Source organism: Paraburkholderia edwinii, from assembly GCF_019428685.1.
Classification (GTDB): Bacteria; Pseudomonadota; Gammaproteobacteria; order Burkholderiales; family Burkholderiaceae; genus Paraburkholderia; species Paraburkholderia edwinii.
Window position 1 is genome coordinate 1,149,123 of record NZ_CP080096.1, and the last position, 230,686, is coordinate 1,379,808.

Annotated in this window: 192 protein-coding genes and 3 pseudogenes (1 of these 195 running past the window's edge); 111 read left to right on the top strand and 84 right to left on the bottom strand. The window is 62.3% G+C overall.

What is annotated here, in order from left to right; translation table 11 throughout:
* Window positions 1-119: 119 nt before the first annotated feature.
* From KZJ38_RS26910 to KZJ38_RS26930, 5 genes are all read right to left on the bottom strand, one after another.
* On the bottom strand, window positions 120-1,523 hold the full coding sequence (locus KZJ38_RS26910; RefSeq protein ID WP_219802981.1) for a glycerophosphodiester phosphodiesterase family protein: 1,404 nt from the start codon (window positions 1,521-1,523) through the stop codon (window positions 120-122).
* A 407-nt stretch (window positions 1,524-1,930) separates the two neighbouring features.
* Window positions 1,931-2,350 carry an RDD family protein gene (locus tag KZJ38_RS26915; RefSeq protein ID WP_219802983.1) on the bottom strand — a complete coding sequence of 140 codons (420 nt, stop codon included), beginning with the start codon at window positions 2,348-2,350 and terminating at the stop codon, window positions 1,931-1,933.
* Between the two features lie 176 nt (window positions 2,351-2,526).
* Window positions 2,527-3,270, bottom strand: coding sequence for a hypothetical protein (locus KZJ38_RS26920; protein ID WP_219802984.1), 744 nt, complete (start codon window positions 3,268-3,270; stop codon window positions 2,527-2,529).
* Window positions 3,271-3,414: 144 nt separating this feature from the next.
* Window positions 3,415-3,888 (bottom strand): GDP-mannose mannosyl hydrolase, encoded by a 474-nt coding sequence (locus tag KZJ38_RS26925; RefSeq protein ID WP_219802986.1) that lies wholly within the window; start codon window positions 3,886-3,888, stop codon window positions 3,415-3,417.
* A 21-nt stretch (window positions 3,889-3,909) separates the two neighbouring features.
* Window positions 3,910-5,190 (bottom strand): glycosyltransferase WbuB, encoded by a 1,281-nt coding sequence (locus tag KZJ38_RS26930; protein ID WP_219802988.1) that lies wholly within the window; start codon window positions 5,188-5,190, stop codon window positions 3,910-3,912.
* A 247-nt stretch (window positions 5,191-5,437) separates the two neighbouring features.
* Between KZJ38_RS26930 and gmd the strand changes: the two genes are divergently transcribed.
* The 3 genes from gmd to KZJ38_RS26945 are packed head-to-tail and all read left to right on the top strand — an operon-like array spanning window position 5,438 to window position 8,236.
* Window positions 5,438-6,550, top strand: coding sequence for a GDP-mannose 4,6-dehydratase (gmd, locus tag KZJ38_RS26935; protein ID WP_219802990.1), 1,113 nt, complete (start codon window positions 5,438-5,440; stop codon window positions 6,548-6,550).
* 10 nt (window positions 6,551-6,560) lie between these two features.
* Window positions 6,561-7,532 carry a GDP-L-fucose synthase family protein gene (locus tag KZJ38_RS26940; RefSeq protein WP_219803653.1) on the top strand — a complete coding sequence of 324 codons (972 nt, stop codon included), beginning with the start codon at window positions 6,561-6,563 and terminating at the stop codon, window positions 7,530-7,532.
* On the top strand, window positions 7,529-8,236 hold the full coding sequence (locus KZJ38_RS26945) for a putative colanic acid biosynthesis acetyltransferase (RefSeq protein ID WP_281425868.1): 708 nt from the start codon (window positions 7,529-7,531) through the stop codon (window positions 8,234-8,236). Before KZJ38_RS26940 ends, KZJ38_RS26945 begins: the two co-directional genes overlap by 4 nt.
* A gap of 331 nt (window positions 8,237-8,567) precedes the next feature.
* Here KZJ38_RS26945 and KZJ38_RS26950 read toward each other — a convergent pair whose 3' ends face one another.
* The 14 genes from KZJ38_RS26950 to KZJ38_RS27015 form a co-directional block, all read right to left on the bottom strand.
* On the bottom strand, window positions 8,568-9,707 hold the full coding sequence (locus KZJ38_RS26950) for an acyltransferase family protein (RefSeq protein WP_219802991.1): 1,140 nt from the start codon (window positions 9,705-9,707) through the stop codon (window positions 8,568-8,570).
* 200 nt (window positions 9,708-9,907) lie between these two features.
* Window positions 9,908-10,453 (bottom strand): hypothetical protein, encoded by a 546-nt coding sequence (locus KZJ38_RS26955; protein WP_219802993.1) that lies wholly within the window; start codon window positions 10,451-10,453, stop codon window positions 9,908-9,910.
* Between the two features lie 4 nt (window positions 10,454-10,457).
* Window positions 10,458-11,714 (bottom strand): glycosyltransferase, encoded by a 1,257-nt coding sequence (locus tag KZJ38_RS26960; RefSeq protein ID WP_219802995.1) that lies wholly within the window; start codon window positions 11,712-11,714, stop codon window positions 10,458-10,460.
* A complete protein-coding gene (locus KZJ38_RS26965; RefSeq protein WP_219802997.1) occupies window positions 11,711-12,844 on the bottom strand; it encodes a glycosyltransferase in 1,134 nt (377 codons plus the stop codon). Before KZJ38_RS26965 ends, KZJ38_RS26960 begins: the two co-directional genes overlap by 4 nt.
* Window positions 12,841-13,356, bottom strand: coding sequence for an acyltransferase (locus tag KZJ38_RS26970; RefSeq protein WP_219802999.1), 516 nt, complete (start codon window positions 13,354-13,356; stop codon window positions 12,841-12,843). Before KZJ38_RS26970 ends, KZJ38_RS26965 begins: the two co-directional genes overlap by 4 nt.
* Window positions 13,353-14,549 (bottom strand): glycosyltransferase family protein, encoded by a 1,197-nt coding sequence (locus KZJ38_RS26975; protein ID WP_219803001.1) that lies wholly within the window; start codon window positions 14,547-14,549, stop codon window positions 13,353-13,355. The genes KZJ38_RS26970 and KZJ38_RS26975 overlap by 4 nt, the downstream gene beginning before the upstream one ends.
* A complete protein-coding gene (locus tag KZJ38_RS26980; RefSeq protein ID WP_219803003.1) occupies window positions 14,546-15,811 on the bottom strand; it encodes a hypothetical protein in 1,266 nt (421 codons plus the stop codon). Before KZJ38_RS26980 ends, KZJ38_RS26975 begins: the two co-directional genes overlap by 4 nt.
* Window positions 15,812-15,845: 34 nt before the next feature.
* Window positions 15,846-16,802 (bottom strand): glycosyltransferase family 2 protein, encoded by a 957-nt coding sequence (locus KZJ38_RS26985; RefSeq protein WP_219803005.1) that lies wholly within the window; start codon window positions 16,800-16,802, stop codon window positions 15,846-15,848.
* A 17-nt stretch (window positions 16,803-16,819) separates the two neighbouring features.
* The gene (locus KZJ38_RS26990; protein ID WP_219803007.1) at window positions 16,820-18,268 is read right to left on the bottom strand and encodes a lipopolysaccharide biosynthesis protein; all 1,449 of its coding nucleotides are present in this window, start codon (window positions 18,266-18,268) and stop codon (window positions 16,820-16,822) included.
* Between the two features lie 7 nt (window positions 18,269-18,275).
* Window positions 18,276-20,246, bottom strand: coding sequence for an acyltransferase family protein (locus KZJ38_RS26995; protein ID WP_219803008.1), 1,971 nt, complete (start codon window positions 20,244-20,246; stop codon window positions 18,276-18,278).
* A gap of 156 nt (window positions 20,247-20,402) precedes the next feature.
* The gene (locus tag KZJ38_RS27000; protein ID WP_219803010.1) at window positions 20,403-22,586 is read right to left on the bottom strand and encodes a right-handed parallel beta-helix repeat-containing protein; all 2,184 of its coding nucleotides are present in this window, start codon (window positions 22,584-22,586) and stop codon (window positions 20,403-20,405) included.
* A 2-nt stretch (window positions 22,587-22,588) separates the two neighbouring features.
* The gene (locus tag KZJ38_RS27005) at window positions 22,589-24,892 is read right to left on the bottom strand and encodes a polysaccharide biosynthesis tyrosine autokinase (RefSeq protein ID WP_219803012.1); all 2,304 of its coding nucleotides are present in this window, start codon (window positions 24,890-24,892) and stop codon (window positions 22,589-22,591) included.
* Window positions 24,893-25,014: 122 nt separating this feature from the next.
* Complete coding sequence (locus tag KZJ38_RS27010; protein ID WP_246642028.1) at window positions 25,015-26,190, bottom strand: polysaccharide biosynthesis/export family protein; 1,176 nt, start codon at window positions 26,188-26,190, stop codon at window positions 25,015-25,017.
* A gap of 162 nt (window positions 26,191-26,352) precedes the next feature.
* Window positions 26,353-27,321, bottom strand: a complete 969-nt coding sequence (locus KZJ38_RS27015; RefSeq protein WP_246642029.1) for a helix-turn-helix domain-containing protein — start codon at window positions 27,319-27,321, stop codon at window positions 26,353-26,355.
* A gap of 768 nt (window positions 27,322-28,089) precedes the next feature.
* Here KZJ38_RS27015 and KZJ38_RS27020 point away from each other — a divergent pair.
* The 6 genes and pseudogenes from KZJ38_RS27020 to KZJ38_RS27045 form a co-directional block, all read left to right on the top strand.
* Window positions 28,090-29,304, top strand: a pseudogene (locus KZJ38_RS27020) (glycosyltransferase family 4 protein); the annotation flags it as partial.
* A 550-nt stretch (window positions 29,305-29,854) separates the two neighbouring features.
* Entirely contained in the window at window positions 29,855-30,313 is a 459-nt protein-coding gene (locus tag KZJ38_RS27025; RefSeq protein ID WP_246642030.1) for a (2Fe-2S)-binding protein, read from the top strand.
* Between the two features lie 10 nt (window positions 30,314-30,323).
* Window positions 30,324-31,316, top strand: a complete 993-nt coding sequence (locus KZJ38_RS27030; RefSeq protein ID WP_219803022.1) for an FAD binding domain-containing protein — start codon at window positions 30,324-30,326, stop codon at window positions 31,314-31,316.
* 19 nt (window positions 31,317-31,335) lie between these two features.
* Window positions 31,336-33,564, top strand: a complete 2,229-nt coding sequence (locus KZJ38_RS27035) for a xanthine dehydrogenase family protein molybdopterin-binding subunit (RefSeq protein ID WP_219803024.1) — start codon at window positions 31,336-31,338, stop codon at window positions 33,562-33,564.
* Window positions 33,565-33,708: 144 nt separating this feature from the next.
* Window positions 33,709-34,506, top strand: a complete 798-nt coding sequence (locus KZJ38_RS27040) for an alpha/beta hydrolase (protein ID WP_219803026.1) — start codon at window positions 33,709-33,711, stop codon at window positions 34,504-34,506.
* Window positions 34,507-34,713: 207 nt separating this feature from the next.
* Window positions 34,714-35,037, top strand: a complete 324-nt coding sequence (locus KZJ38_RS27045) for a hypothetical protein (RefSeq protein ID WP_219803027.1) — start codon at window positions 34,714-34,716, stop codon at window positions 35,035-35,037.
* A 41-nt stretch (window positions 35,038-35,078) separates the two neighbouring features.
* Here KZJ38_RS27045 and KZJ38_RS27050 read toward each other — a convergent pair whose 3' ends face one another.
* Window positions 35,079-35,459, bottom strand: coding sequence for a BON domain-containing protein (locus tag KZJ38_RS27050; RefSeq protein WP_219803029.1), 381 nt, complete (start codon window positions 35,457-35,459; stop codon window positions 35,079-35,081).
* A 236-nt stretch (window positions 35,460-35,695) separates the two neighbouring features.
* On the opposite strand from KZJ38_RS27050, the gene KZJ38_RS27055 reads away from it, so the two are divergent.
* Together KZJ38_RS27055 and KZJ38_RS27060 are read left to right on the top strand one after the other, a co-directional pair.
* Entirely contained in the window at window positions 35,696-36,520 is an 825-nt protein-coding gene (locus KZJ38_RS27055; RefSeq protein WP_219803031.1) for an alpha/beta fold hydrolase, read from the top strand.
* 3 nt (window positions 36,521-36,523) lie between these two features.
* Window positions 36,524-37,411 (top strand): SMP-30/gluconolactonase/LRE family protein, encoded by an 888-nt coding sequence (locus KZJ38_RS27060; protein WP_219803033.1) that lies wholly within the window; start codon window positions 36,524-36,526, stop codon window positions 37,409-37,411.
* Window positions 37,412-37,461: 50 nt separating this feature from the next.
* Here KZJ38_RS27060 and KZJ38_RS27065 read toward each other — a convergent pair whose 3' ends face one another.
* The 5 genes from KZJ38_RS27065 to KZJ38_RS27085 all read right to left on the bottom strand — a co-directional run bounded on the left by KZJ38_RS27065 (window position 37,462) and on the right by KZJ38_RS27085 (window position 42,499).
* On the bottom strand, window positions 37,462-38,484 hold the full coding sequence (locus tag KZJ38_RS27065) for an alpha/beta fold hydrolase (RefSeq protein ID WP_219803034.1): 1,023 nt from the start codon (window positions 38,482-38,484) through the stop codon (window positions 37,462-37,464).
* Window positions 38,485-38,618: 134 nt separating this feature from the next.
* Window positions 38,619-39,389: a molybdopterin-dependent oxidoreductase gene (locus KZJ38_RS27070; RefSeq protein WP_219803036.1), complete on the bottom strand. Its 771-nt coding sequence runs from the start codon at window positions 39,387-39,389 to the stop codon at window positions 38,619-38,621.
* On the bottom strand, window positions 39,386-40,012 hold the full coding sequence (locus KZJ38_RS27075; RefSeq protein WP_219803038.1) for a cytochrome b/b6 domain-containing protein: 627 nt from the start codon (window positions 40,010-40,012) through the stop codon (window positions 39,386-39,388). Before KZJ38_RS27075 ends, KZJ38_RS27070 begins: the two co-directional genes overlap by 4 nt.
* Window positions 40,013-40,074: 62 nt before the next feature.
* Window positions 40,075-40,767 carry a hypothetical protein gene (locus KZJ38_RS27080; RefSeq protein ID WP_219803040.1) on the bottom strand — a complete coding sequence of 231 codons (693 nt, stop codon included), beginning with the start codon at window positions 40,765-40,767 and terminating at the stop codon, window positions 40,075-40,077.
* 286 nt (window positions 40,768-41,053) lie between these two features.
* Window positions 41,054-42,499 carry an NAD-dependent succinate-semialdehyde dehydrogenase gene (locus KZJ38_RS27085; RefSeq protein WP_219803041.1) on the bottom strand — a complete coding sequence of 482 codons (1,446 nt, stop codon included), beginning with the start codon at window positions 42,497-42,499 and terminating at the stop codon, window positions 41,054-41,056.
* A 269-nt stretch (window positions 42,500-42,768) separates the two neighbouring features.
* Here KZJ38_RS27085 and KZJ38_RS27090 point away from each other — a divergent pair, with 269 nt between their 5' ends.
* Window positions 42,769-43,398, top strand: a complete 630-nt coding sequence (locus KZJ38_RS27090) for a nucleoside/nucleotide kinase family protein (RefSeq protein WP_219803043.1) — start codon at window positions 42,769-42,771, stop codon at window positions 43,396-43,398.
* 94 nt (window positions 43,399-43,492) lie between these two features.
* Here KZJ38_RS27090 and KZJ38_RS27095 read toward each other — a convergent pair whose 3' ends face one another.
* On the bottom strand, window positions 43,493-44,266 hold the full coding sequence (locus KZJ38_RS27095; RefSeq protein ID WP_219803045.1) for an SDR family NAD(P)-dependent oxidoreductase: 774 nt from the start codon (window positions 44,264-44,266) through the stop codon (window positions 43,493-43,495).
* Window positions 44,267-44,554: 288 nt separating this feature from the next.
* On the opposite strand from KZJ38_RS27095, the gene gcvA reads away from it, so the two are divergent.
* The 10 genes from gcvA to KZJ38_RS27145 all read left to right on the top strand — a co-directional run bounded on the left by gcvA (window position 44,555) and on the right by KZJ38_RS27145 (window position 55,617).
* Entirely contained in the window at window positions 44,555-45,469 is a 915-nt protein-coding gene (gene gcvA / locus KZJ38_RS27100; protein ID WP_219803046.1) for a transcriptional regulator GcvA, read from the top strand.
* 198 nt (window positions 45,470-45,667) lie between these two features.
* Entirely contained in the window at window positions 45,668-46,447 is a 780-nt protein-coding gene (locus KZJ38_RS27105; protein WP_219803047.1) for a bestrophin-like domain, read from the top strand.
* 309 nt (window positions 46,448-46,756) lie between these two features.
* On the top strand, window positions 46,757-47,698 hold the full coding sequence (locus KZJ38_RS27110; protein WP_219803049.1) for an ABC transporter substrate-binding protein: 942 nt from the start codon (window positions 46,757-46,759) through the stop codon (window positions 47,696-47,698).
* 111 nt (window positions 47,699-47,809) lie between these two features.
* Window positions 47,810-49,372, top strand: coding sequence for a sugar ABC transporter ATP-binding protein (locus KZJ38_RS27115; protein WP_219803050.1), 1,563 nt, complete (start codon window positions 47,810-47,812; stop codon window positions 49,370-49,372).
* The gene (locus KZJ38_RS27120; protein WP_246642031.1) at window positions 49,365-50,405 is read left to right on the top strand and encodes an ABC transporter permease subunit; all 1,041 of its coding nucleotides are present in this window, start codon (window positions 49,365-49,367) and stop codon (window positions 50,403-50,405) included. The genes KZJ38_RS27115 and KZJ38_RS27120 overlap by 8 nt, the downstream gene beginning before the upstream one ends.
* Before the next feature lies 1 nt (window position 50,406).
* Window positions 50,407-52,125, top strand: a complete 1,719-nt coding sequence (locus tag KZJ38_RS27125; protein ID WP_219803051.1) for a ribulokinase — start codon at window positions 50,407-50,409, stop codon at window positions 52,123-52,125.
* Window positions 52,110-52,865, top strand: coding sequence for an L-ribulose-5-phosphate 4-epimerase AraD (gene araD / locus KZJ38_RS27130; protein ID WP_219803052.1), 756 nt, complete (start codon window positions 52,110-52,112; stop codon window positions 52,863-52,865). The genes KZJ38_RS27125 and araD overlap by 16 nt, the downstream gene beginning before the upstream one ends.
* A 57-nt stretch (window positions 52,866-52,922) precedes the next feature.
* Window positions 52,923-53,723, top strand: a complete 801-nt coding sequence (locus tag KZJ38_RS27135) for a DeoR/GlpR family DNA-binding transcription regulator (protein WP_219803053.1) — start codon at window positions 52,923-52,925, stop codon at window positions 53,721-53,723.
* Window positions 53,724-53,814: 91 nt separating this feature from the next.
* Window positions 53,815-54,477 carry an HAD-IA family hydrolase gene (locus tag KZJ38_RS27140; protein WP_219803054.1) on the top strand — a complete coding sequence of 221 codons (663 nt, stop codon included), beginning with the start codon at window positions 53,815-53,817 and terminating at the stop codon, window positions 54,475-54,477.
* A gap of 249 nt (window positions 54,478-54,726) precedes the next feature.
* Window positions 54,727-55,617: a ribokinase gene (locus KZJ38_RS27145; protein WP_246642032.1), complete on the top strand. Its 891-nt coding sequence runs from the start codon at window positions 54,727-54,729 to the stop codon at window positions 55,615-55,617.
* A 155-nt stretch (window positions 55,618-55,772) separates the two neighbouring features.
* Here KZJ38_RS27145 and KZJ38_RS27150 read toward each other — a convergent pair whose 3' ends face one another.
* Window positions 55,773-57,788 carry an alkaline phosphatase D family protein gene (locus tag KZJ38_RS27150; RefSeq protein ID WP_343223885.1) on the bottom strand — a complete coding sequence of 672 codons (2,016 nt, stop codon included), beginning with the start codon at window positions 57,786-57,788 and terminating at the stop codon, window positions 55,773-55,775.
* A gap of 370 nt (window positions 57,789-58,158) precedes the next feature.
* On the opposite strand from KZJ38_RS27150, the gene KZJ38_RS27155 reads away from it, so the two are divergent.
* A complete protein-coding gene (locus tag KZJ38_RS27155) occupies window positions 58,159-60,363 on the top strand; it encodes a glycoside hydrolase family 31 protein (protein WP_219803056.1) in 2,205 nt (734 codons plus the stop codon).
* 75 nt (window positions 60,364-60,438) lie between these two features.
* Here KZJ38_RS27155 and KZJ38_RS27160 read toward each other — a convergent pair whose 3' ends face one another.
* The 3 genes from KZJ38_RS27160 to KZJ38_RS27170 all read right to left on the bottom strand — a co-directional run bounded on the left by KZJ38_RS27160 (window position 60,439) and on the right by KZJ38_RS27170 (window position 62,900).
* Complete coding sequence (locus KZJ38_RS27160) at window positions 60,439-61,275, bottom strand: class I SAM-dependent methyltransferase (RefSeq protein ID WP_219803057.1); 837 nt, start codon at window positions 61,273-61,275, stop codon at window positions 60,439-60,441.
* Between the two features lie 37 nt (window positions 61,276-61,312).
* Window positions 61,313-62,527 (bottom strand): MFS transporter, encoded by a 1,215-nt coding sequence (locus tag KZJ38_RS27165; protein ID WP_219803058.1) that lies wholly within the window; start codon window positions 62,525-62,527, stop codon window positions 61,313-61,315.
* Window positions 62,528-62,606: 79 nt separating this feature from the next.
* The gene (locus tag KZJ38_RS27170) at window positions 62,607-62,900 is read right to left on the bottom strand and encodes a hypothetical protein (RefSeq protein ID WP_219803059.1); all 294 of its coding nucleotides are present in this window, start codon (window positions 62,898-62,900) and stop codon (window positions 62,607-62,609) included.
* A 132-nt stretch (window positions 62,901-63,032) separates the two neighbouring features.
* Between KZJ38_RS27170 and KZJ38_RS27175 the strand changes: the two genes are divergently transcribed.
* The gene (locus KZJ38_RS27175) at window positions 63,033-64,001 is read left to right on the top strand and encodes a GlxA family transcriptional regulator (protein ID WP_219803060.1); all 969 of its coding nucleotides are present in this window, start codon (window positions 63,033-63,035) and stop codon (window positions 63,999-64,001) included.
* Window positions 64,002-64,276: 275 nt separating this feature from the next.
* Window positions 64,277-67,135 carry an autotransporter family protein gene (locus KZJ38_RS27180; protein WP_219803061.1) on the top strand — a complete coding sequence of 953 codons (2,859 nt, stop codon included), beginning with the start codon at window positions 64,277-64,279 and terminating at the stop codon, window positions 67,133-67,135.
* A gap of 52 nt (window positions 67,136-67,187) precedes the next feature.
* Here the strand turns inward: KZJ38_RS27180 and KZJ38_RS36950 are convergent, their stop codons facing one another.
* The 4 genes from KZJ38_RS36950 to KZJ38_RS27200 form a co-directional block, all read right to left on the bottom strand.
* The gene (locus tag KZJ38_RS36950) at window positions 67,188-68,327 is read right to left on the bottom strand and encodes a diguanylate cyclase domain-containing protein (protein WP_425518417.1); all 1,140 of its coding nucleotides are present in this window, start codon (window positions 68,325-68,327) and stop codon (window positions 67,188-67,190) included.
* Window positions 68,328-68,528: 201 nt separating this feature from the next.
* Window positions 68,529-69,461 (bottom strand): hypothetical protein, encoded by a 933-nt coding sequence (locus tag KZJ38_RS27190; protein WP_219803062.1) that lies wholly within the window; start codon window positions 69,459-69,461, stop codon window positions 68,529-68,531.
* A gap of 449 nt (window positions 69,462-69,910) precedes the next feature.
* Entirely contained in the window at window positions 69,911-70,882 is a 972-nt protein-coding gene (locus KZJ38_RS27195; protein WP_219803063.1) for a response regulator, read from the bottom strand.
* Window positions 70,875-74,312, bottom strand: a complete 3,438-nt coding sequence (locus KZJ38_RS27200; protein ID WP_219803064.1) for a hybrid sensor histidine kinase/response regulator — start codon at window positions 74,310-74,312, stop codon at window positions 70,875-70,877. The genes KZJ38_RS27195 and KZJ38_RS27200 overlap by 8 nt, the downstream gene beginning before the upstream one ends.
* Before the next feature lie 193 nt (window positions 74,313-74,505).
* On the opposite strand from KZJ38_RS27200, the gene urtA reads away from it, so the two are divergent.
* From urtA to KZJ38_RS27270, 14 genes are all read left to right on the top strand, one after another.
* Entirely contained in the window at window positions 74,506-75,819 is a 1,314-nt protein-coding gene (urtA, locus tag KZJ38_RS27205) for an urea ABC transporter substrate-binding protein (RefSeq protein WP_425518418.1), read from the top strand.
* Between the two features lie 59 nt (window positions 75,820-75,878).
* Window positions 75,879-76,796, top strand: a complete 918-nt coding sequence (urtB, locus tag KZJ38_RS27210) for an urea ABC transporter permease subunit UrtB (protein ID WP_219803065.1) — start codon at window positions 75,879-75,881, stop codon at window positions 76,794-76,796.
* Window positions 76,797-76,869: 73 nt separating this feature from the next.
* Complete coding sequence (gene urtC / locus KZJ38_RS27215) at window positions 76,870-78,057, top strand: urea ABC transporter permease subunit UrtC (protein WP_219803066.1); 1,188 nt, start codon at window positions 76,870-76,872, stop codon at window positions 78,055-78,057.
* Window positions 78,047-78,790, top strand: coding sequence for an urea ABC transporter ATP-binding protein UrtD (gene urtD / locus KZJ38_RS27220; RefSeq protein ID WP_219803067.1), 744 nt, complete (start codon window positions 78,047-78,049; stop codon window positions 78,788-78,790). Before urtC ends, urtD begins: the two co-directional genes overlap by 11 nt.
* A 10-nt stretch (window positions 78,791-78,800) precedes the next feature.
* Window positions 78,801-79,490: an urea ABC transporter ATP-binding subunit UrtE gene (gene urtE / locus KZJ38_RS27225; RefSeq protein ID WP_219803068.1), complete on the top strand. Its 690-nt coding sequence runs from the start codon at window positions 78,801-78,803 to the stop codon at window positions 79,488-79,490.
* 81 nt (window positions 79,491-79,571) lie between these two features.
* A complete protein-coding gene (gene fmdA, locus KZJ38_RS27230; protein WP_219803069.1) occupies window positions 79,572-80,810 on the top strand; it encodes a formamidase in 1,239 nt (412 codons plus the stop codon).
* Window positions 80,811-80,839: 29 nt separating this feature from the next.
* Complete coding sequence (locus KZJ38_RS27235) at window positions 80,840-81,193, top strand: FmdB family zinc ribbon protein (protein WP_219803070.1); 354 nt, start codon at window positions 80,840-80,842, stop codon at window positions 81,191-81,193.
* A gap of 93 nt (window positions 81,194-81,286) precedes the next feature.
* The gene (locus KZJ38_RS27240) at window positions 81,287-82,327 is read left to right on the top strand and encodes an aliphatic amidase (protein WP_219803071.1); all 1,041 of its coding nucleotides are present in this window, start codon (window positions 81,287-81,289) and stop codon (window positions 82,325-82,327) included.
* Between the two features lie 436 nt (window positions 82,328-82,763).
* Window positions 82,764-83,879, top strand: coding sequence for a SpoIIE family protein phosphatase (locus tag KZJ38_RS27245; protein WP_246642164.1), 1,116 nt, complete (start codon window positions 82,764-82,766; stop codon window positions 83,877-83,879).
* Window positions 83,880-83,895: 16 nt separating this feature from the next.
* A complete protein-coding gene (locus KZJ38_RS27250; RefSeq protein WP_219803073.1) occupies window positions 83,896-84,459 on the top strand; it encodes a SiaB family protein kinase in 564 nt (187 codons plus the stop codon).
* 18 nt (window positions 84,460-84,477) lie between these two features.
* Complete coding sequence (locus KZJ38_RS27255) at window positions 84,478-84,876, top strand: DUF1987 domain-containing protein (protein WP_219803074.1); 399 nt, start codon at window positions 84,478-84,480, stop codon at window positions 84,874-84,876.
* Between the two features lies 1 nt (window position 84,877).
* Entirely contained in the window at window positions 84,878-85,603 is a 726-nt protein-coding gene (locus tag KZJ38_RS27260; protein WP_425518419.1) for a GGDEF domain-containing protein, read from the top strand.
* Between the two features lie 99 nt (window positions 85,604-85,702).
* On the top strand, window positions 85,703-87,253 hold the full coding sequence (locus KZJ38_RS27265) for a class I adenylate-forming enzyme family protein (RefSeq protein WP_219803075.1): 1,551 nt from the start codon (window positions 85,703-85,705) through the stop codon (window positions 87,251-87,253).
* Window positions 87,254-87,339: 86 nt separating this feature from the next.
* Complete coding sequence (locus tag KZJ38_RS27270; protein ID WP_219803077.1) at window positions 87,340-88,320, top strand: helix-turn-helix domain-containing protein; 981 nt, start codon at window positions 87,340-87,342, stop codon at window positions 88,318-88,320.
* Window positions 88,321-88,347: 27 nt separating this feature from the next.
* Here the strand turns inward: KZJ38_RS27270 and KZJ38_RS27275 are convergent, their stop codons facing one another.
* Window positions 88,348-88,683, bottom strand: coding sequence for a DUF4148 domain-containing protein (locus tag KZJ38_RS27275; RefSeq protein WP_246642033.1), 336 nt, complete (start codon window positions 88,681-88,683; stop codon window positions 88,348-88,350).
* A gap of 241 nt (window positions 88,684-88,924) precedes the next feature.
* On the opposite strand from KZJ38_RS27275, the gene KZJ38_RS27280 reads away from it, so the two are divergent.
* Window positions 88,925-89,323, top strand: coding sequence for an MAPEG family protein (locus KZJ38_RS27280; RefSeq protein WP_219803078.1), 399 nt, complete (start codon window positions 88,925-88,927; stop codon window positions 89,321-89,323).
* Window positions 89,324-89,375: 52 nt separating this feature from the next.
* On the opposite strand, the gene KZJ38_RS27285 is transcribed toward KZJ38_RS27280, so the two are convergent.
* Entirely contained in the window at window positions 89,376-89,999 is a 624-nt protein-coding gene (locus KZJ38_RS27285) for a TetR/AcrR family transcriptional regulator (RefSeq protein ID WP_219803079.1), read from the bottom strand.
* A gap of 133 nt (window positions 90,000-90,132) precedes the next feature.
* On the opposite strand from KZJ38_RS27285, the gene KZJ38_RS27290 reads away from it, so the two are divergent.
* Window positions 90,133-90,618, top strand: coding sequence for a DinB family protein (locus KZJ38_RS27290; protein ID WP_219803080.1), 486 nt, complete (start codon window positions 90,133-90,135; stop codon window positions 90,616-90,618).
* A gap of 2 nt (window positions 90,619-90,620) precedes the next feature.
* On the opposite strand, the gene KZJ38_RS27295 is transcribed toward KZJ38_RS27290, so the two are convergent.
* A complete protein-coding gene (locus tag KZJ38_RS27295) occupies window positions 90,621-91,379 on the bottom strand; it encodes a CerR family C-terminal domain-containing protein (RefSeq protein WP_219803081.1) in 759 nt (252 codons plus the stop codon).
* Between the two features lie 187 nt (window positions 91,380-91,566).
* Here KZJ38_RS27295 and KZJ38_RS27300 point away from each other — a divergent pair, with 187 nt between their 5' ends.
* Genes KZJ38_RS27300 through KZJ38_RS27310 form a run of 3 tightly spaced genes read left to right on the top strand, consistent with a single transcriptional unit; the run spans window position 91,567 to window position 95,736 of the window.
* Entirely contained in the window at window positions 91,567-92,625 is a 1,059-nt protein-coding gene (locus KZJ38_RS27300) for an HlyD family secretion protein (protein ID WP_246642034.1), read from the top strand.
* Window positions 92,603-94,234 (top strand): MDR family MFS transporter, encoded by a 1,632-nt coding sequence (locus KZJ38_RS27305; RefSeq protein WP_425518420.1) that lies wholly within the window; start codon window positions 92,603-92,605, stop codon window positions 94,232-94,234. The genes KZJ38_RS27300 and KZJ38_RS27305 overlap by 23 nt, the downstream gene beginning before the upstream one ends.
* 8 nt (window positions 94,235-94,242) lie before the next feature.
* A complete protein-coding gene (locus KZJ38_RS27310; protein ID WP_425518421.1) occupies window positions 94,243-95,736 on the top strand; it encodes an efflux transporter outer membrane subunit in 1,494 nt (497 codons plus the stop codon).
* 27 nt (window positions 95,737-95,763) lie between these two features.
* On the opposite strand, the gene KZJ38_RS27315 is transcribed toward KZJ38_RS27310, so the two are convergent.
* Window positions 95,764-96,642: a LysR family transcriptional regulator gene (locus KZJ38_RS27315; RefSeq protein ID WP_219803087.1), complete on the bottom strand. Its 879-nt coding sequence runs from the start codon at window positions 96,640-96,642 to the stop codon at window positions 95,764-95,766.
* A 71-nt stretch (window positions 96,643-96,713) separates the two neighbouring features.
* Here KZJ38_RS27315 and KZJ38_RS27320 point away from each other — a divergent pair, with 71 nt between their 5' ends.
* Both KZJ38_RS27320 and KZJ38_RS27325 read left to right on the top strand, forming a co-directional pair.
* Entirely contained in the window at window positions 96,714-97,661 is a 948-nt protein-coding gene (locus KZJ38_RS27320) for a DMT family transporter (RefSeq protein ID WP_425518422.1), read from the top strand.
* 168 nt (window positions 97,662-97,829) lie between these two features.
* Entirely contained in the window at window positions 97,830-99,023 is a 1,194-nt protein-coding gene (locus tag KZJ38_RS27325) for a sensor histidine kinase (RefSeq protein ID WP_246642035.1), read from the top strand.
* Here KZJ38_RS27325 and KZJ38_RS27330 read toward each other — a convergent pair.
* Window positions 99,015-100,463, bottom strand: a complete 1,449-nt coding sequence (locus tag KZJ38_RS27330) for an aldehyde dehydrogenase family protein (RefSeq protein ID WP_219803091.1) — start codon at window positions 100,461-100,463, stop codon at window positions 99,015-99,017. The two genes, KZJ38_RS27325 and KZJ38_RS27330, sit on opposite strands and share 9 nt — an antisense overlap.
* 311 nt (window positions 100,464-100,774) lie before the next feature.
* Here KZJ38_RS27330 and KZJ38_RS27335 point away from each other — a divergent pair, with 311 nt between their 5' ends.
* A complete protein-coding gene (locus KZJ38_RS27335) occupies window positions 100,775-101,434 on the top strand; it encodes a M24 family metallopeptidase (protein WP_219803093.1) in 660 nt (219 codons plus the stop codon).
* A gap of 146 nt (window positions 101,435-101,580) precedes the next feature.
* On the opposite strand, the gene KZJ38_RS27340 is transcribed toward KZJ38_RS27335, so the two are convergent.
* Window positions 101,581-101,769: a hypothetical protein gene (locus KZJ38_RS27340; RefSeq protein ID WP_219803094.1), complete on the bottom strand. Its 189-nt coding sequence runs from the start codon at window positions 101,767-101,769 to the stop codon at window positions 101,581-101,583.
* Between the two features lie 525 nt (window positions 101,770-102,294).
* Between KZJ38_RS27340 and KZJ38_RS27345 the strand changes: the two genes are divergently transcribed.
* The 9 genes from KZJ38_RS27345 (at window position 102,295) to KZJ38_RS27385 (ending at window position 110,707) form a co-directional block, all read left to right on the top strand.
* Window positions 102,295-103,458 (top strand): porin, encoded by a 1,164-nt coding sequence (locus tag KZJ38_RS27345; protein ID WP_219803095.1) that lies wholly within the window; start codon window positions 102,295-102,297, stop codon window positions 103,456-103,458.
* Window positions 103,459-103,600: 142 nt separating this feature from the next.
* On the top strand, window positions 103,601-104,317 hold the full coding sequence (locus KZJ38_RS27350; protein WP_246642165.1) for an FCD domain-containing protein: 717 nt from the start codon (window positions 103,601-103,603) through the stop codon (window positions 104,315-104,317).
* Window positions 104,318-104,547: 230 nt separating this feature from the next.
* Window positions 104,548-105,531, top strand: coding sequence for a substrate-binding domain-containing protein (locus tag KZJ38_RS27355; RefSeq protein WP_219803097.1), 984 nt, complete (start codon window positions 104,548-104,550; stop codon window positions 105,529-105,531).
* 119 nt (window positions 105,532-105,650) lie between these two features.
* Entirely contained in the window at window positions 105,651-106,628 is a 978-nt protein-coding gene (locus KZJ38_RS27360) for a tripartite tricarboxylate transporter substrate binding protein (protein WP_246642036.1), read from the top strand.
* Window positions 106,629-106,731: 103 nt separating this feature from the next.
* Entirely contained in the window at window positions 106,732-107,112 is a 381-nt protein-coding gene (locus tag KZJ38_RS27365; protein WP_219803099.1) for a VOC family protein, read from the top strand.
* A 213-nt stretch (window positions 107,113-107,325) separates the two neighbouring features.
* Window positions 107,326-108,003, top strand: coding sequence for a tripartite tricarboxylate transporter TctB family protein (locus tag KZJ38_RS27370; RefSeq protein WP_246642037.1), 678 nt, complete (start codon window positions 107,326-107,328; stop codon window positions 108,001-108,003).
* 10 nt (window positions 108,004-108,013) lie between these two features.
* Entirely contained in the window at window positions 108,014-109,567 is a 1,554-nt protein-coding gene (locus tag KZJ38_RS27375; protein ID WP_219803100.1) for a tripartite tricarboxylate transporter permease, read from the top strand.
* Between the two features lie 35 nt (window positions 109,568-109,602).
* Entirely contained in the window at window positions 109,603-110,178 is a 576-nt protein-coding gene (locus tag KZJ38_RS27380; RefSeq protein ID WP_246642038.1) for a chromate transporter, read from the top strand.
* On the top strand, window positions 110,171-110,707 hold the full coding sequence (locus KZJ38_RS27385) for a chromate transporter (RefSeq protein ID WP_219803101.1): 537 nt from the start codon (window positions 110,171-110,173) through the stop codon (window positions 110,705-110,707). The genes KZJ38_RS27380 and KZJ38_RS27385 overlap by 8 nt, the downstream gene beginning before the upstream one ends.
* A 21-nt stretch (window positions 110,708-110,728) precedes the next feature.
* Here KZJ38_RS27385 and KZJ38_RS27390 read toward each other — a convergent pair whose 3' ends face one another.
* A complete protein-coding gene (locus KZJ38_RS27390; protein ID WP_219803102.1) occupies window positions 110,729-112,117 on the bottom strand; it encodes an MmgE/PrpD family protein in 1,389 nt (462 codons plus the stop codon).
* Window positions 112,118-112,323: 206 nt separating this feature from the next.
* Here KZJ38_RS27390 and KZJ38_RS27395 point away from each other — a divergent pair, with 206 nt between their 5' ends.
* From KZJ38_RS27395 to KZJ38_RS27405, 3 genes are all read left to right on the top strand, one after another.
* Window positions 112,324-113,622 carry an MFS transporter gene (locus KZJ38_RS27395; protein ID WP_219803103.1) on the top strand — a complete coding sequence of 433 codons (1,299 nt, stop codon included), beginning with the start codon at window positions 112,324-112,326 and terminating at the stop codon, window positions 113,620-113,622.
* Window positions 113,619-114,374 carry an SDR family NAD(P)-dependent oxidoreductase gene (locus KZJ38_RS27400; protein WP_219803104.1) on the top strand — a complete coding sequence of 252 codons (756 nt, stop codon included), beginning with the start codon at window positions 113,619-113,621 and terminating at the stop codon, window positions 114,372-114,374. Before KZJ38_RS27395 ends, KZJ38_RS27400 begins: the two co-directional genes overlap by 4 nt.
* Before the next feature lie 119 nt (window positions 114,375-114,493).
* Complete coding sequence (locus KZJ38_RS27405; protein WP_219803105.1) at window positions 114,494-115,093, top strand: LysE family translocator; 600 nt, start codon at window positions 114,494-114,496, stop codon at window positions 115,091-115,093.
* Window positions 115,094-115,280: 187 nt separating this feature from the next.
* On the opposite strand, the gene KZJ38_RS27410 is transcribed toward KZJ38_RS27405, so the two are convergent.
* The 7 genes from KZJ38_RS27410 to KZJ38_RS27440 form a co-directional block, all read right to left on the bottom strand.
* Complete coding sequence (locus KZJ38_RS27410; RefSeq protein WP_219803106.1) at window positions 115,281-116,411, bottom strand: phosphatidylinositol-specific phospholipase C1-like protein; 1,131 nt, start codon at window positions 116,409-116,411, stop codon at window positions 115,281-115,283.
* 86 nt (window positions 116,412-116,497) lie between these two features.
* The gene (locus KZJ38_RS27415) at window positions 116,498-118,879 is read right to left on the bottom strand and encodes a GH92 family glycosyl hydrolase (protein ID WP_219803107.1); all 2,382 of its coding nucleotides are present in this window, start codon (window positions 118,877-118,879) and stop codon (window positions 116,498-116,500) included.
* A 15-nt stretch (window positions 118,880-118,894) separates the two neighbouring features.
* Window positions 118,895-121,150 (bottom strand): TonB-dependent receptor, encoded by a 2,256-nt coding sequence (locus tag KZJ38_RS27420; protein ID WP_219803108.1) that lies wholly within the window; start codon window positions 121,148-121,150, stop codon window positions 118,895-118,897.
* 95 nt (window positions 121,151-121,245) lie between these two features.
* Window positions 121,246-122,010: an energy transducer TonB gene (locus tag KZJ38_RS27425; protein WP_219803109.1), complete on the bottom strand. Its 765-nt coding sequence runs from the start codon at window positions 122,008-122,010 to the stop codon at window positions 121,246-121,248.
* 33 nt (window positions 122,011-122,043) lie between these two features.
* Complete coding sequence (locus KZJ38_RS27430; RefSeq protein WP_219803665.1) at window positions 122,044-122,436, bottom strand: ExbD/TolR family protein; 393 nt, start codon at window positions 122,434-122,436, stop codon at window positions 122,044-122,046.
* Window positions 122,436-122,996: a MotA/TolQ/ExbB proton channel family protein gene (locus KZJ38_RS27435; protein ID WP_219803110.1), complete on the bottom strand. Its 561-nt coding sequence runs from the start codon at window positions 122,994-122,996 to the stop codon at window positions 122,436-122,438. The genes KZJ38_RS27430 and KZJ38_RS27435 overlap by 1 nt, the downstream gene beginning before the upstream one ends.
* 428 nt (window positions 122,997-123,424) lie before the next feature.
* A complete protein-coding gene (locus tag KZJ38_RS27440) occupies window positions 123,425-125,071 on the bottom strand; it encodes an MFS transporter (RefSeq protein ID WP_219803111.1) in 1,647 nt (548 codons plus the stop codon).
* A 151-nt stretch (window positions 125,072-125,222) separates the two neighbouring features.
* On the opposite strand from KZJ38_RS27440, the gene KZJ38_RS27445 reads away from it, so the two are divergent.
* Complete coding sequence (locus tag KZJ38_RS27445) at window positions 125,223-126,128, top strand: LysR family transcriptional regulator (RefSeq protein WP_219803112.1); 906 nt, start codon at window positions 125,223-125,225, stop codon at window positions 126,126-126,128.
* 81 nt (window positions 126,129-126,209) lie between these two features.
* Here KZJ38_RS27445 and bla read toward each other — a convergent pair whose 3' ends face one another.
* The gene (gene bla / locus KZJ38_RS27450; RefSeq protein ID WP_425518423.1) at window positions 126,210-127,121 is read right to left on the bottom strand and encodes a class A beta-lactamase; all 912 of its coding nucleotides are present in this window, start codon (window positions 127,119-127,121) and stop codon (window positions 126,210-126,212) included.
* A gap of 242 nt (window positions 127,122-127,363) precedes the next feature.
* Here bla and KZJ38_RS27455 point away from each other — a divergent pair, with 242 nt between their 5' ends.
* Both KZJ38_RS27455 and KZJ38_RS27460 read left to right on the top strand, forming a co-directional pair.
* Window positions 127,364-128,791, top strand: a complete 1,428-nt coding sequence (locus KZJ38_RS27455) for a cytochrome P450 (protein ID WP_246642041.1) — start codon at window positions 127,364-127,366, stop codon at window positions 128,789-128,791.
* Window positions 128,792-128,837: 46 nt separating this feature from the next.
* On the top strand, window positions 128,838-132,185 hold the full coding sequence (locus KZJ38_RS27460) for an adenylate/guanylate cyclase domain-containing protein (RefSeq protein WP_219803114.1): 3,348 nt from the start codon (window positions 128,838-128,840) through the stop codon (window positions 132,183-132,185).
* A gap of 27 nt (window positions 132,186-132,212) precedes the next feature.
* Here the strand turns inward: KZJ38_RS27460 and KZJ38_RS27465 are convergent, their stop codons facing one another.
* A complete protein-coding gene (locus tag KZJ38_RS27465; RefSeq protein WP_219803115.1) occupies window positions 132,213-134,450 on the bottom strand; it encodes a SulP family inorganic anion transporter in 2,238 nt (745 codons plus the stop codon).
* A gap of 440 nt (window positions 134,451-134,890) precedes the next feature.
* Between KZJ38_RS27465 and KZJ38_RS27470 the strand changes: the two genes are divergently transcribed.
* Window positions 134,891-136,033 (top strand): porin, encoded by a 1,143-nt coding sequence (locus tag KZJ38_RS27470; RefSeq protein ID WP_219803116.1) that lies wholly within the window; start codon window positions 134,891-134,893, stop codon window positions 136,031-136,033.
* Between the two features lie 71 nt (window positions 136,034-136,104).
* Here the strand turns inward: KZJ38_RS27470 and KZJ38_RS27475 are convergent, their stop codons facing one another.
* Complete coding sequence (locus KZJ38_RS27475; protein WP_219803117.1) at window positions 136,105-136,941, bottom strand: AraC family transcriptional regulator; 837 nt, start codon at window positions 136,939-136,941, stop codon at window positions 136,105-136,107.
* A 382-nt stretch (window positions 136,942-137,323) separates the two neighbouring features.
* On the opposite strand from KZJ38_RS27475, the gene KZJ38_RS27480 reads away from it, so the two are divergent.
* The 4 genes from KZJ38_RS27480 (at window position 137,324) to KZJ38_RS27495 (ending at window position 141,440) form a co-directional block, all read left to right on the top strand.
* Complete coding sequence (locus KZJ38_RS27480; protein WP_219803118.1) at window positions 137,324-138,868, top strand: FAD/NAD(P)-binding protein; 1,545 nt, start codon at window positions 137,324-137,326, stop codon at window positions 138,866-138,868.
* Window positions 138,869-139,014: 146 nt separating this feature from the next.
* Complete coding sequence (locus KZJ38_RS27485; RefSeq protein ID WP_219803119.1) at window positions 139,015-139,746, top strand: PIG-L deacetylase family protein; 732 nt, start codon at window positions 139,015-139,017, stop codon at window positions 139,744-139,746.
* Window positions 139,743-140,438 (top strand): 4-carboxy-4-hydroxy-2-oxoadipate aldolase/oxaloacetate decarboxylase, encoded by a 696-nt coding sequence (locus KZJ38_RS27490; RefSeq protein ID WP_219803120.1) that lies wholly within the window; start codon window positions 139,743-139,745, stop codon window positions 140,436-140,438. Before KZJ38_RS27485 ends, KZJ38_RS27490 begins: the two co-directional genes overlap by 4 nt.
* 90 nt (window positions 140,439-140,528) lie before the next feature.
* Entirely contained in the window at window positions 140,529-141,440 is a 912-nt protein-coding gene (locus KZJ38_RS27495; RefSeq protein ID WP_246642042.1) for an NAD(P)-dependent oxidoreductase, read from the top strand.
* A 42-nt stretch (window positions 141,441-141,482) separates the two neighbouring features.
* On the opposite strand, the gene KZJ38_RS27500 is transcribed toward KZJ38_RS27495, so the two are convergent.
* Both KZJ38_RS27500 and KZJ38_RS27505 read right to left on the bottom strand, forming a co-directional pair.
* Window positions 141,483-142,775 (bottom strand): LysR family transcriptional regulator, encoded by a 1,293-nt coding sequence (locus tag KZJ38_RS27500; RefSeq protein WP_219803121.1) that lies wholly within the window; start codon window positions 142,773-142,775, stop codon window positions 141,483-141,485.
* A gap of 94 nt (window positions 142,776-142,869) precedes the next feature.
* The gene (locus KZJ38_RS27505; protein WP_219803122.1) at window positions 142,870-144,624 is read right to left on the bottom strand and encodes a SulP family inorganic anion transporter; all 1,755 of its coding nucleotides are present in this window, start codon (window positions 144,622-144,624) and stop codon (window positions 142,870-142,872) included.
* A gap of 177 nt (window positions 144,625-144,801) precedes the next feature.
* Here KZJ38_RS27505 and KZJ38_RS27510 point away from each other — a divergent pair, with 177 nt between their 5' ends.
* From KZJ38_RS27510 to KZJ38_RS27530, 5 genes are all read left to right on the top strand, one after another.
* Complete coding sequence (locus KZJ38_RS27510) at window positions 144,802-145,818, top strand: hypothetical protein (RefSeq protein ID WP_219803123.1); 1,017 nt, start codon at window positions 144,802-144,804, stop codon at window positions 145,816-145,818.
* Between the two features lie 149 nt (window positions 145,819-145,967).
* A complete protein-coding gene (locus KZJ38_RS27515; RefSeq protein WP_219803124.1) occupies window positions 145,968-147,077 on the top strand; it encodes an AI-2E family transporter in 1,110 nt (369 codons plus the stop codon).
* A 48-nt stretch (window positions 147,078-147,125) separates the two neighbouring features.
* Window positions 147,126-148,643, top strand: coding sequence for an efflux transporter outer membrane subunit (locus KZJ38_RS27520; protein ID WP_219803668.1), 1,518 nt, complete (start codon window positions 147,126-147,128; stop codon window positions 148,641-148,643).
* Window positions 148,640-149,767: an HlyD family secretion protein gene (locus KZJ38_RS27525; RefSeq protein ID WP_219803125.1), complete on the top strand. Its 1,128-nt coding sequence runs from the start codon at window positions 148,640-148,642 to the stop codon at window positions 149,765-149,767. The genes KZJ38_RS27520 and KZJ38_RS27525 overlap by 4 nt, the downstream gene beginning before the upstream one ends.
* 14 nt (window positions 149,768-149,781) lie before the next feature.
* Window positions 149,782-150,798: a DUF2955 domain-containing protein gene (locus KZJ38_RS27530; RefSeq protein ID WP_219803126.1), complete on the top strand. Its 1,017-nt coding sequence runs from the start codon at window positions 149,782-149,784 to the stop codon at window positions 150,796-150,798.
* A gap of 68 nt (window positions 150,799-150,866) precedes the next feature.
* Here KZJ38_RS27530 and KZJ38_RS27535 read toward each other — a convergent pair whose 3' ends face one another.
* On the bottom strand, window positions 150,867-151,448 hold the full coding sequence (locus KZJ38_RS27535) for a BPSL1445 family SYLF domain-containing lipoprotein (protein WP_219803127.1): 582 nt from the start codon (window positions 151,446-151,448) through the stop codon (window positions 150,867-150,869).
* Window positions 151,449-151,801: 353 nt separating this feature from the next.
* Here KZJ38_RS27535 and KZJ38_RS27540 point away from each other — a divergent pair, with 353 nt between their 5' ends.
* A complete protein-coding gene (locus KZJ38_RS27540) occupies window positions 151,802-152,389 on the top strand; it encodes a hypothetical protein (protein WP_219803128.1) in 588 nt (195 codons plus the stop codon).
* A 15-nt stretch (window positions 152,390-152,404) separates the two neighbouring features.
* Here KZJ38_RS27540 and KZJ38_RS27545 read toward each other — a convergent pair whose 3' ends face one another.
* Window positions 152,405-152,983, bottom strand: coding sequence for a hypothetical protein (locus KZJ38_RS27545; protein ID WP_219803129.1), 579 nt, complete (start codon window positions 152,981-152,983; stop codon window positions 152,405-152,407).
* A 333-nt stretch (window positions 152,984-153,316) separates the two neighbouring features.
* Entirely contained in the window at window positions 153,317-153,985 is a 669-nt protein-coding gene (locus KZJ38_RS27550; protein ID WP_219803130.1) for a peroxiredoxin-like family protein, read from the bottom strand.
* 106 nt (window positions 153,986-154,091) lie between these two features.
* Between KZJ38_RS27550 and KZJ38_RS27555 the strand changes: the two genes are divergently transcribed.
* Complete coding sequence (locus KZJ38_RS27555) at window positions 154,092-154,994, top strand: LysR family transcriptional regulator (RefSeq protein WP_219803131.1); 903 nt, start codon at window positions 154,092-154,094, stop codon at window positions 154,992-154,994.
* On the opposite strand, the gene KZJ38_RS27560 is transcribed toward KZJ38_RS27555, so the two are convergent.
* The 3 genes from KZJ38_RS27560 to KZJ38_RS27570 form a co-directional block, all read right to left on the bottom strand.
* The gene (locus KZJ38_RS27560; protein ID WP_219803132.1) at window positions 154,973-155,377 is read right to left on the bottom strand and encodes a GFA family protein; all 405 of its coding nucleotides are present in this window, start codon (window positions 155,375-155,377) and stop codon (window positions 154,973-154,975) included. The genes KZJ38_RS27555 and KZJ38_RS27560 overlap by 22 nt on opposite strands.
* Before the next feature lie 155 nt (window positions 155,378-155,532).
* On the bottom strand, window positions 155,533-156,429 hold the full coding sequence (locus KZJ38_RS27565) for a LysR family transcriptional regulator (RefSeq protein ID WP_219803133.1): 897 nt from the start codon (window positions 156,427-156,429) through the stop codon (window positions 155,533-155,535).
* Between the two features lie 31 nt (window positions 156,430-156,460).
* On the bottom strand, window positions 156,461-157,402 hold the full coding sequence (locus KZJ38_RS27570) for a LysR family transcriptional regulator (protein WP_219803134.1): 942 nt from the start codon (window positions 157,400-157,402) through the stop codon (window positions 156,461-156,463).
* A 145-nt stretch (window positions 157,403-157,547) separates the two neighbouring features.
* Here KZJ38_RS27570 and KZJ38_RS27575 point away from each other — a divergent pair, with 145 nt between their 5' ends.
* The 7 genes from KZJ38_RS27575 (at window position 157,548) to KZJ38_RS27605 (ending at window position 163,403) form a co-directional block, all read left to right on the top strand.
* Entirely contained in the window at window positions 157,548-158,282 is a 735-nt protein-coding gene (locus KZJ38_RS27575) for a type 1 glutamine amidotransferase domain-containing protein (protein WP_219803135.1), read from the top strand.
* Window positions 158,283-158,406: 124 nt separating this feature from the next.
* A complete protein-coding gene (locus tag KZJ38_RS27580; protein WP_219803136.1) occupies window positions 158,407-159,126 on the top strand; it encodes a Rieske (2Fe-2S) protein in 720 nt (239 codons plus the stop codon).
* On the top strand, window positions 159,123-160,010 hold the full coding sequence (locus KZJ38_RS27585; RefSeq protein WP_219803137.1) for an aromatic ring-hydroxylating oxygenase subunit alpha: 888 nt from the start codon (window positions 159,123-159,125) through the stop codon (window positions 160,008-160,010). Before KZJ38_RS27580 ends, KZJ38_RS27585 begins: the two co-directional genes overlap by 4 nt.
* A gap of 14 nt (window positions 160,011-160,024) precedes the next feature.
* Window positions 160,025-160,627, top strand: a complete 603-nt coding sequence (locus KZJ38_RS27590) for a glutathione binding-like protein (protein ID WP_219803138.1) — start codon at window positions 160,025-160,027, stop codon at window positions 160,625-160,627.
* A gap of 59 nt (window positions 160,628-160,686) precedes the next feature.
* Window positions 160,687-161,277, top strand: a complete 591-nt coding sequence (locus KZJ38_RS27595; protein ID WP_219803139.1) for a TetR/AcrR family transcriptional regulator — start codon at window positions 160,687-160,689, stop codon at window positions 161,275-161,277.
* A gap of 111 nt (window positions 161,278-161,388) precedes the next feature.
* Entirely contained in the window at window positions 161,389-162,117 is a 729-nt protein-coding gene (locus tag KZJ38_RS27600; RefSeq protein ID WP_219803140.1) for a cysteine hydrolase family protein, read from the top strand.
* 101 nt (window positions 162,118-162,218) lie between these two features.
* Window positions 162,219-163,403, top strand: a complete 1,185-nt coding sequence (locus tag KZJ38_RS27605) for an aminotransferase-like domain-containing protein (protein WP_219803141.1) — start codon at window positions 162,219-162,221, stop codon at window positions 163,401-163,403.
* A gap of 38 nt (window positions 163,404-163,441) precedes the next feature.
* Here KZJ38_RS27605 and KZJ38_RS27610 read toward each other — a convergent pair whose 3' ends face one another.
* The 3 genes from KZJ38_RS27610 to KZJ38_RS27620 form a co-directional block, all read right to left on the bottom strand.
* Window positions 163,442-164,332 carry a carotenoid biosynthesis protein gene (locus KZJ38_RS27610; protein ID WP_219803142.1) on the bottom strand — a complete coding sequence of 297 codons (891 nt, stop codon included), beginning with the start codon at window positions 164,330-164,332 and terminating at the stop codon, window positions 163,442-163,444.
* Between the two features lies 1 nt (window position 164,333).
* Complete coding sequence (locus tag KZJ38_RS27615) at window positions 164,334-165,746, bottom strand: PhoPQ-activated pathogenicity-related family protein (protein ID WP_219803143.1); 1,413 nt, start codon at window positions 165,744-165,746, stop codon at window positions 164,334-164,336.
* 254 nt (window positions 165,747-166,000) lie between these two features.
* Window positions 166,001-167,005 (bottom strand): isoaspartyl peptidase/L-asparaginase family protein, encoded by a 1,005-nt coding sequence (locus KZJ38_RS27620; RefSeq protein ID WP_219803144.1) that lies wholly within the window; start codon window positions 167,003-167,005, stop codon window positions 166,001-166,003.
* A 280-nt stretch (window positions 167,006-167,285) separates the two neighbouring features.
* On the opposite strand from KZJ38_RS27620, the gene KZJ38_RS27625 reads away from it, so the two are divergent.
* The 9 genes from KZJ38_RS27625 (at window position 167,286) to KZJ38_RS27665 (ending at window position 175,544) form a co-directional block, all read left to right on the top strand.
* Complete coding sequence (locus KZJ38_RS27625; RefSeq protein WP_219803145.1) at window positions 167,286-168,380, top strand: SDR family oxidoreductase; 1,095 nt, start codon at window positions 167,286-167,288, stop codon at window positions 168,378-168,380.
* Window positions 168,381-168,588: 208 nt separating this feature from the next.
* Window positions 168,589-169,368, top strand: a complete 780-nt coding sequence (locus KZJ38_RS27630) for a sulfite exporter TauE/SafE family protein (protein ID WP_219803146.1) — start codon at window positions 168,589-168,591, stop codon at window positions 169,366-169,368.
* A 32-nt stretch (window positions 169,369-169,400) separates the two neighbouring features.
* Window positions 169,401-169,787: a VOC family protein gene (locus KZJ38_RS27635; protein ID WP_219803147.1), complete on the top strand. Its 387-nt coding sequence runs from the start codon at window positions 169,401-169,403 to the stop codon at window positions 169,785-169,787.
* Between the two features lie 260 nt (window positions 169,788-170,047).
* Window positions 170,048-171,067, top strand: coding sequence for an AAA family ATPase (locus KZJ38_RS27640; RefSeq protein WP_219803148.1), 1,020 nt, complete (start codon window positions 170,048-170,050; stop codon window positions 171,065-171,067).
* A 4-nt stretch (window positions 171,068-171,071) separates the two neighbouring features.
* The gene (locus KZJ38_RS27645; RefSeq protein WP_219803150.1) at window positions 171,072-171,956 is read left to right on the top strand and encodes a DUF58 domain-containing protein; all 885 of its coding nucleotides are present in this window, start codon (window positions 171,072-171,074) and stop codon (window positions 171,954-171,956) included.
* Window positions 171,953-172,921: a hypothetical protein gene (locus KZJ38_RS27650; RefSeq protein WP_219803151.1), complete on the top strand. Its 969-nt coding sequence runs from the start codon at window positions 171,953-171,955 to the stop codon at window positions 172,919-172,921. The genes KZJ38_RS27645 and KZJ38_RS27650 overlap by 4 nt, the downstream gene beginning before the upstream one ends.
* Window positions 172,922-172,930: 9 nt before the next feature.
* Window positions 172,931-173,920: a vWA domain-containing protein gene (locus KZJ38_RS27655; protein WP_219803153.1), complete on the top strand. Its 990-nt coding sequence runs from the start codon at window positions 172,931-172,933 to the stop codon at window positions 173,918-173,920.
* On the top strand, window positions 173,917-174,570 hold the full coding sequence (locus tag KZJ38_RS27660) for an MxaK protein (protein ID WP_219803154.1): 654 nt from the start codon (window positions 173,917-173,919) through the stop codon (window positions 174,568-174,570). The genes KZJ38_RS27655 and KZJ38_RS27660 overlap by 4 nt, the downstream gene beginning before the upstream one ends.
* Window positions 174,567-175,544: a vWA domain-containing protein gene (locus KZJ38_RS27665; RefSeq protein ID WP_219803156.1), complete on the top strand. Its 978-nt coding sequence runs from the start codon at window positions 174,567-174,569 to the stop codon at window positions 175,542-175,544. The genes KZJ38_RS27660 and KZJ38_RS27665 overlap by 4 nt, the downstream gene beginning before the upstream one ends.
* Here KZJ38_RS27665 and KZJ38_RS27670 read toward each other — a convergent pair.
* A complete protein-coding gene (locus KZJ38_RS27670; RefSeq protein WP_219803158.1) occupies window positions 175,529-176,485 on the bottom strand; it encodes a helix-turn-helix domain-containing protein in 957 nt (318 codons plus the stop codon). The two genes, KZJ38_RS27665 and KZJ38_RS27670, sit on opposite strands and share 16 nt — an antisense overlap.
* Before the next feature lie 17 nt (window positions 176,486-176,502).
* Window positions 176,503-177,888, bottom strand: a complete 1,386-nt coding sequence (locus KZJ38_RS27675; RefSeq protein ID WP_219803160.1) for a hypothetical protein — start codon at window positions 177,886-177,888, stop codon at window positions 176,503-176,505.
* Window positions 177,889-178,118: 230 nt separating this feature from the next.
* Between KZJ38_RS27675 and KZJ38_RS27680 the strand changes: the two genes are divergently transcribed.
* Window positions 178,119-179,582: a flagellin N-terminal helical domain-containing protein gene (locus KZJ38_RS27680; RefSeq protein ID WP_219803161.1), complete on the top strand. Its 1,464-nt coding sequence runs from the start codon at window positions 178,119-178,121 to the stop codon at window positions 179,580-179,582.
* Between the two features lie 193 nt (window positions 179,583-179,775).
* A complete protein-coding gene (fliD, locus tag KZJ38_RS27685; RefSeq protein ID WP_219803163.1) occupies window positions 179,776-181,347 on the top strand; it encodes a flagellar filament capping protein FliD in 1,572 nt (523 codons plus the stop codon).
* An 83-nt stretch (window positions 181,348-181,430) separates the two neighbouring features.
* On the opposite strand, the gene KZJ38_RS27690 is transcribed toward fliD, so the two are convergent.
* From KZJ38_RS27690 to KZJ38_RS27700, 3 genes are all read right to left on the bottom strand, one after another.
* Window positions 181,431-181,916 (bottom strand): DUF4440 domain-containing protein, encoded by a 486-nt coding sequence (locus tag KZJ38_RS27690; protein ID WP_219803165.1) that lies wholly within the window; start codon window positions 181,914-181,916, stop codon window positions 181,431-181,433.
* 157 nt (window positions 181,917-182,073) lie between these two features.
* The gene (locus tag KZJ38_RS27695; RefSeq protein WP_219803166.1) at window positions 182,074-183,129 is read right to left on the bottom strand and encodes a nucleoside hydrolase; all 1,056 of its coding nucleotides are present in this window, start codon (window positions 183,127-183,129) and stop codon (window positions 182,074-182,076) included.
* Between the two features lie 60 nt (window positions 183,130-183,189).
* Window positions 183,190-184,185, bottom strand: a complete 996-nt coding sequence (locus KZJ38_RS27700) for a CobW family GTP-binding protein (RefSeq protein ID WP_219803168.1) — start codon at window positions 184,183-184,185, stop codon at window positions 183,190-183,192.
* A gap of 686 nt (window positions 184,186-184,871) precedes the next feature.
* On the opposite strand from KZJ38_RS27700, the gene KZJ38_RS27705 reads away from it, so the two are divergent.
* From KZJ38_RS27705 to KZJ38_RS27720, 4 genes and pseudogenes are all read left to right on the top strand, one after another.
* Window positions 184,872-187,124 (top strand): TonB-dependent receptor, encoded by a 2,253-nt coding sequence (locus tag KZJ38_RS27705; protein ID WP_219803170.1) that lies wholly within the window; start codon window positions 184,872-184,874, stop codon window positions 187,122-187,124.
* A gap of 25 nt (window positions 187,125-187,149) precedes the next feature.
* Window positions 187,150-187,776 (top strand): annotated as a pseudogene (locus tag KZJ38_RS27710) (ABC transporter ATP-binding protein); the annotation flags it as partial.
* Between the two features lie 2 nt (window positions 187,777-187,778).
* Window positions 187,779-188,276 (top strand): annotated as a pseudogene (locus KZJ38_RS27715) (ABC transporter substrate-binding protein); the annotation flags it as partial.
* 32 nt (window positions 188,277-188,308) lie between these two features.
* Window positions 188,309-189,340 carry a FecCD family ABC transporter permease gene (locus KZJ38_RS27720; protein WP_425518440.1) on the top strand — a complete coding sequence of 344 codons (1,032 nt, stop codon included), beginning with the start codon at window positions 188,309-188,311 and terminating at the stop codon, window positions 189,338-189,340.
* Between the two features lie 27 nt (window positions 189,341-189,367).
* Here KZJ38_RS27720 and KZJ38_RS27725 read toward each other — a convergent pair whose 3' ends face one another.
* The 6 genes from KZJ38_RS27725 to KZJ38_RS27750 form a co-directional block, all read right to left on the bottom strand.
* A complete protein-coding gene (locus KZJ38_RS27725; protein WP_219803176.1) occupies window positions 189,368-190,384 on the bottom strand; it encodes a ligand-gated ion channel in 1,017 nt (338 codons plus the stop codon).
* 165 nt (window positions 190,385-190,549) lie between these two features.
* On the bottom strand, window positions 190,550-191,575 hold the full coding sequence (locus tag KZJ38_RS27730; protein ID WP_219803178.1) for a beta-ketoacyl-ACP synthase III: 1,026 nt from the start codon (window positions 191,573-191,575) through the stop codon (window positions 190,550-190,552).
* 39 nt (window positions 191,576-191,614) lie between these two features.
* Entirely contained in the window at window positions 191,615-191,956 is a 342-nt protein-coding gene (locus KZJ38_RS27735) for an acyl carrier protein (RefSeq protein ID WP_219803179.1), read from the bottom strand.
* Window positions 191,957-191,997: 41 nt separating this feature from the next.
* On the bottom strand, window positions 191,998-195,888 hold the full coding sequence (locus KZJ38_RS27740) for a type I polyketide synthase (protein ID WP_219803181.1): 3,891 nt from the start codon (window positions 195,886-195,888) through the stop codon (window positions 191,998-192,000).
* Window positions 195,889-195,936: 48 nt separating this feature from the next.
* Window positions 195,937-197,214: a crotonyl-CoA carboxylase/reductase gene (gene ccrA / locus KZJ38_RS27745; protein WP_219803183.1), complete on the bottom strand. Its 1,278-nt coding sequence runs from the start codon at window positions 197,212-197,214 to the stop codon at window positions 195,937-195,939.
* A gap of 35 nt (window positions 197,215-197,249) precedes the next feature.
* Window positions 197,250-198,008: an SDR family NAD(P)-dependent oxidoreductase gene (locus KZJ38_RS27750; protein WP_219803184.1), complete on the bottom strand. Its 759-nt coding sequence runs from the start codon at window positions 198,006-198,008 to the stop codon at window positions 197,250-197,252.
* 374 nt (window positions 198,009-198,382) lie between these two features.
* Between KZJ38_RS27750 and KZJ38_RS27755 the strand changes: the two genes are divergently transcribed.
* Both KZJ38_RS27755 and KZJ38_RS27760 read left to right on the top strand, forming a co-directional pair.
* Entirely contained in the window at window positions 198,383-199,552 is a 1,170-nt protein-coding gene (locus KZJ38_RS27755; RefSeq protein WP_219803186.1) for a carboxymuconolactone decarboxylase family protein, read from the top strand.
* A gap of 48 nt (window positions 199,553-199,600) precedes the next feature.
* Window positions 199,601-200,125 carry a MaoC family dehydratase gene (locus tag KZJ38_RS27760; protein ID WP_219803188.1) on the top strand — a complete coding sequence of 175 codons (525 nt, stop codon included), beginning with the start codon at window positions 199,601-199,603 and terminating at the stop codon, window positions 200,123-200,125.
* On the opposite strand, the gene KZJ38_RS27765 is transcribed toward KZJ38_RS27760, so the two are convergent.
* The gene (locus KZJ38_RS27765; protein WP_219803190.1) at window positions 200,092-201,033 is read right to left on the bottom strand and encodes an AEC family transporter; all 942 of its coding nucleotides are present in this window, start codon (window positions 201,031-201,033) and stop codon (window positions 200,092-200,094) included. The genes KZJ38_RS27760 and KZJ38_RS27765 overlap by 34 nt on opposite strands.
* 56 nt (window positions 201,034-201,089) lie before the next feature.
* The gene (locus tag KZJ38_RS27770; protein WP_219803191.1) at window positions 201,090-202,196 is read right to left on the bottom strand and encodes a mandelate racemase/muconate lactonizing enzyme family protein; all 1,107 of its coding nucleotides are present in this window, start codon (window positions 202,194-202,196) and stop codon (window positions 201,090-201,092) included.
* Window positions 202,197-202,493: 297 nt separating this feature from the next.
* Here KZJ38_RS27770 and KZJ38_RS27775 point away from each other — a divergent pair, with 297 nt between their 5' ends.
* On the top strand, window positions 202,494-203,228 hold the full coding sequence (locus tag KZJ38_RS27775) for a FadR/GntR family transcriptional regulator (RefSeq protein WP_219803193.1): 735 nt from the start codon (window positions 202,494-202,496) through the stop codon (window positions 203,226-203,228).
* Window positions 203,229-203,246: 18 nt separating this feature from the next.
* On the opposite strand, the gene KZJ38_RS27780 is transcribed toward KZJ38_RS27775, so the two are convergent.
* From KZJ38_RS27780 to KZJ38_RS27790, 3 genes are all read right to left on the bottom strand, one after another.
* Window positions 203,247-203,456 (bottom strand): hypervirulence associated TUDOR domain-containing protein, encoded by a 210-nt coding sequence (locus KZJ38_RS27780; RefSeq protein WP_219803194.1) that lies wholly within the window; start codon window positions 203,454-203,456, stop codon window positions 203,247-203,249.
* 44 nt (window positions 203,457-203,500) lie between these two features.
* Complete coding sequence (locus KZJ38_RS27785) at window positions 203,501-204,208, bottom strand: MgtC/SapB family protein (RefSeq protein WP_219803196.1); 708 nt, start codon at window positions 204,206-204,208, stop codon at window positions 203,501-203,503.
* 235 nt (window positions 204,209-204,443) lie between these two features.
* Entirely contained in the window at window positions 204,444-204,911 is a 468-nt protein-coding gene (locus tag KZJ38_RS27790; protein WP_219803197.1) for a PRC-barrel domain-containing protein, read from the bottom strand.
* 334 nt (window positions 204,912-205,245) lie between these two features.
* On the opposite strand from KZJ38_RS27790, the gene KZJ38_RS27795 reads away from it, so the two are divergent.
* Entirely contained in the window at window positions 205,246-209,409 is a 4,164-nt protein-coding gene (locus tag KZJ38_RS27795) for a CheR family methyltransferase (protein ID WP_219803199.1), read from the top strand.
* 75 nt (window positions 209,410-209,484) lie between these two features.
* On the opposite strand, the gene KZJ38_RS27800 is transcribed toward KZJ38_RS27795, so the two are convergent.
* Window positions 209,485-213,597 carry a CheR family methyltransferase gene (locus tag KZJ38_RS27800; protein ID WP_219803201.1) on the bottom strand — a complete coding sequence of 1,371 codons (4,113 nt, stop codon included), beginning with the start codon at window positions 213,595-213,597 and terminating at the stop codon, window positions 209,485-209,487.
* 219 nt (window positions 213,598-213,816) lie between these two features.
* Between KZJ38_RS27800 and KZJ38_RS27805 the strand changes: the two genes are divergently transcribed.
* From KZJ38_RS27805 to KZJ38_RS27820, 4 genes are all read left to right on the top strand, one after another.
* Window positions 213,817-214,845 carry a chemotaxis protein CheB gene (locus KZJ38_RS27805; protein ID WP_219803202.1) on the top strand — a complete coding sequence of 343 codons (1,029 nt, stop codon included), beginning with the start codon at window positions 213,817-213,819 and terminating at the stop codon, window positions 214,843-214,845.
* Window positions 214,846-214,895: 50 nt separating this feature from the next.
* Window positions 214,896-215,522 carry a helix-turn-helix domain-containing protein gene (locus tag KZJ38_RS27810; RefSeq protein WP_219803204.1) on the top strand — a complete coding sequence of 209 codons (627 nt, stop codon included), beginning with the start codon at window positions 214,896-214,898 and terminating at the stop codon, window positions 215,520-215,522.
* A 151-nt stretch (window positions 215,523-215,673) separates the two neighbouring features.
* On the top strand, window positions 215,674-216,375 hold the full coding sequence (locus KZJ38_RS27815) for a hypothetical protein (RefSeq protein WP_219803205.1): 702 nt from the start codon (window positions 215,674-215,676) through the stop codon (window positions 216,373-216,375).
* A gap of 260 nt (window positions 216,376-216,635) precedes the next feature.
* Window positions 216,636-217,025: a response regulator gene (locus KZJ38_RS27820; RefSeq protein ID WP_219803207.1), complete on the top strand. Its 390-nt coding sequence runs from the start codon at window positions 216,636-216,638 to the stop codon at window positions 217,023-217,025.
* 33 nt (window positions 217,026-217,058) lie between these two features.
* Here KZJ38_RS27820 and KZJ38_RS27825 read toward each other — a convergent pair whose 3' ends face one another.
* Entirely contained in the window at window positions 217,059-217,571 is a 513-nt protein-coding gene (locus tag KZJ38_RS27825) for an Ohr family peroxiredoxin (RefSeq protein WP_219803209.1), read from the bottom strand.
* Between the two features lie 353 nt (window positions 217,572-217,924).
* Window positions 217,925-218,656 carry an EAL domain-containing protein gene (locus tag KZJ38_RS27830; RefSeq protein ID WP_246642044.1) on the bottom strand — a complete coding sequence of 244 codons (732 nt, stop codon included), beginning with the start codon at window positions 218,654-218,656 and terminating at the stop codon, window positions 217,925-217,927.
* Between the two features lie 15 nt (window positions 218,657-218,671).
* Here KZJ38_RS27830 and KZJ38_RS27835 point away from each other — a divergent pair, with 15 nt between their 5' ends.
* From KZJ38_RS27835 to tcuC, 4 genes are all read left to right on the top strand, one after another.
* Window positions 218,672-218,968 carry a hypothetical protein gene (locus KZJ38_RS27835; protein WP_219803828.1) on the top strand — a complete coding sequence of 99 codons (297 nt, stop codon included), beginning with the start codon at window positions 218,672-218,674 and terminating at the stop codon, window positions 218,966-218,968.
* A gap of 670 nt (window positions 218,969-219,638) precedes the next feature.
* Window positions 219,639-221,261: a sensor histidine kinase gene (locus KZJ38_RS27840; RefSeq protein WP_219803213.1), complete on the top strand. Its 1,623-nt coding sequence runs from the start codon at window positions 219,639-219,641 to the stop codon at window positions 221,259-221,261.
* A 226-nt stretch (window positions 221,262-221,487) separates the two neighbouring features.
* Window positions 221,488-222,201: a response regulator transcription factor gene (locus KZJ38_RS27845; protein ID WP_219803215.1), complete on the top strand. Its 714-nt coding sequence runs from the start codon at window positions 221,488-221,490 to the stop codon at window positions 222,199-222,201.
* Window positions 222,202-222,542: 341 nt separating this feature from the next.
* Window positions 222,543-223,865, top strand: coding sequence for an MFS transporter (gene tcuC, locus KZJ38_RS27850; protein WP_219803216.1), 1,323 nt, complete (start codon window positions 222,543-222,545; stop codon window positions 223,863-223,865).
* Between the two features lie 43 nt (window positions 223,866-223,908).
* Here tcuC and KZJ38_RS27855 read toward each other — a convergent pair whose 3' ends face one another.
* Window positions 223,909-224,802, bottom strand: coding sequence for a LysR family transcriptional regulator (locus tag KZJ38_RS27855; protein ID WP_219803218.1), 894 nt, complete (start codon window positions 224,800-224,802; stop codon window positions 223,909-223,911).
* A 135-nt stretch (window positions 224,803-224,937) separates the two neighbouring features.
* Between KZJ38_RS27855 and KZJ38_RS27860 the strand changes: the two genes are divergently transcribed.
* Window positions 224,938-225,975 (top strand): TauD/TfdA family dioxygenase, encoded by a 1,038-nt coding sequence (locus KZJ38_RS27860; RefSeq protein ID WP_219803220.1) that lies wholly within the window; start codon window positions 224,938-224,940, stop codon window positions 225,973-225,975.
* Window positions 225,976-226,089: 114 nt separating this feature from the next.
* Here KZJ38_RS27860 and KZJ38_RS27865 read toward each other — a convergent pair whose 3' ends face one another.
* Window positions 226,090-227,523: a methyl-accepting chemotaxis protein gene (locus KZJ38_RS27865; RefSeq protein ID WP_343223886.1), complete on the bottom strand. Its 1,434-nt coding sequence runs from the start codon at window positions 227,521-227,523 to the stop codon at window positions 226,090-226,092.
* 806 nt (window positions 227,524-228,329) lie between these two features.
* On the opposite strand from KZJ38_RS27865, the gene KZJ38_RS27870 reads away from it, so the two are divergent.
* Window positions 228,330-229,307, top strand: coding sequence for a zinc-binding dehydrogenase (locus tag KZJ38_RS27870; RefSeq protein ID WP_219803222.1), 978 nt, complete (start codon window positions 228,330-228,332; stop codon window positions 229,305-229,307).
* 15 nt (window positions 229,308-229,322) lie between these two features.
* On the opposite strand, the gene KZJ38_RS27875 is transcribed toward KZJ38_RS27870, so the two are convergent.
* Complete coding sequence (locus KZJ38_RS27875; RefSeq protein WP_219803223.1) at window positions 229,323-230,213, bottom strand: LysR family transcriptional regulator; 891 nt, start codon at window positions 230,211-230,213, stop codon at window positions 229,323-229,325.
* 122 nt (window positions 230,214-230,335) lie between these two features.
* Between KZJ38_RS27875 and KZJ38_RS27880 the strand changes: the two genes are divergently transcribed.
* Window positions 230,336-230,686 carry the start of a transporter substrate-binding domain-containing protein gene (locus KZJ38_RS27880; RefSeq protein ID WP_219803225.1) on the top strand. It continues 498 nt past the right edge of the window, so the window shows 351 of its 849 coding nt (coding positions 1-351); the start codon lies at window positions 230,336-230,338; its stop codon lies off the right edge, out of view.

Genomic DNA, 230,686 nt, shown 5'->3' on the forward strand with positions numbered 1-230,686 from the left:
CGTGTCGCGCTTGACGGCCTGATGGGCCTGGCGGCCTGATGGGCCTGGCGGCCTGATGGCTAAACCGGCCGGCATGCCCAGGCAGACATGCCGGCCGTCAGGCAGATCGAACCCGCGGTTTAGCGGCCCGTTTCCTTCAGGTACTGCGTGCGCGCGGCGACAGCCGTGTTCGAGAAGTCGGAGAACACGCCGTCGATGCCGGCACGGAAGGCGTCGAGATATTCGCCGACCGGGTCACCCTTGTACTTGCCGGGCAGGTAGCGCGCTTCGTTGCGGAACGTGTATGCGTGAACGAACAGGCCGGCCTTGTGCGCGTTGGCGATCAGGCTGGTCGGCTCGACCGAGTTCACGTCGCCAAGCGCCGGCGCGAACGGCGTGCCGTCAGCGTTCTTGTCCTTCCACGGCGTGACCTTCCACGCGAACACTTGCGGCTTCCACGGACCGATGCCGTCCGCATAGGTCTTGATTTCGGCGAGGCCAGCCGGTGTGAGCAGGTCGCCGAACCAGCGCGGGTCGCCGTTGATGGTCCAGCTATACGGCCGGCCGTCGACGAACGCGTAGTCGTCGCTGGTCTGGTAGATCATCTCGCCCGTCTGGTAGTTGACGGCGTTGCCGTCGATCAACTGCACCATGCGCGCCTGCACGCCTTGCGCGCGCATGTATTTCAGGCTCTCCGGATCGAAACTCTGCACGAAGATCGGCGCAGTGCGGGAGTTGAGGTTGTTGTCGTTGAGGAACTTGACGATCGCGTCTTCGAACGGACGCGTGCCGGCCGCGCCGCAGCCGTTGGCAATTGCCTGCTGGTTGTTCCAGTACGGGTTCTTCGCTTCCGGATAGATCGTGAAGGTCTTGCCTGTGGCGATCGACTTCGCGCGCGCGAGGTCGTAGACCTCCTGCATCGTCAGGACCGGGAACTGGCCGTTCAGCGCGGTCGGGCGCACGTCCTTCGCGTCGAACGTGGTGCCGCGAATCCACTGCTTGAGCTCGGCCACCGTGAAGTCGGTGATCGACCAGTCGTTGGTATGGTCCTCGCCGTCCACGATCAGCGATTTCAACACCGATTTCGGATCGGCCGGGTCGGTCAGATCGCTCAGGTATGTCGAAGGGCCGGTGGTCGACGTGGTGGTCCACTTGACCGCCACGCGCACGCCCGGCACCGTCCGCTTGCGCGAAGCGACGTCGGTGTTGGTCTTCGCGACGTCGGCGACGTTCGTGTTATCGCTGAGCCACGGGTTGTGACGCACGACGAGCACGCAATCCTTGCTCAGGTGCAGGTCTTCCTCGAGCGAGTCGGCGCCGGCGTCGGCCGCGCCTTCGTACGAGACCTGCGTTTCCTCCGGATAGAGGCCGGGCAAGCCGCGATGGCCGATCACGAGCGGCGGGTTGCCGTCGAGCGTGCTCAGCGCGCTGGGTGTCGAGGTGGTGGGCGCGGAGGAGTTGTCATCGCCTCCGCATGCGCTCAGGGCCACGCTGCCTAACAGCGCGACCAGCAGGCACGAGATGCCGGTTCGGGAAAGTCTCATGGAGTGGTTTTTCTTCATTGGATGAGGCGGTTATTGAGCCGGCAACGCGCGAACAGGTACGCGCCGCCGATCGCCGGGGGAACGACGGGTGGGCTGCGGTAAAGATTGAAAGGCAGGCGTGTCGGGCGGCACGCTTTGCTGACATTTCATGTTTTACAGTTTTAAAAATGTAAAACACGCAGTTTGCATTTGTAATGTGACAGCTATTTGCTGGCTGGAGGCGGGCGTGCCCAGATGAAGAAAAACGGACGCTGCCGGGAAGGAAGGCCGGCTGGGGATATGTTTCGACTTACTTTCAGGATCACCGCCGGCAGGCTGCCGGGCGGCTTTTCGAGCGGCGCCGATGCTTTCGTTTTTATTTTTCTGTTGTCGGGCAAGGCGCCGCCTGCCGGCCTTGACGGCCCGCTTCAGGCCAGGCCGTCGATCACCACGGTATTGGCCAGCCGGTCATGCAAGGCCTGCTTCCTCGAATTGAACAGCACCCAGAGGAAGCCTGCCCCACAGATTGCGAAAGTCAGCAGATAGCCGAGCGTGCGTAGCATGGCCTGCTTCACGGTCATGGGCCGCCCCGTGTCCGCGTCCACAATGCGTATCCGCGTCGCGCGCTTTCCCGGCGACGTGCCCCAGACAGCCCACATGACGCCGGTCACGACGATCGGAATGCATTGAGCCAATCCGGCCCAGACGAGCAGGGACGTGCCAGGATCGCTCGCGGTCAGCAGGTCGTCGAGCGAAGGTCCGAGCGGGACGAACAGAACGATGACCGTCCACCATATCGAATCGATGAAAAGCGCGCGAGCGCGCTTTGTCCAGGTAGCGTAATGCATCAGCGGGTGGCCATAAGCAAATTTCGGTAGTTACAGACGAATCGCTGACGATTGTGCCAACTATTTGCTTCGGATGTGTGGCGATGAAGACTTCCTCGAAGGACCGGATCGCGATGGTGCTTTTGTGGATCCCTAATCGATTTACAAAAAGACGGGATGTTCGTACCGTGCGGCCGCTACGTCTGTTTCGAACGCCCATCGACCAGACGGTCGCGCATCGCGCGCCAGATACGCGGCACGACTCTAAGCCCCGCGGTCATGCCGGGATCGTGGTAATGCACGATCAGGGTGCGGCGTTCGCCGCGCTCCACATGCAGGTTCGCATGCCGCGTGACGAAGCCGTTGAACGCATAGACGTTGCCCGGCACGCACACGATCCGGTCGCAGCGCTGGTGCGAGAGATCGCGCTGCGTCTGGGCGCGACGCATGGCGAGCGGCAGACGGCGCAGCGCGATCATCCAGGCCTTGGCCATCACATTGGTCGCGGCCGACAGCATGTGGCGCGGCTGCCGATACACGATCAGATCGCCGTTTTCCCCGCTGCCGTGTGCGGACCGTAGCGGAACTAGCAGCGTCAGGATATGCGAGTCGTAGTGCCGCAAATGGCTCTGCGCGGGCAGCGTGCAGTTGATGCAACGCAGTACGCAAAGCGGTTCGCCATCCACCTTGAGTCCTTTCTGTACGGCCCAACGTTGCGAGGTGGCGCGCGCCTGCTGTTCGACGCGCAGGAACTCGCCGCGCTGCCGAAGCAGCTCGACGACGCGCGCGGTGGTCTGCGTCGCGCGCCGGCCGTCGGCCGGTTGCCAGCTGTCGCGCGTTTCGTCGATGGTCGCATTGATCTCGTCGAGCAGGGCGCGCGGCACGACGTTCTCATACTGGCGTACGCCAGGTGGCACGATATGGGTGTCGTCCTCAAGCATCTCTGGAGACTCCACGAAGGCCGCTTGCCACGTGCGGCTGATCGGGATGAAGGCCGTCGCGCGGCCGGGGCGCGTTGCGAACGGCTTACGGCATATACACAGTTCGCCGCGTGCGGCGAGTGGTCCGGCTTGCGGATCGCGAGGTTACGCGATGACCTTCGTCAGGAAGTAGGCCCGGCTATTCTCGTGGACGGATTCATCGAGCGCGATATCGTCGGCGTTCGCCCAGCGGTAATCCGAGTGCTGATCGAGCGGCAGATGGGACAGGCGCTGCGGCACGCGGTAGCGATAGCCGAGCACGACGTAGTGGGTCGAAATGCCGTCCTTGCCGCTGAAGTTATCGTCGTAGAAGTGTTCGTAGACGCCGATCAGTTCGGCGTCGGCGCGATCCGCGCGATGCAGGCCCAGCTCTTCGAGCATGAGGCGCGTGAACGCCTCGTCGAGACGTTCGTTCTTGCGCACGCGGCCGCCGGGAACGAACCACACGCCTTGCGCGGGCCGGTTGACGCGGCGTCCGAGCAGATAGCGGTCCTGGTCGTCATGAAGGATCAGGTCGAGCGCAATCAGCGGCGTGTGTGCGACGACATTCAGAAATTCGGTATTGCCAAGCTTTGCCATGGGACATCCTCAAGCAGTCGATCAGAGGTCTCGCTCGCGCAGCCCGAGTGCACTGTCCGCTGCTTCGACATCGGTGCAGCGCGCGCGCAGCGTCGACTCGAACTCGCCGAGCACGCTGTCGCGCGAGAGCGCGGCGAGCGCATAGTCGCGGCCCGCGCGGCCGAGCCGCTCGCGCCGCGCCGGATCGGCCGAGAGGGCCACGATCGCCGCCACCAGTGGCTCGAGTGCTTCGGGCGGCACAACGACACCGCGCGGCGCAACCGTACCGAACAGCTCAGTGCCTTCGTGCGCCATCGCGATCACGGGGCGGCCGCTCGCGAGCATGCCGGTCAGCTTGGACGGCATCACGAGGTCGGCCGCGTCGGCGCGCTGCGGCAGCAGGTGAATGTCGGCGAAGTTGAGCAGTTCGTTGAGCTTGTCCATCGGCTGCAACGGGATAAAGCGTGTGTTCGGCAGATCGCCGCAGACGGCGTTCAGGTTGTCTCGTGCCGGTCCCTGGCCGCAAAACACAAACACGATATCGCTGCGCCCCGCGAGCGCGACCGCGGCGGACCCGAGCACCTCGAGTCCCTGCTTGGCGCCCATGTTGCCCGAGTACAGCACGACGGTCGCATCGGCGGGGATGTTGAGTTCCACCCGCAGAGGGATCTTTGCACCGGCCTGCGCGTCGAGCGGATGAATGGCCGACGTATCGACCCAGTTCGCGAAGTGAACGACCTTGCTGCGCGGCACGCCTTTATGCAACGCATGCTCGATCATCTTGGCCGAGATGGTCGAGACGGTATCGAAACGGCGCAGCAGATTGCGTTCGATGGCGAGCGCCATGCGCTTGCGCCAATCGCCCTTGAGCACGCCGAGCTTGAACGCCGCATCGACCTCGTAGTCCTGCACATGAAGCCATGCATGCGCACCGCTCAAGCGCGCGACGAGCCAGCCGGCCGGCGCGTTAAGCAGGCTCGGCGCAATACTGAGCACGGCATTGGGCCGCCAGAAGACATGGCGTAGCAGAACGGGGAAGCTCGACAGCGCGAAGCTCGCGAGATGCACGATGCGGCGCGCGCCCTTGGGCTTGGCCGGCACCCAGAGCGGGGCGCGCCAGATCTGCACGCCGTCACTTCGCTCTTTGGCATAGCGAACCGATGAGAATCCGGGCGAGACCCGCCAGGCGGGATAGTAGGGCGGTGCGCAGACCACGCGCACATCATGGCCGGCAGCGACGAGCGACGCGGCCATGTCGGCGGTATAGCGGCCGATGCCTGTGAGCTCCGGTGCGTAGTTGATGCCGTAGACAAGAATCTTCATCGGGCCTCACGATGTGTCGACGCAAGACGCATTGCGTGTGGAGCGCATCTTGCCCGCGCTGCAACATCGAGACCCGCCAGGATATCGCCGTGCGCCGCCAATTGCGGCGCTCATTTTTATAGGCAGTTTTACGACGCCAAACTACCGTTTCTATCCGCCAAGAAATTAAAGTCGCTTGCGTTGTGTTTCGTCGAGGCGCTTTACTCCTGCTACGCATCCCCCTTTTTTCATTAGCGAGATTTCCTCCATGTCGAAGACCGCGTTGATCACGGGTATCACGGGCCAGGATGGTTCGTACCTGGCAGAGTTCCTCCTTGCAAAGGGTTATACCGTTCACGGCATCAAGCGGCGTACTTCGCTGTTCAATACGGAGCGTATCGATCACCTCTACCATGCGCCGCAGGAGAAGGATCGCCGTTTTATCCTGCATCATGGCGACATGACGGATTCGTCGAACCTGATCCGCATCGTGCGGGACGTGCAGCCGGACGAGATCTATAACCTCGCGGCGCAGAGCCACGTGGCCGTGTCGTTCGAGGAGCCCGAGTACACGGGGAATGCCGACGGCCTCGGCACGCTGCGTATTCTGGAAGCGATCCGTCTGCACGGACTCGCCAGAAAGACGCGTTTCTACCAGGCGTCGACCTCCGAGCTGTACGGCAAGGTCCAGGAAATTCCGCAAAAGGAAACCACGCCGTTCTATCCGCGCAGCCCTTATGCGGTCGCGAAGATGTACGCGTACTGGATGACGGTCAACTACCGCGAAGCCTATGGCATGTACGCATGCAACGGCATCCTGTTCAACCACGAATCGCCGCTGCGCGGCGAGACCTTCGTGACGCGCAAGATCACGCGCGCGCTGGCCCGCATCTCGCTTGGCCTGCAGGACAAGCTCTATCTCGGCAATCTCGATTCGCTGCGCGACTGGGGCCATGCGCGCGACTACGTCGAGATGCAATGGATGATGCTGCAGCAGGACCACGCTGAAGACTTCGTGATCGCGACCGGCAAGCAGCACAGCGTGCGCGAGTTCGTCGATCTCGCGGCGCGCCACGTCGGCATCGAAATCCGCTGGGAAGGCAAGGGCGACGACGAACGCGGCATCGTGGCGGACGTCACGCTCGATCCGCGCGTGAAGGTCGGCGATGTGATCGTCGAAGTCGATCCGCGCTACTACCGCCCGACCGAAGTCGAGACGCTGCTCGGCGATCCGACCAAGGCAAAGGAAAAGCTCGGCTGGGAGCCGCGTACGACCTTCGAACAACTCGTGCGCGAAATGATGGTCAGCGACCTGACCGAAGCCCGCAAGGACTCGCTCGTGCATCAGCACGGCTTCCCGGTCTACGAACGCCAGGAGTAAGGACGTGATCATTTCCAAACGCAAGCGCGTCTTCGTCGCGGGACACCGCGGCATGGTCGGCTCGGCGATCGTGCGGCGGCTCGAGGCCGACGGCAACGTCGACGTGGTCAAGCGCAGCTCGAAGGAGCTCGATCTGACGAACCAGTCGGCGGTGCGCGACTTCTTCAGCTCGCAGCGCATCGACGTCGTGTATCTGGCCGCGGCGCGTGTCGGCGGCATTCACGCGAACGATACCTATCCGGGTCAGTTCATCTACCGCAACCTGATGATCGAATCGAACGTGATTCACCAGGCCGCGCAGACCGGTATCGAGCACCTGTTGTTTCTCGGTTCCTCGTGCATCTATCCGAAGCACGCGCCGCAGCCGATCGTCGAAGAGGCGCTGCTGACCGGCCCGCTCGAGGAAACCAACGAGCCGTACGCGCTCGCGAAGATCGCGGGCATCAAGCTGTGCGAGTCGTATAACCGTCAGTACAAGGTCGACTACCGCAGCCTGATGCCGACCAATCTGTACGGGCCCGGCGACAACTACCATCCGGTCAACAGCCACGTGATTCCCGCGCTGATCCGCCGCTTCCATGAGGCGAAGGAAAGCGGTGCGCCGAGCACGGTGCTGTGGGGCACGGGGCAGGTACGCCGCGAGTTCCTGCATGTCGACGATCTCGCATCGGCCTGCGTGCTGACGATGAACGTGCCGAAGAGCGTCTACTACTCGGTCGCTGCGCCGCGCTGTTCACATCTGAACGTCGGCTCGTCGACCGACGTGACCGTGCTCGAGATCGCGCAGATGGTTGCGCGCGTGGTCGGCTACACGGGCCGCATCGAGCACGATCTGACCAAGCCGGACGGTACGCCGCGCAAGCTCATGAGCAGCGAGAAGCTGGCCTCGCTGGGCTGGGAGCCGCGCATCGGTCTCGAAGAGGGACTGCGTGGCGCGTACGAGGACTTTCTCGAGTCCGAGGCACTGGCCGTCGCGCAATGAGCAGCCGGCAGGGACAGGCGATGGAAAGCGGCGGCGAGGTGTCTCATGGGCACGCGTTTCGCGGCGCGCCGACCACGGGCCCTAGGCAGCCCACGCCGCCCATGCCGCATCCGCCCGCGGGCCCCGAGGCCGAGTCGGCCACGGAGCCCGGCCGCTATCTGAACCTTGCCCTGTTCAAGGTGCCGGCCGGCTTTCGCGGCCGGCCGGGCTGGTATGTACAGCTCTGGTGGGTCGTGCAGGCATTGCTGTTCCGGACCTCGCCGCAAATCGCTTACGGCTGGCGGCGCATGCTGCTGCGTTGCTTCGGCGCGCAGGTCGGCGTCGGTGCCATCATCCGGCCGACGGTGCAAGTTACCTATCCGTGGAAAGTCACGATCGGCGATCACGCGTGGATCGGTGACGACGTCACGCTCTATTCGCTCGGGCCGATCGATATCGGCGCCCATTCGGTCGTTTCGCAGAAGTCGTATATCTGCGCGGGCGACCACGACTACGAAACCGTCGATTTCGCGATTCGCGGACGGCCCGTGCGGATTGGCACGCAGGTCTGGATCGCGTCGGACGTGTTTGTCGCGCCGGGCGTGACGATCGAAGACGGCGTCGTCGTCGGCGCGCGCAGCACCGTGGTGCGTTCGCTGGAAAAAGGCTTTGTCTACGTGGGCAACCCCGCGCGAGCGGTGAAGCCGCGCAACGCGAGCGTGTGAAGCGTGTGAAATACGACGCGCGGCGGTGCGGCTGCAACGGCGACCGCAACCGCCGCGCGCTCACACTCACACTGTCGTTTCTGCATGACGTTCAGGTGGCGCAAGTTGCACAAGTGGCGCAACTGGCACTGCACCGACGAACCCGATAACTCCCCGCTGCCCCCGCTAATGCCGGTCACCGACCAGGACGACCGGCATCCCACCCACGTCACGCGATTCATCCCTTATCCGCCGCTTCCGCTTTGCAAGGCCTCAAAAGCCGAAGGCCCTTTGCGCTCGCAAGCGCAAAGGGCCTTCTCTGTTCTGTTCCAGCGAAGAAAGCGCCGCGCGTCTACGACGCCACTCTTGTCGCATCCTCGATCGAAGACGCTTTGCGTTTATCCGGGAACAGCGCATTGCGAATCTTGAGAAACGGAAACTCGACGGCGCGCGTCATCACGTAGCCGAGGACGATGGCGATGACGAACTGCGCCACCATGATTGCTGCCCAGGCCGGAATCGCCGGCACATGCAGCGCGGTCGCCTTGCGAATCAGCATATCGGCCGGCGCGAGCGCCAACGAATGCCACAGGTAGATGCCGTAGGAATACACGCCGATCCACCCGACCAGCCGATAAAGCTTCGTGTCGCGAATCGACTTTGAATACTCCACCGTCAACACGATAAATGCGCAAAATCCGATCGCCTGAATCGTGTAGCCGATGCTCCGGTCAAGCGGCACGTTGCGCGTGCCGAATACGAGCCACAGCACGAGCCCGGCCACGATCGTAAGCAGAAGACCCTTGCGCCCGGCGATCGCGCGATACGCGGCCGGTTTCATCCAGTACAGCGCCGCGAGCATCACGCCGAACAGCAGGCTGTCGATGCGATATTGCGTATAGAAGGCCGTCTCGTCGAGCAGACCGTGATGGACCGCGATGCATCGCGCGATCAGCACCGCGACGCAGACCGATCCGAGCACCATCAGCAGGGTGTCGACGCGCGTCCGGAAACGTGCCAGCACGATCAGCAGCAGCGGCAGAAACAGATAGAAGTGCTCCTCGACCGCGAGACTCCACGTCTGAGCGATCGACGAGCCGAAGTAGTTCTGCGTGTGCGTCAGGTTTTGCACGAGGAACGAGTCGAGCGGATGCCGCCCCGCGAGCACATGAAACAGAATCAGCACGTAATACGCGGGCCAGATCTTGAAGATACGCCGCACGATAAAGCGTGTCGCATCGATGCGCCCTTCCTGGGCGTACTGCTTCAGCAGCAGGCCGCCGACGAGAAAGCCCGACAGCGTGAAGAACAGATTCACGCCTTCGAGTCCGAAACTCTTCAACGGATACTCGATCGCGGCAATCACGGCACTGCCGGTCGGAAAAGAGTGAAAGTGAGTCCCCATCACCGCGATGATCGCGATTCCCCGAATGAAGTCGAGTTCGATCGATCGATTGGCTCCGGGAATGCGTGTCGCGCCAAGCAGGCTCATAGTCTCTCCTCAAGATCTCCTTGAGTATGAACGGCATCTATCCCGCGCACATCGTCAGGACCCGCCAGGATATCGCCGTGTGTCGCCAATTGCGAAGCGGAAGTTTGCAGGCCGCCGCACGAGCGCGGGCAACGCCGCGTTCGGTGAGGCCGTCTTGCATGAACGGATAAAAACCGCGGATAAAACCGCGCAAACCCGGTTCACTGCGTGTCGGTTGCGCCGAACCTGTAATTAGCGGTCGGTGGGACGTCGGTGGGCGACTTGTAAAGCGAATCCGAATTGCGTCCTATCTGATCGGAGCCGTAGGCATAGTCGTAAAAGCTGTGTGGCGCCGAGCCTGCACTGGCTTCGCTTGCGGGCTTCAGCTTCAACTTCGGCGATTTGCCGCCGGACGCCCCCAGACCCGAACTCGACGATCCGGCGTGGCTGCCCGTCATGCCGCCCAGGCTTTGCGAGCCTGCGCCACCGGATCCCGGCGCCGATCCGGCGTGCCCGCCGAAGCCACTCGATGAGCCGCCGGCCGACAAGCCGGATGAGCGGCCGATGCCGCCTCCCGACGACAGGCCCATGCCGCCCGGCGAGCTGAGGCGCAGCGACGACGCGCCGCCCCTGCGGTTCTGGTTGCCGTTCGCGGCTTGCGCAAGCGCGCTTGCGGGGACGAGCGGCAGCATCGTGGCGATCAACGCGCAGGCGCAACAGACGCGCGATAGCGCGGCCAGCCGGGTTTCGCGGGTCGTCTTTTCCATCGTGCTAGCGCTTCCTTGCAGAGGAGGCGAGATTCACGCTGCCCACCAATTGACGCGCGGCGGTCTCGATCCGGAAATGACGCTGGTAGCAGGCCAGCGCAGTGTCGCGCATGGCCTCGCGGGCGCCCGGCGTCGTGTCGAGCGCCCAGCGCCGCAGCGCGTCGGCTACGCTTTCGCGCGTATCGTCGCAGACCCAGCCGCCGCCGGAGGCTTCGATCTCGCGCCAGATATTGACCTTGTTCGTGATGATCACCGGCGTGCGCGAGGCCAGTGCCTCGACGACCGCAATGCCGAAGTTTTCCTGGTGCGACGGCAACACGAACACTTCGGCGGTGCGCAGCGCGCTCCACTTGATCTCGCCGGCGAGCATGCCGGTCCAGACAATGCGGTCGGCGATGCCGCGCGCGGCGGCCACGCTTTTGAGCTGGTCGAGCAAAGCGGGTTCGCCGGGGCCCGCGATCACGAGGCACAGGTCGCGATCGTGCGCGGCGATATCCGCGAAGGCATCGATCAGCAGGTCGCAGCCTTTCTTCTCGTGAATGCGCGAGAGGAATAGCAATACGCGCTTGTTTCGCACCTCGGGAAACGCGTTACGGAACGTATCCGCGGCAACCTCGCCATCGTCGGGCACCGAGTCGATCCCAAAGCCGTTGACCGCGAGCCGGTGCCGGTCATTGAGAAATGGGCGACGCGCGAGTTCGAGCTCGGTTTCGCACGTGAACAGCACGCGTTCGGCGCGATTGAATACCCACCGTTCGAGCAAGGCCCAATAGATACGCTTCTTCAGATGCTTTTTCGGGTAGGTGCGCTGGAACCACGGGTCGAGCATGCCGTGCGGGAACACAAAGAGCGGCGTGCGCGAGCCGATCACGCCGGACCACGCGGCCACACTGTGAAATTGCCAGATGCCGTGCACCACGAACGCATCGAAGCGCGCGCGGTTCGCGCGCAGCCAGCGCACCAGCGGCAGACTCAAACCATAGAAGCCGCGGCCCGGCCCGACACGATGCACCGGTGCATCGACGCGCTCGAATGCGGGACCGTCGGGCGCATCGAGCGTCACGACTTCGCTTGTGCAACCGAACGGCGTCATATGCCGCACGAGCTGCACGACCGCTTCGGCGACGCCGCCCATGCGCGGATCGAGCGACGGCAGAATATGCAGCACGCGCAGCGGGCCGCGCTTCACTGCGGACGAAGGCGCAATCGAGTGTGCAGAAGGCAGCCGGTCATGCGCCGCTGGAGAATCGACTGGATTCACAGATAGAACTCCTTGGGCCGCGGCGCATGGCCGATCCGATGCCGCACGATCTGTTCGAAATACGAAGCGCCGGCGCGCGCGGTCAGTCGTTCGCGCGCCCACTTCACGCGCATGCGACGCGCGCCCGCCGATAGCCCGCCGCTGCGTTCGAGGTCGGCAATCGCGGCAGCGATCGCGTGGCTGTCGCCGGGCCGCACGACGCGGCCGTTGCGCGGACTGTCGAGCAGGATCGACGCGCCCGCGCAACTCGAGCCGACCACCGCCGCGCCCGCCATCAGCGCTTCGCTGACGACCGCGCCCCAGCCGTCGTCCTTGCTGATCGACGGCAGCACGAGCACATCGAAATCGCGCATGCGCCGTTGCACCTCTTCGATCGGCAGCACGCCGCAGAACTCGGTGTCGACGCCGGACTCGCGCGCTTGCGCGACGAGGCGCTCGCGCAACTCGCCGTCGCCGATCAGCGTGAGCCGCGCGCGAGGCCCGAGTTCGCGCATCGCCGGCAGCAGAAACTGCACGCCCTTCTTATCGATCAGCCGGCCGACGTAGGCGATGCGCAATTGCGCGGCGCTCGTGCGCGTCCCGTCGATCTCGGCCGGCGGCGGCAGAAAGTACGCGAACGGAAACACGCGCTCGCGCCGGTAGCCGACTGAACGGAACCACGGCGGACCATGCCGTCCGATCGCGAGCACGAACTGCACATGGCGGCGCAGCGCGGCTTCGGTCATCCACGACTGAACGAAGCGGACCGCGCCGGCGACGCCCGCGTTGTCGCGCGGCTCCGACATGATCGCGAATGGGCGACGCTCGCGCTGCACGATCTCGAGTGCGGTTGTCAGCGTGCGAAACCAGCGGATTCCCGAGAACACGTGCAAGCAGCGATCGCCGCCGCTTTGCACGAGCGCGGCGATCTGTTCGTCGGACGGCGCGACCACGGTCGGCGGCAACGCCACCGAACCGTCGCCCCAGCCCAGTGCCTGACGCGACTCGGGCACGCCTTCGTGCGCGACGCAACTGACTTCCACGCCGGGCCCGAAGCGCTCGGCGACCGCATTGATAAACGCCGACTTATGCGGCGACACGCACGGTTCCCAGAACACGATGCGCGAATAGAGGGGCGTTGGCGTGTTCAAGTGAGCACCCGTTTGGCGATGGCCGGGCAGCCGGCGAGCAGCGTGTCGGCCGGATAGTCGCCGGCCCGCAGCAGCGCACCGGCCGCAAGGATCGACGCGCTGCCGACCGACGAGCCGCCGAGCAGCACCGAGCCGGTGCCGACCCAGCTGCCGTCGGCAACCGTGATCGGCAGCGAATAGCCGACGCCCGCGCGCCGGCGCTGGTCGCCGATCCGATGCGAGCCGGTGTGAAAGATCACGCGCGGCGCGATATCGCAACGCGCGCCGATCACGATGGCCGCATCGGGGGCAACGATAAACAGCGTGCCCAGTCCGATCCACGTGTCCTCGCCGATGGCGATCCGGCCGTGCCCATAGAACTTGACGCCGCCGGTCAGTTTGCAGCCGGCCGCGATCTCGAAGCCGAGCGCGTTGAGTAGCGCACGTTTGAGCGCGAAGCAGCGCGTCGCCGGCAGGATCGCGAGCGCGAGATTGGCCACGGGGTTGCGCAGGGCGCCGAGGATGCGTTTCATCGTGTGCTGAACTCCGGAGTGACGCCGAGAAATTCGACGAGACGCCGTCCGACCGACCGGCGGCTGCAGCGCTCGACAATCCTGCGCTGCCCGGCGGCGGCGATCGCGGCATAGCGCTCGGGATCGGCGGCGATCGCGGCGAGCAGATTCGCGAGCGTGGCCGCATCGGCGTTCGGCAGAATCGCCGCGGTGTCGCGGTCGAACAGCAGCGGGATATCGCTGATGTCGGTGGTCAGCACGAGCAGGCCGTGGCTCGCGAGCTCGATAACCTTCGACGGGAACGTCGTCGCATTGAACGCGCTTTCCGGCAGCTTCAGCGACAGGCCGACATCGGCGCGCGCGAGGATCTGCTTGTACTCGTCGGGGCCGGTGTCCTGCCGCACGTCGAGCGTGAAGCCCGACGGCGCGAGTTCGCGCGCGAGCGCCGCGAGCTGATCGCCGCCGCCGAAACCGGTCACGACGAAATGCGTGCGCGCCGCAAGTTCGGGCCGCTCGCGCGCGAGCGTGCGCAGGGCCGCGGCGAACAGATCGAGGCCGGTGCCGGGGCTGATCGAGCCGCCATAGAGGAAGGTGACGCGCGAGCCGAATGCGCTACGCTGCGGCCCGACGTCGGGCGATACGCCGTTCACCACGCACGCATCGTCGATCTTCATCACGTCGGCGAGCTGGCGCGAGACGACAATCGCGCGCGGGCTGCAGACGCGCGACAACAAGCGCAGGCTGAAGCGGTTCATATAGCCGCGCAGGTTCTTTTCGTCGGCGCGCGGACCGTCCTCGAGATCCATCACGACCTTGTCGCGGCCGAGCCGCCAGCGCAGCAGGATCGCGACCGGCACGTATTCGGGGAAATAGTTGTAGAACACCACGCCGTCGCCGCGCCGCATATGGCGCAGCGCAAACCAGAGATAGACGAGCGCGGCGAACACGCGGTTCAGTCCGCGCAGGCTGATTGCCGGCAGATACGCGCAGGCGAGCTGCTGGTCGCGGCAGACGAAGCTGTCGAAGTAACGCCGGCCCGGACTCGCGGTGACGATCGGAGAACTCACGATCAGCGACGCGCGGGCCTGGCTGCGCACGCCGGCCGCCATGCCCATCACCTTGTTGGACGCCGCATTGACGGGGAACGTCGTGCCGTTGTGACGGTTATAGCGAGGCAGGACGATCGGCGCGAAGAAGAATTGGCGTGGCTTCATGAGTTCTGAGCGGAAGGGGTGGGCACGGCAAGCCGGTCGCTGGCGCCATACCGGCGCGGCTCCGTCAGACGGGTCAGCGTATAGGGGTCCGTCGTCGCGCGAACGTGGCGCGCGACGTGTATCGCGAAGATCACCATGACGAGCTTGTCAAAGTCGGCCGTGACGCCGCTCTGGCAAAACAGCAGCAGCACGAACAGCGCGCAGAGGCCGCCGCCCGCCGCGCGCAGCAACATCCCGACCACCGCGAAGCCGAGCCAGCCATAGTTGAACAGCATGTTGAACACGCCGTTCTGGAACGGTGCGTCCTCGAAGCGCTGGGCCATGCCGTGGCGGATGAAGTATTCGAGCGCCGCTGTTTCGGGCAGGCCGAACGGCGCCTCGAACAGGATGTGGCCCAGTATTTCGAACGGCTGGAAGATGCGCAGGCCTGTCGATACGTCGTTGCCCGACAGGATCCGTTCGATCCGGCTCGGCTCGGCCGCGAAGACCGGCAGCGCGAGGGCGGCAAGCCCGAGCGCCGCGAGGCAGACCATCGCGCTCTTGTTGATGTGGCGATGGTAGAACGCACCCATGACCGCGAGGTTCGCGACGAGCCCGAACATCGTCTGCGAGATCAGGCAGGCGAGCAGCGCGAGCACGTTGGCGGCCAGCCGCGGGCGGCCGCGCAGCAGATGCAGGCAGATGAAGTTCAGGAACAGGCTCACGCCGCCGAGATATGACGGCTCCGAGAAACTCGCGGTCGAGCGGATCTTCACGTCGAGGCCGTGTTCGGCCGCATGCTGGGCCCAGGCGGACGCGAGCGCGGCGTCATTGCTGTTGACGAAGAACCGCGTCGGCACGAAGAGCGCAATGCCCTTGCGGCTCGCGACGGACTGCAGCAGCGCGAGGCCCGTCAGCGCGGCCAGCATCAGCAGCGGCCACCAGCCGTTGAACTTTGAAATGTCGTGGCGCGGCTGGCCGCTGAGCCCCCATGCGAGCAGCAGCATGCCGACGGCAAGGCGCGCTTCGCGCGGCATATTCGGCATCTCGGGCAGGTACATCGTGTTCCACAGCAGACTCAGCGACGTCGCGATCACGATGAGGCCGGTGTTCAGCGGCGTGATGCGCATGCGCGTGTGCACCGCGAGCGCGACGAACAGGACCGCCGAGACCGACACGAAATAGTTGAGCCCGAACTGGATCGCGGGCACGAGCAGAATCAGCCCGTGCACAAACGGGTTCGCGCGCAAGTCCGCGCGCATGTGCGCGACAAGGCGTTTCATGAGGCGCCTCCCGCCGGGCGATGCATGGCGCCGTTCACGCGGCGACCTCGACAGTCTCGACGTGCCGCATGCCGAGCAGCTTGCTATACAGCGCCTTGCCGCCGCGCGCGCCGAGCAGGCCGATCGCGAGCCAGAACGCAGTGCGCTTCGAACCGCGATCGGCGATCAGCGCGCGCGCGAAATACTCGACCGAGGCGAAATAGCTCGAACTGAGCCGCGCCTTGCCGTTGGCGATCAGCGCGTCGACGCGGATGCGCCGCCGGAACGCCGCGAAATCGGTGTGAGCGTTCATTTCGGCGCCCCATTTCTTTTCGATCGCCGCAAGGCCGGCCATGCGCCGCTGCAGATTCACGCTCGTGCGGTCGCCGCCGTGCTGGATAAACGTCACGAGCGCGTCGTCGACGTAGCCGAAATTGCCGAACGACAGGCAGCGCAGCCACATGTCGAAATCCTGGAAGCTCGGCAGCGTTTCATCGAACAGGCCCGCTTCGACGAGCACGGCTTTCCTGACCAGCACGAGGCTCGTCGAGGTCGGGCACTCGCCGCCGAGCGCCTGCGTGCGCGTGAGCACCGGCGCGCTCGGGCGGCAGCGCCGCGCGTGATTGAACTCAACGTCGACGTCGATGTAGTGGCACAGCGCGGCGACGTACGGCGTGCGTTCGAGCAGCGCGACCTGCTCGCGGATCTTGCCGGGCATCCAGAGATCGTCGTCGTCGAGAAAGGCGATGCACTCGCCGCGCGCGCGCAGGATGCCGGTATTGCGCGCGCCGCATGCGCCCTTACTGCGCGCATTGGGGATCACGATCACGTTCTCGCCGAGGCCGGCGAGCGCGTCGCGGACTGCCTGCTGTTCGGCGGGCTCGGTGTTGTCGTCGACCACGATGACCTCGAGCGCCGGATAGTCCTGTGCGAGCACGGTTTCGACGGCGCGACGGACCATCTTCGCACGGCGATAGGTCGGGATGACCGCGGTTACGAGGGGCGAGTTCATCAGTAAGTCCTCACGGTTCAGGCGAAACGCAGCACGCGGCGCAGCGCGAACATGTGTTCAGGGTTGAAACGGCTGACGTGCCAGAGGCCGTAGGCGGCGCCGACAAGGCCCGGCACGATCAGGCGCGCGAGCGCCGGCCAGTCGAACGAGCCGATCGCGCGGCTCGCGAGCATCGCGAACAGGCACACGCCGACGCCGAGCACGACTTGCCAGCGCAATGCGCGAAAGAGCGCGCTGAACGGCATTTCGAGCAGCCGGGCGGTCACGCCGAGATGGATCGGCGCGCTCGTGAGCGTGGCGACGAGATAACCGGCGGCGATGCCCTGCACGCCCCAGTGCGCGCCGACCAGCCAGCAGGCGATATGCAGCACCGCGACGCAGAAGTTGAGGATCAGCAGCCAGTCGGTGCGGCCTTTGACCATGAACACCGCGGGCGCCGTGCTCAATACGGACTGCACGAAGCCGACCGGCGCGAGCCAGACCAGCAGCGTCGCGACGCTCGCCCATTTGGGGCCGAGCGCGACCGCGATAAACGGCTCGCGCAGCGCGACGAGGCCGCCCATCAGCGGCGCGGTGATCAATGCGACGAACGACACGCTCTGCAGATAGCTCTCGCGTTGCTTGTCGGGGTCGGTCTGATGCGCGCTCAACACCGGATAGAGCGCTTTGGACGCGACGAAGGCGATGCTCTGCAGCGGGTAGAGCATGATCTTGAACGCGAGCGAGTAGGGGCCCAGCGCGATCGCCCCGAGCACCTTGCCGACGATCATCGAGTCCGCATTGCGGTTCAGGTAGATCACGAGATTCGACAGCGTGAGATTCGACGAGAAGCCGAAGATGTTGCGCACTTCCTTGCCGTCCCAGCGCAGCGTGGGGCGCCACGAGGACGCGAGATACATCTGCGCCGACGACATGGTGGAAGTGACGAGCGCCTGCACGACGAGACTCGTGAGCCCGAGACCGAAACGCGCCGCGACGATGGCGGCGCACATGCCGCTCGTGTACGACACCACGTCCGAGCGCGCCACCGTGCGGAACTGCGACGCGCGCTCGAGCAGCGCCTGATGCGCGGCGCCGAAGGCCATGATCGGGAAGGTCAGCGCGAGCCAGTACAGCACGTGGCTCAGCGATTCCGAGTGGAACAGCCGTGCGATCGGCACCGAGAACGCGACGATCACGATTGCGATCGCCGAGCCCGCACTGATGTTGACCCAGAACACCGAGTTCGCGAGTGTCGGCGACATGTCGCGGCTGCGGATCAGCGCGGGGCCCGTGCCCATATCGCGCAGCAGGCCCGCGAAGTTGGTCACGACCGTGGCGAGCGCCATCACGCCGAAGTCGGTCGGGCTCAGCAGGTGCGAGAGAACCGACAGGCCGACGAGCTGGACCACGCTCTTGGCGATCTGCGCGCTCGCGAGCCAGCGCGCGTTGCGTCCTACCGACGGTGCAGGTTGGGGAGTGGACATGATCGGATCAGCTCGCGTCGAAGAGTGGGCGGAACAGCGGGGTCAGCCGACGGCTGCCGCGCGCACTGAGGTGGTCGCTATCGATATAAAGCGGGATCAGCGCCTGCGAGCCGTAGCAGCGGCCGTCGCGGCACAGCAAGGGCAGCGGATCGAGCGCCTTGACGCCGCAGTTCGCCGCCGCGTCCTCGATCGCCGCGCGCGCGACCGCATTGCGCTTGTAGTAAGCCGTCTCGGTGACCGACACGTCGACCGGGTGCCTGCCGAGGATCAGCGACTTCGCGAGCATGTTCGGCACGTCCTCGTTCATCTCGGGAATCGGCATCAGCGCATACACAGGCCGGCTTTGCGCGAGCGTGCAGAGGTCGCGGGTCAGGAAGCTCGCAAAGCGCGCGCGGCGTTCGACGGGATCGGCGATCGGCCGTTCGCCGTTGAAGCCGATCAGCATGGTCGGGTCGTCGATGGTGTTCTTGCCGTCGACATACATCGAGAAACGCGCGACGACGATGACCGGCACGCTCGGCGGATACTGCTTGAGATCTTCGGAGACCTGCTTCGCGAATTTGCGGCACGGCTCCTCGGTGTATTTGCCGAAGCGGCTCGCGCCGACGAACGGCGGACAGCCGGACGTGCCGTAGAACATCACGCTGTCGTTGGCGAGCGCTGCCGCGTCGACGATGCCTGGAATGACCGCGTTGCCATGACTGTCGCCCCAGACGATCGCGCCGATCTTCGGCGAGTCGCCGTATTTGCAGCCGATCTGCGCCGAGCCGTCGAGCATGCGCTGCACGCTTTTATTCAGGCATTCGACGCGGCGCGGGTCGAAATCGCTGCTCTCGGCGGACGCGAGCCTGACCTGGTTCGGCAGCCGCGCAGCCGCGCCGTTCGAGAACGTGACGCCCGTGCAGGCGAGCACCACCGCGATCGGTGCGCTAGCGAGCGTGGCGAGCCCGCGCAGGCCGAAGCGTTCGCGCAGGCCGGCGGCGCGGCGCTCGGCGAGTTCGTACGAGAGGAAACCGAGCAGTACCGACAGCGCGAGTCCGCCCGCGATCACCGCCGGGTCGTGGGGCGGCAAGTCCAGATAGCGGATCAGTACGGTCAGTGGCCAGTGCCACAGGTAGATCGAGTACGACCAGCGGCCGAGCAGTTGCAGCGGCACGAAGGTCGAGAACGCGCTGTCGTTGGCGGCCGCGAGGATCACGAGCGCCGCGCCGAGGGCAGGCACGAGCGTCATGACGCCGGGCCAGTCGTACGCTTCTGTGAAGAACAGACCCGCGCACAGAATCGCCGCGAGACCGATGGCCTGGAGGATCGCGGCTGTGCGTGCGTCGAACTTGAAGCGCCCGGCGTTGAGCATCACGAAACCGCCCATCACCATCTCCCAGGCGCGCGTCGGCAGCAGGAAGAAGTTGGCCTCGGGCGCGTTGCGCGCGATCACCGGATCGAGCGCGAACGAAACGAGTCCGATCAGCACCAGCAGCACCTGGAAGACGCCGCGCTTATTGCCGAACACGCGCGCACCGAGCATCAGGATGATCGGGTACACCATGTAGAACTGCCACTCCACCCCGAGCGACCACGTATGCAGCATCCACTTGGTCTGCGAGGAGGCGTCGAAATAGCCGGCTTCGCGCCAGAACACGAAGTTCGAGATAAAGAGGAGCGACGCGCCCGCGTGTTCGGCGAGCAGCTTGTACGCGCGCTGGTCGAGATAGAACCAGCCGAACAGCATTAGCACGGCGGCGAGCGCCGCGAGCGCGGGCACGATCCGCGTGAAGCGCGCGACGTAGAAGTCCCACAGGCTGAATCGCCCCTGCTCGAGCCGGCCGACGACGATCGACGTCATCAGATAGCCCGAAATCACAAAGAACACGTCGACGCCGATAAAGCCGCCGTTAAAGCCCGGTGTCTGGAAGTGGAACAGCGCGACGAGCGCGACCGCCACTCCTCTCAGGGCATTGATGTCTTGTCTGAAGCGCATGATGCTGCGTGTCCCGTGTGGAAAACCCCGTTGGGGGTTCATTGCCGGCAATGGGTGCTGCCACCGCGTGCGACGACCGTGCTGCGTTCTTTCTGCTGCCTGCTGCCTTTTACCTGTTACCTGCCAGAACTTGCCGCTACCTGTTCTTATTTGCCACTACCTGCTGCTGCCCGTTGTTGTGGGCTCCTTACCCGCGCCCACCGTATCGAGCGGGCGGAACGGCGACACCTGGAATCCCTCATGCAGCGCGGGCGAAGACGGTGCGAGCTGCAGATCGGCAAACGTGCTGCGCGCGGCATCGGGCATCGCCTTGACGAATTTCACGTCGCTCTCGCCGAACACCGGTCCGGTCTCGATATAGGGCGTCGCGCGAAAATCGATCGCGGCTGTCTTGCCGCCGATCACCGCATTGCGGCGCAGGACATTGCCCTTCGGCGCGCCGGGTTCGTCCGCGAGCATTTTCGCGAGGCCCGGGTAGCGCGTGGAGTAGGGCGGCTGGTTGTAGCGCACCTGGGCGAGCTGCTGCTGCAGCTGCCCGCGCGGATCGTTGGCGAGACCCTTCTGCCACGAGAGTCCGCGCGAATCGATATGGATCGCGGGCGAGCAGTTCACGAAGAGGTTGTCTTCGACGAGGTTGTCGCGCCCGCCGCCGATAAAGATCGCCTGATTGACCTTCGAGAACACATTGCGCCGGATCGTCGTGCCGCCGCCCTGGTCGTCGAGATAAATACCCATCGTCGCCTGCGGCTGCGCGGCACTGCCGATGTCGTGCAGGAAGTTGCCTTCGAGCAGCGTGCCGCGCGCGGACCAGTCGCGGCCCGTGTAGATCGCGCCCGTGTCGTCGGATTCCCGCGCGACGTGGTCGATCTCGTTGCCGGTAATCACGTGGTCGTTGCCGCCGAAAATAATCGCCGCGTGCGGACCGTTGTAGATATGGTTGCGCTCGATCCGGTCGCCGACGCCCGTCATGCTGATCGCGGGCCGGTACGCGCGCGAACGCAGCGCGTAGTCGTGGATCACGCTGTCTTCGATCGTGACGTTGCCGGCCGCGAGGGTCTGGCGGTTGCCCGCGAACACCACGAAGCCGCCTTCGCCCGTGTTCGACACGTCCATGAAGCGGTAGTGGCTGTTGCTCGCGGTCGACCAGACCGCGACGCTGCCTGCGTTGCGCACCTTCGCGTGATCGATCCCGATGTTCTGGCCGCCGCTGATCTCGATCGCGTTGCCGCGTGTGTCCTCGAAGCCGAGGTCGTGGATCGTCAGATTCCCCACGGCCTTCGCGACGAGCAGCTGGTCGCTGACCGATGCTTCGACGTCGCCGTCGGAGAGCGGCGCGGGCGGCCAGAAGTAGAGCGTCATCGATGCGCGGTCGAGATACCACTCGCCGGGCCGGTCGAGTTGCGACAACGCGTTTTCGAACACCATGCGCTGGCCGGTCTTCATGCCGAGCATCGGCGCCGGCGCGGCAAGCGTGACCGTGCCCGAGGACGGATCGACCGATTCGACGGGCAGCGTCGTATCGGCCCAGTTGCGCGCCCAGTAACCCATCGCGCGCAACTCGGGTTCGTTCTTCAGCGCCTCGAGCGGCGCGCCCGCGACCGTGAAGCTCGTGCCCTTCTCGCCGCCGGGCAGCGACGCGATCGTCGCGAAGCCCTGGCTTGGCCAGCGCGCGAGCGTCTGCGGCTCGCCGCGATAGAACAGTTCGAGCGGCGCGGGCGACACGCGGATGCCGAAGCCCTGGCGCTCGAAGGTGCCCGCATCGTCGATGCCGCTGTCCGCGAGTTTTGCAACGAGCACGTGAGCGCGCGCGGCGGCCGGCAAACGCGTGGCCGCGAGGTCGTTCGCGTCCGGCGCACGAAAGCCGTGGACGATCTTCGCGCCCGACAGAATGGTGCGGCTCGCGCCCGCGCCCGACAGGCTGATCGGCGTGCCGCGCCAGCTCGCGTCGAGCTGCATCTGCAGCGGCTCCGCGAGCCGGTAGGTGCCCGGGCCAAGCACGATGTCGAGACGATCGGCCTTGCCGCCCGCGAAACGCGATTTGCTTGCGGCGAGCACGGCAACCGCCGCGCGCAGCCCGACGTCGCGGCTCGCGCCGGTGGGCGCGGTGGCGGCGCTCGCTTGCGCATCGACATCCGTATTGGTGGCGGCGGCGCTCACGTGAAGCGTCAGCGCGGTCGCGACGGCCGGCAGCAGACCCGCGCCGAGCCCGAACCAGCAGGCCGCGCGGCGTGCCCGGTGCGAGGTGCGCCGCGAAATATGCTGTGAAGCGGGCTGTGAAGCGGGCTCTGAAGCGTGCTGTGACCCGCGCTCAGAAGCGCGCCGTGAGAAGTAAAGCGCCATGGTCAGGCCTTCGACGCGTGAGCGCGCGGCGCGCCCGGATAGGCATACGTGCCGTAGCCGTAGGTCTTGTCGCCGGGCCGCGGCTTCACGTCGTTGAGCACGAGCCCGTCGAGCATCACGCCGACGTGCGCAAGACGCTTGGCCGATTCCTTGATCTGCGCGATGGTCGTGGAACCCTGGCGCACCACGAGGAACGCGGAGCCCGCGAGCTGGCCGAGCGACCCGACGTCGGCGACCGCGAGCACCGGCGGCGTGTCGATCAGCACCACGTCGTACTGCTTCGCGATTTCGCCAACGAAGTGCGTGAAGCGCCTGCTCATCAGCAGTTCCGACGGATTGCTCGGCGCGACGCCGCGCGTGAGCACATCGAGGCGCGGCACCACGGCGCGATGGACGAGCTCCTCGAACGATTTCTCGAGCGCGATCAGCTCCGCGAGACCCGGGCCTTCGCGCTGGCCGAAATGACGGTGCAGGTCGCCGTCGCGCATATCGGCGTCGATCAGCAGCACGCGCTGCTGCGAGTTGGCGAGCACCGCCGCGAGATTGGCCGAGGTGAACGACTTGCCTACGCCAGGCGTCGGCCCGGACATCAGCACGATATTGTTGCTCGCTTCGAGCAGCAGAAATTGCAGCGCGGTGCGGAAGCTGCGCAGCGCCTCGATCGGCAGGCTGTCGCTGTCGGTATGCGCGAGCAGCGAAACCCTGCCGGCTTGAGCCGGCGACCAGATGCGCGTGTACATGCGCGCGTCGCGCGACTCCTGCAGCTTGCTGTGCGGGATGCTTGCGTAGACCGGCAGGCCGGTATCGCGTTCGATATCGCGCGCATGCATGATGGCCTGCGACAGTTGCCGGCGGAACCATGCGATCAGGCAGCCGCCGAACAGGCCGATCGCCGCCCCGAGCACGACCACGAGCTTGCGGTTCGGCTTGACGGGAATCTCCCCAACGACCGCGGTATCGACGAGCCGCGCGTTGCCGGTCTTGCCCGCGCGCGCGATGCGCAACTGCTCGGCGCTGGTGAGCAGACCCGTATAGAGATCGGTGTTGACCTGCACGTCGCGCTGCAGCCGCAGTTCGTTCTGTTCGAGCTGGGGCAGCTGGCGCGTTTTCGAGTCGATCTGGGCGAGCCGCTGCCTGAGCACGGCCTCCTGATTGACGATCGCGATCACGGCGGGGTGGTTGTCGGTGAAGCGCGCGACCAGTTCGTTGCGCTTCTGTTCGAGATCGGCGAGCTTGTTCTGCGCGTCGACAGTCTGCTGCAGCACCGCCGCGCCTTCCGCCGTGAGGTCGATGGTCTGGTTCTGCGCGCGGAAGCGGTTATATGCGCTCTCCGATTCCTCGAGTTGATGCTTGAGTTGCGGCAACTGCTGGTTGAGGAACGCCAGCGACTTCTCAGCCTCGGCGGACTTGCGCTCGATGTTCTGCGCGATGTACTGCTGGCCGATCTCGGTGAGTACCGCGCTTGTCTGAGCCGCGTCGCGTCCCTGCAGGCTCGCCTGGATCACATCCGAATCCTTGGAAGTCTGCGCGATGCGCATCGCCCTTTGCAGCGACTCGACCGCCGTGACCTCGGAGACGCGCGTGAGCCGGAAGGTGCCGCCGGGCTCCGCGGAAAGACTCGTGATGTCGGCCGTCAGCGGACCGTCCACGGTCTGCGCCGTGAGCGGCTCGCCGACATGCCCGCTGACGCGGATGCCCGCCTTGTCGTTGACGATCGTGTACTGGCCGTTCGCACCCGCGATCAGCTTGAACGGTTTGCCGTACAGCACGGGCGGCGGATCGAAGCTCGCGACCCTGGCCTGCTCCTGCGCCCAGACGTAACCGCCATAGCCGAAGAAACCCGGTTTCGACAGGCCTTTCTGCATGGTCGACCACCAGCGGCCGAATACCGGAAAGCGCTGCGGCTCGACGTCGATCGTGAGTCCCTGGCTGCGCACCGCGGGCGTGAGCACGAGCCGCGACTGCAGGATCTCCATCTCGTCGGAAGCTTCGGACTTGATGTCGAACATCTGCGACACGCTCGACAGCGTATCGGTCGGCGAATTCGGATTGTCCTCGACCTGGATCAGGATGTCCGACTGGTAGATCGGCGCGGCCAGCACGGCATAGCCGATCGCGATCGCGGTCGTGACGGCCGTGATTCCCGTGATCATCCAGCGGTTGTCGTAGAGCGTGTCGATAAACGCGCTCGCATCGACCACGCTGCCCACCGGCTCGACGGTAGGCGCCGGATTGATGCTGGCGACCTTCAGGCCGCGCCGGTCGTTACCGGGCTGCTTGTAAGACGGGTTAGTCGGTCGGTCCACGGTACGGCTCCCTGCTTCAATGAGTTGCAACGTCTGGCGCAGCGCGGACTTGCCGCTGGCCGGTTTTCGTCACGAGGAGAACGGGGATCGTGTTGCGCGCCCCGCTCATCCCGCGCGGACGGTCAATTGCCGTACGCGGTCTTGCTGAAGTACGCGGCCTCCGCGCTCGGCACGATGTTGTTGATGACCCGCGCCCAGCGGACGACCGCGGCCGTATCGACGAATACGACGTCCTTCGCCTTCAGCTCGAAGTTCTCGGCGAGCGCGAGCGCGCTCGGGTTCGACGCGTCGAGGTGGTAGATCACGTGCTTGTCGGCCGTGATATTGCGCACCACGTAGACCTGCTTCGCGTCGGCCGTGTTCTGGCTCACGCCGCCTGCGTCGCCGAGCGCCTCGTTGAGCGAAAGCTCGCCGTTGCGCAGGAACAGCGTGGTCGGACGCGTGACTTCGCCCATCAGGAACACCTTGCTGTCCTCGCGCGCGAACACGCGGACCATGTCGCCGTTGCGCAGCAACACGTCCGACGGATTGATGCCCTTGGCGACCAGCGCGGGGATGTCGACGATCGTCGATTTGCCGTTGCGGATCACGGCGATGTTCGCGCGGTCGCCGACCGCGGTGAAGCCGCCCGCGCGATTGATCGCCTCGGTCAGCGTCATCGGCACGTCGTTGAAGATCTGCAGTCCTGGCGAGTGGACTTCGCCATCCATATAGACGCGCTTGCTGCGGTACGACTGCACGCGCAGCGTGACCTGCGGGTCGCGCACGTATTTGCCGAGCTGCGCGGCGAGCACGTTGCGCGCCTGCATCTCGGTCAGTCCGCCGACGTGTACCGCGCCCGCGTAGGCAAACTGGATCATGCCGTTGGTGTCGACGGTATAGCCCGTCGATACCGACGCCGAACCGGTGAAGTCGATGCCGACGGTCTGCACGTTGGTGGTCGGCAGGTTCAGTTCGGGGTGATCCCAGATCTCGATGGCGAGCACGTCGCCGGGGCCGATCGCATACGGCGCCGGCGCGGCGAACAGGGCCTGCACGTCCGCCGGCACGGTGGTCGGCGCGGCGAGCCGCTCGGCCTTGATCAGCGCGGGCGTGATCTCGGTCAGCGCGCCGGGAGGCGGCTGGTCGCTGCCGGCCGCGGCCGCGTCCGTGGTGTGCGCGGCGCCGGGCATACCCGACACGGTCTTGCCGTAGGTATCCTGGTTCATGCTGCTGAAATGCTGGCCCGGGTCGACGCCGCAGGCGCCGAGTGCGAGCAGCAGCGACAGCGCGCCGCCGAGTCCAAGCACGCGGCGCACGCACGAGGCGCGCCGCGGCCGACGGAGAGACGCGTGAACCGGCGAGGATGCCGGCAGGGAAGCGGTATGTCCGATCTGATTCATCTAGTACGCAGCTGAACGACTGAAGGCCGGCAGACGTGATCCGCCGGATGAGCTACCTGTAGAGGAGTCAACGACCGCTCAGGACGCGGCTTGGGCTTGGGCCTGGCGATTCTGCAAGCGATATTCGGTTGGCGAGACGGAGAGCCGCTTGCGGAAAATCTTGGCAAGCCGGTCGCCGTTGGCCATGCCGATCCGGCGTGCGATCTTGTCGACCGGGAGGTCGGTTTCGATCAGCAGGCGGCACACCATGTCGAGGCGTGCCCGCAGCAGATACTCGGACGGCGTGATGCCGATTTCATCCTTGAATCGGCGCAGATAGTTGCGCTCGCTCATCGCCGCGACCTGCGCGGCGTCGGCGACCGAGATCGAGCGCTCGCAGTTGTCCTTGAGCCAGCGCGCGGAAGCGCGGACCTTGTCGGCCACGCTGGTGACGCCTGCCTCAGCGAGCAGCATGGCGAGCTTGGCGCCGGCGCCCGGCAGGACCTGTTCGCCGACTTCGCGCGCGATGTCATGACCGAGGTCGTACTTGACGAGCATCAGCGCGTTTGCCATGGCCGAAAAGCAATCCTCGTCGCTGTCGGCTTCACTCTGGCCGGCGAAGCCGGGCCGGTCGGCCATACCCATCAGGCTTGACGAAGCGAAGCTCGAGCGCGCGCCGGGCGCGCTGCGCAGCGGTGCGCTGCTGGCATAGCCGAAGCGCATCCGGCCCAGCAACGCCTCTTCGAGCGACGCATCCTGCGCGCCCTTGCCGCCGCCGATAAACAGCGCGTCGAAGTTCTGGTACTGGCGTACGTCGAAGCGCTCGGTCCACAGATGCACCGACGACGAGCACGACACGTTGCCGCCGGCGAGCGACAGCATCTTGACTGTGTAGATCCAGTTCACTGCGCTTCCCGCGACGGCCAACTGGTTCGCCTTGTTGAATACCTCGGCGACGATGCCGGCGCGCAGCAGCGAAAAGCCCTCGAATAGGACGATACCGATCTGGCGAGCGGGAGCCCGCGCCGCCGTCCACGGCTCGTGGCTATTGCCAGAGATCGTTGCCACGTCTTTTACGAGGCGGGGAACGATACGGTCTGACTCTTCAAGGTGTGCAACATACGGCATGTCGTTTCCTCAGAAACGTTTCCCCGGGATGTCGTCATTTTTTTGTAGGTCGTGCTGCTTGTGCTGCTGTTCAGTGCTTATAGATGGCTCGGCTGCTCCTGTGCACTGTTTGAGGGATGACGCTCCGCGACTTCGCGCTACTTGGGTTCACCCCAGGTGGGTACATCCCAGGTTGCAAAGCACGTGCAGTATATCGATAACAAATGATTGCGCACGCAACGACGCCGCGAAATTATCAATTTAATTCCGAACAAATGCTTGACACGGCGCAGTTCACATTCAGTTCACATTTCAAAAAAATGACCGATTTTTTGTATGCGCGATGCGTTCGTAAACGGAATAATTTTTGGGATTTTTTTGTTATAAAAATGTCGTAAAGGTCTGCTACGCCAGGCTCTCAGCCGATTGTCCAAACTGTGAAATGCTGCTCACTGGTTGAGCACGCAACCACATCGTCAATTTGGAAAAATCCTGATAAATTTGCTTTTATGGTGCATGACGGCATGACATACAATTTGCGCCGAAAAGAGACTTGACGGCTAATTTATGCCCGCAAAGGTTGCAAATTTAACTTTCCCAAAGTATTGCCGTGCTCTAGATTGAGCGACGCCGCGTCGAGCTGCCGGGCGGCCAGGCCGGCGGCGGCATGTCGAGCCGGCTTTCTGCCAACTGGAAGTCGCGACGCGAAACCCATCCGGAGAAGATCGCATGAGCAACGGGGACATCGAGACGCCTGACGGGCGCGTGTCGCCGGGGCGCAGTCCGGGCACAGCCATGCGCGCATCGAGTACGGTGCGCATCGCGATCGTTCACGACTGGCTGGTTGCCTATACGGGCGCCGAACGTGTTCTCGAGCAGATCATCGCGTGCTTTCCGGACGCCGACCTGTTCGCGCTGGTCGACTTTCTGGAAGACCGATCATTTCTGCGCGGCAAGCCGGTCAAGACGACCTTCATCCAGAAGCTGCCGCGTGCGCGTGCAAAATATCGCGCGTATCTGCCGCTGATGCCGTTTGCCGTCGAGCAGTTCGATCTGTCCGCTTACGACGTCGTGATCTCGAACAGCATCGCCGTCGCGAAGGGCGTGCTGACCGGCCCCGACCAGGTGCATATCAGCTACGTGCATTCGCCGATCCGCTACGCGTGGGATCTGCAACATCAGTATCTGAACCAGTCGAAGCCGCGCACCGGGCTCAAGTCCATCTTCACGCGGCTGCTGCTGCACTATCTGCGTACCTGGGATGTCCCGCCCGTCAACACAGTCGACTCGTTCGTCGCCAACTCGACATCGAGCGCACGGCGGATCTGGAAGGTCTATCAGCGCGACGCGGCCGTGATCTTTCCGCCGGTCGACGTCGAAGGCTTCCCGCTGCATGTGCAGAAAGAAGATTTTTATCTGACCGCGGCGCGGCTTCTGCCGGACCGGAAAATCGACCTGATTGTCGAAGCGTTCGCGAAGATGCCCGAGCGGCGCCTCGTCGTGATCGGCGATGGGCCGGAAATGCACCGGGTGCGCGCGCTGGCGACGCCGAACGTCGAGGTGACCGGATACCAGCCGTTCGCGGTGCTGCGCGACCGGATGCGGCGCGCCAAGGCGTTCGTGTTTGCCGCCCAGGAGGATTTCGGCACCGCGGTGGTCGAGGCGCAGGCGTGCGGCACGCCGGTCATCGCGTTCGGCAAGGGCGGGGTGCTCGAAACGGTGCGCGGCCTGTCCGACGCGCGCCCGACCGGCGTGGTGTTCGCCGAGCAGACGGCGCAAGCGCTCGTCGCCGCGGTCGACGATTTCGCGTCGAACCCCGGGCGCTTTTCGCCGATCGATTGCCGCGCAAACGCCGAACGTTTTTCGGCAGCGCTGTTTCGCACGCGTTTCTTCGGTCACGTGCGCGCGCGGGTTCCGGCGTTGCGGGACTCGACCCTGCCGCCGGCCGACGTGCCGGCTCAAGGGCGCGCGCGCTGAGGCGGCGAATCATCAAGGCATCCTGAGTGGGCGTCCTGAGTGGGCATCCTGAGTGGGCATCCTGAGTGGGCATCCTGAGTGGGCATCCTGAGTGGCGCCACGGAAAAATCAGATTAGTGGTGAGCGTCGGTCGGGCATCCCGCTTGCACAGCTTCGACGGCAGTACGACGTGCCGGCTGTTGCCGATCATTCGGCCTGAAAACGATCAGCACGACTGCGAAGCGCGACCTATACTTTTCGCTTGCCCCCACTCGCGTCATTTGCAGTCAGCCTGCCCGCAGCCTGGCGTTTCCAGACCGCCATGACCTGATCCGCAAGGTCGGGTCGTGCGCGCTGCCGCTGCCCGCGCGGCGCCATTCAGCGCTACCCAGCGCCCGGTCGTTCTTGCGTCTTCCCGCTCAAAGGAGTCCGCTCGATGCCCCATACCGCCACCCGTCCCAACGTCCCGGCACATTCCACCGTAGACGATCGCCGCGACAGCAAATCCGCCGGCACAACGTCCACGCCACCGCCAACCATGTCTGTTGCATTGACGGTGAACGGCAAAATCTACCAGCTCGCGCTCGACCCGCGGACCACGTTGCTCGACGCGTTGCGCGAGCACCTGCATCTGACCGGCACGAAGAAAGGCTGCGATCACGGCCAGTGCGGGGCATGCACCGTGCACGTAAACGGGCGGCGCGTGAACGCGTGTCTGTCGCTGGCGGGCACGCACGAAGGCGACGACATCACGACGATCGAAGGGATCGGCAGTCTCGATGAGCTGCATCCGATGCAGCAGGCCTTCGTCGAATGCGACGGCTACCAGTGCGGCTACTGCACATCGGGGCAAATCATGTCGGCCGTGGCGCTGCTCGGCGAAGCGGTCGGCCCCGCCGACGCCGACGTGCGCGAGGCAATGAGCGGCAACCTGTGCCGTTGCGGCGCCTATCAGAACATCGTCACCGCGATCCAGCGCGTGCGCGAGAAAACCTGAGGACGCCGCCATGGAACTGTTCCAGCTCTCACGTGCGAGCGATCTGAGCGAGGCGATCGCGGCGGGCGCGGCCTCGTCGGGTGCGCAGGTGCGCTTTCTGGCCGGCGGCACGACGCTGCTCGATCTGATGAAACTGAATGTGGAGCGCCCGGGCCGCGTGATCGACATCAGCCGCCTGCCGCTCGATCAGATCGAAGCCACGCCGGACGGCGGCATCAAGATCGGCGCCACGGTGCGCAACTCGGACCTTGCGATGCATCCGCTCGTCAGCGAGCGTTATGCGGTGCTGTCGCAGGCCGTGCTCGCGGGCGCCTCCGTGCAACTGCGCAACATGGCGACGACCGGCGGCAACCTGCTGCAGCGCACGCGTTGCGTGTACTTCCGCGATACCGCGATGCCGTGCAATAAGCGCGCGCCCGGTACGGGCTGCCCGGCGATCGGCGGCTCCAACCGGATGATGGCGATACTCGGTGTCAGCGACGCCTGCATTGCCAGCAATCCTTCAGACATGAACGTAGCGCTGACGGCACTCGATGCGACGATCCACATCGAAGGCGCGAAAGGCCCACGCAGCGTCGCGATCGACGCGTTCTTCCTGCTGCCCGGCACCACGCCGCAACGCGAAACCGTGATCGAAGCCGGCGATCTGATCACGCACGTCACCTTGCCGCCACCGCCGGAGGGAAGCCGTTCGTTCTATCTGAAGCTGCGCGATCGCGCGTCGTACGAATTCGCGCTGGCATCGGCGGCGGTCGTGGTGAAGGTGCGCGATGGGCGCATCGAACATGCTCGCGTCGCGCTGGGCGGGGTCGGCACGAAGCCGTGGCATTCGACTGAAGCGGAGGCTGTGCTCGGCGGTGCGGTTCCCGATGCCGCGACGTTTACACGGGCCGCGGATGCGGCGCTCGCCGATGCGCGGCCGCAGAGCCAGAACGGCTTCAAGGTCGAGCTCGCGCGCAGGTGCATCGTGCATGCGTTGACGCAGGCTACTCGCAACGACTGAACTTCGATAGGACTTCACCATGTCCACCGTGAGTGACACCATGCTGTCCGTGATCGGACAGCCGCACGTGCGTATCGACGGACCGTTGAAAGTCAGCGGCGCGGCGACGTACACGTCGGATATCGATCTGCCGGGACTGCTGTATGCCGTGCCCGTATGCAGCACGATCGCAAGCGGACGCATCACGTCGCTTGAGTTCGCCGGCGCGCAGAGCATGCCCGGCGTGCATGCCGTGCTTCATCGCGGCAATGTCGGCCGCTTCTACCGGATCTCGGGCAATTCGATCGATACGGGCTTCGTCGATGAGCAGCGCCCGCCTTTCGAAGACGATGTGATCCGCTATTACGGCCAGTATGTCGCGGTGGTGATCGCCGATACGTTCGAAGCCGCGAGCGCGGCCGCCGTCGCGGTCAAGGTCGGCTACGAGGTCGCGGCGCATGACGTGAGCGATGAGCTTGACAGCCGCGACGAGCTGCATGTCGAGAGCGAACGCGGCGATGCTGCGCGCGCTTACGACAGCGCGTCCGTCAAACTCGACGCGACCTATGTGACGCCCGTCGAAACGCACAACCCGATCGAACTGCACGCGACGGTCGCGGTTTGGGACGGCGAGGGCTACACGTTCTATGAAACGAGCCAGGCCGTTGCGAACCATCAGGGCTCGCTGATGCAGATGCTTGGCTTGCCCAAAGAGAAAGTGCGCGTGATCTCGCGCTTTCTCGGCTCGGGCTTCGGCAGCAAGCTATGGATGTGGCCGCACTCGCTGCTCGCCGCCGCGGCGACGCGGCATACGGGGCGGCCGGTCAAGCTGGTCGTGAGCCGCAAGATGATGTTCCAGAATGTCGGCCATCGTCCGGTGACGCAGCAGCGCATGCGCTTGTCGGCGGACCGCGACGGCAAGCTGACTTCGATCCGTCACGAGTACATGAACCACACGTCGATCGACGATGACTATCAGGAAGCCTGCGGCGAAATCACGCCGTTTCTGTATAGCGTGCCGAATCTGCGCGTGAGTTCGGGGCTCGTGAAACGCCATGTCGGCTCGCCGACCTCGATGCGCGGGCCGGGCGCGGTGCCGGGGCTCTACGCGCTCGAATCGGCGATGAACGAACTTGCGCGTGAACTCAATATCGATCCGGTCGAGCTGCGCTTGAGGAACGAACCGAAGGTCGACGAAAGCACGGGCTTGCCGTTTTCGTCGCGCCATCTCACCGAGTGCCTGCGAACCGGCGCGGAGAAATTCGGCTGGGCGCAACGCACGCCTCAAGTCGGGTCGATGCAACGCGATGGGCTGACGCTCGGGTGGGGCATCGGCGCGTGCGGGTGGCCGGGTTTGCGCTTCTCGGCGCAGGCGTCGGTGGATCTGCGCGCGGACGGCTCGGCGCGCGTGGTGTGCGGCACGCAGGATATCGGTACCGGTACCTACACGATCCTCGCGCAACTGGTTGCGTCGCAGACGGGTTTGCCCATCGAGCGCATCGACGTCGAACTCGGCGATACGATGCTGCCGCTCGGACCGGTCTCGGGCGGCTCGGCGGCGACGGCATCGGTGATTCCCCCGGTGCTGCAAGCGGTACGCGCGGCCATCGATATCGTGCTCGCGCGTGCGGGTGCGCTTGCCGAGTCGCCGTTCAAGGGCGCGAAACGCGAGGAGCTTGCGTTCACCGCGGGCCGCGTGCATCGCAAGGACGCGGCGCCCGACACGGGCGTGCCGTATGGCGCGATCCTGCAGGCGGCGAAGATGTATTCGGCGTCCGGCACCGGCAGCGCGCAGGGCGGCTTCGACGATCCGCTGAAGAAAAAATATTCGATCTACTCATACGGCGCGCACTTCGCGGAGGTGACCTGGCAGCCGGAGACCGCGCGGCTGCGCGTGAGCCGGGTGGTGAGCGTGATCGACGCGGGGCGTATTCTGAATCCGCATGCGGGGCGCAGCCAGATTGAAGGGGCGGTGGTGATGGGCGTCGGCATGGCGTTGTTCGAGCACACGACGTACGACCCGAAAAGCGGGGCGCCGATCAACAGCAGTCTCGCCGACTACATCATCCCGTCGCATGCGGATAGTCCGAAGCTCGATGTGACCTTTCTCGATTACCCGGACACGGTGTTCAATGAGCTTGGTGCGCGAGGAATTGCGGAGATTGGTCTGGCGGGCATTGCCGCGGCGATCACCGACGCGGTTCATCATGCGACCGGTGTGCGTGTGCGCAAGCTGCCGGTGATGATTGAAGATCTGCTAGGCGCGTAGTGAGCGGAACACATTCTTTTCGCGCTCGTATGGCTGGATTGTGACCGGGGCAATCGAAAAAAATTAAACATCATCGTCGAGGTGAAGCCCCGTGAACCAGAAGGATCGCGAATCAATATTCGAAGCCGGGAGCCATACGAAACGATGAAACTTGCCGGGCCGATCCTGCTCGTCGGCGTCGCATGTCTCGCCTTATTGATAGGGGTGTACTTGCTGCAGGATCGGCTGCTGTACTTTCCCGAGAAAAGCACGATTCGACAAGTTGTTTCCGCGGGACTTCGGGCGTGGCCGACCGCTGAGGCGTTCCGGGGGCTTGTGGCTGAGCCACCCGGAGCGGCGCGCGGCACGGCCATCGTTTTTCACGGCAACGCGGGACATGCCGGCGACCGTTCACATTACGCCACGGCGCTCAACCGGCTCGGGATGCGTGTGATTCTCGCCGAGTACCCTGGCTACAGACCACGCGACGGCGAGCTCGGCGAACAACATCTGAGCGCCGATGCCGGACAGACCATCGCGCTGGCTCACCGCCAATATGGCGCGCCGTTGCTGATTATCGGCGAGTCGCTTGGCGCGGCCGTCGCGGCTTCTGTCGCCGTTCGCGAACGGGACAGGATTGCGGGCCTGCTGCTTATTACGCCGTGGGATCGCCTCGAGCACGTCGCTGCGTATCACTATCGGTGGCTGCCGGTGAAGTGGCTGCTGCGCGACCGGTACGACAGCGCCGGCAATCTGGGTTCGTTCGACCGTCCTGTTCTGGTCGTTACCGCGCAGCACGACCGTATCGTCCCCGTGCGCTTTGGCGAAGCGCTCTATAGCGCGCTGTCCGAGCCAAAGCGCCTCGTTGTCGTCAAAGACGCTGGGCACAACGACTGGATCGGCTACGTCGACGATCGCTGGTGGAACGACGCGATCGGTTTCCTGCTGAAGCCTTCTGCGTGAGCCTGGCGATTAAACATACTTAAGCACGTGAGCAGGGCAGAAGTCGCTCAGCCCGTCTGCCGGTGCATTGGGGGCGGCATTCGGCGCGCGTCCGTGCTGCCGTTACGCGCCGTTACACATGATCGATCGTTGTAATAGCGGTCCGCCATTCCTGACACTATCCTTTCGATTACGTGGTCGAGCGTATCGCCACGGGAAGGACTGATCATGAAGCGCGCACTATTGTGGCTTGCCGCGGGAGTCGCGGTGGCAAGCCTGGACGATGTCGCGTGGGCGCACGCAAGCGTAGGCGTTTATGTAGGCGGTCCGGTGTATGCGGTTCCGCCGCCCGTGATTTACCGTCCGTATCCGCCTCCTGTGATTTACAGGGGGCCGCCAGTCTACGCGCCACCTCCCGTCGTTTTCGGGCCGCCTCCCGGCTACTACTACTATCGGTACCCGTACGGCTATCGCGGCTGGTGGGGGCGCCCGTACTGGCGAGGTTATGGATACGGCTACGGCGGATATCGGGGTTATTATCGTCACCGCTGAGTCATCGCTGAGTCATCGCTTAGCCACCGTTCAATCCGCCCTCAATATCCTTCCGGACGCCGTATCAATTCGTTGTCCACCGAAACAACACCTGTTACGTGCATGGTCGCAGCCCCTGCGGCCTGAACCATGTTTTGATCGGGCACACCGCCAATCAAAGTCACGTTGCCGTTCTTCGCCAGAATCGAGATATCCGACGTGTCCACCTTTGCGCGAAAAATCGCACGTCGGACATCTTTCTCGATCTGATGACTAGCGTGACGACTGCTCGCACCGGATGCCGCGTTACGGGCCGAGGCGATCGTCACGGGGGTGCAAACGAGCGCGATGCTCGCCATGATCGGTCTGAACAGCAGCGTCTTCAACATTGAGCTTTCCATCGCAAAACGGGTGTTGAATCGATCGCCGGAATCGATCGTCACTACGCGCGCCGACATCGACAACGACCCTTTGCACAAATTCGCTTCCGCTTTGCCGGACGCAGCGTCCAGCGAAGCCGCAATTATCTGGTGCGCAATCTATAGCGTGCCGGAAGCGAAGTTAAGTAGAGTTGCGTTAGTCGATGCGACAGAACGATGTTGACTTTGTTGCTCGCGAGATTCTCAACACGTGTTCAGAGTCTCGCGACCCTCGAATCCTGAAAAAGGCGCGGATGGAAATGGACGAAACACGACAATCTTTTCTTGAGACTTCACATGGTTCGATCGCGGTGGAAGAGCGGGGGCAGAGCGGTATTACCGTTCTGATGTTGCATGGCAATTCCTTCTGCCGGGGCGTATTCCGTCACCAGTTCGAGGGGCGGCTCGCGGCCCACGGCCGCCGGCTGATCGCGATGGATTTTCCGGGGCACGGACAGTCGGGCGATGCGCTCGATCCGATGCGCACCTATACGCGTCCCGGTCTTGCGGATGCAGCAGTCGAAGTGCTGCAGAAGCTCCAGATCGACGAGGCGGTCGTGGTCGGCTGGTCGCTTGGCGGTCACGTTGCAATCGATATGATTGCGCGCTTTGCGGGTTTGCGCGGCCTGATGATCGTCGGCGCGCCGCCGGTATCGCGCGACAACATGGCCGAGGGCTTCACCGGTCATCCGCACGCGCGGGCAGCAGGCCGCGAACAGTTATCCGCTACGGAGATCGACGATTTCGTGGCGACGATCATGGGGGAATGGGCGGAGCCTTTTATTCGCGACGCGGTCGCGCGTGCCGATGGACGTTTTCGCAAGCGGCTTTTCGAAGCGCTTCGCACTGAAACAGATTATGTGGATCAGCGTGTCACGGTAAAGAACAGCGCGGTGCCGCTTGCGGTGGTAAACGGTGTGGACGATCCGGTCGTCAACCTCGATTACTTCGACAAGCTAAGCTACGGCAACTTGTGGGAAGGACGCTGCCATCGCTTGCCGGGACTGGGCCATGCGCCGTTCTGGCAAGGTCCGGATCAGTTCGATGCGTTGCTCGAGCGCTTCCTCGAAGACCTGGCGGAGTGAAGCATGCAGTCCTCGCGCTTTAACGCGTTACGGCTGCCGTCGGCGTCGGTTGAGTGCCTCTATCGCGGCACGCAATGGTCCGAGGGTCCCGTCTGGTTCGACGACGGAAACTGCCTGCTGTGGAGCGACATTCCGAACAACCGCATCCTGCGCTGGGATGGCGCTACCGGTGCGGTCACGACATTTCGTCAACCGTCGAACCACGCGAACGGCAACACGCGCGACCACGAAGGCCGGCTCGTCACGTGTGAGCACCAGGCATGCAGAGTCACGCGCACCGGGCACAACGGCACGATTACGGTACTCGCAGACAGCTATCAAGGCAGACGTCTCAATTCGCCGAACGATGTCGTCGTCAAAGCGGATGGCTCGATCTGGTTCACCGACCCGAGCTTCGCGATCAACAGCTTTAATCAAGGTGCGCCAAGAGACCCGGAACTGCGTCCAGGCGTATATCGCATTGATGGACAGTCGGGCGAGGTGTCGCTTGTGAGCGATGAGATCCATGGGCCGAACGGACTCGCCTTTTCTCCGGACGAAGCGCGGCTATACGTCGTCGATTCGCGCGACGAACCGCGCAAGATTCGCGTATTCGATGTCGTGCGCAATGGTCGCGCGCTCGCGGGAAACCGTGTGTTGATCGACGCGGGCGAAGGCAGGCCCGATGGCTTGCGTGTCGATATTCACGGGAACCTGTGGTGCGCGTGGGGAATGGGCGCGGGACTCGATGGCGTGCGGGTATTTTCACCGGATGGCGAGCTGCTCGGGCACATTGAATTGCCCGAGCGCTGCATGAATGTGTGCTTCGGCGGCGAGCATCGCAACCGGCTATTTATGGCGACGGTCAACGGCCTGTATGCGCTGTATGCGAATACGCGGGGTGTGATCTGAAGAGCCGAAGGGAAGAGCCGAAGGGAAGAGCCGAAGGGAAGAGCCGAAGGTCACGCGCCTAGCCATTCCGCCCTCATCCATTCATCGATCGCGCGGCATACATCGAGCGGCTGTTCCAGCATGATGTTGTGTCCGCCGTCGATCGTCACTTCAGTCAATCGCTCGCAATCCTCGCGCATCGGCTCGGCGAGGCGGCTTGTCGTCGTGTCGCAAACGGCGTCGTTGCTCGCGTGAATGAACATCGACGGTAGCGCGATGCGTCCGAAGTTTGGCGCTCGAGCCGCATAGGCAAGATTGGCCACGTCGTTCATATACCATGCGTTAGCGCCGGCGAAGCCGGTCTCGGTGAATGCCGCCACCAGCGTGTCGAAGTCGTCCTGACCGAGTAGCACGTTCTCGCGCGGCGTCGCTGGCGCACGACGCGCCGCGCCGAACCAGCCGTTTTGCGCGCGAATGCCTGCTGTAAAGGCCGGCACATCGGGCGCGCGCTTAGGCCGCCTTTGGTAAAGCAGCGCAAGCGTTGCCGCTGTATCGGCTTCGAAGTCCTTTGCGGCCCGTGTGAAATGTTCGCGGTAGAACAGCCAGTAATCCCATTGACCCACCGGATAACGCTCTTCCGCATAGAGGTCGCGATCGATCAGAGGCAGCATCGTAGGCAACGCAAAGCCGCGCGCGACATAGGGAACACAAAGGTTGATCACGCCCGCGCATCGGTCCGCGTGATGCGAGGCCATCGACCATGCAACCGGGCTGCCCCAGTCGTGTCCGACCCAGAGAGCCGGCGTGCCGCCCAGCGCGTCGTGCAGCTCGACCATGTCGGCGACGAATTCGGGTATCGCATAGGCAGCCGTGAAATCGGGCCGCGACGATCCGCCGTAGCCACGCATGTCGGGCGCCACGCAACGCCAGCCGCGCGCCGCGAAATGCTCGATCTGCTGCCGCCATACGAGCCCGATTGCGGGCCAGCCGTGCAGAAAGATCATGAGCGGTCCTTGCTGCGGGCCGGCCTCGATCCATGCCGTCCGATGACGGGCGGTCTCGATGCTATGTCCCGTTGAGATCACTTCATTCACGATTCGACTCCTCGCACATTCCGTTTATCGGGTAGATGAACCTTGCAGGGTGGTTCATCCGGCGCGGCGTGGACAGGCCATTCGCGAAGGCAGTATATGAGTTACGAAGGCTCGGCCATCAGGCAACCGGCAAATCAGACTCCGGCGAACCAGTCGTATCCCTGCTGCTCCCAATACCCGCCGGGGAACGTATTGGTTACCTCGATGGCTTCAATATTTTTCGCACTCTTGAATCCGAGCTTAGTCGGAATCCGTAACCGCACCGGTGCGCCCCACTGCGGCTCGAGCGGTTTCGAGTCGAAATCGAGCGCGAGCAGGGTTTGCGGATGCAGCGCGCTCGCCATGTCGATACTGGTCGAGTAACCGTCGAAGCAGGTGAACGCGACATAGCGCGCGCTCAGATCCGCGCCGATATGACGAAGAAACACATGCAGCGGTACGCCGCGCCACTGGCCGATCTGGCTCCAGCCTTCGATGCAGATATGCCGCGTAATCTGGCTCTCCTGCGGCAGCGCCATCAGCGCCTCAAGCGTCCAGGGCCGTTTCTCGGCAACCTGTCCTGCCACATTGAGCACCCAGCCATCGGGCACGTCGCGCACCTGCCACTCCGGATAATAGGCATTGAAGCGAAAAGGCCGTGTGATCGCGCTTGCCGGATACGTCTGCACGAGCCGATCGCGGCTGAATAGCGCGGCTTGCACCCGGTCGTCGAAGCGAAGGATCGATTCGAGCGCGGCGTCGACGCCCGAATGGGTCGAGAGGTCGCAGCCGCTCAGCAACGCGAGGCCGCCGAGCGAAAGGGTGCGCTTCAGGAAGCCTCGCCGGCTGACGCGGGCCAGCTGCGCCTTGATGTCGTCGGCGCTGACGGCGACGAGTTTGCGTTCGGGTTTGAGCTGGTCGGTCACCGCTGTTCCTCCGTTTCGCGGGGCGCGGCAACGATCATCGATTTCAACGTGCGAGGATGGATCGCGACGAGCGTCACATGAATGACGGCAAACGCGACAATCCCGAACATGATCGCGAGATGGATATGGCGCGCGAGCGGATAGCCGCCGAACACCGACGCGAGCCAGCCGAACTGCACCGGCTTCCAGATCGCGAGCCCAGTCGCCACCTGCACGACGATGGCGACGATCACGCCGACATAGAGCCCGCGTTGCACCGCGTTGTAGTGCCCGAGCCGATGTCCGAGCCTGAAACGCAGCGCGGCAACCATATCGCGCGCGAATGCGCCGGGCGACGGCGGCCGCAGATCGTCGCGGAAGTGTCCCGATGCAAAGCCGTAAATCAGATAGGCGAGCCCGTCCGCGCACAGCAGCCACATCGCGCTGAGATGCCACGCGAGGGCGCCGCCGAGCCAGCCGCCGAGGCCCGTCCACGCTGGAAAAACGAACGGCAGGTCGGGCGACGCATTGTAGATTTCCCAGCCGCTGAAAATCATGCATCCCATCGCGTAGACGCCGATCCAGTGCATCACGCGGATCGGAACCGGATGAGCGGGCCGCGATGACCCAGGAGCATTGCGCATCGGCGTCTCCTCAAAATGACGTTGGCATGACAAAACAGCCCGGTGCAAAACCGGGCTGCGGCTTACATCGGGGGCTTCACGCCGTCGATACCGACCGCGACGAGGCCTGCCTTCGCCTGACCGTTATCCGTGACCGCCTGCACGAAGACTGACGCGCCTTTCATCAGGTCCGCCGTCGAACCGGGACGGAACGTGACGATCGGTGCGGTCGGCGGCACGAGGATGCTTTGTTCGCCGCCTTTATAGGAAACCGTCAGCTTCTTGACGCCGTTCTGCGCGGACGACGCGCTTACGCTGCCGTTCGTCATTGCACTGTTGACCGATGCGCCGGACGGCGCCGAAACGGCTGCGACGTTGCCGTTCGTCATCGCGCTCGCCGTGGTCGAGTGACCGCCGGCCAGCGTCGTATCGGGCAGCTTGTCCCACGCATAGTGGCCTTCGCCGACGCCTTTCATCGCGGCCGGAAAGACCACCACTTCGAGCGCGACCTGCGTCGGGCCGACGCTTTTGGTCGCCGTGCCGATGTAGCTGCCTTGCTCGATCTTGTCGAGACTCGAATTGATCACGCCAAGGTACTTCGTGTCGCCGGTAAGGGCGATCGGCAGATCCTCTCCCGCCGTGGTGTGCACGACGATCTTGCTGGCATCGACCGACGCAATGGTGCCGCGAATCCGCGCAGGCGCGGTGGGCGGGGCGGCAATGGCCGTTACGCTGGAGAACAGGAGGGCCGCAAGCGCGATACTGATTCGTTTCATCGTCGTTCCTTTTTGGGCTAAGTGGAGAGTGGACCGGCCGGCATCGGGATGCATCGATATGCATCGAGCGCGTAAGTCACAGCATGATGCTGCACGGGCGTTGCCGGTATCGGTCAAATGTCCGATGCGGGCGATCACTGACCAGAACGGCCAGTGCCATCGGGAATTCCGCGCACAAAAAAAGACCGGGGCGCGAGGCCCCGGTCCAGTGTGCTGCATCGAGCGCAAATAAGTGCAAATACGGAAATACAGTAAAGGCGCATTTGCGCGTGCGGATTGCCTTGCCTTACACCGACATGACCGTCACTGACTTCGTCACGAGGTACGGCTCGAGCGCTTCCGGTCCGCCTTCCGAGCCATAGCCCGAATCCTTGACGCCGCCGAACGGCATTTCCGGCCACGGCGTGGCCGGCTGGTTGATCCACAGCATGCCGACTTCGAGCGAATTCGACAGCAGATGCACATTGCGGAACGAGCGCGTGAAGGCATAACTCGCGAGACCGTACGGCAGGCGGTTGGCTTCCGCAATCGCATCCTCGAGCTTATCGAAGCCGCGAATCGCCGCGATCGGGCCGAACGGCTCTTCGTTGAACACGTCGGCGTCGAGCGGCACTTCGGTCAGCACGGTCGGCCGGAAGAAGTTGCCCGCGTCGGAGAAGCGCTCGCCGCCGGTGGCCACCGTCGCGCCTTTCTCGCGTGCATTGGCGACGATGTTTGTCATCGCGGTCAAACGGCGCGGATTCGCGAGCGGCCCGAGCGTCGTGCCTTCGGCGAGGCCGTCGCCGAGCTTCAGGCTTTCCGCGTGCTTGACCAGCGCGCGCGCGAAATCTTCGCGCACGCTGTTGTGCACGAGGAAGCGTGTCGGCGAAATGCAAACCTGGCCTGCGTTACGGAATTTGGCGCCGCCCGAGGCGCGCACGGCGAGTTCGAGATCGGCGTCTTCAGCGACGATCACCGGTGCATGGCCACCGAGTTCCATCGTCGCGCGCTTCATATGCTGGCCGGCCAGCGCCGCCAGTTGCTTGCCGACGGCCGTCGAACCCGTGAACGTCACCTTACGGATCGCCGGATGCGAAATCAGGAAGCGCGAGATTTCGGCGGGGTCGCCGTACACCAGGCCGACCACACCGGCCGGCACGCCCGCGTCGACAAACGCGCGCAGCAGCTGGGCAGGCGACGCCGGCGTTTCTTCCGGGGCTTTCACGATAAACGAGCAGCCGGTGGTGAGCGCCGCGGACAGTTTCCGCACGACCTGGTTGACCGGGAAGTTCCACGGCGTAAACGCCGCGACCGGCCCGACCGGTTCCTTGATGACCGTCTGCTGCGCGGCCGGATTACGCGGCGGCACGATGCGGCCATACACGCGGCGGCCTTCGTCGGCGAACCAGTCGATGATATCGGCGCCCGACATGACTTCGATGCGCGCTTCGGCGAACGGCTTGCCCTGTTCCTGCGTCATCAGCCGCGCGATCGAATCGGCACGCTCGCGCAGCAGTGCGGCGGCCTTGCGCATCATTGCCGCGCGGTCGAATGCCGGAACCTTGCGCCAGGCTTCGAAACCACGTTGCGCGGCGGCGACCGCGCGCTCCAGATCGGCGACGCCGGCATGCGCGACCTTGCCGATCACGTTGCCGGTTGCGGGGTTGACGACGTCGATGGTTTTGCCGCTTGCGCTAGCGCACCATTCGCCGTCGATAAGCAAAAGGGTATCGGTGTAGGTTGCGGTGTCCATGGTTCTCCGGATTGTGTTGGAGTAAAGGTCGACGCGACCGCGATACAAGCGGCCGGGCGTGGCGAGGGATGCTAAATGTGTATGTGAACAGGAAGTGAAACGGACGTCTCCATCCCTTAATGTTACAGAGAGTTCGCGGCGCCTGCTTGAGGTGTGCTGGTGGTGCGCTGGTCATCTGCAAAAGTTCTGAATGCGAACGACCGGGAAATAGGCGTCGCGGCGCCGGCGTGATACAAAGTAGGCCGGATGCATATCACAAGGCAACGGAGATGACGATCGAATCCCATCTGGCGAGAATCCGCGCAAAAACGGCTAACGGCGAGCGCCTGATTATCGGACTCACGGGCGCGCCCGGCGCGGGCAAGTCGACGCTTGCGCAGATGCTGGTCGAACATCTGGGCAGCGAGGCCGTGGTCGTGCCGATGGACGGCTATCACCTTGCGAACACGGTGCTTGCGCAGCTCGGCCGCGCGGACCGCAAGGGCGCGGAAGATACCTTCGACAGCGCGGGGTATGTGGCGCTGCTGCGCCGTCTGCGCGCGCAGGGCAACGATGAAATCGTCTATGCGCCGGTGTTCCGGCGCGAGATCGAGGAACCGATTGCCAATGCGATTCCGGTTTTGCCGGAAACGCCCGTCGTCATTACCGAGGGCAATTATCTGTTGCTCGAGCGCGGCCATTGGCGGCATGTGCGCGAGCTTATCGACGAAATCTGGTTCGTCGATATCGACGGCGATCTGCGTCGCGAGCGGCTGATCGCACGTCACATGCATTTTGGGCGGTCTGCCGCGGCCGCGAAGGAATGGGTCGAACGCAGCGATGAAGCCAATGCGCGTCTGATCGATGCCACGCGAGATCGAGCCGACTACGTGATCGATCTCGCGCCCGGCAAGCAATGAGAAAAGATTTTCGGTTGACCGCCGACTAGCGTATCGAGAGAAAGGTACCGAAAGAAAGGTATCGAAAGAAAGCGAAGCGTTCGCCCTGCGCCTGTCAGTTGCGGCCGGACATCACGCCGCCGTCGACGTCCCATATCGCGCCCGTGACCCAACCGGCCTTGTCCGACAGCAGGAACGTCACGACTTCGGCGACATCCTGCGGCGTGCCGATGCGGCCGAGCGGATGGAAGCTGTTGAAGCCTTGCAGCGCGCTATGCACCTCGGCCTTCGGAATAAAGCCTTCGTAGATCGGCGTTTGCACGACCGCCGGCGACACCGCGTTGACGCGGATCCGCTTTGACGCCAGTTCCATCGCGAGGTGCTGCGTCAGCGAATGCAGGCCCGCCTTGGCCATCGAGTATGCCGACGACGGCGTGGCCGCAATGGCTTGCCGCGCCCACATCGAACCGATATTGACGATCGCGCCGGGGCGATCGCGCGCAACGAGATTGGCCACGACCGTCTGCGTGATAAAGAACGTCGCCCTGTTGAGCTTCATGTACTGGTCGTAGTCGGCTTCCTGATGCTCGAGAAAGGGCTTCGGAAAGAACACGCCGGCCGCATTGACCAGCAGGTCGATGTCGGGATGCTGTTCGCCGATGGTCTTGAGCAGCGCGGCGACGTCTTCGTTGTTGCCGAGGTTCACCGTCAGCGAGGCAACCGTGCCTGACGCAGCCAGTTCCTTGCGCGCCTCTTCAGTCTTCTCAGGACGGTGGCCCACGATTACCGCGCTGCCGCCTCCCGCGAGCACCGTTCGCGCCGTCGCGAGACCGATGCCGCTCGTGCCGCCGATCACCAGCAGCTTCTTACCCTTGAATTGATCGCTCACTTGCCATTCCTTTTCCGGTCGATCGACAGGAGTCAATTGAAAGAAAGTCCGGCATCATGCTGAAAGAAAAACTTAATATTTCGGCTGACACCGGATGGCCCGCTGCCGGTTTCGAACATGGGGCAACCGGATGCAACGAGGCCTATATTTATCAGAGATTCTTCGCCGCTTCACTGTGGGCGGCAAATGAGATAAAGTTTGAGGGATTGAAAGAAAAACTTTACCGTCACTCACGATCCCGGCGTTGGCCTAGCATCCATCCTGGCATCGACATCGACCCCGCGCCGCATGAAATCGCCTGTCCATCTGAACGCGTTGCGCGCCTTCGAAGCGAGCGCGCGCCATCAAAGTTTTTCCGCGGCGGCGGCCGAACTGAACGTCACGCCCGCGGCGGTCGGCCAGCTTGTGCGCAACCTCGAGGAGTGGCTCGGCGCGCCGCTGTTCCATCGCGGCGCCAGTGGGCGAACGCGCCTGGTTCTCACCGAAGCCGCTGAGCATGCACTGCCCGATATCCGTGCGGGCTTCGACCGGCTCGCGCTCGGGCTCGAGCGGCTCAAGGAGGGCGTCGCCGACAGCAGCGTGCTGACCGTGACCGTCAGCCCGGCGTTTGCCGCCAAGTGGTTGCTGCCGCGCATCGACCGGTTCCAGGCCGCCTGGCCCGACATGGACGTGCGCCTCGAAACGAGTCTGAAGCCCGTCGATTTCATTGCGCGGCGCATCGATATCGGCGTGCGCTACGGCATGGGAAGCTGGCCCGGCCTCGTGGCCGACAAGCTCATGGACGAAGAGGTCTATCCGGTCGCTTCGCCCGAACGGCTACGCGGGCCGCAGCGCCTGCGCAAGCCAAACGACCTCGCACGCGAAACCCTGATCCACGATCTGTCGATGGAAGGCCACGCGGGTTTTCCGTCGTGGAACGCGTGGTTGAAAAAAGCAGACGCGACGGGCGTCGCAACCAGCCGCGGCATGAAGATCAACAATTCCGCGGCGGTGTTGCAAGCGGCTATCGAAGGTCACGGCGTCGCGCTTGCGCGCAGCGTGATGGCGCGCGACGACCTGGCGGCCGGGCGGCTCATACGGCTGTTCCCCGATATCGCCTTCACGTCGCCGCTCGCATACTTCGTGGTTTATCGGCCCGAACGCGCGAACCTGCCAGGACTCGTGGCATTTCGGGAATGGTTGTTCAAAGAGGCCATCGCTTAGCCTCTTTTCGCGCTCACGTTCGTGTTCGCGCTCACGTTTGCGTCGTGGTGCCGCGACCGCCCGATAAAAGGCGTTTTATGCCGCGCGAATTTCGTATTTCGCGCGGACAACGCTTATGCTTCGTGTGCACTTGCCGTCCCGTTGATCCGCAGCAGTCCCGTTCTTAGCCTCGCACGGATAAGCATGGAGGATGCGCCAATGATCGATTCGTGGTTACACAATCTTCCAATATGGGAAATGGCAATCGTCTGTTTCGCCGCGAGCTTTCTCGTGGGATGGGCGATTCACGTCGTAACAGGCCGGCTTGCCGCGGGCCCGCATGGGCGATCGTGGATGACGGTTTCGCCGGGTCTGCTGTCGCCGATCGGCGTGATCTTCGGTCTGCTTGTCGCATTCACCGCGGCGCAGGTCTGGACCGATACCGAGCGAGCCAGTGCCGCGGTCGCCGCGGAAGCGAGTGCGCTCAGATCGGTGGTGATCGTGTCCGCCGTCTTGCCGGAGGGCCCGCGCGGCCAGATTCGGGAGCTCGTCAAGGAGCACATCGAGCACGTCGTCGATGAAGAATGGCCGATGATGGCGCGCGGTGACGTGACGCTCAAAATCAGTCCGCCCGAGTTGAACAAGGCGCTTCAGCTCACGCTGTCGTTGACGCTTGAAACGCCCGGGCAGCAAACCGCGCAGCGCGAGGTGGCCACGTATCTGGAACAGGCGCTCGAGGCGCGACGCCAGCGCATTCTCGTGAGCCGCTCGGAAGTGAATCCGGTCAAGTGGCTATCGCTGATCTTTCTCGGCGGCTGCCTGCAGGTGACGGTCGCACTCGTTCATTGTCACAACCGGCTCGGCTCCGCGGTATCGATCGGACTTTTTTCCGCGGGCTTCGCGGCGGCCATGCTGTTGATCCTCGCGCACGACCGGCCGTTTACGGGGCAAGTCGCCGTGCGGCCCGCGTCGCTATTGCAGGTGATGCCCGATTCGTGATCGCGATTCGAAACGCGGTCGATCGCCAAGGCACTTAAGCGTCGCGAGCCGACGCGCCAAGGCGGTGCAAACAGAAGTACTGCGAGCTTCACTTCCCCCGCTCCCGTTGAAAAGCCTCGCCCTGAGGCGCCAGCCCACAGGCATGCTGCGGCGCGCCATGAAAACCGATTTTCATGTTCGACTTTGGTTGATATAGTTCTGTTATGTTTGATATTGTTCGTTTCGCGATGCGATTCGAACACAAACATCGCTTCAAACATGGCCAGCATCGTTTGAGCACACCAACTACACAATCAAAGGAGACGTCCGATGAAGAAGAGTCTTGCCTGTCTGCTCGCCACTTCCCTGTTTGCCTTCGCGGCGGGCGCGCACGCCGCCGACAAACCGCTGCGCTCGGTCGGCGTGACGGTCGGCGATCTGGCCAACCCGTACTTCGTCGCGGTCGGGCAAAGCGTGACGCGCCAGGCGCACAAGATCAACCCGAATGCGCAGGTGACGGTCGTGTCGGCCAAGTACGACCTCAATACGCAAGTCGGACAGATCGACAATTTCATCGCGAACAAGGTCGACCTGATCATTCTCGGCGCGGCCGATTCGAAGGGCATCGGCCCCGAAGTGAAGAAGGCCGAGAAGGCGGGCATCATCGTCGTCGCAGTGGATGTGGGCGCCGAGGGCGCCGATGCGACCGTCATGTCCGATAACACGATGGCCGGCCAGGAGTCGTGCAAATACATCGCGCAGCAGATGAACGGCAAAGGCAATCTCGTGATCGTCAACGGCCCGCCGGTCTCGTCGATCATCGATCGCGTGACGGGCTGCAAGGCCGCGCTGGCCAAGTATCCGTCCATCAAGATTCTTTCCGATAACCAGGACGCGGGCGGCAGCCGCGACGGCGGTCTGACGTCGATGTCGAACCTGCTCGCCGCTTATCCGAAGATCGACGCGGTGTTCGGCGTCAACGACCCGACCGCGATCGGCGCCGAACTCGCGGTCAAGCAAGCCAAGCGCGCCGACATCAAGCTGATCGGCGGTGTCGACGGCGGTCCCGACGGTGTGCAGGCGCTCAAGACGCCGCAGTCGCTGTTCGTCGTGTCGCCCGCGCAGGATCCGAACGGCATGGCGGCGCAAGCGGTCGACGTCGGCTATGCGTTGATGAACGGCAAGGCGCCGAAGGACAAGGTCAAGCTGCTGCCCACGCCGCCGATCACGCGCGCGAACGTCGCCACGTACCAGGGCTGGATTCGCGACTGAGCGGCTGAGTCTGTGGTTGCGGCTGCGGCCACGGCCGCGGCTGTGATCCGGTGACGGCGAGCCGCGCGGCAACGATGCGAAAAGCTCGCGCTCGCCGTCCGCGTTTCGAGGATGACGATGACCAATCCTGTTTTGCAAATGACCGGCGTCGACAAGTCGTTCGGCGCCACGCGCGCGTTATCGGGCGTCAAGCTGACCGTCCATCCGGGCGAGATTCACGCGCTGATGGGCGAGAACGGCGCCGGCAAAAGCACGCTGATGAAGATTCTCTCCGGCGTCTACCAGCCCGATGCGGGCGAGATCCGGATCGACGGCGAGCCCGTGCGGCTCGCCAACCCGGCCGCGAGCCGCGCGCTGGGCGTGAGCCTGATCTATCAGGAGCTCGCAGTTGCGCCGCATATGTCGGTGGCGGAGAACGTTTTTATGGGCAGCGAGCCGCGCTCGCCGTTCGGCTTCACCGACCGCGCGACGATGTTGCGCCGCACGGGCGAAGTGCTGCACCAGCTCGGCGCGAAGTTTCATGCGGCGGATCGCGCGGGCTCGCTGTCGATCGCCGAACAGCAGCAGGTTGAAATTGCGCGCGCGCTGATTCATCACGGCCGCGTGCTGATCATGGACGAACCGACGGCCGCATTGTCGGACCGCGAGGCCGAGCATCTGTTTTCGGTGGTGCGCCGGCTGCGCGACGAAGGCATGGCGGTGATCTACATCAGCCATCGCATGGCCGAAGTTTATGCGCTCGCGGATCGCGTGACGGTGTTGCGCGACGGCAAGTATGTCGGCGAACTCGCGCGCGACGCGCTCGATTCGGGCAAGCTCGTGCAGATGATGGTGGGCCGGCCGCTCGACGACTTCTATCGGCACGAGCGGCACGCGGATCCGGAGCGCGATGCCGCTAAAGAACCTGTGCTGCAAGTCGAAGGCGTCGGCGGCGGCGAGATCCAGCCGGCCACGTTCACGGTCAATCGCGGCGAAGTGCTGGGTTTGGCCGGCCTCGTCGGCGCCGGCCGCACCGAACTGGCCCGTCTGATTTTCGGCGCGGACGCGAAGACGTCCGGATCGATCCAGCTGAACGGCAAACCGGTCGAGATATCGGACCCGCGCGCCGCGATGAACGCCGGTATTGCCTACGTGCCGGAAGACCGCAAGTCGCTTGGGCTGTTTTTGCAGCTCGGCGTGCGCGAAAACGCGATTCTCAATGTCGCGAGCCGCCACACACGCTTCGGCATCGTCGATCACAAGACCTTGAAGAAGCGCGCGAAAGGCGCGGTCGCGCGCCTCAATGTCAAAACCTCGCATCTCGAACTGCCGGTCGGCCGTCTGTCGGGCGGCAATCAGCAGAAGGTGCTGCTCGCGCGCTGGCTCGAAATCGGCCCGAAGGTGCTGATCCTCGACGAACCGACACGCGGCGTCGATATCGGCGCGAAGAGCGAGATCTATCAAATCATTCATGCGCTCGCCGAATCGGGCGTCGGCGTGATCGTCATTTCGAGCGAGTTGCCCGAAGTGGTCGGTATCTGCGACCGCGTGCTCGTGATGCGCGAAGGGGCGATCACCGGCGAACTCGCAGGCGCGGCGATCACGCAGGAAAACATTATGCGTCTGGCGACCGATACCGATTCCGTCGCGGCGTCACATCATGCAAGTGTGGGAGACGACATTCACCATGGCTGAGACAACTGAAACGCGGGCCAGCCCTCATCTGGGCGGCGACACGAACCTCGCGGGCAAGCGCAACGCCTTCTCGGCGCGTGCGCTGCTGCATCGCCTCGGCATGTTGCCGGTGCTGGTCGTGCTGTATGTCGTGTTCTATTTCCTCACCGTGCATTTCAGCGTCGACGGCACGTCGAATTTCGCGACCGCCGACAACACGATGAACGTGCTGCGGCAGGTCGCGATCAATCTCGTGCTGGCGGCCGGCATGACCTTCGTCGTGCTGACGGCGGGCATCGACCTGTCGGTGGGTTCGATTCTGGCGGTGTCGGCCGTGCTCGGCATGCAGTTGTCGCTGATGGGCGGTCTCGCCGCATGGTCGATTCCGGTGTTTATCTTTTCCGGGCTCGTGATGGGCGCGATGAACGGCGTGATGGTCGCGTTTCTCGACATCAATCCGTTTGTCGTCACGCTCGGCACGATGACGGCGTTTCGCGGCGCCGCGTATCTGCTGTCGAACGGCACGACGGTGCTCAACAACACGATTCCGAGCTTCGAGTGGATCGGCAACGACGATTTCCTTCACGTGCCCTGGCTGATCTGGATCGCGGTGCTGGTGGTGCTGGTCTCGTGGGTGATCCTCAGAAAGACCGTGCTCGGCATTCACATCTATTCGGTCGGCGGCAGTCCGCAAGCCGCGCGGCTTACTGGTATTCGCGTGCGCGGCGTGCTGCTGTTCGTCTATTCGATCAGCGGGCTTTTTTCAGGGCTGGCGGGCGCGATGTCGGCGAGCAAGCTCTATGCGGCAAGCGGCAACTGGGGCAGCGGCTACGAGCTCGATGCGATTGCGGCCGTCGTGCTCGGCGGCACGAGTCTGATGGGCGGCGTGGGGACGATCTGGGGAACCGTCGTCGGCGCGCTGATTATCGGCGTGATGAACAACGGACTCACTATCCTCGGCTTGTCTTCGTTCTGGCAATACGTCGCCAAAGGCGTCGTGATCGTCCTTGCCGTGATTCTCGATAAATGGCGGCAAAAGGGAGCGGCAAACTGATATGGCGAATCGGGACGAATCCACCTTTGTGATCGGCATCGACTTCGGCACCGATTCATGCCGGAGCCTCGTGGTCGACGCAAGCAGCGGGGAACAGAAGGGCAGCGCCGTCGCGTTTTATCCGCGATGGAAGGAGGGGCGTTATTGCGACCCTGATCGCGGTCTCTACCGGCAGCATCCGCTCGACTATATCGAGGCGCTCACGCAAGCCATCCGCGAGTCGCTCGACGCCGCAGGCGATGCGGTGCGCCGGCGCGTAAAAGGACTGTCGATCGCGACGACGGGCTCGACTTCCGTGGCGGTCGATCGCGACGGCACGCCGCTGTCCTTGACCGAGCGCTTTCGCGACAATCCGAACGCGATGTTCGTGCTGTGGAAGGATCATTCGGCCGTCCGCGAGGCCGACGAAATCAACGCACTGGCGCACGGCTGGGGCGGCGAGGATTTCACGCGCTACGTGGGCGGCGTGTATTCGGCCGAATGGTTCTGGGCCAATATGCTGCACGTGTTTCGCGTCGACGCGGACGTGCGCGCGCATACGCATAGCTGGGTCGAGCATTGCGACTGGATGCCGGCGCTGCTCACCGGCACGACGGCTCCCGCGCAACTGCGGCGCAGCCGCTGCGCGGCGGGGCATAAGGCGATGTGGCACGAGGCCTTCGATGGTTTGCCTAGCGAAGCATTTCTGTCGCGGCTCGATCCGCTGCTGTCGGGCATGCGCGAGCGGCTGTATCGCGATACGTATACGGCGGACATCGCCGCAGGCCCGCTGACGCGCGAATGGGCGCACACGCTCGGCCTTCCAGCCGATGTGATGGTCGGTGTCGGCGCGTTCGATGCGCATATGGGCGCGGTCGGCGCCGGCGCGCAGGCGCATACGCTCGTCAAGGTGATGGGCACGTCGACATGCGACGTCGTTGTCGTGCCGAGCGACGAGATCGGCGAGCGCGTCGTGAGCGGCATTTGCGGCCAGGTCGACGGTTCGGTGATCCGCGGCATGACCGGGCTCGAAGCGGGGCAATCGGCGTTCGGCGACGTCTATGCATGGTTTCGCCGGCTGCTTTCATGGCCGCTCGGCTTGCTCGCGGAAGCCGATATGACGCAGCAGCAGCGCGACGAACTCGCGTCGCGCATTCTGCCCGCGCTCGAACGCGCGGCCGCGAACGAAGATCCGCTGCTGACGGGCATCGTTGCGGTGGACTGGCTCAACGGCCGCCGCACGCCCTATGCCGATCAAAGCTTGCGTGGCGCGCTGTTCGGCCTGTCGCTCGGCAGCGACGCGCCTAAGGTTTATCGCGCGCTGATCGAGGCCACGGCATTCGGCGCGCGCGCCATTATCGAGCGCTTCCAGGAAGAAGGCGTGCGCATCGACGACGTGATCGCGGTGGGCGGCGTCGCCCGCAAATCGCCGCTCAATATGCAGATCGCCGCCGATGTGTTCGGTAAGGAAATTCGCGTGACGGCGGCCGACCAGGCCGTGGCGCTCGGCGCGGCGATGTTCGCGGCCGTCGCAGCCGGCATTCACGACAGCGCGGAAGTCGCGCAAGGCGCGATGGGCGCGGGCTTCGAGCACGTCTACCGGCCCAATGCGAAGTCGAGCCTCGTCTATGAACAGCTGTATCGCCGGTACCGCTCTTACGGCGCGCTCGTCGAGCATGCCGGGCGCGAGATGCGGCATCACGTAGCGGAAACAGAAGACACATCATGTTCACTGAACTGAAACGCGAGGCCTACGAGGCGAACCTCGAGATCCCGAAGCAGGGGCTCGCCATCTACACGTTCGGCAATGTGAGCGCGTTCGATGCAGCGCGTGGCGTGTTCGCGATCAAGCCGAGCGGCGTGCCTTATGAGCAGCTGACGCCCGACTCGATGGTGATCGTCGATCTCGATGGAGAGATCGTTGAAGGGAACGGGCGCCCGTCGTCGGATACGAAAACGCATGCGGTGCTGTATCGCGCGTTCGCCGGCATCGGCGGCATCTGTCATTCGCATTCGATGTATGCGGTGGCGTGGGCGCAGGCGTGCCGCGAAATTCCCGTGTTCGGCACGACGCACGCCGATCACCTGACCGAACCGATTCCTGTGACGCAACCGATGGACGACGCGGCCATCGAGCGCGACTACGAAGTCGAAACCGGGCATCAGATTGTCGAGCGGCTGCGCGGGCTCGATCCGCATGAAGTGGAGATGATCATCGTCGCGTGCCACGGGCCGTTCACGTGGGGCAAGACGGCGCAGCAAGCCGTGTATAACAGCCGCGTGCTCGAAGAGATCGCGCAGATGGCTTACCTGACGCGCACGATCAACCCGGTCGCGCCGCCGATCAAGGAAACGCTGATCCGCAAACACTATCTGCGCAAGCACGGCGCCGGCGCCTACTACGGCCAGGCGAGCGAGGCGGCCCGGGAGGGCGAACCCGGGCAGGTGGAAACGCCCGATACGGTCGACGGATTAAAATAGCTCGTAGATAACCTGCGCGGCATGCGTTTTCGTGGCCGCATTTCGGACCCGGATTCGATGCCCACGCCTGAGAAAATCACCACGGATAGCGTACTGGCCGACCACCGTCGGGAGCTGATTCTCGACGCGCTTGCCAAAGGCGGTCAGTGCCGGGTCACCGATCTCGCCCAGCAATTCTCGTTGTCGCCCATGACGGTGCGCCGCGATCTGCAGGTGCTCGAAGAGCAGGGCCGGCTGCGGCGCGTGCACGGCGGCGCCGTGCTCGTCGATTCCGAAATCGACTACCCGTTGCGCGCCCGCGAGGGGCAAACGCAGAAGCAGCGCATCGGGCAACAGGCCGCGGCGCTGATCCGTAACGGCATGGTGGTCTACCTCGACTCCGGCACGACGGCCATGGAACTCGCGCGCCGCATTCGCGAAGGACTGCCCGATGTGAACCAGCTGTCGATCGTCACGCACGGCGTCAATCTGGCGATGGAACTGGCCGGGCATCCCGCGTACGATGTGCATCTGATCGGCGGCGAGCTGTATCGCAACGGTCTGGCAACGGTCGGGCCGGTGGCTCTGGCGCAAGTCGGACAACTGCATTTCGACCTGTTTTTCATGGGTGCGCGCGGCATCGACCTCGAAGCCGGCTGGACCAATGCGAACCAGCTCGAAACGCAGCTCAAGCACGCGGCCATCGAGCGCAGCCGCGACGTATGCGCGATTGCGGACAGCACGAAGTGGGGGCAACGCGGTTTCGTCTCGATCGTGCCGTTCGAGCGCGTATCGATCTGGGTCTGCGATAACGAGTTGCCGCAGGCTGCGCGCCAGGCTGCCGACAAGGCCGGCATTGAATTACTGATCGCCGGCTGATGTTGCGCACTCCGCATGGCACACTGAGGGCCTACCGAGGGTCCACCGAAGCCCCACCGAAGCCCCCTGATATTTTCGAAGACACGACTCAATGCATCGACAATTGGACTTTCTGCGCTGTAAATGTGTGCTGTTCGATATGGACGGCACCTTGCTCGATTCCCGTGCGCCGATGCACCGCGCGTACACGGAGTGGGCGAACCGCTATGGGCTCGACCCGTCGCTTGTGATTCGCGAAGCGCAAGGGCGGCGCACCATCGACACGCTGTGGGCACTCGCGCCTGCCGGCACCGACGTCGAAGCGGACACGGTCGCGCTGATGCAGCGCGAATACGAAGACACCGAAGGCATCGTCGAGATTCCGGGCGCGGGCGACCTGCTGCGCGCGTTGCAGCCCAATCGCTGGGCCGTCGTGACCTCGGCGGACCGGGCGCTTGCGCAAAGACGCCTCGCGGCCGCCGGTTTGCCGGCGCCGCAGCTGCTGATCAGCGCCGAAGACGTCGCGCGCGGCAAGCCGGCGCCGGACGGGTTCGAACTCGCGGCGCGGCGCATGGAATTCGACGCGCGCTTTAGCGTGGTGTTCGAAGACGCGCCGGCCGGCATCGAGGCCGGCATCGCGGCGGGCGCAAAAGTGGTGGCCGTCGGCTATGCATCGACGGCGGCGGGGCTCGGCGAGACCGTTCGCGTGCATGACCTGCGCGGCATTCGCGCGTCGCGGGACGGCGACGACATCCTGCTTCAGGTGATTGCCTGAATATCGCCTGAAATATCGCCTGAATGGCGTCTGAAACTGCCGGCGGGTAAGCCCTGGCTGCCTGCCGGGCGTCCCGCAGGATCATTTCGTTCAGGAAAGCGTTATCCTTCGCATCAGTGCGATGGGGCCCGCGGCTGTGAACCGGCGGTGGGCGTGCCGGCTTGACCGCGAAGCCGATCAGCGATCTTTTGAACGAACCAGATGAGAGACGATCCGTTGCCGCGCATTGTTGTCGTCGGGAGCGTGAACATGGATCTCGCGACGTACGTGCCGCGCTTCCCGCAACCGGGCGAAACCCTGCAAGGGAGCCGCTTCCTCGTGGCGCCCGGCGGCAAGGGCGGCAATCAGGCGATTGCGGCGGCGCGGCTTGGCGCGCACGTCGCGCTGATTGCCTGCGTCGGCAACGATGAATTTGGCGCGCGGCTCATGGCGAGTCTCGAGGCCGAGGGAATCGATTGCTCGGGCGTCGCCGTCAGCGAACACGCCGCTAGCGGCATCGCGATGGTCGTGGTCGACGAGGCCGGCAACAATTCGATCGTCACGGTGCAGGGCAGCAACGGCGATCTGACGCCGGAGCTCGTGGCCCGGAATCTTCAGATGCTCACGGTCGCGCGGATGATCGTGTGCGACCTGACCGTTCCGCTCGAGACGGTCGAAAGCGTACTGTCGATCGCCGAGCGCTTCGATATTCCCGTTCTCTTCAATGCTTCTCCTGTGCAAAGTCCGCTGCCTGCGCGACTGCTTCGGCAGGTCGACTACCTCGTTGTAAACGAAGTGGAAGCGGCGACGCTCGCTGGGCGTCCGCTCGATTCGATCAACGACGCAATCAAAATCGCACGGTCGCTGCACGACGCCGGCGCCCCTCATGTGCTTGTCACGCTCGGCGCGCGCGGTGTGGTCGCGTATTTCGCCGACGAAGGCGGCGCGCAGGTCGAATTCTTTCCGGCTGCCGCCGTGACTGCGCTCGACACGACCGGTGCCGGCGATACGTTTGCCGGCGCGTTTGCGACGGCTATCGTCGCGGGCGCGTCGGGGCCGCGCGCCGTTGCATTCGCTCAGGCGGCCGCGGCTACGTGTGTGACACGTGCCGGCGCGGCGCCGTCGATACCCTATCTGCACGAGATCGGCGTCGAATTCTAAGGCGGGCGGCGCTGCCCGTTTTATTCGATGCCGGCTAATTCCAGGCATTGCAAACTGACCGCGCTCGCGGCCCAATCATTCAAATTTATTGTGCTTTATTTTCTTGTGCTTTAGTGCTTGGCAGCGCTTGGCGGCACTTGGCGCGCCGCCTATGCCTATGCGGTCGCAACAGTCACCGCAGGCGTATTCGCATTGACCACCACCACCTGCGTGCCGGCAATTGCATTGTTCACCGCCGGCACTTGCCCGCCGGTAATCGGGTTCATCTTCGTGAATGTGCAGCTTAGCGTCGCCGGCGTTAGCGTGACGACGGCATAGCCTTGCGCATCGGGGTCGACATAACTGAGCCACGAGTTGTTCGTCTTTAGCGAATCGCTGAACGGCGCGAGGCCGCTGCCCGATAGCAGCGCATCGACCCACGCCTGCGTTTGCGCCGTGCCGTTCAGAAACTCCTCGTATTGCGTGGTCAGCGACGTGCCCGAAATGCCCGCAGTCACGAGATCGACCATAACGGGTTGCGGTGTCGTAGCGTCGAAGTCGTCCATCACGGGGCCGGCCATAAACGCGCCGATATTGCCGCTTAACGAGACCACGTTGCGAATCCCGCCGTTCGCGAGAAACTGCATCAGGCTCTTGCGTTCCGCGTTATAGCCATCCCACATGTCGGCGTTGAGCAGCAGCAGGGTCATGAGCGAGTAGGGCGGCAGCATCTGGTTCAGCGCCGCGATCGTCGCCTGAATATCGGCCTCGTCGAAGCCGCCTTGCTGACCGAGCTGATGTACGCGCGAAAATGGCGCGGGGCGCAGATTCTGCGTGACCGCATCGGTCAGATCACCCTGAATGGCCGCATGGAAAATCGATTCGAGCGGCGGCAAACTCGAGTCCGTGCTGATCACGGCCTGCGTCACCGCATCGACCACGGTATTGAAGCCGTTCGTCTGCATGCGCAGCAACGGCACTTCGTTGCCCCATAGTTTCCACGCAGTGGTCGCGCTGCTCATCTGGTTTTGCCACCACTGGCGCTGCGTGTCGCCGAGCATCGACACGGGTGTCAGCGCGTTGGCCGCCGACGCGAGACGCGCGGCTTCGGCGCTGTCCACCAAACTCTTGCCGACCACATAGCGGCTGCCGATCGCGCCTCCCGCGCTTTGCTCGGTGATTTCGTGGTCCGCGCGATAGAGCCGCTCGTCGGTCATCACGAAGGTCGCCAGGTCGCCGAACGAAAACGCGCGATAGACCTGGATGTTCTGGAACGACGGGTTGCCCTGATCGAAGGGCACGTCCGCGGGCATAAATTCGAACCATGCCTGATTCGCGTTGCGTCGCCGCGCGGTTTGCGGTGTCGAGTCGTCGGTGGTGTAGGTCTGGTGATCCTGCCACGCGTCGTTCGAGAATTCGTGGTCGCCCCATGTCGCGATCACGGGCCAGCGCGCATGCACGCGCTGCAGACGCGCATCGGAACGATACGTCTTGTAGAGCATCCGGTAGTCGGCCAGCGACGTCGCGTAAATCGAGCCATCCGCGAGTTTCGTGCCGTCGGGCAAGACGAAATCGCCATGCTGCGGGTCGCGTGGCGGCGTGATGACGTTAGGGCGATTCAGCTGCTCGTACACATAGTTGCCGACGTGCACGACAAAATCGAGGTCTTCGTTTTGCAGCGTATCGAATGCAGCCCAGTGGTTGGCGCTCCAGTCCTGGCTGCACAGATACGCGAAGCGCAATTGCGCAAGCGATTGTCCGGCGGCCGGCGCGGTCCATGTGCGGCCGGCCGTGCTCATGGCGGTGCCGGCGGCGAAGCGATAGTAGTAGATGGTGTTCGCCGCAAGGCCCGTTACCTTATGGCGCAACGTGTAGTCCCATTGCGCCTCGGCGCTCACGGTCGTGTCGAGTACCAGCGATTTGAAGTCCGGATCGAGTGCGACCTGCAACGACACGTTGATCGGTGCAACGCCGTCGCCGCCATCCACGCGCGTCCATAGCACAACGCTGTCCGGTTTCGGATCGCCCGATGCGACGCCAAGCGAGAACGAGCGCGGGACGCTGCCGGCATTCGACGCATCGCCGCTGCTGCTCGTGCTATCGCCTCCACCGCATGCGGTCAGCACGGTTGCGCTCGCAACCGACACGGTCATGAAGCTGCTCCATTTGAGGAATTCGCGGCGATTCATCATGGCGGACGAGTCCAGAACAAAAAAGGTAAAAGACAAAGCGAGCGCAAACGCAATGCGCTAAAGCGCCAGGCGATTGCCTTGGGCTTAGTGCTTGGTGTGAATGCCGTTGCATCATGCAAACGTACTGGTCCGGCATTAGCGCCTGGCGAAATGTCATGTGCATGACAGCATCGTCAAAGAAAAAAATCGCAAAGAATTGCTTGTCGTGCTTAAGAAAAATGGCGCCTTGAATCAGGCCGTGTCTTTTCTTATTGGCGAATGCTCTGCATTGCGAACGCATCTTGATAAGCACCGTCATGTAGCTGAAATTTAGGCCCACTAGCATGAGCCGCCTGATCGCCAAGGCACGGTGGATGAACGGAGCGTTGCTATGAACAAGATAAAGATATATACGTTGGTATTAGGCGCGCTGTGCGCATTGAGCGCTTGCGGCAATTCCGATGACTCAAGTGATGCGTCAGGGAATGGCAATGCGGGCAATGCAACGGGTTCGCCCAACGCTTTAGCGGTCACGCAAAGCGACAGCCAGATTTCGGTGAGCGACGGCGCCACGCTTTTCACCTTTGACCGTGCGGACTGGCACACGCGCTGGGCCGATACGAGCGGCAATGTGCTGTTCGAAGACGCGACGCCGGGCGCGCAGACACAACAGGTCAATCCGGACTTCGCGATATTCAACGATCGTCAGAACGGCATCGATGAAGCGTACCCGGGCTTGCCGCAAGTCACCTATCGGCCGTTCGCCTATCTGACCGGCACGCAATGGCATTTCGCGACCGGCGTGAGCGCGGTGCAGGCAATCGGCAATACGGCGACCGTGAGCATGACGACCGACGACGGTCTTGGGGCAACGCTCACGCTGACGTATCCCGGCGACGGCACCGTTAAGCTGCACTATGCGCCGGCCGCGACCGGCGTCGCCGCGGTGTCGACTGCATGGCAAAGCCCGAGCACGCAAACGTATTTCGGCGGCGGCCAGCGTTTCTCGTCGGTGAACATGCGCGGCACCGCGCTGCCGCTCTGGATCAGCCACGGCCCGGGTTCGAACCGGCAGACATCGACCAATGAAATCGCAGCATCGTTCTTCTGGTCGCCGTCGGGTTCGGGGGCGGCGATCGATTCCGATGCGCGCGGTGAAATTGTCTTTGCGAAGAGCGACGAGCGTCCGGACGCGGTGCGCGCCACCATCGAGAATAGCGCGCTTGATCTTGTCTATTACCGTGGCACGCCGAAACAGATGTTATCGGCCTACACGGCGCGCGTTGGCCGGCCGCAATGGACGCCGCCCGACTGGATGTGGCGGCCGATGGTCTGGCAGGACGGCGACACGAGCACGGCTTCGGTGAACGCGCTCGTCGACGGCATGAGTAGCCGCAATATTCCGCTCGGCGCGGTGTGGCTCGATAATCCGTGGGACGCGGGCAAGGGCAGCTTCAATTTCGATCCCACGCGTTTCGCGGACCCTGATGGGTTGATCGCACAACTGCATGCGCAAAATGTGCGGTTGATGGTGTGGCTTTCGCCCTACTACGACGGCACGTTTCTAACCACTGCCGCGGCGCAGGGCTTCACGATTACCGGCACGCGGCCCGATAACAACGAAGCGACGTACTTTCCGCCGCGCGGCCTCAACGTGCACGCTGACTTCACGAACCCTGACGCCTATGCGTCGTGGCGCGATAGCTTGCGTGCGCTCGTGCGGCGAGGTGTGGATGGCGTGAAGGTCGATCGCGGCGAAGAGGATCTGTCCGATACCTCGGTGTGGCACAACGGCTTGCCGAACTCGCTCAATCACAATGCGTATATCGACGCTTATCACAAGGCGATTTTCGATGCGTTCAAGGCCGAGCGCCCGAACGGCGACTTCACGATTCTCGCGCGTGGCGGCTGGAACGGTTCGATGCGCTGGGCCGGGCATTGGGAAGCCGACAATCAGAGCGCGCCGGGCGAGGGCGGACTTACGCAGGCGCTGCGCGGTCTTGAATCGCAGGCGATGAGCGGGTTTTCGTTTACGGGCGGCGATATCGGCGGCTACGCGGGCGGCCGCCAGAACGCCGGCGAGGCCGGCGCGAGCAATCCGCTGCTGACGCCGACTGAAGGCACCTATATGCTGTGGACCGAACTCGGCGCGCTATCGCCGGTGATGCAGACGCCGGTTGCGCCATGGTGGGTCAGCGACAATGCGGTCACCGTCTATCGCCGCTATGCGACGCTGCACGACCGGCTCGTGCCTTATATCGCCGCGGCGGCGCGCCAGAATATTGCCGACGGCACGCCGATCGTGCAGCCGCTGCCGTTCGCATTCCCGAACGACGCATCGGCGGTGGCCGCGGACGACGAGTATCTGTTCGGTCCCGATCTGCTCGTCGCGCCGGCAACCTCAGCGCTCGCGAGTCAGGGGATCGGCGTGCGCAAGGTCTATTTCCCGGCCGGCACGTGGCACGACTTCTGGACCGGCGAAACGATCGTCGGTCCGCAAACGCGCAGCTTTGTGCCGGCGATCGACAAGCTGCCGCTGTATGTGCGCGATGGGGCGGTGCTGCCGGCAGGTGTGTCGGCTGCGCAGTTGCCCTAACAGGTGAGTGCGCGGGTGAGCGTGCGCGCGGCATAGTTTGACGGCCGCGCGCCTGAGCCAGACGCTAAAGCCGCTTCAAGGCTTAGCAACAATCGCCTGTATTAACGCCGCTCGTCCCTCGCGCAGATTGCGGGCGAGGTTCTTCGTCATCTCAGGGAATCCCGGCCCCATCACGAGATGAAGACCCAGCGTGAGCGCGGGCATACCTGACATCGAGGCACGCGCTTTCTGTACTTCGGCAAACCATTGGATGGCCGCCTCGGTGCAGTCGGTCCATGAGACGACATTGAAGGTCTGTTCGAGCAGAAGGCTTTGCATGCGGTCTGCCGTGACGAGAAAACTCGTCTCCGGTGTGGCCGCCCACGGAAGCGGATAGTGCAAAGGCTCGCCCGATGCGGCGACCACATCGAAGATCGCGAAGCGGCCGCCCGGCCGCAAGACGCGAAAGGCTTCGCGATATAGCGTCGCGCGGTCTGCGATGTTCATGGCGACATGCTGCGTCCACGCTACGTCGAATGCTTCGGATTCGAAAGGAAGCGATAGCGCATTCGCACACGTGTAATTGACGCGATCGGCCAATCCGGTTCGCTCGGCGAGGAATCGTGCGGCGTCGACATAGGCCTGGCTAAGGTCGATTCCGGAGACGCGGCAACCGTACTTCGTGGCCAGGTATCGGGATGGTCCGCCCAATCCCGAACCGATATCGATCACATGGGTCGCCTCGCCGAGGTTCAGGGCTTGCGCGAGTTCTACCGTCGCCTGCAGTCCGCGCGAGTGAAACTGGTCCAGCGGCGCAAGGTCTTCGGGTCGGAGCGCTTTCTCGTCGAGCCCGTCCGCTTTGAGCGCGTTGCGCAGGCGGTCGATCAGGCTTGCCTGCCCATAGTGCTGTTCAACTTTTACTGAATCGATCATGTCTTGCTCCTGCTGTTAGGTGTACGCCAGGCCTCGGTTAAACCTTCACCTGTTTGGGCGAATCGGTATGGAGGGTTGCCGGGCTTTCGCCCGAAGCGCTTTGCCGGTTCGCGGCGAGAATCTTGCGTGCCGCGAATTCGGAACCGATCAGTGAAGCGGCGACGAGTACCGCGCCAGCGTACCCCAATGCGTGGCCGCCAAACATCGGGATTCGCGCGGCGCCGAGAAGGCTGCCCGCCGTCGCGCCGAAGAACGTCGCGGAGTTATTCAGACCCAGCAGAATGGGCGCAGCCGCCGGAGCGATCGTCACGAGCCGGTGCTGCTGAGGCACGAGCACGCCCCATCCGAAGGTTCCCCACACGACGACGGCCGGGATCGCAGTCCAGAGGCTCGCGCTCGTCCACTTCAGAAAAATGAAGTTCGCGGTGACGACTGCCAGCATCGTCACGAGCACGGCGCGCGAGCCGATGCGGTCGCTCAGCCGGCCGGCGAGCAGGTTCGATACCACGCCGGCAAGGCCCCACATCACGAGCATGGCACCGAGGAGCATCGAATTTCCATCGATGGCGCGATCGAAAACCACGGCGAAATACGTGTAGACGATGAATACGCCGCTAAAGAACAACAGCGAGCTTAGAAGCGTTAGGCTCACGCGTGCGTCGGTGAGCGGCTTGAGCCGTTTGGCGAACGACACGGGGGGCAGCATCGGAATATGCGACAGGAACGCCATGACGCCGAGGCCTGCCAGCGCGGCGAGCGCCGCGACGAACATCATGGTCCAGTGCCAGTTGCCGAGGCCCGCGATGATCGTGCCGGCAGGCGAGCCGAGCGCGGTCGAAATGGTCAAGCCGGTCAGTACGACAGCAATGGCGAAACCTCTGCGGTCGGGGGCAACGATCATCGGTGCGGAGCCCGTTGCGGTCGGCGAATAGACGGCCGCGCCGAAACCGGCCAGGGCGCGTGTGGCAAGCGCAAAGCCGAAGCTCGGCGCGAACGCCGTACCGAGGTTGGCAACGACAAATACGGCAAGGCCGACGAGCAGCAGACGCTTGCGCGGAATATGCGCGGCAAACGTCGCGATCACCGGTGCGAGCACCGCATACGTGATGGAATAGAGCGTCGTCATCTGTCCCGCAGCCCCGATGCTGACGTCGAAGCTGCGCGCGATCTCGGGTAGCACGCCGGCCACGACGAAGCTGTCGGTGCCGAGTGCGAACATGCCGAGTGCTAAAACTAAAAGTCGCCGATCCACTTTCCACTCCTTTCTGCGTGCCCGATTTCGATGAGCGTGCAACAGATGACGCGTCTAATCTATAGCCGGATCGTGCTAATTACTTGCCCTGGATCAGCATGCCCAGCGGGGCGAGCGGGCCGATCGGCATCAGCTGGTATTGCGCGAAGCCGTCGGCCACGAGCGGCAGTGCATTCACGGTGGCCTTCGCGTCGTCGACCGAGTCGACGTCCATCAGGAAGACCACGCCGGGCGCATCCTGGCGATACCAGTACTGCTCGATCTTGCCGTCGAGATAAAGCTGAAGCGTGGCGGGCACTTCGCGCGGCATGATCTGTTGACGTTGTTCGGGCGTGACGGGTTTGACGATCGATCCGATGGCGAGAACTTTCACAGGAATCTCCTTGGTTACGTATCGACGGAGTGTCGAAGGTGTGTTGATTGCGATGGACAACGAGGACGAGTGTAGTCATCGCACCGATCGGCTGGTACAGTCATAAACGACAACTTTGGAGGCATTTACGCCATGCGTATTTCCGTGCTCGCACTCGATGGATTATTCGATACAGGCCTTTCGTGCACGCTCGACGCGTTCGGGGTGGCGAACAAGATCTCCGCGCGCGCGATGGGGGGCACACCGCGCTTCGAGGTATCGGTGGTGGGTGTGCGCAGGAGAGTGCGTTCGAATCACGGTTTCCCGATCCCGGTCAAAGCGGTGACGGAGTCGAAGCGAAAGCCCGATTGGGTGATCGTTCCGGCGCTCGTCACACCGTCGCCGGATGAGGTGCTGGCTTCGCTCGAACGGCCCGATGTGACCGACGCCAAAGCGCAGCTGGTCGAATGGCGTGCGAAAGGCGTTCGCGTGGCCGCTTCATGTATTGCCACCTTTCTGGTTGCGGATGCGGGGCTCCTCGATGGCCGCGAAGCGACGACCAACTGGTCGCTTGCGCCATTCTTCAGGCAACGCTATCCGGCCGTGAGCCTCGATGAATCCCGCATGCTTGTGCCGACCGATATCGGTGTGACGGCGGGCGCGGCGATGGGGCATCTCGATCTCGCACTGTGGCTGATACGCACCGTGAGCCCCGAGCTTGCAACACTGGTTTCGCGTTATCTGCTTGCGGATATCCGTTCGTCGCAGGCCGCGTACATCATCCCCAATCATCTCGCGCAGGCCGATCCGCTGATCAAGCGATTCGAGCAGTGGTCACGCGAAAATCTGAAGACGGGGTTTTCGTTGCAGGCAGCCGCGAGTGCGCTTGCGACGAGTTCGCGCTCGTTGCAGCGGCGTTGCCAGGAAGTGTTGGGCAAGTCGCCGCTTGCGTATTTCCAGGATCTGCGCGTGGAGCACGCGCAATCGTTGATTCGCAGTAGCGGACTCGATGTTGAAACGATCGCGGCTGAAGTGGGGTACGGCGATGGGGCGACGTTGCGTGCGTTGTTGCGTCAACGGCTGGGGAGGGGCGTGAGGGAGTTGCGGTCGGATCTGCTTTGAAGGTGCTTTAAGGTTGCTTTGAAGGGGCAATACTTTAGTCTTGCGCCAAGTCCCCTGCCTGCTTCTTGCCGCAACCGTTGTTGCGTCGCCTCAGTTCACAATTGTTCAGAATCCTGGCGTGAACCTTTCTGCTACCGTGCGCGCGGTACCGATTACGTCAGAGAATGAAAATGAAAAAATGCGCGCGTCGGCTTCAACTCTCGCAACGTCGTCAAGCTCAGTTCGCACTTTCTGCTCTAACGCTGGCTATCGCCGGAACGTTACCGCTTCCGGCGATGGCGCTGGATATCACGGTGAATAGTCAGCAGGAGCTGATCGACGCGATTAACACGATCAACGGGCCGACCGGTTCCGATGGCTCGACCATCCGGATGGGCAGCAGTTTCACTGTTACCGCTACGCTGCCGCCGGCTACGCGGGCCATGACGCTCGATACGCAGAATTTCATGCTAACGGGAGGAACCGTATGGTCAGGTCCGGTCACCATCGAAGGGACGCTAGTCGCCGACAATGGGATTACAAGCGGAGCAATTCAGTTCAACGGGATTTCCGCCAGCACTTCAGCGACCAATAACGGGTCGATTACCGGCGGTGCCTCAGTCGCTGGGGGCGGAAGTGGGGGAGTAGCCGTTGTCGTGACATCCGCAAACGTGGTGAACAACGGAACGATGACCGGTGGAAGTGCTACGGTTTCCGGGGTCGCGGGTAGTGGTGCCCAGATCAGACTCGGCGGCACGTTAACCAATAATGGCCTGATTCAGGGAGGGAATTCCAACGGCACGAGCGCATTAGACGTGGGTGGCAGCGGCGTTACTTACGCACCGGGAGCTGGAACGCTGATCAACCATGGCACGATTCGCGGCGGAACGGGCGGCGTGGGCGGCAATGCAGTCTTCGCCCGGGCGGGCGCTTTGCCTATTGTGAACACGGGCACGCTCGTAGGCGGAAACGGTGTTGCGGCTGTCTCCGGGAATGCATCTTTTACGCTCATCAACAGCGGCACTGTACAAGCTGGCAGCGGCAGTGCCAGCGCGATTCAGCTGACCGGTGGTGCGACCGTTGCGCTCACGCTCGAAGTGCAAGCCGGGTCGACGATCTCGGGCAACGTTGTTGCAAACGCAGCGTCAACCTCGAACACGTTCATTCTGGGCGGCGACGCAAACGATGTCTTCGACGTTTCGTCGATCGGCTCGGCCGCGCAGTACCAGAACTTCAACGCTTTCCAGAAGACCGGCGCGAGTACGTGGGCATTGACGGGTACCGGCACGACCGCTACGCCGTGGTCGATCCAGCAAGGCACGCTGCAGATCGGCAATGGTGGGACTAGCGGCAGTATCGTCGGCGGCGTGACCGATAACGGCACGCTCGCGTTCGATCGCCGCGATGCGTTCAGCTTCGACAATCTCGTTACCGGAACAGGTTCGGTGAATCAGGTTGGCACGGGCACGACGATTATCACCGCTGCAAACACGTACTCGGGCGGCACGAACGTGCTGGCGGGCACGCTCGCCGTCGGCGATGCGGCTCACGCCAACGCCAGCATCGGCTCAGGCCTTACGACGATCACCGCGGGTGCAACGCTTGGCGGCTACGGCACCGTGTCGGGATCGGTGAACAACAGTGGAACGATCGCAGCGGGCAATGCGCTGGCTGCGTTCGCCGCGAGCAACGCGGGCACGTTCAGCATCGGCGGCGATCTGAGTAATGCGGGCATCGTTAATCTTGCGTCGTCGACGGGCAAGGCCGGCAACGTGCTGAACGTGGCCGGCAATTACACGGGTACGAACGGCCAGGTTGTGTTGAACACGGTGCTGAACGAAGGCGGCGCCGCGTCGCAGAGCGACAGGCTCGTTGTGGGCGGTAACGCTAGCGGCGCGACGGCGATCAAGGTCAATCAGTCGGGTTCAGGTGCAGCGACGGTCGGTGATGGCATTCAGCTTGTGCAGGTCAACGGCACATCGGCTGCCAACAGCTTCCATCTGGCCGGACCCATTCAGGCTGGCGCGTTCCAATACATGCTGTTCCAGGGTGGTGCGACGGACGCGAACGACTGGTACCTGCGCTCGCAACTCGCACAGCAGACCACGCCCGATACCGGCGATACCGGCGGCTCCACGGGCTCGACAGCGCCGCCGGCTACTTCCGCTGCCGGCAGCGGCCCGGTTGCCTATCGCCCGGCCGTGGTCGGCTATACGGTCACGCCGCTGCTCAACGCCGACTATGGCTATGCGATGCTCGGCCGCCTGCATGAGCGCGTCGGCGATATCGCGAGTCTCGAGGCGGCGCAGCCCGCGCACAGCAACGGCGTGTGGGGGCGTATCGGCGGACAGAACGTCGATGCCGATACCGGCGACCGCTTCTCGGCCGACGAGCGCACGTTCTTCGCGGAGTTCGGCAAGGACTGGACGCTATCGCGCAACGCCAACGGCGGCAGCACGCATGCGGGCGCAACCGTGAGCTTCGGGTCGACGTCCGCGACGTTCGCCGACAGCGTGCGAAGTTTTGCGGGATTACCCGATGGCACAGGCAGCGTCGAAACGCAGGCGCAATCGATTGGCGGCTACTGGACGAAGTACCTGCCCGACGGTAGTTATTTCGATGGCGTCGGGCAACTGACGCATTACCAGAACCGCTACGGCGACATCTTCGGCGACAGCGGCAGCCAGAACGGTTTCGGCGCAGGTGTTTCTGGGGAAGTGGGCAAGCCGTTCGCGCTTGGCTCGACCGGCGTGGCGATCGAGCCGCAAGCGCAACTGCTCTATCAATACCTGCACCTGAACCACTTCGACGACGGCATCTCGGACATCAGCTCGAACACGACGAACGGGCTACGCGGCCGCATCGGTTTCAGGATCTTTAGGGCAAACCTGAGCAACGATTCGAAGACCTCCACTCTCACGCCTTATTTCACCGCGGACGTATTGCACGACTTTTTCTCGCCAGGACAAACAACGGTGGGAGGCACGTCGTTCGACAACGAACTCGGCAAGACCTGGTACGACCTCGGCGTCGGCATGACGGGCAGCTTCGGCAAGAGTTCGGAAGGCTATGCGAACGTGAAATACGCGCACAACTTCAGCGGCGAGTATCGGCGCACCGTGTTTGCGCAGGTTGGATATCGGTATAGCTGGTAGAGCTTGTCGCCTGTGTCGAGGCTAACTAAAGCCGACCGGCGGACGAACCCGCCTAAGTGGCCAGCTCTCGCTTCTTCTTGTTGCGCTTGGCCTCATACATCGCGACGTCTGCCGATTCCAGCACCGTGTCTATCGCGCTGCCGTCGCCTGTCACCGTCGCGATACCGATGCTCGCGCCAATTCGGACCGTGACGTCGTCGGTCAGATGGAAGGGCTTCTCGATCTCGGCGATCACGCTATTCGCAAACGCGCGCGGCTCAGCTGCATAGGGCGGTTGATCGACAATCACGAACTCGTCGCCTCCCATGCGGGCAACGAGCGCATTGGGCCCAGCCAGGTGACGAAGTCTTGCCGCGACCTGGATGAGCAGCTTGTCGCCGCACTCGTGTCCATAAGCGTCGTTGACCGCTTTAAAGCCATCGAGGTCGAGGTAGAAAACCGGTGCGCCGGCCCCTTTATGCGTCGCCTCGGAGAGCTCATAAGTTACCGCGTGGAAAAGTCCCGCGCGGTTAAGCAATCCCGTCAGCCCATCGTGGCGTGCGCGGCGGTCGTTTTCGCGCTCGGCCTCCATCGTCGATATCAGCATCACGTTGAGCTTTTTCGCGGCGACGCTCATTGCGAACAGATAAAACGGGATCTGAACGAGTGTGAGCAGCAGCACCGGTTCGCCCGATAGCACAGCGCCAATGCAGCATGGGCCGAGCGACAGGAAGATCATGATGGCGACGAGGCGCGGCGCGGCGAAGTTTCTAAAACAGATGCCGCCTACCATGGCGGCAGCGGAAAGAAAGGACAGCGTGGCGGCTACCCAGTCGCCGCTGGTCGCACTGATCAGCGCGCCGTAGCCGACGGTCGCGCCCCATAGCGGCGCCAGAAGAATATATAGATCGGTCGGCGTGGGCTTGCCCTGTTCTGCGCGCCGATGCGAAAGTACTAGCAGGACCAGACGCGCCAGACAAACCGCGATTTCCGAGAATAACCAGAACAGGAATAGCGGACTCGGATGACGATACGCGAGCGCCGCGGCAACGGCGATGGTGTTGAACACGCCGCCGAGGAAAATCGGCAAGGTGCCGAATAGCGTCGAAACGAGCGCCGCACGAATGGCGAGCGGCGTGTCCCTTCCGGGGTAGACCAGCCAACTGGCCAGCTTTCCCTGCGGCATGCTAAACGATTCAAAGGACTTCGTCACCTGAGCACCTGCGAATTGTCGCGCGACAATTATTTGTCTCCTGTTTGAGGCTCGATGAAGAAACCTGGCTGAACGATGGATAACGCGTGATTGGTTAACGGCATCGTTCTGGAAAAATTAAGCGAAGCCCGCAGATTCCCGACCGCACCGCACCATCCGCTTGGCGATGGCAAACGCGTCTATCGCAAGACGCGCGAGATTTTATTTGGAATCGAACTTTGAAGCACTTGCGCCTTGCTTAGCAATCCAGCGTTGACAGTTTACACATGGGGGAATAACCATGCTGCCCCCCGGCATCATGGATATAAAGAAAACGTCGGCCATTTTAACAGCTGGTTTCTTCGCTTTAAGTTTATACAATGCATCAAGCTCCGCGCAGTTGTACGGGTTTTCAGTTGCGTTGGCATTCGCTGCGACGGGCGGGAGGCTGAAACCGAAAGCGGCCTCCAGATCGCTTCCTTTCCTCTTATGTCCCGCGCGTCCCGATTCCAGTGTGCCATCAGTTAGATCGATTGCGACAGAGAGCATGTGACAGATCGGCTTGCCAGAAGCGTCATTAATCGGCGCGGTCTTTAGCGCCAGGGTCCGCAATTCTGCGTTCGCCCGGGACTTGTAGGTATGAATCTTCATTTCACTCAACTCTGAAGCTTCCTTCTCCTTGATTGCCCCATCCCACTTGAGGTAGGCATCTAAGGCCGATTGATATATATACGCAGAGTTGTACGCATTCGATGCCCCGTATTGCTCCCTGGCCGCCAGCAGTTCAGCTACGTTCGTGGCAGATCTGATCCTTGTTAGAAGGTAGTTTCGTGCACTGAGCATGAGTTCGACACAGTGTTGCTGATTGCTATCTGTTTTGAACTGGTTCCTGCTGACCGCGTTGCTGAGCAGGCGTGTCTCCTCGCAATACGCCTTCACTAGTTCTATTGCCTGCTTATGAATTACAGGCCATCTGGTTGCAGGGTCGTTAATAGTCCGGATGTTTGCCTTCCACGCGGCATTCATTTCAGCGTAACTCTTGTACCCGTGGACGCGCCACCAGCCTCCTTCCCCTTTCGGATATATGTTCTCCACCGGCACATTCTTCGGTTCCTCGAGAATCGGGCCCCAGCGTACGTCGTCGTAGAGTTCCATGTTCCTCCCGAAATGCATTGAGCATTGATTGATGGGTTTAGGGCAGTGCAACAACGTATTCAAATAGATTGACGTAACTTACGTTAGGCAAACTGACCAGAACAATAGGTCCGCGATGCATCACCGTGCCCACGCGACACGTCGGACGAGGCAGAGCACAAGACGAACCTGTATCCGGCCCGTCCAATCATGCCGCTGCTTGCTCGCCTCGCGCGAGTGGCATAGAGGAGTGACGTACGCCAATGACAATGGTCAAGACGATTTCGCAAGCGCGGGTAGGTTCAATGAGTCGCTACAACAGCCTCGCGTAGTTTATCGGTCGGAGACATGAAGCCCAATGTTTTTCTGGGCCTTTCATTAACGAATGGATAGGGCTTTGCGATGCCGTTCAATGCGCCGGGCAGCGAATCGCAAACAGGTGCGAATAACGACGGGTCATCTTTCACTACTCAAGCACGATTCGCGGCCTTCACCGCCAACGCGGCCGCAGCCGAGCGCGTCTCCACATGCAGCTTGTGGAACAGATGCTCAAGGTGCTTGTTCACGGTACGCGACGCCATGCTGAGAATCTCGCCGATGTCGCGATTGGTCTTGCCGCGCGATAGCCACAGCAGCACTTCCGCTTCGCGCGTGGTCAGCCCGAATTGTGCGCCGAGCGTGGCGGCGTGCGCGGCGTCGTCGAATTCCTCGAGGATCAGCATCCATTCGCCGCGCGCCGGGTTGCCGGACACGCGGGCGGTTCGGCGCACGCCGTGCGTTGTACATTCGAACATCGCCTGCGCGTCGCAGCCGCGCGCAACCCAACTGGTGAACCACTGCAGCAGCGGCGGCGGCAGGCTCGCCGGCGCCGCCGATATGTCATCTTGCGCCGCTGCGTCGTAGCGCCTCAACCGCAGCGACGCCTGCGGGTTCTGCCAGCGGATCGCGCCGTCCGTAGCCGCGATCAGCGCGGCACGCGCCTCGAGACCCAGCACCGCATCGGCGTAGCGCTGCGCTCTCGAGCGCTGCACATGGGCGGCAATGCGCGCGCAGACCTCGTTCGGCTTGACGGGCTTCGTCACATAGTCGATTCCGCCGACGCGAAATCCTTGCACCACGTGTTCGGTCTGCGTCAGTGCGGTCATGAAGATAACCGGCAAATGCGCGTGACGGCTATCGAGCTTCAGACGGCGGCAGGTTTCGAAGCCGTCCATGACGGGCATCACCGCGTCCATCAACACGACGTCCGGCGTCACGCGCGCGAGGCACTTCAGCGCCGCTTCGCCGTTCAGCGCGACGAGCACCGCATAGTCGGCCGACTGCAGCGTGGTGGAGAGCAGCGCGAGATTGTCGGGCTTGTCGTCGACGATCAGTACGACGCTGCGGTTGCCGGCGAAGTCGAGCGTGGCCGCTTCGGCGAGGTCAACGTAGTCTTCAGCCATCGGAGTCGTCAGAGAGTAGGGCGAGCCGGCGTGCGAATTCAGCCAGTTCGAAACGCTGCGCAAGGGCGCGCAGCGATGCAAATTCGTCGGTCAACTGCGGCCACTGCAGCGTAGCCTTGTCGAGCTGTTCGACGATCCCTTGCACGTAGCCCATTTCGAGCAGCGCGTCGAGCGCATCGCGCAAGGCGCGCGGTAACGCGGTCCGTACCTGTGTCACCGCAGGCGGCTCCGGCGCACCCGCGGGCGCGGCGGTGTTTTCGTGCGTGACGATCCATTCGATTTGCAGCAGCCGGGCGAGCTTTTCGAGCAGCAACGCGACCTGCAGCGGCTTCACCAGATAGTCGTCGCAGCCGATCGCGGTGGCGCGTTCGCGATCGTCGGCGAAAGCGTTGGCCGACAGCAGCATGATCGGCGCGCGGCTTAGCTGACTATCGCGAATCAGTCGGCTGGTTTCGTAGCCATCCATGTCGGGCATCGAGATGTCCATGATGATCGCATCCGCTGCATGAATGCCGAGCCAGCGCAACGCATCGGGGCCGCTGCCGGCCTCTGCGACCGAAAAGCCGAGCGGCGCCAGCACCTGGGCGACGACTGCGCGCTGTTCGGGCAGGTCGTCGACAACCAGCACCGTGCGGCGTGCGCCGCGATAGCCGCCGATGCCATCGGTGACGGCGGGCGCATCTTGCACCACATGCACTTCCGGCGCGAACAGCTTGACGACGAAACGCGTGCCGCGGCCGGGCGCGCTGTCCACTTCGAGGCTGCCGCCGAGCGCCTGCGTCAGCAACTGGCAGATCGTGAGCCCGAGCCCGGCGCCATGGTCGTGGTCGCGCGCGGCATGGCCGCGTTCGAACGGCATGAAAAGCCGTTCGATATCGGCAGGCGCGATGCCGGGCCCGGTGTCGCTCACTTCAAAGGTAACGGTGTCCCACGCATGGCTTACACGCAGCGTCACGGAACCTGTCGACGTGAAGCGTATCGCGTTGCCGATCAGGTTGATCAGGATCTGCCGCATGCATTTCTCGTCGGAGCGGACGATGCCCGGGAGGCGGCCTACGGTCTGGACATCGAAGATCAGCATCTTCTCAGCGGCCTGCGGGCGCAGCATCGCGGCAAGATGTTCGATGAAATCCGGCAACGGCACTCTGGTCACGTTCAGCTGCAGTTTGCCGGCTTCGATGCGCGCCACGTCCAATAGGCCGTCCACCAGGGCGAGCAGATGTTCGCCGCTGCGCTGGATGGTCTGGATCGCATGATGGCGCGCGGCCGGAATTTCGTCGCGCGCCTGCAGCAGCAAATGCGCATAGCCGAGGATGCTATTGAGCGGCGTGCGCAGCTCGTGGCTCAAGCCCGTCACGTAGCGGCTTTTCGCCTGGTTGGCCGACTTTGCCGCCTCGGTGGCGCGTTTGAGTGCCGCATCGGTTTTCTGGTGTGCATCGATCTCGAACATCAGCAATTCGGTCTGGCGCTGCGATTCCTCCTGCGTGACGCGCCGGTTTTCGCGTTCGAGCACCAGCCACCAGGCGCCGATGCAGCCGATCAGCGACAGCGCGAAAAAGATCGTCACATAACTGTGCGCGAGTTCCTTCCACGCGGGCGTGTCGAATGGCGCGAGAGAACGGGTGCTTTGCGACCACACCAGATAAAGCACCACGCCGAGCAGCGCGAGCATGACCGCGACCAGGCTCAGGTAGCGCGCAAGCCGCAAGGTGGTCGGCCCGAGCGCCGCGCCCGGAAAAACACGGTGCATCGCGTCGTTCAACTGCGCGCCGAAGCGCGCGTGCGGTTTGCAGCGGTCGTTGCAGCGCGAGTCGAGCGAGCAGCACAGCGAGCAGATCGTGCCGCCGTAGGCGGGGCAATGCGCGGTGTCGTCGGGTTCGAAGTCGTTCTCGCAAATCACGCAGCGCCGTGTCTCGTGACCATCGGGCGCTTGCGCTTCGCGTGCCAGGTAAAAGCGGCCGCGAGTCGCGATCGCGATCGCCGGTGCGCATACGAACGCCACGCCGAATGCGATATACGAAGACATTGCCTGCGCCAGCACGCCGAGCATGCCGACGTGCGCAAACGCGGCCACCACTGCGGCGATCAGCATCGCGCCGACCCCGACCGGATTCACGTCGTACAGGTGCGCGCGTTTGAACTCGATATGCCGCGGGCTATAGCCGAGCGGCTTGTTGACGACCAGATCCGCGAATACCGCGCCGATCCATGCAATCGCGATGTTCGCGTAGAGCGACAGCACTTTGCCGATCGCTTCGAACACGCCCATTTCGACCAGCAGCAGTGCGATCAGCACGTTGAATACGAGCCAGACGACGCGGCCCGGGTGGCTGTGGGTGAGGCGTGCGAAAAAATTCGACCATGCGAGCGAACCCGCATAGGCGTTGGTCACGTTGATTTTCAGCTGGGACACGATCACGAACAGCGTCATCGCCGGCAGTGCCCACGCTGCGAGTCCGAGTGGATCGAGCAGATGGTGATACGCGATCAGATACATCTGCGTGGGCTGCGCCGCATGCCCGACGTCGATTTCGTGCTGGATCGCGACGAAGGCGAGAAATGCGCCGCCGAGCATTTTCAGCGCGCCGGGCACGATCCAGCCGGGGCCCGCCGTCAACAACGCGATCCACCAGCGCCGCCTGTTGTGTGCATCGAGCGGCGGCAGAAAGCGCAGATAGTCGACCTGCTCGCCAACCTGCACGATCAAGGCGAACACAACGGTGCACGCCTGCCCGAAGGCGATCACGCTGAATTCGTGACCGCCCGGCGCGAGACCGGCGAAAGTGGTCCAGTCGATGAGCAGGCCGGGGCTATGCCATAACACCGCCGCATACGGCAGCACGAACAGCACCAGCCACAGCGGCTGGGTCCAGCTCTGCAAACGGTTGATCAGCGTGATGCCGAACATCACGACTGGAATCACCGCCAGCGAGCTGATCACATACGCGATGTCGATCGAGATGTGAAAGTACAGCTGCAGCGCGAGCGACATGATCGCCGCCTCGAGCGCGAAAAAGATAAACGTGAAGCTCGCATACAGCAGCGACGTTAGCGTCGAGCCGATATAGCCGAAGCCCGCGCCGCGAGTCAGCAGGTCCATATCGACGCCATAGCGCGCTGCATAGTAGCTGATCGGCAGGCTCGTCAAAAAGATCAGCACCGACACTGCCGCAATCGCACAGATCGCGTTGGCGAAACCGTAATTGACCACGAGTGCGCCGCCGATCGCCTCCAGCGCGAGAAACGACACGGCGCCGATCGCGGTGTTGGCCACGCGGAATTCGGACCAGCGCCTGAACGAGCGGGGCGTGAAACGTAACGCGTAGTCCTCGAGTGTTTCGTCGCCGACCCATGCGTTGTAATCGCGCCGGATCTTGACGATGCGCTGTGTCGTGGCGGGCAGCGCTGCGGTCTGGTGCGTCTGGCCCATATTCGATGATCCAGTTTAGTGCGCGGACTACACGGGTCGATGCATTGAGCAAGTTACGTTCCATTTTTTTCGGCGGATATACGTCAATCGACGTATATCGAAGCGGAATTTGTCCTCCTACATTGCGGCCACGCAGCGCCGGAAGCTTGCCGGCGCTTTATCCCGCGACGCGGATCAGACAAGGAGAACAACGATGGCCGTAGACGATCGATTCGAAGACCCCGCAGCCGGATTCGAGGCAGCAGATGCAGCTGCCGCTGCGGCGCAAGCGCCTTCGCCGCTGCGCCGGCGCCTGCTGGGCGGCCTCGCCGCGGCGCCGCTGGCCGCGCTCGGTTTGCCGGGCATGTCGTTCGCGCAAGGGGCGCCGACCGCGAAGGTCAACACGACGGGTCTCGCGGTGACCGATACCACCGTGACGGTCGGGCAGCTGCACTCGGCTACCGGCACGATGGCGATTTCCGAGACCGGTTCGCTGCAGGCCGAACGCCTTGCCATCGAGCAGATCAACGCAATGGGCGGGGTGCTCGGCCGCAAGATCCAGATCATTCAGGAAGACGGCGCATCTGACTGGCCGACCTTCGCCGAGAAGTCGAAGAAGCTGCTCGAAAACGATCACGTCGCGGCGGTGTTCGGCTGCTGGACCTCCGCTTCACGCAAGGCCGTGCTGCCGGTATTTGAGAAGGATAACGGCCTGTTGTACTACCCGACCTTCTACGAAGGGCTCGAGCAGTCGAAGAACGTGTTCTATACCGGCCAGGAAGCCACCCAGCAGATTCTGTGGGCACTCGACTGGGCATCGAACACGAAGAAGGCGAAGACGTTCTTCCTCGTCGGTTCCGACTACATCTGGCCGCGTACGTCGAACAAGATCGCGCGCCGCCATATCGAGCAGCATCTGCATGCGAAGGTGGTCGGCGAAGAGTACTACCCGCTCGGCACCACCGAGTTCAACTCGCTGATGAACAAGATCAAGCTGGCGCGCCCGGACTGTATTTTCGCGACCGTGGTGGGCGGCTCGAACGTGGCGTTTTACAAACAGCTGAAGGCCGCGGGTATCACGCCGCAGAAGCAGTTCCTGCTGACGTTGTCGGTTACCGAAGACGAAGTGCTCGGCATCGGCGGCGAAAACTTCGCGGGCTTCTTCTCGTCGATGAAGTATTTCGAATCGCTGACCAACGACAACAACAAGAAATTCGTGGCCGCCTTCAAGGCCAGGTATGGCCAGCACGCGGTGATCGGCGACGTCACGCAGGCGGCCTATCTCGGCCCATGGATCTGGAAGGCCGCTTGCGAGCGCGCCGGCAGCTTCGACGTCGACAAGGTCGTGGCCGCGTCGCCCAACATCGAACTGAACAACGCGCCGCAAGGCTACGCGAAGGTCGATGCGAACCACCACCTGTGGAGCCGCTCGCTGATCGGCGAGGGCCAGGCCGACGGCCAGTTCAAGGTGGTCGCGCAATCGGATGCGCCGATCAAGCCGGATCCGTTCCCGAAAGGCTACATGTAAGCCGCCTGAATGTGCCGTGCAACGGCGGGCACGCGCCCGCCGAATCTGGGAGAACTTCGATGTCAGCAACCGACATTTTCAACATCACGTTGATGCAGGGTTTCGCCGGCTTGAGCCTGTTCAGCGTGCTGCTGCTGATGGGGCTCGGGCTCGCCGTGATTTTCGGCCAGATGGGCGTGATCAATATGGCGCACGGCGAGTTCATGACGATCGGCGCGTACACCGTGTATCTGTTTTCGCTGTTCGCGCAGAACGTGTGGCACGCGTTCGCGCCGATGTACTTCTTCTTCGCGATCGTGGCTGCGTTCTTTATTGCGTTCGCGGCGGGCTGGCTTGCGGAGTGGGCGCTGATCCGGCATCTGTACCGGCGTCCGCTCGATACGCTGCTGGCTACATGGGGTTTGAGCCTCGGCATGCAGCAGGTGTTCCGCTCGACCTTCGGCCCGAAGGAAGTCAGTCCCGCGCTGCCCGACTGGCTGATGGGCTCGTGGGAGCCGGCGCCGGGCCTCGATATCCCGGTGAGCGGCATGTTCGTGATGGGCCTCGCGCTGCTGATGACCGGCGGCCTGCTGCTTGCGCTGTACCGCTCGCGCTGGGGGCTGCGGGTGCGGGCCACGGTCGTGAACCGGCCGATGGCCAACGCCGCCGGCATCAATACGAAGCTGACCGACCGCGTGACCTTTGCCATCGGTTGCGGCGTGGCCGGTGTGGCAGGCGCTGCCTTCACGGCAATCGGCTCGACGGGGCCGACCAGCGGCTCGCTGTACATCGTCGATTCATTTCTGGTGGTGACCTTCGGCGGTGCCGCGAGTCTGCTCGGCACGGTTGCATCGGCTTTCGGCATTGCGCAGACCCAGTCGATCAGCGAGTTCTTTCTGTCGGGCTCGACTGCGCGCGTGCTGACATTGTTGACGGTCGTGATCATTTTGATGTTGCGTCCGCAAGGGCTTTTCGCTTCGAAGGTGCGGCGCGCATGAAACTGAAGCACGCGCTGCACCAGCTTGACGCCCCCTTTGAGTTTGTTCGATCAACCTGTTCGGAGAGACGGACATGGAACCTCTGAATCCCTCTGCCGGGCCGGTCGCGGCCCGCGGCAAATCACCCGCCGCGCCGGTCGGCTGGCGCGCGCTTGCCGCGCGCATCGAGGCATCCGGATACGGCGGCATCGTGCTGCTCGCACTGCTGATCCTGATCGTCTTCCCGCTCGCACTCGACGCGTTCCGTTTGAACCTGATGGGTAAGTACCTGACGTACGCGTTCGTTGCGATCGGTCTCGTGATCGCATGGGGCTACGGCGGCGTGCTGAGTCTCGGCCAGGGGGTGTTTTTCGGGCTTGGCGGCTATGCGATGGCCATGTTTCTGAAGCTCGAGGCATCCAATCCGATTGCCACGAAAACGCAGACCACGCCGGGCATTCCCGACTTCATGGACTGGAACCAGGTCACCGCGCTGCCGTTCTGGTGGAAGCCGTTTCATTCGTTGCCGTTCGCGATACTCGCTGCGCTGGTCGTGCCGGCTGCGGTTGCGCTGATCGTCAGTTATCCGATGTTCAGGCGGCGCGTCGGCGGCGTGTACTTCGCGATTATCACGCAGGCCATTGCGTTGATCCTGTCAGTGCTGATCATCGGCCAGCAGGGTTTCACCGGAGGTGTAAACGGCATTACCGATCTGCGCACGCTGCTCGGCTGGGACATCCGTACCGACCAGGCAAAACTGATTCTGTATTTCGTCAACGCGGTGCTGCTGCTGGCGGCGCTGATCGGCTGCCGCTGGATTCAGCGCAGCAAGCTCGGCACGCTGCTGCTCGCCATGCGCGACAAGGAAGACCGGGTGCGCTTTTCCGGTTACGACGTGTCGATGTTCAAGGTCTTCGCGTTCTGCGTGGCGGCGCTGCTCGCGGCGATCGGCGGCGCGATGTTCACGCTGCAGGTCGGCTTTATGTCGCCTTCGTTTGTCGGCATCGTGCCGTCGATCGAGATGGTGATCTATGCGGCGGTCGGCGGGCGCATGTCGCTGGTGGGCGCTGTGTATGGGGCGATTCTGGTCAACCTCGGCAAGACGTGGTTTTCCGAAAGTTTTCCGAACCTGTGGCTGTATCTGATGGCCGCGATGTTTATCGGCGTCGTGATGGCGTTCCCGAACGGACTGGCCGGACTGTATGAGCAGCATGTGCGCACGCGCGTGCAAAGGGCGCTGCGTGGCGCTGCCTACAAGAGGGGGGCGGGCGATGAGCAATAGCGATTTCCTGCTGGCGATCGAAGACCTGAGCGTGTCGTTCGACGGCTTCAAGGCGATCGATTCGCTGAACCTGTACCTGGAGCGCGGTGAACTGCGCGTGGTGATCGGACCGAACGGTGCGGGCAAGACCACGCTGCTGGACCTGATCTGCGGCAAGACGCGCGAAACCGCGGGCAGCATCAAGTTTCGCAACGAAGAGATCACGAGCCTCGCGGAATTTCGCCGCGTGCGCAAAGGCATCGGCCGCAAATTCCAGACGCCGTCGATTTACGAAAACCTCAGTGTCGCGCAGAACCTCGAGGTGTCGTTTCCGCGCGGGCGCAGCGTGTTCGGCGCGCTGGCGTACCGGCAGGACACCGAGGTGGCCAATCGCGTGCAGTCGGTGGCCGACGAGATTGGCCTTGCCGCATCGCTCGATCTGGAAGCAGGTTTGCTGTCGCACGGGCAAAAGCAATGGCTCGAGATTGGCATGCTGCTCATGCAGGAACCGGAACTGCTGATGCTCGACGAACCGATCGCCGGCATGAGCGTGCGCGAGCGCGAGGTGACAGCCGAACTGCTCGATCGCATTTGCGAGAACCGCTCGATGATCGTGATCGAGCATGACATGGCCTTCGTCGAACGCATTGCGCACAAGGTGACCGTGATGCATCAGGGCAAGATTCTCGCGGAAGGGCCGATGGCACAGGTGCAGGCCGACCCGCGCGTGATCGACGTTTATCTCGGGCATTGAGGGGGCGCACATGCTGCAAGTCGACGATCTGGTGGTGAGCTACGGGCAAAGCGAGGTGCTGCATGGCATCGGCTTTAACGTGGCGAGCAAGGAAACCGTGGCGGTGATGGGCCGCAACGGCATGGGCAAGACCACGCTGTTCAAGACGCTGATCGGCATCCTGCCGTCGCGGCGCGGCTCGGTGCGGGTCGGCGGTGTGGATGTGACCGGCGAGGAAAGCTACCGCCGCGTGGCGAAGGGCATTGGCTATGTGCCGCAAGGACGGCAGATTTTTTCGACGCTGACCGTCGAGGAGAACATTCGGACGGGTCTGGAGAATGCCGGCAGCAAGCAGGTGCCCGACGAAATCTACGCGCTGTTCCCAGTGCTGTTCGATATGCGCAAGCGCAAGGGCGGCAACCTGTCCGGCGGGCAGCAGCAACAGTTGGCGATCGCGCGGGCACTGGTGACCGATCCGAAAGTGCTGCTGCTCGACGAGCCGACCGAAGGCATCCAGCCCTCGGTAATCAAGGACATCGCCAAAGCACTGAACGAAATCCGCAAGACGCGCGACATCGCGATTCTGGTATCCGAACAGGTGCTGAGTTTCGCGCTCGACGTAGCCGACCGGCTGTTCGTCATCGAAGGCGGGCGCTTCGTGCATCAGAGCACGCGCGATGCCGGCGACAGCGAACGGATTCGCGAATACCTGTCTGTCTGAACGGCCCGCCCGCGAGGCCGTGGCGTGCGGCGGCACAGGCCGTCGCACATGTTCGAGTAATTGAAACGAGGAGCGAGTGAGATGCCCGATACCCTGATCAAGGTCGACCTGAAGCAGTCTGCTTACGAAAACGAAAACGTCCACAACCGCTGGCACCCGGACATTCCGATGGCCTGCTGGGTCAATCCGGGCGACGATTTCATTCTGGAAACCTATGACTGGACCGGCGGCTTTATCAAGAACGACGACTGCGCCGACGACGTGCGCGATATCGATCTGTCGATCGTGCACTTCCTGTCCGGCCCGGTGGGCGTGAAAGGCGCGGAGCCGGGCGACCTGCTGGTGGTGGACCTGCTTGACGTGGGCGCGCGCCCGGATTCGCAGTGGGGTTTCAATGGCTTCTTTGCGAAGTCGAATGGCGGCGGCTTCCTGACCGATCATTTTCCGCATGCGCAGAAGTCGATCTGGGATTTTCACGGCCTTTATACAAGTTCGCGGCACGTGCCGGGCGTGAACTTCGCCGGGCTGATTCATCCCGGGCTGATCGGCTGCCTGCCCGATCCCAAGATGCTCGAAACATGGAATGCGCGCGAAGCGGCGTTGATCGCCACCGAGCCCACGCGCGTGCCGCCGCTGGCGAACCCGCCGTTCGCCGCTACCGCGCACATGGGCAAGCTGGCCGGCGACGCGAAGGCACAAGCGGCCGCGCACGGCGCACGCACGGTGCCGCCGCGCGAGCATGGCGGCAATTGCGACATCAAGGATCTGTCGCGCGGCTCGAAGGTGTATTTCCCCGTCTACGTGGATGGCGCGGGTCTTTCGGTGGGCGATCTGCACTTTAGCCAGGGTGACGGCGAAATCACGTTCTGCGGCGCGATTGAAATGGCCGGCTGGGTGCATATGCGGGTCAATCTGATCAAGGGTGGCGTCGAGAAATACGGCATCCGCAATCCGGTCTTCAAGCCGAGCCCGATTACGCCGAACTACAACGACTACCTGATCTTCGAAGGTATCTCGGTCGACGAGAGCGGCAAGCAGCATTACCTCGACGTACACATCGCTTACCGGCAGGCTTGCCTCAATGCGATCGAGTATCTGAAGAAATTCGGCTATTCAGGCGCACAAGCTTATGCGTTGCTGGGCACAGCGCCGGTGCAGGGGCATATCAGCGGCGTCGTCGATATTCCAAACGCGTGTGCGACGTTGTGGCTGCCGACGCAGATCTTCGATTTCGATATTCGTCCGAATGCGCAGGGTCCGATAAAGCATGTACCGGGCGGAGTGGATGTGCCGCTTTCGTACGACCTCGCGCGGTCCTGATCGTCAGTTGCTAACGTGAGGAGCCAGTCATGCCGGTTTACGACTTTCAATGCGCGAGCTGCGGCCCGTTCGCCGTGATGCGTAGCGTCGCCGCGCGCGATCTGCCGTTGCATTGCCCCGATTGCGGTGCCAGTGCGTCGCGCCTGATCAGCGCGCCGGCGCTCGCGCTGATGGCGGGCGCACAGCGCAATGCTCACGCGACCAACGAACGGGCCGCGCATGAGCCGCGCCAGACGAGCGGCGGTGCGGCGCGCCATCCATCGGGTTGCGGCTGCTGCAGCGGTTCGCGCATCTCGTTGGCGGGTGCGAGCGGCGGCGGCACGCAGCGAGATGGGCTCAAGCGCCCAGCGGGTAGCAGCCGCCCATGGATGATCAGCCATTGAGCGGCGAGCAGGGCGCAGCAACGTTGCATGTACAACGTCCGCCGTGCGGTGAGCGGCGATCGATCAGCATGAATTGAAACTGGAGGAGCAGCCATGCGACATGGTGACATTTCGAGCAGCAAGGACAGCGTGGGCGTAGCCGTAGTCAACTACAAGATGCCGCGTCTGCATACGAAAGCCGAAGTGCTCGAGAACGCCCGCAAGATTGCGGACATGGTAACGGGCATGAAGCAGGGCCTGCCGGGCCTCGATCTGGTAATTTTCCCCGAGTATTCGACGCACGGCATCATGTACGATCGCGACGAAATGTTCGAGACCGCAGCGGTGATTCCGGGTGCGGAAACCGAGGTGTTCAGCGCGGCGTGCCGCAAGGCCAACGTATGGGGCGTCTTCTCGCTCACCGGCGAACGTCATGAAGAGCATCCGAAGAAGGTGCCGTACAACACGCTGGTGCTAATCGACAATCACGGCGAGATCGTGCAGAAGTATCGCAAGATCATGCCATGGACGCCGATCGAAGGCTGGTATCCCGGTGATCGCACGTATGTGTCGGATGGGCCGAAGGGGTTGAAGATCAGCCTGATCATTTGCGACGACGGCAACTACCCCGAAATCTGGCGCGACTGCGCGATGCAGGGCGCCGAGCTGATCGTACGCTGCCAGGGCTACATGTATCCTGCGAAGGAGCAGCAGGTGATGGTCTCGAAGACGATGGCGTGGATGAACAACACCTACGTCGCCGTCGCCAATGCGACGGGCTGGGACGGTGTGTATTCGTATTTCGGTCATTCGGCAATCGTCGGTTTCGACGGGCGCACGCTCGGCGAATGCGGTGAAGAGGAAATGGGCGTGCAATACGCGGAACTGTCGTTGAGCCTGATTCGCGACGCGCGGCGCAATATGCAGTCGCAGAACCATTTGTACAAGCTGCTGCATCGCGGCTACACCGGCCTGATCAATTCAGGCGAGAGCATGCATGGCGTGGTAGCGTGTCCGTTTGGGTTCTATCGCGACTGGATCAACGATCCCGACGCGGCGCGCAAGAAGGTCGAAGCGCTGACGCGTACCGCACCGGGTACGCCCGAATGTCCGATCGAAGGCATTCCGGCGGGGCCGGTGACAGGGGAAGCTTGAGTAAGCGGTCAGTTTTTCTTTGGGCTTTGTCGAGTAAGCCCGTATTCAGTGCCGGCGCAAGCCGGCATTTTCTTAGGCTTTAGCCAGGCCTGAATTGCTTGCCGGCGATTAATCGGCATGTCAAACGTTTGCGTATTACTACATTACAAAATAGCGCCGTGCGCGCTGCGCATTTTAAGCAATTTCTGGATGTATGGCTTGGATGTGGTGATAAAACGGCGTTACCATGCGAGGCTATGCCAGACGTAATTTCTGTCACGCACAGTACACGTTGAACTATTAGCGTGCTGGCTTCCATTCACGATTGGCTAGCCTCATCATGCATCCAGCGTTTTCGCGGTTTCGCCGTTCCGGCGCGCAACGGGATCCACGGTCTGCCGGGGAACTGTGTCAGGATGTGCCCGCAGTCCGTTCGGACGATCCTAATTCGCTGGTGATGCAGATTTTCTCTTCGCGTCGCGATATGGCCAGTCTCGCGGTTACCGAAGACGACCGGCCAATCGGGCTTATCAATCGCGATATTTTCCTGTCGCAGATGAGCAAGCCGTTTCACCGCGAGCTTTACGATAAGAAAAGCTGCGTTGCGTTTATGGACAAAGAGCCGCTCGTTGTCGACGCGGACATGAGCATCGAAGCGCTGACATTCAAAACGGTCGAAGTGGGCGAGAAAGCGCTAATCGATGGTTTCATCGTGACGCGCGACGGAAACTTCGCCGGCCTCGGCAGCGGCTTGCAGCTGCTTGGCGCGGTCGCGGAAATGCAGGCGGAGAAAAACCGCCAGATCATGCAGAGCATCGAATATGCGAGCGTGATTCAGCGCGCCATGTTGCGCGAGTCGCGCGATACGCTCTCGGCGATGCTGCCCGATGCTTCGCTCGTGTGGGAGCCGCGCGATGTGGTCGGCGGCGATTTCTACCATTTCGCCTCGTTCTCCGACGGCTGGTTCGGTGCCGTGGCCGATTGCACGGGGCATGGCGTGCCCGGCGCGTTCATGACGCTGCTGGCTTCCGCGTCGCTGTCGCAGGCGCTCGAACAGATCGGGCCGCGCGACCCGGCCGCGCTGCTGGCGGCGGTGAATCGCAACGTCAAGGCGTTGATGGGGCAGGCGAACAGCACGGCCGAAGCGTCTCAATCGAACGACGGGCTCGATGCCGCGTTCTTCTGGTTCGACGCGTCGCAACGTCAATTGCATTTTGCCGGCGCGAGGATCGCGCTCAACGTGCTGTTGCCTGATGTTGCCCAATTCGAAACGATTGCCGGCGATCGCATGGGCGTGGGCTATGTCGACAGCCTCGTCGACTACGAATGGAATTTGAGGACCGTCTCGCTGCCACCCGGCAGTCTGCTGTTTGTTTGCACCGATGGTCTTATCGATCAGATCGGCGGATCGAAAAACATTTCGTTTGGGCGACGCCGCGCCTTGAGTCTGATCGCGCAGCATCGAGCGGAACCGGCGCCGGCAATTGGGGAGAGCCTGCGGCACTCGCTTGGTGAATGGCAAGCCACGCAAGCCCGCCGCGATGACGTCACTTTATTTTGTGCCCGTGTATAGCCATTAAATAACAAGAATGTCTTCAATACTCGAACAGGACAGCGCCTTCTACGACCTTGCGCAGAGGCGCAACGTGCTCTTTTATCATAAGGGCTACTTTTCCCATAACATCGTCGCCTCGATGGGCGAGGTAGTGAGGCTGCAACTGGAAGTCGCGGGCGTAGACGGCCCGACGCGCCGCAAGCTTTTTTCGGCGTTTGTCGAGCTGTCGCAGAACATCGTGCACTATTCGGCCGATGCGCTGCAGCCGGACAGTCAGAGCGGCGGCGCCATTCGCGAAGGCGCGGTATGCATCAGAAAAGATGGCGAGCGGCATCTGATGCTTTGCGTCAATCCGATTTCGACTGCCGACGTCGAACATCTGCGCACCAAGCTTGAACCGCTGCGCAATATGTCTTTGGAAGAAATCAAGCAGGCATACAAGGTCTCGTTGCGAGCCGAGACTCCCGAGGAGAGCAAAGGAGCAGGGTTGGGTTTTCTGACGATGGCGCGCGATGCCTGCGCGCCGCTCGAGTTCGCGTTTCACCCGCGCGCCGACGACCCTGAAACCACGCTGTTTTGCCTCAAGGCCATCATCTAAAGGAGGCGTACGAGCGCCATGGATAACCTGTACATTGCCGCAACGTCGACTTCTCCGGAAGTCGACTTCCGGTTCGATCAACACTCGCTGCTATTGAGGGGCGAGTCGTATCCCGAGAACGCGGCGGCGTTTTACGCGCCGATCATCGAGCAATTGCGGGCGTATCTCTCCGGGTGCGCCGAAGACGCGATGATCACCATCGATGTCGTCCTGACGTACTTCAACAGCTCGAGCACCAAGATGCTGTTCAGCATGTTCGATGCGCTCGACGGCGCGGCGCAGGCGGGTAGCCGCGTATTGATGAACTGGTATCGCGACGAAGAAGACGAAACCATTGCCGAGTTTGGCGAGGAACTGAAGTCCGATTTTCACGCCATCGAATTCACCGATCGCCCGGTCTCTCACCAAGGACAATAAAGTGTCCAGGATCTCCTCTGCGGATGCCTCTCTGAGCGACGTGCCGGATCTCTTCCAGACCGAGAATTACGCGCTGGAAAAGGCGCGCATGATCCATGCGAATGCCGACGTGGGCGAGCTCGGTTACCGGCAGTCGCTAGGAGAGCTGATTGCGCACTTCGAGCGCCTGATGCGCGAGACGCGGCGCCTGATCGGCCGCAGCGATCGCGCCGAACGCGAAATGCAGGCGCTTGCGCAGCAGCTCGCGTATCGCGCGACTCGCGATCCGTTGACGGGCGTGTTCAACCGCAGCGCGGTGATCGAGCGGACCACGAAGGTCCTGCAGACCAACAGTGCGGTGATGGTCGTGCTCGATATCGACGAGTTCAAGCGCGTCAACGACGATTTCGGCCATCCCACCGGGGACCGGGTCATCATGGGCGTGGTGGAGTGCCTGCGCCGGATAGTCGGTGACAAGGGCCTCGTCGGCCGCGTCGGCGGTGAGGAATTCACGGTGCTGCTGCCCAGATGCGATCCGGCCGATGCGCGCGTGCTGACCGAAAGCATGCGGCAAGCAATCGGCAGCTACGCGTTTGCGCCGCCGGTGAATCGCCGCGTGACGGCAAGCTTCGGCGTCAGTGCGAATCTGAAAGGAACCGACTTCGATACGGCGTATAGCCTTGCCGACGCCGCTTTGTATCGAGCCAAACGAAACGGGCGCGACCGCGTGGAACTGGCCGATCAATAAGCTCGCAATCCCTCGCCATCCGAACCGGATCGAGCGGCTCATTTTTTCCTCATTTTGCACGGGCACACTGCATCCATCGCTTAAAACGAGGGGGCGGCCATGGAAACGAGGGAAAAAACGGCGTTCCGGCCCTATGTCGACGTTCTGCTCGACCAGCTGGAAAAGCGTGCCGATGGCACGGTGCTGCGCTATCTCGACGAAGACGTAACCGGTAGCGCGTTTCGCGCTTCGATCTATCGTCATGCACGCGCGCTTGCGACGCTCGGCGTCGCGCGCGGTTCGTTTGTCGCGCTGTTCGCACCCAATTGCCCCGATGCACTCGCCATTCGCTATGCGGCGAACCTGCTCGGCGCGGCATCGATGTTCCTGCCCGCCATCGCATCGGCAGAGCATCGCGCGGCCTATATCGCGCGTCTTCAACCTACGATACTCGTTGCCTTCGCGCAGACGGCGCATCTCGTGCCCGCGGATGTCAACGCGCGCGTCGTCCTTGTCGATGCAAGCGGCGCTGCCGGTTCGCGCTTCGCCCGGCTGGTGCGCGTGCAATCCGCACTGCCGATGCGCTGCTGCGCGCTGCCCGACGATCTCGCGGTCATTGTTTCGTCGGGCGGCTCGACGGGCGTGCCGAAAGCGAGCCGGCGCAGCTTCGCTGCGTATTCGGCGATGGTCAGCGCGCCGAGCCGCGAGGACCGCCGTCAGCTGGTTAACGGCGCGCTGGCGTATCTGTCGCAAGTGCTTGTCGACAACACGCTGATAGGCGGCGGTACGGTTGTGTTGAAGCCTTGCCATCATGCTGCGCAAACGCTCGAGACGATCGAAGCCGAACGCATTACCGATGTGCTGCTCGTCGAGCCGCAACTGTTCGACACGATGGATCACCCGGACGTGCGTAAGCGCGATCTTTCTTCGCTGCGCTCGATCGCGCATATCGGCGGATCGGCGCCGGCGATTCTGCGGCGCCGCGCGATCGCGCGGTTCGGCCCGGTGCTTACACATCTGTATGGTGCGAGCGAAGCGGGACTGGTGAGCGTGTTGTCGCCAGCGGACTATCTGGCAGATCCGGGCATGCTGCATAGTGCGGGACGCATCCGGCCCGATGTCGCCGTGCGTATTCGCCGCGCGGACGGCACGCTCGCGCACGATGGACAGACCGGCGCCATCGAAGTGAAGTCCGCGGCTGTGGCGCAAGGCTATTACCATCAGCCGGCCGAGGAAGCGCGCAAGTTCAACGATGGATGGTGCGCGACGGGCGACGTGGGCTTCGTCGACGAACGGGGCTGTTTGCATGTGCTCGGCCGCGCCGCCGATGTCGCGACGATCGACGGCGTCGATATCGGTCCGGCGCAGATCGAGTCGCAGTTGTGTGCGTTGCCCGAAGTGCGCTATGCGGTCGCGGTCGCTGTGGCAACGGAAGATAACACTCGCGGATATCGGTGGAATGCCGTTGCCGTGCCGTGGCCGGGCAAGCGGATCGATGCGGAGCGCTGTTCACGCAAGCTTGAATCGACGTGCGGTATCAACGTCGCGCGTGCGGTGCGCGTGGTGGCGGCGCAGTATGTGCCGCTCACCGAACAGGGGAAGGTGGATCGTGCCGCGATCGCGCAGATGGCCTGGCTTGCGGGCGCCCTGCCTGGGGCGATGTGTGCCTGAACGGCTTCAACCCGGAACTTTCCTTTTTTGATAGTTGTCCATCCTTATAAATGGACAGGGAGTGGCGTTCATCTGTTAAAAGCAATATGAAAGCGAATACCACGTCTTATGCATGGAATGGAAAGCCGATAGATCGTCAGGCATGGATCGGCGCACTATCGAAGCGAGGCTGGCTCTGCAGCCTCGATGTCTCGCAGCTCGGCCGGTCGGCCATGGATATCGGGCACGCCGGTCAAGCCGATATCATCAATATCGATGCGGCGTGGCAGAGGCTTACGCCGGGCACACAGCGATCCATCGACCCTTGGGAGACGGAGTATCTGATCGTCAAGGCGGTGAAAAGCGGCGTCGTGTCGATCGAGCAGCGTGGCCGAACCATGACGTTCGGGCCGGGTGACATCGCTGTGCTCGATCCGCAACATGTATTCACCGTATCGTTGCGCGACCCCGCGCGCTTCTCGGCGCTACGCGTACCGAAGCCGGTCTTTCGCGAGCGCGGACTGCGTTCCAGCTTTCCTGCGATTCTTCATCCGGACCCTGCTTCAGCCGATGTTTGCGCGGTACGCGATGTACTGCTCAATTTGACGGCGCAAGGGGGCAAGGCTAGCGAAGCGCTACTCGCGCGTCTCGGCGGTCAGTGCATCGATCTGTTCGACGTGCTGATCGACAGCGGTGACGAGCCAGGCTCGCACCGGGCGGACGCGATCACGGTGCGGCGCGCGAAGCAGCTGATCGCACGTGATCTCGGCGACCTCGAACTCAATGTCGAGCGGATCGCCGATGGGCTGCATATGTCGGTTAGCAGCCTTACGCGTGCATTTCAGGCCACCGGCCTGTCGACCATGCGTTACGTGTGGTCGATGCGCCTCGAGCAGGCGGCGCGGCGCTTACTCGCCGACGCGTCGCATGGGACGATCAAGAGAATTGCCTACGAGTGCGGCTTCGCGAGCCATGCGCACTTCAGCCGCATGTTCAAGGCTCGCTACCAGATGACGCCGCGTGAATACGCGATCAATCGTGGGCGAGCGCGCGCCGCGGAAACAGCGAACCAACCTGAAGCCGATTGAATGGGCTGTGCGGCTCTGCTGTGCGGCTCAATTGGGCTGTTGTACCTGCTGGCAATCGGTCGCATACCACTGATCGACCTTTTTCTGGGCTGCCTGCAGATCGGCCGGATAGTACGGATCGAAGCCCCATGACGGGTTGTAGCCCGCTGCTTCGAGGGCGGCCAGCTGGCTCAGGTTGCGCTCGCGTGTGAGCGGCTCCTTGTTTCTGAGCGCGGTCAGGTCGCTACATTGCGTGGGAGTCAGATGCGTGCGCGCGCTTTGTTGCGCGCCGCTGCCGGCAGCGCAGCCCGCGAGCGCGGATACCAACACCGATGCCAACACAGACACATTCAGCATCGGCCGGAATTTCAGCGAGTGGTTCATGTCACGTCTCCCTTCAATGAGATAACGCTCATCACGCATGGTTTGTTCCCAACATTCCAGCGCGAACCTCCCTGACTGTTCGCATACAGCTATTGCCGCAAGCGCGAATCGAAGACACTGCCGACGAAAATCCCGTGCGCGCGCTTGACGTGTATTTAGATGGCATATATCTTCTAAAACCGCTTGCAAGGGCGTGCATTGCCGGTATGCTTGCGCCGCGATTACTTTCCGAACTCTCGCCATGCCGCTGCCCACTTCACTCGGCTTCGCCGGTGCCCTTTCACTGGTTAATCTCTGGCTCGCCTATCGTTGTGTGCGCATTCGTCTGAACGGTCCGGGGGGAGTGGGGGACCTCGGTATTCCGTCGTTGCTGGCTCGCATGCGCGCCCATGCCAACTTCGTTGAATATACGCCGTTTGTGCTGATTCTGATGGCGCTGCTTGAATATGCAGGCGGGTCGCGCGCATGGCTTCAAGGACTCGGCGCGGTCTATCTCGTGGGGCGTATCGTGCACGCGTTCGGCATCGAGCGGCCGAAGTTCACGATGCAGCTTATCGGCGCCCTGGTCACGTGGGCGGTGCTGCTTGCGCTGGCTGTCTGGGCGCTCTGGCTCGCTGTTCATTTTTCGACGGCTGCCTAGTTGTTGCGCGACGCATGTTGCGCGATGCACTCACGTACTCACCACTCACGCACTACTGCAGATATCGGACGATCAGCCTGGTCGCCTCGTCGACGAGCACTTCGAATGCTTCATCGGTAAGCTGTTCGGAATGGTGCAGGACGGCACTATGTGTGAGCGCTTCGATCGACGTGACGCAAACGAACGCGGCGAGTTCAAGGTCGACCTGACGAAACTCGTCGCGATGCGCGTCGAGATAAGCCCTGAACAGCGCATACGTCTCGCTGCTTAGCATTTCCATGCTCTCGGATTTACCGGTGCGCGGCATCTGCTCGGAGAGCACGCGATGTAAGGTCGGATCGATTCGATGGGCCTCGATGGCGGCGGCGATCAGCTTGCGCACCGCCTGCTCCATCGGCAGCGCCGCGACGTCGGTCAACGCACGGCGAACGACTTGCGTCAGTTCATTGCCATGACGTTCCACCACCGCCGCGACGAGTGCTTCCTTGCCCGGAAAATATTGGTAGAGCGAACCAACACTGACGCCCGCCTTTCCGGCAATCCGGTTAGTACTCGCTTTATCGAAGCCGTCCGTGACCAGAATGCGAGCAGTCGCTTCGATCAGCGCGTCGACGGTTGCGCGCGACCGCTGCTGAGTGGCGTGTTTCCTTGGTTTGGTGGGCGGTTTCCGCGCCATTTTTCGCGCTCCAAATGCGAGTAGGCAAATACGAGCTAGTACTCGTATTATGCATCTGGCCAATCGCCTGGCAACCCGAAAATCCGATTCCAGTCGAACCGTTCGTTGTGAGCGGTATAACAGGAGTGGCGTCATGACATGTCAGCCTTACTCGCAGCTGATTGCGATCAAATGCTGGGCCGACCGCGGCCTTTGCGATGTGCTAAGCGAGCAATTCGACCGGCTAGGCAAAGACGACGCTATCCTGATGCTTCGCATACTCGACCACATTCATGTGGTCGATCGGATTTTTCAGCACCATCTGCAGGGGCTGCCGCACGGCTTTCAGGCGCCGCGCTCGGACACGCTGCCGGAACTCGAGCCGCTTGCAAGAAGTATGAAAGAGGTCGACGAGTGGTACGCGTCTTATGTCGATAGTCTCGCGCGCGAAGACTTCGAGCAGCCTGTCGATTTCCTGTTTACGAGCGGAAAGCCGGCGCACATGCGGCGCGGCGAAATCGTTCTGCATGTGTGCCTGCATGGAGCCTATCACCGCGGCAATGCGGGCGCGGTGCTCCAATTGAAAGGCATTACGCCGAGCCGGGATGCGATTACGGACTTTCTTGAAGAAGCGGCGTGATGCTATTTGCGCGGCCTTGCTTTAGCGGCGCTTGGGCTGACGGTGGCTTTACGCGCTTTGTCCCGCTCGATGCTCCATTGCTCGAGCAGCGTGCGCGTCTGATCGCGTATCGTCGCCTTCAGCAGTTGAGCCTTTTCGGCGTCGATGCTTTTCCAGCGCAACGACGCAAGCGTCGAGCGATGCGCAACGTGGAAAATCACCATTTGCCCATTCAGGCTGAAGCTGCGGATCGCGGTGACCGGATCGTCGGCGGCGAGCCCGGAAATTCGCGCGATCAGTGCCGCGCACGCCTGGTTTAGCGGGTCGCGGATTTTACAAACGAGGATTTCCGACGCGCTTTCAGGTTCGTATCCGGCCTGCTCGCGCGCGAAGAACATGCGCCGGCCGGGCTTGCTGGTTTTGGCAAAGGCGGCGTCGGCGATCGCTTCCTGAATGCGCAGGAACGCATCGATCAAGGTAGCCGTGTCGGCGTTCTCGCGCAGCACGTTCTGCGCATGTTCGACGGCCGGTCCAAATGTTTTCCACGCTTCGTCGGCCAGCGCTTCGACGCATGCGCGATAGACGCCTTCCTTGTTCTCGAAGTAGTACTGCAGCGCCGGTGCGTTGACGCCGGCGCGTGCCGCGATATCGCGTGTCGAGGCGCCGTCGAAGCCGTATTCGCCAAACAGTTCGACCGCTGCATCGATGATCCGGTGGCGCGTTTCATCGCCGCGCGCATAGCCGCCATCGGGCGACCGGCGCAGCTTCTTTGCGGGGTTCATGCATTTTTCTCCGTTGCTCCCGAGAAATATAACACTTGACACAATTTTATCGGCTGGAATAATTATGCCAGTTGGAAAAAATTGGACCAAAATAATGTCAACAACCGCAGGCTCTCCTAACCGCCCTGTTCCGGCTGAACCCGCTAAAGGCTCTTCTGCCGCAGGCGCAAGGCGTCCCAGCCGGCGCATGGTGCTGATCGTGCTGGGTGCCGCCGCGCTGATCGTCGGCGCGCTCTGGCTCGTGCGCTGGTGGACCGTGGGCCGCTTCATCGAAAGCACCGACGACGCGTATTTGCAGGCCGACAGTGTGACGGTCGCGCCGAAAGTGGCGGGTTATGTCACGAAGGTATTCGTCGGCGATAACCAGGTCGTCAAGCCCGGCGATCCGCTGGTGCAGCTCGACGCGCGCCAGTATCAGGTCGCGCTGGACCAGGCGCTCGCCACGATCGATGCACGCAAGGCCGACATCGCACGCGCGCAGGCCGACATCAAGCAGCAGCAAGCCAACATCGCGCAGGCGCTCGCGCAGCAGCAGGTCTCGCGCGTGAGCGCGCGGCATGCGAGCGATGAGGTGCGTCGTTACGCGCCGCTTATCGCCACGGGCGCCGAAACCAGCGAACGGCTGTCGGAGCTGACGAGCAGCCGCGATCAGGCCAACGCCACGCTCGCCGCGAATGCGGCGGCCGTCGATGCGGCGCGCTCGCAGGTCGCATCGCTCACCGCGCAGCTTGCGCAGGCCAAGGCGCAACTCGAAGCGGCGCAAGCCAGCGCGGCGCAATCGCAGCTCGACCTCGACAACACGACGGTGCGCAGCGCGCTAGGCGGCAAGATCGGAGATCGCACCGTGCGCGTGGGCCAATACATGCAGCCGGGCACGCGGATGCTGACAGTCGTGCCCGTGCAGAACACCTATCTCGTGGCCAATTTCAAGGAAACGCAGGTGGGCCGCATGCGTATCGGCCAGCCGGTGGACATGCATGTCGATGCCTTGCCTGGCCACGATCTGCATGGTGTGGTCGACAGCTTTTCTCCGGGCACGGGCTCGCAATTCGCCTTGCTGCCGCCCGAGAACGCGACCGGCAACTTCACGAAGATCGTGCAACGCGTGCCGGTGCGGATTCGTATCGAGACGGGCCCGGAAACGCGTAGCGTGCTGTTGCCGGGGCTCTCGGTGACGGTCGACGTCGACACGCGTTCCGCGCGCGATCGCGATGCGCGCATCGATGCAGAGAACCAACGTGGCTAATTCATCCGCGCCGGCGCCCGGCGCCGCTTCTCATGCATCGCATGCTCCGCACTCCGAACCGCGTGCCAGCGCGAGCGACTGGATCGCCGTCGCCGCAGGCGCACTCGGCGCGTTGATGGCGACGCTCGATATTTCCATCACGAACTCCGCGCTGCCGCAAATTCAAGGCGAAATCGGCGCGACTGGAACTGAGGGCACGTGGATCTCGACCGGCTACCTGATGTCGGAAATCGTGATGATTCCGCTCGCCGCGTGGCTGACGCGCGTATTCGGCTTGCGCAATTTCCTGTTCACGAATTCGGCGCTATTCATTGCGTTTTCGATGATGTGCGGCTGGTCGCACACGCTGCCGATGATGATTGCCGGCCGCATCGGGCAGGGCTTCACCGGCGGCGCGCTGATTCCGACCGCGCAGACCATCATCCGCACGCGCCTGCCGCTGTCGCAGATGCCGGTCGGCATGACCATGTTCGGCTTGATCGTGCTGCTCGGGCCGTTGTTAGGGCCCGTCGTTGGCGGATGGCTCGCGGAAAACATCAGCTGGAGCTGGTGTTTCTTTATGAATCTGCCGATCTGTCTTGCGCTGATGACGCTGCTCGTGGTCGGCTTACCGTCGGATAAGCCGCACTGGGAGGCGTTTTTGAAGGCGGACTGGCTCGGCATCGTCGGCCTTGCGATCGGGCTCAGTTCGCTGACGGTGGTGCTCGAGGAAGGTCAGCGCGAGCGCTGGTTCGAGTCGTCGCTGATCATCTCGCTTACGTGCGTATCGGTGTTCGGCATGGTCCTGATCGGCGCTTCGCAATTGACGGCGAAGAAACCAATCCTGCGCTTGAGCCTGATGCGCAATCCGAACTATGCAAGCGTGATTATCATCGTGTCGGCAGTGGGCGCGGCGCTGTATGGCGTGTCGTATCTGCTGCCGCAGTTTCTCGGCATCGTGGCGGGCTATAACGCGGAACAGTCGGGCGCGATCATGCTGTTGTCCGGATTGCCCGCGTTCATGATCATGCCGGTCTTGCCGCGGATGCTGGCGAAGTTCGACTTCCGCCTGCTCGTGATCACCGGGCTGCTGATGTACGCGGCCAGTTGCATGCTCGATATCGATTTGACCGCGCAAAGCGTCGGGCACGACTTCGTCTGGTCGCAACTGATACGCGGCACCGCGCAGATGCTCGCGATGATGCCGCTCAATCAGGCGTCGATGGCGGCTGTGTCGCGCGAAGATTCGGGCGATGCAGCGGGTTTGTACAACATGGCGCGTAACCTGGGCGGGTCGATCGGCCTTGCGATTATCGGCACGGTGATCGATCGGCGCACGACGTTCCATACCGCGATGATTCGCGAATCGGTCAGCGCGAATTCGCTGATTGGTCAGGAAAACCTCGCAACCAACGCGGCTAACTGGTTCACGCATACGGGCGACATGGCGTACTCGCATATGCGCGCGCTTGGGCAACTCGCCACGCAGATCCAGCAGCAGGCCACTGTCATGACGTATTCGGAAACCTTCTATCTGCTCGGCATCGCGCTGCTTGCGTGCATTCCGCTTGCGCTGCTGCTGAAAACGCCGCGCCGGAATGCACCGGCGCCTCCGTCGGCTGGACACTAATGGCGCTTATGTCGCTTTTTCACATCAATATGACGTTCAACCGTCCTTCGTGTTCTGCAGTCGCGGCTGCTGCGTTGCTGTCCGCGCTTGTGCTTCCGGGCTGCACGGTCGGCCCTGACTATCGCGGCGCGCCCGCTGTCGCGCAGGATTCGACCGGCAGCAAGACCTTCGTGCGCGCGGCGAATTCCGGCACGACGATGACGCCGGCGCCGCCGAACCAGTGGTGGCTCGCATTCAACGACCCGCAGTTAAGCGAACTCATCGCGGCCGCGTTTGCGCATAGTCCCGATGTGCGTATCGCACAGGCGCGTTTGCGCGAATCGCGCGCGCAGCTCGATCAGCAGAATGCCAACGAGTTGCCGAAGCTGTCGGCGAATGCGGCCGCGTTGCGCGCGCGCGAGCCGGACCTGAGTGCGTTTAATAGCGGCAATAACGGCGGCAACGGAAGCACGTCGTCTTCGGGGCGCGGCCCGCTGCAACTCTATACGGCCGGCTTCGACGCGTCGTGGGAAATCGATCTGTTCGGCGGCACGCGGCGCGCGATCGAAGCAGCATCGACGAACGCGCAGGCCGTCGACGCCGATCTTGCGGATACCCAGGTATCGCTTGCGGCCGAGGTCGCTCGCACCTATATCGAACTGCGCGACGAGCAGACACGTCTTGAGATCGCGCAGCGTCAGGCGCAGACCGAGCAGAACATACTGACGCTCACGCAGCAGCGCCGCGCACGCGGCACGGCGGCGGACGTCGATGTCGAGCGCCTGACCACGCAGGTCGAGAACACGCGTGCGACGATCAGTCCGCTCGACGCGCAAGTGACCGATTCGCTCGACCGTCTCGCGGTGTTGACCGGCCGCGCACCCGGCGCGCTCGACGAACAGCTTGCCGCCACACGCCCGCTGCCGGCGTTGCCTCAGACCGTTTCAATCGGCGACCCATCGGCGATGTTGCAGCAGCGGCCCGACATTCGCGCAGCGGAACGGCGGCTTGCGTCGAGCAATGCGGAAATCGGCGAGCATGTTGCGGATTTTTTTCCAAAGGTGACTTTGCTTGGCGATATCGGCTTTAGCGCAAGCGATCCGGGTCATCTGATACGCAAGAGCAATTTTAGCTGGGTGACGGTGCCGTATCTGCAATGGAACGTGTTCGATTTCGGTCGCACGCTAGGCAGCGTGCATGCGGCCGAGGCGTCGCGCGACGAGGCAGAGGCTCAATACACGAAGACCGTGCTCGAGGCGCTGCAGGATGCGAATTCGTCGCTTTCACGCTATGGGCACCAACGCGAGCATCTCGTCACGTTGCAGAAGGTCGAAGCGTCGGCCACTCATTCGGCTGTGCTGATGCGGCAGCGCTATACCGCGGGCGTATCGACCTTGATCGATTTGCTCGATACGCAGCGCCAGGAGTTTACGGCGCAGCAGAATGTCGTTGCGGGGCAAGCCGAGTTGCTGAAAGACTTCGTATCGCTGCAGAAGAGCCTCGGTCTTGGCTGGCAGATTTGATCTCTCGACTAACTTGTTTGTTCGCGTTTATACGCTGCCTTGATCCGTGCCCTTGCCGAGCGCAAGCACGATCTGTTCATGCATCGCATCGACCGCCTGCGAGCGCACGGACTTCTTGCCTCGAACAAGCGCAACGTCGAGCTCCGGCAGATCGGGCAAGCCGTGCCGCGCATCGAGAATTTTCAGCGCGGGCGGCACGCTGCAGCGCGTCAGCACGGCGATCGCCATTCCGCTTGCGGCCGCGGCATGCTGGCCCGCGACGTTCGGGCTGTGATACACGATGCGATAGTCGCGCTTCTGGGCCGCCAACGCTGAAAGCGCGATGGCGCGCGGCAGACTGCCGGCCTCGTGCACCGCAATCGGCAGCGGGTCGCGGCGCCACGCTTCATGTTGTTCATCGCCGACCCACACCAGACCTTCGCGGAACAGCAGTGTGCCGCGCTCAGGATGATCGCGCGTGACGACCGCCAGTTCGAGCTCGCTGCGCTCGACTTTCGGTATCAGCACGGTGGACTGCTCGCAGACGAGCGTGACTTCGATGTTCGGATAGCGCGTCGAAAACTGGCGCAGAACGGAGGTGAGATAGGCCATCGCGTAGTCGTCGGGGACGCCGAGGCGAATGCGGCCGGTGATGTGCGCGCCATGAATGGCGGCCAATGCTTCCGCTTGCAATTCGAGCATGCGACGTGCGTAAACGAGCAAGTCCGCGCCGACCGGGGTGAGCGACACGTGCTTCGAATCGCGCGAAAGCAGCGGTTTGCCTACCGCTTCCTCGAGCTTCTTGATCTGCATGCTCACGGCGGATTGAGAACGGTAGACGAGCCTCGCCGCGGCGGTGAGGGAGCCGGTATCGACGACCGCCACAAATGCGCGCAGCCAGTCCGTTTGCAAGTCTTTGGGTTGCATGTCTTCTATTCGATTTTCGAAAGATTAAATCAATATAAATTCGCTTTTGCGATGCCGTCAATGCGCACAGAATGCGCTGCATGAAATCTTCGACATCGACTTCCAGTGTGATAAGCGACGCGCAATGCGCTGATGTGCAAAGCGCGGCCCGGCACGAGCAGGGCGGCGCCACGTTGATGGTGCTCGGCGGCGTCATGCTCGGCACCATTGGCATCTTTATCGAAGAGGCGGGGCAGGATCCCATCACGACCGTCCTGTTCCGATGCTTCTTCGGCGGCGTTGCGCTGTCGCTCTGGGGCCTTGCGCAAGGGCGCATCGCGGAACTGCGCCTGACGGGGCGCGCATTGCGCTATGCGGTCGCGGCGGGGTTGCTGATGGTCGTGAACTGGGGGCTTTTTTTCGCTGCCATTCCACGAACGTCGATTGCCGTATCGACCGTGATTTTTCATGTGCAACCGTTCTGGGTCATCGCGATGGGCGCATGGTTGCTGCGGGAGAAGATTTCGGCGCAACGCGCGGTAGCGACGGTCATCGCGCTCGTCGGTCTCGTGCTGGCAACAGGTGTGCTGAATGGCCACGGCCAACCAGGTAGCCGAGTATCGGCCGACTACTGGAGCGGCGTGGCGATGTGCCTCGTCGGCTCCTTCGCCTATGCGGGCGTCACGATGATCGCGAGAATGGCGACGCAAGTCAGTTCCTTTGCGCTTGCATGGTGGCAATGCCTGATCGGCCTGTTAGCGACGTGCTGGTGGCCCTTGCTGCATGGTCTGCCGGGTTGGGGCGTGGCGTGGGGATGGCTCGCGGGCATCGGGGTTATCCATACGGGCCTTGCGTATGTTGTGCTCTACGCGGGCATGAGCCGGTTGAAGACAGGCAATATTGCGCTGCTGCAATTTGTTTATCCGTTGACCGCGATTCTCGTCGACAGAGTCGTGTATGGACACGCGCTTGGATCAACGCAGATCGTCGGCGTATGCGTGATGGCGGTGACGTTGTGGTGTGTCAGGCGGATGCGTTGATGGGTTGTGCGTGCAAGCCGTGAGCGTGCGTATGAAATAAGGCCTGCGGGCAGAGGCGCGACGCATCGGGTGGAGGGAGGTATCCTGCGATTTGGAGATGCGATCAAGGTAAGATGAAGCGGTCGAGGTGCGACGCGCGCGCCCCTCTAATCCGAAGGAGCGACAACCGTGCTGAACGAGACGACGGGACCTCGCATTCATCAGATTAAGCAAGGCGTCAGGCTCGCGTCCGGCTTCGGGGACGGACTCAGAAAGAAGTGGAGTGTTTTGCGGGTCTCACCCGCACAGGCAAAGGTGCTCGCCGGCGCGCTCACGCTACTGATCTTTGCGTTGGACTGCTACTTACCGGTTCCGCTCAACGTTGCGAAGCTGTACCTGTTCGTCGTGATCGTGCTCGCCTGGACGCGATCCGTTCGATGGTTATGGGGCGGCGCTGCAATCGTAGCGGTACTGGCTGTCATTATTCTGATCTTTAGACACGGGGTCGCGGGTCCGCAAGATATCGCTGCGATCGATTGGGCGAACCGCTATTTTACGGCTGGCATGCTGCTGGTCATTGCGGGTCTTGTTCATAGCGGAATGGCGATACTGGTCGCGCGCCGGCATGCAGAGGAAGCGCTTCGGCGCGCCGAGGCGGACTTCGCGCACGCCGCGCGCATCTCGATGCTCGGCGAACTCACTGCATCGATTGCCCATGAACTGAAGCAACCGCTAGCGGCCATTAGTATCAATGGCCAGGCTGGGCTGCGCTGGCTCGACAGGCCGGAACCCAATATTGCGGAGGTGCGGGAGACGACTGCGCACGTTCTCGCTGAAGCGCGCCGGGCCGCCGATATCATCGATCATATTCGCGCGATGGCCATCCGGCGCGCGCCCGAGCAGTTGCCCGTATCGCTCGATGAACTTATCGAGGAGTCGCTAACGTTTCTGCGTCCTGAACTTGAGGCGCGCGGCGTGATCGTGTTTCACGAGTTCACTCCCGAAGCGCCGAACGTGCTCGCTGATCGCGTGCAGTTGCAACAGGTGATCGTCAATCTCGCCGTCAACGCGATGCAGGCGATGGAACAGGCGGACAGCCCACAGCGCCGAATGACTATCTCGACCTCCATGCCGAATGCCGCCACCGTGCGCTGCGCGATTGAGGATAGCGGCCCGGGCTTGATGTCCGATCATATGGGGCATCTTTTCGAGCGCTTCTTCACGACCAGGGAAAACGGTATGGGTATGGGTCTCGCGATCTGCCGCTCGATCATCGAGGCGCATGACGGGTGGATCGCGGCAGACACCGGTTCTGCCCACGGCGGTGCGCGCTTCTATTTCACGCTTCCTGCCGTCGATACGTGCGCATCGCTTTCACGTTAGCGCGAGCCAGACCGTCTTGGGTTCCGTGAAGTTTTCGATCGCTACATCGCCATGCTCGCGGCCGAAGCCGGAATCGCCCGAACCGCCCCACGGCAGACGCACATCCGTATAGCCGTAGGTATTGATCCACACGGTGCCGGCCTTCAGACCTGCGGCGACGCGATGCACGCGCCCGATATCGGCGCTCCATACGCCTGCGGCGAGACTATATAGCGTGCCGTTGGCGATTCGCACCGCGTCCTCTTCGTCATCGAACGGAATCACGCTCGCGACGGGCCCGAAAATCTCTTCCTGGGAGATGCGCATTTCATGCGCGACATTGGCGAACACAGTCGGTTCGATGAAATAGCCGCGCGCACCCGTTCGTTTGCCACCGGTGACAAGCGACGCGCCTTCCTGTTTGCCGATGTCGACGTAGTCGAGAACGCTCTGCATCTGCTTTTCGGAAATAACCGGCCCCATATGCGTGTCGCGCTGCGCCGGGTCGCCGAGGCGGATCGATTTCGCGCGCGTGGCAAGCCGTTCAACCACTTCGTCGTACACCGCGCGCTGCACGAGAATGCGCGAACCCGCCGAACACACTTGCCCCGCGTTGAAGAACACGCCCGATGCCGCAGCGCGCACGGCGTTGTCGAGATTCGCGTCGGCGAAGATCACGTTCGCGGATTTGCCGCCCAGTTCTAGCGTCACGCGCTTGAAATTGCTCACCGCGCCTTGCAGAATGCCGCGCCCCACAGACGGCGAGCCGGTGAACGTGACTTTGTCGATACCCGGATGTTTGACAAGCGCGTCGCCGATCACGGACCCTTTGCCGGTGACGATGTTAAGCACGCCCGGCGGCACGCCTGCTTCGAGCGCGAGTCTGCCGATACGCAGCGCGGACAGCGGCGTGATTTCCGCGGGCTTCACAATCAATGTGCAACCGCAGGCGAGCGCGGGCGCGATTTTCCACATGCCGATCATCAGCGGGAAATTCCACGGCACGATCGCAGCGACCACGCCGACCGGTTCGCGCAGCGTGTAGGTCAGCGCATCGGGCCGTGCGGGCACCACCTGGCCGTTGATCTTGTCGCACCAGCCTGCGTAGTACGCGAGCGTATCGATCGCGGAGGGCACGTCCTGGCGCAACACGCCCCCGATCGGTTTGCCGGCGTCGCGGCATTCGAGCTCGGCGATTTCATCCTGATGCTCACGCAGCAAGTCGGAAAAGCGCATCAGAATGCGGCCGCGTTCCGCCGCGCGCATCGCGTTCCACGGTTTCAATGCGGCACGCGCTGCTTGCACCGCGCGTTCGACATCCTCGACCGTGCCCTCGGCGACGAGCGCGATCGGCTCTTCGGTTGCAGGGTCGAGATTGGTGGAGTACTTGCCGCCGCCGGGCGGCACGGCTTCGCCGCCGATCAGCAGATCGTGGCGCATCAGTTCGCGGGGGTTGTTCATCGCGGCCTCTCATTCGGTGACGCGGATGGTTCATCGTCGCCGCGAGCGCCGGGCGGCGGACATTCATTATTTTTTATCATTATTATTGACGAACGTTTATGCGTTGGATTCATGCGAAAATTGCTCGATATATTCGTGTATATACGTCGAATATGCGGCGAAAGCCGCCGATCCGGCGACGCATACAATGTGGGACGGATCGCGGTGCACCAACTGTACTGAAGGGCATCCGCTGTAACTGTGCTCCTCTGCTGGACCTCGGCGGAGGCAGGTTGCGGAGTAATGCGTGAAGCAATAGATCGGAGTGACACATGAACATCGAAGCGAAACAGCAGGTGGGTCAGAGCTTTTCCATAGCGGCGATGCGGCACGCGCGTGACATGACCTGGGTGGCGGTTGAAAAGATCGCGGCGGCGATCCGACCAGGCATGCACGAATCCGAAGCGAACGCGCTGGGCAAGAAGCTGTTGCAGGAAATGGGCATGGACCGCATCTGGCACCCGGTGCTGATCCGCTTCGGCGAAGACACGCTACGGACCTTCAAGGAGCGCTCCGCGGGCGACCCCACGCTCGGTTCGGACGATATCTTCTTTATCGATCTGGGCGTGGTGTGGGATGGCCACGAAGGCGACGCCGGCGCGACGTTCGCTGTCGGCGACGACAACGATATGCAGCGCTGTGCCGAAGCGGCAAAGACGGTGTTTGACGAGGTTGCCAGGCATTGGCGCGACACCGGCTGCAGTGGTATCGCGTTGTACGAATATGCGGCCGCGCGTGCCGAGGCACACGGCTGGCGGCTTAATGTGGACATCAAAGGCCATCGCGTGAGCGACTTCCCGCATGCCATCTACAAAGCCGGCAATCTTGGCGATTTCGACAAGCAGCCGGCCGCGGGCTTGTGGATCCTCGAGATTCAGATTGCGCATCCCACGCGTGCGTTTGGCGCGTTTTACGAAGATCTGCTTGTGTAAAGCGTAGCGTTTTGATGCACCCAACTTGAGCTACCTTGAGCTGCGGCGCATCGACGTCATTGTCGAAGACAGCATCAATCCCGCCGTCTCGCTTGCAAACGAAAAGCCGGGCATGACGATTTCGCGGAAGTACGCCTTAAGCGCGGTCAAGGCGATCCGCCGTCGACAAAAAAAGTGGGGCGCGCCAGCACGACGCGCTCGATGGTTGCGCCCGCATCGAATTGCGCGCATTGCCTGAGATGGCGCAGAAACAGCGCGACAACGTCCGTATTGCGAATCGCGATCGACGCCCATGTCGGTCGTGTCGGTCGTGTCGTCGGCGAGTGCAGCGCCAAGGATGCTCTTGATCAAGCGCATCAACCTTCCGTTGAATCCAGCGAGGTACGCGGCGAGCGTCGCGCGGCCGAATACACGGACTCTGTTCGTCAGCGTTGAAAAAGGATCCGCGGTCCACGGTGTCCGATGCTCGTCTTCAATCTATGCGAAATGCATCATTCCGTCGCGAGGAATGGCGGCGGCGGAGTTCGACGCACCGAAATTGATAGCGCAGTAAGTCATTTCGATTCGAATTGTCAGTGAAAACCCTGGAACTGAAAAAGTGTTGACAGTTTGCATAAGACGATAGACACTTCGCATCAAGCTGATTCGTCGCAGTAAGGCAATCGGCGAAGCGCCGGTGTCGAGTGATCTCTCGCCTCTCGGGCCGGCGTTGGAGGAGACGGATGCGAGCACGTGCAGCGGGCCATTCACGGCCTTGCGCTTCGCGGCTCGATATCGACGAAGAGTCCGCAGCCTGTTCACGCACACGAACCGGCGGCGGGGTGTCCTTGCAATCTCAACTAGAAACTAAGGATCCCGAAATGACAGTCAGGAGGGTGCAGCAGGTGTTATCTGTTATCGCGCTGGGCGGAATGGCCGGCGCGGTGCATGCACAAGGCAGCGTGACGCTTTATGGTTTGACGGATGCCGGCATTAGCTACGTGAACAACGCGGCCGGCGCCGATGGTAAAAGCCATAGCCTTGTGAAATTCGACGACGGGATCGATGGCGGCAACCGCATCGGTTTCAAAGGCACCGAAGATCTCGGCGGCGGATACAAGGCGATCTTCACGTTGGAGAACGGTTTCGGCCTCGCGGACGGCTCGATCAGCCAGGGCGGCGCGCTGTTCGGTCGTCAGGCGTTTGTCGGTGTGACCAAAAAAGATATCGGCACGTTTACGCTGGGCCGCCAGTACCCGTTTTCGCACGACTATCTGAACCGGTTCGCGACAGGTGGCCTCACGGTCGGCGATGCGTACATGTATCACATCGATACGCTCGATCTGCTGACGTCGGTGCGGATCAATAATTCCGTGAAGTTCAACAGCGCGCAGTTCTACGGCTTCCGCGTTGGCGCGATGTACGGCTTTTCGAATCAGGCCGGCGAATTCGACGGCTCGAACGGAAATAATGGCAGCGGCGGATCGTCGAGAACGTACAGCTTCGGTGTCAATTACAACAACGGCCCGTTCAGCATGGCGTTCGCGTACACCGATATCACCTATCCGCTGCAAACTGCGCCGCCGCTCAAACTCACGCTTGCGAATCTCGCGCCGCTCGGCGAACGCGATCTGCGTACGTATGGTGTCGGCGCGAAGTACCGGTATGGGCCCGCGCTCGGCTATGCGTTGTGGACTAACACGCGTCTCGAGAATCTCGATCACAGCGCTGCGACGCTGAACATTTATGAAGGCGGTGTCGTGTACAACATCACGCCGGTCTGGATCGGGGCGCTCGGCTACACGCGCACGCAGGTGACGGGATCGGCGAACGGCACGTGGAACCAGTTCAATAGCAGCATCGAATATCTGCTGAGTAAGCGCACGAGCGTGTATGCGCTCGCGATCTATCAGAAGGCGTCCGGTTCGAACAATGGTGTACCGGTACAGGCGATGATCGGCAAGTCGACGAGCTACTTCGGTAATTCAGGCAGCGATGCGCTGAATCAGCTCGCATTCCGGATCGGGATACAGCACAAATTCTGATCGAAGTCCCGGTTGAAATGGACCGGAGTGGGTAGCGCAAGTGGGGACGATACGTGTTATGCAATCGTCAAAAAGTAAAGTGTTGACAGTTTTCACATGGCAACCTAGACTTCTTTGTATGGAAATCGATCAAAAACCGACTATGGTCTCCCTTGCCGAATTTCGTGCTCACACGCTAACCGGCATGGTCCAGCATGAAATCGAGCGAATGATATTGAGCGGCGAGCTCGCTCCCGGCAAACGGCTGAATGAAAAGGCCGTGGCAGACAAACTGTCTGTCAGCCGCGGCCCGGTACGCGAAGCGTGTCGGGCTCTCGCCGAACTGGGCCTCGTGTATCTCGTGCCGAATCGCGGCGTATTCATCAAGAAGGTCACGCGTGACGATGCGATCGAGGTCTACGAGCTGCGCGCAGGCTTCACGGCGCTATCGGCGTCGCTGCTCGCACCAGTTCTCACGCCGGCGATGGCCGAAAAGCTCGACGCTTACGTGGACGAAATGCAGGAGGCCGCCGAGCAGGGCGACTTTTCGCGCTTTGATCCGCTCAATCTCGAGTTTCACGACTACATCGTCGAATCGACCGGCAATTCGCGGTTGATCAAGGTGTATCGCGGCTGCGTGAAGGAGTTTCATCTGTTCCGCGTGCACGGCATGGTTCAGCGCGGCGCGCTGCTCGCGTCGAATGAAGAGCATCGCGAGATTGTCGATGCGCTAAAGGCGCACAACGCAGTGCTCAGTTACGACAAGAGTTTCAGCCACGTCTCGAAGGGTAAGGAGCGCATGCTCCAGGCACTCGACGATCTGGCGAAGAACGCCGCTGACGATCAGAGCGACGAAGAAATCGACGACTCGATCGCCTGAATAAGCGGCGACTCCGTCTCATACGCGGCAGCGGTCGTCGCGTGACAAGCCTGATGAGGCGGGGTCGCATCTAATGTCGAAATAACTGCCAAAAAAGTCGCCGCGGCAAAGCGACATTTCATTATTTCGTACACCGAAATGGTGGCGCGTTTTTGTGGTGGAAGTTAACCGGTGAATTCGCACGCGTTCGCGCGGTGAATTCGATTATCAGCAACCAGCAGCCCATCCGTATGCTCGAACTATCGCTTGCATGCCAACTGACGGACCGCACACGAGCACTCATCGACGGCAAAGCAGCCATCGACGGTTGCAACATCAACTTTATCAATGGCCCTGCGGAGGAACTGTTTCAGCGCGCTTTCCGGCACGGCGAGTTCGACATCGCTGAACTGTCGCTCGGCACGCATCTGATGACGACCGCGCACGGGCAAAGCCGTTATGTCGCGATTCCAGTGTTTCTGTCGCGCTCGTTCAGGCATTCCGCGATTTACGTACGGGGTGACTGCGGCATCGAGCGCCCTGAGATGCTCAAAGGCCGCAGGATTGGCGTGCCGGATTTTCAGCAGACGGCCGGCATCTGGGTGCGCGGCATGTTGAACGATGAATACGGCGTGCGCAGCAGCGACGTTCGCTGGGTAACCGGCGGGCTTGAGCAGACGGGCCGCCAGGCTCGCGTGCCGTACAGCCTGCCCGAGGAGATCCACGTCGAACCGATTGCGGCCAGCGACACGCTGGCCATGCTGCTCGATCGCGGCGAGATCGACGCGGTGATCGCGCCGAAGCCGCCGTCATGTTTCGGTCGCAATCCGGACGTTCGGCGTCTCTTCCCCAAGTATCGTGAGGCGGAAGAGGCATGGTTCGCGAAAACGGGACTTTTCCCGCTGATGCATGTGGTCGGCATTCGCCGCACGCTGGTCGAAGCGCATCCGTGGTTGCCGGTCAACGTCTACGCGGCGTTCTGCAAATCGCGCGACATTGCGCTGGGCGAGCTGTCGATCATGGACACGCTGCGCGTCATGCATCCATGGCTCGTGTCGGAAGTCGAGCGCGTACGGGCGCTAATGGGTCAGGACTTCTGGCGCTACGGGGTCGCAGAGAACCGCGCGGACCTCGACACCTTGCAGCGTTATGCGAAAAACGACGGATTGATCGAGCACGAAGTACCAATCGAACAGCTATTCTCAGGCAGCACGTTCGACAGTTTCCGCTTCTAGTCCCGCTTCAGGTCGCGACGCGCAACACGCGAATGACGCGCGAAACGTACGCGACACCTTGTACAGAAACACGAATAACCCTGCATACAGGAGACGAAGTAATGAGAAGGAGGCAAGCTTTGACGGCGATCGCAAGTGCGGGTGCTGCGCTTCTGGTTGCAAATCCCGTAATGAGCTTCGCGGCCGAAACATGGCAACCGCATCGGCCCGTCGAAATCGTCGTGCCGAGCGCGCCCGGCGGTGGGCTCGATCTCGTCGCGCGCACCTTGCAAAGCGTGATCCAGCAGGAAAAGCTGTCGAGCCGGCCGGTCACTGTGCTCAATCGTCCCGGCGGCGGCGGTACGGTCAGCATCGCATATATCAACTCGCACGAGGGCGACGGGCATTACGTGACGGTCCAGGCGTTGCCGCTGATCACAAACCATATCACCGGCCTCAGCACCATCGGGCTCAACGACGTGACGCCGCTCGCGGTGTTCGTGACGGAACAGGTGGTGTTTTCGGTGCCGGGCAACTCGCCGATCAAATCAGGCAAAGACCTCGTCGACATGCTGAAGAAAGATCCGCAGAGCGTCGCGATGGGCGTATCGAGTTCGCCCGGCGGTCAAAGCCACGATGCCGCAGCGCTCGTGATCAAGGCTGCGGGCCAGGACCCGAAAAAGCTCAAGGTCGTGTTCTTCGATTCCGGCGGCGAAGCGATGACCGCGCTGATGGGCGGACACGTCACGGTTGCTGCCACGCCGGCCGGCGTCGTGCTTGGGCCGAGTGAGGCAGGGCGCGTGCGCATGATCGCGATTCCGGGCCCGCATCGCGAGCAGGGTGCGCTTGCGAACGTGCCGACCTGGAAAGAGCAGGGCCTCGATATCGACTTCACGACATGGCGCGTGCTGGTCGGGCCGAAAAACATGACGCCTGCCGAGATCGCCTGGTGGGACAACGTGCTGAAGAAGGCAACCGCGTCGCCGGAATGGGCGACCGCGGTCAAACGCAATCTTTGGACTGCGGATTACAAGGACAGCGCGCAGACCCGCGCCTTCCTGCAAAGCGAACAGGCGCGGCTCACGCCGCTGCTCGGCGATCTCGGTCTCGCCAGATGAGCGTCCGCTCCTCCTTTTAACCTGCTTTAACCCGCTTTAGTCCCTTCGACCTCTTAAGCTCTTTAACCTTTAACCCGCAGTACCCAACGCACTGGAGAAGCTTATGTCCCGCATCGTTCACCTCGCAGTCAAAGTCGACGACCTCGAGGCGGCAACCCGTTTCTATACCGAAGTGTTCGGCTTCCAGGAAGTGAAAACGGGCCGCAACCGTCAGCATATTTCGCGTCATATGACCGATGGCCACATCGATTTCACGCTGATGAAGTACGACAGCGAAGACTCGCACGAAGCGCAGATCGCAGGGCCGGGTCCGCGTCTGCATCACTGGGGCGTGACGGTTGACGACCAGGAAGCGGCGGCGGAAAAGATCCGGCAATACGGCGGCGAGATTCTGTCGGCGAAGGGCGAAGGCGCGCTGAAATTCCGCGCGCCGGACGGCACCATCGCCGAGGTCGTGAAGCCGGGCCGCTATAACGAAAAATAAACTGGCACGTCACGCATAACGGGGAGGCGGCGTCGCGCCGCACTCCGTTCGAGCGTCCTCTCGCGGCCGCCGCGCACAAACCGCACTGTCATGCCGCAATCGTGGCGGACAGGCGGCAGCGCGACCGGCGTACCTCACAGATTCACAACTGACCGTTGCCGCGGGTTGCGCCATCGTATGCACCCGCTCCGGCCGGTCAGTGCTGGAGGAGACATGAAGAGCGTGAAAGGCGATGTCTGGCTGGCGATCGTCGTGATTGTCGGCGCAGCCATTTACCTGTACCTGGACCTGCAGTTGCCGGAGGTCAGACTCAGCGACCCGCTTGGGCCCAAGGCATTTCCCGCGCTGGTCGGCGTCGGGTTGATTTCATCTGCACTGCTGCTCCTGTTCGAAGGTCATAGCAAGGCGCGTCATGCGGCGCATCCGGAGCGGATAGAAAGCGGAAAGGATACCGAAGCGAACGCACAGAAGCAGCCCGACACCGTCACGCCGCGATTTGCACTCGAGGCACGTACCGATACGTCTACCGCGCGTTACGGCCAGGAATCCGGGACGGCAGCAGCGACTGCAACTGCAACAGCTACAGCGAGCGGTAACGAGCACGCCGATTCGCATGCAGACGCCGCCGACTCCAGCGACGCGAATCCAAAAAAGCTCCCGCGCTACGTGCTGGTCGGCATGCTGCTATGGACCGTTGCCTATTACTTCTGCTTCGACCGCGCAGGCTATCTGCTATCGACCACGGTATTTCTTCTAGGTCTGCTCAGCTACTTCAACCGCAAGCGGCACAAGACCAATTTCGCGGTCGCAATCGGCGTTGCGGTCGTGCTCGATCTGCTTTTTTCGCAGTTGCTTAGCGTTCCGATGCCGCAAGGCATCCTCCCATTCTGAGGCGGTCGCAATGGATAGTCTGCAAGGCATTTTGCACGGGCTCGCAATCGCCGCGACGCCGACGCATGTTCTGTACACGCTGGCCGGCGTGTTTATCGGCACGATGATCAGCCATCTTCCGGGTATCGGACCGTCGGCAGGCATCGCGTTGCTGATTCCAGTGACCTTCGGTATGGACCCGATGTCCGCGCTGATGATGCTGACCGGCATCTACTACGGTTGCATGTACGGCGGCGCGGTCACGGCGATTCTGCTCAATACACCAGGTGACGCGGCGGCCGTGATGACGGTGCTCGACGGCTATCCGCTTGCGCGCAAAGGCCGCGCGGCGGCCACGCTTGCGATCGCGGCAGTGAGCTCGTTTATTGCCGGCATGATCGGCGTGACCGCGCTGTCGTTCGTGGCCGCGCCGCTTGCGGCCGTCGCGCTTCACTTCGGGCCGACGGAATATTTCGCGCTGATCTGCTTTGCGTTGTCCACGGTGAGCGCGCTCCACGGCAAGTCGCTAGCGAAAGGGATGATCGCGGTATTTATGGGCTTGGGGCTCGCCACCGTCGGCATCGATCTGCAAAGCGGTGTGCCGCGCTTTACGCTCGGCTTTACCGAATTGCTCGATCGCGTAAATTTTCTGGTCGTCGTGGTGGGACTCTTTGCGATTGCCGAAGTGAGCCGCATGGTCGAAGGCACCTTGGGCGGCACACTGCATACGGTGCGCGTCGAAGGAAAGCTCTGGTTTACGCGCGCCGAGTGGCGACGCGCAAGGCCGGCGATTCTGCGCGGCTCGTCGGTCGGCTTTCTGTGCGGCGCGGCGCCGGGTCTTGGCGGCACGCTGGCCGCCATGCTGTCGTATGTGCTCGAGAAGAAGCTTTCGAAGCACCCCGAAGAGTTCGGCCACGGCGCGATCGAAGGCGTCGCGGCGCCGGAAGCGGCGACCAACGCGGATACCTGCGGCGCCTTTGTGCATCTGCTTGCGCTCGGTGTGCCGGGCTCGGGCGCGACCGCGGTGATCATGGGCGCTTTCATCATGTATGGCCTGCAGCCAGGTCCAATGCTGTTCCATACGAATCCCGACATCGTGTGGGGGCTTATTGCGAGCATGTACGTGGGCAATATCATGCTGCTCGTGCTGAATTTACCGCTGGTCGGCATTCTGTCGCGCATTCTTTATGTGCCGCCCGGCATTCTGCTTTGCGTGATTCTCGCGATCGCATCGATCGGCGTGTTTTCGTTCAATAGCGACACCTTCGATCTTTATCTCGCGCTCGTGTTCGGCATGCTTGGCTACGCGTTCCGGCGTTTCGACATTCCCAAGGCGCCGCTGCTGTTTGGCCTGATTCTGGGCCATACGCTCGAGCAGTCGTTCCGTCAGGCACTGACGATCTCCAATGGCGACCCGACCGTCTTCGTGCGCAGCCCGATTGCAGCCGGCTTGCTTGTGTGCGCAACGATCAGCGTGAGCGCGTCGGTATGGAGCCGCCGCAAGCCGCGCAACGTCATACAGCAGGCGAAGGAAGAAGCCGACGAACAGATTGCCGAGCACCACCTCGTGAACGGCCGCCACTGAACGAAGCCCGACCTAACGGTCGACGAGGCATAACCATGGGAATGGAGACTGCAACGAATCCCGATGCGCGCCAGGTGTCGCTGCTGCAGATCATTGCGCTCTTTGCGCGTGTCGGGTTGACGAGTTTCGGTGGAGGCCTCTCGGCGTGGATTTATCGGGAAGTCGTGACGCAGCGCGGCTGGCTCAAAGACGAGGAGTTTCTCGGCGCATTGACGCTGGGCCAGATTCTGCCGGGCTCGAACGTGGTGAACCTGTCCATCTATGTCGGTCATCGATTGCGAGGCCCGCTCGGAAGCGTGGTGGCCGTCAGCGCATTGCTCGTTCCGCCGATGGTGGTCGTCGTGCTGTTCGCGAGCGTATTTCACGCATTCACGCAGCTTGCCGCGGTCCATCGCTTTCTCGAAGGCGTCGCGGCGGCCGCGATCGGCATGACGGCGTCGGTCGGCCTTCGCACGGCTCGTGCGGCAATCGCGGTGCAACGTTGGCCAGTGCTGCTGATCGTCGCGGTGTTTGTTGCGGTTGGCGTGCTGCGTTGGCCGTTGGTGCCAGTCGCGATCGTTGCGGGCGCAACCGGTTTGCTGATTTCCGCGAGGATCCGGGCCCGTGCGTGAAAACCTTTATTTGCAGCTGATCGCGGTATTCGCTCCCCTGTCGTTACTGTCGATCGGCGGTGGGCAGAGCATTGTTGCGGACATCGATCAGCAGGCTGTGGTCATTCACCACTGGGTGACGCAGCAGCAATTCGTGGATCTGTTCGCGATTTCGCGCGCCGCGCCGGGACCGGGCGCGCTGCTGACAACATTGATCGGCTGGAAAGCGGCCGGCTGGACCGGTGCGCTGATCGCGTCGCTGGCGCTTTTCGTGCCATCGTCGCTGCTCGCGTATGCGGCCGTGCTTGCGTGGAGCCGGCACAAGCGGCACCCGTGGCACGCGATTGCCGAACGCGGCCTCGCACCGGTTGCGACCGGGCTCATCCTGTCCAGTTCGTTGACTGTGCTGCGCGCCGCATCGGCGACGTGGGTGATCTGGGGCCTCGCGCTGATCGCGCTAGGCGTATTTCTGGCGAGGCCAAAAATGAATCCGTTGATTGTTCTTTTCTGCGCCGGGCTCGCGAATGCCCTGGCCGGCAGGATTCTATAGATGACCTCGCAAACGCGCGTGCTATTGCCGGAACTGTGCCGCATCCTCGAGCGTTGCAGCATCGAACGCCTGAGAGAACCAGCGCTGCGCCGCATGCGCAAGCGGGTCGTTCCATCCGCCGTATTTGGCATTATCGGCAAACTTCGCGTTCAGGGCCTCAGGCGAAAGCGGTTCACGCGCGCCGCCGCGCATATGCGGCTGGCGCAATTCCAGCACGCTGCCATCCGCTAGCGTCGCCCGCAAATGGCCCGTGAAATTCTTCGGATATTCGTTATCCGGATCGATCCGGTAGCGAATCTTCGCGGCGAGTTCGAGTACCGCCGGGTCATGAATGCGCGCATCGGTGAACTGCTCGAAGCCAGCCTTACGATCGAAGAAGCCGACGGCCATGCAATACGGCGTGCTGAACTTCGCAGCGTAGGCGGTGGGCGGACGGTGCTTGACCGCGAGGTCTTCCCACAGTCGATGCACGGTTCCTTCGCCGACGTCGCACACGATTTCGCGGATCTGTGCGGCCTTCACGCCGCGCTCCGCGAGCGCGATCGCGCAGTCGATAAACGGCTGGGTCATGGTTCCGCATGCATACGGTTTGAATGCGATCGTGTCCATGATCCAGCTCTGCCCGAGCCCGTCGAGCACCGGCTCGAAATTGGGCGGGCGCGATGGCGCGAATGCCTTGAAGAAACCGTGACGCCCTTCGAGCACCGTGCGCGGACCATCGAAGCCGCCACGCGCCAGCAACGCAGCGCGAATACCGGCCTGCGCCGCCCAGCCCGCGTGCATGCGCTTGGTCGACGTGCCTTCGGCGAGGTACTCGATGATGCCCGAGGCCATGCTGCCCGCGATGCCGAGTGCCGACGTCGCCGTGCGTGCATCGAGCCGCAGCGCAGCCGATACGCCGGCCGCCGCGGCCAGCGCGCCGATCACCGCGGTCGGATGAAAACCGGCCGAGTGGATCGCGCGCGGTGCGACGAGACTCAGACGGCACATCAATTCCGCGCCCGCGGCAATGCCGCGCAGCAATGCATCGCCGCCGAGCTGCTCGCGCTCGCACACCGCCAGCACCGCGGGCACGACGACCGCGCCGGAATGCACGGGGCCGCCTTCGAACGTGTCGTCGTAATCCTCGCCGTGTGCCGCGGTGCCGTTGATCAGCGCCGCGTCGTATGCGTTGAAGCCGCCCGTGTGACCGAATGCGGTGCAGCGTCCGCCGGGCTCGGTCGAAGCGAGGATCGCGCGAATGTAGCTTTCCTCGCGACCGGCCACGCACAGGCCCGTGACGTCGAGCAGCAGCATGCGAGCAGCCTTGACCGTCGAAGTCGGAAGGCGCGCCGCGTCCATTCCCGCGATCCAATTTCCAATCTGATCAGCGATGCTTACTGATTTGTCAGCAACGGTATCGGTATTCATGCTTGGTCACACTCCGGCCTGGATGGCTTTGAAGGGTTCGTGCTTTACGTGAGCGAAAGGTCATCGTGACGCTTGCAAACTGCAGAATGTCGACAATATACTTAAAACACGTTTGACGTACAAGCCGAAGTGAACGCCGAAAGTCGAAGTCGAACCGAAGTCGGAGACAAGCCCATGCGCTCGAGCAACCGTCGGGGTGACGTGTGATGCAGAAGACGAATATGTTCAAAGGCGCGACAGGCCGCGTGTTCATGCTGATCTGCGCGATGTATTTCATCGAGTACGTCGATCGCGTGAATCTGTCGGTTGCTGCGCCGCTGCTGAAGTCCGAATTGCATCTGAGCAACACGCAGCTCGGTGTCGCGCTTTCGGCATTCGGGTATTGCTATGCGACGTTCCAGATCATCAACGGCTACCTCGGCGACCGCATCGGGCCGCGCCTCATGCTGGCAATTTCCGGGCTGCTGTGGGCGATTGGCACGCTGACGACCGGCGTAGTCGGCGGGCTTAGCACGCTCGTGTTCGCGCGCATGTGCGTCGGTCTCGGCGAAGCCGGCACGATTCCGAATGCGACGCGCGCCATGACTAACTGGGTGCCGGCGCCGAAGCGCGGCTTTGCGCAAGGTTTCACGCATGCGGCTGCGCGCTGTGCGGCAACCGTCACACCTCCGCTGTTAGTGGTGATGTTTCCGGTGCTCGGCTGGCGCGGCTCGTTTATGGCGCTCGGTTGCGTGAGCCTCGTCTGGGTGACGGTGTGGCTGTTCTACTTTCGCGACGATCCGCGCACGCATCGCGGCGTGACACGAGCGGAAATCGACTTTCTGCCTGCATATGTGGGCCCGCGTCATCGCACGGCTGTGCCCTGGTGGCCCTTGATCAGGCGCATCATGCCCGTCACGCTCGTGTTCTTCTGTCATGCGTGGACGCTTTGGCTTTATCTGAGCTGGTTGCCGAGTTTCTTTGTCGGCGAATATGGCATCGAGCTCAAGCATTCGGCGCTGTTCACGTCCGGCGTATTTCTCGCTGGTGTAGTCGGCGACACGGCAGGCGGCATGTTGACCGATGCGATCTATAAACGCACTGGCAACCTGAACCGCGCGCGCCGCGATGTGATCGTCTGCGGCTTTCTCGGTTCGCTTGTGCTGTTGTCGTGTGTGCTGTTCGTGCGGAATACGGCCGTGATTACGCTCTGTCTTGCCGGCGCGCTGTTCTGTCTCGAAGCCACGGAAGGGCCGATCTGGGCCGTGCCGATGGATGTGGCGCCGGCCTTCGCAGGCGTCGCAAGCGGATTTGTAAGCACGGCGGCGGGCTTAGCCGCGATCGTTTCGCCGCTCGCGTTCGGCATCGTCACGGATATGACGGGCAGCTATCGCGTGCCCTTTGTGATGTCGATCGTGCTGTTGCTGATCGGCGTGGGTCTGGCATTCTGGATTCGTGCCGACCGGCGCGTGCAGTCTTCAAGCGAATCCATTACTTCAACGCAGTCACTGGAGGCTCAACCATGAGTGCAGCACCGCGCGAACGCGTTGCCGTTGTTACCGGCGCCGCTCGCAACATCGGACGGGCGATTGCGCTCGAACTTGCCGCGGCAGGGGCGACGGTGGTCGTCAACGCGCGTAGCTCCGCCGCTGAAGCGGCCGAAACGGTCCGCGCGATCGAGGCGGCCGGCGGACGTGCGGTCGTGGAGCTTGCCGATGTGAGCGCGCCCGACGGCGCGCAGGCGCTGATGAAGGCCGCCGTGGAGCGCTTCGGCCATATCGACGTCCTCGTGAATAACGCCGCGCTGCGGCGTGAAGTGCCGTTCGAGCAGCTCGACTGGACCCAGTGGCGCGAAGTAATGTCGGTGATTCTCGACGGCGCATATCTGTGTGCGCGGGCCGCGTTGCCGCATATGATCGGATCGGAAGCGGGCGCGATCGTGAACATCGGCGGGATGTCGGCGCATGCCGGGTCGGCGGGGCGCGCGCATGTGATTGCGGCCAAAGCAGGGCTTGTCGGCCTCACGCGCGCGCTTGCCCATGACCTGGCGCCCGACGGTATTACGGTGAACTGCGTAGTGCCGGGTTTGATCGCCACGCAGCGTGGTGGAGCGGCGGGCAACACGGAACCTGCGCATCACGCCGAACGCAAGACTTTGCTAGGACGTCGAGGCACGCCCGAAGAAGTGGCCGATGTGGTTGCGTTTCTTTGCAGCGACAAGGCTCGATACCTGACCGGTCAGGTGATTCACGCGAACGGCGGCGCGTTTCTTGGTTGAATTGGTTTCACGCTAAGGAGATATACTTCGCGGCGGCATGGGATTGCTAAACGATTGCTAAAGCACTCGGCGCCCCTGGAAATGCATCTGGACCCACGCGAACTATAAATTCAAAAAGCATGATTCCCTTATCTAGCCTTTACGCCTGCCTGTTTGCAGTATTCCTCGTTCTTGTGATGCCAGGCCCGACTAACACGCTACTCGCGGCGGCGGGCCTCGAACATGGCTTTCGCCGTGCGGTCCGGCTGACCGTCGCCGAATGTTGTGGATATCTGATCGCGATCTCATTCTGGGGCATGTTTCTGCTCGAACTCGCACGTGCAGTGTCCTGGCTGCCATGGGCAGTGCGTCTTGTGAGCGCGTTTTACATTGCCTGGCTTGCGATTCGCATGTGGGGCGCCACGCTCGATCTCGCGGGCGGGCAGCGCCGAACCGTCAACATGCGAACGCTTTTTGTCGCTACGTTGCTCAATCCCAAAGCGATCCTGTTTGGTGGAACGATTTTTCCTGCTGCTGCGTTTGCCAGTTTGACGGGCTACCTCGAAGTGATGGGGGCCTTCGTTGGCTTGCTGTTTCCGATTGGCTCGCTATGGGTAGCAGTGGGCGCGCAATTGGGGAAGGGACGGCTTGCATGGCTTAAGCCGGCGTACGTGTTGCGCGGAGCGGCGATTGTGCTGGGGGCGTTTTCGGTGACGGTGGCGTGGTCGGCAGTGCACTAAGAAACAATTCAAACAGAACTCGGCATGTCCAATTTTTTGCTCAGCCGTGCAGCGTATTTCCTGATGAAGAAGAAAGAGGCGACGCAATAGGTCGAGCTGATTTTTCAGCCCGGCCTATCGACAGCCGTGTAGCGCCGGATCACGCCGGCCCCGGTTGAACCGTTACGGTAAGGGTCACGTATTCAACTCAATGCGCCCCGATCTCCGAATCCTTGCAATCAGCCGCCGCATTCACCGGATCGCACCGCGCCACCGACTCGCCAGGTAACGCAACCTTAAACCCCGTCGACGCAGGCTCCGCAGCCGGATAGTCCGTGCTGATAATCTGCGCGCCGCTATCAAGAGCTTCATCCCGCCGCGTCGTATCGTTGCGCATCGCTTCAATCGTGCCGTCGTCGGTTCTGGTTCGGATCAGATAGCCGTCGCGCACGAGTTGCTGGATTTGCGCGACGTCAGGCGTATTAACCTCGATAAACGCGCCGTCTGCCGCCCCCGGCGTCGAATTCGTAAACAGCACGCGTCCCTCAAGCGACGGATGACCGTCGCGATAAATCGCGGCCAGCTTCGGCGGATCAAGCAGGAACACAACCTTACCGCGCGCCTTTTCAAGCGTCGGCCAGCCGTTGTGCGTCACCGCATCGTTAAGCGTGGCATGCGTGCCGCGAACATCATCGGGCATGACGATTTGCGAACGCTTGAATACCGACAGAATCGCATGGTCGAGCGCATCGAAGGTCGCGCGATCGAATGGCTCCGGCGACACGGTAGGCAGCGGCCATTTTTTGGTTAGCGGCTTTTGCTTGGGCTCGATCAGAATAAACAGCGGTACATGCCCCGGGTTCGCAGCAGACCATGCGCGAATCTCCCGCAAACAGGCGCTAAACGGCTGGCACGTGCTGCGATAGTCGACATCCTGGATATGCATCACCTTGAAGCCGGGCTTTCGCATCAAATGCTGCGGATCGAACGGCGGATCGGCCGGTAGTCCGGCAGCCTTCACCATTCTCGGGCCGGCAGGGTTGGCATATAGGCCGCCGTTCTGATCGCTGAAAACGTCGAGTTCGAGTTGTCTGACGCCGCCCGTCAGCTGCGTGGTCAGCGAAGGGTGCTTGTATCCGAGCTTCTTCAGGTCATCGGGATGATGCATTTCCCAAATCTTCGTGTCGCTTGGTGCGATGCCGACGTGGTAACTGTTGTGCGTGCCGATCACCTGAATCTGGTTCATGCGCACGGCGTTGTCGCCGGTTTGCGCGAGACAGAGCATCGGCGCGAGCGCGAACGCGCCGGGCATCAGGCATTTGAAAAAAAGCGATTTCATCGAAGCTTCCTGTGGTTGAGCGATTACCGCTCAGTGATCGAGTGAGTGATCGAGCGAGTGATCGAGCGAGTGCTCGAGTTAGCGCTTTAGCGCGCGGCGGATGAAGTCGAGCTCGCGCTTGTACCCTGTGTCGCCGCAGCCGCACAAAGCGGCGACTGTGGATCGGACATCGACGGCGGCGGCACACGCGTGCCCCAGTCCGTCGGTACCGGTCCCATCGTCAATTCCAGCGTCCCGCCGTCGGCGATCTGCGCATGGCGGAACCACGCGTTATCGAGCGGCTTGCCATTGAGCGTCGCCGACTGCACATAGCGGTTCAAACGCTCGCGATCGAAATTTTTTGTGACGATCCGGAACACCTTGCCCGACGGCATGTCGATTTCCGCTTCGGGAAAACTCGGCGTGCCGATCAGATAGACATCCTGACCCGCATTCGGATAAAACCCGAGCATCTGGAACACGAGCCACGATGACATCGCGCCGGAGTCGTCGTTGCCCGGCAATCCGGCGCGCGAAGCGCTGAACTGTTTTTCGAGCTGATCGACGATGCGATCGACGGACTTGTCGGGTCGGCCGGCCCATAAATAAAGCATCGGCAGCAAAAAGCCGGGCTCATTCGACATGTCGAAATGCTTGCGGTTGAAAAGCGTATCGAGACGATGAACAAAAGCCTCCTTGCCACCCGATATCCGTATCAAGCCGCGCACGTCTTGCGGCGCGTACAGCGAGTACGTCCAGATATCGCCTTCATATTCGAAGTTGGGCCAGGTGCCGCGTATCGTCAGATCGGGCGGCGCCCAGCTGCCGTCCGGATTACGCGGGCGTATGAAGCCGGTCACGCCGCCGGTCGAAAGGCTCGTGTCCCACAGGTTGGCCCAGTTGCCCGCGCGTGCCGCATAGCGCCTCGCCGCCGCGGTGTCGCCGAGTCCGCACGCGAGTTCGGCGATCGCGAAATCGTCATAGGCGTACTCGACTGTGCGCGATCCCGACCGTTCGTCGGCGTCGGTCACATAGCCTTTGCTGTTGTAATCGATGAGGCCGCCACGGCCTTCCATGCGCGCGTCGGCGGGCGGCACTTCGGCGTCCTTTTTCATGGCCGCGAATGCGGCGCGGTAATCGATACCCGTCATGCCCTTCACGTATGCGTCGGCCACCACCACGTCCGCGTTGCTGCCGCCCTGCGTGCGACCGCTCGTATTGCCGCTGCGCGCGTCGGGCATATAGCCTTCATGCCGGTAAATGTCGATCAGCGAGCGGATCGCGTCACGCTGACGATCGGGCGCGATCAGCGTGAGCAGCGGCCCCTGCGAGCGGAACGTGTCCCAGATCGCGTAGTAGTCGTCGTAGTACGGTTCTTTCGACTTCCACAGCGGATTCTCGCCGGTACGATCCGACGGCAGCAGTAACGCGTGATAAAGGGCGGTGTAGAACTGGCGGCGCTGCGAAACGGTGGCGCCGTCAATGCGAATCGGCGATAACGCCTTGTCCCATGTAGCGGTTGCGGCGTCGCGCACGGTGTCGAACTGCCATCCCGGCGCTTCAGCGGTTACGTTGCGGCGTGCCTGCTCTTCGCTGACAAATGAAATGCCCACCTTGAGCTGGATCACTTGTCCCGCGCCGGTGGTGTAGTCAAGCGACGCGCCGAGCTGCGAGTCGCCTTCAATCGATGCGTGCCTCGCTGAAGTGATCGATGCGCCGGACCATGTGTGCGCATCTTTGGCAGGTGTGTCAGAGACGAGGTAGAAGTACACGCGGTATTCGCCGCCTTCGTTCCATCCACCCCGATAGCGGCCCACACCCGCCACTTCGTGGTCGGACAGCACATCGACCTTGCCGCCGACGAACTGCTGCGATTCGGCGCCGTTGCCGTGATCGAGCAGATGAGCGACGTCGACGGTGATATGCGCGTCGTCGCTTTGCGGGAATGTGTAGCGATGCAAGCCGACACGGCGTGTCGCGGTCAACTCGGCAAGCGTGTCGTAGCGCGTCAGCCGCACACGGTAGTAGCCGGCACTTGCCTCTTCATCGGCCCGCGCGGACTTGATGTCGCCGGGATTCAATGGCCCGGTCACGGGCGCGACGAGTATATTGCCGTACTTGCCGGAGCCGCCGCTCAGATGCAGATGGCTGAAGCCTTTCACGAGGCCGCTGCTTGCATAGCCGCCGCTAGCGGGTTCGCCGTCGAAATTTTCGACGTCGGGGCCGAGCCTGACCATGCCGAAAGGCAAGGTTGCGCCGAGAAAGACCTTACCGCCGGTATCGACGCCAAGGTAGGGATAGACCGCGCTGGCGGGTCCCGACGTTGCCGTTTCGTGCGACGTGGTTGGAACGCCGTAGGCGTCGCCGGTCGCGGTCTGCGCGAGCGTCGCCGCGCTTACGCTGCCTGAATACGCAAAATACAGCGCCGCCGCCGCGAGGCAAGCCTTCGCCCGAACGCATCTGAGTGACGCTAAAAGTGAGCAGTTCATATCAAAGCGACCCAATCAGAAATACACCGTTGCCTGCAGCGTGAAGTTGCGCCGCGGCAGGAAATAGAAGGTCGGATCGACCGCCGCGCCATTGCCTTCGGTCGCGGTGCGCCGATTGAACAGGTTATCGACGAGCAATTGCAGCTTCAGCCGCTTCTGATACCGGAAGCCGAGCACCAGATCCGAGTAGTAGTACGCGGGAAGATTCACGTTCGGGTTCTTCGGGTCTTCGCCGGAACCCGTGAAGCGCGTGCCGACGTACTTGGTCAGAAACGAACCGAAGAACGGCCCGCGGTCGTAAAGCACGCCGAACAATGCGGTCGAGCTAGGCGCATTGGCGATCGTCAGACCCGTCGTCTTCGACTTCGCGCTGTTCAAACTGCCGTTGACCGTTACCGCGAAACCGTGGCCGATCTGATACGTGGCCTCGGCCTCCAGACCCTTGTAGATCACGCCGCCCTGGTTGAAGAACACCGGCTGGTTCGTCACGCCGTCGACGGTTTCGAGCCGGCTGTTGATCTCATTGGCGAAGTCGATGTAGTAGCCGTCGAAGTCCGCTGCCAGCCGGTCGCTCTTGTAGACCACACCAGCCTGGTAGTTCAGCGTTTTTTGCGGATCGAGCGGCGCCTGTTGCGGCGCGAGGCTTTGCAACACGCTAACGGGCGGCGCCTGAAAACCCATCGCCCACGATGCGTACACCGACACCGGCGGTGCGATGCGATAGTTCGCGGTCACCGAGCCGAGGTCTGCGCTATACGATGCGCTGTTATTCAAGGCGATAAAGTTTTGCAGGCCATCGAAGCTGCGATTGAAATTGATGTGCTTGTAGCCCGGCGTGATGGTGAGCCCGGGCAGCGGCTTCCACTCGAATTCGAGGAAGGTCTGCGCGGTGTTGGTCACTGCGAGGTTGTTGTTGACGAGCGAGCCCTTGCCCGGGTTCGTCAGAAATTGCACCGGTGTGTTGGTTCTCAGGTCGACGTCCTGCTCGAACTGGTTGATCCGCGCGTGTTCGAGCCATGTGCCCGCGCGAATCGTCGTCGAGAGCCAGCCGCGGCCGACGTCGCCTTCGATCTTGAAGATATCGCCCCAAGAACGGTACTGGCTCAACGATTGCGTGCCGGGCACGCCGCTCGCGAGATTCACCGAATTGGGCGTGCGCAGCGTCGGGTCCAGACCGCCGAGGCCTTCGTCGGACAGCGCGTACGTGTACACCTTGTTGTCGATCCGCACGACGCCGAGGTCGCTTTGCACGCCGATATATTCAAAATCAGCGCGGCGGTGATCGGTGTTGTAGCCCGCGAACGCCTGCGAGTTCGGATCGGCATTCAGGTTACCGAAGTCTTTGCTGAAGCGGTTCGCCGTTTCGGTCGTGATCTGCGAAAACGTGTTCCAGATCACGTCGCTGACGCTCGAGAAGAGCGTCACCACCGTGTTGTCGCCGATCGGCTGTTCGACCTTGAACGACCAGTTATTACGGCGGAAATTCGCGTTTTCGATCAGGCCGTTGGTGCGCGTATGGTCGAAGTTGAGCTGCGCGGTCGTGCCGCCTGTCTGCGAAATCACGCCGGTGTCGAGCACGCCGCCTTCCTCCCACGACGCGCCGGTGCCGATTGCGCTAAAGAGCCGGCCGCCAGGTGTCTGCGAAGGCGTTTCCGAAAACAGCGAGATGGTGCCGCCGAAGGTCGCGTTGCCCACCGTGCTTGCCGTGCCCGGCCCGCGATCGATCACGACATGATCGAGCACGGCGGCCGGAAAGAACGACACCGTCGCGTGCCCGAACGCGCTCGGGTCACCGAATGGAATGCCATCCCACGTCACGTTGTACTGGCCGTCCTGGAAGCCGCGGATCGTGCCGCTCTTGCTCGAATAGCCGGCACCGTTCGGCGTGGCATTGACGACCGAAGGCGCATATTGCGCGATCGCCAGATAGTCGGAGTTCGGTTGCGCGATGTTCCGGATCAGATTCTTGTTTAGCACCGTTTGCGGCTGAATTTCGGTCAGCGATGCCTGCGTCGGCGCGATCAAGGGAGCGGTGTTTGCATGCGCGTTGGGCGCATTCGGGTCGTTGCTCTGCGTATCAGCTGCGCCGGTGGCGCCGACCGTCCCGAGATCGAGGGGTTGGCCCGAGGATTGTCCCGCGGTTTGAGCGGGGGGCTGACCGGCGGGTTGACCCGGCGAGTTTGCAGGAACAGTCGACGACGAAGCGGGTTTGTCCTGCGCATTCGCGTTGAGCGCGAATGCCATGAGCGCGAGCGAGGCTGTGAGGCGCATGACGACTCCTTGCCGGACGGCAATAGGGAAGTGGGTGCCGCTGTGACGCGGCGATAGGAACTGGCGTGAACCGCCGGGCGACTTGCGTCGTGCGGTCAGGAAGACGGTGCGAAGGTCACGACAATCTCGAGGTTCAGCAGATGACCCTTGAGTTCGGGCGGAGGGTCCGGAAACGCGGCGCTATTGAGTGCCGTCAATGCGGCGTCGTCGAGCATGCGCTGCCCGGACGATTGCACGACATGCGGGTTCGAAATCGTGCCGTCCTGATACGCGAAACCGAGCCGGACATGCCCGGTAAGCCGCATGATTCGCGCGGCATTCGGATAGCGGACGGCGGCCTGCACGGCATCGCGCAAGCGTGCCTGGAACAGTGCGGATGGTTTGGCATCCGAATGGCTTGCCTGCGCTTGAGGCTGCGGTTGAGGCTGTTGCGGCGACGCATCGACGGGAGGCGCGGGCGTTTCCGGTGCCTGGTCATGCGCCTGCTCGGGCTGCGCTGGGGTATCAGCAGGCGCGGGCGCCTTCGGCAACTCCGGCTTTGGCGCAATGGGATTCGCGTTCCGCTTAGGCGCCACGGGTTGCTTCACCGCGCGCGGCGGCGGCTTCACCGGCACCGGCGGCGTGGGCGGCGCTGTCTTCGCGGCAGCCGGCGGCGGCGCGGGAGGCGTTGGCGCGGGTGCCGCTGGCGCCAGCATGACCTTGATCGGCTCGGGCGGCTTCGCTTTTGGCCTGATCTCCTCGCGCTTGAAGAGCCCAGTGAGCGCTGCGAGAATCAGCGCCTCAATGACGAGCGAAACGACGAAAGCTTCGCCGAGTACCGTGCGAGCTCTCGCCGGCTCCGGCTGTTGCAACGTGCTCATTTCACGATTCCAGTATTGCGGTCGGCCGCATGTTTATTGCTGCACTTTGGCGGCCAGAGAAATCTGCGTGACGCCTGCAGTGCGGCATGCGTCCATGACAGCCATCAGGCTTTGCACCGACGTGCCCTGATCGCTTGCAATCGTCACGGCCGTTTTGGCGGGGTCGTTGGCGGCGAGTTGATGGGAAAGTTCAGGCAACGCAACCGGCTTGCCGTCGACCAGCACGCTGCCGTTCTTCAGCAGAGCCACGAGCACCTTCGGGTGCGGCACTTCCGTGGCGGTCGAGCTATGCGGCAATTGCGAAGCGATGCCGCTGCTCGGAATCATCTTCAGCATTGCGATCACGAAGAAGACGAGCAGGAAGAACATGATGTCGATCATCGGCACGATCTCGATGCGTGCCTTGCGTGGCTCGAGGTAGCGCATCACGCATGACTCCTTGCGCTCGATCCGTCGAGACGGTTGATCAGCATCGTCTTTAGCGTTTCCATGTCGTGCACGAGCATGCGAACGCGCGTCTGCAACGCATTGAGGAAGATCAGACCGACAATCGCGACCAGCAGTCCGGATGCGGTCGCGACCAGCGCTTCCGCGATACCGCCGGTGATCTGGGTGGGTGCCGTGCCGGGCTGGCCTAACACCTGAAACGAGTTGAACATGCCGATGATCGTGCCCAACAGGCCGAGCAGCGGCGCCAGCGTGACAGCGGTGTCGAGCAGCCACAGCGAACGGTCCATTCTTGGAACTTCGAGAAGAATCGCTTCTTCGAGCCTGTCGCCAAGCCGCACGTGATCGCGCAGATCCGGAAAGTTGAGTGGCACGCGTAGCACGCTCGCAAGCGGCTGGCGCTGCACGCTGCGCAGCAGGTTACCTAGCTCATTCAGGTCGAGATGATTGAGCGATTCGACTCGCTTGATGACGAGATGACCTTTTTCTCTAAGCCGCGCAAGAAACCACGTGCGTTCGAGACTAATTGTGAGGGTCATCAGAAACAATAGCGGCATAACGAACAATATGCCGCCGGAAGACATGGCGATATTAATCAGATTGCTGAAAGACAATTGACTGCTCCGGCTAAAGAAGTAACTTGCAAAAGGCTTGGTGAATCGAAACCCAGATATTGGACATGTGCCGAACAATTCGAGGGAAGTTAGAGGGGGTGTGTTTCAGGTTTGTGTCGGTGGCCTACCGGCCATTTCGATGTCGCACCATTTTTTTATTTTTTTGAGTCGGATAACTGATTGATTGGAACTTTAAGGGGCGCTTTGCTTTATTAGCTCATTGCTTTGTGTGCTGGCGTGTTTAGTTCGTGCGCAATCTTATTTTAGTTAATGACTGAATGCGCAGAATGGCAATAGATCGACGCGGCGCATAAAGGGACTTATGGCCGCAAATCGATCGGAGAAGGAAGCGTTTAGTCGGATTTGCACACTTTGCTTCGTGAGGTTGAACGGACCTTGGCGAGCATGTTAGTTGCCACCCTGGTCAGGAATCTATCCTTCCTGGCAACAACCGGATGACGTACACTCGCATTCGCTTCGCGCGCCGAGCGACCGTCAAACGCGACAACGCTAAAAAACGTCAAGACCCAGGCACCGGTCATGCCGTACAACATCACGAGACGGAAGCCATGCACGAGCGCCGCATGAACGATCACGCCGTGCGGATCGGCGGCCATCAGTTCGACGCTGCTTTGCGAGAGCTCCGCGATCGCGCCGGCAGCAACTTTTTCCGCAAGCAAGCGCAGCGAAGCGACATCGGAAATATCGGGCAGTGCGCGCGAGAGCGAGGAAAGCACGCCTTCGAGCAAGACAAAACCCATGAGTGCGATATTGATGGCGAGGCTGATCAATCTCGCGCTCATATCGATGCCCGAAGCCATACCCGCGCGGTTTGAAGACACGGAGCCCGTAGCGGTATTCGTGACGGGCGTATTGGTCAGGCCGAGCCCGATCCCGCACGCCAGGCAGCCCGGCAACATCGTGATCCAGCTGGCGTGGTCGGCGCCGGTTCCGAGCCTCATCAGCAGGAAGCCGAGGCCGATGGTGAACATGCCGAGCGGAATGACGCGGCGCGCTTCGAACCGGAGCGCGAGACGCTCAGCAAACGGCGGCACCACCAGTGTCGGCAACGTATAGGCAAGTAGCGACAGTCCCGCCTTTACGCTCGTATAGCCGAGCGCGCCTTGAAAATAGATCGGCAGGTAGATCATGAACGGCCAATAGCTGAAGTTCATGCCCATCGACCCAAACATCGCACCCGAAAACGGACGAATCCGGAACACCGAAAAATCGAACATCGGCCGAGGGCTGCGCTTCTCGACATAGAGGAATGCCATGAAACTCGTGGCCGTGCCCGCGATGATGCTCCACGCGACGACGCTGTCGAATCCGAGGGCGGGCCCTTGCGTAATCAGATAAACAAGGCCGAAAGTCGATGCCGATAGCGTGACGACACCGGGCACATCGAGGTGCTGCGCATGCGGGTCGCACGATTCCTGCACACCGGCGAAGGCGAGACCGAACGCGACGACCGAGACCAGCGTGTGGACGAGAAACACCCACTGCCAGTTGGCGATCGCGACGATCATGCCGCCGATAATCGGCCCGAAACCCAGCCCGATGCCAAAGATAATTCCCCATGCGCTAAACGCCTTACTGCGTTCGCGTCCTTCCTGAAACTGATGCGACAGCACAGCGACCTGGCAGATAAGCATCGCGCCGCCGCCCATGCCTTGAAGAAACCGGCTGACGATCAGCACGGGCGCGTTCCACGCAAGCCCGCAAACCAGCGACGTGACCGCGAACATCACGATGCTGGCCATATAAACGCGTTTGCGCCCGAAACGGTCGGCGAGCGCCCCGGTAGCCATCAGCACGGTGGTGCACGCGAGCGTGTACGCATTCATGATCCATTGAATTTCCTTGAAGTCGGCATGGAGCACATGCTCGAGCGTGGAGAGTATGGTCGGCACACTCGATATTTCGAGCCCGAACATCAGCGAAGTCAGGCAAACCGTGGCGAGTGCAACGGCATTTTGAGGATGGCGAAGTAGTGTCATGGGTATCGAAGGGAAAGGGATTCTTGTGAACCGCATGCACCGAACACAACAGCAACGGTTCAATCAGGAATACGTCGGATGTACTATATCGGGAATGCAGTTCCCGATTGACGCTGGTTTTTCCCTTCAATTGTTCCTGTTGGGACCCAATATGACGGACAAGCTCGATGGCGTGGCAGTCTTCGTGCAAGTGGTCGAAGCGGGCAGCTTCACGCTTGCGGCCGAGCGCATGCATCTCACGCGCTCGGCAATCGGCAAGGTGATCGCGCGGCTCGAAGGCCGTCTCGACGCGCGGCTACTCCATCGCACGACGCGCACTCAGACACTCACGGAAGCGGGGCAGGCCTATTACGACCGATGCGTACGGGCGCTTGCCGAACTCGACGCCGCCGAAGCCGAACTCGATAGCGGACATAGCGAGCCGCGCGGCCGTTTGCGCGTCAGCGCGCCGCTCGCGTTCGGCCACCATTGCGTCGCGCCTGTGTTGTTCGGTCTCGCGCGCAAGCACCCCGCGCTCCAGATCGACATTTCGTTCACCGACCGTGTGGTGGACCTCGTCGAAGAAAACATCGATCTGGCGATACGGATCGGCGAACTGCGCGACAGCACGAGCCTCGCGGCACGCGGCCTCGGCGTTCAGGATCTCAGTATCGGGGCCGCGCCGTCGTATCTGGCGCGGCATGGCATGCCCGTCGATATCGACGATTTCGCGGGGCATGTGGGCATTGCTTACTCGCGCGCGGGTGTCGTATCGCCATGGCGCATGCGCGACACGGATGGCGTCGAGTGGGAGCTACCGATCGAGTCGAAACTGAGCATGGACGATATCCAGGCGATTGCGGGAGCCGGCGTCGCCGGGCTGGGGCTCGTGCAGGTGCCGTGCTGGCTGCTGACGCGATATATGGCGACCGGCGAACTCGTGGCAGTAAGAGAGCGTTGCGGCGTGCGACCGATGGATATTCATGCGGTGTGGCCGAAAACGCCGTACTTGCCGTTGAAAACGCGTTATGCAATTGATGCGCTCGTGGCGGAAATCCCGGCGATGAATCTGGGTTGAGAGGATGCTAGCGAGCTCAGCAATGCACGCGACACCCAACCCAACGCCATGACAGCACGCAAACCTGGCATGCGTTGCTTCTCATCCGTGAAGCCATTGGGCAATTGCCGCACCGACAGAAGCGATCGTCGCATTCTGGTGCTTTCCATCGGACGGATCGCCGGTCAGATAGATCGAGATAAACAGCGGGCGGCTTTCTTCCGACGGCCAGACGACGGCCACGTCGTTTGTGGTTCCGTGTTCGCCTGCGCCGGTCTTGTCTCCGATTCGCCACTGCTGCGGCAGCCCCGCGCGCAGCCGCGTCCCGCCGGTTTTATTGCCGGCCAGCCAGCCGATCAGGCGGTCTCGCGACGCGGGCTGTAGCGGGTCGCCTGTCACTAGTGCGCGCATATTCGACAGCATGGCGGCCGGCGATGTCGTATCGCGCGGATCGCCGGGGCGTGCTTCGTTAAGCTCAGGTTCGACCCGATCGAGGCGCGTGACGTGATCGCCGAGCAGGCGCGCATAGGCGGTGAGGGCCTCAGGCCCGCCGATGCTTGCCAGCATGAGATTGCCGGCGGTGTTGTCGCTAAAGGTGATGGCCGCTTCGCAGATTTCCGCGAGTGTCATGCCTTGCGCACCGGACCTGTTTTGGGTAACCGGAGAATTCACCACGACATCGTTCGGCTCGAAACGGATGCGGCGTTCCAGTCGATCGGTGCCGCTATCGACTCGTGAAAGCACCGCAGCGACCGCCAATAGCTTGAACGTGCTGCACATTGGAAAACGCTCGTGTGACCGGTAACCGGCGCGCTTGCCGGTCTGCGTGTCGATCACTGCAACGCCCAGCCGGCCCCCGCGGTCGGTCTCGATGTGACGCAGCGCGACCGATAGTGCATCGGGTGCGTCGTTATCGCTTTGAGCGAACGCCCTCGACATCGGGAAAAGCGTCGGAAATAAACACGCCCCCGAAACAGCAAGAATTGCTTTTGCAACGCCGCGACGATCAGTCATTCCATGTTCTCCTTATGTTTTCCTCATGTTCTTCTCAGGCAGGAGCGCTACTGTCGCTGTGGCTCGCCTGATCGACAAGCGATGAAAAATCGGGAGAGCCGATAGATAAACTTGGGCATCGATGCGCGCTGGGAAAAGTAAGCACTTCGCTCAAGCCCGGGTTTGGAAAACCCTAAGGCGATTGACTAAAGTTATCTTCATGCCCATTACCTCGCATGACGGCGTGCAAAGCGGAGGAGAGCATGGCCGACCTTCAACTCGACGTGAACCCGACCTTGCGCACCGTTGCGGATCTGCCGTGCCCGCGCGGTATGCCGATTCTGGGGAATCTCTTCCAGATGGCGCCGGCAAAATTGCATCTGACCTTGGAGCAATGGGCGAAGCAATTCGGTTCGCCATACAGGGTCCAACTCGGCACGATCCCGGTGACGGTATGGACGCAGGCCGATCTGTTCCAGACCGTCATGCGCGAGCGGCCGCATCTGTATCGCCGGTTTGCGCCCATGGAATCCGTGATGGCCGAACTGGGCGGAAACGGCTTGTTTTCGGCGGAAGGCGCGGCCTGGGAACCGCAGCGCCGGCTCGTCATGCGAGCGCTTTCCTTTTCGAACATCAAGGGCTTCTTTCCGGCGCTGGAAGCGATTACCGGGCGTTTTCTCGTTCGACTGCAACAGGCCGAGAAGGAGCAACGAACGCTCGAGATGACGAAGGAACTCAAGCGCTATACGGTCGATGTGACAAGCACGCTCGCCTTCGGCGAGGACCCGCATACGCTCGAACGGGAACAAGGCATCATCCAGGAACAGCTTGCTCTCGTCACGCCCGCGCTGATGCGGCGCATCACCGCGATTTTTCCTTACTGGCACTACGTCACGCTTGCCGAGGACCGGCGGCTCGCGCGGGCCATGGTGGAAGTGCACAGTTATATCCGCAAGATGATCGAGCGGGCGCGCGAGCGCATGCGTGAGGCTCCCGATGCGCCGCCGCGCAACCTGCTTGAAGCCATGCTTGCCGCGCGCAACGAGCCCGATTCGAAAGTGACCGATGAACAGATTTCGGCGAACGTGCTGACGCTGCTCGTCGCGGGCGAGGACACGACGGCGAATGCGATTGCCTGGGCGCTGATGTACGTTGCCGCGGATACCCGGCTGCAGAATCGCCTGTTCGAACAGGCGCGTATGGCGTTCGGCGAATCCGCAATCTGTCCGGACTACGACGCATTGAAGCATCTCGATCTGTGCGAGGCCGTATGCAACGAGGCGCTGCGCTTGCGGCCCGTTGCCGCGATCCAGACATTCGAGCCGCTGACCGATGTGTATATCGGCGGCGTCGCGATACCGGCGCGAACACGCATGCTGTTTCTGACGCGTCCGGCCACGCGCGACCCGCTGAACTTCGCGCACCCGGAAACGTTCGATCCCGACCGCTGGAAGCACCCGCGAGATCCATCGGAAGGCGCGCACGAACTGAAGGCGTACCTGACATTCGGAGCGGGTCCGCGCGTGTGCCCGGGCCGTTATCTCGCAGCGGTCGAGATGAGGCTCGTCATATCGATGCTGACGCGCCACTTCGAGATCGAACTCGCGATCGACCCCGCGAAGATTGAAGAAGTCTCGGCATTCACGATGGTGCCGAACACCATGCCGGTGCGGCTCAGGCCACGCGGCTGAATCGCGGCTGAATAACAGTTCGGAGACTTTCCCCGCAGGAGAGAACGTGGACGTCGCCGCCTGGCTGCATAGCCTCGGAATGGAACAATATGAGCGGGCGTTTCGCGAGAACGCGATCGACGAGCACGTGCTGCACAGCCTGACGGCCGACGATCTGAAAGAACTCGGTATCGCCTCGATCGGTCATCGCCGCAAGCTACTCGATGCGCTGAGCGAATTGCGAACGCGGACGCAGGCATCGCGGCAGGCTACCACCCCGATACGATCCGCGCACGCCACAGCGACCCTCAGCGACACGAAGGCCGAACGACGGCAGGTCGCCGTGCTGTTTGCCGATCTGTGCGGCTTTACGGAGATGAGCCGCGAAGTCGACGCGGAGGACGTGCTCGCGATGCTCGATCGATACTTCGAGCAGACGGATCGCATTGTCGAGCAACATGGCGGCCATATCGACAAGCATGTTGGCGATTGCGTGATGGCTGTTTTCGGGGCGCCGCTTTCGCACGGGAACGATGTCGAACGCGCGTTGCGTGCGGCGCTTGCCATCCGCGACGCGATGCCGCGTTTATCGCGCACGCTGTCGCGTCCGCTCTCGGTGCATGTCGGTATTGCAGGCGGACAGGTCGTCGCGAGCGGCGCCGGCAGCGACGCGCATCGCGAGTACACCGTGACCGGCGAGACCGTGAACCTCGCCTCGCGCCTCACCGACGCGGCCGGGCAAGGCGAGATCCTGATTTCGGAAGCCGTGTGGCGCGCGGTGGCCGATCGCGTCGACTGCGCGGAGCGTGGCGCGATTGTCGTCAAGGGTTTTGCGCAGGCGCTGCCGGCCTGGTGTCTTGCCGGGTTTCGGCACACTGGCCTGGGGCGGCCGTTTATCGGCCGTCGCGATGAACTGCTCCAGTTCAGGGCCGTGCTCGAATCGTGTCGCGAGACCGGGCGCGGGCAGGTTGTGCAGGTGCGCGGCGAAGCCGGCATCGGTAAGACCCGTATTGTCGAGGAATTCCAGCGTGAGGCGAGCGAGCTGGGCTTCGCTTGCCATGGCGCCGTCGTGCTCGACTTCGGTGCAAGTACGGGACGGAATACGATTCGGTCGCTTGTGCGAAGTGTCCTTGCGCTCGACGATGCAAGCGATGCCGGCACGAGCGATGCCGCTGAAGATGCCGGCGCGGCCGCAATCGCGCATGCCACTGCGCACGGCTTGATCGATGCCGGCGAGGCGCTCTTTCTAAGCGACCTGGCCGGTGTGCCGCAGACGGCCAGCGAACGGGCGGTCTATGAGGCGATGGACAATGCAATGCGTGTCTCGGGCCGCGCGAACGTTTTGACGGGGCTCGTGCAACGAGCGAGCCGTATGCAGGCCCTTGTGCTGACCGTCGAGGACATTCACTGGTCAGACGGATCGACACTCAGTGACCTTGCCCAAGTCGCCGCGACGGCGGCTCAGTGTCCGGCTGTTCTGCTGTTGACGACACGTGTCCAGGGCGACCCGCTCGATGAGATATGGCGCGCGGCGGCCGCTGCGCCGTATGCGCGTTTCGATGTCGGTCCGTTGAACGTCGGCGACGCGCGTCTGATGGCCGAATCGTTTCCTGGTGCGACGGCGGACCTTGCCGAACGCTGCATCGAACGCGCGTCGGGCAACCCGCTTTTCCTCGAACAGTTGCTCAGAAATGCGGAGGAGACGGCAGGAACGGGCGTGCCCGGATCGGTGCAAAGTCTCGTACAGGCGCGGCTGGACCGGCTCGATCCGGCAGACAAAACGGTGTTGCAGGCGGCCTCGGTACTGGGGCAGCGTTTTGAAAAAGACGCGGTCGTTCACCTGCTCGATGGCGCCGACGCGAAGTTGGAGAGCCTCGTAGAAAGCCTTTTGCTGCGGCATCAAGGCAGTGGATTTCTGTTTCACCACGCGCTGATTCGCGATGCGATCTATGACGGACTGCTCAACAGCCGGCGCCGCGAGTTGCATCGCCGCGCGGCACACTGGTATAGCGAGCGCGACCTCGTGCTGCGCGCCGAACATCTGGATCGCGCGGCGGACGCCGATGCGGTCCGCGCCTATTGCGACGCGGCACGTTCGCTGGCGGCCGGATACCGCTATGAATTCGCGCTTCGTCTCGTCGATCGAGGGCTGCAACTCGCGGCGCCCGCCGACGCCGAGCGCGTCGCGCTCGAGTGCCTGCGTGGCAACATCCTGTATGACATGGGCGACATGACACAGGCGCTCGGCGCTTTCGAAACGGCGCTCGACTCCGCGACCACGGACACCGAGCGATGCCACGCATGGATCGGGTGCGCCACGGTGAAGCGCGTGATCGACCATCTCGATAGCGCATGGACCGATCTGGACCATGCGCAGGCCGCAGCCACCGCTGCAGGCCTGCTGCGCGAAGAGGCCCGCATCCATTTCCTGCGCGGCAATCTGTGTTTCCCGCGCGCCGATAGCGACGGATGCCTGCGCGAACACCAGCGCGCCCTTGCACTCGCGCGCGAGACGCACGACCACGAACAGGAGGCGGCCGCGCTGGGCGGCGTCGGCGATGCCGAGTACATGCGCGGCCACATGATGAGCGCCTACGATGCTTTCTGCCGCTGCATCCGGTTGTGTCAGCGGCATGGCTTCGGACGCATCGAGGTCGCCAATCGGCCGATGCGCGCGATCACTGCATGGCTGGTCGGCAAGGTCAGAGCGGGACTCGACGACGCGCTCGCGAGCGTTGCCGCCGCGGAAAAGGTCGGCCATCGCCGCGCGCTTGCCATCGCGCATCACTCCGCCTACAACTGCCTGCACGATCTTGCCGAATGGGATCGCGCTATGGAGCATGTCGGCCCGGCGTTGCAGTGTGCACTCGAGCTTGGAGCAAGGCGCTTCGAAGGCGAAGCGCTGCTGTTTCGCGCGGAGTTGCACCGCGCGGCGGGGCGCCGCCGCGAGGCGCTCGACGACATTGAAAAAGCGCTGGCGATCAGCCGGGAGACCGGTATGGCTTATCTTGGCGCGTCATGCCTCGGCATCCTGGCGAACACCACAGACAACGTCGCCGTCTTCGAAGCAGCGCTCGCCGAAGGGGAAGCGGTGCTTGCCGCCGGAGCGGTGAGCCATAACTACTATCTGTTTCGACGCGATGCGATCGACGCATGCATCGATCGGGGGTTGTGGGATGCGGCCGAGGCCCATGCCGTGGCGCTCGACGAATACGCTTGCCGCGAGCTTTCGCCCTTCGCGGTCTTTGTGGCGGCGCGGGCACGCGCGCTTATCGCATATGGAAAGGGTGTCCGGGATGCGGCACTGCTGGCCGAACTGGAAAAGCTCAGGGAAGAGGGCAATAACCTCGGGTTCGTCTACGCGCTTCCGACCATCGATGCGGCAATTGCAGGCGAGACCATCAAAACCGGATGAAATCGGCGCCGCTGGAAATCGCACCGATCAGTACGCGGCCCGCAACGCCTCATTCGCAACGGCCAGCCGCGCAGCAATCGACTTGATCAAAAAACGGTGAAATTGCTGGGCAGCGACGGGGTCTTCGCGCTCGAGCGCAAGCAATGTCGGCAGTGCAAGCCGTCGAACGCGCGTCGGCGCCTCGGCGATGACATCGGCACTGCGGGGCGTCTGCATGTAGACGGCCATTTCGCCGACTACGGTTCCGGGGCCGAATGAACGCAAGCGCACAAGCCGGCCGTCCGGCAATGGCAACGAAACCGCCACGCGCCCGCGTTCGACGATATAGAGCGCGTCTCCCGGTTCGCCACGCAGAAACAACGGTTGGCCTGCATCGAGATCGCGCACTTCGAGACAGGCCGACAGCTTTTCCAGTGCAGGCGCCGTGAAATGCGCCTTGAGCGTCACGTAGAAATCCTGATCGTCTGCATCGTGCGTACTCGCACCCGATTCGAGCAATTGGTCTTCGATCCATTCGAGCCCCGCATCGAGCGTCGCGAATTCGTGAATTCGCAGATTGAGCGTGCCTGACCGTGTGAGCAGGCTGCGCGAGCGCGCCGGTAGTGAAGTCAGCACGAGGTCCGCACCCGACGACGCGCATAGCTGCCTCAACTTCACGAATGCAATCGATACCGACGCATCCATGCCATTGGTCGCCGCGAAATCGAGCACGACATAGCGAACCGGGAGCGCGCCGTGCGTATCGAGCCGCTCGCGCACGCGCTGCAGAAGCGAATTCGCGGTGCCGAAGAACAGAAAGCCTTGCAGACACATACCGCACAGCTGTGCGCCGCGTTCGCGCAGCCGTGTCGTGGCCTCGATGCTGCGTTCGACGGTCGAGGTCCGCGTGGCCGCATCGAACTCCGAGCGCACGCAACTGACGCGTCCGTACAGCAGCGCGAACATCACGCATGCCGCGACGATGCCGGCTACCACGCCGGCAATCACGCCATAAAAGGCGATAACGGCGAGGATGCCGGGCACGAGCGCGTACTCGTACCAGTTAAGCCGTGCGTACGCGCCCACGAGCCAGTGCAGCAGCAGACGCAAGCCCATGAAAAGTTGCAACCCGACCAGCACGGGCACAGGAAAAAGCGCCACGAGATCGGGCAAAGCAGCCAGCGCCACCAGACACGCGACGGCGGCGAACACGGCCGCCAAACGGCTCGTCGCGCCGGCGCGCGAGTTGAGCATCGAGCGGTTGTACGACTGGTAGCCGACCATGCCGCCCAACAGGCCACTCGCAATATTGGCCAGCCCCGCGGCCCGCATTTCGCGATTGAGGTCGACGTTTTCGCCGGTCGCCGCGCCGATCGCTGTCGAGTTCATCAGGATCGTGATCGCCGATGCGGACGTGACGACCAGTGTTTCGGGGAGATGCGCGGTGATCGCGGGCCAGTCGATTGCACCGCGCGCAAATGATGAGGGCAGTTCGAAGTGAGGAATCAGATGCAGCCTGACACGCGGCATCAGCAGGCCCATGTTGCGCGCATCGTCGATCGACAGGCCGGCGAGCGCGAGCAACACGTAAAACAGCGCGATGCCGCACACGAGCACCAGCGGCAGCGCGGCGATGTGCTGGCGGCCTGGTGTTGGGACTGTCATCAGAACGGTCGTCAGCGCGCCGACGAAAAGCGCGGGCACCCACGCGAGCCAGGACAGATGCGTAAGCAATGCGAGATTCTGCCAGTGCGGCGTTTCGCCGGTCAGCACACGAAAAGCGCCCGCCAGCAGCAGAAAGCCCGTGCCCGCCAGAAATCCTCCGACGACGGGATAGGGCAGGAACTGCAGCGAGCGGCTTCGTTTTGACGAGCCGATCGCGTACAGCACGATGCCCGTCAACACGGAGCACAACGCAATCGCGATCAGTACGGTGAGCAGGGCGGTTTGCGGCGATCCGCCGTCGGCGCGCACGCTGCTCGCCACGCCCGCGGCGACACCCGCGAGAAACGCGGTGGCGTTGCTGTCCGGTCCGGCGATGTTCAGGCGCATCGAACTGGTCAGTGCAATGACCAGCGCGGTGACGATGCAGCTGACGAGTGCGGTGGGAACGCCGAGTTGGGCATAGTGCGCCAGGTCGGCGCTGAAGATCAGCGTGCCGAGACTCATCGCGTAGCACAGCATGACGAGCGCGGACACGCCGCCCGCGGTCAGGTCGCCGAGCAAGCCTGCGACCCGCAGGCTTTTGACCCATTCGGAGCGAGAACCTGTGGCACCGGGCTTCACTGCGTTCTCCCATCATGCGCGGAACCTGACGCATATCGACGGTTTCTACCGTGTCCAGTATTTACCGTGTCTCGCGCGCCTGTCAAACGGCGTACGCCGGTTACTGCTGTAAGCGCACGGCGAGGTACGCGCGCAATTGAACTCAGTCTCTTTTCGCCTGCCGTATCAACCTGAATGCCGGCACGGCCTGACGATAATCCATACGCAGGTCAATTCTGTTATTCCTTGCAATCAATGCATCGGAAAATAATGAAGAAAATTCACGATAAACATAATTCGGGAGCCTAAGTACATTCAGTTTTGGGGCATGCTTTTTTGACAAAAAAGGGCGTCCGCATAGCGCCGATATAAACCCGAAAGTTAAATTACACGCCTCTGTCGTACAGCTGGCCGATTCACTCGAGTTGGCTTTCGACTGTCAATCAAATGAGAGGAGAGAAATGAAACGGGGTTTGTATTTTATTGCCTGTTCAGGCGTGTTCGCCGCGCAGCTCGCGCATGCACAAAGCTCAGTGACGCTGTATGGCCTGCTCGATGCAGGGCTTCAATACACGAATAACGCCAATGGCGGATCGCTCTTCAGACAGAGCACCGGCAATATCAACGGCGACCGCTTCGGCATGCGCGGCAACGAAGATCTCGGCGGCGGCCTCGGTGCGATTTTCGTACTTGAAGGCGGATTCAACATCAACAACGGAAAATCGGCGCAGGACGGGCGATTGTTCGGCCGCCAGGCGTACGTCGGTCTGCACAGCGAGGCATACGGTCTGGTTTCGCTTGGCCGTCAGTACGACGCGCTGACCGACACGCTGATTCCACTTTCGGCCACGTCGATCAACTTCGGCGATACCGCGTTTGCTCACCCGTTCGACAACGACGACATGATTCACTCATATCGTTTAAGCAACACAGTGAAGTACACGAGTCCGGTTTACGGCGGGTTGAAGTTCGAGGCCCAGTACGCGTTCTCCAATAGCGTGGACTTTGCGGTGAACCGCGCATACAGTGCGGGCCTCGCGTATAGCAAGGGGCCATTGAATGCCGGTATCGCGTACTTTCAACTGAACGGCACGAAAAACACCACGATCAGCAGCCCCGGCGCGCTCGACGCCAACGAAACGCAGGCGAACAATACGGCTGGCTTCGTGCTGGGCGCCGATGTGCAGCGGATCGCCGGCGCGGGCGTGAACTACGAAATCGGCAAGGCGAAGGTTGGCTTCGTCTATACGCACACGCAGTTCCAGGGCTCGACGTCGTTCGGTTCACAGAACGGAACGGTGCGCTTCGATAACTACGAACTCAACGGCAAATACTTCGTGCTGCCGCAGCTCACGGTCGGCGCCGAATACGTCTTTACGAATGGCCATGTGACGAACACTTCGACATTCGGGTCGTCGCCGAAGTGGAATCAGGTCGGCTTGCAAACCGTGTACAGCTTTTCGAAGCGTACCGATGTATATCTCGAGGGCGTCTATCAGCACGTGAGCGGCCGTAATTTCAGCGCTTTCGTCTATAACTCGGGCGGGGCCTCGTCGACCAACAATCAGATCGTCGGCATGATGGGGATGCGCACGCGCTTTTAATGATGCGCCGGGCGGCGAAGCATGAGCGGCATGAGTCCGGCTCGAGCGGACTCATGCAGGCTCAAGCAGGATCAATCGAATGCGCGAAACGCGTCGCGATACTGCCCGGGTGTCATGCCCATAATCGCCTTGAACGTGCGGGTTAGATGTGCCTGATCCGCAAACCCCGTCGAGACGGCGATGTCGACGAGCGGTTGCTGCGACCGCAACAGTCGGCACGCCGCACGGATGCGCGTCTGCGTTTGATACGCATGCGGCGTGAGCCCCACCGATTGCTGAAACGCGCGTAAAAGCCGGAACGGCGGCAAGCCCGACGTAGCCGCCAGTTCGTCCAGCGTCACCTTGTCGCCGAGGTTTTCGACCAGATAGTCGCGCGCGAGCCCAACCGCGCGCGGCTCGCGTTCGCGCGCGGGAAGCGTGACCGCGGCTTCCGAATGCCGCAACAGCAGTCGTGCGATCAGCGTGACGAGCCACGATTGGCGTTCCAGTGAAGATGCGTCGGCTTCGGAGCGTCGGTGCAATTCGAGCAGTTCGTTGGCCGCATCGGGGTCGTCGAACGTCGGACCGAGAAACGCGATGCTGGACGCGGGAGAGTATCTGCGCAAATCCGCCGCGGTGATCTGCACCATTTGCGGATTGAGGTGGATGGTTCTGCACCGCCATCCTTCGGCGTTCACCGGCGTGCCGTAGTGCGCTTCCTCCGCGTTGATGAGCGTGAAAGAGCCGGCCTTGGCAATACCCTGACGCGAGCGGGTGCGCAGATTGATCGCGCCTTCCAGCACGAGACCCAGGCTTATTTCCTCATGAGCGTGCCACGGATACATGTGCTGAACATAAGTACCCTTGAGCATCTCCGCGTCATGCAGGTCCATCATCCGCCAGACCTTGACGCTGCTGTCATGCGACATCTTTACCTCGAAATCAGATTCGCGATGTGTTCCCCGAAGCGAGCCGGGAAAACGCGAACCAAAACCATACCGGATATCGGCCATCTTTGCCGGGTGTGCCGGCGCAGCCCTGTTTTTCGCGGCGAACCGCGCCCGCCATTCACGAACACGGACCGCGCCGGACCGGAACACGGTGCAAATTTCCCTGCATCGCGTGCCGACACCACACCTCTCTTCCAGCTTACCAGGCCGCGCCGCCGCTGGTCTTGAAGAATCTTGCAAGCAGGCGAGCGGCGCCTGGCGGCGTTCCGTGGACGCAAGATTCTTCAAGACCCGGCTCAGGAGCGCCGGATATCGTGCGTCACGCGTGAACGTGGTCAACGGTAAGAAGGACATGGGTACGATGAAGCAGGACGAAAATAGTGTGGCTCTGGTCGGCGGAGGCGCCGCTTGCGTGGCGACGTTTATCGCGCTCGTCAAACAACGCGCGGTGCGAACTATCTATATAGTCTCTCCGGGTGATATCGGTCCCGGCATGGTCTTCGGAAATCACGACGAAGACCTGTTATGCAATACCTCGGCGGAAATCATGTCGGCGATCGCGGATGTCCCACAAGATTTTCTGCTTTATTTGCGGCAAAACGGACGACCGGTGGATCCGGAAGCGTTCGTGCCCCGCGCGTGGGTCGGCGCCTATCTCGCGGATCGCTTCCGCCACTTTTCGGATATCGCTCACCGGCACGGCATCAAGGTGATTCACCTGCCGTATCGCTTTCGCTCCGTGCGTGTGATCGATGGCGGCGGTCACGAGTTGAAGCTCGAGCGCGGCGAGACGCCGTATTCGCTGTTTGCAACGGACGTCGTTTTCTGCACGGGCCTTGGTGTGCCCCGCATTCCCGATCTGCTGAAGACGTATCTCGGCCATCCGCGTCTGATCGAAAGTCCTTATCCGGAAGCCGACATGCTGCGTCGCATTCCCAGGCATGCGCGCGTGCTCGTGGTGGGCAGCAAGCTGTCGGCGGTCGACGCGGCGATTCTGCTGTGCCGGCAACACTGCAAGGTGTCGATGGTCTCGCCGTCCGGCGCGCTTCCTGCCGTGCGCAGCCGGTCCATCCGGAATGCGCGATTTCGCCTCGACCGCTCGTGGCTCGAGTCGCTTTTCAGGGGATGGACACCGGGCGGCGATGTGTCGTATCCGAAGGGCTTGAGGCACGGTTATCTGAAGTACCTCGCGTACCACATGTCGACTCTGACCGGCCCTTCGTGGCGCGAGCAGTTCAGTGCGGCACGCGGCTACCGCGAGCGGCTGCGCGATCAGATCCGTCTCGCCGAACTCGGCCAATGCGAATGGCAGGACCTGCTGGTGGACCTCGTGGAAGCGATCAACGCGATCTACGCCAAAACCCGGTGTCCATTTCCCGGCGCCATGCACCCCGCAGTCGGCGAGCGGGTCGAACCATACCTGACGTCGCTCGCGCTGCCGAATGCGAAGAAGCTGCTAGACGTGATCGACGATGGCTTGCTGACCGTCAGCAAGGGCCGATTGCTCGATGTCGTCGCGCCGCCCGATAAAACGGCGCCGTGGAGCGTGAATTGGGGCGAGGGCTTTCAGAATTTCGATGCGATCGTCACGACCGCGGGATTTCATGCGCCACGCCTCGTCAGGAACGAGTCGGGCGAGATGGAACTCGAAGTGCACGGCGCGCGCGACAGGGAGACGGTGGCGGTATCGCAGCGATTGAACGCCGAGCCGACGCGGCCAGCCGGACAGGGCAACCTCTGGTTTGTCGGGCCGCCCACGCATTCCCGCGTGCCGATTTCGAGCGCGCTATTCGTCAATGCATCGGTCGCTGCGCGCGTGGCAGAAAATCTCGCAATGGGCCGTTGCGCGACGATTGCGCGGCGAATTCCGCCCTCAGGACGCCGCCGCGCAACGATGGCCGGTTGACGCGGTTTGCCTTCAAAACAGTTTCAATAAACAGAATAGATAACCACCGAGGGTTCTTCGCGTACCCTATGCCGGCGCGCGGCTCCTAGAATCATCAGCGTTGTATTTCATTTTTTTTCCGAAAAAATCAACGTATAGGGCAGCAGATGGCGGAGAACAACTCGATGCTGGTCGTCAGCGCGCATAGCGCTGATTTTGTGTGGCGGGCAGGTGGCGCAATCGCGCTGCATAAGAAAAACGGGTACCGCGTCAAGGTGGTGTGTCTTTCGTTCGGCGAGCGCGGCGAGTCCGCCAAGCTGTGGCGAAAAGAAGGCATGACGCTCGACAAGGTCAAGACTTCGCGCCGCGAGGAAGCGCTGCGTGCAGCCGACGTGCTCGGCGCGGAAGTCGAATTCTTCGACCTCGGCGATTACCCGTTGCGCGTGTCGGACGAAGCGCTGCTGCGCCTCGTCGACGTTTATCGCGACGTTCAGCCCGCTTTCGTGCTGAGCCATTCGCTCAAAGATCCGTATAACTTCGACCATCCGCTGGCGATGCATGTGGCGCAGGAAGCGCGCATCATCGCTCAGGCCGAAGGTCACAACCCGGGCCAGAAAATTGTCGGTGCGCCGCCCGTCTACGCATTCGAGCCGCACCAGACCGAGCAGTGCGAATGGTCGCCGAATACGTTCCTCGACATCACGGAAGTGTGGGACGTAAAGCGCAAGGCAATCGAATGCATGGCAGGTCAGGAGCATCTGTGGGAGTACTACACTCGCGTCGCCCTGCAGCGCGGCGTGCAGGCCAAGCGCAATATCGGCATTACCGCCAAGCGCAACATCGAATACGCAGAAGCGTATCAGCGTGTCACGCCGAGCGTGGTGGGAGATCTGTCATGAAGCGCGGCGTTGTCGTTACCCGTATCTCGCGGGCCGATCCGGCCGCCGTCGAAGTGCTGAAGAACGCCGGCAGCGCGACCGTGCATGAGGCGCAGAACCGTCTCGGGCTGCTCGCCACGTATATGCGGCCGATCTATGCGGGTGCATCGATTGCCGGCTCCGCGGTGACGGTGCTGATTCCGCCGTCCGACAACTGGATGATCCACGTAGCCGTCGAGCAATGCCAGCAAGGCGACGTGCTCGTCGTTGCGCCGACTTCGCCCTGCGAAGACGGCTATTTCGGCGAACTGCTCGCGACCTCGCTGGCCGCGCGCGGCGTGCGCGGCCTTATCATCGACGCTGGCTGCCGCGATTTGCGTGCGCTGAAGGAGATGGACTTCCCGGTCTGGTCGAAGGCGATTTCATCGCAAGGCACGGTGAAGGAAACGCTGGGCTCGGTGAACATTCCCGTGGTGTGCGCGCAGCAACTCGTGCGTCCCGGCGATGTGATCGTAGCGGACGACGACGGTATCGTCGTGGTGCCGCTCGAAACGGTCGCGGCGGTCGTCGAAGCGACGCAGGCCCGTCTCGCGAAGGAAGAAAAGACGCGCAGCGTGCTGGCATCGGGCCAGCTCGGCCTCGACTACTACGGCATGCGCGACAAGCTCGCGGCCAAGGGTTTGCGCTACGTCGAATCGGCCGACGATCTGTAACTTGGCCACGTTGCCCAGCCTGGTTGTTTGAGAGAAGACGGGCGAGCGCTCATCAAGCGCTCGCCCGATACTAAAGAAGGAGACACCTCGATGCGCGATGCAGCGAGTATGGCGGCAATCGAACGCGTAGCGTTTATCGGTTTCGGCGAAGCGGGCGGCATGCTCGGTTCGGCGCTCGCGAGCAAGGGCGTGCAGGTGTCGATGTACGACCGCCTGCTCGACGGCGGCGAGCACCACGCGGAGGCGATGCGCGACAAGGCGAAGCAAGCAGGCGTGCGCGCGGCGCCGGATCTTGCGCAGGCGTTAGCGGACGCGCAACTCGTGATCTCGGCAGTGACGGCGGCTTCCGATGTCGAAGTCGCCGAAGCGGTGAGCCGCTGCATCACGCCGGATCAGACCTATCTCGACATCAATTCGGTATCGCCGCATACGAAGCAGCATGGGCAGCATTGCATCGAAGCGGCTGGTGCGCACTACGTCGAAGCGGCGGTGATGGCGCCGGTGCCGCCATACGGTCTGAAAGTGCCGATGCTGCTCGGCGGTACGACTGCCGAGGCGCTTGCGCCGCGGTTGCAGGCACTCGGCTTCAATGCGCGCGCGGTATCGGGTAAGGTCGGCGTTGCGTCGGCCGCGAAGATGTGCCGCAGCGTGATGATCAAGGGCATCGAGGCGCTGTCGGTGGAATGCCTCGCGGCGGCGCGGCACTACGGCGCCGAAGAAATCGTGCTGGCCTCGCTGAAGGAAACCTTCGGCAAGATGCAGCACGATACAGACGTACCCGGCTATCTGATCAGCCGCGTCGCCGAACACGGGCGCCGGCGCGCGGAGGAAATGCGCGAAGTCGCGCAGACCCTGCGCGATGCGAAACTCGATCCGCTGATGAGCGAAGCGTGCGCGAAACTACAGGACGGCGTGGTGGATGCGATGCAAACGCGCGACATCCGTTACGAGGATGTCGTGCCGTTCGTCTGGCGGGACTTTCTGGATCTGCTCGCGCGTTGATATTACGTTGATGCCGCAATAGCGTCGCGTTGATTCCGATGATCACGCAACCGCACGCCCGGCATACCCGAGTGGATTGAACTGCGCGACGACCTCGCGAATCGCGTCGATCAGTTTGCGCGCGGCCGGCGACGGTTCGGCGAATGCGCGCATCGTGAAGCCGATGTCGCGCACCGTATCCGGCATCGGCACGTCGAGCACCGCGAGCTGGCCCATTTCGCACTCATACTGCATCTGATGCGCGGAAAGCGCGGCCACCATATCCGATTGCAGCAGCAGACCGCGAATCATCGCAAGGTCGGCCGTTTCCACCGCGGGCACGGGCGGCGCGAGCCGGCTGCGCTCGAATAGCGCGTCGAGAATCTCGCGGCTCGGAGAATGGCTGCGCGGCAGCACCCATTGCATATCGGACAGCTGTTTGAGCTTCAGATTGCGCACGCCCGCAAGCGGATGGCCGGGCCGCGCGAGCACCGCCATCGGTTCGGACATCAGCGGTTCGGTGACGAGGCCGCTTGCCGGATCGGGCTCGCGCACCGCGCCGAGAATAAAGTCTATATCGCCTGCACGCAGCCCCACGGCCAGCGTTTCGTAGGCGCTTTCATCGGTAATGACGCGCACGCCCGGATAGGCCTTGCTCAGATGCGCGACCGCGGCGGGCAGGATCAGCGTGCGTCCGAGCGGCAGCGCGCCGACCAGGACATGGCCGCGAATCGTGCCCTGCAATGCGGCGACGTCGTCGGGTACATGGCGCAATTCGTTTAACGCGCGGCGGACGTGAAGCACGAAGATCTCGCCGTCGGGCGTCGGCTGCAGGCCGCGCGCGCTGCGATGAAACAGTTCGAAGCCCGCGCCCGTTTCGAGCACGCGGATCGCGCTGCTGACCGCGGGCTGGCTGATGCCGAGCGCGCGTGCGGCGCTCGGCATGTGCCGGTGGCGTGCGAGTTCGACGAGCAATTGCAGGCGTCGCGTATTGAGCAGCGACGACGGCACGCCGCGCGGCGCGTTCACCCGCCGCTCCTGCTGACGCGTCGCGCACCACGTGGCCAGCGTTTCGAGCTCGCCGAACACGCGCTGCGCGCGCTCGAGCACCGTGCGGCCGGTCGGCGTGGGCAGCATGCCCGACGGATGCCGCTCGAACAGCGGCACGCCGAGCGCGCCCTCGAGTTCGTGGATCGAGCGCGTGACCGCGGACTGCGCGCGATACAGCGTCTCGGCCGCACGCATCGCGCTGCCGTGCTGCGCGACCCGCACGAACACGAGCAGATGCGCGAGATTGAGCAGCTCGCGCGGTGCGTGCGGATCGGTAGCGGGCGGGCGAGGGCGTTTGGCGGTCATGGCGCGCGGTGGACGGATGGCGGTCAATGATACGCGACGTGATTTGCGCCTTGCAGCGAAATGAGCCGTCGGGCAGGCTGCGATCCGGCTCCTTCTAGCCGCCGTGGCCGCCGGTCGAGCCTTCCGCTTTGCCTAGATGGTAGTCGACAGCACTGTCTATAGTCGGATGAAACCGTTCGGCGCCGACGAGCTCCATCAATTCGAAGCGCTTGAGCTTGTCGCGAACCGGGTCCTTCATCTCGGCGAAATGCAAGGTGATGCCGCGCTCGTTCAGTACGCGAATCAGTTCGAGCAACATGTCGGCCGATGTTACGTCCACGCTCGTCACGGGTTCCGCTGCCACAACGACCCTACGCACGGGCGTCGGCGATTCTTCCACCGCCTGTAGCAGCCGCTCCTGAAACAGCTCGGAATTGGCGAAAAACAGCGGGGCGTCCCAGCGAAACAGCAGCAGCCCAGGAATGCGCGCGGCATTCGGGTAGCGCTTGATGTCGTGGAAACCGCGCACGTCGTCGACATGGCCTAGCACGGCAAAATGAGGCCGCCAGCCGTCCCACAGAAATTCGATGACGGCGATGACGACCGCGATGCAGATGCCGGTAATCGCGCCGAAAACCGCGACGCCGACGAAGCACACCATGGCAAGCCAGAACTCCCACTGCTGAATGCGATAGATCCGTTTGAGATCCGTTATTTCGAACAGGCCGATGGCGGCTGCGATAACGACGGCCGCCAGTGCGCTGTTAGGCACGTAACGCATGAGGTTCGGCGCCGCGATCAGCAGCAGGGCGACGGCCAATGCGCCGACCACGCCCGACAGCTGCGTTTTAGCACCCGCCGCCTCGGCCACCGGTGTGCGCGATGAACTGCTGCTGATCGGGAACCCTTGAAAGAGCCCTGCCGCCAGGTTCGCGGCGCCGAGGCCCACCATTTCCTGGTTGGGATCGACGCGGCTACGCGATCGTGCCGCAAAGGTTCGCGACAGCACGCTGGTATCGGCAAACGATATCAGCGCGACAGCGCAGCCGCCGACGATGATTCTGGTCAAATCGGCACCGTTTGCCCAAGGCAGGACAAACGACGGCAGGCCTTGCGGAATCTTGCCGAGCACCTTGACGCCGAGACTATCGAGGCCGAACACGCTCACGCATAGTGTGGCGAGCACGACCGCGATCAGAATGCCCGGCACCTTTTCAAAGCGCTTGAGAAACAGGATCAATGCGAGGCTGGCCGCGCCGACCGCGAAGCTATACCAGTTCGTTTTGCCGTTAGCGATGCCCATGCCCAGGCTTAGCAGATCTCTTAGCGGACCGGCCTCATCGATTTTGATGGCAAAGAGCTTCGGCAACTGACTGATCAGAACGGCGATCGCGATGCCGTTCATATAGCCATATCGGATCGGCTTCGACAGCAATTCCGTGATAAAGCCAAGGCGCAATACGCCCATTGCGATGCAAAACACCCCGGAGACGATGGCCATCATGCTTGCGACGGCGATGGCACGCGACGGATCGCCAGCGGCCGCCGTCACGACGACAGCGAGAATCGGCGCGGCCAGGGCGGAATCCGGCCCGAGCACGAGTATCCGGCTGGGCCCGAATACGGCATACGCAAGCAATGGCACGATGGTGGCGTAGAGCCCGTAGACACCGGGCACACCCGACGCTTCCGCGTAGGCAATGCCGACCGGCACCAGCATCGTGGTCAGGACGAGCCCGGCGGCGATGTCTTTCGGTAGCCAGCTCGTCTGGTATTCCCTGAGCATCGTGACGCCGGGCAGCCACCGCAACCATCGGTGATTGGGTTTGGCAGATGGTTTGCCTGGGGAGATTGACGTGTCGGGTTGCATGAGTCGATCGCGTGAGATCGAAACCGGCCTCACGTTTTGATAGTTGGAGGGGATGCCGTGCGGGTAACGTCCAAGCCCGGATAACGCCTAGAATAGTTCAGGGATGCAAAAGAGACCAGCGCGCCAAGGCTCGTTCGTATGGCTTTAGCGGCGCCACTCGCAGCGAGGGATAGACAGATGGGAATGCTCAACTGGCTCCTCAACCGGAATCACGCGCAGACCGGCTCGCAAAATTCGGCACAGATCGACGCAGGCATCAAACGCATTCTGGCCATGCATCCGCGCCTGCAAATGGCATCGCGCTACGAACAGCGTTTGAAGCCCGCGGTACTGACCGCGCTTCAGTACATCGACGGCTTGCTGGCTTCGTTGCCGTCGGCGCATCAAGCCAATGCGCAGGCCTGGTCAGCCGATTTTCATCTGCGTGCTTTTTTTGCCACGCCCGAGACGCTGCTGGAGGCGTTCGGCCGCGCCGAAGAACTGCGATCGTTTTTCGACGGCAATGCCGAATCGACAGAAGCCTATGCGGCGCTCGGCATGACGATGAACGAGCGGCATTTCCTCGGGGTTGCGCTCGAGGGCAATGAAGTGCGTCACGATGTTCCTCAGACTTCACTGTTGTTCGGCGATCATCGGGTGCGTATGTGCAGTCGCACTGAGCTTGAGCTACGCGACGAAATCGGGCATCGGCTGCTGGATCAACTGGTGCTCGAGGGCATGGCGAAGCTGTCGAACGATCACCATAAGCTGCTCGATGAAGCGCGCTCCATGCTGCAAGCGCGTAAGACGCTGCTTGAGCGGCAGGGCGCCGGCATGCGCTCGGTGGTAGGCGACGAATCGGCTGACGAAGCCGGACAGCTCGAACACGTGCAGAAACAGCTGGAAGAAAATGCGCGCCAGCTTGGTGAGATCAGAATGCCGGGCAAGACGTACGACCTTCAGTTAAAGGGAATCTGCGACGTTCTGGCTCATCCCGCGGCCCATCTGTACGTCAATACGAAACGCGTTCGCATCGACCTGATGAACGTGATTCGCGACAAGGATGGTCCGGGCTGCCACGAAATCGAGTTTCATTTCGCGCGTATTCCGGGCGACCCGCCTCGCATGCGCGCATTCGCGCTCGTGTGTTTTCCTCGTGCGGAACTGGCGCCCGGCGGAATGCGAATCGATGCCGTGATGCGTGGCCTCGGTTAGCGGCATCAGCTAGATGCTCAGTTAGATGAGTAGGACCTTGGTCCAATTGTCTCCGCGGTGCGATGGGGCCTACCATCCCCGATAGCGGCCCAGGTATTTGCCGGATACTCGTATCGGAGTATTGGAGGCAACCCGCGAGGAGACATGCGATGCTGCCCACGCCGACTACCCGAAGGGTGTTGTCCAGAGAGCTGCTCGACGTCCTGATCCGGGCCGGGCTGGTTGCCGTACTGGCGATATTCTGCGTTCGGATCTTCCTTCCATTTCTTAATCTGATGGTCTGGGCGGTGATTCTCGCGATCACGCTTTATCCGCTTCAAGTCAGACTTCGCCGCGCGCTCGGAAGGGATGGTCTCGTTGCGACGCTGATTGTGATCGTCGCATTTGCCGTCATTCTCCTGCCGACTTATCTGCTCGGCGTGGCGGTGGCCGAATCCATCGAGCGCGCAATGGATATCGTCAGGAACGGCGAATTCCGCATTCCGCCGCCCGCCGAATCGGTGGCGCGCTGGCCGCTGATCGGTCAACGCGTGTACGACTTCTGGCAACAGGCCTCGACCGATCTCACCGGTCTCGTGCACAAGTTCGCGCCGCAACTGAAGGAAATGAGTCTCGCCTTGCTCGGTATGGTGACCGGGCTCGGTGCCGGGCTGCTGATATTTTTCGTCGCGCTGATCGTGGCCGGCATATTCATGGCTTACGGAGAAAAAGGCCACCACAGTGCGGTGCAGATCGCATCGCGCATCTCCGGCCCCGAGAATGGCCCGCAAATCACGGATCTTTGCACGGCGACGATTCGCGCGGTCGCTCAAGGCGTGGTCGGCATCGCGTTTATCCAGATGCTGCTGATCGGCGTCGCATTCGTCGTGATGGGGATTCCCGGCGCGGGGCTGCTCGCCCTTGCCGTGCTGCTGATCGGCATCATGCAGTTGCCCGCGACGCTGATCACCATCCCTGTCATCGCTTTCGTCATCGTGACCGAGGGCGTCAGTGTCGCGACGATCGTTTTCTCCGTCTATGTTTTCGTCGCGGGACTGGCCGACAACGTGCTCAAGCCGCTGATGCTCGGGCGCGGCGTGGCCGTGCCGATGCCGGTCGTGCTGATCGGCGCGCTCGGCGGGATGGTGTCGGGCGGCGTCATCGGTCTGTTCATCGGTCCTGTCATGCTGGCGGTCGGCTACCAGCTGTTCTGGCGATGGGTGAGGGATCAGCCGCAGCCGCAGCCGGAGAGGGCGAAGGAAGAACAGCACACTACGTAGAACCGACGGGGCCGCGCCGTGTCGACGAACCTGCGTCAATCGTGGCTCATGCTTATCGGCGCGGGTTGCCTCTGCGGATGTACCAGCGTGGGGCCCGATTTTCATCCGCAGCACGAAAACTGGAGCGAACACTGGAGCAGCGCTTCGATTGCGCAGGTCACCGAGCAGCGTACCGAGCCCGATGTCCGGCAATGGTGGCGAATTTTCGCGGATGAGAATCTCGAGTATCTAGTTGCGCAAGCCGATGCGCAAAACGGTGACCTGAAGATTGCGGGCCTGCGCGTGATCGAGGCCCGCGCGCAACTAGGCATTGCGACCGCGGGGCGGTATCCGCAACTGCAGCAGGTCAATGCCGATGTGCTGTATTCGGCACGCAAGCGCTCCGACGGTTTCAACCCGCGCTCAGGCGCCTACTGGCAATACGGCGTGGGCTTCAGCATCGGCTGGGAGCTGGATTTCTGGGGGCGCTTCAGCCGCGCGATCGAGTCGGCCGACGCGTCGTTCTTCGCGGCGCAGGCCAATCGCGACGACGTGCTGGTGCTGCTGCACGCGCAGGTGGCCGATACGTATTTCGCGCTGCGTACCGCGCAGGCCCGTCTGCATATCGCGCGCGAAAACGCCCGCTTGCAAAAGCGCAGCTTTGAGATCACGCAACGCCTTTTCAAAAGCGGAGAAAGCGATGAACTCGATCTCCAGCAGGCGAAGACGCAATACCTCGGCACGCTGAGCAGTGTTCCCGTGTTCGAAAGCCAGATCGTGCTCGCGCGCCACGCGTTGTCGGTGCTGATCGGCCGGCCGCCCGACCCGTTGCCGGAACTCGACATGCAGCCCGGCAAGGAGGGGGTGCTTCCGCTCGTCAGCCGGGCTGTATTGCAGGATGTGCCCGCCGATCTCCTGCTGCGTCGTCCCGATGTGCGCGCGGCCGAGTGGCAGATGGCCGCGCAATCCGCGCTGATCGGCGTTGCGGAGGCGGACTTGTACCCGTCCGTGTCGCTGCTCGGCTCGCTTGTCTGGAGCGCCAGTTCGCTGACCGGTTCGCCGAATACGCTTGCCGTGGTCGGCGGGCCGAGCGTCACGTGGAACGTATTCGATCACGGCAGGATCACGAACAACGTGCGCGTGCAGGATGCGCGTTTGCAGCAACTGATCGTCGCTTATCAGAACACCGTGCGCGAAGCAGCGCGCGAGGCCGACGACGCGGCGACGGCGTTGATCGCGGCGTTGCAGCGCGACAGTATTCTTTACGATGCCGAGCGCGCGGCGCGGCGTTCGCTCACGCTAGCCAACACGATCTATCGCGAAGGATATTCGGACTTTCAGCGGGTACTCGATGCGCAACGCGCGCTGTTCTCGCAGCAGGACGCGTATGTCGTCAACCGCGGCAATGCGGTGAGCAGCGTGATCGCGCTTTACAAGGCGCTCGGCGGCGGCTGGTACACGGCACAGCCGCTCGTCGATCCGGCGACGCGCATGCAGATGCAGCAGCGCACCGACTGGGGCGATCTGCTCGACGAGCCGGCCGCATCATCCGTTACCGGCGGCAAGCCGGAAGGGCCGGTGCAATGAGCGGCACGCCCGAACCCTCCGCGGACCCGCCGCGACAGCCGCCGGCGCCGGCCGCCGACCCTTCGTCGAGGGCGGTCAAATGGGTGCTCGGTGCGATTGCCGTCAGCCTTGTCTGGTATCTGCTGGCGGATCGTTTTACGCCCTATACGCAACAGGCTCGCATCGAGGCCTACGTCGTGCCCGTGGCCGCGGAAGTGTCGGGCCGGGTGACACGCGTACTCGTGCACAACAACGAGGAAGTCAACGCAGGGGATGTGCTGTTCGAAGTTGATGGCGAGCAGTACCGGATTGCCGCGGATCGGGCGCGCGCGGAACTCGAATCGACGCGCCGGCAGATCGGCGCCAGCACGGCCGGCATCGATTCGGCGCGCGCATCGTTACGCGCGGCGCTCGCGAACGAGGTCAAGGCGCGCCAGGACAGCGACCGGCTCGAACGACTCTACCGGGAAGACGAAGGCACCGTCTCGCTGCGTCGCCTTGAAGTCGCGCGTGCCACTTACGAACAGGCGCAAAGCCAGGTGGCGGCGGCACGCGCGGAAGTGGAACGCGCGCGCGAACAGCAAGGCGGCCGTGACGCGGAAAATGCGCAGCTGCGCAGCGCCGCCGCTTCACTCGAAAAGGCGGAACTCGATTTTGCCAATACGCGGATACGCGCGCGCTCGGCGGGCGTGATCACCGACCTGCGCACGGAAGTGGGCCAGTTTGCTGCGGCGGGCAATCCGCTCATGACGCTGATCGCGATTCGTGATGTGTGGATTAGCGCGGACATGACCGAGAACAACCTCGGACGCCTCGAGCCAGGCACGCCGGTCGCCATCGCTCTGGACGCATTGCCCGGGCAAATTTTCGAAGGACATGTGCGCAGCATCGGCTACGGGGTGAACGTCGGGCCGAGCACGCCGCCGGGCACGCTGCCGACGGTTCAGAACAGCCGCGACTGGCTGCGTCCGGCCCAGCGCTTTCCGGTGATCGTCGAGTTCGCAAAGGACGAACGCGCAAAACTGCACAACATTCGTGTCGGCGGTCAGGCCGAGGTGATGGCGTTCCCCAGTCCGGGCAACCCGCTCAATCTGCCCGGCAGAGTGTTTTTGCGCGCGATGAGCTGGCTCTCGTACGTTTACTGATGGTATGGATGCCTATGCAAAGCGACGTTCAGCGGTCTGGCCGGCGCGTGCTTCGATTGGCGACTGGGACAGCGCTCAGCCTCGCGATCAGTTTCGCGCTGGACTTGCCGATTCCGGTGATAGCGCCGGTATTTGCCCTTTTTTTGCTCGCCACGCGGACTGGGCCGTTGACATTCAAGGCGGCGCTTGCACTCGCTATGATCGTCGCGGCGACGACAGGCAGCGGCTTACTGGTCGTTCCGCTGCTTCGCTATTACTCCGCCGCCGGCGTGCTGACGGTCGGCCTCGGGCTCTTTCTGGCGTTTCGCTACGGTCTTCGCGGCGGGAACAATCTCGTCGCCACTTTCCTCGCGGCCGGTTTGACCATGATCTCCGCGGCCGGCGTTGCCGATATGCAACTGGCCGCGACCGTCGTGGGCGCGCTCGTGAAAGGGCTGCTCGTGGCGCTGTTCGTGTCGGCATTGAGTCATGCGATCTTTCCGGAGCCCGCGAGCGAAAGGCCGCAACTGCCGCAAGCACGCACGGCTCGGGATGGTGAGGCCGTGCGAATCGCACTGCGAGCCGCACTGGTGGTCATGCCCGCGTGGCTGCTCGCAATGAGCGATCCGGCCGCTTACATGCCGATCATCATGAAATCGGTCAGCCTCGGCCGCCAAAGCTGCACGACGTCCGCTCGCGATGCCGCACGCGAACTGCTCGGGTCCACGTTGCTCGGTGGACTGCTCGCAATCGTGTTCTGGTTTGCACTCAGGCTCTTCGTCAACCTCTGGATGTTTTATCTGTGGATGCTGCTGTTCGGCTTGCTGGCAGGGCGCAAACTCTATCGCCTGAGCCCGACACGGCAATCGCCGGGGTTCTGGCTGAACAGCCTCGTTACGCTGATTATTTTGCTGGGTCAGTCCGTGCAGGACAGTGCGGCCGGCAAGGACGTTTATGCCGCGTTCGCGGTGCGCATGGGGTTGTTCCTCGGCGTGACAATCTACGCGTGTTTCGTGCTTCAGCTTTTCGAACGATATGGCAGATCCCGCTGAAGACTGCCAGCCGATATCGACGACATCGGCGATGGCCGCGGGATTCGCAGACCTCGCCGGCACGGGGCTTAAATCTTCAGCGGCGTCACCTTGGTGCCGGCAAGCGAGACATCCGCCATCAGGCCGGCATTGGTCATGACGATGACCTCGACAGGCGCCGTCGCGGATGTCGTGTCGATCATGCCATTGGCGCCGACCTTCACGAGCGCCACGGAGGCGTCGCCGGCAACCGTCCACCCTTTCGAGTTCCGGAACTGAGCGAGCGCATCGGACGTCATGAAAAGAAAGAAAATCGCCTTCGATTGCGCACCCGCGGTTAGTCCGACCGATCCCGATGTCGTGCTGTAGTACCCGACGGTGCCGCCGCCCACGCGCAGCGCGCCGTCGCCATGCTGGGCACCGATGATGAATCCGGCCTGAAGCACGTTCGGGAAGACCAGAACACCTTGTGCCTTCGATATGAGTTCCCGCGACCCTTTGACCGAGGTATAGAGGCGCGACAGTGCGCCATCGACGCTCGCGTCGAGTGACTGACGCTGCGCCATATCCGTTGCTGCGCTCTCGCCGCTGCCGGAAGTCGTCGTGCATCCGGCGAATACGGCCGGCACAGCCGCCGCAATCGCGGTGATCAGGAAATCTCGCCTCTGCATTGTCATCCTCCATGTGCGTCATTGATGGGCTCGAAGACGCATAGTTCATTTAATGCCTTTATCTGAATTTTCAAAAATATTTTTTATTAAATAAGGGTTCCGAATTATGACTTCCGTTTTTAATGAAAATGAATTGAGAACGGGAAGTGATTTGTTAGCGGGAAATTTTCCTGAAGGGATAGCGATTCGCGAAGCGGCTACATGCAAACGCTTTGAATGACCAATTGGACTAAGGTCCAATATCGTTCGTGCAACGCTGTGAGTAGGCTGAAGCAGGATCCGCCGGCGCCGAAGTTCGGCACGAAGCAAGGCTCGCAGGTGGACTGCGCACGAACTCTCCGAGGAGCACAACGATGAAGGTCGGACACTTTCTGCTGGCAGCCACCCTCGCGCTGGTGGCGCATTTCGCACTCGCTCAACCGCAAACGTCGGTCGACGTATCAAAAGGAACGGGCAATGTGTCGGCGGCGGCAACCTCCACAGTCACGGCCACGGTCGTGGCTATTGCGCCGGCAACGCGGACCGTGACACTGAAGGAGGCGAGCGGCCGGGTGTTCGAGGTTCAGGTAGGCGAGGAAGCGCGCAATTTCGATCAGCTTAAGGTTGGCGATATCGTCACAATGGAATACAGGAAAGCGATTTCGCTAAGCCTTGAGAAAACGAGCGGCCCACGCTCCGCCACGCAGCAGATTATAGAAAAGCGCGCGGCTCCGGGTGAGAAGCCAGGCGGCACGATTGGCAGGGAAGTGACCGTGATGGCGGACGTGATTTCCGTTAATGCCAAATCAAAAACGGTCTCATTGAAGGGGCCGCAAGGCAATATCGTGGATGTGATCGTGGAGGACCCGGAGCAGATGAAACATGTCCGGAAGGGCGATCAGGTGAAGGTGGTGTACACCGAGGCCATTGCGATATCGGTCACCCCTGGTGCCAGCCAGTAGGGCGATAGCGTTTGCCTAGAAATCGTGCCGGACAGAAACGGCTGCGCCGACTTCGTGAATATGAGTGGCGTTGATGAGCGGGTTGGCCATAAAGCGCCAGTTGTCGTCCGATGCGGTTGAGCTGACTGACGAAGCCGGCGCTGCAGGCGCGCCATATGGCGTCGAATTTCGCTTCAGAATCTGACTCTCGACTGTCGTGCCCGCATAGCGCGATTCGCCGTTTTCCGGCTGGGGCGAGAACGGGACATTGGCGTTCCCGTACGCGAACTGGTATTGGCTCAGTGCTGCACTGTAGCTATGCTCGGGTTGCTTCGTGGTGGCGTTCGCTATGGGCGTGGTTGCTGGCTTCGCGGAAACCGCATGCTCCGTTCGAGCGGTGTGCGTATGCGGTTGCGTCCGTTCAGTCGGCCGAACCGTAGAGCGATGCGCCGAAGGTGCGGAAGAAGTGTGGCCCGCGGGTTTTGCGGGCGCTGTTGCAGCGACCTCCGCAAATGCGGCACTGGTGAGGCCCCATAAGCATGCCCCGGCGATCCAATAGCCCCGGTTGCGGCCCTTCATGAAAACGCCCCATTTGGCGGCTGCGAAAATCGACATTCGAAGACCTTCTGTTTCGACCGCGCGCCTCGATCGCCGAATGCGGTATGACTGCATTGCGCGGTAAGTCATGCTTGCCTGCCCATTAAACAGGCAGCGTAATCATAAGGCACGTTCAACCCGCCAACCGTTCGAGATTTCCCTTGTAACCGGCATTTCGCGGCTTGAATACAACAGGGGTTTTCACGGAGTCGTCGCGCGCATGGCTGCATTCGAACGCTGAATTCGCAGGGAATCGCGGCAGGCAAGTTTGTGCGCGAGACATTCGAGAACCGACCCCGCAAATGGGCCACTGTTCTCGCTCAACCTCGCGCTACCGATAAGGGCAATCGCTCAGGCGATGTTTTCCAGCTGCCGCAATTTCCGCAAGACCGTCACCAGTTCGCTCGGGTCGGGCCGCTTCGTGTAGTCGGGACTTACCTCGGCATAGGCCACCGTGCCGTCCTGCGCGATCACATATCGAGCCGGCATCGGCAGTGTCCAGCTCGCCTCGCCATTGATAACCGGCAAGTCGACATCGAACCCCTTGTACGCTTCGATCAGTTCATCCTGCAGGCGGAAGCGGATTCCAAACGCGTCAGCGGTCTGGCCGCCTGCGTCGACGAGAATCGGATAACTGAGCTTGTTCTGCCGTTGCGACTTCAGGCTGTGTGTCGCGGTCTGCATCGAGATCGAAACGAGATGTGCGCCGAGCGAGCGGATCTCCTCTGCGACTTCCTCGATAGCCTGCAAATCGATATTGCAATATGGGCACCAGACGCCGCGATAAAACGTGACAACGAGCGGCCCGCGTTCGAGCATGTCCGTCGACGAGACAAGCTCGCCCTCGGCTGTCTTGAGCGTGAACGTAGGGGCGACATCGCCCACTTTGAGCGAACGCCCGGCCTGACCCGTTGCGATCAGTTCATCTGTTGTCCTGTGAAAGAGTTCGACCACGTGGGGCGGCGCGACCTTGCTCTCGAAGTGCGTTCTGAAGGCATCCAGTTTGTCTTGCAGGTTCATTTCCCGACTCCTTGTTTGCTCGCCGGTGTTGGCGTGAAGTCATGGTGATTTATTTGTCCGTTGACGGGTAGAATGGCTGAACGACTTTCAGTTATTCGCCAGCCAAATGAATGACAAACTATCCGTGCTGCGGCTTTTCACGCGGGTCGCCCGTACGTCGAGCTTTACGAAAGCGGGGCGCGAACTGGGAATCAGCCAGCCATCGGTGTCGAGGCAGATTTCGGAACTCGAAGTGGACGTGGGAACCGCGCTCTTCGTCAGAAGCACACGCGCGGTGAAACTGACCGAGGCGGGCGTCGACTATCTGATGCGTGTCGAGGCGATTCTCGAAGCGCTCGAAGAGGCCGATCTTGTGGCTCGCGGTACCTCGGAACTGCGCGGTCGCCTGCGCGTCGCGCTATCGACGAGCTTCGGCATCCGCGAGGTGATTCCGCGCATCGGGCGTTTCATGGCGCGGCATCCCGCGTTGCACATCGACTTGCTGATGTCGGACGATCGGCAGGATCTGATTGCGGAAGGCGTCGATGTGGCGATCCGGTTCGGTGCGCTACCGGATTCGACTGCGAGATCGAGGCTTATCGGACGTTCACCGCGAATGCTTGTGGCTTCGCCTGAGTATCTGGCGCGCGCGGGGCGGCCTGTCGAGCCATCCGATCTGAGCGAGCATGCATTCGTGCTGGGGCCATCGAGCGCGGCTTCATTGGGATGGACGCTCCGCAAAGGCGGACGCGAGTTTGTTTTGCGCGGACAGGGGCCCGTGCAGGCGCAAGGACAAGGACGCCTGACGACTACCGTCAACGAGGGCGCGACGGCCGCGGCGATCGCCGGGCTGGGTATTTTGACCGTCGGTTTGTGGGGGTGCCGAAGCGAGCTTGCGGATGGGCGCCTCGTGCAGGTACTCGAAGACTGGCAGCTCGATCCGGTTGAGATCCACGCCGTGTTTCCGCCAGGCCGAGCGTCGCGCCCCGCGGCCCGCGCGCTGATCGACTATCTCGTGGGTGACATATAGCTTCCGGCATGTTTGGGTAACGCGTCCGACACGCGAATCCACGGTACCCGCTGCGAAGTCCATGTGTGGTGCAGTGGAGGCACCTGCTCCGGCGTATCGAGGCTGCATGTCGAAATATCGATCTCACCGGGAAAGTCTTCGTGTTGATAAGTCAGGTGCGTGCCGCAGTCCGCACAAAATGCGCGCACGACCGACTTGCTGCTGGCCAGCGCTGCGGGTGCGCCAAGCACAAAGCGAAACTCTGATTGCCTGACGCTAAACCAGGCGACGAACGGGGCACCCGATATGCGGCGACAGTCCACGCAGTGGCAGATCGTCGAATAGAAAGGCATACCGACGATCTCGTAACGAACCTTCCCGCAGAAGCAGCCGCCTTTGAGCATGATGTCCTCCTTGGCGAGGGCGGTCGCAGACACGCGCGCATATGCGTGCAGGCGCGACGAAAAGCGTTGTGCCGGTCTGGTGATCTTGACGGCGTGGGCTATGTCGACGCGGCGCCGCGTCGATTAGTGTAGTGCGCGGGTGAGGCGGCTTGCGATTAATCCGTCTTGATGAAGTCGATAAACGCGCGCAGCGGCGCGGGGACGAGGCGCCGGCCCGGATAGTAAAGGAAGGGCCCGGAGAACGGCCGCCACCACGGTTCGAGAATCGGTTCGAGCGCGCCGCGTTCCAGATGCGGGCGCAACCATTCTTCATACAGGTGGATTACGCCGGTTCCCGCAATGGCCGCGTCGACGACGAGATCGACGGCGCCGCCGAGTTGCACCAGCAGCGGACCGGAAGGCTCGATCCGCAGCACTTCTCCCGCGTGCTCGAATTCCCACGGCGGCATCGAGCCGCTCGGGAAACGGCCGAGCAGGCATGCATGATCGAGCAGTTCGCGCGGATGCGTGGGCCGGCCGCGCCTTGCAAGATAAGCAGGAGAAGCCGCAGTGGCGAAGCGCTGCACGCGCGGACCGATCGGCACCGCGATCATATCCTGTTCGAGCCGCTCGTCGTAGCGAATGCCGGCATCGCATCCCGCTGCGAGCACATCGACGAAGTTCTCGTCCGCGACGATTTCGAGCCGTATATCGGGGTAGGCGTCGAGAAATCGCGGCACGATGGACGGCAGGATCAAGCGCGCCGCGCTGAGCGGCACATTGAGCCGCAGCGTGCCTGCGGGCCTGTCGCGAAAGCCGTTGACGATATCGAGCGCCGCTTCGACTTCGGTAAGCGCAGGACCTAGCCGCGCCAGCAGGCGCTCACCCACTTCGGTGGGCACGACGCTGCGCGTGGTCCGATGCAGCAGCCGCACACCGAGCCGCGCTTCGAGCCGGCGCACCGCTTCGCTGAGCCCCGAGGCGCTGACGCCGGCGAGGCGGGCGCCATCGCGAAAGCCTTTGGCACGCGCCACGGCCACAAACGCGGTCAAATCCGAAAGATCGATTTCCATCGTGTGCTCGCTTGTACAGCGTGTGTGATGACTACGGATGTTTTGCGCGCCGCTTTGCAGGCGGTGCGATTTCGGGCGCTTCCTCGCAGTCTGCAAGAATTTTGCAGAGCTCGTCAAAGACCCGTTGCACGCGACGCGGCACCGGCGTTCGATGAGGCCGATACACGTACATCGTGGAAGCTTGCGGACGCAACCGATCGAGCAGAGGCGTCAACACGCCTTCGCGCAGCAAAGGCAAGGCAAGATGCCCGGGCAATTGCCCGATGCCGATTCCCGCGGCGACTGCTTCGCACTCTGTTGCGGGATCGTCGGTGACAAAGGCCGGGTTCGCGGGAACGATCGGATTGCCGTCGCTGAACATCCATGGCCACGGCCTTCCGGTGTTGCGATCGATCAGCGCCGTGATGGGCCGCGTGAACAGATCGCGCTTGCTCGCCGGGTGCCCGACACGCTCGAGCAATGCGGGCGCGGCGACGAAATACAGCAGCGCCTTCGATACGGCTCGCGCGACAAAGCGGTTGTCGCGCATCGGGCCGATCCGCACGCCGATATCGATCTGCTCGTCGACCACGTCGGCCAGCACTTCCGATAAGCGCAGATCGAGCGTGAGCCCAGGGTTCGCGGCGAGCACCGGCGCGAGTCCGCGCGCGATAAAGCGGTGCCCGAGCGCGCTCGGCGCGGCGATGCGGACCACACCGGAAAGCTCGTCGCTCGTGCCCGATGCCTCGGCCGGGAAGATGTTTTCGACACCGGCGATCGCTGCCGCACTTTTCAGCGCGAGCTGTTCTCCGAAATGCGTCATCCGGACTCCGCGCGTGCTGCGATGAAAGAGCGGCTCGCCAAGTTCCTCTTCGAGCTGCTTGATGACGCGCGTGATGACCTGCGGCGAGACGCCAAGCCGTATCGCCGCGTCGCGAAAATTAGGGCTTTCGGCCGCCACGCAGAACACCCGCAACGCTTCGAACCGATTCATGCGTCGCCGCTCCGCGCGCGCCATTCCATTCGCGGGAATTTCAAATTCGCCTCCAGTTCATTTACTCGCTCGGGGTCGATCTCCATACTGCGCTTCGTCAATTCGACAACCGCTCGCCTATGCCGAGCTTTTTATGGTGCCCGACATGTATTCGATTTTGATGATTCTAACAAGCGCCACTTCGTGGACGCAGAAGGATGGCGCGCAACGCCCGAGCGGTTTCTGGGCCGAAGAATTCGTGGTGCCGCACGACATGCTGTCGTCGGCGGGCGTCAAGGTGACGATCGCGACGCCGGGCGGTAAGCCGTCCGTCGTCGACGAAATCAGTCTTACGCCGGAGACCAACGAGGGCGACGTCGCGAAAGTCGACAGGCTTTTCGCTTATCTGGAACAACACGCTGAAGCGTTACGCACGCCGCGCCGCATCGAAGAGATCAACGCAGCCGACTTCGATGCCGTGTTCGTGCCCGGCGGACACGGTCCGATGCAGGATCTGGCCGTCGATGCGAACGTAGGCCGGATATTGAGCGCGGCACTGGCGAATCCGGAGCAGGTCGTGGTTGCGCTGTGCCACGGGTCGGCGAGCTTTCTCGCGGCCGGCGACGAGACGAACTGGGCATTCAAGGGATATCGGATGACGGCGTTCACGAACGCCGAAGAAACGCAGACGGGTCTTGCCGCCAACGCACCCTGGTTGCTCGAAGACCGGCTTCGCGCAGCCGGCGCGTTATTCGACGGCGGCGCACCATGGAGTTCTCACGTCGTGGTGGACGGCAATCTCGTGACGGGACAGAACCCGATGTCCGCAGAGGCTGCAACGACGGCGATGCTCAATCTGCTTGCGGCGCGCGGTAGCCAGAACGGATCGACGAAGCACTGATGTAACCGCTCGGCGCCGCTCCACGCATTGGAAGTGGAATAATCTGCGCAGACGCGCGTTCAATGGATGCGTGGGGCGACCCGTTTCATTCGGCAACAGCGTTCGGCACCGGCGGGAGCATGAGTTGACTGATATCGAGCCTGACTGTATCGATGCGCAGATCCATTGGTATCCCGTCGCCGCTTCACGTGAAGTGGGCGAAGGGCGCATCATGCAGTCGTTTCTCGATGGCCAGGAACTCGCGCTGTGGCGCTCCGCGGACGGCGAGGCGCATGCATGGGAAAACCGCTGTCCGCACCGCGGAACGCGTTTTTCTCTAGGATGGGTCGCCGCCGACACGCTCAGTTGTGCCTACCACGGCTGGCGCTTCGGAAAAGACGGCGCTTGCACTTATATTCCTGCGAAACCGAACCTCTCGCCGCCGCGAAGCGCATGCGCTAAAACCTATGCCGTGCGCGAAGCAGGCGGGTTGATCTGGGCGACGCTGGGCGATGCATCGTGGCGTGGTATCGGCGATGTCCAGATGCCGAATGCGTTTTGTCGCGGCTTTGTCGTCTATCGATCGCCGCATGCCACGCGCTCGTTTCTGCTGGACCACTTCGCGGCGGCGCGTGCGGGTGGCGCCGTGATGGAGCAGCGCGATGAGTCCGGCACGCGCCGCGTGCTTTTCCTGCAGCCGATGAGCGGCGAGCGAACCGTCATCTATCTGTGGATCGACACCGAAGACGAAGCCGATAGCGGCGCGCGCGTCGAGGCGATGTTGCGCGCGGCGCGTGCATTCAGGGAGCTTCGCACGCAACTCGAGGCCAGCGCGCACGACGCGCCGGCAGGGAGCAGACGATGAGCGAAGCGCAGCGCGATGCGGCATTGAAGGCATTGAACGGAGCACCTGTCGACGAATGGTTCGCCGTATCGGCCGCGTCGCGCATCGGCGAGATGCCGCTGCGCACCCGTCTGCTTGGGCGGCCGCTCGCTGTTTGGCGCGACACGCTAACAGGCGAGCCCGTTGCCGCGCCCGAGATCGGCGCGCGACAGCGCTATCACGCAATCGATCGTTACGGCTGCACGTGGGTCGCGCTTGCCGCGCCGCGACGTGCGCTCTTCACGTTGCCGCAATATGAGCAGCCGGGCCGTCGCGTTATCGATTGCGGCGCCTTCGGTGTGCATACGTCGGCGCCGCGCGTGATCGAAAACTTTCTCGATATGGGGCATTTCCCCTATGTGCACACAGGCATTCTCGGCGAGGAACCGCACACGGAAGTAAAAGACTACAAGGTGCACGAGGACGAACACGGCGAACTTTGGGCCACCGATTGCGCATTCTGGCAGCCGCGCGCCGCGGCCGCCGCAAACGCGGGCATGGACGTCGACTATACGTATCGCGTGCCGCAGCCGTTCTGCGCGCTGCTCTACAAAACAAGTCCGCGCATGCCCGCGGAGCGTGATGTGATCGCGCTGTTCGTGCAACCGCTTGGCGAAGTGGAAAGCCGCGCTCATCTGCTGATGCTGCTGTTCGACGACGAACACGACAACACTGCGCTCGTGAGTTTCCAGCAGACCATCTTCGGGCAAGACAAGCCGATTCTCGAAAGCCAGTTGCCGAAGCGCTTGCCGCTCGACGCGCGCGCGGAAGTATCGACACGCGCGGATGCGATGTCGATGGCCTACCGCCGATGGCTAAAGGCCAGGGGCCTTCGCTATGGCGTGGAAGTCAAACCCTCTCGTTGAAGGAGACGGCCTCCATGATCAGACTTCTCAACTACGAACTCTCGGGAGACTGCTACAAGCTGCGGCTCTTCATGCATTTTCTGCGCGTGGAGTATGAAACCGTTGCCGTCGATTTCTATCCTGGGCGAGAACACGAATCGGCGCAGTTGCCGGTTCTCGATGATGGTGGCTCGCGGTTGCGCGATAGCGAGGCGATTCTGGTCCATCTTGCGAGCCGCTACGACTCGAAAGGGATGTGGTTTCCGATCGAACCTGTGGCGCGTGCGCAAGTCGCCCGCTGGTTTGCGATCGCGCGCGACCTCACTCGCACGGCATCGGCCGCCCGGCTGCACGACGTGTTCGGCTATGAGCTCGACGTTCGATCCGCACGCCGCGCTGCGCGTACAATTTTCAGGCTTGTCGACGACCATCTTGCCGAAAGCGAGATCGAAGGCCGGCACTGGCTGGTCGGCGAAACACCGACGCTTGCCGATATCGCCTGCTTTCCCGACATCGCGCTTTCGCATGAAGGCGGCATTGCCCACGATGATTTCCCGGCAATCCGCCGCTGGCTGGACGCTATGCGATACCTCGATGGCTTTGTCGCGATGCCAGGTATTCTGGCTCCGCCGCGTTGACAATAAATAGATGACCGGTTATCTTGTTATCCATCGACGCTAACCGGAGATCCACGAAGATGCCGCGTCCCGCTAATCCTGAGGTGCGCTCGCGACTGCTGTCGGTCGGGCGCGACGTCGTTCACGACCGCGGTTTCAACGGCTGCGGCGTGCAGGACATCACGGCGGCAGCCGGTGTGCCGAAGGGCTCGTTCTACAACTACTTCGACAGCAAAGAGGCGTTTGCGGCCGAAATTCTCGAAGACTACTGGCAGTCCATCGAAGACCGTCATGGTCCGATTCTGTACGACGCGCGTATCAAGCCGCTCGCGCGCATCCGGAAGTTCTTTCGCGCTCTCACCGATGATCACGGCAGGAACGACTTTGCATTGGGTTGCCTGATCGGCAATCTGTCGCTGGAACTGTCGAATGGCAGCGAAGAGGCTCGCGCGAAGCTTCTGGCGTTACTCGCGCGCTGGCAGGGGGCTATCGCCGCGTGCCTGCGCGAGGCTCAGGAACGGAATGAACTCGACCGCAAGGAAAACACGCAAGAACTCGCGGCGATCGTGATCGAGGCTTACGAAGGCGCGGTCATGCGTGGCAAGATCGAACAAAGCGGTGAGGCCTATGAGCGTTTCGAGAAGGTCGTGTTGCCGCGCTTGATTCGCTGATTTTTTTTGGCGTTTTTATAAGACGACCGGTCATCTATATTTGTGTGGGGGCAGCCGTTGTGACCCGGTGGTCCCTGCTTTCCCGATGTACTTTCAGATGGTGGAGGAATCATGAGTCAGGCAAACGAGGCAGGGCAACAGAACGTCAACCGCTACGCGGACCCGGCCGATCCGGCCTTGCCGCAAACGGGCTTCAAGCTGGACCGTGCGAAATCGGCGCTCGTCGTGATCGATCCGCAGAATGACTTTCTGAGTCCCACAGGTGTGACCTGGTCGGTGTTTGGGCAGAGCATCACGGAAAACAATACGGTTGAGAATCTGGGACGTCTCTTCAAGACTGCAAAAGACGTGGGTATTGCCGTGGCTATCTCGCCGCACTACTACTATCCGCACGACCATGAATGGCATTTCGGCGGCCCCTTGGAAAAGGTCATGCACAGCCTGGGCATGTTCGATCGCAAAGGACCGACCACGCTCGAAGGTTTCGACGGGTCCGGCGCGGACTTTCTTGAGGCGTACAAACCGTACATTCTTGACGGCAAAACCATCATCGCATCACCGCACAAGGTGTATGGCCCGGAGACGAACGATCTGGCATTGCAGCTTCGAAAGAAGGGCGTGTCGCAAATCATCCTTGCGGGCATGGCGGCAAACCTGTGTATCGAATCGCACTTGCGCGAACTGATCGAACAGGGGTTCGAAGTCGTCGTGGTGCGCGACGCGACCGCGGGTCCGCGGCTGCCGGACGGTGACGGCTATCTCGCGGCGTTGATCAACTACCGCTATCTCGCTCACGCCTTATGGACCACCGAGCAGACCGTTCAGGAGCTCTCGCGCTGACGCACCGCATCCGTACCTGCCGTTGTACCTGATATACGCGGGTACAGTACTTCGGGATTGCAGGGAACTGTCGCTGGTTGTACTCGTTAGCCATCCGGAACATGGAGGGCGAGATAGCGGCGCGCGTGCGGCCGCTACGGCTGGTGAAGCCTGAAGTGCAGTACGATCGCGCGATCGATCCGCTATGGATCATGCGCCACTCGTTAGTGGTAGGCGATCCGTCGCTAAGACCCGGTTGCGGGTGGCTGCCCGACGACTGGCTGCCGGGCGACGTGATGCGACGCATTCTGCGCACCATCGCGCGCGGAGAAAACGCGAATTTCACGGCCTATGGCACGCCGCAAGGGTTTTACCCATTGCGCGACCAGCTCGCGCGACGTTTAGGCGAACGCGATATCACGGCCGGCCCCGACTCGATCCTGCTGACCGAATCGGCGACGCGCGCGATCGACCTGATTGGACGCTTCTTCCTCGAGCCCGGCGACACGGTTCTCGTGGATGACCCGTGCTACTTCAACTTCCCTTCGATGATGCAAGCGCAACGCGTCGAAGTGGTGGGCGTTCCGCACACCTTGCACGGCCCCGATCTCGAGGCATTCGCCGCGGCCTGCGTCAAGCATCGTCCCAAGCTCTATGTGACGACGGCAGTGCTGCACAATCCGACCGGCGTGAACATCAGCGCCTCCACGTCGCACCGGCTGCTCCGGCTCGCGGAAGCGCACGACCTGATCCTCGTCGAAGATACCGTATACGCGGACCTCGACGGCAGCGCGCCGCCAGGGCTCGCGGTGCTCGATGGCCTCGACCGGGTCGTGCTTCTGGGGAGTTTTTCAAAGACGCTGTCAGGCGCGCTAAGAAGCGGCTTTATCGCCGCACGCAGCGATCTGATCGAAGGCTTGACGGATCTCGCGCTGGCCACGAGCTTCGGCGTGAGCGATCTGTCTGCGCAGATTACGCATCGTCTGCTCGTGGACGGCAGTTACCGCCACCATCTGGAAGGGCTGCGGCCACGGCTTGGGCGAAACATGAGCCTGACGATCGATCACCTGCAGCGACTCGGCTGTACGCCCTGGGTGCGTCCCGATGCGGGCATGTTCGTCTGGGTTCAATTGCCGGCAGGGTTCGACTCATCTGAAGTCGCGAGGCGGGCACTCGAGCACGATCTGGTGCTTGCGCCGGGCAATGTCTTTAGCGTGTCGCAGAGTGCGAGCCGTTATATGCGCTTCAATGTGTCCCAATGCAGCGACAAGCGCGTTTTCGACGTCCTTGCGAATCTGCTGAGTTGATGTTCCAACTCATGCCAACGTGCTGCTCACTTGTTGCGTTACTTACCTCGTTGCTCATCTCGTTGCGCGACTGCCGCAGGCGACCATATGCGCATAATCGCAACCAGCGCGGCGAATACCATTGTCAGCAAAGCCGCAATGACGCTGGATTCGTACACGTCCGCAATAACGAACACGCGCGCACCGACACTGACTGTGCCTTGGGGCGACGTCGCATATTTGATTGGAAATTGCACGGCCATTCCTGCCCAGACCAGACATGGCAAAAGCCAGTATCCCGAACTATGCACGGTAGAAGCGCGTTCGGACCCAAAGCGCCGCTCCAGTAGCGCGAACAGCTGGAAAAACAGCCAGCCGGTTAGCAGCCAGCCGAGAAAGTTCGTCAGGGGGACACCGAAATAGCCGCCGGGATGGCGGAACGTCCACAACCCTTGAACGGTCGCTCCCGTCGGATCAAGCGGAAAGTCAAAGAACGTAAGGACGAAGGCCGCGATCAGCGGCGTCGTGAACCGCGCAGCGCCACTCGCTTCAGACGGCTGATCTCGCGTGATCAGTTGTGACAGAACCCAGGCCATCCAACCCGCGGTCATATAGACGAGCGGCACGTATAGCGGCACGCCCAACGGCTTGAGGCCGGCGACATTGTGCGTATAGAAACCGAAAGGGAAACCGGATTGGATGCTGGTCGCCTCCATGACAAACGAAACGACGCATGCGATTCCCGCATAGGTCGCAAAGCCTTTATATCCATACGAGAGCGATGCGTGCAGCACTACGAACAGCAGCAACAACAGCGCTTGCAGGCTTTGTGATACTGCCGTATTCGAACCCGGCAGCGTGCCTGACAGAAAGACGATAAACCAGCAAAAGGCCAATACCCAGCACAGTCGCAATCGCAGGGCACCAGAGGAATTGTGGGTGCGTGTCATCTCAAGACCCAAAGCCGCGGCCAGGGATAGTTTGGCACCCCGCATCTCCCGCGGCAGGAAACGACGCTGGGTACTTCTCCTTGCCAAGAATGACGGTTTGGCTCGTTGCGATAAACCCGTCGGCATAGGTTGCCTCGATAAAGAACGCACTCCAGCCGGTTTCAGGTTCGCGAATCGACACGTCGATCGTGCTGGAACCCGCTGGCGCCGTCGGAATCGCAATCCCGGTAGCGGTGTAACGAACACCGCATGCCAGCCGGAAATCGCGTGCGTGCGGATTCGTCGCGCTCCACAGGGCGAGTGTTTGCGGCGGCTCCGACGAACTGAAGCGGATCAGCGCATCGCGGCCTTCACGGCGCAAGGTCGTGTTGATCGACGGTAAGGGCACTGCGTTCTGCAGCCGGTTGACGAACGGCGTCATCGAACGATGCGTCGCATGCTTGATGTCGTGATGCGATGCATTGGGCACCATGCGCAACGTTTTGCTTCCGCTTAGCTTGTCGTAGTAAAACCCCGCGTTATCGGGCGCAAACAGATCGTCGCCGCTCGCGTTGACGATGTATTTCGGTATATCGAGTCTGTGCGCATGGCGCGTGCCGAGATACCTGAGCGGATCGACGATTCGCATCAACGCGTCGAACTGCGCGCTGTCGATTTTCTCGTCGATATGTTCCGCAAAGTACGGGAAAAACGCGATCGGCCATGCGCCGCCGTACGAGCGGTACATATGCTTGAGTACCTCGCGCGTGTCGAGAATATCGACGGCGAATGCCACGATCGCGTCGATTCTTGTATCGGCAATCACGGCAAGCCAACTCGCCCACGCGCGTTTCGATACCGCGGAGATCACAAACTTGCGTATGCCGAGCGCGCTCAGTTCGCGCTCGGCCAGCGACATCGCGCGAGAAATGGCCGCGACCATCGGTACGTTCAGCGGCAGTGTCGCGCGCCTGGCAGGGCTGTCAAGAAAAAGCGCCCAGCTGTGCGCGACGCTGTCGTCTTCGGTGCGTGCGCGGCCATCGTCGGTATAGACGAGGGTCTGGTTCGGCACGTCGTGGACCACCACCACGGCCGTGCGCGTTTCGCAGGCGATGGTAGCGAGTACGTCGTGCGCATAGTCATGCGGACGGGCCGCGTCTTCTTCGCTTTGATCGTGCCGCGTCCCGCCGTTGATCACGAGTAGCGCGCGTTCGCGCATTGCGTCGGGCGGTACGTAAAGGGTGACGTCGTGCTGCCACTGAGCGGGCTGAACCAGGCCTTCAGGCGACCAGTTCTGCGAAGTCAGCAGATAGGTGTGTTGCTCGACACCGGGCAAAAGGTTCTGCGCGGTTTTCACATACTGCAGCGGCTGGCGCTCGATCGCGTCCCGGTAAGCCGCGATGGCGTCTTCGAAGGCAATGGACTCGTTAGGCATAAGCGAAGTGGGCGCGCGTCGCGCGCGTGAACGAATGTTTAAGCGCTTATCTTCTTCGCTGCGATGACCGTCAGTACGCTTTGCGTTGCGCGCACAGCGGTCGACATCGCAGTCCCGTCTACTTCAGGAAAACACCTTCGTCAGGCGGCAAATTCCCGCTTGAAAACGATCGCGAGGACGCGTGGCGGTCTTATTGCCGAAGCCCGCGGCGGCGGCTGCCGGCAGCAGCTAGCCGCAATGATTCGCCTGCAACTCTAGCGGCCGATCATCGTAACCGGCGTTTCGCCCACGCGCGCGAAACCGCGATACATCCCTTCGGTATTGAACGGCAGCGCGACGTTGCCCTTTGCGTCGACGGCAATCAGGCCGCCGCGTCCATCGATGCGCGGCAAGCGATTCATCACGACATCGTGCGCCGCTTCGTCGAGCGATACGCCACGGTAGGCGATCTGCGCGGCCACGTCGTAGGCGGCGACCATGCGGATAAACATCTCGCCGGTGCCTGTGGAGGACACGGCGCAGGTCGCATCGTCGGCATAGCAGCCCGCGCCAATCAGCGGTGAATCGCCGACGCGGCCCGGCTGCTTGTTCGTGATGCCGCCCGTCGACGTTGCGGCCGCGACGTGCCCGTGCAGATCGACGGCAACGGCGCCTACGGTGCCGAACTTGTTATCGGGATCGATCGGTTCGCGCGGCGGCGCGTCGCCCGTGATTTGCGCGTCCGGTGTGTGCGCAGCCGCGGCAAGCGTGGCGCCGTCGTGGTCGAGCATCGCGCGTTGCTGGCCGCGCGCGAGCTGCCATTGCCGGTGACGATCGTCGGTGTGGTAGTACGACGGGTCGACCAGTTCGAGGCCTTGCGCCTGCGCGAACGCTTCGGCGCCGTCGGCCGTGAACATCACGTGCTCGCTGCATTCGAGTACGCGGCGTGCCGCAAGCACCGGATTGCGCACACGCGTCACGCACGACACGGCGCCGGCTTTCAGCGTGCGCCCGTCCATGATCGACGCATCGAGTTCGTGCTTGCCCGCAGACGTGAAAACCGCGCCGCGCCCCGCGTTGAAGAGCGGGCAGTCTTCAAGCAGCCGCACCGCTTCGGTCACGGCATCGAGTGCGCTACCGCCCTCGACGAGCACGCGCTGCGCGGCGTCAAGCACCGCGCGCAGCTCGGCGTGATAGCGCGCTTCTACATCTGGGGTCATCGACGCGAGCGAGATCGTGCCTGCGCCGCCGTGAATCGCGATGACTGCGTTCGAGGTCATGGGTTTGTTCTTCGACGGGTTAGACAAGTGGGAATGGGGGGAAACGGGTGAGCCAGGTTAGCACGAATTGCCAGGCTCGTCGAAAATCAAAAAAATAGCCCTATTCGTTACGTTTGATAGATTTGATACTTCGTTTGCTCATACTTCCGTCGAAGATGGGGATTGGCGGCGACGAGGTTATCGCTGTGTGGAATAACCGTTATTCCATGACCGCTGCTACCGCGCCATGACCGCGGCCAATACATTTCCCGTCACCGACACATGACGACGGAGAAATGAAATGAGCACGAAAAACAGGGTTCTGGTAGCGGGAGCGAGCGGATTGATCGGCGTGGCCGCGATCGAATCGTTCCTCTCCGATGGATGGGACGTGGTCGGCATTTCGCGGCGCAAGCCGCAACTGCCGAGCGGCCGGGACTTCGAATTCGTCGCGGTCGATCTGCGCGATGAAAAGTCCGCGCACAAGACGCTTTCCGCACTCGACGGCGTGACGCATGTCGCGTATGCAGCCATCCACGAGAATGCCGACGATCTGGTGGGCGGCTGGTCCAACGCGGCGCAGATCGAAGTCAACAATGCGATGCTGCGCAATGTGATCGAGCCGCTCGTTTCCGGGAAGTCGCCGCTCAGGCATGTGTCGATTCTGCAAGGCACGAAGGCGTATGGCGTGCATCTTCATCCGATTGCGATTCCGGCGCGCGAGAGCGATCCGCGCGACGATCACGCGAACTTCTTCTTCGATCAGCAGGACTACGTTCGCGATGCCGGCAAGAAGCACGGCTTTACCTATACGGTATTGCGCCCGCAACTCGTGACCGGCAAAACGCCGGGCGCGCTCAATGTTTTGCCGGCGATCGGCGTCTATGCGGCTATCCGCCGCGAAAAGGGCGAGCCGTTCAGCTTTCCCGGCGGCCCTTCGTTCGTCTGGGAAATGGCCGATGCCGATCTCGTCGGCGACGTGATCGTGTGGGCCGCGCAGTCGCCGCAAGCGGCCAATGAAATCTTCAACATCACCAACGGAGATGTTTTCGAATGGCGCAGCGTGTGGCCGGCGATGGCGACGACCCTCGGCGTAAGCGCCGCAGGCGACGAGCCGATGCGTGTCGCGCAATACATTCGCGATAACGCCGATGTCTGGGCGAAGATCGTCGACCGATACGGGCTGGCGAGCGGCGATCTTCGTGCGTTTGTCGGGCAGGGCGATCAGCATGCGGACTTTGCATTTGCCTATGGCGCGCCCGCGGGTCCGGTGGCATTTGTCAGCACTGTCAAGCTTCGCAAGGCCGGGTTTAACGCGGCAGTCGATACGCGCGACGCGTTTTGCGATGCACTTCAGTCGTTTATCGACCGCAAGCTGTTGCCGCCGGCGCTTTGATTTGCAAAGCGAACGAAGAGGGATTGTCATGCATATGAAAGCGTTGGCTCAAATGGCCCGAAAGCTTATGCATCAACGTGCACGTCGAGCGGTGACGCGCCGTAACAGGCAGGTAACACGCGGCGATAAGAACCATTCGCATTCAAGCATGAACTGACGTAGCATGGCGGCTCGCGTTCCCACGCGGAACTGAATGCGGCTTGATGCGATGTTGAATACTCTGCTGATTAGCAATGTCTGGTTTTATGTTTTAGGGGTGCCGGCGCTTCTGCTGACAAGTCTTTCAAAGGGCGGGTTCGGGCTGGGCCTCGGCGTCGTGACGGTACCGCTTATGGCGCTGTATCTACCGGTGCCGGAAGTGGTCGCGATTCTTCTGCCCGTGCTTTGCCTGACCGACCTGATCGCGCTGTGGCAATACCGCGGTCAATGGAACTGGCCGCTGCTGCGGCTCGCGATACCGGCTTCGTTTATCGGCATTGGCGCCGGCACGCTGGCCATTCATCACCTTGGCGAAGTGTGGCTGCGGCTCGCGGTCGGACTGATCTCCGTCGACTTCGCGCGGCGCCGCATTTTCCGGACGCGCCGCGTCGCGACCACTGAAGCCGTGCCGCGCTTGCGGCCGGCTTCGTGCATGTTCTGGGGCGCGACATCGGGCTTCACGAGCTTTATGGCCAACGCGGGCGAACCGGCATTGACGATGTATCTATTGCCGTTCAGATTGAGCAATCGCAGTTTTGCCGGCACCACGGCGGCGTTCTTCGCCGTCGTCAATCTCACGAAGCTGATGAGCTTTTCGATGCTCGGCCTGTTCACGCGAACCACGTTGCTCACAAGCCTTCTGCTGACGCCCGTCGCGGTGCTCGGCACCTACGCGGGCATTCGCCTGAACCGCAGGCTCAATGCGACGCTGTTTCATCAGCTTTCGTGCGCGATTCTGCTTGTGATCGGTGTAAGGCTCATTTATACGAGCCTTAAGGTGATCGTGTAATCTCGCGGCGTTGTTCCTCAAAGGAGCGTGATATGGCTTTGATCGACCATCTCGATCACCTGGTGCTGACGTGTGTGGACGCCGAAGCGACGAAGCACTTCTACACCGAGGTGCTGCAGATGGAACTCGAAACGTTCGGCGCCGGCCGCATGGCATTCCGCTTCGGCAATCAGAAGATCAACCTGCACGTGCGAGGCTCGGAGTTCGAGCCCAAGGCGCATTTGCCGGTGCCCGGCGCGCTGGATCTCTGCTTTATCGCCACGGTTCCGCTAAACGACGTGATTGCGCATCTCAAGAAGGTCGGCTGGCCGATCATCGAAGGTCCGGTCGAGCGAACCGGAGCCACGCAGAAGATTCGTTCGGTCTACTTGCGAGACCCCGACCTCAATCTGATCGAGATTTCCGAGCCGATGAAATAGCGATTGCGTCGGCCGCGTGCGCCGGCCGCGTGCGCCGGCGCGCGGGGAAAAGGCACAAAGTGTCCTCCCGCGTGGAACAGATTGGCCCAAACCCTGACGCCCTACGCAGCGCATTTCCCATGCGCTCGCCTTGATGGTCTGCACGCCGTGCCACGGGCATGGGAAATGCAGACTGCAGTCGAATCCTTACCCACACGCCAAAGCGGCCACGAAATCAAACAGCATCGCGTGCCGCGGGGCGGATTGCGAGGACGCAGACGATGGGCGCGCACGAGCAACTGCAGGACTGGCGCAGCTATGCGCTTAGCCTCGAACAGGAAGCGACTAAAGCCGTAATCGGACACCACGACACCGTGCGCCTGATCAATATCGCGCTGTTCGCGCGGGGCCACGTGCTGCTCGAGGGCGGCGTCGGCGTAGGCAAGACGACGCTGTTGCGGGCCATTGCACGAGCGATCGGCGGCGAATTCGAGCGCGTCGAAGGCACGATCGATCTGATGCCGGGCGACCTCGTTTATCACACATACGTCGACTCGGACGGCAAGCCGCGCATCGAGCCGGGGCCGCTGCTCAAGCACGGCGAATCGCTATCGACGTTCTTTTTCAACGAGATCAACCGCGCCCGCCCGCAGGTCCAGTCGCTATTGCTGCGCGCGATGGCCGAGCGCTCGGTATTCGCGTTCGACCGCGAATACAACTTTCCGCATATGACGCTGTTCGCCGATCGCAACAAGGTCGAGAAGGAGGAAACCTTCGAACTCGCCTCGGCCGCGCGCGACCGCTTCATGTTCGAACTCAATATGGCGACGCCCGATGATGATGACGTGCGCCGCGCGCTCGTATTCGATCCGTCGTTTCACGATATCGACGCGCTGCTCGAGCGCGTGACGCCCGAAGTGCTGCCGTGGCGCGAATTGAACACGATGGCCGCGATCATTCAGGCCAGCGTGCATACATCCGAGGCGATCGAGCGCTATGCACTCGATATCTGGCGCGCCACCGAGTCGCCGCGACGCTATGGCATCGAACTCGACGACGTCGACATCGACAATCTGATTCTGGCCGGTGCGAGTCCGCGTGGCATGAGCATGCTGCTGCGCGCCGCGCGCGTCGTGGCCTGGCTTGCGGAACGCACCTATGTCGAGCCCGAAGACTTGCATGTCGTGCTGACGCCGGCACTCGGACATCGCGTGTTTTTCACACCGATCTATGAACTGCGGCGCACCGAGCTCGCGCAGGCGCTGACGCAGCAGATCGTCGAGCGCATCGCGGCGCCGTAACGCCATGCTGCCGCAACTGAAGGAATTCCACTACAGGCTGCCGGTGCGCGTGGCCGGCGCGCGGCCCGGCTCGCATCGCGGCACGAGCGTCGGGGCGGGGCAGGAATTCGTCGCGCACACGCGGCTTTTCGACTATCCGGACCCGCGGCGCATCGATATTCGCGCCAGCATTCGCGGCGGTCATGGCGAGTGGCTCGTGAGGCTGCACAGGCAGCGCGTCGCGGTGCCCGTCTATGCGGTGGTCGATGTGTCGGCTTCGATGCGCTTCCGTCGCGAGGCGAATGCGCCGACCAAGCTCGACGCCGCGGCGCAGTTTGCTGAAGCGCTCGGCTATAGCGCGTTTCGTCATGGTGACCGGGTCGGCATGCTCGCATTCGACGAGGGCGAACGCGAAGACCTGTTTCTGCCGGCGCGCCAGGTGCGCGGAGCCGGGACGCTGATGCGGACAACACTGCTCGATTCCCAGGTTCGCGATCGGCATGCGGCGTCGAAGTCGCGCGTAAGCGGTCTGGAAAGGGCGTTTGCGCGTATCGCGGAACGCGCCTGCCTTGCCTTTCTGGTATCCGATTTCCAATGGCCGATCGAGATGCTGCCCGACATGCTGCGCTCGATGTCTCGGGTATGGCTCGTGCCGATTGTTGTCTGGAGTTCGGCGGAAGTGGGGCCGCCGGCGAAGAACGGCTGGCTCACGGCACACGATATGGAAACCGGTGAACAGCGATCGCTCTGGGTGACGGACAAGCTGCGCGAGCGATGGCGCGCGGGCATGGCTGAGAGGAAGCAGCACATCATCGATACCTTTGCAAAAGGCGGTGTGCGTCCGCTGTTCGTGACCGACACGTTCGATGCCGATGCACTGAGCCGTTACTTCGTGGAGCAGGTTGCATGACGCCGCCACGGGATGGCAACCCGCGCGAAGCGGCGCTGAGCAACGCTGGCAAGCGGTCGGGCTTGGCGGCTTGCGCGTATGCGCCTGGGCTTGCGTTCGCGTTCGCTTTAGCTTTAGCGATGCTATGCGACTGCCATACGGCAGCCGCAGCCGAAGCATCGGTTCAACAACCCCGGGCATACGGATACACCATTGCCGATGTGCTGGAGCAAAAGGTTCTGCTCGAAGATCATGGACGTCGCGTCGATCTCGTTGCGCCGCCGTCCGCGGGCCGCATTTCGCTATGGCTCGAACGCCGTCCATCATCGATTGCGGCCGATAGCGCCGGACACCGATGGCTCGTGCTGCGCTATCAGATCATCAATGCGCCGGAGCAGCTAACCTCAGTGACGATTCCCGCGCTAAAGATTCCGCTCGCCTCAGGCTCAACGCTCGATATTCCCGATTGGCCGATAACCGTTGCGCCGTTGACGCTGAGCGAACCGCTCAACCTCGGCCAGCTAACGTCGCTGCAAGGAGATCGCATTGTCGCGGCGCCGCCATTGGCGCCGATCCGTCGCGCAATCGCGAGCTGGGCTTCGGCAACATTTGTCATCCTGATCGCGTGGGGTCTGTGGTGGTTCTGGCGCGAGCGGCGCGAACGTGCCGCGCTGCCGTTCGCGCGCACATGGCGCGCGCTGCGCGGTCGCGATGCCGCATCGATGGAAGGCGATGCGCAGACGTGGCGTCTGCTGCACGATGCGCTAAACGCGACAGCCGGCCGTGTCGTACGCGCGCGCTCAATGCCCGAACTGCTGCACCGTGCGCCGCACTTGCAAACGCTCGAGCCACAGATCGAAACCTTCTTTCGCTGTTCGAGCGCGCGCTTCTTTGAAGGCGCGCATCACACGCAGCAGCCGGAGCATTTTTCGCTGCGTGAATTCGCCCGCGCGCTTTACCGCGCGGAACGGCGCAACCGGCGTTAGTGGAATGCCATGCTCGACTTCGCCTATCCGTGGGTGCTCGCCTTGCTGCCGCTGGCCGCGTTGCCGCTGTTGCGCCGGCACTTTGAATCGCTGCCGTTCTCATGCGTCGCCTGGCTGCCGCGTGACCGGGCAGGGCGCTTCGTTAGCCTGTTGTGGCGTGTGCTCGCGGTGCTGGCCATTGCGTCGATCATCGTTGGACTATCGGGCCCGGGCAACTCGAATCTCGAAAGGCGCGTGACCGGCACCGGCGGAGAAATCATGATCCTGATGGACCGCAGCGCGAGCATGGATGCGGAACTCGGCCGCGGCCTCGCGAAATTCCCGAACGCGCTTTCCACCGGCGAATCGAAGCGGCAGGTCGCATCGCATGCGCTGGCGACGTTCGTCGCGCATCGACCTAACGACAGCTTCGCCTTCGTGCTGTTCGGTTTGCAGCCGATGCTGGCGGTGCCGTTCACCCGCGATCACGACATTGTCGATGCGGCGATGGAAGCGACCAATGTCGGCCGCGGCATGCCGGACACGCGGCTCGACGCCGGCTTGTCGTACGCGGTGCAGCTCTTCAATGGCCGGCCACGTACGGGAGGGCGCGCCATCGTTCTGGTCTCGGACGGCGGGGCACGGCTCGACACGGAAGCGCGTCAAAAGATAGCAGCCGCGCTTGCCAATGACGGCGTTGCGCTCTATTTCGTCTATCTGCGCAGCGGCATTTTCAGCCCCGATCTGACTAATATCGAGCCGCGTTTCGAACATTCGGCCGAGGGCGAGTTACATCGCTTCTTCCAGTCGCTACGGACCCCGTACCACCTGTATCAGGCAAAGGATGCGGAGCAGATGGCTGCTGCGATGGCCGAAATCGGGCGCCGCGAGAGTCAACGCTCGGTATTCGTCGAGCGCTTGCCACGGCAGGACAGAAGCACATGGTGCTTTGCCTTGGGCCTTTTCTGCTGTGCCGCGTTGATCTGCATGAGCAGCGTTCAGAAGCGGAGCTTCGCATGAGACGCAAATGGATGCATGTTCTGTTCGGCGGCGCCGCGATCTGTTGCGCAGGCGTCACCGCGTATTACGCGTTGACGCTTCAACGCGCGATCGACATGAGCCGTGCTATCGACGCCACGCGCAGCGCGACCGTCGCGCAGCTTACGAATGGGCGTGCGAGCGGGACTTCAAATGGGGTTTCAAGCGGGACCTCAAGCGGGCCGGCTAGCGGGCTATCGGGCGGCTCATCAATCGGGTCGTCAAGCGATCCCGCCGACGAAGCGCCTCAAGTGCGTCTTGCCCGCGCGGTCGCGCTGTCCGCTGCGGGACGCGAGGCCGAGGCGGGCAAGCTGCTCAATGAACTGGTTCTCGAGCCCGGTCGTATCGACGTCAAGCGGGCCGCGCTGTTCGATCTCGCGAACCTGTCGCTGCGTGAAGCGGCAGGCGACGATGCGCGCGGGCCGCTGCGATCGTTGCCGTTGCTCGAGACGGCGAAAGCACGCTACCGTGACTTGCTGCGCGACGATCCGACCGACTGGGACGCGCGCTATAACCTCGAGCGCGCGCTGCGTCTCGCACCGGAATCGCCTGACGAGGTCGACACGGATCAGGACATCGAGCAGCGCCGCAGCGTCAGAGTACGCGGCGCACAGCCACAGGAGCTGCCGTGAACATCGGCAAAGGCAGCGTAGTGGTTTTTATGCGCCGATACGCGCTGCTCGGCGGGGCCGCCTTGCTGCTGGTCGCGGCCGTATGGATGCCGCCGATTGCGCGTGCGCGGTTAGTTTCAAGCTACATCGTGACGTTCGACATTACGCAGAGCATGGATACCGAGGACGTGACGCTGAACGGGCGTCCGGTTAGCCGTCTGACGTTCGCGAAGACGGCGATGCAAGAGGCGCTGCAGCGCCTGCCTTGCGGCTCGCGCGTTGGCTGGAGTGTCTTTACGGGCACGCGCTCGCTGCTTCTCTTCGTTCCGGTGGAAGTTTGTTCGCATTACGACGCATTACTGTCGTCGCTTGATCAGATCGGCGGACAGATGCGCTGGGCCGACAGCAGTGTGATCGCGCAAGGTGGTCTTTACTCGGCCGTGCACGCGGCGTCGGATGCGGGATCGAAAGCGGCAGTGGTATTTATCACCGATGGGCAGGAAGCGCCGCCCGTTGCGCCATCGGAGACGGCCGTGCGGGGCATTACACAAGGGCAGGCCGACGGATGGATTGTCGGTGTCGGCGGCGATCAGCCGGCGCCGATTCCGCGCACCAATGCGCAAGGCGCGCGCATCGGATTCTGGCGCGCCGATGAGGTGATCCAGTCAGTGCCTGGCAGAAGCTCGGCGGGCGCCGGTGGGCACGAGGAATTGTCGGCATTGCGCGAGCCTTATCTACGAGCGCTTGCGGCACATTCAGGCTTCGGCTATCAGCGGCTCGACAACCTCACCGCGCTATCCACCGCAATGGCCGATCCTAAACTCGGCCAACGCATGCAGGTTGCGACCGATTTCCGCTGGTGCCCGGCGCTTGTCGCATTGCTTTTGCTCGTGCTTTATTTTATTTCGCGACTCAGAAGGAAAACTCAAGCGAAAAAAACCTCTACGCTAAGCGTTAAAGCACGCCTGGCGCCGAACCCTCACTTGGCGGAATGAGCCGGTCGAACGCGCTGGATCGTGGTGGGGCTTGTGCCGTAATGCTTCTTGAAGGTTCTGCTAAAGTGGGCCGCGCTGACGAAACCGCACTGCCATGCAATGTCGCTGATGCGAACCCGATCGTCGCTATTCGTCAAGAGCTTGTTGGCTCTGGCAAGCCGCTGCTGCAACAGGTAGCGCATCACGGACGATCCGTCGCGCTCAAAGAGCTTGGTCAGATAGCGCCTTGAAACGCCCATTGCGGCGGCAACGAAGTCGATATCGATCTGTTCGTTCGCCACATTGCGTTCGATGAAACGCTTGGCCTGCTTGAGCAGGGCGTCCGAACTCGTGACGCGTTTGGGCGCGGTCAGGTCGTCGGTGACGATTTCCATCAGGTCGGTCAGATGCTCCGCAACGAGCCTTGCACCGTACGAACTGCACTGCTCGCCATAGGCCGCCGCGCCCGCAATCAGCGACTTGAGCAATGCAACGTCCGGCGACGTGGCATCCGCCACGAACATCTCGCGGCTCGACAAAACCTTTCCTCTTGTTTCGAGCGAAGCTTTCGATACGCGCAGGATCATGCCGCGCGAGTCGTCGCGCGCCGTCTGCGTGTATTTGATGCTGCCGTCGAACAGCAGCAACGAGCCTTCGCCAAGCTCGACCTGGTCGCCGTCCTGTTCGATCTCGATGGTGCCGCTTTCGATCAGGAACAGCAGCAGTGTGTTCTTGCGCCAGTCGTCGAGGCCCGGGCCCGGTGTCCATGTCCATTGCTGACCGGACAGTTCCGCGGCCTCGAAGCGAAGATCGCCCATATACCACGACGCGGTCAGAAGCTCGCGTGTGACGCCTGTTTCGAACTCACACTCCATGCTCCAGTTTCTTCTGACGAGATCGCACCACTCGCCCTTGGTCTTGGCTGACTTATCCTGGGTTGCCTGTTTGACGAAATGCATCATGCTACGTACCTGACAACTCAACTAAAACTGCGTTGCATCACCGCCGCATCGAGGCCTTCATGCGGCGCTTCACTTGCCGAGACGCGATGCAAGAGTCGTGTGACGGCATCGCGGCAGGCGGCCTCGTTCTGTAATTTAGACAACGCGGTCAAACAATCCGAAACCGCTTCATTGCTTAACTGTGCGACCAGTACGCTGTCCATCAGAAGACGTTGCGCAAGCCGCACCGCCGCCGACCGGCATGCGGGGTCGTCTTCCATATCTCCAAGTGACTTAAGGCAATTGACGACATGTTTGGCGCTAAGACGGTTGCAAATCGACGCGTCCGTCGCAAGACGCCGCGACAATTGTCCAACTGCTGTGCGGCATGTTTTCTCGGTATGCAATTTTGCCAACGAATGCAAGCACACAGCGACATGCCGTCCATTCAGGTTGTGTCGCAACGGACCGTCTTCGACGACGCGCTTTGCAAGTCGAACCACTGCGCGCTGACACGCGGAGTCTAAAGCCCATTCGCCTAAAGCGCTAAGACAATTTGCGAGACGTACGCCATTCAGCTGTCTTACTACTGTTTCGTCCGTAACAATGCGGGTTGCCAATCGTCTTCCTGCAAAGAAACACGCTTCATTGCCGTGCCATTTACCAAGCGCATACAAAGCGTTTGCAATTGCAAGTCCGTTCATGCGCGACAGTAATCTGTCGTTCGTCACGATCTGTCTGGCGAGATGTGCGCCGGCCTGAACGCATGTTTCATGGTCGTGCCACTTGCTAAGCGCGTTCAGGCAACTGCCGATCTCATGACCGTTCAGGTCGTTCCAGAGCAGCGCATCGGTCGTAATGCCTGCCGCCAGATGTATCCCCGCGGCGCGGCAGATCGGTTCCCTGTCCCACTTACATAGGGCATTCAGACATTCGATGACCTCACGCACACCAAGCGTCAGGCGCAGCGGCTCATCGTTGGCGAGCCGTATCGCGAGCCGCAAACCTGCGTGCTGGCAGGCTTCGTCTTTATGCCACTTGCCAAAAGCGATCAGGCAATCGGAGATCTCAGAACCACTCAATGCATCGCAAAGGCGGCTGTCTGTTTCGAGTCGCGCGGCCAGTCTCGCAGCGGCTCTTTGGAAAACCTCAGGTTCCCACTTCGCTAGCGCGCTTAAACATGAGGCGAACTCACGACTATTGAGCTTGCTGCGAAGCGCGCCGTCTGATGCCAAAGCTTCTGCAAAGCTTGCGGCAATCTTCTGATTGGCATCGTCGTGGTTACGTTCGTTTAACGAAGCCAGTAATAAATGGAAATTTGAATGGCCCTTTGCGTGCGCAGCGAAAATATCTGGATTGTTTACGAAAGATAATCTTTCGTTATCCAAATTCCTCGATCGAAGGAGACTTTCAGCCCCTTTCATATCTATTTCTCCCTTTAGGTCCATTGGGCGAAGCTATCTTGGGCCAATGGCTAGCGAGAAGTTTGACCGTGCGACGACTTTCTTTTGTCTTTACGGGCATGCGTGCGCTTTGCTTCTCAAGCATCGAGCGCCCTTGCCGTCAACGCAGGCTAAGGCGGTCAGCAATGCATAAGCGCTTCCGCCGACGTCAATGTTGTCAAAGATCAGACTACCCTTCTACGGAGTTCCGCATGTCGCTTTCCATATTTAGCAATATTCCCTCGCTGGTCGCACAAGAGAACCTGAACTCTTCGGGCAGCCTGCTTGACCAGTCGATCCAACGCCTGTCATCGGGTAAGCGTATCAACAGCGCGGCGGACGATCCGGCTGGCCTCGCAATTTCGACGACGCTGCAAACGCAGATCAACGGGCTGACTCAAGGCATCTCCAATGCAAACAGCGGCGTGTCGCTGGTGCAGACGGCCAGCACGGGTCTTCAGCAAATCGTGAATGCGCTGCAGACGATCCGTTCGCTGGCCAACGAAGCGCAGGGCGGTACGGAGACGCCGGAAAACCAGGCATCCTCGCAAGCGGAAGTGGCGCAGGAGATCGATGAAGTCAACCGTATTGCTTCGCAAACGACGTTCAACGGTTTGAATCTGCTGACCGGGCAACTGGGCGTTATCAATGTGCAGGTCGGCGCGGACGACGGCCAGACGGTCGCGGTCAATCTGAGCCAGAGCGTCTCGGCTGGATCGCTCGGTGGTGGCCTCGCGGAGTCGGGTGCGATTCTCGGGACGGTATCGAATCTCAACCTGAACGCCGACGGCACGGTCAATACCAGCGGCAGCCCGGGTGCGATCAGTTCGATCAACATCGTCGCGAACGGCAACGGCGGCTTCACGTTCACGGACCAGAACGGCAACTCGATCTCGACGGCAGCATCGGCCTCGCTGTTCACCACGACGACGACCAACGGCATTTCGTCGCTGTCGTTGAACAGCACCGGTGCACTGACGCCGACGAACGAGCTGACGTCGATCTCCGCTGCGGTTGCCGCAGGTTCGGGCGCCGCGAACGGCGCAGTGTTCGGCACGATTTCGGACATCGACATCGACCCGGCGACGGGTCTGGACGCGACGGCGAATACGGAGAATGCGATCACGTCGATCACGGTCGAATCGAACGGCAACGGCGGCGTGAAGTTCGTCGATCAGAACAACAACCCGGTTCCGGCATCCGCAACGGCGGGCCTTTTCAACCTGACGACGACTGCCGGCGGCGGTGTGAGCGCCATCTCGTTTGCCGGCACCGCGCCGACCAGCACGATCGGATCGACTGCAGTGGGCACGCAGCCGCAAAACAGCACGCTCGCGTCCGTCAACACGTTGAACACGCCGACGACGGTAGCCGATATCAACATCAGCTCCACGCTAGGCGCGAACAATGCGGTGCTGTCGATCGACAACGCGCTGGCCACCATCAACAACCTCCAGGCATCACTCGGGGCAGCGCAGACTCGCTTGACCGGGATCTCGCAATCGCAGCAGGACGAGTCGACCGACCTGTCAAGCGCGCAGTCGCAGATCACTGACGCCGACTTCGCGCAGGAAACGGCAAATCTGAGCAAGGCACAGGTGCTGCAGCAAGCCGGTATCTCGGTGCTCGCGCAAGCGAACTCGCAGCCGCAGCAAGTGCTGAAGCTTCTGCAATAAGCGTCGCGCCTCCAGCAGAACGACGAACTGGAGAAAGCGGCTTTTAGTGAGTAGCACGCAGTAACGTGCGCGGGTGAGCCGGCAATCGATGCAGTCAGGCTCATCCGCGAAACGTGGACAGCATAAGCAGTACGACGTCCTAAACCCCGAATGCGGGAGTGAGCGGCCTGACGCGCCGCATGGAGCTTTTCAAATGTCGACTACACCCGTTTCCTCGGCGGCGGCCGCCGCGGCCGCCAAGGCGGCTTCCGCGGTTCAGCAGGCCGCCCAATCGCTGATATCCGAATCGACCGGCAGTACACTCGATGTGAACTCGCTCGTGTCGGCGCTTGTGCAAGATAGAGTCGCGGGTCAGAACTCTGAGTTGACCACGCAGGCAGGGATAGACAAAAGCGATATCGCCGGGCTCGCCTCGCTGTCCGGTGCGCTGGGCAGCCTCCAGGCGGCATTGAGCCCGTTCCTGAGCGGCGATGCGCTTGCATCGTTCTCCGCGACGTTAAGCGGCGATGGCATTACGGCGAAAGCCGGCCAGGGCGCAGTGGCGCAGACCTTTCCGCTCGACGTGACGCAAGTTGCGCAGTCGCAAATTCTCACGTCGCAGCCATTCAACAGCACCGACGCTGCCGCGATGGGCACAGGCACAGTCAGTATTTCGCTGGGCAGCGGGTCGAGCGCGAAGTCGTTTCAGATCAGTGTCGACTCGTCGGACGACAGCCTGCAGGACATCGCCAACGCGATCAACACGGCATCGGACAACCCGGGCATCAAGGCAAGCATCATCCAGGGCGCGAACGGCCCGTCGCTGAGCCTGCAATCGACTGCAACGGGCGCGGCGAACACCATCAACGTCAGCGTGAACCAGTCGAGTCCCACCGCGCTTTCACAGCTCGATGTGACGTCGGGCACCAGCACGGACCCGGGCCCTCCCGTCGGCGCGTCGACGATTGCGACGGGCGGCAGCGTCTGGACACAAACGCAGGACGCGCAGGATGCGCGGCTGACTGTTGATGGCCAGCTCGTGACGAACGCGAACAACACGATTCCCGGTGCGATTCCGGGCGTGACGTTGACGCTCGATCCGAACAACCCGAAGACGATCGGTGCGCAGAACCTGACGGTCGCGCCCGACGAAAGCTCGGTTGAAGGCGACCTCTCTTCGTTCGTGTCGGCGTATAACGCCGTCATCGATCAGCTGAACTCGCTTGCGGCGCCGGGCACCGCAGGCGTGCAGGGCAGTGGCGGCCCGCTGCTCGGCGACCAGATGATCGACCAGCTGGGCGCGGCGCTCGGCGGCATCGTGGGCGACAAGGTATCGAGCGGCGGCTTGTCCAGCACGCTCGCCGAGCTTGGCATCAATTTCCAGGCCGATACAGGCGGTGAGCCGTTCGCGCAGCTCGAGATCGGTAACAACGAGTCCGGTCAGTCGCTCGACGATGTGGTGTCGAACGACCCGGCGCTTCTCAGCGCGCTCTTCAACGATACGAATGGCCTCGCGCAGCAGCTCGACTCGATGGTGGCGACGTATACGGATCCGGCTAAAGGTCTCATTACGAAGCGCACGACTGACCTGACCGACGATATTGCCAGCCTCGCGAAACAGCAGGACGTTCTCGACGACTTCGCGAAACAGCTGACATCGCAGTTCAACGACCAGTTCACCGCGCTAAACACGATCATGTCGCAGGCGCAATCGAACCAGAGGTTTCTGACGCAGCTGTTCGGCGGCAGCAATAGTAATGGCGCGCTGGCGCAGAACAGTACGTAAGCGCAGCGGCGGCTCACAAGATTGAGGGACGCGCCGCCGCTTTTTGCGGCGCTGTCTTTGCGGCGCGGTCTATTGCGGCGCGTCTATTGTGCGGCCCATGCCCACGTCGAAATCAGCCACTTCTCTTCGACCTTTTCGAGTGTCGCGGTAATCGTGCCGCGAATCCGCGCTGGCTTGCCATGCTGTTTGAAACGGTAGACGGCGGGCACCACGATATAAGCGTGGTCGTCGATCACTTCGATATCGCGCGCCTTGAGCAACTGCATCGAGAAATCGCTGATGCCGTTCTGCTCGGAGTCGGCCGCATACGCCTTCGCCCATGTGCCGATCGCCTGCTCGGGCGCGCCCGTGAACACGAACGGCGCGAGATCGTCGACGAGCACGACCGACGGCGCGAAGTTTTCCGCAAGCTTGGCCGGGTCGATATTCTGGTTCGCTTCGTCGATCGTTTGCTGCATGCGCTTGAGCACGTCCGACTGATCCGACGCGAAAGCGGAGCCGATGGACAACGACACCGTGGCGACGAACGCGCCTAGAAACAAACCGGCGACGAGGAATTTTCGCAGCATCGTAGTTTCCTTCCTGTTATGAACGATGCTGCATGATGGCCTGTCTTCGCGCTTTCAAGGCGAGGCGCATGCGAAGCCATATCGCGCCGGCGCGAATCGTTCGCGTGCGGGCGCTAAAGACGCATTGGCCGATTCGTCTTCGTCGCTAAAGACGCATTCAAGCTTCCTTGACAGGAACCGGCCGTGTCAGCAGGTCCACGTAAAAATCATAGAAGCGTGAGTTGTCGAAGCGCTTGACTACGGTTGCCGGTTGCAGCCCGGGGCGGGGCTCGCGGTAACCGACAGAACGCCCGTCGTCGGCGCCGAAGCTCGAGTCCACGTCGATCCAGCGTTGAACCGTTTCCGTCGCGAACGTCGGGTCCACAAGATACGCGAGTGTCAACGTATCCCAGATACTTGTCGTGTAGTCCGGATTGATTTCGAAGCCATCGTTCCCATCGGATACATAGCCGTTCAATTGCCTGAACAGGCGCGTGACGATCGTTTGTTTGTTCGGATCATGTGCGACGCGATCATAGACGCGCTTGTCCATCTTGACGGTATCTGTCGCGTCGAGAGGAATCACGACGTGGCGGGTCGGCAACCGCAGTACCTCTTGCGCCGCTTGCGGATCGAACCACCAGTTGAATTCGGCGGTTGCTGTCGTATTTCCGGGTACGTCGATCGCGCCGCCCATATAAATAATCTGCCTGATCAGCGACGCGATTTGCGGGTGTTGACGAGCCGCAAGCGCGAGGTTGGTCAGCGGCCCGACCGCGAGGATCGTTACCTGCCCAGGATATTGGCGAACAGAGTCGACGATGAAATCAACCGCGCTTCTGCTTTGCACGTTGGCGTGAACCGCGAATCCATCGGGCGGTGCGATAAGGTCGCGATCCGACCCAGGCTGAGCCGATGCCCACGCGCCAAGGTATCCGTCGCCGCCGGGATAGTGTTGCCGCTCTTTCTGGATCGTCGCGAGGTTGCGAGACAGGGGCAAGTTCGCGCCGGCGTACACGCCGACGCGAGCCGCCATGCCGAGGCGTTCGACTGACTTTAACGCGTCAGCCACGCCTTGCCTGAGCCAATGGTTGCCTGACACGACGGTGATACCCAGCAGATCGATCGTGCCCTCGGCTTCCAGCTGACACGCCATCGCACCCAGTTGTCCGTCGTCGCCCAACGTGGTGTAGTCGCTATCGATAATGACTTTCGGGATCGGATCTGTTTGCATGGGGTCGCATAGCGAATGTAGAAGCTGCCGTCGAACGTCGACCGTCAAACGTCGACCGCTTCAGGACGCTAGCACGCAGTTATCGAGCCCCGCCTTGAAGACATCGATGGGCAGCTGTTTGCCGATGAACACAATCTTTGTCTCACGCGTTTCGCCTGCCATCCAGCGCTTGCCGACATCGGTGCCGAAAATCATGTGCACGCCCTGAAACACGGTTCGCCGGTCCACGCCCGCAATGTGCAATACGCCCTTGTATCGGAGCATCGACGCGCCGTAAAGGTTCACCACCGCGCCGAAGAAATCCTCGAGCTTGTCCATATCGAACGGTCTGGTATTGCGGTAGACAAACGAGGTCACGTCGTCGTCATGCTCATGCGACACATCGTCGAGAAAATCGGGCTCGATTTCGATGATCGCATTGAGGTTGAAGCTGCGGATGTCGAGCAGCTCCGACAGGTCCGTGGCGCCGAAATGCACCGGCCTGATCGGCGCGCGCGGATTCATGCGGCGCAACCGGCGCATCAGTTTCCCGGTCTGCTCCTCACCTGCGAGGTCGGCCTTCGACACGAGGATCCGGTCGGCAAAGCCAACCTGCTCCTGCGCTTCGTGGTGCTCGTCGAGCTGGGCGCCGCCGTGGCAGGCGTCGACCACCGTCACGATCGCATCGAGCAGATAGTTTTCCTGGACCGCATCGTCGACGAAAAAGGTTTGCGCGACGGGTGCGGGGTCCGCCAGTCCCGTCGTTTCGATGATCACGCGGTCGAACTTCAGCTCGCCCGCCGCGCGCCTTTGCGCGAGCGTCGAGAGAATCCGCACGAGATCGCCGCGCACCGTGCAGCAGATGCACCCGTTATTCATCTCGACGATCTGCTCGTTGCCGTCCTGGACCAGCAGTTCGTTGTCGATGCCCGCCTCGCCGAATTCATTCTCGATCACGGCGATGCGGCTGCCGTGATGTTCGCCGAGGATGCGGTTCAGCAGCGTGGTTTTTCCCGCACCGAGGAAGCCGGTCAGGATGGTGGTCGGAATCAGCGTCGGCTCGGCCGGCGTGGACATGGCGTTCTCCAGAAAAACTGAAACGTTCGACTACGGGAAGCCTGCGATGAGCAGACGGCGAAACGCTTCGCAGCAAAGCGCCGACAGTGCAGCGTGCACGAAGAGGAAGACAGTCTGAATGTTATAATATATCATTTCCAGCTTGCATCGATCTTGCCGGTTCCTGTACGGCGAGACGAAGCCGTAATGGTCCGGCCGGTAGGCGGCCGGTCGCGCATACCGCGATGCGAGTACAGATACGAGTACAATCGCCGCTGCAAAACCCGGAAGCTGGTGTGAATCCAGCGCGGTCGCGCCACTGTGATCGGTTCGTCGAGGTTGTCGTTGTGTTGCGGTTTCCTCTACGTGCCGAAAGTCAGACCTGGGCTTTGCTTTCTTTCCCTGTTTCTTTTTCTGGGGCGCGAAACCCCTGGAGATGTCGACATGACCGCACTCATCTGCATCGCGCGGATTTCCTTTCCGCTCTGCTCGCCCCCTTGCCGTTCACGCCATTGCAACACGCCTGGACTGACTTCCTAGCGCGTAATCGGGCGTCGTCTGCCTGACACCGTCAGGCGTTCACGCGATCACCGGACCAAGGACTGTCCCGCTCGAGTCGATTCCATTCGGCTCGAGCGGGTTCGCTCGACCTTGCGTCGGCGTACGACGACGGTCCACGAAAACAACAAGATCTGACAGACCCGAGAATGGACATTTCAACTTCGTTTGCGCCTGTGAGCCGTTACGGGGCCCGAGGCCGTCGCCTGTGTGGCGGAGCGTTCGCATGCGCGTGGCTGCTTCACGCGTTGCCGGCCTTGGCCGATGGCGCCGCCGCTGCCGCGGATGCACAAAGCGGCGCGCAGGCCGCAACGGATACGAGCAATCGAACCCTGCCTGCCGTGCATATCGAGGCAACTACGGACGCAACCACGAACGCAACCACGAGCAATGGCGCCGTTGCAGGTAACCTCAGCACGCCGATCGAGGCGGGCAGCCGGTTAGGCCTCTCGAGTCTCGATACGCCCGCGAGCGTCGAGGCCATCACCAGCGGACAGATTGAAGAGAAGGGCGACACGAACGTCACGCAAGCCGTGACGCGGGCCACCGGATTCGCAACCGATGCCGCGCCGGGCAATGGCGGCACATCGGTGTCGGTACGCGGCTTCAGCGGCCCGGAATCGATCACGACGCTATACGATGGCGTGCGCATGTTCCCCGGCGCCGGCACGGTGACATTTCCGTTCGATACGTGGTCGGTCGATCGCATCGAGGTATTGCGCGGGCCGGCCTCGGTGCTGTACGGCGAGGGCGGCATCGGCGGCGTTATCAACGTCGTGCCGAAGGCGCCGCTGCGCGACTATGCGACGACCATTCAGCTCGGCGCCGGGTCTTACGGCGAAAAGCGCGCCGCACTCGATACCACCGGCGCGCTCGGTCCGATGCTGTCCTATCGCTTCTATGTCAGCGACGATCGCTCGAACGGCTGGGTGCCGCGCGGCAACACGCACACCACCGCGGTTGGCGGATCGCTGCGGCTCGACGTGAACCCGGACCTGTGGTTTTCGCTCGACTACGATTACGGCCGGCAGGAGCCGGCGCGCTATTTCGGCGTGCCCGTTGTGAACGGGCAGCTGAATCCCGCGCTGCGTTTCCAGAACTACAACGTCGCCGATGCGGCCATCTCGTACTACGATCAGTGGACCCGCCTGAATACGACGTGGCGCGCCGCGCCCGGCATCACGCTGCACAACCAGCTGTACTACCTGCTGACGAACCGTCACTGGCACGACAGTGAAAGCTATATGCTGCAGCCGGACGGCAACGTGCTGCGCAGCGACTACATCGAGATCCTGCATCACGAGAAGCAGGTCGGCGATACGCTCGATGCGACATTCGACGGGCACCTGTTCGGACATCAGAACCGCGCGGTGGTCGGCGCGGACTTCAATGTGATTTCGTTTCTCGACACGAGCAACTCGCCGTTCGACGGCTCGTCGATCGTGCCCGCGTTCAACTTCGATCCGGGCGTGTTTATGAGCCCCGATCCGACTGTGCCCGCGTTCCGCACGATCACGCATCAGGCGTCGCTGTTCGCCGAAGACCGTCTCGAACTGACGGACCGGCTCGCCTGGGTGAGCGGGCTGCGCTACGACCACATCGATTTTCATCGCGACACCTTCGCGACCGCGACCACCGCCGCGTCGTCGTTCGACAAGACGTTCGCGCATACGGGCTGGCGCACGGGCCTCGTGTTCTCGTTGACGCCGGACCTCTCCGTGTACGCGCAGTACACGACCGGCACCGATGGCGTCGGCTCGCTGATTACGTTGTCGCAATCGAGCAGTGCGTTCACGCTCTCGACCGGCCAGCAGTGGGAAGCGGGCATCAAGCAGCAACTGCTCGGCGGCCGCGCATCGTGGACGCTCGCGTTCTATCAGATCGTCAAGCGCGATCTGTTGAGCACCGATCCGGCCAATCCGGACCTCAGCGAACAGGTCGGCAAGCAGTCGTCGCGCGGTGTCGAGTGGTCGGGGGCGTTGCAACTGGGCGGCGGCTGGTCGGTCGAGGCGAACGCAGCGCTGCTGCGCGCACGCTTCGACGACTTCAACGAGGAAGAGAACGGACAAAGCGTGTCGCGCGCGGGGAACGTGCCGTTCAATATTCCGGAGCAGACCGCGAACGTGTGGCTCGAGTGGGCGTTCGCTCCCGGATGGAAAGCGGGCGCCGGCGTGCAGTACGTGGGGCGGCGCTTCGGCGACAACGCCAACACGGTGCCGATTCCGTCCTACACGCTCGTCGATGCGTCCGCATCATGGCGCGCGACGCGCAATCTGACGCTCGCGCTGTATCTGCGTAACCTGACCAACCGCGTTTATGCGGTAACGACGCAGAACGACGGCACCGAATGGCTGCTCGGCGCACCGCGATCGGGCTGGGTGACCGCGACGCTCAATTTCTGAACTTCATTCCCTGGGAAGCCGCCTGATGACCACACTGCTGATCGACGATTTGAGCTGGTCGCCGCACGACATCGAGCGCGGACGGCGCGGCGCGGATCTGTTGCGGCATATCGCGCTCGACGCGCGCGACGGCGAATTCGTCGGCCTGATCGGTCCGAACGGCAGCGGCAAGACCAGTCTGCTGCGCTGCGCGTTCCGCTATGCGAAGCCGCGGCACGGCCGGGTAATGCTGGACGGCAGCGACGTCTGGTCCCGGAACGCGCGCTGGGCCGCGCAACGCGTCGCCGTGCTGCTGCAGGACGCGCCGGAAGACTTCGGGCTTAGCGTCGCGGAAGTGGTCGCGATGGGGCGCACGCCGCACAAGCGCCTGCTCGAAGGCACGACGCCCGACGATGCGGCGCAGGTCGAGCGCGCGCTGCGCTACGTCGAACTCGAAGACGCGCGTGACCGGCGCTTTGCATCGCTGTCCGGCGGCGAAATGCAACGCGCGCTGCTGGCGCGCGCGCTGGTGCAGCAGCCGCAGGTGCTGATGCTCGACGAGCCGACCAATCATCTCGATCCGCGCCATCAGATCGAACTGCTGGCACTGGTCAAGCGCTTGGGCATCACGACGCTCGCCACTATTCACGATCTGAATCTCGCTGCCGCGTTCCGATTTTCGACGTCGATGCGCGCGCCGATGCGTTGATCTCAGCCATGCGGGCGCGAGGCGACGCGGTTGCAAAGGCGCTGGGCCCGAACCTGTCGCGCCCGCGCGTTTTCGTCTACGACAGCGGCGAGGACAAACCGTTTACGGCTGGCGCGCTGGCGATGCCAACCGCGCTCATCCACGCGGCAGGCGGCGTCAATGTGATGGACGATGTCGCGCAAAGCTGGACCCAGGTCAGTTGGGAGAGCGTTATCGCGCGCAATCCGCAGGCCATCGTCATCATCGACTACGGCTCGGTGACCGCGGACCAGAAAATACGCTACCTGACCGGCAATCCGGCCCTGGCGAACATCGAAGCGGTGCGCGAGCGCCGCTTTATCGTCGTGCCCTACGATGCAGCGACGCCCGGCGTACGCAATGCCGATGCCGTCGAGACTATCGCGCGTGCGTTGCATCCGCTGGCGTTCGCGCCGGACGCGGCGCGAAGCGCCCGGGGACAGTGATGGATACGCCCCGAACCGCGCATGCCGCGCAGATGACGCACACGATGCCGTTCAGGCGCGCGCCGCGCAAGGCGTGGCGTCGGATCGCGATATTGGCCGTGCTGCTCGCCATCTCGATCGTGATCGCCACAGGACTCGGCCCTGTTGCAGTTGCGCCCGCGATGACCGCACGTATCGTGATCGAGCATCTGTTCGGCACCACGACCGCCCCCGCGATGCAGGACAACATCGTCTGGCTGATCCGCCTGCCGCGCGTGCTGCTTGCGACGCTCGTCGGCGCCTCGCTCGCGGTTGCCGGAACCACGCTGCAAGCGGCGACCGGCAATCGTCTGGCCGATCCGCACCTGCTTGGCGTCAGTTCCGGGGCGAGCGTCGGCGCCGTCGCCGCGACGCTGTGGACCGGCGCCGCATTCGGGTCGCTCACGCTGCCGGTGCTCGCGTTTGCCGGTGCGCTCGCCGCGACGTCGCTCGTCGTGATGCTCGGCGCGGGCCGCGGCCGGCTCGACTCGCAGCGATTGTTGCTGGCGGGCGTCGCCGTGTCGTTCGTGATGATGGGATGCGCGAACCTGATGCTCTATCTCGGGGATCAGCGCGCGGCGACTTCCGTGCTGTTCTGGATGCTCGGCGGGCTCGGACTCGCACGCTGGGACATGCTGGGCGTGCCCGCCTGTTTCGCGGGCGGCGGGCTGCTCTGGCTGATCGGCAGGCGCCGCGAACTGAATGCGCTGATGAGCGGCGACATCGTTGCCACGACGCTCGGCGTCGACATCGCGCGGACCCGCCGCGAGCTGTTTGCCGTGAGTTCGCTACTGACCGCGGCGATGGTCGCGACGAGCGGCGCGATCGGCTTTGTCGGACTCGTTGCGCCGCACGTATGCCGGCGCCTCGTCGGCGCGGACCATGCGCGGCTGTTGCCGGCCTCGGCGCTGTTCGGGGCGGTGCTGCTGATCTGGGCGGACGTCGCGGCGCGCGTACTCGTCGCGCCGGACGAGCTTCCCATCGGGGTGCTGACGGCGCTCCTGGGCGGTGTGTTCTTCGCGGGGCTGGTTCGATACCGAGGCTGACGCGCTGACTCACGCACCGCGCCGCCCTCAATCCCTGCCGATAATCAGGAACAGATTGAAGCCGATAAACGTCAAGGCGACGATCGCGCCGCACACGTATTCGAGAATCAGCGAAAACCGCTTGCCGCGGTTCGTCGTGATGCTCGCTGTGATCGTGACGATGGTGGCGAACACGATGTCGACCAGCACGACAATGTTCAGGCGATCCACAATCGTCAAATGATGCTCGTGGCCGAGCACGTTCGCCACCGCGCGGAAGTTCAGCACGACGGCGAACAGCGCACCGGCAAGCAGTGTCACGCGCGATTCGATCAGCGGGCGGCCATCGTCCTTGTGCAGCAGAAAGCTGACCGTGCACAGCAGAAACGCCGCATATAAAGGCGCGGCCAGATTGAGAAACAACGCAAGGCTCGCGCGCTGCAGCGTGATCGTCATTTCGAGCTTTGTGTAGTCGGAGCCCTTGCCGCCGGCCGGATCGCCGAATTCCGTCGCATAGTGCGTCTCGCCGACGTCGATGCGCTGATCCGTGATACGCCACCCCTGCGGGCTCGCGGTCGGCAGATAGCCGGTGTTCGCGACATCGGCGTCGTAAACCATGCTCGCTGTATCGTCGGTGCCTTCTTCCAGCGTTAAATGCAGGACCTGCTCGTCGAACGGAAAATTGCGCAAGTCCCAGTCTTGCCTGAACTTGCCGATGATCTTGACTTGCCGCCAGTACAGGTCGCCGCGTCTGGTCGTGCTTTCGAGCCGCTTCGTGATCGCGTCCGAATGGACGAACTCCATCGTCTGCAGCGGATTTTTCGCGGCTGAGCGTCCGACGCTCCAGATCCAGAAATCCGCCGCAAAGGTGTTCTCGGCCGTATCGACCGCATAGATCGCGGTGACGAACATGCCGACCTTGTAGTGCTGCGGCTCAGGCTTCGGTATCGCCTGGCAGATCGCGACCGACGGCAGTAGCAGCATCGCCAGCAGTGCCCACGCACCGCGTGCGAAGCGCGTGCCTCGATGCCACCGGCGTGCCGGGTTGATTGCAGAACGTCCCATCCTCGGTTCCTCGACGGTTCACCGCGGGAAAAACGCCGCTTCACCCGGGATGTAAAGGGATTCGGAAACCTGTGTCAACCCGGAATAATGCTCGATGGGACGGGCCGTTCTGCGTTGTGCTGTTGTTGTCTGTGCCCTGGCGCACAGACAGGCGGGAAGGGCGCTTTACCAGCGGATCAGCGCGGCGCCCCATGTAAAGCCCGATCCCATCGCCGGCATCAGAACGAGATCGTTTTCCTTGATGCGCCCGTCTTCCACCGCTTCCGCCAGCGCGAGCGGAATCGACGCGGCGGACGTATTGCCGTGATGGTCGACGGTCAGTACGACTTTCTCCTTCGGCAGATGCAGCTTGTCGCCGAGGGTTTGCACAATGCGTTGATTCGCCTGATGCGGAATCACCCAGTCGAGATCCGCCTGCGTCAGGCCGTTGGCTGCGAGCGCTTCCTGCGAAGCTTCGGCGAGATTGACGACGGCGTGCAGAAACACCTCGCGTCCTTCGAGATGCATCTTGCCGGCAGTCTGGGTCGACGATGTTCCGCCATCCGTATGAATCTTGTCCTGATGCCGCCCATCGGAGTGAAGATGCGTGGACAGGATACCTTTCGGCGGTTGGCCGGCCTCCTGACGCTCGGCACGCAGGACGACCGCGCCCGCGCCATCGCCGAACAGCACGCAGCTATTGCGGTCCGTCCAGTCGATGATGCGCGACATCGTTTCCGCGCCGATCACGACCGCCGTGCGCACCTGGCCCAGCCGGATCATGTTGTCGGCGACGGACAACGCGAACACAAAGCCGGAGCAGACGGCCTGCACGTCGAACGCGATGCCGCCGGTCATGCCGATGGCCGCCTGCACACGCACGGCGGTCGCCGGCATGGTGCGATCCGGCGTGCAGGTCGCGAGCACGATCAGGTCGACGTCGGCGCCGCTGATGCCGGCCTGTTTCAGCGCAGCGAGCGCCGCGCGCGTGGCGAGATCGGACGTGTTTTCTCCGTCCGCCGCGATCCGCCGTTCCTTGATGCCGGTGCGCTGCGCGATCCACTCGTCCGATGTGTCGACCATCGTGGCAAGTTCATGGTTCGTCATCCTGCGCTCCGGAAGCGCCGATCCGCAGCCGGTTACGCGAGCGGTCCATCCCGTCGTTACGGCTGCGGCTGGGTTCCGGACCTCAGAACCGGTTACTTCCGTCATCTTCTGGACTCCGATGAGTAGAGATAGGGCGCAGGGCGCTTACCAGTTTCCGGCGCCGCCGGCCGAGCCGCTCACAGGCGCGCCGTTCTGCGAACCCGCTGCGCCGGCCGGCCGGATCAGCGACACGAGATGTTCGGCGAGTGAGGCGAAGGTCGGATAGTCGAACAGCACCGTCTCGTCGATTTTTATCCGGAGCCGTTCTTCGAGAAAGAAGGCCAGTTCGACCGAGTGCATCGAGTCGAAGCCCGCCTCGGCAAACGTCTGATTCAGATCGGACGGTACCTTCAGATTGTTCGCCTCGGTCCACTCCTGGATCCAGGCAAGAATCTTTTCCGCGTTGACGGTGACGCCATCCACCGATGCTTGAAGTTGGTCGCTCATTGCTTCTATTCCAAAAGGTCGGGTTGAGGAAAGAAATACGTCTACGCTTCCGTCACGCGCAAAAGCTGTTCTTCGCCAGCCGTTGCGCCGTCCAGAAAGTGTGCGAGGCCTTCGGCGGAAGGCATGCGGACGATCGAGTCGTGGTCGTCGTCGAATACCTTCACGGTGATTTCGCCCGTGGTCAGCAGGCGCAACTGCGCGGCGACCTGCTCGCCGGAAGCGCCGCCTTTGCCGCGCGTCGCCAGCGCGTAGCTGATGCGCGCGCGGACTTGCCGGGGCCGATGCCGGGCCAATGCCGCGGCGCACGAGGCATGGAGACGTGCGAGGTGCGTAAAGACAGCCGGATGGGCGCGGCGGCGCGCGTCCGAAAGGCCAAAGTCGTTATCGAGCATTGCATCGAAGCGGCTGTCGGCCAGCAGCGCGGCGACAAGACGCGCGTCTTTGTCGGGGTTTTCGTCGTTACGGTTGCATTCGCTTACGATGTTTGCCAGACGTGTCGCGAATGTTCCGCTGTAAAGCGGACTGTCGACGATCAGAAGCGGCGGCGCATTCGAGTGTTCCGCTTCCCATTGCACGGCCATTTCCTGCGCGACCAGACCGCCGAACGACCAGCCGCCAAGCAGGTCGGGCACGCGGCCGACTGCGGTGACGAACGCGGCGCGATACAGCGCGGCGAGCTGTTCGATGGACAGATAGCCGACCTCGCGGTCGTGGTCCGCATACGGATGCCGGACCGCGACGATGGTCGGGTCGCCCGGCCATACCGAAGCGAGATCCTGGTAGGACAGCACATCCCCACCGATCGGATGCACGAGCGCAATGACCGGGCCTGTGCCTTCGCGCAGCGATACGACCAGCGCGCGTTCGTCGATTTCGCCGGGCAGTTCGTCTGCCTTGCGAGCGTCGCGGGTTTCAGTCGCCGGACGCGATGGCGACGATGCGAAGTAGCCGGCCAGCGAGATGAGCGACGCGCCTCGCGCCAGCATCGACATCGGCGGCATTTTTCCGAACGTTTGATGCAGGCGTACGCGCAGCTCGGTCAACGCAAGCGAATCCATGCCGAGCTGCACAAGCGGCAGATCGTCCACGAGGCTCACACTGTCCGATGCAACGGAAGCCGCGATCGAGCGGATCGTCGCGAGCAGCTGATCGCTGGTCGCGTTGTCGCCGCGCGCGGTGTCGGCGGATACCGAGGCCGGTGCGTTTGCGACCACTTCGCCGATCTCCGCGATTTCCTGCCGCAGCCGTTCCACATGGTGCGCAGGCGCAGACGGCTTGCGCTGCGGGAACGGCAGTTCGAAGCGCTCTTCGTCGAAGCGATAGGTCGGCAGTTCCGCGGGCTGCGGTGCCGTCCCGTACATCTTGCCCCACGCGACAGCATGTCCGGCGCTGTACAGATGCGCACAGGCATGCGCGAAGCCGGTCGTTTCGGATTCCTCGTCACCGTCCGGTCCATCGGCAAGCGACGAGATCGCGCATTGCCAGTCTCCCGACGCCTTGGCGCGCGCCAGTTTGGAAAGCGCGGCGCCGGGCCCGACTTCGATAAAGGTCGTCTTGCCGTCGGACGCGAGGTGCAGTGCCTCAAGGAATCGCACCGGCTGTTCCACCAGATCGAGCCAGTGCTCGACGGTTGCGACTTGCGCCGCGGCAAGCTGCCCGGTCAGCGTCGACACGATCGGAATGCGCGCCGGTGTGAGCGTCAACGGCTCGAGCGCACGGCGGAAGCCGTCGCGCATCGATCTGAGCATCGGTGAATGGCCGGGCGTGTCATAGGTTTTCAGCACGGACACGCGCTTGCCTGCCGCCGTCATGGCCTCGTGCACTTTCGCCACGGCGTCCTGCGTGCCGCTCACGACCGTTTGTTCGGGGCCATTCATGCCCGCGACGAACAGGTCCGTGCCGAATTCGAACTGCCGCGACAGTTCTTCGACACTGGCGGCCACCGCAAGCATCGCGCCGCGAGGCGTTTCGGTGTCGAACAGGCGCCCGCGCGCCTCGACGGCCTTCAAGCCATCCGCGAGCGTCATCACGCCGCCGATGACGGCCGCCACATGTTCGCCGAGCGAATGGCCGATCAGCAGATCGGGCTGCTGCCCGAGTTCCATCCACGTGCGAGCCAGCGAGTAGCAGACCACGAAATGCGCGAGTTGGCCCGGATGATGGCGCACCGAGGCCGGGTCCTGCCCGAGGATCGCATCGAGCACGTCGCGCGCGGTATTGCTGTCGAGCTCGCTAAAACAGGCGTCGGCAAATTGCCGGAAGATCCAGTTGCCGTTATAGAGCTGCGCGCCGACGCCCGGTTGCCAGGCGCCTTGCCCGGGGAACAGAAAGGCGAGCCGCGGCTTTTTAGGCGTATCGCCCGCGTGCCATTTACCGGATGGGCTCGCGTTGAGGAAATCGTCGATGGCCGCGATAAAGTCTTCCCTGCTCGTTCCGACGAGCGCCACGCGATGCGCGAAATGCTCGCGCCGCACGCTGGCCGTGTAGCAGACGTCGCGCAGCGGCACGGGCGTATTCGCAAGCAATTCGCGGTAGGCCGAAGCAAGCCGTTCGCGTGCCTGCGGCGAACGGCCCGACAGCGTCAGCACGCGTTCGCGATCGACTTGAGTCACGGCGCCGGCTTCGTTTTCATGCGCGGCGAGAATCAGATGGACATTGGTGCCCGTAATGCCGAAGCCGCTGATGCCGACGATCGGCTTGTCGCCATCGAGTGGCATGCCGTAGCGCGGAATGTCGAGCTGTGCGCCGTCCCAGCGAAAGCGCGGGTTCGGCGTTGAAAAATTCACCTGCGCCGGCACATAGCGGTGACGCAGAATAAGCATCGCCTTGATGATGCCGGCCATGCCGGCGGCGCCTTCCAGGTGACCGACCTGCGCTTTCACCGAGCCCACGAGCATCGGCTTTTGCCTGGCAACCGGTGTGGAGTACACGTTGCGAAGCGCCGATAGTTCGATCGGGTCGCCTAACGATGTTCCCGTGCCGTGTGCTTCGACGTAGGCGACTTCCTCAGGACTGACGCCGGCGCGCGCCAGCGCGTGCCGGATGACCGCTTCCTGTGCGGCGCCATTCGGCGCGGTCAAGCCATTGCTCGCGCCGTCGCTGTTGATCGCGGAGCCGGCCAGTACCGCATCGATGCGATCACCGTGGGCGAGCGCATCTTCGAGGCGCTTGATGACGACCACGCCGCCGCCTTCGCCGCGGATATAACCGTCGGCGTCCGCATCGAACGGGCGGCAGTGTCCGGACGCGGACATGGCCTGCAGCCGCGCCACGCCGATTGTCTCCTCCGGCCCGAGAATCAGGTTCACGCCGCCTGCGATCGCGATATCGCAATCGCCGGTGCGCAGGCTTTGCGCGGCAAGGTGAATCGCGACCAGCGACGACGAACAGGTCGTGTCGACGAAGAGCGCCGGGCCGCTAAAGCCGAACAGATGCGCGACGCGCCCTGGCGCCATCGCGCGAAGATTGCCGAGCTTCGAATAGGTGGTGATGCCGGAAGGGTCGCCCGACCAGAACGTCCGGCGGCCGTAGTCGGCTTCGCCGGTCGTCATGAAAACGCCAACCCGCTTGCCGCGCAGTTCGCTCGGCACGAGCCCCGCGTTTTCGAGCGCAGCCCACGTCATTTCGAGCATCCAGCGTTGCTGCGGGTCGGTTTCCATCGCCTCCGCTGCCGAGGTGCGGAAGAACTTGCGGTCGAAGCGGAACGGATCGTCGACGTAGCCGGCCACGCGCGAGTAGGTCGTGCCGGGCGTATCGGGATCCGGCGAATAGCAGGCGTCGATATCGAAGCGCTCGCGCGGCGTTTCGCCGATCGCCGAACGCCCGGAGTTCAGAAACGCCCAGTACGCGGCCGCCGACGTGCCGCCTCCGGGAAACCGGAACGACATGCCGATAAAGGCCAGCCGTCCGGCGTTTGCATTGGACTTGTCCATACAGTTCTCGCTACTCAATGGCGCACGCAGAGCCCGTGCTTTCGCCGTTCACGCCCGGCGCGCTGCGTCGAGATCGTCGCTGCTGCTGGCCTGCACGAGCACGGCCATATTGCCGGGCAGATGCAGGTTGTTGCGGATCTTCGCGTGCGCTTCAGGCAGCCGGCTCCACGGGAAGACTTCCGAGAGACACGGGTCGATGCGGCCGCTCATCACAAGCCGGTTCGCCTGCGCGGCTTCCTTAAGGCTGGCGAAATGACTGCCCTGAATACGCTTCTGACGCATCCAGATGTAGCGCGCGTCGCAGGTCAGGTCGTAGCCGCTCGTCGCGGCGCAAAACACGACCATGCCGCCGCGCTTGACGACATAGCAGGACGCGGCGAACGTGTTGCGGCCCGGGTGTTCGAACACCATGTCGACGTCGCGCTTTTCGCCGAGCGCTTGCCAGATCGCCTTGCCGAATTTCTTCACGCCGTCGATATAGGCGCTGTACTCGGCGGTCGAGTCGATCGCGGGCGGTGCGCCCCAGCACGAGAACTGCGAGCGATTGATCACGCCCACCGCGCCGAGGCTCCTGACGAATTCCGCCTTGGAATCGTCCGACACCACGGCAACCGGACGCGCGCCCGCGAGGGCGGCCAGCTGGATCGCCATCGTTCCGAGCCCGCCGGCGGCGCCCCATATGAGGACCGATTGGCCGGGCCCGAGCGCATGTGGCTTGTGGCCGAACAGCATGCGATACGCGGTCGCGAGCGTCAGCGTGTAGCAGGCGCTGGCCGACCACGTCAGGTGCTTCGGACGCGGCATCAGTTGCGTGGCCTGAACGCGCGAGAACTGCGCGAACGAACCGTAGGTAGTCTCGTATCCCCAGATACGTTGCGCCGACGAGAGCATCGGGTCGCCGCCGTTGCATTCCTCGTCCTCGCCGTCGACCTGAGAGCAATGCGCGATCACTTCGTCGCCGACTTTCCACGCGCGCACATTGGACCCGACTGCCCACACGACGCCGGCGGCGTCCGAACCGGTGATGTGATAAGGATCGTCGTGCAGGTCCAAGACGGAGAAGGGCTGGCCGAGCGCGGCCCAGACGCCGTTGTAGTTAACGCCCGCGGCCATCACGTGCACGAGCACTTCGTTCGCGCCGATCGAGGGCACATCGACGATTTCCCGCGTGAACGCCGTTTGCGGTTCGCCGTGGTTTTCGCGGCGGATCGTCCATGCGTGCATTTTGCGCGGGACCACGCCTAACGGGATCGGCTGGCCGATCTCGAACAGCTCGGGCCGATTATTCCTGGTCTCGACGACAATATCTAACAGTTCGGTATCCATATATGTCCCCCGAATTTACGATTGCGCGTGGTTGATCAGGCAGCCGCCATGCCGCCGTCCACGGACAGCGCGGTGCCTGTGATGAATGAGGCGGCGTTACTGGCCAGGAACACGACGGCCTGCGCCATTTCCTCTTCCGTGCCGAGCCGGCCAACCGGATGAAAGCCCTTGATCTGGTCTGTCATGCCCGTTTCTTCGAGAAATTTTTCGACCATCGCCGTGGCCACGAAAGCGGGGCAGATTGCATTGACCCGGATCTGCTGTTTCGCGTATTCGAGCGCCGCGGCTTTGGTGAGTCCGATGATTCCCGCTTTGGAGGCGTGGTAGCCGCACCCGCCGAATGCGGACGCGACGAGGCCGTAGGTTGACGACATATTCACAATCGATCCGCCGCCGGCCTTCAGCATTTCGGGAATTTCATACTTCATCGACAGGAACATGCCCTTGAGGTTGGTTCCCACGACGTAGTCCCACGTCGACTCATCGGTCTCGGCAACGGGTTTGCCGAACACCTCGACTCCGGCATTGTTGAACGCTATGTCAAGCTTGCCGAAGGCATCGACCGTGCGCGCGACGGCGTTGGCGCAATCTTCTGCTCTGGAGACATCCGTTTTAACGAAGATGGCCTCGCCGCCGGACTCGCGAATCTCGTCGACCACGCTTTGCCCTTCTTCCTCGCGTCGCGATGCGATGGTCACCTTGGCGCCTTCTTTCGCGATCAGCAAAGCAGTCGTTCGACCGATTCCCGAACTTCCCCCGGTAACGAGGGCGACCTTCTCCTGAAGCTTCAACAAAGGATTCTCCTGGTTGTGGTGCTGCGGACGGTCCTTGCCAGGAACCGGAAAAAGAATGCGTGAGGGATTCTATTAGCGCTATTAACCCCGGCGATCGGACTTCACAAAAGTTCAGATTTCCTGATCAGAAAGACGAAGCTCTTGCGACTTCTAATCGAGTACGATGGCTTCGCCGTGATGATGGCGGAGTGATTTGATGGCAGCCATGCACGATAAAAGTGCTTGAAGTGACAATTGCTCAACTGATGAATCTTGTTTGAATGGCTGATTAAGAATTCGAGGCAATCTGTATGCAGCACCAGAAGAGAGAACCGAACGAGGCGCCGCACTCATCGGGCGCGCTTGAGCCTCGAAGCTCGCAGTACGATCGCGGCATGGCGATCATCCATACGATCGGGAGCGAGGGGTTCGATACCTTAAGTGCGGCGTTGGATCGCCTCGATCCCGACTTCAAGCGGATGCTCGTCGAGCATGGCTATGCCGAACTCATTGCGCGGCCCAAGCTTGCGCTCAAGCATCGCGAGCTGGTTACCGTTGCGGTGCTATCGGCAATGGGCAATGCGGATTCCGCGCTCAAATATCATGCGAGCGGCATGTTGAACACGGGATGGTCAGCTGAAGAATTGCTTGAGACCGTATTACATACCTCAGTCTATGCCGGCATTCCGTTAGCCATAGCCGGTATTCGCATTGTTTTAAGCATGCTTACTGAGCGAGGCATCGAAGTTAAGCATAGGGAACTGCAGGCGGCGCGCGAGTCGACATTGCGCGAATCGCACCTCGCGCAGCTGCTGCGGAGCCAGCATGAACAAATCGATTCGCTGCCGGTGGAAATACGCGAAGTGTTCACGGAAGTCGCGTACGGCGCCGCGTTGGACGGGCCGGCCTTATCGCTCAAGGATCGCCAGCTTGCGACATTGGCGATCGCCCTGGCTAAAGAAAACCAGTGGTCCGCTGTCAGGCTGCATCTGAAGGCGTGCGCACAAGTGGGATGGACTCGCGGCGAGCTGACCGAAGTGCTGATCCAGTTGACTGGTTATATCGGCTGGCCGCTGGTTTTGCCGGTGACGCGAATCGCGCTGGAAGTCTTCGATGAAATTGCACGCGAGCATCCGTCCGACGGCGCGATACGGTCGGAGTGGAGTGAACCGGTTGAGGCGCGAGATACGCGCACGCCGGCGGGGCGACGATCTGCTCTCGCTGTGCCGAAAGATGTGGCGGACCTGTCGCCGCTCGTTGCCCGATATCTCGAGGAGATGGGATCGACGACAAGCCGGTTCGATTCGATTGAAGAGGCGCGTGCTTCGCGGCTTTCGGATATCGCATGCCTGACATGTCTTGCGCGAAACGCAGACGCAGACGTCCTCGCCGCACATGTGAAGGCAGCGCTATCGCTCGGCGCGTCGAGACAGGATGTCGTCGACGCGATACTCAAGGCATTGCCTCATGCCGGCGTGCTCGCAGTGCAGTATGGCTTCAACGTGGCAAGCAAAGTATTCGGAACGATAGACGCAACTGAGCGCGCAGAAATTCAGACATCTTGACCAAACGGCAAGTAAAAACGGCAAGTAAGCGAAAAAGGAAATCAAGCGATGAACGAGGCGGGTGGATACGATCTTGAAGACCTGGTGGTAGGCATGAATGCACGCTTTACGAAGACCTTGTCCGAGCGGGACGTCTTCCTGTTCGCCGGCGCCAGTGGCGACCGGAACCCCGTGCACCTCGACGAAGAGTACGCGAAGCGAACGCGATTCGGCGGCCGTATCGCGCACGGCATGCTGTCGGCTTCCGTAATTTCCGCGGCGATTGCCGCGCGTCTGCCTGGTCCCGGCTCGATTTATCTCGCGCAGAACCTGAGCTTCAGGCGCCCGGTCAGAATTGGCGAAACGGTCTGCGCAACGGTCACCGTCAAGGAAATCCTGACGGGCCGGCGCCGCGCCGTGCTCGAGACGAGATGCGAAGTGAACGGCATCGTCGTGGTGGACGGCGATGCCGTGGTCATGCCTACGTCTGCCGTCGAGCGTGCGAAGGAGCAATCGCGAATCCAGAGCGCGGAGATGGCTGAACTCGCGCAAGCGGCCGATTACGCGGCCGCCAGGCCGCCATCGACAAGGTAGATTGCCGCCGAAAAGGTAATGACAGAAAGCACGGTGCTGACAAGAATCGAGGTCGCTGCTTCACTTTGATAGGCGCCGGCCTCATTCGCGAACATCGCCGGAATCGTGGCGGACGGCAGCGCGCACAGCAAAATCATCTGCTGCGCGTAAAGCCCGCGCACGCCGAGCAGCACGGTCGCCGCGAACATCAGCGCCGGGTGGATCAACAGCTTGAGCCCGAGGTTCCCCCATACTTCGTTCGACAGCTTCAGCTTGACCGACGACATGATGAGCCCGAGGCACAGCAGCGACACGCCCGGCGTCGCCTTGCCGAGCAGATTGAACGCATCGGCGAGCACGGGCGGCAGCTTGACTTCGAGCAGCGACAGCAGGATGCCGAGCGCCGGCGCCCACATCAACGGACGGCGCACCGCGCTCGATACGCTCGCGATAAACGCCTGCGTGCCGCTGCCTTTGCCGCTTGCGATCGTAAGAAGCATGGTGGTGAGCGGGATCATCAGCAGGCTTGCGATCAGGTTCAGCACGAGCACCGAGTAGATGCTCGACGGCCCGAACATCACCTGCAGAATCGGAATACCCATAAATGCGGCGTCCGGATAGCCGCAAACGAAGCCTTTGAGCGTGGCGGCCTTCAGTTCGCGATAGCGCCACCAGCCGATCAGCAGCGCGGCCAGATACATGCCGATGATGCCGATAAAGGTCGCGAAGATCAGCCTGAAGTCGAACAGCTGCGCGCGCGGCGTGCTCGCCATGCCGACCAGCAGCAGGGCAGGGAAGATCCAGCCCAGCACGAGCCGGCTGATCAATAAGCTATCCGAATGGGTCAGCCGCTTGCGTCTGCCGGCGACAAAGCCGAGCACGATAATGAGCGCGACCGGCAAAACCGGGCCGACAATCCTGTCAAACATCTCCTTGCTCCTTCGATTGTTATACGAATGCGCTGCATGACGAGCGCGGCAGTCCGTTACACCGCGAAGCGGTAGTCGCGAATCACATCGGGGTTCGGCTCGAGGCCGAGGCCGGGCCCTTGCGGCACGGCAATGCGTCCGTTGCGCGGCACGATCGCGTCGCCGTACAACTGCGCTTCGAGATCGAAATAGCGCCATTCGACGAGCGCCTTGCCGCCGCCGAGCGCGGCGCTCGCGTGCACGCTGGCGAGCAGGCCCGGGCCGTCGTAAAACGTGTGCACCATGACCGCGACGTTATGGGCCGCCGCGAGCGCAAACACCTTTTGCAACTCGGTAATGCCACCCATCTTCGCGGGGCTTGGCTGGATAAAGTCGACGGCGCCTGCTTCGAGCATGTGCTGGAAGTCCATCAGCGTCGACGCGTTTTCGCCGGCCGCGACCGGAATGCCGCCCTGCGTTCTCACCGTGGCGAGGCCCGCATAGTTCTCGGGCGGCCACACCGGTTCTTCGATCCAGCGCAGATTGAACGGCTTCAGCTTCTCGGTCATGTCGAGCGCTTCGCGCACCGACCACGGGCAATTCACGTCGAGCGTGATCTCGACGTCGGGGCCCGCCGACTCGCGCGCGGCGCGCACGCATTCGACATCCACTTCGTGTAGTTTCAGATGTTTGAAACCGCTGTCGATCGCGCGCTCGACGTTACGGCGAATCAGATAAGGGTCCGCATAGCGGATCAGGCTTGCATAGCACGCGAGCGAGCTTGCGTCGCTGCCGCCGAGCAGCTTGTAGACGGGCTGGTTTGCCGCCTTGCCTGCGATATCCCAGAGTGCGATGTCGATCGCGGACAAGCCATAGATAAACGCGCCGCTGCGGCCGAAGATATGAAATTTCTTCTGCAGCTCGAACTGCAGTTTCTCGCGCTGGCTGACGTCGCGACCGAGCAGTTCGGGCGCGAGGATCGTGTCGATCACGAGCTTCACGGCCGGCACGGCGGTAAAGCCGAATGTTTCGCCCCAGCCCGTGATGCCTTCGTCGGTGGTGACTTTGACGATCAGCGAATCGACCATCTGCAGGTCTTTCGCGCCCCACACGCCGCCGGCCGATGGGCCGCCCGTCGTGAACGGAATGCGCAACGGGATCGTTTCGATGCTGGCTATTTTCATCTGCTTGGTCCTCGAAAAGGGCTTCGGCTTGCTTGCGTCTTTCTCGATGCTTTCGCGCACGCCGCTTATGTTGGCAGAATGATAGGGGACATCTGGTTGTCCTGCAAGTGAACAAGTTGTTCTTTTAAGGAATAACTATTTGAACGTGGATGAACGAGCGGGTGATCGGCGAGTGCCGTAGAGGTATGGGATTTCCCGACAGATGGGCAGGACAGCATGGAGAAGGTGGCACGGAACTCGAACCGGCACTGATACCCATGTAGAATGACAGGACAAGTAATAGGGACACTACCTGCCATGAGTGAACTGAACGTCCGCCGGGTCGAGCGCAGGCCTCATCTCGCCGAGCACATCACGCGCTCGCTCAGCGATGAAATTGCCGCGGGACGTCTGCGCCCGGGCGACCGTTTGCCGACCGAGCAATTCCTGTCCGAGAACTTCGGCGTGAGCCGGAATGTGGTGCGCGAGGCGATCGCGAGTCTGCGTTCGCAAGGTTTGATCGAATCGCGGCAGGGGGTCGGCGCGTTTGTCGCGAATACGCGGCAGGTGGCGGCAGAGCCGCTGCAACTCGTTAGCGCGCAATTGCTTGAAGGCGACAACACGATCCGCAATATGTTCGAAGTGCGCGCCGCGCTCGAATGCCAGGCAGCGGCGCTAGCGGCGCTGCATATGACGCCGCGCAAACTGAAGACCATCGAGGACGCCGTGGAGCGGATGCGCTATGAGGGTGCGCCGACGGCAGCGACGGTGAATGCGGATCTCGACTTTCATCGCGCTGTTGCCGCCGCGTCGGGCAACGATTATCTGATCGCGATGATCCGCACCGTGCTCGAGCCGATGCGGCCATTGATTGCCGCGAACTTTTCACGGCAAGGGCCGATGTTCGGCAATATCCCGAACGCGGCGCGCGGCGAACATCAGGATCTCGTGCAGGCGTTCGCCGATAAAAACCCGGCCGCGGCACGCGAAATCATGGGGAAGCATATCGTGAGCGCCGCCTCACGATTCGGCTACGAAATCGCGTTTTTTTAGGCCCGCGCCGCGTTGCTTTCAGGCTTTGCGCAGGCCATCCCCGCGATGCACCGCGTGCTTGCTGCTCTTCTCGCTCGCCACCTCGTAATGCGGGTCGTCCTTCGACGCGGCCACGGTATGGCCGGCGAACGTCGTGCGCTGCGTGATCACGCGCACAATCTCGCCATACGTCATGCCTTGCGGCGTGTTCCAGCTCACGCGGTCGTGCGGTTTGAAGTGTTCGGTCATTGCTGTGTTTCCTCCCGGAGCTCATCGCCGGTTCGACGCCCTGTTTAGCGAACCACGATCCATCTGATTTCCAGCGCGCCGGCCGCCGCGGCCGATTCCTGCAGCGGCGGCATCTGCTGCAGATCGGGCCTGCCATGCCAGCGCACCTCGAAACGCTCCTCGATGCGGCGGCTTACCGTTTGCGACGTACATTCGACTGCGCTGATCCGGCACCCGAGCTTCGCAAGCGATTGAATCAGCGCCTCTCTGGAAAACAGGCCTCTGTCGTAAACAACGGTCAATTCAGCGTGGTTTTCGCGCGAAATGTGGTCTTCGACAGTCTTGAGAAACCACAGCACCACGATTCCGAGCACGGTGCCGATCGCCCCGAGCGCCAGCTGGCCGCCACCGAAACACAGCCCGACGACGGTGACGAACCACATGGTCGCGGCCGTGGTCACGCCCTTGACGAGACCGTCCTTGCGAAGAATCGCGCCTGCGCCGATAAACCCGACGCCGGACAGAATGCCGAGCGGCAGACGCATTAAATCGAGCGTAACGAACGACGACGGATCTTTCCCCGCTTGCGAGAGCATTGCATTGACCTGCAGCATCGCAAGACATGCCGCGAGGCAAACCAGCAGCGTCGTGCGCAGGCCCGCGGTTTTGCCGGATTCGCCGCGATTGAAGCCGATCAGCAGGCCGGCAATGATGGCGAGTCCCACGCGAATCAGCAGATCTCGCCAATCGAGCGTGAGCGGCATCGCTCCCATATGGCACCTCCTTTTTACAACGGATGGAGCCGGTAGATGCCGACGGCAGTTGAACGAAGGCCGCCGGCGATAGAAATCTGCGGCGCGACGGCTGGGTAGATCGAGCGCGGAACGGCGCGCCTTATCGCACCGCTCCACGCGTGTTACCGCTGATGCGCGGACCGGTTCAGCATCCGCGCGCTGTGGCACCTATGTTCATGTAGCCGCGAGCGGCCCCGCTCGAGCTGGTGCCGGCTCAAACACCCCGCGTATCCCTTCCCTCGCGTATCGCGAGCGGCGCGTCGGACCAGTACGGCTGACGGTTGTAGTACTCGTGCATCTGCGTGCCCCACGCGGTATCGGCCATCGACGGCCAGTGATCCTTATCGAATCCCGGGTCGTCCTTGATGCGTTGCGCCGCAATGTCGACGCGGAAGCATTTTTCCGCGGTGTCCAGCGTGAGCGCGTTCCATGGAATCGCGTGCAGCGTCGAGCCCATGCCGAGAAAACCGCCTTCCGATAGCACGGCATAGGCGACACGGCCGGTGCGCACGTCGAGCATGATGTCGGAGATCTTGCCGACATGCTCTCCATCCGATGTCATGACCTTGTTGCCATCGAGCGTCGCCGCGGCCATCACGTCCGGGCCCGGGCCTTCGCCGACTCCACCACCTACGATTTGCGCGCCCGATCCGGATGCGCCCTGCGGGTTAAGCGTGCTCATAATTTCCTCCCTCCTCTGGGAATGATGTTGCGTGTTCGATAGCGCAATCGCTATGCCCAACTTTCGACCGGTGGGGCTGTGCCTGTTTGTGATCGACTGGCTGTCAGCGGAAAGGACTTGTCTGCCCCGTGGTAGCGCATACGCTTGAGTGACAGACGCCATGTCCCGGCGCGGCAGGTCGCGGCAGTTCGCCGTTTCACCTGTTGATTCCCTTATTGCCGCTTGGCCGGCGCGCTCGCGTGTATGCTTCGGGTGCGCGCCGGGCCGCGCCGCCTGGCAAGGGCCGCCGGGCGCCAGCCGAAATCCGCAACGAAAGCTACAAGAGGAGAAATCCATGTCGAGCGAGTCCTCGTCATCGGGACAGGCAGCGATTCGCGATGCGCACAACGGGTCGGCCGCGACACCCGATTTTCCGGTGGTCGGCATCGGCGCGTCCGCGGGCGGGGTCGAAGCGCTACTGACGTTTTTCGAGCATGCGCCGGCGCCGATGGGACTCGCGCTGGTCGTGATCCTGCACCTGCCGTCCGAACCGGTTAGCCATGTCGACGAGGTGCTGCAGCGCACGTCGCGCCTGCCGGTCACGCAGGTCACGGGCGCGACGCCGATCGAGAAGGACCACGTCTATATCATTCCGCCCGGCAAGCATCTGTCGGCCGCGAACGGCTATCTGCACGTGACCGACCGCGCGCAGCACGCCGCACCGATTGCGATCGACTATTTCTTCCGCACGCTCGCCGATGCGCACGGCGCGCGCGCGATGGGCATTGTGCTATCGGGATCCGGTTCGGACGGCGCGGTCGGCCTGAGCCGCATCAAGGAAGCGGGCGGTATGACGATCGCCCAGGAGCCGTCCGATGCGATGTATCCGGAGATGCCGCATCACGCGATCGCGACCGGCCATGTCGATTTCGTGCTGCCGGTGGCCGGGATTCCGGGCAAGCTGCTCGAACTGTGGCGCAACGCCCAAAGCATCCTGCCGATCACGATCGAAGCCGAGGAAGAAGCCGAAGGCCCGGCCGAGCCGACGCGCGACGAATCGGAGCGCGCGCTGCACGACGTGCTCATGCATCTGCGTGTGCGCACCGGGCACGACTTCCGTCATTACAAGCGCGCCACGGTGCTGCGCCGGATCGAGCGCCGCATGCAGGTGAACGGCGTACGCGACCTGCAGGCGTACCGCACCTTGCTGCGCGCGACACCGGTCGAGACGAGCGCGCTGCTCGCCGACATGCTGATCGGCGTCACCCAGTTTTTCCGCGATCGCGACGCGTTCGACGCGCTGCGGCGCGAAGTCATTCCAGGCGTGTTCCGGCCGTCGTTTGCCGATGCGCAGGTGCGCGTCTGGGTGGCCGGCTGCTCGACCGGCGAGGAAGCGTATTCGATCGCGGTGCTGCTCGCCAACGAACGCGAAGCGGCCAATTCGGCCACCTCGGTGCAGATATTCGCAACCGATATCGACGAAGCGGCGATTGCGCGCGCACGCGCCGGCATCTATCCGGCTTCGGTTTCCGCCGATATTCCGGCCGCGATGCTCGGGCGGTACTTCGTGCGCGAGGGTGCGAACTTCCGGATCGCCAAACCGATACGCGAAAAGATGCTGTTCGCCGTACATAGCCTGCTGCGCGATCCGCCGTTTTCGCAGCTTCACGTCATTTCCTGCCGCAACGTGCTGATCTATCTCGACCGGTCCGTGCAGCGGCAAATTCTCGAACTGTTTCACTTCGCGCTGCGCCCGGACGGCTATCTGTTTCTCGGCACGGCGGAGTCCGCGGATGCGGCCGACGACCTGTTCGTCGTGGTCGACAAGAAGAACCGCATCTATCGCGCGCGGCCCGCGCTCGGCCGCGTAAAGGCCGCGGTCGGCTTTCCGATGATAGGTGTCTCGGAACAGGCGGCGCGCGAGGAAAAACCGGCCGCGCCGCCGGTGGGTGTCCCGCCTGCCGTCGACCGCCGCGTGTTTTCGTTTTCGGCGCTGCATCAGCGCGTGCTCGAGGAATATGCGCCGCCGAGCGTGATCATCGATCGCGATTCGAAAATCGTGCATCTGTCCGACACTGCGGGGCGCTTTTTGCATCACGCGGGCGGCGAGCCGTCGAACAACATCATGGAGCTCGTGCTGCCGGAATTGCGGCTCGATTTGCGCACCACGCTGTTCCGCGCGCTGCAAACCGGCGCGAGCGTCGAAGCGCGGCGCGTGAAGCTTGTGCGCGGCGATGAGGCGTCGTGGATCAATATGACCGTGCGGCCGTTTCACGATACCGGGCTCGATGCGGACTTCTTCCTCGTGCTATTCGACGAGGTGCAGGAGCGCATGACCGATGAAGGCGAAACCGATGGCGGCGGCCGCGACCCGGTGCTGATCCAGCTCGAACACGAATTGCAGCACAGCCGCGAACAGCTCGCGACGACGATCGAACAGTACGAGACGTCGGTCGAGGAACTGAAGGCGTCGAACGAAGAGTTGCAGGCGATCAACGAGGAGCTGCGTTCGGCGACCGAGGAACTCGAAAGCAGCAAGGAGGAATTGCAGTCGGTCAACGAGGAACTGACGACGGTCAACGCCGAGCTGCAGAACCGTATGGAAGACACGGCCAAGGCCAACGACGACTTGCAGAACATCATCGTGTCGACCGATATCGCGACCGTGTTCGTCGACAAGAAAATCCAGGTCAAGCGCTTTACGCCGAGCGCGACGCGCATCTTCAAGCTGATCGATACCGATATCGGCCGGTCGCTGTTCGACATCACGCATTCGCTGCAATACCCGACGCTGGCCGAAGACGTCAAACAGTCGTTTGAGGCGTTGAAGCTGATCGAACGGGAAATACAGAGCCACGACGGCCGCTGGTATCTGCTGCGCCTGTTGCCGTACCGCACGGCCGACGACCGCATCGACGGCACGGTGCTGACGCTGATTGACGTGACCGAGCGGCACGTCGCCGAGGAAGCGGCGCGGCGCGGCGAAGAACGGTTGCGCCTCGTCGCGCAATCGACCAACGACTACGCGATCATTGTGCAGGACCCGCAGGGGAAAATCGTCTCGTGGAATACGGGCGCCGAGCGCATCTTCGGTTACGAGGAAAAAGAGGTTGTCGGCCGCAATGTTTCGCTGATCTACGAACACAGCGAAAGCGCGCAGCAGATGGCCGCGCAGGAGCGCGAAATCGCGCAGCGCGACGGACGCGCCGACGACGAAGGCTGGTATGTGACGAAGGACGGCAAACGCGTCTACTGCAGCGGCGTCGTCACGCCGATCGTCGATGCGTCGTTCACGGGTTTCGCGAAGATCGCGCGCGATCTGACCGAGCGCAAGCGCCGGGAGGATGCGAACCAGCACGCGCTCGAGCATGAACAGCAGCAGCGCGAAAAGGAAGTGCTGTCGAACCAGCTCAAGGACGATTTCATCGCGGTGCTGTCGCACGAGCTCAAGCATCCGCTGAATCTGATCGGCGTGAAAGCGGAGATGCTGCCGCGGTTGCCGGAGACGCGCGGCATCGCCTCGGTGCGCGAGACGGCCGAGTCGATCCGGCGCGCCGTGCGCAGCCAGGCGCAGATCATCGACGATCTGCTCGATCTGTCGAGAATCCGCACCGGCAAGTTCGCGCTCGAAGTGAGCCGCGTTGATCTCGCGGCGATGATCGAGGGCATTGCCGATGCCGTCGAAGAAGACGCGCATGCGCGCGGCGTCGCGCTGACCGTCGAGCTCGACGTGAAGCCGGCGCCCGCGATGGTCGACCCGGTGCGCTGCGAGCAGATTGTCTGGAACCTCGTCAGCAATGCGCTGAAGTTCACGGGCGCGCGCGGCCATATCCGTATCCGGCTCTCGCGCGAACACGGTTTGTGGCGCATCGATGTGACCGACGACGGCCAGGGCATCGACCCGGCGCTGCTGCCGAATGTGTTCGAGATGTTCCAGCAGGGCCGTGTATTGCGCGATGTCGGCAAGGGCGGCCTCGGCATCGGTCTCGCGCTGGTGCGGCAGCTCGCGGAAATGCACGGCGGCCGCGCCGCGGCGCGCTCGGACGGCCAGGGGAAGGGCACCGCGATGACGGTCTGGCTGCCCGTCGCGGGCGATGCCGGCGGTGCGGCCGGCTTGACGGCGCGCATGCCGGGCAGTATCGCGGCGCTCAACGTGCTCGTGGTCGAAGACGATCCGGAAACGGCGTCTGCGCTATCGGAATTGCTCGAGCTCGAACACGCGTCGGTGCAGGTCGTGCCCGATGCATCGGAAGCGCTCGCTGCGCTCGCGCGGCAACCGGTCGACGTGTTGCTCGCGGCATTCCCACCGCGCGACATGGATGGCGCTGCGTTCGTGCGCGGCGTGCGGGCCGAGCGCACGTCGCGGCAGCTGAAAATCGTCGTGATTTCGCCGCATAGCCGCGAGCAGAATGCCAACGCCCGGTTGCCCGAAGGCGTGGATCTCCAGCTCGTGAAGCCGCTCGATTTCGATGAGTTGCTGCTCGCGCTGCTGCGTGTGAGCGGGCGCGGCGAGACGTGAGGTGAGGTGACGTGATGTGGAACACGCCGCGCGCCACGCTTTGCGCGTGACGCACGGCGCTTGCCGGCGCGAACTTCAGGCCGGCTGTTGCGTGCCGCGCAACGTCGCAAACGTCGAGAGCACTTCTTCGAGCATCACCGGTTTCTTCAGATGCGCATCGAAGCCCGCCTGCTTCGCGCGCGCGATATCGGCCTCCTGGCCGAAGCCGCTCAGCGCGACACAGATCACGTGCTTCAAGCCCTGCCTCTTTCGAACCTCGTCGACGAGCTGAAAGCCGTCCATGCCGGGCATGCCGAGATCGGACAGGATCATGTCGGGCGCTTCGCTGCCGGCGAGCATCGCCAACGCGTCTTCGCCGCTCGTTGCCGCCTGCACGATCGCGCCTTCGCTTTCGAGCAGCAGCTTGAAGGTGTCGACCGTTGCCGCGTCGTCGTCGACCATCATCACGCGCACGCCGTTCAGCGACGCATGCGTGGCCTGGTCCGATGACCCGCTCGTCACATGAAACAGCGGCCGGTGCGTCGGCAGCGTGACCGTGAACGACGCGCCGCGGCCGAGTCCCTCCGATTCCGCCTGCACGGCGCCGCCATGCAGATTCACGAGCTCGCGCACGAGCGTAAGCCCGATGCCGAGCCCCATGCGGCGCCCGGCTGTGTTACGCGTCTGCTGATACATGTTGAAGATGTGCGGAAGCTGCTCGGGGTCGATGCCCATGCCGGTGTCGGTGATGCGCAGTAGCGCGTTGCCGGCGTTGAGTCGCAGCGAAACGTCGATCGAACCGTGGGCCGTGTATTTGAGCGCATTGCTAAGCAGATTCCAGACGATCTGCTCGATGCGCGTGATATCCGCATGCAAGACGACCGGTTCGTCGGTAATCGACACGCCAAGCGCGATGCCGCGTTGCGCCGCTTCGTTTTGCACCGCGCCCGCCACACGCTGCACGATCTCGCGCATATCGACGGCCGTGCGCACGATCGACAGCTTGCCGGTGCGCACGCGCGAAATATCGAGCAGGTCGTCGATAATCTGCGCCTGGCTCATCACGGTGCGGCGGATCGTATCGGTGGCGCGCGACAGGTTCAGGTTGCTGCTCGTCTGCGGCGCGCGCGCGATCAGCTCGGCGCTCGCGGCGATCAGGTTCAGCGGGTGCTTGAGCTCGTGCGAGACGACCGCGAGAAACTCGTCGCGGCGCAATTGCGCTTCGCGTTCGCCGGCGTTTTTCGCGGTGTCGCCGGGCTTGCGAACCGCAACGGCTTCGCCGCCCTGAATAAGTTCGCCGAGATCGCGCGTGATCTTCGCAAAGCCGCCGATATCGCCTTCATTCAGCCGCGACAGCACGCCGCCCGCGAAAAAGCGCGAACCGTCCTTGCGGCGGTGCCAGCGTTCTTCCTCGATGCGGCCGAAGCGGCGCGCCTCGTCGAACTCACGCTGGGCGACGCCGGCCGCGCGGTCTTCGTCGGTCGACAGCGCGTCGGCGGACTGGCCGAGCATTTCTTCCTCGGCGTAGCCGAAGATCCGCTGCGCGCCCGCGTTCCAGCTCGTGATGACGCCGTCGTCGTCGAACGTGATGATCGCGTAGTCTTTCGTGCTTTCGGCGACCATGCGCATGCGCCGCTCGCCGTCGCGCAGACGGTCTTCGGCGATGCGCCGCTCGGTGATGTCGATAAACGACAGCACCGCGCCGTCGATGCGGTCTTCGGTGGTGCGATACGGCACGAAGCGCGCGAGATACCAGCGGTCGTCGTTGCTGCGCAGTTCGCGCTCGATCAGACGCAGCGAATCGAACGCCTCGGCGGCGTCGTCGGCGAGCTTGTCGTATTCGAGCCGATGCGTGATGTCGAGCAGCGACCGGCCGATGTCCGACGGAATGATGCTGAACACGTCGGTGGCGCGTGGCGTATAGCGCTTGATGCAAATATTGCGGTCGACGAAGATCGTGCCGATATCGTTGGCCGCGATCAGGTTCTGCAAGTCGTCGTTGATCTTGCCGGTTTCCTCCACCTTCGACTTCAACTCGGCGTTGACCGTGGTCAGTTCCTCGTTGATCGACTGCAGTTCTTCCTTGCTCGTTTCGAGCTCTTCGGTCGCCGAGCGCAGTTCCTCGTTGATCGCCTGCAACTCTTCGTTCGACGCCTTCAGTTCCTCGGTCGAGGTTTCCGATTGCTCGATCGTCGATTGCAGCTGTTCCTTCGTGCGCAGCAGTTCGCGCTCGAGCTGGCTGACGACGGGATCCGAATGCACGCTGCCGACGGGCGTTTCGGTGCCGCCCATGCTGTCCTCGACCTCGTCGAACAGCACGAGCACGAAGTCGGCGCTCGTTTCGGGGTCGTGCACGGGCCGCGCGGTCATATTGACGAAGTACGAACGCCCGTCGCGCTCGATGCGCACGCGCCGCGCCTCGACGCTATGGTTCGTATGCAGCGCCTGAAAGATCGCGGTACGCAATTCGAGCCGCAGTTCGGGCCGCACGACCGCGACGATGTTGTGCGACGGCTCGCCGCCCGAGTATTGCAAAAAGCGCCCCGCGCGGTCCGACAGATGGACGATTTCCGAATCGCGGCTCACGATCACGCTGGGCGGCGCGTACTGTTCGACGAGACGCTGATGCAGGTCGCCGAACGAAAAGCGGCGCCGGCCCGGCGGCTGGATCGTCGAGACGAGCGGGCGCAGATTCATCGTGCCGCCGCTGCCGATCGAGACCGGCAGCGGCGTATCGCCGCGCACGGCCGTGTTCGCACGGTAAATGCGGTTGCGCTTGTCGACTACGGTGAACATCGAACTGACGCTATCGGCCGATTCGGAGCTGCCGAGAAACAGGATGCCGCCCGGACGCAGCGCGAAGTGGAACATCTTCAGAATGTCGATTTGCGCTTCGCGGTCGAGATAGATCAGCAGATTGCGGCAGCAGATCAGATCGAGCCGCGAAAACGGCGGATCGCTCAGCACATTGTGATGCGCGAACAGCATGTGCTCACGCAGTTCCTTTTTCACGCGGTAGTGCGCGGCGTCCTTGTTGAAGAACTGCCGCACGCGAACCGGCGACACGTCGGCGAGGATCGAGTCGGGATAGAGGCCCGTGCGCGCGAACGAAATCGCGCGTTCGTCGATGTCGGTTGCGAATACCTGAAACGAGATGCCTTCGGTCGATTTCTGCGCGCGCTCCTGCAGCAGAATGGCGAGTGAATACGCCTCTTCGCCGGTCGCGCAGCCGACCGACCAGACGCGAATGCGGTCCTGCTCGTTGCGGCCTTCGAACAGCTGCGGCAGCACGTCTTTGTCGAGTGCTTCGAACGCTTCCTTGTCGCGGAAGAAATTGGTCACGCTGATCAGCATGTCCTGCAGCAGCGCCTGCGTTTCTTCCGGATGCAGATGCAGAAAATCGCGGTATGCCTGCAGATCGATCAGCGCGTTCACCTGCAGGCGCCGCTCGATGCGGCGCAGGACCGTCGCGCGCTTGTAATGCCGGAAGTCGTGCGCGGTGCGCGTGCGCAGAATCACCATGATCTCGCGCAACGCGCGTTCGGTGCTTTCGCTTACTTCGGCATCGCGTTCTTCGATTTCGGCCGCATCGGGCAACTGGATTTGCGTCGCATTGCGGCTCAGATCCATGAGCCGTTGGGGCATTTCGGCGGCCGGCAGCACGAAATCGACCATGCCGGTGGCGACCGCGCTACGCGGCATGCTGTCGTATTCGGCTTCGGACGGGTCCTGCGCGAAGGTGAGGCCGCCCATCTCTTTCACACGCGAGAGCCCGACCGAGCCGTCCGAGCCAGCGCCCGACAGCACGATGCCGACCGCGCGTTCGCGGTGCGCCTCGGCCAGTGTGCGGAAGAACAGGTCGATCGCCGCGCGGCGCCCTTCTTCGGGCGTCCGGCGCTCGATGCGAAGGTAGTCGTCGACCATCGTCAGTTCGAGTGACGGCGCGATCAGATAGACGTGGTTGCGTTCGATCGGCGTCGCGCTCGTCACCTGAACGACCGGCATGTCGGTGGCTTTTTGCAGGAGCGACGGCAAATTGCTTTCGCGGTCGGGCGACAGATGCACCACGACCACGAACGACATCGACGTGTGGGCCGGCAAAGCTTCAAAGAATTGCAATAGCGCATTCAAGCCGCCGGCCGAAGCGCCGATGCCGACGATCATATGGTCGGCCTGGCCTGGCAGCGTTTGCCCGCGTTTTTTAGGCATCTCTACATGTCCTGAAGTGGATCCGGTGCGCTCGTGCCTAGCCGTGCTCATAGCGATACGGTGGGGCGGCGGCCGGGCGGGGCGCGGTCTCCTATTATCCGTCGGGAGAAAGCACAAGCAAACATTACGCCACAGCGATATGACGACGGCTGCAGCCTGGATTGCCGGAGCGGGTCCGCGACTTGCTACTCATGCTTAAAGCCCAAAACCGAGAACTTCATGAAGCGTCGCGACATCGTCGTGATCGCCGCATCGAGCGGCGGGTTCCACGTACTGCGAACGCTGGCTGAACGGCTGCCTGCCGATTTGCCGGCCGTCGTTTCCATCGTAATGCACATCGGCCGGCACGCAAGCGTGCTGCCGGAACTGTTGTCCCGCTGGGGGCCATTGCCGGCCCGCTTTGCAGCCCACGAAGAGGCGGCCGAGAACGGCCGCATCTACGTCGCGCCGCCCGACCGGCATCTGTTGATGGGCAAAGGACGATTTCAGTTGAGCGTATCGGCGGCGGAGAATTTCGCGCGTCCGGCAGCCGATCCGCTGTTTCGCTCGGCGGCGATGCACTTCGGCGAGCGCGTGATTGGCGTCGTGTTGAGCGGCGACCTTGACGACGGCGCCGCGGGGCTCGCGACGATCCGCGCGCACGGGGGTTACGGGATTGTCCAGGACCCGGCGAAAAGCGCGATGAAGTCGATGCCGCTTGCCGCGTTGCAGGCGGCGGGCGCCGATGCGATCGTCCCGCCCGACGATCTCGGCGCGGCGATCGTCGCGGCTGTGCAAGGCGCCGTGCGCGCGCCGGATTTCGTGGGCACCGCAGACCTGACTGCGTTGCGCACCGAGGCGGAGATCGGCTCCGGGGAGCGCGCGGGGCTGGACGAACTCGACCGAATCGCGGTACGGTCCGCGATAACCTGTCCGGAATGCGGCGGCGTGCTGTGGCGCATTCGCGATCCGCGGCCGCTTCGCTACCGTTGCCACACCGGCCACGCGTATTCGGTCCGCTCGCTCGACGAAGCGATCGCTCAACGCACCGAAGACGCGCTCTGGAAGGCCATCCGCGCGGTCAACGAACGCATGGTGTTCGCGCGCGAGCGGCGGCAGTGGGCGGTCAATAGCGGCGACCCGAAGGCAGCGTCGATCGAGGAGGCGCGTATCGACGAGGCGGAAACACTGGTCGAAGTGCTGCGCGCGTCGATTGCGCGAACCGGCGCGTCGCATGGACCGCAGCGCGCCGGCGACGATGTGGCGTGAACGCCACGCAGTGCGCACAATAGTTCGTGCAGTGGGCAGGGCGCGCGTCAATGCATGCATCAAACGGCGAGGGCGAGTTGGGAAAAATTCATATCTATCTGCTCGGCGCTCCCGATCCGCTTATGCCGGAGAAGGAGCTGATCCTCTTCGACAAGGCGGGCTACACGGTCGCGGTGAGCCGGCTCGCCATCGACGACCTGCCGGCCTACACGCCCGCTCACGAGCGGCCCGAACTGCAGAGCATGCTGAGGCGGCTTGTGCCGCGCGACACGCTTGTCGTGCTCGAACTGCCGGCGCTCGGCTGCAATGCGCGCGACATACTCGCGACGCTGATGCACTGCCGCAAGTCGAAGATCGTCGTCAAATGTGTCGAAGTCGGTCATAGCGACCTCGCCGGGCTCCCCGAGCCCGCGGCGGTCAGGACGCTGCGCGCGCTGGTGCGCCTCGATGCGGCTTGCCGTAGTTTGCGCAGCAGGGACAGTCTCGCGGCCGTTCGCGCCGCGGGCAAAACCACCGGCAGACCGCCGTCGCTGTCCGATCAGCAGCGTCAGCGCGTGCTGCAGTCGCTCGGCAAGGGGCAGTCGGTCAGCGAGGTCGCGCGCCGGTTCAACACGTCGCGCCAGACCGTCTTGCGGATCCGCTCGGATGGAGCGCGCGCCGCCGCCGGCGCAGCATGAAGCGGCGCGCATAGGGTGCGCACGCGGGTGTCCGAAAGCCATCCCTTAGGAACGCCCATTCGATCCGCCGTGCGCTTACGATGGATGGACGTGCTAAAGCCGCATCGACGCGGATGTTCCGCATTGCGACGAATGGCACGAGGGACGGAATATGACTACAAAAGAATGCACTCGCGCGATCGCTTCGCCTTGCGAAGACGACGCGCGAAAGCCACGCGCGCCTGTTACCGCTCATGTGAACGCTCATCTGACCGACTTCCCCGCGGCGGCACCGGCCGGCATAAGCGCCAAGGCTTGCCGCGAGTTCGAAGCGTCGCTCGCGAAACTGCAGGCGGTTACCGAACAGATGCAGCATACGGAAGACGCCGACGGCATCGATTCGATGGCTTTTGCGCGGGCGCTCGAAAGCTATCAGCGCGCAAGACTCGTCTGGCTATCGAACGAAATCATGCTGCGCAGCAGCGCGGTATGCATGCCGGTGCGTGTGCCGGCGCCTGAGCGCGTGCTTTCGCTTCACTGCGCCGAACCGGTCGCCGCGTCGTACGAGATTCTGCTGCGCATCAACGGCTATCCGGTCATGTCGCTCGATGAGCTGGGCGGGCTCGACGCGCTGCTCGATCATTTCGCGCCGCAGGCGGTGCTGCTCGATCTCGATGAACGCTTCGGCATGAAGTTCGCCTGCATCGTGCGTGCGCGGGAATGGCAACGGCAGCAGGACGGGTTGCGCGATATGCGGATTGTCGGGCTCGCGTCGCCGCGTCTCGCGCAGACGCACATTCCGCTGGTGGACATCATGATCGGCAAGCCCGCACAGCTCGGCGAGCTGGTCGATGCAATTCACGCTCATTACTAACGTGGGTCGCGCGCGCCGCCCGGTCCTCCGGGCGCGGATGTACGAAACCCTTGCGTTATGGACATGAAACGACCCTTTACGTTAGTGCAGGGCTCTCATAATCTGGCACGAGGCTTAATCTGGTTCCTATGCGGTGCTGCGGCCTGGGACATGCTCTCGTCCGCCTGTCCTCGCGGCATAGCTTTTGAGCGGCCTTCGCGGCACAGCTCCGAGGCGGCCCTATGCGGCCGCTCTTTTTTTGGCTGACGGGGATGAAGGGGATGAAAATCCTGTTTGTCGACGACGACGCCGATACCTCATGGACCTTTAGCGAGCTCGCGAAGCTCATGGGCCACGAGGCCGTGTCGGCCACCACCGGCGCGCAAGCCCTCGACGAAGCGCGCCGGCATTCGCCGGACCTGATCTTCCTCGATGTGTTGCTCGGCAAGGACGACGGACGCGAAGTCTGTGCGTTGCTGCGCTGCGAGCCGACGCTTTCGCGGTGCGCGATCTTCGCGGTCACAGGTCTTCCGCATGCCCACGCGATTTGCGATCCGAAGCTGTTCGACGGCGTGTTGCTCAAGCCGGTCACGATCCAGTTGCTGGAAGAGGCGATCAATCATCGGTCGGTGCTGCAGCCTGTGCAGACGCGCGAGCCGGAAGTGCGCTGAGGCTTGCCGTTTTCGTTGTGTTTTGTGCGTGGCTTAAGGTCGCCGCTTGGGTTCAGCCTGCAGCGTAACGATATTGACTATGCCTTGCCGCGCCATCTTGGCGTACGGGCAAATACGCTCCGTCGCGCGAACCAGTCGCTCGGCGATCTCGCAATCGACGCCCGGCAAATGAATTTTGATGTCGGCGGTCAGCGTGTACATGCCGTCGACGGGATCGCGTCCGAACGTCACTGACACATCGACGGCCATGTGCGGAAGCGCGATGTCGTTTTTCGCGGCGATCAGCGCTAACGCGCCATGAAAACAGGCCGCGTACCCGGCTGCGAAAAGCTGCTCGGGATTCGTGCCGCCGCCCGGGCCGCCCATTGCTTCGGGCATGCGCAAGTCCAGTTCGAGATGGCCATCGTCCGAGCGAACGATGCCGGACGCGCGTCCGTGATCGGTTTCGCCCCCCGTTGCGCGAACGTTGGCCGTATAAATCCCCTCAAACCCGGCGCCGAAATACTTGTCGAGCATCGTTAATGGGGGAGAAGTCAGCTTGGTCATGGTGTCGATCGGCTTTCCCGAACGGCGGCGCGCTGCGGTCTATGGAATGCCGCGTGCATGAATCGCCGTCGTCAAGGCCAAGCGTAGGCGCGTCGATCCGCATGTGGAAGGCGCGGGAAGGAACGCACGGTGTTGCTTTGAGGACAACAATGGGGGGCTGAGAAAGGCGGCGGCAAGCGCTGATGATCGGTAGAAAACGATCTGTAAGCATTCTGCGCGTTTCCGCGTGGGCCGATTGTTGTCGGCAAGGCAACATGATGAGCGCGCGTGCGGCGCTATAGCCGTTCGACATCCGTGTCTACGATTGGCCTCGCATCGTTGCGCATGCAACGTCTTTGCAGGCGCGCGACAGTTTATTTCGCGCCCGCCGCTTTTGCCTCGTGGCGGCAAATCACATCGTCGACATCGTCTTCTTCCACGGGTTCGCAAATAAAGAACCCCTGACCCTCGCTATCGGGCATGGTTCTAGCCCATGCGAACTGCTCTTCCGTTTCGAGCCCCGTCAATATGATTCGCTTGCCGTGGTTTTGCGCGAGGCGCACCAGCGTTTCCACCATGCGCTGCGATTCGCCATTCACTCCCACCTGCCTGATCAGCGAGCGATCGAACTTCACCGTATCGACGGGCAATTGCTGCAGCAGCGTAAGAGAGTTGAACCCGGATCCAAAGTCGTCGAGTGCGACGCGCACGCCGACTGCCTGAATAGCGTGTATGACATCGATAAGCCAGTCGAGCCGGTCGGGGTGCACGACGCCGGTGAGTTCGATTTCAAAGCGGCCCGGGCTCACGCCGAACGAAGCAAACAGTGCCTTAAGGCGGCCCGGTAGATCCTTCCGGCCGAGTTCCGCGGCCGACAGGTTGATCGCGAGAGACAGGTGCTCGCGGCCATCCATTTTCCATCGCACGAGCGTTTGTACCGCACGTGAAATCAGCAGATCCGTAAATCTTCCCGCGAGGGACGAGTCTTCGACGACGGTGATGAAGTACGCAGGCTCGAGGACGCCGCTCGCCGGGTGCTGCCATCTGATCAGGTATTCGAAGCCGGACAGCCGGTTTTCCTGCAATCTCAGCTTCGGCTGTAGCACGAAGAAAAACTCGTTTTGGCCCAAGCCTCGTTCCGCATCGCTGACCAGGGTGAATGTGTTTTGTATTGGCGAAGTTTGTCGCATTGGTGTTCCGCTTCATCTGATGCGGTTAAATTGCGCGGCGAACCGGGCATCGTCTCCTGGCACCCCGCACAGCGCGCGATTCTTTTCTATACAGAAGTCTATTTCTTGCAAGTCAAGGCGCGCATTTTGCAAAATTATTTTAATAATTCGCCGCACTCCAACGACAACCTGCGGGTGTTCCCTGGCAATCCGATGGAGGTTGCGCGGAAAGCACCGATTCGCAATTAACGCAAATAAACCGGAAAACAAGCATCGCAAGCGTTTGTCTAAAACGGTGCATACGATCCATTGGCTGGACGAAGCATTTTACATGGAAAATCGCCGAAAAAATCAATGTGGCCCGGCCGGATTTCTCCATCGACGCATGCAGTGGCCCATTCGTGACAATTGTTTACATTTGTAAGGTTCTGTATTCCGTATGGTACGTGCACTCGTCTAGACGACAGGGCGCGGCAAGTCATTTTTTCTGTTCGGCTCGGGAGGCGTATTGTGCCTGTAAGCATTGATCTTGAAAGGTTTTTGGGTGCTGGAGGTTCGCTGGGCCGTCGGGCGGTGAGTCTCGGGGACGACGCCCGGGAGGGCAGGCAACGCGCCGGTGACACGGATCTCGCTTATCATCCATGTCAAACAAAAGCAGGTGGTGCATTGCGACATGAATGATTTAACTTAAGACTTTAGAATATGTCCGCGATTTTAGAACGATGGAAAATTAAATTCGATATATTCTATTCTTACGTTTTCAGAATAAATGGCAATAGAACGGATAAAGAAAAGGCTATGGAATTTGCGGACAAAGGCAAGCAGGCCAGGCTCCGATTTTTCGCACGAACAGTCAGGCGCTTCTGCATCAGCATCAATCGTCTGGCGTCCGAATCTGAAGCGTGAATGCTTCTGGCTCGTGGCTGTGCTGATGCTGTTGTGCGGGTGCGTTACGTGGCTTCATCTGTTTCATTGGGTGGACCTTGCGTTTCTGGATACCACGTCGCGTATCGTGCACCGGGTATCGGCGAGCAGGACGGTTCATCCTGTCGGCCACGCATTGCAGCTGATGTTCAACGAAGGTGTCGTTCCGCTGCTATGCGTGCTGCTCTATCTGCTGAGCCCTCGCACCGGTCTTCTGATGTCCTTCATGTTTGCCGCGATGATGGTCGGCGGCTCGATGGCGATGTTGAAATACGAGCAACTGTTTCTGTCGCCTTGTGTGGGCATTTTTGCGTGTGCCGTCGCGTATCCGCTTTGGGCGTGGCGACGCCAGGAGGCGCTGCTCGGCTATCTGTCGATCGAAGCGGAAAAGGGTGCGAAAGAGCCGTCGCTGCCGGAAGAGCAGAGGCGCGTGAAATTCTTCGACGATCCGGTGGAGCGGCGCTTAAACGCAGCGGCGTCGCTGTTCGACCGGGTTCGGCGGCATCGAGAGTTCATTTCCGAATGGGTCGACAGCCTTCCCGAGGCGACACTCGTGACCAACGCGGCCGGAGACGTCATCCTCGCGAATGAGCGCGTCAGCGCGCTATGTCAGCGTTCCGAATTGCGTATCGCGGAGCGCAGTTCGGTGGCGGGCCGGCCGGTATCCGATGTGCTGTTCGAGATCACCGCATCGCACCGCGCAATCGAGTTCGCGTCGCAAGCGCGTGCGCTCTTTGCGCTCTGGTCCAGCGACGACGATCCGCCCGCTTATAACGAGTCGATGTTCGCGCAAGGCATCGAGATCACGAACGCGCGAAACGGGCGTTCGCTGCTGATCAAATGCGCGCAGATCAAGCCCTCCGAGGGACGCGATGGCGCGCTGATTTTCCATGTTGCCGACGTCTCGTCGGTGCGCATGGCCGAGCGTCAGCGCGATACGGCGCTAAGGTTCCTGTCGCATGACATGCGTTCGCCCCAGGCCGCGATTCTGGCGCTCGTCGAGCAGATGCAACTGGCGCCGCCGCGCTTTACCGCGAGAGAATTCGCGACACTGGTCGGCCAGTACGCGACCTCCGCGCTCAACCTGGCCGACGATTTCCTCTTTCTCGCGCGCGCCGAAAGCTTGCCGCCGAAATTGACCCAGGTTGATCCCGCGCTTGTGCTGGGGGACGCCATCGACGATCTGTGGCCCCAGGCCACGGCCAGATCGACGACGGTCAATCTCGCTGCGGAACCGGGTAAGAGCACCATCGCGGATGTTCAGCTCTTGCGCCGCGCGTTTGCGAATCTGATCGGCAATGCGATCAAGTTCAGCCCGCGCTATTCGACCGTCGATGTGCAATTGGCGGAATTGGACCGGCATCTGAAGATCTCGGTCATCGACCGTGGTGTCGGCATTCCCGAGCCTGAAAGAAAAGCGCTCTTTCAGGAATTCAGCCAGCTCGATGAAAAGTTCTCGAGGTCGGGGCACGGTTTAGGGCTCGCGTTCGTCAAGACTGTGGTCGACTCGCTTGGCGGCAAATTGCAGGTCGATTCGGCGCCCGGTCGCGGCACGACATTCATGGTTTTCTTGCCCAAATTGCTCAATGAGTTGAGCGATGAGCTAAACAACGGCTAGCCGGCTGCTCACTTTACGCCGCGTAACCGTTAATTGTGATGCGACGCGCATTGAATGCGAAAGCCCTTCATCAAGTAGTTCACAAAAGTTCAAACATATTTATAGTGTGTATCCTACGATCATTGCTTGTGTCGACATTGCCCGATGCGCAAACGTTTGCGCGATCGGCGAATGCTTGAACTGTATCCAGTCGGACATAAGAACGTCACAATGTACGGGGGCACACATGCGCATTCTGGTTGTCGAGGATGATCCCATTCAGGCGGAAGCCGTATCGACTGCGTTGAGTTCATTGAGCCACGTGGTCACGATTGTCGACGACGGCGAGCGGGCGGTTCGCTGTTTGCGATCCGAACCGATCGACGCGGTGGTCCTCGATTGGCACTTGCCGCGCATGAGCGGCATTGAAGTGCTGCATTGGATTCGCGCCCGCACGAACGTCCGCTATGGCGTGCTGTTTCTGACCAGCCGCGTTCACGAGGTCGATGTGGTCCGCGCGCTCGACGCGGGCGCCGACGATTACATGGTCAAGCCGTTTCGCGCCGAAGAACTCGCTGCACGCGTCAATGCCTTATTGCGGCGCGTTGCGCGCTCGGCTGCGCGCGACGAACAGATCAGGGCAGGCGATTACGTGCTCGATCCGATCGAGCGCACCGTGACATTGCGCGGCGGCAGGATCGAGTTGACCACCAAGGAGTTTCAGCTCGTCGCGGCGCTATTTACCAACCTCGGTAAGATTCTTTCGCGCGATCTGCTTGCAATGACCGCATGGGGCCGCGAGCTTAGCGTCGAATCGCGCTCGCTCGACACGCACATCTACCGGATCCGGCAAAAGCTCAAGCTCAGTCCTGAGAACGGCTTGCGCCTGTCTTCTATCTATACGCTCGGCTACCGGCTCGATCTCGCCAAAGCGCAGATCGAAAGCGAATCCTGCGCTTAAGCGCTTTCTGTTAAAGCATCGCATTCCACACTAAATAGAACAATCGGCCTCAATGAGGCCGAGGTATGCGCACGCCTGTCATCGCATGCAAGCGATGACGAATTCACGTTTTCCTAAAGTCTTTTCTGCTCATACCGTAAACATCTGGGTTTACGTTCCGGCCGTTGTTTTCGTCGATTTTAAGTTCCTAAATTATAGGAATCGAGTAACGATATTTGGGTTTACACATCCGGGTGATCGCTGCACAATGCGGAGCAATTGAGGTCGCGGTCTTACAAGCATCAAACAATACGAACACGGGGTTTGACACAGCAGCATCAGCGAGAAAGGGGAGGCCACCCATGCAGGCGCAGTCCAGATCCGAACCGTGGGCAAGAACGATCTTCCGCGTCACGAGCGGAAACTTTCTGGAGATGTACGACTTCTCCGTCTACGGCTTTTACGCGGTGTCCATTGCGCACGCACTGTTTCCGCGCGGTAACGAATTCGTTTCGCTGTTGCTGTCGCTCGCTACCTTCGGCGTCGGTTTTCTGATGCGGCCCATCGGCGCGCTCGTACTCGGCGGATATATCGATCGCAAAGGACGGCGCAAGGGTTTGTTGCTGACGCTCGGTCTCATGTCGATCGGCATGCTGATGATTACCTGCGTGCCCGGTTACTCGACGATCGGCATCGCGGCGCCGATCATCGTGGTGTGCGGACGCCTGTTGCAAGGCTTTTCCGCCGGCGCGGAACTGGGTGGAGTGTCGGTCTATCTCGCCGAGATCGCGCCGCCGAAGCGCCGCGGGTTCTTCGTCAGCTGGCAGTCTGCTAGCCAGCAACTGGCAGTTGTTTTCGCGGCCGTGCTCGGTGTTGCGCTTAGATGGCAGTTGTCGCCGGAGCAAATGGATTCGTGGGGCTGGCGCATTCCGTTCGTGATCGGCTGCCTGATCATTCCGGTGCTGTTCTCGATGCGCCGCCGTTTACGCGAGACCGAAGCATTCGAGGCGCGCAAAACGACGCCTTCGCCGCGGCAGATCGTTCAATCGCTGCGCGATCATCGCCGCACGATCGGCGGCGCGGTCATGCTGGTTACGATGACCGCGGTGATGTTCAACCTGATCACCGCCTATACGCCGACGTACGGGCAGAGCGTGCTGAAGCTGCCCGCGATGGATACGTTCCTCGTGACGATGGCAGTCGGCCTGACAAACTTCGCGATGCTACCGATTATCGGCGCGCTGTCCGACAAGATCGGCCGCCGCGCCGTGCTGACCGCATGTGCGGCGCTCGTTATCCTTACCGCTTATCCGGCGATGTACTGGCTCGTGCAGGCGCCGAGCTTCGCACGGCTGATGACTGTCGAAGTCTGGTATGCCCTGATCTACGGCTCGTATCAGGGCGGCATGGTCGTTGCGCTGACCGAGATCATGCCGGCCCATATTCGCAGCACCGGGTTTTCGTTAGTGTGGAGCGTTGCGCAGGCGGTGTTCGGCGGTTTCACACCGGTCATCTGCACGATGCTGATTCATGTGAGCGGAAACAACGCGGTGCCGGCGGTGTGGCTCAGTTGCGCGGCGGCGGTTGCACTGATTGCAACGTTCAGGATGTTTCCGAAAGCCGTGGAAGCGCACGATACGCCCGGCGTGAGCTTTGAAGAGGGGCTGTCGCAACATCATTCGTAAGTACTACGCGCGGTCGTTATGCGATTGCGCGCGCACCAGACGCTTATCGGCCACGATTGGCAAACTCGCTGATTTCCGTAGCCAATGCGGCGGTCGCGCTCGTGAGCGGATTGGGCGTGCTCGTGCGGTATAGCGCGACGAATTCGACAGGCTTGATATCGGGCGTGGTGTCGAGCACGGTCAGCATACCCGCTGCGATTTCCGCAGCGTACGAGCGGCGCGGAAGCAGACTCACGCCCAGCCCCGCCAGCGTCAGGTCGCCGAGCACGCGCACCGTATTGCACGAAATGACAGGTTTATATTCGGCGCCGCCTTCGCGGAACCAGCGCTCGATCACAGGCGCGTGATGCGATTGCGACGACAGGCCGAGAACCGGCCATCGCGCGAGATCGACCGGCGTCATACGTTCGGTCGGCACGTTAAGCGCGCTCGGGGCGATCCAGACGAATTCATCGTATCCGAGCGGAACCGATGAGGTGCCCGCTTCGTCGATCGGCCCCGTGACGATCGCGAGTTCGATTTCACCGTCGCGCAGTTTATCGACGAGCGCTGCCGTTAGCGCGATATCGAGCACGACCGTGACGCCCGGGTAGCGATCGCGTACCGCGGCCATCAGTTTCGGCAGCCACGTTTGCGCGACGAGGCCCACTACGCCCATTCTGATCGTGCCGGTCAGGGCCTGCGCATCGCCGATCTGATGTCGCACGCGTGCGGCCAGCGCGACGATTTCCTGGGCTGGTTTTAGCAGCTCCTGGCCCTTCGGCGTGAGCCGGGCACGATGCGACGAACGATCGAACAGAGTCACGCCGAGCGAACGTTCGAGTGCGCCGATGCGCGCGGAAATGGTCGACTGGGTTGCGGAGAGCGCGTCGGCGGCGCCCGCGAAACTACCCGTTTCGACAATGCGGATCAGGGTTTCGAGCTGTCGGATATCCATAGGCGGAAGGTGTGGAGTTCGTAGCGTTCATCGAGTTTTTCGATGTGGCCTGATCGAAATATATCGCTATTCGGCGGCACGCAAAAACCCTAGAGTTTCCATGCCGTACAGACAACTTCGTAGAGGAGCGGGTGGATGGACCAGAGGGTGAACCATAACGTGGCCCGCGGCGTGTCGATACTCGAAGAGGGGACCGCGCCGGGCAAAAAGGACATCAGAACGACGCCGTTTAACGGCCCGATCGCATGGACCGGCGAAAGCCTCGATCCGAACGACGGCATGATCGGCATCGACGCCGAATGCCTGCGCGAACTCGACGGGCTCGTCGAGATCTTGAATGCGAATCCGATGCAGACCGCGCTGCTCGACGCGGCGGAATTCGATCTGCCGGCGTGCCGGCGGATGATGCAGCACGCGAAGGAGACGCTCGAAGCGGGCCCCGGCTTCGTGATTATCGACAAGCTGCCGGTGAAAGAATACGGCGTACAGGCATCGCAAGCCGTGTACTGGATTCTGTCGCAGCTCGTTGCAAGGCCGGTTGCGCAGAGCTGGGACGGCAAGATGATCTACGACGTGACCGATCTTGGCAAGCCGCCTGGCAATGGCGTGCGCCCCGATATTACGAATGCCGAACAGAATTTCCACACCGACAACAGCTACAACCTGTATCCGCCCGACTACGTTGCATTGCTGTGTCTGCAACCTGCGATGGAAGGCGGCGTGAGCAGCATCGTCAGCTTCTATACGGTGTACAACGAAATGCTCAAGCGCAGTCCGCATCTGTTGTCGCGGCTTTATCAGCCTTATCTGTTCGATCGCCAGCGCGAACATGCGCCCGGCGACGCACCGGTGATCAGCCATCCGCTGTTTCAGGCCGACGGCGAGCACCTGCTTTGCCGTCTCTCGCATCGTCACGTCGTGAACGGTTATGCAATGGCCGGCGTGGCGATGGACGAGGAAACGTCGGAAGCGCTCGAAGTGCTCGAACAGACGATGCGCGAGCCGCAGCTGTGCAGGGAGTTTTTCTTCGAGCCGGGGCAGATCCAGATTGTCGATAACAAGCGCTGCGGACACCGCCGCACCGCATTCGTCGATTATCCGGAGCCCGAACGCAAGCGGCATCTCGTGCGTTTGTGGCTGCGTGATGAAGGCCGCCGCTTTTATAACGGGTGAAAGCAGTGGGCCAGCCGTGAGAGGTAACGTTGGATAGAAAAGGGGAATCTCGCGATTCCCCTTTTTTTTGTGCTTGCAAAGCTTCGATGCGGCTTAAGCTTTGAGTCATGTATCTTAGGCCGCCGTCAATGCTCCGCTTCCCACGCGAAACACGTTGACCGCTTCTCTCAAACTGCGCGCCTGTTCTTCCATCGATTGTGCAGCGGCGGCGGCCTGTTCGACCATCGCGGCGTTTTGCTGCGTCGTTTCATCCATCTGCGCGATGGCGATGTTGACCTGCTCGATACCCTGCGTCTGTTCCGACGACGCGGCCGAGATTTCGCCGATGATGTCCGTCACATGCCGCACCGCTTTCATGATCGAGTCGATGGTTTCGCCCGCGCGTTCAGCAAGACCGCGGCCCGATTCGATTTCCTGCACCGACGCTTCGATCAGCGCCTTGATTTCTTTCGCGGCGTCCGCGCTGCGCTGCGCGAGGCTGCGCACTTCACCGGCGACCACCGCGAAGCCGCGGCCGTCCTCGCCGGCGCGCGCGGCTTCCACGGCGGCATTGAGCGCGAGAATATTCGTCTGGAACGCAATGCCTTCGATTACCGAAATGATTTCGACGATACGCGTCGAACTCGATGCAATGCTTTGCATGCGGTCCACGACCTGATGCACGACTTCGCCGCCTTCGCCTGCGATATGCGAGGCGTTCGCGGCCATCTGGTTCGCTTGCCGCGCATTGTCCGCATTCTGTTTGACCGTGGCGGTGAGCTGTTCCATGCTGGCCGCCGTCTCGCTTAGCGAACTGGCCTGTTCCTCGGTGCGCGAAGACAGGTCCTGATTGCCGGCAGAAATCTGCTGCGCAGCCACTGTAATCGTTTCGGCGCCGCCGCGGATGCGCGCGATCGTATCGATCAGCCGTTGCTGCATGTTATGCAGCGCGAACAGCATGCTTTGCTTATCGTTGGCGCGCAGGTTCAGCGCGCTCGTCAGGTCGCCGCTCGCAATCGTTTCCGCGATTTCGACTGCATACGACGGCTCGCCGCCGAGGCTGCGCTCCACGTTGCGGATGATCATCACCATCGCAAGCGAGATCAGGCCGCCGACCACGAGCACGACGATCAGGTAGTTACGCAGGTTTGCGTAGAACGCGCTGTCGATGTCGTTCACGTAGACGCCGGAAGTCAGATACAAGTCCCACGGTGCAAAGCGCTTGACGAACGCGATCTTGGTCGCAATGCCGTCGTTAAGCCGACCCTCATACTGAACGAAGCCTTGGCCTTTTTCCTGCGCAAGCTTGATCATCTCAAGCCAGAACAGCTTGCCGTTGGGATCCTTGTAGTTGGTCACATCGCGATTGCGCATGTCGGCAAGCACCGGATGCATGATCACCGTCGGATGCGAATCGCAGATGATGATGTAGCCGTTATTCGGGTAGCGCATCGCACTGATTCGGGCGAGGGCTTCCGCGCGTGCCTGTTCGACCGGCATTTTGTGTTCGTCGGCGAGTTTCGCGTACTGGTCCGCTACGCCGTACGCGGCTTCGACGACGTTTTGCACCGCCCCTTGCCGTTCCAGAAGCATCGTATTGCGTGATTCGCGTGCGGCCCAACCGCCCAGGATGAGGAGACCCAACCAGGTTACGACGAGCGCCATCCATAATTTTGTGTTTACGCTGAGACGGCTCAATTGCAACTCCTTGAGAGGCACGCATTTAAAGCGTGAGGTGAAAATCAAAGTCGTTCTTTTCAGCTAACGGAGGGAAGGGCGAGGTAATGAATAAGGGTTAACGCTTATTCGGTGATGTTTATCTCGATGTCTGACTTTTAATTGTCATTTTGGGCAAATCGATTGGCTCGAATTCCTGAATGTCAGGAATCGCATGGTTTTTTTTTGCGACCGGCACGGATGGCGATGGCGCGGTTTATCTTCCGCGGGCGTGACGAAGCATCGCAGGGGCCTTCCGATTTCGGGACACCCCGTCGTTTTGTAGCGGTTTGCGTGGGCTTCGGAATTGTTTCGTGAAACGAGATTCTGAAATGTCGGCGAAAGCTCATGTCGAGCCCAGTCGGTTGCTCGTCAGTCCGCGTCGCGACGGGCTATGACCCTTGATCGGCGCGCCTTTCGCCCGAATTGTGCAGGGCCCGTACCTGCCAGGCCGCACTCGCCCGACTTTGTTGGTATCGCACGGGCATCGACGGCAACCGCTCGTGTAACCAATAAGAAACGCTTTGACAAGTTACATCACGTGGCTATCATGAACTTCACAGGTTGACCTGATTGCGTGGCTTGAGTGGTTATGTATGAAGGTCGGTTAGCGAGTTAATTCGACGTTTCGACGTTTCAACGGGTGATAGGAGAGTGAAGTGAAGGCGATCGTTCTGAATGGTTTTGGTGGTCTGGAAGCGCTGGTGTACAAGGACATTCCGAAGCCCGAGCCTGAGAAAGGAACCGTCGTTATCAGGATCAAGGCGTTCGGCATCAACCATGCCGAGATGCATATGCGCCGCGGCGAATGGGCGGAAGCGGCGCCGGTCAGTGGGATCGAATGTGTGGGTATTGTGGAGTCGTGCCCCGGCGGCGAGTTCGCGGTAGGTGCGAAGGTCGCGACAATGATGGGTGGGCTTGGCCGTACGGTCAACGGCAGCTACGCGGAGTACACGCGGGCACGGGTGAGCAATGTGACGCCGATCGAATCGAACCTGTCGTGGGCTGAGCTTGCTGCGATTCCGCAGTCGTATGCCACGTCGTGGACCACGTTATTTCGCAATCTGAAGATTCAGCGCGGGCAGACAATTGTGATTCGCGGCGCGTCGTCGGCGCTTGGTATCGCCGCAGTCAACCTTGCGGTCAATGCGGGTGTAAAGGTGATCGGCACGACGTCGAAGGAGTCGAGCTTCGAACAACTGAAGGCCCATGGCGTGAGCCGTTGCGAACTCGAACGGCCGGATCTGTCGAAACATATCGCGGAGCGCAAGCAGATCGACGCCGTGCTCGATCTGGTCGGCAACAGCACGATGCTCGATTCGCTGAATATGGTGCGCCGCGACGGCAAAGTGTGTCTGGCCGGCTGGCTCGGCGGGCTTGCGCCGATTGCCGATTTCAATCCGCTGCTGCAAATGCCGAGCGGCGTCGATCTGACTTTCTTCGGCAGCTTTGTGTTCGGCGAGCCCGGTTTTCCGTTTTCGGAAGTGCCGCTGCAAGCGATCGCGGCCGATATCGAGGCGGGGAAATTTTCGGCCAAGCCATGGCGCGTGTTCCGCTTCGACGAAGTGCCGGAGACGCACCGGATCATGGAAGCCGGCGAGGCACGGGGCAAGATGGTCGTAGTGCACGACGAGTGATCGGCGCGCCGGTTGCTAGCGCCGGTGATGCGCCTCCAGCAGCAGCTCGAGGAACATCTCGGCGCTGCGCGTGAGCGGCCGCGCTTCTTCGACGATCGCGCAAAAGGGCATCGGATAGGATGGCGAATCAGGCAGCACGTCGAATTCGTAGCGCGGCGAGAGCCGCGCCGCGTAGTGTTCGGGCAACAAACCCACCGATTGACCAGACGCGACCATCATCGCGATCGCTTCCAGACCGCTTGCCTCCATGCCTTGCCTGAATCCGTGATTCACAAGGGCGTCTTCAACGAACGGATGCGGCCGGTACGCGAGCGGCAACGCACGCGTGTCGCCGCCTGCACGAATCTCGCCGACGGCGGCCGGACAATAGAACACGCGATGCGTCTCCGTGAACAGCGGGTAATGGCGAAACGTACGCATTTGCCGGTACGCACCGCGAATTGCGATCTGCACACGCCGCTCGGCCAGTGCGGCACCAAGATCGCTGAAGGTCATCACCGACAACGACGGCCGCACGAGTGGCGCAACGCGCTGCAACTCGGCGAGCGCCTCGGGAATATGGCAATTCTCATGAGTCAGCACGTGCTCGGAGGTGCCGAGCAGCAGCGGCCCCGATAGCACGCCGCGCACGGCATCGACTTCGGGCTTGATGCGCTCTAGCGATTCGAGGGCCTGCAACGCGACGCGCAGCGCGACCGTGCCGCTTTCCGTCAGCTGGAAGCCGCCTGGCCCGCGCTCGCATAGCTTGACGCCCAGGCGCGCTTCGACGTCGTTGATGTGTCGGCTGATCGACGCTTTCGACATAGCCAGCGCGCGTTCGGCCGCGCTGAATCCACTGGCCTGCGCGGCGGCGCAAAACACGCGAAGCGAGCGCAAGTCACGCTCGGTCAGGTCCATCTTCTTCATTGCGCAGGGACGCGAAAGGTTTTGGTTTTCGGAACCATAGCAGCGAAAAAATGGTTTTCCAAAACATTTTTGACTGCCTACATTGGGTTCACCAACGATCCGCCACGACCTCGGGGAACACCATGCTCTCGCTCGACCGACGCAAATTTCTGACCGTAGCGGGCGGTGTGTCGCTCGCGCTCGTCTTGCCGTCTTTCGCCTTCGCCGAGGGTGGCACGCTCGACGATATCCGCAAGCGGGGCAAGTTGACCGTGGGCACGGAGGCTGCCTACGAACCTTTCGAGTTCGTCGAGAACGGCCAGGTGGTCGGCTATGGCCACGATATCCTCGAGTACATGGCGGGCAAGCTCGGCGTGTCGCTCAATCAGGTCAACCTGCCGTTCCAGGGCTTGCTGCCGGGCCTGATGGCGCACAAGTTCGACTTTGTCGCGACGAGCGTCGGCATCAATGCGGAACGCGCGAGGCGCTTTGCC

Coding starts and splice junctions, on each gene's coding strand:
- KZJ38_RS26910 (WP_219802981.1), bottom strand. CDS start 1,523: ATGAGACTTTCCCGAACCGGCATCTCGTGCCTGCTGGTCGCGCTGTTA.
- KZJ38_RS26915 (WP_219802983.1), bottom strand. CDS start 2,350: ATGCATTACGCTACCTGGACAAAGCGCGCTCGCGCGCTTTTCATCGAT.
- KZJ38_RS26920 (WP_219802984.1), bottom strand. CDS start 3,270: ATGCTTGAGGACGACACCCATATCGTGCCACCTGGCGTACGCCAGTAT.
- KZJ38_RS26925 (WP_219802986.1), bottom strand. CDS start 3,888: ATGGCAAAGCTTGGCAATACCGAATTTCTGAATGTCGTCGCACACACG.
- KZJ38_RS26930 (WP_219802988.1), bottom strand. CDS start 5,190: ATGAAGATTCTTGTCTACGGCATCAACTACGCACCGGAGCTCACAGGC.
- gmd (WP_219802990.1), top strand. CDS start 5,438: ATGTCGAAGACCGCGTTGATCACGGGTATCACGGGCCAGGATGGTTCG.
- KZJ38_RS26945 (WP_281425868.1), top strand. CDS start 7,529: ATGAGCAGCCGGCAGGGACAGGCGATGGAAAGCGGCGGCGAGGTGTCT.
- KZJ38_RS26950 (WP_219802991.1), bottom strand. CDS start 9,707: ATGAGCCTGCTTGGCGCGACACGCATTCCCGGAGCCAATCGATCGATC.
- KZJ38_RS26955 (WP_219802993.1), bottom strand. CDS start 10,453: ATGGAAAAGACGACCCGCGAAACCCGGCTGGCCGCGCTATCGCGCGTC.
- KZJ38_RS26970 (WP_219802999.1), bottom strand. CDS start 13,356: ATGAAACGCATCCTCGGCGCCCTGCGCAACCCCGTGGCCAATCTCGCG.
- KZJ38_RS26975 (WP_219803001.1), bottom strand. CDS start 14,549: ATGAAGCCACGCCAATTCTTCTTCGCGCCGATCGTCCTGCCTCGCTAT.
- KZJ38_RS26980 (WP_219803003.1), bottom strand. CDS start 15,811: ATGAAACGCCTTGTCGCGCACATGCGCGCGGACTTGCGCGCGAACCCG.
- KZJ38_RS26985 (WP_219803005.1), bottom strand. CDS start 16,802: ATGAACTCGCCCCTCGTAACCGCGGTCATCCCGACCTATCGCCGTGCG.
- KZJ38_RS26990 (WP_219803007.1), bottom strand. CDS start 18,268: ATGTCCACTCCCCAACCTGCACCGTCGGTAGGACGCAACGCGCGCTGG.
- KZJ38_RS26995 (WP_219803008.1), bottom strand. CDS start 20,246: ATGCGCTTCAGACAAGACATCAATGCCCTGAGAGGAGTGGCGGTCGCG.
- KZJ38_RS27000 (WP_219803010.1), bottom strand. CDS start 22,586: ATGGCGCTTTACTTCTCACGGCGCGCTTCTGAGCGCGGGTCACAGCAC.
- KZJ38_RS27025 (WP_246642030.1), top strand. CDS start 29,855: ATGTCTGTTGCATTGACGGTGAACGGCAAAATCTACCAGCTCGCGCTC.
- KZJ38_RS27030 (WP_219803022.1), top strand. CDS start 30,324: ATGGAACTGTTCCAGCTCTCACGTGCGAGCGATCTGAGCGAGGCGATC.
- KZJ38_RS27035 (WP_219803024.1), top strand. CDS start 31,336: ATGTCCACCGTGAGTGACACCATGCTGTCCGTGATCGGACAGCCGCAC.
- KZJ38_RS27040 (WP_219803026.1), top strand. CDS start 33,709: ATGAAACTTGCCGGGCCGATCCTGCTCGTCGGCGTCGCATGTCTCGCC.
- KZJ38_RS27045 (WP_219803027.1), top strand. CDS start 34,714: ATGAAGCGCGCACTATTGTGGCTTGCCGCGGGAGTCGCGGTGGCAAGC.
- KZJ38_RS27055 (WP_219803031.1), top strand. CDS start 35,696: ATGGACGAAACACGACAATCTTTTCTTGAGACTTCACATGGTTCGATC.
- KZJ38_RS27060 (WP_219803033.1), top strand. CDS start 36,524: ATGCAGTCCTCGCGCTTTAACGCGTTACGGCTGCCGTCGGCGTCGGTT.
- KZJ38_RS27075 (WP_219803038.1), bottom strand. CDS start 40,012: ATGCGCAATGCTCCTGGGTCATCGCGGCCCGCTCATCCGGTTCCGATC.
- KZJ38_RS27080 (WP_219803040.1), bottom strand. CDS start 40,767: ATGAAACGAATCAGTATCGCGCTTGCGGCCCTCCTGTTCTCCAGCGTA.
- KZJ38_RS27085 (WP_219803041.1), bottom strand. CDS start 42,499: ATGGACACCGCAACCTACACCGATACCCTTTTGCTTATCGACGGCGAA.
- KZJ38_RS27090 (WP_219803043.1), top strand. CDS start 42,769: ATGACGATCGAATCCCATCTGGCGAGAATCCGCGCAAAAACGGCTAAC.
- gcvA (WP_219803046.1), top strand. CDS start 44,555: ATGAAATCGCCTGTCCATCTGAACGCGTTGCGCGCCTTCGAAGCGAGC.
- KZJ38_RS27105 (WP_219803047.1), top strand. CDS start 45,668: ATGATCGATTCGTGGTTACACAATCTTCCAATATGGGAAATGGCAATC.
- KZJ38_RS27110 (WP_219803049.1), top strand. CDS start 46,757: ATGAAGAAGAGTCTTGCCTGTCTGCTCGCCACTTCCCTGTTTGCCTTC.
- KZJ38_RS27115 (WP_219803050.1), top strand. CDS start 47,810: ATGACGATGACCAATCCTGTTTTGCAAATGACCGGCGTCGACAAGTCG.
- KZJ38_RS27120 (WP_246642031.1), top strand. CDS start 49,365: ATGGCTGAGACAACTGAAACGCGGGCCAGCCCTCATCTGGGCGGCGAC.
- KZJ38_RS27125 (WP_219803051.1), top strand. CDS start 50,407: ATGGCGAATCGGGACGAATCCACCTTTGTGATCGGCATCGACTTCGGC.
- araD (WP_219803052.1), top strand. CDS start 52,110: ATGTTCACTGAACTGAAACGCGAGGCCTACGAGGCGAACCTCGAGATC.
- KZJ38_RS27135 (WP_219803053.1), top strand. CDS start 52,923: ATGCCCACGCCTGAGAAAATCACCACGGATAGCGTACTGGCCGACCAC.
- KZJ38_RS27140 (WP_219803054.1), top strand. CDS start 53,815: ATGCATCGACAATTGGACTTTCTGCGCTGTAAATGTGTGCTGTTCGAT.
- KZJ38_RS27145 (WP_246642032.1), top strand. CDS start 54,727: ATGGATCTCGCGACGTACGTGCCGCGCTTCCCGCAACCGGGCGAAACC.
- KZJ38_RS27150 (WP_343223885.1), bottom strand. CDS start 57,788: ATGATGAATCGCCGCGAATTCCTCAAATGGAGCAGCTTCATGACCGTG.
- KZJ38_RS27155 (WP_219803056.1), top strand. CDS start 58,159: ATGAACAAGATAAAGATATATACGTTGGTATTAGGCGCGCTGTGCGCA.
- KZJ38_RS27160 (WP_219803057.1), bottom strand. CDS start 61,275: ATGATCGATTCAGTAAAAGTTGAACAGCACTATGGGCAGGCAAGCCTG.
- KZJ38_RS27175 (WP_219803060.1), top strand. CDS start 63,033: ATGCGTATTTCCGTGCTCGCACTCGATGGATTATTCGATACAGGCCTT.
- KZJ38_RS27180 (WP_219803061.1), top strand. CDS start 64,277: ATGGCGCTGGATATCACGGTGAATAGTCAGCAGGAGCTGATCGACGCG.
- KZJ38_RS27190 (WP_219803062.1), bottom strand. CDS start 69,461: ATGGAACTCTACGACGACGTACGCTGGGGCCCGATTCTCGAGGAACCG.
- KZJ38_RS27195 (WP_219803063.1), bottom strand. CDS start 70,882: ATGGCTGAAGACTACGTTGACCTCGCCGAAGCGGCCACGCTCGACTTC.
- KZJ38_RS27200 (WP_219803064.1), bottom strand. CDS start 74,312: ATGGGCCAGACGCACCAGACCGCAGCGCTGCCCGCCACGACACAGCGC.
- urtA (WP_425518418.1), top strand. CDS start 74,506: ATGGCCGTAGACGATCGATTCGAAGACCCCGCAGCCGGATTCGAGGCA.
- urtB (WP_219803065.1), top strand. CDS start 75,879: ATGTCAGCAACCGACATTTTCAACATCACGTTGATGCAGGGTTTCGCC.
- urtC (WP_219803066.1), top strand. CDS start 76,870: ATGGAACCTCTGAATCCCTCTGCCGGGCCGGTCGCGGCCCGCGGCAAA.
- urtD (WP_219803067.1), top strand. CDS start 78,047: ATGAGCAATAGCGATTTCCTGCTGGCGATCGAAGACCTGAGCGTGTCG.
- urtE (WP_219803068.1), top strand. CDS start 78,801: ATGCTGCAAGTCGACGATCTGGTGGTGAGCTACGGGCAAAGCGAGGTG.
- fmdA (WP_219803069.1), top strand. CDS start 79,572: ATGCCCGATACCCTGATCAAGGTCGACCTGAAGCAGTCTGCTTACGAA.
- KZJ38_RS27235 (WP_219803070.1), top strand. CDS start 80,840: ATGCCGGTTTACGACTTTCAATGCGCGAGCTGCGGCCCGTTCGCCGTG.
- KZJ38_RS27240 (WP_219803071.1), top strand. CDS start 81,287: ATGCGACATGGTGACATTTCGAGCAGCAAGGACAGCGTGGGCGTAGCC.
- KZJ38_RS27245 (WP_246642164.1), top strand. CDS start 82,764: ATGCAGATTTTCTCTTCGCGTCGCGATATGGCCAGTCTCGCGGTTACC.
- KZJ38_RS27250 (WP_219803073.1), top strand. CDS start 83,896: ATGTCTTCAATACTCGAACAGGACAGCGCCTTCTACGACCTTGCGCAG.
- KZJ38_RS27255 (WP_219803074.1), top strand. CDS start 84,478: ATGGATAACCTGTACATTGCCGCAACGTCGACTTCTCCGGAAGTCGAC.
- KZJ38_RS27265 (WP_219803075.1), top strand. CDS start 85,703: ATGGAAACGAGGGAAAAAACGGCGTTCCGGCCCTATGTCGACGTTCTG.
- KZJ38_RS27270 (WP_219803077.1), top strand. CDS start 87,340: ATGAAAGCGAATACCACGTCTTATGCATGGAATGGAAAGCCGATAGAT.
- KZJ38_RS27275 (WP_246642033.1), bottom strand. CDS start 88,683: ATGAACCACTCGCTGAAATTCCGGCCGATGCTGAATGTGTCTGTGTTG.
- KZJ38_RS27280 (WP_219803078.1), top strand. CDS start 88,925: ATGCCGCTGCCCACTTCACTCGGCTTCGCCGGTGCCCTTTCACTGGTT.
- KZJ38_RS27285 (WP_219803079.1), bottom strand. CDS start 89,999: ATGGCGCGGAAACCGCCCACCAAACCAAGGAAACACGCCACTCAGCAG.
- KZJ38_RS27290 (WP_219803080.1), top strand. CDS start 90,133: ATGACATGTCAGCCTTACTCGCAGCTGATTGCGATCAAATGCTGGGCC.
- KZJ38_RS27295 (WP_219803081.1), bottom strand. CDS start 91,379: ATGAACCCCGCAAAGAAGCTGCGCCGGTCGCCCGATGGCGGCTATGCG.
- KZJ38_RS27300 (WP_246642034.1), top strand. CDS start 91,567: ATGGTGCTGATCGTGCTGGGTGCCGCCGCGCTGATCGTCGGCGCGCTC.
- KZJ38_RS27305 (WP_425518420.1), top strand. CDS start 92,603: ATGCAGAGAACCAACGTGGCTAATTCATCCGCGCCGGCGCCCGGCGCC.
- KZJ38_RS27310 (WP_425518421.1), top strand. CDS start 94,243: ATGTCGCTTTTTCACATCAATATGACGTTCAACCGTCCTTCGTGTTCT.
- KZJ38_RS27315 (WP_219803087.1), bottom strand. CDS start 96,642: ATGCAACCCAAAGACTTGCAAACGGACTGGCTGCGCGCATTTGTGGCG.
- KZJ38_RS27320 (WP_425518422.1), top strand. CDS start 96,714: ATGCGCTGCATGAAATCTTCGACATCGACTTCCAGTGTGATAAGCGAC.
- KZJ38_RS27330 (WP_219803091.1), bottom strand. CDS start 100,463: ATGAACAACCCCCGCGAACTGATGCGCCACGATCTGCTGATCGGCGGC.
- KZJ38_RS27335 (WP_219803093.1), top strand. CDS start 100,775: ATGAACATCGAAGCGAAACAGCAGGTGGGTCAGAGCTTTTCCATAGCG.
- KZJ38_RS27345 (WP_219803095.1), top strand. CDS start 102,295: ATGACAGTCAGGAGGGTGCAGCAGGTGTTATCTGTTATCGCGCTGGGC.
- KZJ38_RS27350 (WP_246642165.1), top strand. CDS start 103,601: ATGGTCTCCCTTGCCGAATTTCGTGCTCACACGCTAACCGGCATGGTC.
- KZJ38_RS27355 (WP_219803097.1), top strand. CDS start 104,548: ATGCTCGAACTATCGCTTGCATGCCAACTGACGGACCGCACACGAGCA.
- KZJ38_RS27365 (WP_219803099.1), top strand. CDS start 106,732: ATGTCCCGCATCGTTCACCTCGCAGTCAAAGTCGACGACCTCGAGGCG.
- KZJ38_RS27370 (WP_246642037.1), top strand. CDS start 107,326: ATGAAGAGCGTGAAAGGCGATGTCTGGCTGGCGATCGTCGTGATTGTC.
- KZJ38_RS27375 (WP_219803100.1), top strand. CDS start 108,014: ATGGATAGTCTGCAAGGCATTTTGCACGGGCTCGCAATCGCCGCGACG.
- KZJ38_RS27380 (WP_246642038.1), top strand. CDS start 109,603: ATGGGAATGGAGACTGCAACGAATCCCGATGCGCGCCAGGTGTCGCTG.
- KZJ38_RS27390 (WP_219803102.1), bottom strand. CDS start 112,117: ATGAATACCGATACCGTTGCTGACAAATCAGTAAGCATCGCTGATCAG.
- KZJ38_RS27395 (WP_219803103.1), top strand. CDS start 112,324: ATGCAGAAGACGAATATGTTCAAAGGCGCGACAGGCCGCGTGTTCATG.
- KZJ38_RS27400 (WP_219803104.1), top strand. CDS start 113,619: ATGAGTGCAGCACCGCGCGAACGCGTTGCCGTTGTTACCGGCGCCGCT.
- KZJ38_RS27405 (WP_219803105.1), top strand. CDS start 114,494: ATGATTCCCTTATCTAGCCTTTACGCCTGCCTGTTTGCAGTATTCCTC.
- KZJ38_RS27410 (WP_219803106.1), bottom strand. CDS start 116,411: ATGAAATCGCTTTTTTTCAAATGCCTGATGCCCGGCGCGTTCGCGCTC.
- KZJ38_RS27415 (WP_219803107.1), bottom strand. CDS start 118,879: ATGAACTGCTCACTTTTAGCGTCACTCAGATGCGTTCGGGCGAAGGCT.
- KZJ38_RS27420 (WP_219803108.1), bottom strand. CDS start 121,150: ATGCGCCTCACAGCCTCGCTCGCGCTCATGGCATTCGCGCTCAACGCG.
- KZJ38_RS27425 (WP_219803109.1), bottom strand. CDS start 122,010: ATGAGCACGTTGCAACAGCCGGAGCCGGCGAGAGCTCGCACGGTACTC.
- KZJ38_RS27430 (WP_219803665.1), bottom strand. CDS start 122,436: ATGCGCTACCTCGAGCCACGCAAGGCACGCATCGAGATCGTGCCGATG.
- KZJ38_RS27435 (WP_219803110.1), bottom strand. CDS start 122,996: ATGACCCTCACAATTAGTCTCGAACGCACGTGGTTTCTTGCGCGGCTT.
- KZJ38_RS27440 (WP_219803111.1), bottom strand. CDS start 125,071: ATGACACTACTTCGCCATCCTCAAAATGCCGTTGCACTCGCCACGGTT.
- KZJ38_RS27445 (WP_219803112.1), top strand. CDS start 125,223: ATGACGGACAAGCTCGATGGCGTGGCAGTCTTCGTGCAAGTGGTCGAA.
- bla (WP_425518423.1), bottom strand. CDS start 127,121: ATGACTGATCGTCGCGGCGTTGCAAAAGCAATTCTTGCTGTTTCGGGG.
- KZJ38_RS27455 (WP_246642041.1), top strand. CDS start 127,364: ATGGCCGACCTTCAACTCGACGTGAACCCGACCTTGCGCACCGTTGCG.
- KZJ38_RS27470 (WP_219803116.1), top strand. CDS start 134,891: ATGAAACGGGGTTTGTATTTTATTGCCTGTTCAGGCGTGTTCGCCGCG.
- KZJ38_RS27475 (WP_219803117.1), bottom strand. CDS start 136,941: ATGTCGCATGACAGCAGCGTCAAGGTCTGGCGGATGATGGACCTGCAT.
- KZJ38_RS27480 (WP_219803118.1), top strand. CDS start 137,324: ATGAAGCAGGACGAAAATAGTGTGGCTCTGGTCGGCGGAGGCGCCGCT.
- KZJ38_RS27485 (WP_219803119.1), top strand. CDS start 139,015: ATGGCGGAGAACAACTCGATGCTGGTCGTCAGCGCGCATAGCGCTGAT.
- KZJ38_RS27490 (WP_219803120.1), top strand. CDS start 139,743: ATGAAGCGCGGCGTTGTCGTTACCCGTATCTCGCGGGCCGATCCGGCC.
- KZJ38_RS27495 (WP_246642042.1), top strand. CDS start 140,529: ATGCGCGATGCAGCGAGTATGGCGGCAATCGAACGCGTAGCGTTTATC.
- KZJ38_RS27500 (WP_219803121.1), bottom strand. CDS start 142,775: ATGACCGCCAAACGCCCTCGCCCGCCCGCTACCGATCCGCACGCACCG.
- KZJ38_RS27505 (WP_219803122.1), bottom strand. CDS start 144,624: ATGCAACCCGACACGTCAATCTCCCCAGGCAAACCATCTGCCAAACCC.
- KZJ38_RS27510 (WP_219803123.1), top strand. CDS start 144,802: ATGGGAATGCTCAACTGGCTCCTCAACCGGAATCACGCGCAGACCGGC.
- KZJ38_RS27515 (WP_219803124.1), top strand. CDS start 145,968: ATGCTGCCCACGCCGACTACCCGAAGGGTGTTGTCCAGAGAGCTGCTC.
- KZJ38_RS27520 (WP_219803668.1), top strand. CDS start 147,126: ATGCTTATCGGCGCGGGTTGCCTCTGCGGATGTACCAGCGTGGGGCCC.
- KZJ38_RS27525 (WP_219803125.1), top strand. CDS start 148,640: ATGAGCGGCACGCCCGAACCCTCCGCGGACCCGCCGCGACAGCCGCCG.
- KZJ38_RS27530 (WP_219803126.1), top strand. CDS start 149,782: ATGCAAAGCGACGTTCAGCGGTCTGGCCGGCGCGTGCTTCGATTGGCG.
- KZJ38_RS27535 (WP_219803127.1), bottom strand. CDS start 151,448: ATGCAGAGGCGAGATTTCCTGATCACCGCGATTGCGGCGGCTGTGCCG.
- KZJ38_RS27540 (WP_219803128.1), top strand. CDS start 151,802: ATGAAGGTCGGACACTTTCTGCTGGCAGCCACCCTCGCGCTGGTGGCG.
- KZJ38_RS27545 (WP_219803129.1), bottom strand. CDS start 152,983: ATGTCGATTTTCGCAGCCGCCAAATGGGGCGTTTTCATGAAGGGCCGC.
- KZJ38_RS27550 (WP_219803130.1), bottom strand. CDS start 153,985: ATGAACCTGCAAGACAAACTGGATGCCTTCAGAACGCACTTCGAGAGC.
- KZJ38_RS27555 (WP_219803131.1), top strand. CDS start 154,092: ATGAATGACAAACTATCCGTGCTGCGGCTTTTCACGCGGGTCGCCCGT.
- KZJ38_RS27560 (WP_219803132.1), bottom strand. CDS start 155,377: ATGCTCAAAGGCGGCTGCTTCTGCGGGAAGGTTCGTTACGAGATCGTC.
- KZJ38_RS27565 (WP_219803133.1), bottom strand. CDS start 156,429: ATGGAAATCGATCTTTCGGATTTGACCGCGTTTGTGGCCGTGGCGCGT.
- KZJ38_RS27570 (WP_219803134.1), bottom strand. CDS start 157,402: ATGAATCGGTTCGAAGCGTTGCGGGTGTTCTGCGTGGCGGCCGAAAGC.
- KZJ38_RS27575 (WP_219803135.1), top strand. CDS start 157,548: ATGTATTCGATTTTGATGATTCTAACAAGCGCCACTTCGTGGACGCAG.
- KZJ38_RS27585 (WP_219803137.1), top strand. CDS start 159,123: ATGAGCGAAGCGCAGCGCGATGCGGCATTGAAGGCATTGAACGGAGCA.
- KZJ38_RS27590 (WP_219803138.1), top strand. CDS start 160,025: ATGATCAGACTTCTCAACTACGAACTCTCGGGAGACTGCTACAAGCTG.
- KZJ38_RS27595 (WP_219803139.1), top strand. CDS start 160,687: ATGCCGCGTCCCGCTAATCCTGAGGTGCGCTCGCGACTGCTGTCGGTC.
- KZJ38_RS27600 (WP_219803140.1), top strand. CDS start 161,389: ATGAGTCAGGCAAACGAGGCAGGGCAACAGAACGTCAACCGCTACGCG.
- KZJ38_RS27605 (WP_219803141.1), top strand. CDS start 162,219: ATGGAGGGCGAGATAGCGGCGCGCGTGCGGCCGCTACGGCTGGTGAAG.
- KZJ38_RS27610 (WP_219803142.1), bottom strand. CDS start 164,332: ATGACACGCACCCACAATTCCTCTGGTGCCCTGCGATTGCGACTGTGC.
- KZJ38_RS27615 (WP_219803143.1), bottom strand. CDS start 165,746: ATGCCTAACGAGTCCATTGCCTTCGAAGACGCCATCGCGGCTTACCGG.
- KZJ38_RS27620 (WP_219803144.1), bottom strand. CDS start 167,005: ATGACCTCGAACGCAGTCATCGCGATTCACGGCGGCGCAGGCACGATC.
- KZJ38_RS27625 (WP_219803145.1), top strand. CDS start 167,286: ATGAGCACGAAAAACAGGGTTCTGGTAGCGGGAGCGAGCGGATTGATC.
- KZJ38_RS27630 (WP_219803146.1), top strand. CDS start 168,589: ATGTTGAATACTCTGCTGATTAGCAATGTCTGGTTTTATGTTTTAGGG.
- KZJ38_RS27635 (WP_219803147.1), top strand. CDS start 169,401: ATGGCTTTGATCGACCATCTCGATCACCTGGTGCTGACGTGTGTGGAC.
- KZJ38_RS27640 (WP_219803148.1), top strand. CDS start 170,048: ATGGGCGCGCACGAGCAACTGCAGGACTGGCGCAGCTATGCGCTTAGC.
- KZJ38_RS27645 (WP_219803150.1), top strand. CDS start 171,072: ATGCTGCCGCAACTGAAGGAATTCCACTACAGGCTGCCGGTGCGCGTG.
- KZJ38_RS27650 (WP_219803151.1), top strand. CDS start 171,953: ATGACGCCGCCACGGGATGGCAACCCGCGCGAAGCGGCGCTGAGCAAC.
- KZJ38_RS27655 (WP_219803153.1), top strand. CDS start 172,931: ATGCTCGACTTCGCCTATCCGTGGGTGCTCGCCTTGCTGCCGCTGGCC.
- KZJ38_RS27660 (WP_219803154.1), top strand. CDS start 173,917: ATGAGACGCAAATGGATGCATGTTCTGTTCGGCGGCGCCGCGATCTGT.
- KZJ38_RS27670 (WP_219803158.1), bottom strand. CDS start 176,485: ATGATGCATTTCGTCAAACAGGCAACCCAGGATAAGTCAGCCAAGACC.
- KZJ38_RS27675 (WP_219803160.1), bottom strand. CDS start 177,888: ATGAAAGGGGCTGAAAGTCTCCTTCGATCGAGGAATTTGGATAACGAA.
- KZJ38_RS27680 (WP_219803161.1), top strand. CDS start 178,119: ATGTCGCTTTCCATATTTAGCAATATTCCCTCGCTGGTCGCACAAGAG.
- fliD (WP_219803163.1), top strand. CDS start 179,776: ATGTCGACTACACCCGTTTCCTCGGCGGCGGCCGCCGCGGCCGCCAAG.
- KZJ38_RS27690 (WP_219803165.1), bottom strand. CDS start 181,916: ATGCTGCGAAAATTCCTCGTCGCCGGTTTGTTTCTAGGCGCGTTCGTC.
- KZJ38_RS27695 (WP_219803166.1), bottom strand. CDS start 183,129: ATGCAAACAGATCCGATCCCGAAAGTCATTATCGATAGCGACTACACC.
- KZJ38_RS27700 (WP_219803168.1), bottom strand. CDS start 184,185: ATGTCCACGCCGGCCGAGCCGACGCTGATTCCGACCACCATCCTGACC.
- KZJ38_RS27705 (WP_219803170.1), top strand. CDS start 184,872: ATGGACATTTCAACTTCGTTTGCGCCTGTGAGCCGTTACGGGGCCCGA.
- KZJ38_RS27720 (WP_425518440.1), top strand. CDS start 188,309: ATGACGCACACGATGCCGTTCAGGCGCGCGCCGCGCAAGGCGTGGCGT.
- KZJ38_RS27725 (WP_219803176.1), bottom strand. CDS start 190,384: ATGGGACGTTCTGCAATCAACCCGGCACGCCGGTGGCATCGAGGCACG.
- KZJ38_RS27730 (WP_219803178.1), bottom strand. CDS start 191,575: ATGACGGAAGTAACCGGTTCTGAGGTCCGGAACCCAGCCGCAGCCGTA.
- KZJ38_RS27735 (WP_219803179.1), bottom strand. CDS start 191,956: ATGAGCGACCAACTTCAAGCATCGGTGGATGGCGTCACCGTCAACGCG.
- KZJ38_RS27740 (WP_219803181.1), bottom strand. CDS start 195,888: ATGGACAAGTCCAATGCAAACGCCGGACGGCTGGCCTTTATCGGCATG.
- ccrA (WP_219803183.1), bottom strand. CDS start 197,214: ATGGATACCGAACTGTTAGATATTGTCGTCGAGACCAGGAATAATCGG.
- KZJ38_RS27755 (WP_219803186.1), top strand. CDS start 198,383: ATGGCGATCATCCATACGATCGGGAGCGAGGGGTTCGATACCTTAAGT.
- KZJ38_RS27760 (WP_219803188.1), top strand. CDS start 199,601: ATGAACGAGGCGGGTGGATACGATCTTGAAGACCTGGTGGTAGGCATG.
- KZJ38_RS27765 (WP_219803190.1), bottom strand. CDS start 201,033: ATGTTTGACAGGATTGTCGGCCCGGTTTTGCCGGTCGCGCTCATTATC.
- KZJ38_RS27770 (WP_219803191.1), bottom strand. CDS start 202,196: ATGAAAATAGCCAGCATCGAAACGATCCCGTTGCGCATTCCGTTCACG.
- KZJ38_RS27775 (WP_219803193.1), top strand. CDS start 202,494: ATGAGTGAACTGAACGTCCGCCGGGTCGAGCGCAGGCCTCATCTCGCC.
- KZJ38_RS27780 (WP_219803194.1), bottom strand. CDS start 203,456: ATGACCGAACACTTCAAACCGCACGACCGCGTGAGCTGGAACACGCCG.
- KZJ38_RS27785 (WP_219803196.1), bottom strand. CDS start 204,208: ATGGGAGCGATGCCGCTCACGCTCGATTGGCGAGATCTGCTGATTCGC.
- KZJ38_RS27790 (WP_219803197.1), bottom strand. CDS start 204,911: ATGAGCACGCTTAACCCGCAGGGCGCATCCGGATCGGGCGCGCAAATC.
- KZJ38_RS27795 (WP_219803199.1), top strand. CDS start 205,246: ATGTCGAGCGAGTCCTCGTCATCGGGACAGGCAGCGATTCGCGATGCG.
- KZJ38_RS27800 (WP_219803201.1), bottom strand. CDS start 213,597: ATGCCTAAAAAACGCGGGCAAACGCTGCCAGGCCAGGCCGACCATATG.
- KZJ38_RS27805 (WP_219803202.1), top strand. CDS start 213,817: ATGAAGCGTCGCGACATCGTCGTGATCGCCGCATCGAGCGGCGGGTTC.
- KZJ38_RS27810 (WP_219803204.1), top strand. CDS start 214,896: ATGCATGCATCAAACGGCGAGGGCGAGTTGGGAAAAATTCATATCTAT.
- KZJ38_RS27815 (WP_219803205.1), top strand. CDS start 215,674: ATGACTACAAAAGAATGCACTCGCGCGATCGCTTCGCCTTGCGAAGAC.
- KZJ38_RS27820 (WP_219803207.1), top strand. CDS start 216,636: ATGAAAATCCTGTTTGTCGACGACGACGCCGATACCTCATGGACCTTT.
- KZJ38_RS27825 (WP_219803209.1), bottom strand. CDS start 217,571: ATGACCAAGCTGACTTCTCCCCCATTAACGATGCTCGACAAGTATTTC.
- KZJ38_RS27845 (WP_219803215.1), top strand. CDS start 221,488: ATGCGCATTCTGGTTGTCGAGGATGATCCCATTCAGGCGGAAGCCGTA.
- tcuC (WP_219803216.1), top strand. CDS start 222,543: ATGCAGGCGCAGTCCAGATCCGAACCGTGGGCAAGAACGATCTTCCGC.
- KZJ38_RS27855 (WP_219803218.1), bottom strand. CDS start 224,802: ATGGATATCCGACAGCTCGAAACCCTGATCCGCATTGTCGAAACGGGT.
- KZJ38_RS27860 (WP_219803220.1), top strand. CDS start 224,938: ATGGACCAGAGGGTGAACCATAACGTGGCCCGCGGCGTGTCGATACTC.
- KZJ38_RS27875 (WP_219803223.1), bottom strand. CDS start 230,213: ATGAAGAAGATGGACCTGACCGAGCGTGACTTGCGCTCGCTTCGCGTG.